The sequence below is a fragment of the Photobacterium salinisoli genome (assembly GCF_003614885.1).
Lineage (GTDB): Bacteria > Pseudomonadota > Gammaproteobacteria > Enterobacterales > Vibrionaceae > Photobacterium > Photobacterium salinisoli.
In genome coordinates this window covers 56,334-287,019 of record NZ_QZMS01000007.1, presented here as the reverse complement: position 1 = coordinate 287,019, position 230,686 = coordinate 56,334, and the positions used below count along the sequence as shown (strand labels likewise).

219 protein-coding genes, 3 tRNA genes, 1 other RNA gene and 2 pseudogenes (2 of these 225 only partly in view) are annotated in these 230,686 nt (G+C 50.2%); 70 read left to right on the top strand and 155 right to left on the bottom strand.

The genetic code is table 11. The features are described from left to right. The 11 genes from D6M16_RS02060 to kdpF all read right to left on the bottom strand — a co-directional run. Nucleotides 1-1,053, bottom strand: the 5' portion of a protein-coding gene (locus D6M16_RS02060; protein ID WP_120510347.1) for a TrkH family potassium uptake protein. The gene continues 312 nt to the left of window position 1, outside the view; 1,053 of the gene's 1,365 nt are visible here — the first part of the coding sequence; the start codon lies at nucleotides 1,051-1,053; its stop codon lies beyond the left edge, outside the window. Between the two features lies 1 nt (nucleotide 1,054). Further along, on the bottom strand, nucleotides 1,055-1,708 hold the full coding sequence (locus tag D6M16_RS02055; protein ID WP_120510346.1) for a potassium channel family protein: 654 nt from the start codon (nucleotides 1,706-1,708) through the stop codon (nucleotides 1,055-1,057). A 13-nt stretch (nucleotides 1,709-1,721) separates the two neighbouring features. Next, entirely contained in the window at nucleotides 1,722-3,182 is a 1,461-nt protein-coding gene (locus tag D6M16_RS02050; protein WP_205576817.1) for a TrkH family potassium uptake protein, read from the bottom strand. Continuing rightward, on the bottom strand, nucleotides 3,175-3,873 hold the full coding sequence (locus tag D6M16_RS02045; protein WP_120510345.1) for a response regulator transcription factor: 699 nt from the start codon (nucleotides 3,871-3,873) through the stop codon (nucleotides 3,175-3,177). The genes D6M16_RS02050 and D6M16_RS02045 overlap by 8 nt, the downstream gene beginning before the upstream one ends. Next, the gene (locus D6M16_RS02040) at nucleotides 3,870-4,919 is read right to left on the bottom strand and encodes a sensor histidine kinase (RefSeq protein WP_120510344.1); all 1,050 of its coding nucleotides are present in this window, start codon (nucleotides 4,917-4,919) and stop codon (nucleotides 3,870-3,872) included. Before D6M16_RS02040 ends, D6M16_RS02045 begins: the two co-directional genes overlap by 4 nt. 108 nt (nucleotides 4,920-5,027) lie before the next feature. Further along, nucleotides 5,028-5,711 (bottom strand): response regulator, encoded by a 684-nt coding sequence (locus D6M16_RS02035; RefSeq protein ID WP_120510343.1) that lies wholly within the window; start codon nucleotides 5,709-5,711, stop codon nucleotides 5,028-5,030. Nucleotides 5,712-5,720: 9 nt separating this feature from the next. Then, nucleotides 5,721-8,390 (bottom strand): sensor histidine kinase, encoded by a 2,670-nt coding sequence (locus tag D6M16_RS02030; RefSeq protein WP_120510342.1) that lies wholly within the window; start codon nucleotides 8,388-8,390, stop codon nucleotides 5,721-5,723. 138 nt (nucleotides 8,391-8,528) lie between these two features. Beyond that, nucleotides 8,529-9,167, bottom strand: a complete 639-nt coding sequence (gene kdpC, locus D6M16_RS02025) for a potassium-transporting ATPase subunit KdpC (RefSeq protein WP_120511834.1) — start codon at nucleotides 9,165-9,167, stop codon at nucleotides 8,529-8,531. 16 nt (nucleotides 9,168-9,183) lie between these two features. Further along, nucleotides 9,184-11,175, bottom strand: coding sequence for a potassium-transporting ATPase subunit KdpB (kdpB, locus tag D6M16_RS02020; protein WP_276131398.1), 1,992 nt, complete (start codon nucleotides 11,173-11,175; stop codon nucleotides 9,184-9,186). Between the two features lie 27 nt (nucleotides 11,176-11,202). Beyond that, nucleotides 11,203-12,927, bottom strand: coding sequence for a potassium-transporting ATPase subunit KdpA (gene kdpA / locus D6M16_RS02015; RefSeq protein ID WP_120510340.1), 1,725 nt, complete (start codon nucleotides 12,925-12,927; stop codon nucleotides 11,203-11,205). 8 nt (nucleotides 12,928-12,935) lie between these two features. Then, entirely contained in the window at nucleotides 12,936-13,016 is an 81-nt protein-coding gene (gene kdpF / locus D6M16_RS22665) for a K(+)-transporting ATPase subunit F (protein WP_420029064.1), read from the bottom strand. A gap of 239 nt (nucleotides 13,017-13,255) precedes the next feature. Between kdpF and trhA the strand changes: the two genes are divergently transcribed. The 3 genes from trhA (at nucleotide 13,256) to D6M16_RS01995 (ending at nucleotide 14,528) form a co-directional block, all read left to right on the top strand. After that, a complete protein-coding gene (gene trhA, locus D6M16_RS02005; protein ID WP_120510338.1) occupies nucleotides 13,256-13,687 on the top strand; it encodes a PAQR family membrane homeostasis protein TrhA in 432 nt (143 codons plus the stop codon). A gap of 405 nt (nucleotides 13,688-14,092) precedes the next feature. Further along, nucleotides 14,093-14,245, top strand: coding sequence for a DUF3309 family protein (locus D6M16_RS02000; protein ID WP_205576815.1), 153 nt, complete (start codon nucleotides 14,093-14,095; stop codon nucleotides 14,243-14,245). A 37-nt stretch (nucleotides 14,246-14,282) separates the two neighbouring features. Then, nucleotides 14,283-14,528: a Thivi_2564 family membrane protein gene (locus D6M16_RS01995; RefSeq protein ID WP_120510336.1), complete on the top strand. Its 246-nt coding sequence runs from the start codon at nucleotides 14,283-14,285 to the stop codon at nucleotides 14,526-14,528. Nucleotides 14,529-15,003: 475 nt separating this feature from the next. On the opposite strand, the gene D6M16_RS01990 is transcribed toward D6M16_RS01995, so the two are convergent. After that, nucleotides 15,004-15,960 carry a LysR family transcriptional regulator gene (locus D6M16_RS01990; protein ID WP_120510335.1) on the bottom strand — a complete coding sequence of 319 codons (957 nt, stop codon included), beginning with the start codon at nucleotides 15,958-15,960 and terminating at the stop codon, nucleotides 15,004-15,006. A 61-nt stretch (nucleotides 15,961-16,021) separates the two neighbouring features. Between D6M16_RS01990 and D6M16_RS01985 the strand changes: the two genes are divergently transcribed. Then, nucleotides 16,022-16,225 (top strand): hypothetical protein, encoded by a 204-nt coding sequence (locus D6M16_RS01985; RefSeq protein ID WP_120510334.1) that lies wholly within the window; start codon nucleotides 16,022-16,024, stop codon nucleotides 16,223-16,225. Next, entirely contained in the window at nucleotides 16,222-17,409 is a 1,188-nt protein-coding gene (locus tag D6M16_RS01980) for an MFS transporter (protein ID WP_120510333.1), read from the top strand. The genes D6M16_RS01985 and D6M16_RS01980 overlap by 4 nt, the downstream gene beginning before the upstream one ends. Nucleotides 17,410-17,631: 222 nt before the next feature. On the opposite strand, the gene D6M16_RS01975 is transcribed toward D6M16_RS01980, so the two are convergent. From D6M16_RS01975 to D6M16_RS01965, 3 genes are all read right to left on the bottom strand, one after another. Continuing rightward, nucleotides 17,632-23,601 carry a DUF4011 domain-containing protein gene (locus D6M16_RS01975; RefSeq protein ID WP_120510332.1) on the bottom strand — a complete coding sequence of 1,990 codons (5,970 nt, stop codon included), beginning with the start codon at nucleotides 23,599-23,601 and terminating at the stop codon, nucleotides 17,632-17,634. A gap of 549 nt (nucleotides 23,602-24,150) precedes the next feature. Next, nucleotides 24,151-24,247, bottom strand: an RNA gene (gene ffs, locus D6M16_RS01970) — signal recognition particle sRNA small type. Nucleotides 24,248-24,398: 151 nt separating this feature from the next. Then, nucleotides 24,399-25,130: a VP0952 family biofilm-associated protein gene (locus D6M16_RS01965; RefSeq protein WP_120510331.1), complete on the bottom strand. Its 732-nt coding sequence runs from the start codon at nucleotides 25,128-25,130 to the stop codon at nucleotides 24,399-24,401. 39 nt (nucleotides 25,131-25,169) lie between these two features. On the opposite strand from D6M16_RS01965, the gene D6M16_RS01960 reads away from it, so the two are divergent. Beyond that, a complete protein-coding gene (locus D6M16_RS01960) occupies nucleotides 25,170-25,484 on the top strand; it encodes an MGMT family protein (RefSeq protein WP_120510330.1) in 315 nt (104 codons plus the stop codon). A gap of 209 nt (nucleotides 25,485-25,693) precedes the next feature. On the opposite strand, the gene D6M16_RS01955 is transcribed toward D6M16_RS01960, so the two are convergent. Further along, the gene (locus D6M16_RS01955) at nucleotides 25,694-26,116 is read right to left on the bottom strand and encodes a YbaY family lipoprotein (RefSeq protein ID WP_120510329.1); all 423 of its coding nucleotides are present in this window, start codon (nucleotides 26,114-26,116) and stop codon (nucleotides 25,694-25,696) included. Nucleotides 26,117-26,245: 129 nt separating this feature from the next. Between D6M16_RS01955 and tesB the strand changes: the two genes are divergently transcribed. Next, nucleotides 26,246-27,112, top strand: coding sequence for an acyl-CoA thioesterase II (gene tesB / locus D6M16_RS01950; RefSeq protein WP_120510328.1), 867 nt, complete (start codon nucleotides 26,246-26,248; stop codon nucleotides 27,110-27,112). 132 nt (nucleotides 27,113-27,244) lie between these two features. On the opposite strand, the gene D6M16_RS01945 is transcribed toward tesB, so the two are convergent. From D6M16_RS01945 to D6M16_RS01935, 3 genes are all read right to left on the bottom strand, one after another. Next, on the bottom strand, nucleotides 27,245-29,029 hold the full coding sequence (locus D6M16_RS01945) for a SmdB family multidrug efflux ABC transporter permease/ATP-binding protein (RefSeq protein ID WP_120510327.1): 1,785 nt from the start codon (nucleotides 29,027-29,029) through the stop codon (nucleotides 27,245-27,247). Continuing rightward, nucleotides 29,026-30,771, bottom strand: a complete 1,746-nt coding sequence (locus tag D6M16_RS01940; protein WP_120510326.1) for an ABC transporter transmembrane domain-containing protein — start codon at nucleotides 30,769-30,771, stop codon at nucleotides 29,026-29,028. Before D6M16_RS01940 ends, D6M16_RS01945 begins: the two co-directional genes overlap by 4 nt. A gap of 259 nt (nucleotides 30,772-31,030) precedes the next feature. Beyond that, complete coding sequence (locus D6M16_RS01935) at nucleotides 31,031-31,492, bottom strand: Lrp/AsnC family transcriptional regulator (protein WP_027254008.1); 462 nt, start codon at nucleotides 31,490-31,492, stop codon at nucleotides 31,031-31,033. Between the two features lie 135 nt (nucleotides 31,493-31,627). Between D6M16_RS01935 and D6M16_RS01930 the strand changes: the two genes are divergently transcribed. Beyond that, on the top strand, nucleotides 31,628-32,695 hold the full coding sequence (locus D6M16_RS01930) for a PLP-dependent cysteine synthase family protein (RefSeq protein WP_120510325.1): 1,068 nt from the start codon (nucleotides 31,628-31,630) through the stop codon (nucleotides 32,693-32,695). 51 nt (nucleotides 32,696-32,746) lie between these two features. Next, nucleotides 32,747-33,499, top strand: coding sequence for a 7-cyano-7-deazaguanine synthase QueC (gene queC / locus D6M16_RS01925; RefSeq protein ID WP_276131397.1), 753 nt, complete (start codon nucleotides 32,747-32,749; stop codon nucleotides 33,497-33,499). An 88-nt stretch (nucleotides 33,500-33,587) separates the two neighbouring features. Here queC and D6M16_RS01920 read toward each other — a convergent pair whose 3' ends face one another. Together D6M16_RS01920 and D6M16_RS01915 are read right to left on the bottom strand one after the other, a co-directional pair. Further along, nucleotides 33,588-33,950: a GFA family protein gene (locus D6M16_RS01920; protein WP_120510323.1), complete on the bottom strand. Its 363-nt coding sequence runs from the start codon at nucleotides 33,948-33,950 to the stop codon at nucleotides 33,588-33,590. A 40-nt stretch (nucleotides 33,951-33,990) separates the two neighbouring features. Further along, on the bottom strand, nucleotides 33,991-34,884 hold the full coding sequence (locus D6M16_RS01915) for a LysR family transcriptional regulator (protein ID WP_120511833.1): 894 nt from the start codon (nucleotides 34,882-34,884) through the stop codon (nucleotides 33,991-33,993). Between the two features lie 128 nt (nucleotides 34,885-35,012). Here D6M16_RS01915 and D6M16_RS01910 point away from each other — a divergent pair, with 128 nt between their 5' ends. Together D6M16_RS01910 and D6M16_RS01905 are read left to right on the top strand one after the other, a co-directional pair. Next, entirely contained in the window at nucleotides 35,013-35,741 is a 729-nt protein-coding gene (locus D6M16_RS01910) for an SDR family NAD(P)-dependent oxidoreductase (RefSeq protein WP_120510322.1), read from the top strand. A 174-nt stretch (nucleotides 35,742-35,915) separates the two neighbouring features. Then, complete coding sequence (locus D6M16_RS01905) at nucleotides 35,916-36,248, top strand: PBPRA1643 family SWIM/SEC-C metal-binding motif protein (RefSeq protein ID WP_120510321.1); 333 nt, start codon at nucleotides 35,916-35,918, stop codon at nucleotides 36,246-36,248. 94 nt (nucleotides 36,249-36,342) lie between these two features. Here the strand turns inward: D6M16_RS01905 and D6M16_RS01900 are convergent, their stop codons facing one another. From D6M16_RS01900 to D6M16_RS01890, 3 genes are all read right to left on the bottom strand, one after another. Then, nucleotides 36,343-37,584: a winged helix-turn-helix domain-containing protein gene (locus D6M16_RS01900; protein ID WP_120511832.1), complete on the bottom strand. Its 1,242-nt coding sequence runs from the start codon at nucleotides 37,582-37,584 to the stop codon at nucleotides 36,343-36,345. A 70-nt stretch (nucleotides 37,585-37,654) separates the two neighbouring features. Next, a complete protein-coding gene (locus D6M16_RS01895; RefSeq protein ID WP_120510320.1) occupies nucleotides 37,655-38,071 on the bottom strand; it encodes an ester cyclase in 417 nt (138 codons plus the stop codon). Nucleotides 38,072-38,310: 239 nt separating this feature from the next. After that, entirely contained in the window at nucleotides 38,311-39,351 is a 1,041-nt protein-coding gene (locus D6M16_RS01890) for an alkene reductase (protein WP_120510319.1), read from the bottom strand. Between the two features lie 135 nt (nucleotides 39,352-39,486). On the opposite strand from D6M16_RS01890, the gene D6M16_RS01885 reads away from it, so the two are divergent. Then, the gene (locus D6M16_RS01885; RefSeq protein WP_120510318.1) at nucleotides 39,487-40,065 is read left to right on the top strand and encodes a TetR/AcrR family transcriptional regulator; all 579 of its coding nucleotides are present in this window, start codon (nucleotides 39,487-39,489) and stop codon (nucleotides 40,063-40,065) included. Between the two features lie 117 nt (nucleotides 40,066-40,182). On the opposite strand, the gene D6M16_RS01880 is transcribed toward D6M16_RS01885, so the two are convergent. The 13 genes from D6M16_RS01880 to prmB form a co-directional block, all read right to left on the bottom strand. Then, complete coding sequence (locus D6M16_RS01880) at nucleotides 40,183-43,794, bottom strand: hypothetical protein (RefSeq protein ID WP_120510317.1); 3,612 nt, start codon at nucleotides 43,792-43,794, stop codon at nucleotides 40,183-40,185. Nucleotides 43,795-44,226: 432 nt separating this feature from the next. Then, complete coding sequence (locus tag D6M16_RS01875; protein ID WP_120510316.1) at nucleotides 44,227-44,988, bottom strand: VIT1/CCC1 transporter family protein; 762 nt, start codon at nucleotides 44,986-44,988, stop codon at nucleotides 44,227-44,229. 206 nt (nucleotides 44,989-45,194) lie between these two features. After that, entirely contained in the window at nucleotides 45,195-45,545 is a 351-nt protein-coding gene (locus D6M16_RS01870) for a putative quinol monooxygenase (protein WP_120510315.1), read from the bottom strand. A gap of 201 nt (nucleotides 45,546-45,746) precedes the next feature. Then, nucleotides 45,747-46,232: a YehS family protein gene (locus D6M16_RS01865; RefSeq protein WP_120510314.1), complete on the bottom strand. Its 486-nt coding sequence runs from the start codon at nucleotides 46,230-46,232 to the stop codon at nucleotides 45,747-45,749. Nucleotides 46,233-46,673: 441 nt separating this feature from the next. Continuing rightward, the gene (locus D6M16_RS01855) at nucleotides 46,674-47,111 is read right to left on the bottom strand and encodes a hypothetical protein (RefSeq protein WP_120510313.1); all 438 of its coding nucleotides are present in this window, start codon (nucleotides 47,109-47,111) and stop codon (nucleotides 46,674-46,676) included. Between the two features lie 113 nt (nucleotides 47,112-47,224). Next, on the bottom strand, nucleotides 47,225-47,392 hold the full coding sequence (locus D6M16_RS22660) for a hypothetical protein (protein WP_240435508.1): 168 nt from the start codon (nucleotides 47,390-47,392) through the stop codon (nucleotides 47,225-47,227). 328 nt (nucleotides 47,393-47,720) lie between these two features. Then, nucleotides 47,721-48,107 carry an NUDIX hydrolase gene (locus D6M16_RS01845; protein ID WP_120510312.1) on the bottom strand — a complete coding sequence of 129 codons (387 nt, stop codon included), beginning with the start codon at nucleotides 48,105-48,107 and terminating at the stop codon, nucleotides 47,721-47,723. Nucleotides 48,108-48,207: 100 nt separating this feature from the next. Continuing rightward, nucleotides 48,208-48,675, bottom strand: a complete 468-nt coding sequence (locus D6M16_RS01840) for a hypothetical protein (protein ID WP_120510311.1) — start codon at nucleotides 48,673-48,675, stop codon at nucleotides 48,208-48,210. A 359-nt stretch (nucleotides 48,676-49,034) separates the two neighbouring features. Next, the gene (locus tag D6M16_RS01830) at nucleotides 49,035-50,477 is read right to left on the bottom strand and encodes a hypothetical protein (RefSeq protein WP_240435507.1); all 1,443 of its coding nucleotides are present in this window, start codon (nucleotides 50,475-50,477) and stop codon (nucleotides 49,035-49,037) included. Then, nucleotides 50,441-50,842: a hypothetical protein gene (locus D6M16_RS22440; protein ID WP_240435506.1), complete on the bottom strand. Its 402-nt coding sequence runs from the start codon at nucleotides 50,840-50,842 to the stop codon at nucleotides 50,441-50,443. Before D6M16_RS22440 ends, D6M16_RS01830 begins: the two co-directional genes overlap by 37 nt. Before the next feature lie 63 nt (nucleotides 50,843-50,905). Beyond that, nucleotides 50,906-51,274: a VOC family protein gene (locus D6M16_RS01825; RefSeq protein ID WP_120510310.1), complete on the bottom strand. Its 369-nt coding sequence runs from the start codon at nucleotides 51,272-51,274 to the stop codon at nucleotides 50,906-50,908. Between the two features lie 424 nt (nucleotides 51,275-51,698). After that, nucleotides 51,699-51,977: a hypothetical protein gene (locus D6M16_RS01820; RefSeq protein ID WP_120510309.1), complete on the bottom strand. Its 279-nt coding sequence runs from the start codon at nucleotides 51,975-51,977 to the stop codon at nucleotides 51,699-51,701. Nucleotides 51,978-52,185: 208 nt separating this feature from the next. Next, a complete protein-coding gene (gene prmB, locus D6M16_RS01815) occupies nucleotides 52,186-53,118 on the bottom strand; it encodes a 50S ribosomal protein L3 N(5)-glutamine methyltransferase (RefSeq protein ID WP_046219491.1) in 933 nt (310 codons plus the stop codon). A 53-nt stretch (nucleotides 53,119-53,171) separates the two neighbouring features. Between prmB and smrB the strand changes: the two genes are divergently transcribed. After that, complete coding sequence (gene smrB / locus D6M16_RS01810; RefSeq protein WP_120510308.1) at nucleotides 53,172-53,705, top strand: endonuclease SmrB; 534 nt, start codon at nucleotides 53,172-53,174, stop codon at nucleotides 53,703-53,705. 77 nt (nucleotides 53,706-53,782) lie between these two features. Here smrB and D6M16_RS01805 read toward each other — a convergent pair whose 3' ends face one another. After that, nucleotides 53,783-54,142: a hypothetical protein gene (locus tag D6M16_RS01805; protein ID WP_240435505.1), complete on the bottom strand. Its 360-nt coding sequence runs from the start codon at nucleotides 54,140-54,142 to the stop codon at nucleotides 53,783-53,785. Between the two features lie 97 nt (nucleotides 54,143-54,239). Continuing rightward, nucleotides 54,240-54,734, bottom strand: coding sequence for a phosphohistidine phosphatase SixA (gene sixA, locus D6M16_RS01800; RefSeq protein ID WP_120510307.1), 495 nt, complete (start codon nucleotides 54,732-54,734; stop codon nucleotides 54,240-54,242). 211 nt (nucleotides 54,735-54,945) lie between these two features. Between sixA and D6M16_RS01795 the strand changes: the two genes are divergently transcribed. Together D6M16_RS01795 and D6M16_RS01790 are read left to right on the top strand one after the other, a co-directional pair. Then, the gene (locus D6M16_RS01795; RefSeq protein ID WP_120510306.1) at nucleotides 54,946-57,711 is read left to right on the top strand and encodes an insulinase family protein; all 2,766 of its coding nucleotides are present in this window, start codon (nucleotides 54,946-54,948) and stop codon (nucleotides 57,709-57,711) included. A 237-nt stretch (nucleotides 57,712-57,948) separates the two neighbouring features. After that, nucleotides 57,949-58,254 carry a hypothetical protein gene (locus D6M16_RS01790; protein WP_120510305.1) on the top strand — a complete coding sequence of 102 codons (306 nt, stop codon included), beginning with the start codon at nucleotides 57,949-57,951 and terminating at the stop codon, nucleotides 58,252-58,254. An 88-nt stretch (nucleotides 58,255-58,342) separates the two neighbouring features. On the opposite strand, the gene fadJ is transcribed toward D6M16_RS01790, so the two are convergent. Further along, nucleotides 58,343-60,493, bottom strand: coding sequence for a fatty acid oxidation complex subunit alpha FadJ (gene fadJ / locus D6M16_RS01785; RefSeq protein ID WP_120511830.1), 2,151 nt, complete (start codon nucleotides 60,491-60,493; stop codon nucleotides 58,343-58,345). A gap of 14 nt (nucleotides 60,494-60,507) precedes the next feature. Beyond that, nucleotides 60,508-61,818: an acetyl-CoA C-acyltransferase FadI gene (gene fadI / locus D6M16_RS01780; RefSeq protein WP_120510304.1), complete on the bottom strand. Its 1,311-nt coding sequence runs from the start codon at nucleotides 61,816-61,818 to the stop codon at nucleotides 60,508-60,510. A gap of 468 nt (nucleotides 61,819-62,286) precedes the next feature. Between fadI and D6M16_RS01775 the strand changes: the two genes are divergently transcribed. The 3 genes from D6M16_RS01775 to D6M16_RS01765 all read left to right on the top strand — a co-directional run bounded on the left by D6M16_RS01775 (nucleotide 62,287) and on the right by D6M16_RS01765 (nucleotide 64,963). Further along, nucleotides 62,287-62,865, top strand: coding sequence for a sigma-70 family RNA polymerase sigma factor (locus tag D6M16_RS01775; protein WP_120510303.1), 579 nt, complete (start codon nucleotides 62,287-62,289; stop codon nucleotides 62,863-62,865). Next, entirely contained in the window at nucleotides 62,852-63,565 is a 714-nt protein-coding gene (locus tag D6M16_RS01770; RefSeq protein ID WP_120510302.1) for a DUF3379 domain-containing protein, read from the top strand. The genes D6M16_RS01775 and D6M16_RS01770 overlap by 14 nt, the downstream gene beginning before the upstream one ends. 192 nt (nucleotides 63,566-63,757) lie before the next feature. Next, nucleotides 63,758-64,963 (top strand): outer membrane protein transport protein, encoded by a 1,206-nt coding sequence (locus D6M16_RS01765; protein WP_120510301.1) that lies wholly within the window; start codon nucleotides 63,758-63,760, stop codon nucleotides 64,961-64,963. A gap of 82 nt (nucleotides 64,964-65,045) precedes the next feature. Here D6M16_RS01765 and D6M16_RS01760 read toward each other — a convergent pair whose 3' ends face one another. The 11 genes from D6M16_RS01760 to ccmA all read right to left on the bottom strand — a co-directional run bounded on the left by D6M16_RS01760 (nucleotide 65,046) and on the right by ccmA (nucleotide 75,969). Beyond that, nucleotides 65,046-67,553, bottom strand: a complete 2,508-nt coding sequence (locus D6M16_RS01760; protein WP_120510300.1) for a glycosyl hydrolase family 18 protein — start codon at nucleotides 67,551-67,553, stop codon at nucleotides 65,046-65,048. Nucleotides 67,554-67,966: 413 nt separating this feature from the next. After that, a complete protein-coding gene (locus tag D6M16_RS01755) occupies nucleotides 67,967-68,773 on the bottom strand; it encodes an MlaA family lipoprotein (RefSeq protein WP_120510299.1) in 807 nt (268 codons plus the stop codon). Between the two features lie 120 nt (nucleotides 68,774-68,893). Next, nucleotides 68,894-70,105, bottom strand: coding sequence for a c-type cytochrome biogenesis protein CcmI (gene ccmI / locus D6M16_RS01750; RefSeq protein WP_120510298.1), 1,212 nt, complete (start codon nucleotides 70,103-70,105; stop codon nucleotides 68,894-68,896). Beyond that, nucleotides 70,102-70,632 carry a cytochrome c-type biogenesis protein gene (locus D6M16_RS01745; protein WP_120510297.1) on the bottom strand — a complete coding sequence of 177 codons (531 nt, stop codon included), beginning with the start codon at nucleotides 70,630-70,632 and terminating at the stop codon, nucleotides 70,102-70,104. The genes ccmI and D6M16_RS01745 overlap by 4 nt, the downstream gene beginning before the upstream one ends. Continuing rightward, nucleotides 70,629-71,183, bottom strand: a complete 555-nt coding sequence (locus tag D6M16_RS01740; protein WP_120510296.1) for a DsbE family thiol:disulfide interchange protein — start codon at nucleotides 71,181-71,183, stop codon at nucleotides 70,629-70,631. Before D6M16_RS01740 ends, D6M16_RS01745 begins: the two co-directional genes overlap by 4 nt. After that, nucleotides 71,180-73,177 (bottom strand): heme lyase CcmF/NrfE family subunit, encoded by a 1,998-nt coding sequence (locus D6M16_RS01735; RefSeq protein ID WP_120510295.1) that lies wholly within the window; start codon nucleotides 73,175-73,177, stop codon nucleotides 71,180-71,182. The genes D6M16_RS01740 and D6M16_RS01735 overlap by 4 nt, the downstream gene beginning before the upstream one ends. Next, nucleotides 73,174-73,659 (bottom strand): cytochrome c maturation protein CcmE, encoded by a 486-nt coding sequence (ccmE, locus tag D6M16_RS01730; protein WP_120510294.1) that lies wholly within the window; start codon nucleotides 73,657-73,659, stop codon nucleotides 73,174-73,176. Before ccmE ends, D6M16_RS01735 begins: the two co-directional genes overlap by 4 nt. Then, on the bottom strand, nucleotides 73,656-73,862 hold the full coding sequence (ccmD, locus tag D6M16_RS01725; RefSeq protein WP_120510293.1) for a heme exporter protein CcmD: 207 nt from the start codon (nucleotides 73,860-73,862) through the stop codon (nucleotides 73,656-73,658). Before ccmD ends, ccmE begins: the two co-directional genes overlap by 4 nt. A 7-nt stretch (nucleotides 73,863-73,869) precedes the next feature. Beyond that, nucleotides 73,870-74,601 (bottom strand): heme ABC transporter permease, encoded by a 732-nt coding sequence (locus D6M16_RS01720; protein ID WP_120510292.1) that lies wholly within the window; start codon nucleotides 74,599-74,601, stop codon nucleotides 73,870-73,872. Nucleotides 74,602-74,644: 43 nt separating this feature from the next. Continuing rightward, entirely contained in the window at nucleotides 74,645-75,313 is a 669-nt protein-coding gene (ccmB, locus tag D6M16_RS01715) for a heme exporter protein CcmB (protein WP_120510291.1), read from the bottom strand. Further along, nucleotides 75,313-75,969, bottom strand: a complete 657-nt coding sequence (ccmA, locus tag D6M16_RS01710; protein ID WP_120510290.1) for a cytochrome c biogenesis heme-transporting ATPase CcmA — start codon at nucleotides 75,967-75,969, stop codon at nucleotides 75,313-75,315. The genes ccmB and ccmA overlap by 1 nt, the downstream gene beginning before the upstream one ends. A 108-nt stretch (nucleotides 75,970-76,077) precedes the next feature. On the opposite strand from ccmA, the gene D6M16_RS01705 reads away from it, so the two are divergent. After that, nucleotides 76,078-76,926, top strand: coding sequence for a hypothetical protein (locus D6M16_RS01705; RefSeq protein WP_120510289.1), 849 nt, complete (start codon nucleotides 76,078-76,080; stop codon nucleotides 76,924-76,926). Further along, nucleotides 76,923-77,222 (top strand): EscU/YscU/HrcU family type III secretion system export apparatus switch protein, encoded by a 300-nt coding sequence (locus D6M16_RS01700; protein ID WP_120510288.1) that lies wholly within the window; start codon nucleotides 76,923-76,925, stop codon nucleotides 77,220-77,222. The genes D6M16_RS01705 and D6M16_RS01700 overlap by 4 nt, the downstream gene beginning before the upstream one ends. Nucleotides 77,223-77,290: 68 nt before the next feature. Here D6M16_RS01700 and D6M16_RS01695 read toward each other — a convergent pair whose 3' ends face one another. From D6M16_RS01695 to flgK, 39 genes and pseudogenes are all read right to left on the bottom strand, one after another. Next, nucleotides 77,291-77,722 carry a DUF2802 domain-containing protein gene (locus D6M16_RS01695; RefSeq protein ID WP_120510287.1) on the bottom strand — a complete coding sequence of 144 codons (432 nt, stop codon included), beginning with the start codon at nucleotides 77,720-77,722 and terminating at the stop codon, nucleotides 77,291-77,293. Further along, entirely contained in the window at nucleotides 77,722-78,216 is a 495-nt protein-coding gene (locus D6M16_RS01690; protein ID WP_027253958.1) for a chemotaxis protein CheW, read from the bottom strand. The genes D6M16_RS01695 and D6M16_RS01690 overlap by 1 nt, the downstream gene beginning before the upstream one ends. A gap of 22 nt (nucleotides 78,217-78,238) precedes the next feature. Continuing rightward, on the bottom strand, nucleotides 78,239-79,132 hold the full coding sequence (locus D6M16_RS22760; RefSeq protein ID WP_240435563.1) for a chemotaxis protein CheW: 894 nt from the start codon (nucleotides 79,130-79,132) through the stop codon (nucleotides 78,239-78,241). Nucleotides 79,133-79,673: 541 nt separating this feature from the next. Beyond that, nucleotides 79,674-80,453, bottom strand: coding sequence for a ParA family protein (locus D6M16_RS01680; protein WP_120510286.1), 780 nt, complete (start codon nucleotides 80,451-80,453; stop codon nucleotides 79,674-79,676). A gap of 9 nt (nucleotides 80,454-80,462) precedes the next feature. Continuing rightward, on the bottom strand, nucleotides 80,463-81,599 hold the full coding sequence (locus D6M16_RS01675; RefSeq protein WP_120510285.1) for a protein-glutamate methylesterase/protein-glutamine glutaminase: 1,137 nt from the start codon (nucleotides 81,597-81,599) through the stop codon (nucleotides 80,463-80,465). A gap of 67 nt (nucleotides 81,600-81,666) precedes the next feature. Continuing rightward, on the bottom strand, nucleotides 81,667-83,844 hold the full coding sequence (locus tag D6M16_RS01670) for a chemotaxis protein CheA (protein WP_120510284.1): 2,178 nt from the start codon (nucleotides 83,842-83,844) through the stop codon (nucleotides 81,667-81,669). 9 nt (nucleotides 83,845-83,853) lie between these two features. Continuing rightward, the gene (locus D6M16_RS01665) at nucleotides 83,854-84,576 is read right to left on the bottom strand and encodes a protein phosphatase CheZ (RefSeq protein ID WP_120510283.1); all 723 of its coding nucleotides are present in this window, start codon (nucleotides 84,574-84,576) and stop codon (nucleotides 83,854-83,856) included. A 35-nt stretch (nucleotides 84,577-84,611) separates the two neighbouring features. Next, the gene (cheY, locus tag D6M16_RS01660) at nucleotides 84,612-84,983 is read right to left on the bottom strand and encodes a chemotaxis response regulator CheY (RefSeq protein WP_036748874.1); all 372 of its coding nucleotides are present in this window, start codon (nucleotides 84,981-84,983) and stop codon (nucleotides 84,612-84,614) included. Nucleotides 84,984-85,039: 56 nt separating this feature from the next. Continuing rightward, complete coding sequence (locus D6M16_RS01655; protein ID WP_120510282.1) at nucleotides 85,040-85,765, bottom strand: RNA polymerase sigma factor FliA; 726 nt, start codon at nucleotides 85,763-85,765, stop codon at nucleotides 85,040-85,042. Then, nucleotides 85,758-86,645: a MinD/ParA family protein gene (locus D6M16_RS01650; RefSeq protein ID WP_027253951.1), complete on the bottom strand. Its 888-nt coding sequence runs from the start codon at nucleotides 86,643-86,645 to the stop codon at nucleotides 85,758-85,760. The genes D6M16_RS01655 and D6M16_RS01650 overlap by 8 nt, the downstream gene beginning before the upstream one ends. After that, the gene (gene flhF / locus D6M16_RS01645; RefSeq protein ID WP_120511828.1) at nucleotides 86,638-88,215 is read right to left on the bottom strand and encodes a flagellar biosynthesis GTPase FlhF; all 1,578 of its coding nucleotides are present in this window, start codon (nucleotides 88,213-88,215) and stop codon (nucleotides 86,638-86,640) included. Before flhF ends, D6M16_RS01650 begins: the two co-directional genes overlap by 8 nt. 67 nt (nucleotides 88,216-88,282) lie before the next feature. Then, nucleotides 88,283-90,379 carry a flagellar biosynthesis protein FlhA gene (gene flhA, locus D6M16_RS01640; protein ID WP_120510281.1) on the bottom strand — a complete coding sequence of 699 codons (2,097 nt, stop codon included), beginning with the start codon at nucleotides 90,377-90,379 and terminating at the stop codon, nucleotides 88,283-88,285. 192 nt (nucleotides 90,380-90,571) lie between these two features. Continuing rightward, nucleotides 90,572-91,702 carry a flagellar biosynthesis protein FlhB gene (gene flhB, locus D6M16_RS01635; protein ID WP_120510280.1) on the bottom strand — a complete coding sequence of 377 codons (1,131 nt, stop codon included), beginning with the start codon at nucleotides 91,700-91,702 and terminating at the stop codon, nucleotides 90,572-90,574. A gap of 21 nt (nucleotides 91,703-91,723) precedes the next feature. Beyond that, the gene (fliR, locus tag D6M16_RS01630) at nucleotides 91,724-92,503 is read right to left on the bottom strand and encodes a flagellar biosynthetic protein FliR (RefSeq protein WP_120510279.1); all 780 of its coding nucleotides are present in this window, start codon (nucleotides 92,501-92,503) and stop codon (nucleotides 91,724-91,726) included. Nucleotides 92,504-92,514: 11 nt separating this feature from the next. Continuing rightward, nucleotides 92,515-92,784 (bottom strand): flagellar biosynthesis protein FliQ, encoded by a 270-nt coding sequence (fliQ, locus tag D6M16_RS01625; RefSeq protein WP_027253946.1) that lies wholly within the window; start codon nucleotides 92,782-92,784, stop codon nucleotides 92,515-92,517. A 19-nt stretch (nucleotides 92,785-92,803) separates the two neighbouring features. Further along, nucleotides 92,804-93,658 (bottom strand): flagellar type III secretion system pore protein FliP, encoded by an 855-nt coding sequence (gene fliP / locus D6M16_RS01620; RefSeq protein WP_420812191.1) that lies wholly within the window; start codon nucleotides 93,656-93,658, stop codon nucleotides 92,804-92,806. Continuing rightward, on the bottom strand, nucleotides 93,655-94,047 hold the full coding sequence (gene fliO / locus D6M16_RS01615) for a flagellar biosynthetic protein FliO (protein ID WP_120510278.1): 393 nt from the start codon (nucleotides 94,045-94,047) through the stop codon (nucleotides 93,655-93,657). Before fliO ends, fliP begins: the two co-directional genes overlap by 4 nt. A 5-nt stretch (nucleotides 94,048-94,052) precedes the next feature. After that, nucleotides 94,053-94,442 (bottom strand): flagellar motor switch protein FliN, encoded by a 390-nt coding sequence (gene fliN, locus D6M16_RS01610; RefSeq protein WP_120510277.1) that lies wholly within the window; start codon nucleotides 94,440-94,442, stop codon nucleotides 94,053-94,055. Between the two features lie 12 nt (nucleotides 94,443-94,454). After that, complete coding sequence (gene fliM, locus D6M16_RS01605) at nucleotides 94,455-95,501, bottom strand: flagellar motor switch protein FliM (protein ID WP_027253942.1); 1,047 nt, start codon at nucleotides 95,499-95,501, stop codon at nucleotides 94,455-94,457. A 7-nt stretch (nucleotides 95,502-95,508) separates the two neighbouring features. Beyond that, complete coding sequence (gene fliL / locus D6M16_RS01600; RefSeq protein WP_120510276.1) at nucleotides 95,509-95,997, bottom strand: flagellar basal body-associated protein FliL; 489 nt, start codon at nucleotides 95,995-95,997, stop codon at nucleotides 95,509-95,511. Between the two features lie 70 nt (nucleotides 95,998-96,067). Further along, nucleotides 96,068-97,528: a flagellar hook-length control protein FliK gene (locus tag D6M16_RS01595; RefSeq protein ID WP_120510275.1), complete on the bottom strand. Its 1,461-nt coding sequence runs from the start codon at nucleotides 97,526-97,528 to the stop codon at nucleotides 96,068-96,070. Between the two features lie 99 nt (nucleotides 97,529-97,627). After that, nucleotides 97,628-98,068 carry a flagellar export protein FliJ gene (fliJ, locus tag D6M16_RS01590; RefSeq protein ID WP_120510274.1) on the bottom strand — a complete coding sequence of 147 codons (441 nt, stop codon included), beginning with the start codon at nucleotides 98,066-98,068 and terminating at the stop codon, nucleotides 97,628-97,630. 36 nt (nucleotides 98,069-98,104) lie between these two features. Then, nucleotides 98,105-99,421 (bottom strand): flagellar protein export ATPase FliI, encoded by a 1,317-nt coding sequence (gene fliI, locus D6M16_RS01585; RefSeq protein ID WP_120510273.1) that lies wholly within the window; start codon nucleotides 99,419-99,421, stop codon nucleotides 98,105-98,107. Then, nucleotides 99,418-100,233, bottom strand: coding sequence for a flagellar assembly protein FliH (gene fliH, locus D6M16_RS01580; RefSeq protein WP_120510272.1), 816 nt, complete (start codon nucleotides 100,231-100,233; stop codon nucleotides 99,418-99,420). Before fliH ends, fliI begins: the two co-directional genes overlap by 4 nt. Before the next feature lie 18 nt (nucleotides 100,234-100,251). Then, nucleotides 100,252-101,295 (bottom strand): flagellar motor switch protein FliG, encoded by a 1,044-nt coding sequence (gene fliG / locus D6M16_RS01575; protein ID WP_120510271.1) that lies wholly within the window; start codon nucleotides 101,293-101,295, stop codon nucleotides 100,252-100,254. Next, a complete protein-coding gene (fliF, locus tag D6M16_RS01570) occupies nucleotides 101,285-103,027 on the bottom strand; it encodes a flagellar basal-body MS-ring/collar protein FliF (protein ID WP_120510270.1) in 1,743 nt (580 codons plus the stop codon). The genes fliG and fliF overlap by 11 nt, the downstream gene beginning before the upstream one ends. Before the next feature lie 16 nt (nucleotides 103,028-103,043). After that, complete coding sequence (fliE, locus tag D6M16_RS01565) at nucleotides 103,044-103,355, bottom strand: flagellar hook-basal body complex protein FliE (RefSeq protein WP_027253934.1); 312 nt, start codon at nucleotides 103,353-103,355, stop codon at nucleotides 103,044-103,046. 117 nt (nucleotides 103,356-103,472) lie between these two features. Next, nucleotides 103,473-103,643, bottom strand: a pseudogene (locus D6M16_RS22650) (helix-turn-helix domain-containing protein); the annotation flags it as partial. 80 nt (nucleotides 103,644-103,723) lie between these two features. Next, nucleotides 103,724-104,873: pseudogene (locus D6M16_RS01560) on the bottom strand (sigma-54-dependent transcriptional regulator); the annotation flags it as partial. Next, complete coding sequence (locus D6M16_RS01555; protein ID WP_276131383.1) at nucleotides 104,870-105,928, bottom strand: sensor histidine kinase; 1,059 nt, start codon at nucleotides 105,926-105,928, stop codon at nucleotides 104,870-104,872. The gene D6M16_RS01555 and the pseudogene D6M16_RS01560, both read right to left, overlap by 4 nt. A gap of 196 nt (nucleotides 105,929-106,124) precedes the next feature. After that, nucleotides 106,125-107,588 (bottom strand): sigma-54 dependent transcriptional regulator, encoded by a 1,464-nt coding sequence (locus D6M16_RS01550; RefSeq protein WP_120510268.1) that lies wholly within the window; start codon nucleotides 107,586-107,588, stop codon nucleotides 106,125-106,127. Between the two features lie 228 nt (nucleotides 107,589-107,816). Beyond that, nucleotides 107,817-108,221 (bottom strand): flagellar export chaperone FliS, encoded by a 405-nt coding sequence (gene fliS / locus D6M16_RS01545; protein WP_120511825.1) that lies wholly within the window; start codon nucleotides 108,219-108,221, stop codon nucleotides 107,817-107,819. Between the two features lie 15 nt (nucleotides 108,222-108,236). Next, nucleotides 108,237-108,536: a flagellar rod protein FlaI gene (locus D6M16_RS01540; protein WP_120510267.1), complete on the bottom strand. Its 300-nt coding sequence runs from the start codon at nucleotides 108,534-108,536 to the stop codon at nucleotides 108,237-108,239. 24 nt (nucleotides 108,537-108,560) lie between these two features. Continuing rightward, nucleotides 108,561-109,934, bottom strand: coding sequence for a flagellar filament capping protein FliD (fliD, locus tag D6M16_RS01535; RefSeq protein ID WP_120510266.1), 1,374 nt, complete (start codon nucleotides 109,932-109,934; stop codon nucleotides 108,561-108,563). Between the two features lie 22 nt (nucleotides 109,935-109,956). Then, complete coding sequence (locus D6M16_RS01530; RefSeq protein WP_120510265.1) at nucleotides 109,957-110,403, bottom strand: flagellar protein FlaG; 447 nt, start codon at nucleotides 110,401-110,403, stop codon at nucleotides 109,957-109,959. 63 nt (nucleotides 110,404-110,466) lie between these two features. Further along, nucleotides 110,467-111,618 carry a flagellin gene (locus D6M16_RS01525; RefSeq protein WP_120510264.1) on the bottom strand — a complete coding sequence of 384 codons (1,152 nt, stop codon included), beginning with the start codon at nucleotides 111,616-111,618 and terminating at the stop codon, nucleotides 110,467-110,469. Between the two features lie 356 nt (nucleotides 111,619-111,974). Next, complete coding sequence (locus D6M16_RS01520) at nucleotides 111,975-113,123, bottom strand: flagellin (RefSeq protein WP_120510263.1); 1,149 nt, start codon at nucleotides 113,121-113,123, stop codon at nucleotides 111,975-111,977. Nucleotides 113,124-113,460: 337 nt separating this feature from the next. Further along, complete coding sequence (gene flgL, locus D6M16_RS01515; RefSeq protein WP_120510262.1) at nucleotides 113,461-114,651, bottom strand: flagellar hook-associated protein FlgL; 1,191 nt, start codon at nucleotides 114,649-114,651, stop codon at nucleotides 113,461-113,463. A gap of 14 nt (nucleotides 114,652-114,665) precedes the next feature. Next, nucleotides 114,666-116,549: a flagellar hook-associated protein FlgK gene (gene flgK / locus D6M16_RS01510; protein ID WP_120510261.1), complete on the bottom strand. Its 1,884-nt coding sequence runs from the start codon at nucleotides 116,547-116,549 to the stop codon at nucleotides 114,666-114,668. Nucleotides 116,550-116,761: 212 nt separating this feature from the next. On the opposite strand from flgK, the gene D6M16_RS01505 reads away from it, so the two are divergent. After that, the gene (locus D6M16_RS01505) at nucleotides 116,762-117,487 is read left to right on the top strand and encodes a hypothetical protein (protein WP_120510260.1); all 726 of its coding nucleotides are present in this window, start codon (nucleotides 116,762-116,764) and stop codon (nucleotides 117,485-117,487) included. 37 nt (nucleotides 117,488-117,524) lie between these two features. Here D6M16_RS01505 and flgJ read toward each other — a convergent pair whose 3' ends face one another. The 11 genes from flgJ to D6M16_RS01450 all read right to left on the bottom strand — a co-directional run bounded on the left by flgJ (nucleotide 117,525) and on the right by D6M16_RS01450 (nucleotide 127,219). Next, nucleotides 117,525-118,526, bottom strand: coding sequence for a flagellar assembly peptidoglycan hydrolase FlgJ (gene flgJ / locus D6M16_RS01500; protein ID WP_120511824.1), 1,002 nt, complete (start codon nucleotides 118,524-118,526; stop codon nucleotides 117,525-117,527). Nucleotides 118,527-118,588: 62 nt separating this feature from the next. Continuing rightward, nucleotides 118,589-119,686: a flagellar basal body P-ring protein FlgI gene (locus tag D6M16_RS01495; RefSeq protein WP_276131382.1), complete on the bottom strand. Its 1,098-nt coding sequence runs from the start codon at nucleotides 119,684-119,686 to the stop codon at nucleotides 118,589-118,591. A gap of 42 nt (nucleotides 119,687-119,728) precedes the next feature. Continuing rightward, nucleotides 119,729-120,499, bottom strand: coding sequence for a flagellar basal body L-ring protein FlgH (gene flgH / locus D6M16_RS01490; protein ID WP_120510259.1), 771 nt, complete (start codon nucleotides 120,497-120,499; stop codon nucleotides 119,729-119,731). A gap of 18 nt (nucleotides 120,500-120,517) precedes the next feature. Continuing rightward, nucleotides 120,518-121,306 carry a flagellar basal-body rod protein FlgG gene (gene flgG / locus D6M16_RS01485; RefSeq protein WP_046219541.1) on the bottom strand — a complete coding sequence of 263 codons (789 nt, stop codon included), beginning with the start codon at nucleotides 121,304-121,306 and terminating at the stop codon, nucleotides 120,518-120,520. Nucleotides 121,307-121,324: 18 nt separating this feature from the next. Next, the gene (gene flgF / locus D6M16_RS01480; RefSeq protein WP_120510258.1) at nucleotides 121,325-122,074 is read right to left on the bottom strand and encodes a flagellar basal-body rod protein FlgF; all 750 of its coding nucleotides are present in this window, start codon (nucleotides 122,072-122,074) and stop codon (nucleotides 121,325-121,327) included. Between the two features lie 231 nt (nucleotides 122,075-122,305). Next, a complete protein-coding gene (gene flgE, locus D6M16_RS01475; protein ID WP_120510257.1) occupies nucleotides 122,306-123,607 on the bottom strand; it encodes a flagellar hook protein FlgE in 1,302 nt (433 codons plus the stop codon). A gap of 93 nt (nucleotides 123,608-123,700) precedes the next feature. Beyond that, nucleotides 123,701-124,414 carry a flagellar hook assembly protein FlgD gene (gene flgD, locus D6M16_RS01470; protein ID WP_120510256.1) on the bottom strand — a complete coding sequence of 238 codons (714 nt, stop codon included), beginning with the start codon at nucleotides 124,412-124,414 and terminating at the stop codon, nucleotides 123,701-123,703. Between the two features lie 18 nt (nucleotides 124,415-124,432). Then, nucleotides 124,433-124,849: a flagellar basal body rod protein FlgC gene (flgC, locus tag D6M16_RS01465; protein WP_120510255.1), complete on the bottom strand. Its 417-nt coding sequence runs from the start codon at nucleotides 124,847-124,849 to the stop codon at nucleotides 124,433-124,435. 3 nt (nucleotides 124,850-124,852) lie between these two features. After that, a complete protein-coding gene (gene flgB, locus D6M16_RS01460) occupies nucleotides 124,853-125,248 on the bottom strand; it encodes a flagellar basal body rod protein FlgB (RefSeq protein ID WP_027253914.1) in 396 nt (131 codons plus the stop codon). A gap of 203 nt (nucleotides 125,249-125,451) precedes the next feature. After that, nucleotides 125,452-126,282, bottom strand: a complete 831-nt coding sequence (locus tag D6M16_RS01455) for a CheR family methyltransferase (protein WP_120510254.1) — start codon at nucleotides 126,280-126,282, stop codon at nucleotides 125,452-125,454. 19 nt (nucleotides 126,283-126,301) lie between these two features. Then, nucleotides 126,302-127,219 carry a chemotaxis protein CheV gene (locus D6M16_RS01450; protein ID WP_120510253.1) on the bottom strand — a complete coding sequence of 306 codons (918 nt, stop codon included), beginning with the start codon at nucleotides 127,217-127,219 and terminating at the stop codon, nucleotides 126,302-126,304. A gap of 138 nt (nucleotides 127,220-127,357) precedes the next feature. Here D6M16_RS01450 and flgA point away from each other — a divergent pair, with 138 nt between their 5' ends. The 4 genes from flgA (at nucleotide 127,358) to D6M16_RS01430 (ending at nucleotide 129,847) form a co-directional block, all read left to right on the top strand. After that, complete coding sequence (gene flgA / locus D6M16_RS01445) at nucleotides 127,358-128,065, top strand: flagellar basal body P-ring formation chaperone FlgA (RefSeq protein WP_120510252.1); 708 nt, start codon at nucleotides 127,358-127,360, stop codon at nucleotides 128,063-128,065. An 81-nt stretch (nucleotides 128,066-128,146) separates the two neighbouring features. Next, the gene (flgM, locus tag D6M16_RS01440; protein WP_120510251.1) at nucleotides 128,147-128,458 is read left to right on the top strand and encodes a flagellar biosynthesis anti-sigma factor FlgM; all 312 of its coding nucleotides are present in this window, start codon (nucleotides 128,147-128,149) and stop codon (nucleotides 128,456-128,458) included. A 42-nt stretch (nucleotides 128,459-128,500) separates the two neighbouring features. After that, entirely contained in the window at nucleotides 128,501-128,926 is a 426-nt protein-coding gene (locus tag D6M16_RS01435) for a flagella synthesis protein FlgN (protein ID WP_120510250.1), read from the top strand. Nucleotides 128,927-129,205: 279 nt separating this feature from the next. After that, complete coding sequence (locus tag D6M16_RS01430; RefSeq protein WP_120510249.1) at nucleotides 129,206-129,847, top strand: trimeric intracellular cation channel family protein; 642 nt, start codon at nucleotides 129,206-129,208, stop codon at nucleotides 129,845-129,847. A gap of 64 nt (nucleotides 129,848-129,911) precedes the next feature. Here the strand turns inward: D6M16_RS01430 and D6M16_RS01425 are convergent, their stop codons facing one another. Both D6M16_RS01425 and D6M16_RS01420 read right to left on the bottom strand, forming a co-directional pair. Then, nucleotides 129,912-130,340: an LPP20 family lipoprotein gene (locus D6M16_RS01425; RefSeq protein WP_120510248.1), complete on the bottom strand. Its 429-nt coding sequence runs from the start codon at nucleotides 130,338-130,340 to the stop codon at nucleotides 129,912-129,914. 8 nt (nucleotides 130,341-130,348) lie between these two features. Continuing rightward, a complete protein-coding gene (locus tag D6M16_RS01420; RefSeq protein ID WP_046219554.1) occupies nucleotides 130,349-130,984 on the bottom strand; it encodes a FlgO family outer membrane protein in 636 nt (211 codons plus the stop codon). Between the two features lie 255 nt (nucleotides 130,985-131,239). Here D6M16_RS01420 and D6M16_RS01415 point away from each other — a divergent pair, with 255 nt between their 5' ends. From D6M16_RS01415 to D6M16_RS22125, 3 genes are all read left to right on the top strand, one after another. After that, nucleotides 131,240-132,382 (top strand): flagella assembly protein FlgT, encoded by a 1,143-nt coding sequence (locus D6M16_RS01415; protein WP_120510247.1) that lies wholly within the window; start codon nucleotides 131,240-131,242, stop codon nucleotides 132,380-132,382. 55 nt (nucleotides 132,383-132,437) lie between these two features. After that, nucleotides 132,438-132,514, top strand: a tRNA-Arg gene (locus tag D6M16_RS01410). Between the two features lie 280 nt (nucleotides 132,515-132,794). Next, complete coding sequence (locus D6M16_RS22125) at nucleotides 132,795-132,968, top strand: hypothetical protein (RefSeq protein ID WP_162940893.1); 174 nt, start codon at nucleotides 132,795-132,797, stop codon at nucleotides 132,966-132,968. An 89-nt stretch (nucleotides 132,969-133,057) separates the two neighbouring features. Here the strand turns inward: D6M16_RS22125 and gltX are convergent, their stop codons facing one another. Next, nucleotides 133,058-134,482 (bottom strand): glutamate--tRNA ligase, encoded by a 1,425-nt coding sequence (gene gltX, locus D6M16_RS01405; RefSeq protein WP_120510246.1) that lies wholly within the window; start codon nucleotides 134,480-134,482, stop codon nucleotides 133,058-133,060. Nucleotides 134,483-134,734: 252 nt separating this feature from the next. Here gltX and D6M16_RS01400 point away from each other — a divergent pair, with 252 nt between their 5' ends. Then, complete coding sequence (locus D6M16_RS01400; RefSeq protein ID WP_120510245.1) at nucleotides 134,735-135,373, top strand: YccT family protein; 639 nt, start codon at nucleotides 134,735-134,737, stop codon at nucleotides 135,371-135,373. Between the two features lie 225 nt (nucleotides 135,374-135,598). Here the strand turns inward: D6M16_RS01400 and D6M16_RS01395 are convergent, their stop codons facing one another. The 3 genes from D6M16_RS01395 to zipA form a co-directional block, all read right to left on the bottom strand. Next, complete coding sequence (locus D6M16_RS01395; protein WP_120510244.1) at nucleotides 135,599-136,729, bottom strand: porin; 1,131 nt, start codon at nucleotides 136,727-136,729, stop codon at nucleotides 135,599-135,601. Between the two features lie 567 nt (nucleotides 136,730-137,296). Beyond that, nucleotides 137,297-139,309: an NAD-dependent DNA ligase LigA gene (gene ligA / locus D6M16_RS01390; RefSeq protein WP_120510243.1), complete on the bottom strand. Its 2,013-nt coding sequence runs from the start codon at nucleotides 139,307-139,309 to the stop codon at nucleotides 137,297-137,299. 198 nt (nucleotides 139,310-139,507) lie between these two features. Continuing rightward, nucleotides 139,508-140,611, bottom strand: coding sequence for a cell division protein ZipA (gene zipA, locus D6M16_RS01385; protein ID WP_120510242.1), 1,104 nt, complete (start codon nucleotides 140,609-140,611; stop codon nucleotides 139,508-139,510). A 380-nt stretch (nucleotides 140,612-140,991) separates the two neighbouring features. On the opposite strand from zipA, the gene cysZ reads away from it, so the two are divergent. The 5 genes from cysZ (at nucleotide 140,992) to crr (ending at nucleotide 145,858) form a co-directional block, all read left to right on the top strand. After that, nucleotides 140,992-141,759 (top strand): sulfate transporter CysZ, encoded by a 768-nt coding sequence (gene cysZ / locus D6M16_RS01380; RefSeq protein ID WP_120510241.1) that lies wholly within the window; start codon nucleotides 140,992-140,994, stop codon nucleotides 141,757-141,759. Between the two features lie 223 nt (nucleotides 141,760-141,982). Further along, a complete protein-coding gene (gene cysK, locus D6M16_RS01375) occupies nucleotides 141,983-142,951 on the top strand; it encodes a cysteine synthase A (RefSeq protein WP_120510240.1) in 969 nt (322 codons plus the stop codon). 318 nt (nucleotides 142,952-143,269) lie between these two features. Further along, complete coding sequence (locus D6M16_RS01370; protein ID WP_027253897.1) at nucleotides 143,270-143,527, top strand: HPr family phosphocarrier protein; 258 nt, start codon at nucleotides 143,270-143,272, stop codon at nucleotides 143,525-143,527. 53 nt (nucleotides 143,528-143,580) lie between these two features. Then, nucleotides 143,581-145,308, top strand: coding sequence for a phosphoenolpyruvate-protein phosphotransferase PtsI (gene ptsI, locus D6M16_RS01365; protein ID WP_120510239.1), 1,728 nt, complete (start codon nucleotides 143,581-143,583; stop codon nucleotides 145,306-145,308). Between the two features lie 40 nt (nucleotides 145,309-145,348). Continuing rightward, complete coding sequence (gene crr, locus D6M16_RS01360; protein WP_120510238.1) at nucleotides 145,349-145,858, top strand: PTS glucose transporter subunit IIA; 510 nt, start codon at nucleotides 145,349-145,351, stop codon at nucleotides 145,856-145,858. 77 nt (nucleotides 145,859-145,935) lie between these two features. On the opposite strand, the gene D6M16_RS01355 is transcribed toward crr, so the two are convergent. The 3 genes from D6M16_RS01355 to D6M16_RS01345 form a co-directional block, all read right to left on the bottom strand. Beyond that, a complete protein-coding gene (locus tag D6M16_RS01355; RefSeq protein WP_120510237.1) occupies nucleotides 145,936-146,841 on the bottom strand; it encodes a Dyp-type peroxidase in 906 nt (301 codons plus the stop codon). 214 nt (nucleotides 146,842-147,055) lie between these two features. Then, nucleotides 147,056-147,451, bottom strand: a complete 396-nt coding sequence (locus D6M16_RS01350) for a hypothetical protein (RefSeq protein WP_120510236.1) — start codon at nucleotides 147,449-147,451, stop codon at nucleotides 147,056-147,058. A 19-nt stretch (nucleotides 147,452-147,470) separates the two neighbouring features. Next, nucleotides 147,471-147,914 carry a DUF2919 domain-containing protein gene (locus D6M16_RS01345; RefSeq protein WP_120510235.1) on the bottom strand — a complete coding sequence of 148 codons (444 nt, stop codon included), beginning with the start codon at nucleotides 147,912-147,914 and terminating at the stop codon, nucleotides 147,471-147,473. A gap of 389 nt (nucleotides 147,915-148,303) precedes the next feature. Here D6M16_RS01345 and D6M16_RS01340 point away from each other — a divergent pair, with 389 nt between their 5' ends. Further along, nucleotides 148,304-148,645, top strand: a complete 342-nt coding sequence (locus D6M16_RS01340; protein WP_120510234.1) for a DUF2956 domain-containing protein — start codon at nucleotides 148,304-148,306, stop codon at nucleotides 148,643-148,645. Between the two features lie 81 nt (nucleotides 148,646-148,726). Beyond that, nucleotides 148,727-148,924, top strand: a complete 198-nt coding sequence (locus tag D6M16_RS01335; RefSeq protein WP_120510233.1) for a hypothetical protein — start codon at nucleotides 148,727-148,729, stop codon at nucleotides 148,922-148,924. On the opposite strand, the gene D6M16_RS01330 is transcribed toward D6M16_RS01335, so the two are convergent. Genes D6M16_RS01330 through napF form a run of 6 tightly spaced genes read right to left on the bottom strand, consistent with a single transcriptional unit; the run spans nucleotide 148,921 to nucleotide 153,456 of the window. Beyond that, nucleotides 148,921-149,058: a TIGR02808 family protein gene (locus D6M16_RS01330; protein ID WP_120510232.1), complete on the bottom strand. Its 138-nt coding sequence runs from the start codon at nucleotides 149,056-149,058 to the stop codon at nucleotides 148,921-148,923. The two genes, D6M16_RS01335 and D6M16_RS01330, sit on opposite strands and share 4 nt — an antisense overlap. 10 nt (nucleotides 149,059-149,068) lie before the next feature. Further along, complete coding sequence (locus D6M16_RS01325; RefSeq protein ID WP_120510231.1) at nucleotides 149,069-149,644, bottom strand: NapC/NirT family cytochrome c; 576 nt, start codon at nucleotides 149,642-149,644, stop codon at nucleotides 149,069-149,071. A 14-nt stretch (nucleotides 149,645-149,658) separates the two neighbouring features. Continuing rightward, nucleotides 149,659-150,129, bottom strand: coding sequence for a nitrate reductase cytochrome c-type subunit (locus tag D6M16_RS01320; RefSeq protein WP_420812223.1), 471 nt, complete (start codon nucleotides 150,127-150,129; stop codon nucleotides 149,659-149,661). Nucleotides 150,130-150,147: 18 nt separating this feature from the next. Then, on the bottom strand, nucleotides 150,148-152,634 hold the full coding sequence (napA, locus tag D6M16_RS01315; RefSeq protein ID WP_120510229.1) for a periplasmic nitrate reductase subunit alpha: 2,487 nt from the start codon (nucleotides 152,632-152,634) through the stop codon (nucleotides 150,148-150,150). Further along, a complete protein-coding gene (locus tag D6M16_RS01310; RefSeq protein ID WP_120510228.1) occupies nucleotides 152,631-152,960 on the bottom strand; it encodes a chaperone NapD in 330 nt (109 codons plus the stop codon). The genes napA and D6M16_RS01310 overlap by 4 nt, the downstream gene beginning before the upstream one ends. A 7-nt stretch (nucleotides 152,961-152,967) precedes the next feature. Continuing rightward, on the bottom strand, nucleotides 152,968-153,456 hold the full coding sequence (gene napF, locus D6M16_RS01305) for a ferredoxin-type protein NapF (protein ID WP_120510227.1): 489 nt from the start codon (nucleotides 153,454-153,456) through the stop codon (nucleotides 152,968-152,970). A gap of 238 nt (nucleotides 153,457-153,694) precedes the next feature. Here napF and narQ point away from each other — a divergent pair, with 238 nt between their 5' ends. The 6 genes from narQ to D6M16_RS01275 all read left to right on the top strand — a co-directional run bounded on the left by narQ (nucleotide 153,695) and on the right by D6M16_RS01275 (nucleotide 158,612). Continuing rightward, nucleotides 153,695-155,446 (top strand): nitrate/nitrite two-component system sensor histidine kinase NarQ, encoded by a 1,752-nt coding sequence (gene narQ, locus D6M16_RS01300; RefSeq protein WP_162940892.1) that lies wholly within the window; start codon nucleotides 153,695-153,697, stop codon nucleotides 155,444-155,446. Beyond that, nucleotides 155,439-156,074 carry a response regulator gene (locus tag D6M16_RS01295; protein WP_120510225.1) on the top strand — a complete coding sequence of 212 codons (636 nt, stop codon included), beginning with the start codon at nucleotides 155,439-155,441 and terminating at the stop codon, nucleotides 156,072-156,074. Before narQ ends, D6M16_RS01295 begins: the two co-directional genes overlap by 8 nt. A gap of 108 nt (nucleotides 156,075-156,182) precedes the next feature. Further along, nucleotides 156,183-156,530: an ArsC family reductase gene (locus D6M16_RS01290; protein WP_120510224.1), complete on the top strand. Its 348-nt coding sequence runs from the start codon at nucleotides 156,183-156,185 to the stop codon at nucleotides 156,528-156,530. A 45-nt stretch (nucleotides 156,531-156,575) separates the two neighbouring features. Beyond that, a complete protein-coding gene (dapE, locus tag D6M16_RS01285) occupies nucleotides 156,576-157,709 on the top strand; it encodes a succinyl-diaminopimelate desuccinylase (protein ID WP_120510223.1) in 1,134 nt (377 codons plus the stop codon). Nucleotides 157,710-157,726: 17 nt separating this feature from the next. Next, on the top strand, nucleotides 157,727-158,395 hold the full coding sequence (locus tag D6M16_RS01280; RefSeq protein WP_205576851.1) for a M15 family metallopeptidase: 669 nt from the start codon (nucleotides 157,727-157,729) through the stop codon (nucleotides 158,393-158,395). Between the two features lies 1 nt (nucleotide 158,396). Beyond that, nucleotides 158,397-158,612: a DUF2897 family protein gene (locus D6M16_RS01275; protein WP_120510221.1), complete on the top strand. Its 216-nt coding sequence runs from the start codon at nucleotides 158,397-158,399 to the stop codon at nucleotides 158,610-158,612. A 48-nt stretch (nucleotides 158,613-158,660) separates the two neighbouring features. Here the strand turns inward: D6M16_RS01275 and D6M16_RS01270 are convergent, their stop codons facing one another. From D6M16_RS01270 to D6M16_RS01245, 6 genes are all read right to left on the bottom strand, one after another. Continuing rightward, nucleotides 158,661-159,917: a glutamate-5-semialdehyde dehydrogenase gene (locus D6M16_RS01270; protein ID WP_120510220.1), complete on the bottom strand. Its 1,257-nt coding sequence runs from the start codon at nucleotides 159,915-159,917 to the stop codon at nucleotides 158,661-158,663. 85 nt (nucleotides 159,918-160,002) lie between these two features. Continuing rightward, entirely contained in the window at nucleotides 160,003-161,163 is a 1,161-nt protein-coding gene (gene proB / locus D6M16_RS01265) for a glutamate 5-kinase (protein WP_120510219.1), read from the bottom strand. 118 nt (nucleotides 161,164-161,281) lie between these two features. Continuing rightward, on the bottom strand, nucleotides 161,282-161,686 hold the full coding sequence (crl, locus tag D6M16_RS01260) for a sigma factor-binding protein Crl (protein ID WP_120510218.1): 405 nt from the start codon (nucleotides 161,684-161,686) through the stop codon (nucleotides 161,282-161,284). A 136-nt stretch (nucleotides 161,687-161,822) separates the two neighbouring features. Then, nucleotides 161,823-163,079 (bottom strand): esterase FrsA, encoded by a 1,257-nt coding sequence (gene frsA, locus D6M16_RS01255; RefSeq protein ID WP_120511822.1) that lies wholly within the window; start codon nucleotides 163,077-163,079, stop codon nucleotides 161,823-161,825. 165 nt (nucleotides 163,080-163,244) lie between these two features. Next, nucleotides 163,245-163,703 (bottom strand): xanthine phosphoribosyltransferase, encoded by a 459-nt coding sequence (gene gpt / locus D6M16_RS01250; RefSeq protein WP_120510217.1) that lies wholly within the window; start codon nucleotides 163,701-163,703, stop codon nucleotides 163,245-163,247. Between the two features lie 51 nt (nucleotides 163,704-163,754). Continuing rightward, entirely contained in the window at nucleotides 163,755-165,044 is a 1,290-nt protein-coding gene (locus D6M16_RS01245) for an NCS2 family permease (RefSeq protein ID WP_120510216.1), read from the bottom strand. 1,037 nt (nucleotides 165,045-166,081) lie between these two features. Here D6M16_RS01245 and D6M16_RS01240 point away from each other — a divergent pair. Both D6M16_RS01240 and D6M16_RS01235 read left to right on the top strand, forming a co-directional pair. Beyond that, on the top strand, nucleotides 166,082-167,725 hold the full coding sequence (locus tag D6M16_RS01240) for a methyl-accepting chemotaxis protein (protein WP_120510215.1): 1,644 nt from the start codon (nucleotides 166,082-166,084) through the stop codon (nucleotides 167,723-167,725). Between the two features lie 129 nt (nucleotides 167,726-167,854). After that, nucleotides 167,855-169,315, top strand: a complete 1,461-nt coding sequence (locus D6M16_RS01235; RefSeq protein ID WP_120510214.1) for an aminoacyl-histidine dipeptidase — start codon at nucleotides 167,855-167,857, stop codon at nucleotides 169,313-169,315. A gap of 75 nt (nucleotides 169,316-169,390) precedes the next feature. Here the strand turns inward: D6M16_RS01235 and dinB are convergent, their stop codons facing one another. From dinB to bolA, 10 genes are all read right to left on the bottom strand, one after another. After that, nucleotides 169,391-170,473 carry a DNA polymerase IV gene (gene dinB, locus D6M16_RS01230; protein WP_120510213.1) on the bottom strand — a complete coding sequence of 361 codons (1,083 nt, stop codon included), beginning with the start codon at nucleotides 170,471-170,473 and terminating at the stop codon, nucleotides 169,391-169,393. A gap of 146 nt (nucleotides 170,474-170,619) precedes the next feature. Further along, nucleotides 170,620-170,841, bottom strand: coding sequence for a (Na+)-NQR maturation NqrM (nqrM, locus tag D6M16_RS01225; RefSeq protein WP_027253869.1), 222 nt, complete (start codon nucleotides 170,839-170,841; stop codon nucleotides 170,620-170,622). A 14-nt stretch (nucleotides 170,842-170,855) separates the two neighbouring features. Then, entirely contained in the window at nucleotides 170,856-171,851 is a 996-nt protein-coding gene (locus D6M16_RS01220) for an FAD:protein FMN transferase (RefSeq protein WP_420812222.1), read from the bottom strand. A gap of 170 nt (nucleotides 171,852-172,021) precedes the next feature. Beyond that, a complete protein-coding gene (gene nqrF / locus D6M16_RS01215; protein WP_027253867.1) occupies nucleotides 172,022-173,245 on the bottom strand; it encodes an NADH:ubiquinone reductase (Na(+)-transporting) subunit F in 1,224 nt (407 codons plus the stop codon). Nucleotides 173,246-173,267: 22 nt separating this feature from the next. Further along, nucleotides 173,268-173,864, bottom strand: a complete 597-nt coding sequence (gene nqrE / locus D6M16_RS01210; RefSeq protein ID WP_027253866.1) for an NADH:ubiquinone reductase (Na(+)-transporting) subunit E — start codon at nucleotides 173,862-173,864, stop codon at nucleotides 173,268-173,270. 7 nt (nucleotides 173,865-173,871) lie between these two features. Then, nucleotides 173,872-174,504 carry an NADH:ubiquinone reductase (Na(+)-transporting) subunit D gene (locus D6M16_RS01205; RefSeq protein ID WP_027253865.1) on the bottom strand — a complete coding sequence of 211 codons (633 nt, stop codon included), beginning with the start codon at nucleotides 174,502-174,504 and terminating at the stop codon, nucleotides 173,872-173,874. Continuing rightward, complete coding sequence (locus D6M16_RS01200) at nucleotides 174,497-175,288, bottom strand: Na(+)-translocating NADH-quinone reductase subunit C (protein WP_120510212.1); 792 nt, start codon at nucleotides 175,286-175,288, stop codon at nucleotides 174,497-174,499. The genes D6M16_RS01205 and D6M16_RS01200 overlap by 8 nt, the downstream gene beginning before the upstream one ends. Next, entirely contained in the window at nucleotides 175,278-176,522 is a 1,245-nt protein-coding gene (locus tag D6M16_RS01195; RefSeq protein ID WP_120510211.1) for an NADH:ubiquinone reductase (Na(+)-transporting) subunit B, read from the bottom strand. Before D6M16_RS01195 ends, D6M16_RS01200 begins: the two co-directional genes overlap by 11 nt. 3 nt (nucleotides 176,523-176,525) lie before the next feature. Continuing rightward, entirely contained in the window at nucleotides 176,526-177,866 is a 1,341-nt protein-coding gene (locus tag D6M16_RS01190; RefSeq protein ID WP_120510210.1) for a Na(+)-translocating NADH-quinone reductase subunit A, read from the bottom strand. A gap of 733 nt (nucleotides 177,867-178,599) precedes the next feature. After that, on the bottom strand, nucleotides 178,600-178,911 hold the full coding sequence (bolA, locus tag D6M16_RS01185) for a transcriptional regulator BolA (protein ID WP_120510209.1): 312 nt from the start codon (nucleotides 178,909-178,911) through the stop codon (nucleotides 178,600-178,602). A gap of 183 nt (nucleotides 178,912-179,094) precedes the next feature. On the opposite strand from bolA, the gene D6M16_RS01180 reads away from it, so the two are divergent. The 9 genes from D6M16_RS01180 (at nucleotide 179,095) to D6M16_RS01140 (ending at nucleotide 187,276) form a co-directional block, all read left to right on the top strand. Further along, on the top strand, nucleotides 179,095-180,237 hold the full coding sequence (locus D6M16_RS01180) for a methyltransferase (protein ID WP_120510208.1): 1,143 nt from the start codon (nucleotides 179,095-179,097) through the stop codon (nucleotides 180,235-180,237). 57 nt (nucleotides 180,238-180,294) lie between these two features. Further along, on the top strand, nucleotides 180,295-180,864 hold the full coding sequence (locus D6M16_RS01175; RefSeq protein ID WP_120510207.1) for a YajG family lipoprotein: 570 nt from the start codon (nucleotides 180,295-180,297) through the stop codon (nucleotides 180,862-180,864). After that, a complete protein-coding gene (locus D6M16_RS01170) occupies nucleotides 180,864-181,418 on the top strand; it encodes a peptidylprolyl isomerase (RefSeq protein ID WP_120510206.1) in 555 nt (184 codons plus the stop codon). Before D6M16_RS01175 ends, D6M16_RS01170 begins: the two co-directional genes overlap by 1 nt. 42 nt (nucleotides 181,419-181,460) lie before the next feature. After that, complete coding sequence (locus tag D6M16_RS01165) at nucleotides 181,461-181,823, top strand: hypothetical protein (RefSeq protein WP_120510205.1); 363 nt, start codon at nucleotides 181,461-181,463, stop codon at nucleotides 181,821-181,823. A 126-nt stretch (nucleotides 181,824-181,949) separates the two neighbouring features. After that, a complete protein-coding gene (locus tag D6M16_RS01160) occupies nucleotides 181,950-183,314 on the top strand; it encodes an AmpG family muropeptide MFS transporter (protein ID WP_120510204.1) in 1,365 nt (454 codons plus the stop codon). 397 nt (nucleotides 183,315-183,711) lie between these two features. Then, nucleotides 183,712-184,530: a nucleoside-specific channel-forming Tsx family protein gene (locus D6M16_RS01155; RefSeq protein ID WP_120510203.1), complete on the top strand. Its 819-nt coding sequence runs from the start codon at nucleotides 183,712-183,714 to the stop codon at nucleotides 184,528-184,530. A 308-nt stretch (nucleotides 184,531-184,838) separates the two neighbouring features. Continuing rightward, nucleotides 184,839-185,651 (top strand): nucleoside-specific channel-forming Tsx family protein, encoded by an 813-nt coding sequence (locus tag D6M16_RS01150; protein WP_120510202.1) that lies wholly within the window; start codon nucleotides 184,839-184,841, stop codon nucleotides 185,649-185,651. Nucleotides 185,652-185,754: 103 nt separating this feature from the next. Then, the gene (gene panE, locus D6M16_RS01145; protein WP_120510201.1) at nucleotides 185,755-186,654 is read left to right on the top strand and encodes a 2-dehydropantoate 2-reductase; all 900 of its coding nucleotides are present in this window, start codon (nucleotides 185,755-185,757) and stop codon (nucleotides 186,652-186,654) included. Beyond that, nucleotides 186,647-187,276: a DJ-1 family glyoxalase III gene (locus tag D6M16_RS01140; protein ID WP_120510200.1), complete on the top strand. Its 630-nt coding sequence runs from the start codon at nucleotides 186,647-186,649 to the stop codon at nucleotides 187,274-187,276. The genes panE and D6M16_RS01140 overlap by 8 nt, the downstream gene beginning before the upstream one ends. Nucleotides 187,277-187,589: 313 nt before the next feature. Here D6M16_RS01140 and thiI read toward each other — a convergent pair whose 3' ends face one another. The 3 genes from thiI to pomA all read right to left on the bottom strand — a co-directional run bounded on the left by thiI (nucleotide 187,590) and on the right by pomA (nucleotide 190,956). Beyond that, nucleotides 187,590-189,038, bottom strand: coding sequence for a tRNA uracil 4-sulfurtransferase ThiI (thiI, locus tag D6M16_RS01135; protein ID WP_120510199.1), 1,449 nt, complete (start codon nucleotides 189,036-189,038; stop codon nucleotides 187,590-187,592). A gap of 203 nt (nucleotides 189,039-189,241) precedes the next feature. Beyond that, nucleotides 189,242-190,183 (bottom strand): flagellar motor protein MotB, encoded by a 942-nt coding sequence (locus tag D6M16_RS01130; protein WP_162940891.1) that lies wholly within the window; start codon nucleotides 190,181-190,183, stop codon nucleotides 189,242-189,244. Between the two features lie 11 nt (nucleotides 190,184-190,194). Next, entirely contained in the window at nucleotides 190,195-190,956 is a 762-nt protein-coding gene (gene pomA / locus D6M16_RS01125) for a flagellar motor protein PomA (RefSeq protein WP_120510197.1), read from the bottom strand. A gap of 373 nt (nucleotides 190,957-191,329) precedes the next feature. Between pomA and xseB the strand changes: the two genes are divergently transcribed. Genes xseB through dxs form a run of 3 tightly spaced genes read left to right on the top strand, consistent with a single transcriptional unit; the run spans nucleotide 191,330 to nucleotide 194,350 of the window. Further along, nucleotides 191,330-191,572: an exodeoxyribonuclease VII small subunit gene (gene xseB / locus D6M16_RS01120; RefSeq protein ID WP_027253848.1), complete on the top strand. Its 243-nt coding sequence runs from the start codon at nucleotides 191,330-191,332 to the stop codon at nucleotides 191,570-191,572. After that, on the top strand, nucleotides 191,565-192,461 hold the full coding sequence (gene ispA / locus D6M16_RS01115) for a (2E,6E)-farnesyl diphosphate synthase (protein ID WP_120510196.1): 897 nt from the start codon (nucleotides 191,565-191,567) through the stop codon (nucleotides 192,459-192,461). The genes xseB and ispA overlap by 8 nt, the downstream gene beginning before the upstream one ends. A gap of 23 nt (nucleotides 192,462-192,484) precedes the next feature. Continuing rightward, nucleotides 192,485-194,350, top strand: coding sequence for a 1-deoxy-D-xylulose-5-phosphate synthase (gene dxs, locus D6M16_RS01110; protein WP_120510195.1), 1,866 nt, complete (start codon nucleotides 192,485-192,487; stop codon nucleotides 194,348-194,350). 141 nt (nucleotides 194,351-194,491) lie between these two features. Here the strand turns inward: dxs and yfbV are convergent, their stop codons facing one another. Next, the gene (gene yfbV, locus D6M16_RS01105) at nucleotides 194,492-194,941 is read right to left on the bottom strand and encodes a terminus macrodomain insulation protein YfbV (RefSeq protein ID WP_120510194.1); all 450 of its coding nucleotides are present in this window, start codon (nucleotides 194,939-194,941) and stop codon (nucleotides 194,492-194,494) included. Nucleotides 194,942-195,260: 319 nt separating this feature from the next. Between yfbV and D6M16_RS01100 the strand changes: the two genes are divergently transcribed. From D6M16_RS01100 to D6M16_RS01080, 5 genes are all read left to right on the top strand, one after another. Further along, nucleotides 195,261-196,460: an acetate kinase gene (locus tag D6M16_RS01100; protein ID WP_120510193.1), complete on the top strand. Its 1,200-nt coding sequence runs from the start codon at nucleotides 195,261-195,263 to the stop codon at nucleotides 196,458-196,460. A gap of 120 nt (nucleotides 196,461-196,580) precedes the next feature. Next, nucleotides 196,581-198,734, top strand: coding sequence for a phosphate acetyltransferase (gene pta, locus D6M16_RS01095; protein WP_120510192.1), 2,154 nt, complete (start codon nucleotides 196,581-196,583; stop codon nucleotides 198,732-198,734). 136 nt (nucleotides 198,735-198,870) lie between these two features. Continuing rightward, nucleotides 198,871-199,632, top strand: coding sequence for a sulfite exporter TauE/SafE family protein (locus tag D6M16_RS01090; protein ID WP_120510191.1), 762 nt, complete (start codon nucleotides 198,871-198,873; stop codon nucleotides 199,630-199,632). 8 nt (nucleotides 199,633-199,640) lie between these two features. Then, nucleotides 199,641-199,940: an Rdx family protein gene (locus D6M16_RS01085; protein WP_120510190.1), complete on the top strand. Its 300-nt coding sequence runs from the start codon at nucleotides 199,641-199,643 to the stop codon at nucleotides 199,938-199,940. 120 nt (nucleotides 199,941-200,060) lie between these two features. Beyond that, nucleotides 200,061-200,984: a TIGR01777 family oxidoreductase gene (locus D6M16_RS01080; RefSeq protein WP_120510189.1), complete on the top strand. Its 924-nt coding sequence runs from the start codon at nucleotides 200,061-200,063 to the stop codon at nucleotides 200,982-200,984. A gap of 15 nt (nucleotides 200,985-200,999) precedes the next feature. Here D6M16_RS01080 and D6M16_RS01075 read toward each other — a convergent pair whose 3' ends face one another. Next, nucleotides 201,000-203,477, bottom strand: coding sequence for an ABC transporter permease (locus D6M16_RS01075; RefSeq protein ID WP_120510188.1), 2,478 nt, complete (start codon nucleotides 203,475-203,477; stop codon nucleotides 201,000-201,002). Then, nucleotides 203,474-204,148, bottom strand: coding sequence for an ABC transporter ATP-binding protein (locus D6M16_RS01070; protein ID WP_120510187.1), 675 nt, complete (start codon nucleotides 204,146-204,148; stop codon nucleotides 203,474-203,476). The genes D6M16_RS01075 and D6M16_RS01070 overlap by 4 nt, the downstream gene beginning before the upstream one ends. Here D6M16_RS01070 and tesA point away from each other — a divergent pair. The 3 genes from tesA (at nucleotide 204,147) to D6M16_RS01055 (ending at nucleotide 206,878) form a co-directional block, all read left to right on the top strand. Next, the gene (gene tesA, locus D6M16_RS01065; protein WP_120510186.1) at nucleotides 204,147-204,746 is read left to right on the top strand and encodes a multifunctional acyl-CoA thioesterase I/protease I/lysophospholipase L1; all 600 of its coding nucleotides are present in this window, start codon (nucleotides 204,147-204,149) and stop codon (nucleotides 204,744-204,746) included. The genes D6M16_RS01070 and tesA overlap by 2 nt on opposite strands. A 45-nt stretch (nucleotides 204,747-204,791) precedes the next feature. Beyond that, nucleotides 204,792-205,619: an SDR family oxidoreductase gene (locus tag D6M16_RS01060; protein WP_120510185.1), complete on the top strand. Its 828-nt coding sequence runs from the start codon at nucleotides 204,792-204,794 to the stop codon at nucleotides 205,617-205,619. A gap of 404 nt (nucleotides 205,620-206,023) precedes the next feature. Continuing rightward, nucleotides 206,024-206,878 carry a co-chaperone YbbN gene (locus D6M16_RS01055; protein WP_120510184.1) on the top strand — a complete coding sequence of 285 codons (855 nt, stop codon included), beginning with the start codon at nucleotides 206,024-206,026 and terminating at the stop codon, nucleotides 206,876-206,878. 38 nt (nucleotides 206,879-206,916) lie between these two features. On the opposite strand, the gene cueR is transcribed toward D6M16_RS01055, so the two are convergent. Continuing rightward, on the bottom strand, nucleotides 206,917-207,321 hold the full coding sequence (gene cueR, locus D6M16_RS01050) for a Cu(I)-responsive transcriptional regulator (RefSeq protein ID WP_120511820.1): 405 nt from the start codon (nucleotides 207,319-207,321) through the stop codon (nucleotides 206,917-206,919). 171 nt (nucleotides 207,322-207,492) lie between these two features. Here cueR and D6M16_RS01045 point away from each other — a divergent pair, with 171 nt between their 5' ends. Continuing rightward, complete coding sequence (locus tag D6M16_RS01045) at nucleotides 207,493-210,210, top strand: copper-translocating P-type ATPase (protein ID WP_476704094.1); 2,718 nt, start codon at nucleotides 207,493-207,495, stop codon at nucleotides 210,208-210,210. Nucleotides 210,211-210,378: 168 nt separating this feature from the next. Further along, a complete protein-coding gene (locus D6M16_RS01040) occupies nucleotides 210,379-211,278 on the top strand; it encodes a TraB/GumN family protein (protein WP_162940890.1) in 900 nt (299 codons plus the stop codon). A gap of 167 nt (nucleotides 211,279-211,445) precedes the next feature. Here the strand turns inward: D6M16_RS01040 and D6M16_RS01035 are convergent. Together D6M16_RS01035 and D6M16_RS01030 are read right to left on the bottom strand one after the other, a co-directional pair. Beyond that, nucleotides 211,446-211,522, bottom strand: a tRNA-Pro gene (locus D6M16_RS01035). A gap of 590 nt (nucleotides 211,523-212,112) precedes the next feature. After that, nucleotides 212,113-212,189: transfer RNA gene (locus D6M16_RS01030), tRNA-Pro, on the bottom strand. Between the two features lie 353 nt (nucleotides 212,190-212,542). On the opposite strand from D6M16_RS01030, the gene D6M16_RS01025 reads away from it, so the two are divergent. Next, nucleotides 212,543-212,683, top strand: coding sequence for a DUF3149 domain-containing protein (locus D6M16_RS01025; protein ID WP_120510182.1), 141 nt, complete (start codon nucleotides 212,543-212,545; stop codon nucleotides 212,681-212,683). Nucleotides 212,684-212,801: 118 nt separating this feature from the next. Beyond that, nucleotides 212,802-213,383, top strand: a complete 582-nt coding sequence (smrA, locus tag D6M16_RS01020; RefSeq protein ID WP_120510181.1) for a DNA endonuclease SmrA — start codon at nucleotides 212,802-212,804, stop codon at nucleotides 213,381-213,383. A gap of 24 nt (nucleotides 213,384-213,407) precedes the next feature. Here the strand turns inward: smrA and D6M16_RS01015 are convergent, their stop codons facing one another. From D6M16_RS01015 to ushA, 3 genes are all read right to left on the bottom strand, one after another. Continuing rightward, nucleotides 213,408-214,022, bottom strand: coding sequence for a LysE family translocator (locus D6M16_RS01015; RefSeq protein ID WP_120510180.1), 615 nt, complete (start codon nucleotides 214,020-214,022; stop codon nucleotides 213,408-213,410). A gap of 58 nt (nucleotides 214,023-214,080) precedes the next feature. Continuing rightward, complete coding sequence (ybaK, locus tag D6M16_RS01010) at nucleotides 214,081-214,554, bottom strand: Cys-tRNA(Pro) deacylase (protein ID WP_046221529.1); 474 nt, start codon at nucleotides 214,552-214,554, stop codon at nucleotides 214,081-214,083. 143 nt (nucleotides 214,555-214,697) lie between these two features. Then, nucleotides 214,698-216,365, bottom strand: a complete 1,668-nt coding sequence (gene ushA, locus D6M16_RS01005) for a bifunctional UDP-sugar hydrolase/5'-nucleotidase UshA (RefSeq protein ID WP_120510179.1) — start codon at nucleotides 216,363-216,365, stop codon at nucleotides 214,698-214,700. Nucleotides 216,366-217,006: 641 nt separating this feature from the next. Here ushA and D6M16_RS01000 point away from each other — a divergent pair. Then, entirely contained in the window at nucleotides 217,007-218,890 is a 1,884-nt protein-coding gene (locus D6M16_RS01000; RefSeq protein WP_120510178.1) for a methyl-accepting chemotaxis protein, read from the top strand. Between the two features lie 63 nt (nucleotides 218,891-218,953). Here the strand turns inward: D6M16_RS01000 and D6M16_RS00995 are convergent, their stop codons facing one another. The 5 genes from D6M16_RS00995 to D6M16_RS00975 all read right to left on the bottom strand — a co-directional run bounded on the left by D6M16_RS00995 (nucleotide 218,954) and on the right by D6M16_RS00975 (nucleotide 224,280). After that, a complete protein-coding gene (locus D6M16_RS00995; RefSeq protein ID WP_120510177.1) occupies nucleotides 218,954-220,318 on the bottom strand; it encodes a Na+/H+ antiporter NhaC family protein in 1,365 nt (454 codons plus the stop codon). A gap of 142 nt (nucleotides 220,319-220,460) precedes the next feature. Further along, a complete protein-coding gene (locus D6M16_RS00990; protein WP_162940889.1) occupies nucleotides 220,461-221,324 on the bottom strand; it encodes a DMT family transporter in 864 nt (287 codons plus the stop codon). Next, nucleotides 221,314-222,270 (bottom strand): DUF6024 family protein, encoded by a 957-nt coding sequence (locus D6M16_RS00985; protein WP_205576814.1) that lies wholly within the window; start codon nucleotides 222,268-222,270, stop codon nucleotides 221,314-221,316. The genes D6M16_RS00990 and D6M16_RS00985 overlap by 11 nt, the downstream gene beginning before the upstream one ends. After that, on the bottom strand, nucleotides 222,263-223,462 hold the full coding sequence (locus tag D6M16_RS00980; RefSeq protein ID WP_120510174.1) for an HAD hydrolase family protein: 1,200 nt from the start codon (nucleotides 223,460-223,462) through the stop codon (nucleotides 222,263-222,265). Before D6M16_RS00980 ends, D6M16_RS00985 begins: the two co-directional genes overlap by 8 nt. Nucleotides 223,463-223,569: 107 nt before the next feature. Beyond that, the gene (locus D6M16_RS00975) at nucleotides 223,570-224,280 is read right to left on the bottom strand and encodes a hypothetical protein (protein WP_205576813.1); all 711 of its coding nucleotides are present in this window, start codon (nucleotides 224,278-224,280) and stop codon (nucleotides 223,570-223,572) included. 514 nt (nucleotides 224,281-224,794) lie between these two features. Between D6M16_RS00975 and D6M16_RS00970 the strand changes: the two genes are divergently transcribed. After that, entirely contained in the window at nucleotides 224,795-226,678 is a 1,884-nt protein-coding gene (locus D6M16_RS00970) for a methyl-accepting chemotaxis protein (protein ID WP_120510173.1), read from the top strand. Nucleotides 226,679-226,787: 109 nt separating this feature from the next. Here the strand turns inward: D6M16_RS00970 and kdsA are convergent, their stop codons facing one another. The 5 genes in view from kdsA to prfA are tightly spaced (at most 50 nt apart) and all read right to left on the bottom strand, a layout consistent with a single transcriptional unit that may run on beyond the window. Beyond that, nucleotides 226,788-227,639: a 3-deoxy-8-phosphooctulonate synthase gene (gene kdsA / locus D6M16_RS00965; RefSeq protein WP_120510172.1), complete on the bottom strand. Its 852-nt coding sequence runs from the start codon at nucleotides 227,637-227,639 to the stop codon at nucleotides 226,788-226,790. Nucleotides 227,640-227,683: 44 nt separating this feature from the next. Then, on the bottom strand, nucleotides 227,684-228,496 hold the full coding sequence (locus tag D6M16_RS00960) for a SirB1 family protein (RefSeq protein WP_120510171.1): 813 nt from the start codon (nucleotides 228,494-228,496) through the stop codon (nucleotides 227,684-227,686). Nucleotides 228,497-228,500: 4 nt separating this feature from the next. Then, nucleotides 228,501-228,881 carry a SirB2 family protein gene (locus tag D6M16_RS00955; RefSeq protein ID WP_046221537.1) on the bottom strand — a complete coding sequence of 127 codons (381 nt, stop codon included), beginning with the start codon at nucleotides 228,879-228,881 and terminating at the stop codon, nucleotides 228,501-228,503. Between the two features lie 50 nt (nucleotides 228,882-228,931). After that, on the bottom strand, nucleotides 228,932-229,777 hold the full coding sequence (gene prmC, locus D6M16_RS00950) for a peptide chain release factor N(5)-glutamine methyltransferase (RefSeq protein WP_120510170.1): 846 nt from the start codon (nucleotides 229,775-229,777) through the stop codon (nucleotides 228,932-228,934). Continuing rightward, nucleotides 229,777-230,686 carry the 3' portion of a peptide chain release factor 1 gene (gene prfA, locus D6M16_RS00945; RefSeq protein WP_120511817.1) on the bottom strand. The gene runs 179 nt beyond the window's last position, so only the last 910 of its 1,089 coding nucleotides appear in the window; the start codon falls outside the window, past its right edge — the gene reads right to left on this strand; it ends in the stop codon at nucleotides 229,777-229,779. Before prfA ends, prmC begins: the two co-directional genes overlap by 1 nt.

The window sequence follows — 230,686 nt, the reverse complement described above, 5'->3', positions numbered from 1 at the left end:
CTCGCGTTTAAAGACATCCACCGCTTCATCACGCCGTAAGTAGGCGTAGGTGGCTAAAATAAGCACGATAAAGGTCACCACTTTTATCCCGCTCGCGGTACTCAGAGAGCCGCCACCAATGAACATCAGTACTAACATGATTGCGGTAGTTGCATCCTCCAGCTGGTCAATCGCCAGTGTATTGAAACCCGCCGTGCGCGGCGTCACCGCCTGAAACCAGGATGCCAGCCACTTGCCGGATTCACTCAAAGGGGCCAGGGTATTCGGGTTGTCGTACTCAATCAGATAAATGGCGATTAATGCCACCAGGTTAATGATGACTGTACCTGATATCATCATCCGGCTGTACACCGTCAGGCGCGACCAGCAGCGATTGCGCCTGAGATCCATCCAGACCGAAAAACCCAGACCGCCAATAATGAACAGGCCGGTTATCGTGATATTCACAACAGGATCATCCACATAGGGCATTAAACTGTCTGCACTTAACGCAAATCCGGCATTATTGAAGGCGCTGATGGTATAGAAAAAACCGTGAAACAGGCTCGTTTGCCAGCCCAGCTCCTCCCGCCAGTACAGGGTGAGCACAGTGATACCTATCAGCTCGACGATCAGGGCAAACCCCAGTACCGATTTCGCCGTGGCAGCCAGTGTCGATGAATCGGTCTGATTAAAGGCTTCCCGGGCGACAGTACGCTCTAAAAAGCCGATTTTTCCCCCCAGTGCAATCAGGGTCACAACCGCAAAGGTCATTAAACCAAGCCCTCCGCACTGAATAAGCAGGGCAATCACAGTTTGGCCAAATGGCGTAAACACAGTGCCGGTATCAACCACTACCAGTCCGGTGACCGTTACCGCCGAGGTTGCCATAAACAGGCTTTGCACCCAGCTGATAGGCTCGTGAGTCGCAATCGGCAGCTTCAACAGCCCGGCACCAATAAGAATTAACAGCATAAAGCTGGCACTCAGGATGAAAGGCGGTGCGCCCAGCAGCTTTTTACCGGCCTTGGGGCGACGCTCGATGGGAGAGACGGAGGGATGCCACAACACCATGCTACACCAACCTTGGCGCGATATACTTCAGTTCTGCCCGAGTGCCGCAGAGTAAAAGTATGTCGTGTTCTTTGAGTGCAAAGTTCGTGTTAATGCTGGTGAACACCTCCTGCTCCCGCTTAATCAACACAGCCTGCACACTGCCTCGCGCATCCCCCAGCACCCGGGAAACCGGCACATCATGCAGCGCGGGTTTCACATGAATTTCCACCACGTATAACCCATGCCCGATCGCCAGATAGTTATTCACCATGGGATAATTGAGCGACTGTGCAACACGGATCCCCATTTCTTCTTCCGGATGAATAATGCGTTGCACGCCCAGTTTCGACACTATCGTGTGGTGCGCTTTGGTACTCGCTTTGACCCAGATTTCCTTTACCCCGAGATTTTTCAGCGCCAGCGTGCACAGCAGGCTCGATTGCATGTCCTGACCAATAGCCACCAGCACAGCTTCGCTGCTGGTCAGATCCAGCTCCCTTAACGCGCTTTCATCGGTAGAATCGCAAATCACAGCTTGCGTGAGCTCTTCGATATACTTCTCGACAATTTTCGGGTCTCTGTCTACCCCTGTTACTGTATGCCCGAGATGAATCAATTCCAGGCTGGCGGACACGCCAAAGCGTCCTAAGCCAATGACTGTAAAATGTGCCATTACAATACCTTAGTTATTTTTTCCAAAAATGAGGGAGCAACATCGCCAGTACGGTAAAGTACTCTAATCGACCTAAAATCATAGCGATATTCAAAAACCAGATCCCGGTATCACTGACAGGCTGAAAGTTACTTCCTACCTGACCAAAACCCGGCCCAAGTACATTAATACACGCCACCACGGCAGTAAAAGATGACCAGAAATCCAAACCTGTGGACATTAACAACAAGGTGAAAACCAAAGTGGTCAGTGCGGCTATGGACATAAAAGCCATTACCGCATTCGTGATATCTGAAGTGACTACCCGCCCTTGATAACGAATAGGCAAAATCGCCTTGGGATGAAGAAGCTGACGAATTTCGCGTCGGATGACCTTAAATGTCAGAATGTCTCTGACTATTTTATTACCGCCCGCGGTTGAGCCAGAGCAACCGCCCAAGTAAGCGCAAAAAACGAGAAACAGCGCTGTTGCAGCCGGCCAGGCACTCAGATCTGCCGCGCCAAACCCTGTACTGGTAATAAAAGAGATAACATGAAACATTGCAAAACTGAATGATATCAGTATGTGCTCATAAGCAGATTGCCGATACAAATACCAACCCAGGATAAAAGAGAGCGCCAGCACAATCAAAACAAAGACTCGCACTTCTTCATCTCTCAGGTAAAGCTTGATTCCTGCCAAACCAGCCCGAAATACGCGAAAATGCAGCCCGAAATTTATTGCTCCAAGCAACATGAAAACATTAGAGATCATAAGTATTAAGTGACTTTCAAAATGCCACATACTGGCGTCATGGGTTGAAAATCCCCCTGTCGAAACCGTGGTAAAACTATGCGCGACAGCATCGTAAGCGGACATTCCCGCCAAATAATATGCAAGGGCACAAGCAGCAGTAATCGCCAAATACACTCCCCACAAATAGTGAGCTGTTTTAGAAATTCTTGGCGAAAGTTTATCGTCTTTTATGGGTCCTGGCGTTTCGGCTTTGAGTAAACGCATTCCCCCAACGTTGAGCATCGGCAAGACGGCCACAACAAAAATGACAACACCTAATCCGCCCATCCATTGCAAAAACTGACGATACAGAAGAAATGATTTAGGCATATTATCCAGCCCGGATAATATTGTCGCGCCTGTGGTTGTTAACGCGCTAATCGATTCAAAGACAGCATCGCTGTAATTGACGCCAGTCACCAAGTGAATAGGAATTGCACCAAGTATTCCTGTCAGCACCCAGGTTAAACTGGCAAAAATCAGCGCATCGCGAAAGGTAACTTTATCCAGTTTGCTTTGACGAAGAATGACAGAAACGATGGCAGAACCTAGCACCATAAAGAGCCCTGGCGCTAGGAATAGCCTCGAAATATGATCATTAAAGATAAACAGCGAAAGCAAACCAAAACTCAGTTGCACAATACCCATCCAGAGCATAGGCATTGCCAATAAGCGAAAAGTATTTCTGGGGTTAACCACAATTCGATTCCTCTAGAACCAAACGATAACCCAGTCCGGATTCCGTTTTAATCAATTGTTGCTCGTCGGCACTGTCATTGAGTTTCTTGCGCAGCTGGCTGACCAAAATACGTAGATAATGTGTATCATCGCGATGGCTTTTACCCCAGATCACATCGAGCAGATACGATTGTTTAACCAGTTTTCCCGGGTGCAGAATAAGCTGTTCAACAAAAGCAAATTCCTTCTTTGTTAGCGGTATTTCATGACTGTCCAGCCAGAATTGATGGGTACTTTTTACTATTTTCAGCCTGCCGCAGAGAATTTCATCATTGGTCACCTGGTCATCGACCAAATCTCTGACCAGCACTTTGATACGCGCGATCAGCTCCTTGATACCAAAGGGTTTGCTCAGATAATCGTTCGCACCGGCTTCGAGTAAACGGATCTTTTCTTCTTCCTGATCGCGGGCGGTCAGAATCAGTACGGGGGTTTTATGTGTTTGACGAAGGCTGGCCAAAAAAGCCGCGCCATCGCCATCAGGCAGACCGAGATCCAGAACGACCACATGGGGAGTATGGGCCTGAAAATATGCTGTGGCCGTCTGAATACTGTCAGCCCCCAGATAGTCAAACCCCTCAGCGGCAAGTGAAATTCGAATAAAGGTGTGGATCTGAGGCTCGTCATCCACCACTAAAATTTTATAGCTCACGATTTTTCACCTTGAGGGCTGCTTGAGGGCTGATCGATCGGTAAGCGGATTCGGATCAGGCACCCTTCCGACACAGGCACAGACTCAATCTGCCCCTGGTGTGCGGTAATAATGCCTTTCGCGACAGCCAGACCTAAGCCAGATCCTGAATCTGCCGTTTTCTTGGTAGCGCTTGAATAAAAGAGATCGAAGATCCGCGCCGCTTCATCGCGCTTAATGCCGACGCCTTTATCCTGAATATCAATCACAATAAAAGCCGATTCCTGAAACAGCGTGACTACCACGGATTGATGTTTTGGTGAAAAACGTAATGCATTATCCAATACATTAAACAGGGCTTGTTCAATTAATATCGCGCTCACTGAAATACGGGATAGCTGGCCTTGTACCTGCACCCTTACCCTTTCCTGAGAATAAGGTAAACGCAAAACAGCATTGTTAATAATATGAATAATTGACTCATCATTTCTGGTGATTTTTAACGCGCCATGTTGCAACTTGGTCGCTTGCAAAAGGTTCTCAATATACTGATGTAAACGATGACTTTCTGCGGTGGCGCTGTTAAGTAATTCACTTTTCTCACCCTCACTGAGTTTTGGCATATATTCATTAAGCGTGGTGAGCGTACCGATAATCGTCGCTAAAGGCGTTCGAAGATCATGGGACACCGAGAGCAAAATACTGTTGCGAAGTTTGGCTTTTTTCAATTCATCCTGCTGGCGCCGATAATGTTCAGCAAGCTGGCTGGTTGTCAGTGCCACGAGAATAAAAACAACCAGATTAATAATATCTTCCGCATGGAACATCTGAAGTGAATAACGGGGTGTGGTAAACAAGAAATTGAAGCTCATCGCTTCAATCACCGCAAAACCATAGGCAAAATGCGACGTGCATTGCAATGCCACCACCACAACGGCCAGTTGTAAAACCAGCAGAACGGCTATCGTAGAGCCGAGTACCTGGTCAATCAGCCAAGAAACCGACAGCGCACTCGCCAACACAATAAAAGAAAACAGAAAATGGCTTTTTCGCCAGTAAGTAAGCATAAAGCGGAATCAGCTAACAATGAGTGCGGCACACTCTAGCAAATGGCCCCTGAGAGTTCGCGTAAAAAAAGCGTAAAATTGTCCGAATAAAGGCTTAATATAGCCGTACTAACATGCAACACTGAGTCGATAACCTACCCCAGATTCGGTACGCACATAGGTAGGCTCGGTTGGATCATCGCCCAGCTTTTGACGAAGATGGCTGATCACGATACGTAGATAGTGAGTATCCGTGGTATGACTCGGTCCCCAGATTTGGTTGAGAAGCTGCGTTTGCGTAATCACACAATTGGGTGATGCTGCCAGCATAGAGAGAACCGCATACTCCTTTGGCGTCAGCACTACTTCGCGTTGATTAACTGTGACTTGCCTTTTCATCAGATCGATGCACAGCTTGCCATCATCAATGACAGGTAGTTGTTCAGGTTTGATGTGATCACGCAAGCAGACACGCACACGCGCCAGAAGCTCAACAACACTAAACGGTTTAGTGACATAATCCTGCGCGCCAGCATCCAGGGCCCGCACTTTTTCTCTGTCCTGATTTCGAACAGAAAGCACAACGACAGGGACTGTGCTCCAGCTTCTTAATTCTTGCAAGACCTCATGGCCTTCCATATCGGGCAGTCCCAGATCCAGTACCACCAAATCAGGTTGTTGACGCACGATGGCAGCTAAGCCCTGGGTACCATTTTCTGCTTCTGTGACATCATACCCTTCACTGGCAAGGGCAATACGCAGCATACGACGAATCTGGTTTTCGTCATCGATCACAACAATTTTGATACTCACGAATAAGACTTACTCTTGTTTCATATTTGGATAGTCTAATGGCAGATCCACTTCAATTCTAGTGCCTCTGCCTCTGGCACCGTCAACAGCTCTCACTTTACCACCGTGCGCACTGATCATACCTTTGCATATCGCTAATCCCATTCCCGTATTTTGCTTTTTCTGATCGCCATCAGAGACAACGTAAAACATATTAAATATTTCTTTCTGATCTGCTTTCGGTATTCCTGGCCCTTGATCTTCAATGGAAACCCGACACTGATTCTGATTCGTATCCATCACTATCGTGATGGGTTCTTCATCCGGAGAGTACCGAACGGCATTTTCTAAAATATTAAACAAAGCCTGCTCTATCAGCGCGGCATGAACATACAACAATGGTGGTTCATTATGGCGAATGTAATCGACTTTTACCGATGGGAAATACCGCTTTAACCGACTTAATGCGCTTCCTATAATGTCATCAATTGATACCCAATCCCGTTCAATTTTTAAGGTGCCATGTCCAAGTTTTGTCATATCCAGTAAGTTTTGAATATAACTATCCAGCCGGCGACTTTCCTGCAAAATTGTATCAAGCAAATCAAACCGGTCTTGTTCGTTCAACTGCTTATCGAATACTCGCAGACTTTCCGCTGCTCCCATCATTGCTGAAAGGGGTGATTTCAGATCATGGGATACTGACGACAACAAAGCCGAGCGAATTTGCTCAACTTCCGTTTTCACCCTGGCACTCTCTAAGTCAGACACTAAATGAATTCGTTGCCAGGTACTGGACGCCTGCTGGAGCATTGCGTGAACCAGCTCTTGTTCAAAAGGATTAAACTGCGTCTGAGATTTATCCCAACAAAGCGCGACAACTGCGATCACTTTCTTTTCTTGCAAAACAGGAATGACGGTCAATTGCGACGCACTCAGCGTGTCGGTAAACCGCCCCGCGATACGACCGTGCAGAAAGACCCAATCAATCGCAGAATCGTCAATGTGTTTGAGAGGTGTCAGTAAGAGAGGAACGAACTGTTTATGGTCATCTTTTGCAGCGGTCACACTATAACATTTCACATGAACCGCTCGTTCGATATGGCGGTTAACCGATTTCCAAAGGGCATTTTCATCGTCTGCAACAGAAAGCTCCTGAGCCAATTCTCTCAAGGTTTCTGCATACTGGTTGGATTCTTTGAGCAAAATAAACTGATTCCGAATTCGCGACGCTGCTGGTCCGCTAATCAAGCCAATACAAACCAAAAATATCAAGGTTGCCACGTCATCCTGACTGTGAACCTGGAATGTAAAAGTCGGTGCCGTTAAAAAGAAATTGAAGCTCAGGAATGACCAGATTGCCGTGGCAAGCGCAGGACGTGCGCCAAACTTCAGACCAACCGCAAGAATTGCGATGACATAAAACAGCACTAGGTTTCCGCTACTCAATACTTGCTGCAATAATAAAGCAAATACCGTTGCCATGGCAGTAGAGACAATGCCGAACATATGCCCTTTCTTATCACCCAATGGAGATACCCGTAATTCTGGTTCCTTTGGCATCTTCAGTTGCTCTGGGGCGCGATAGACAGAGACTTCAACCGGCAGACCGGATTCTATCAACTGTTGATAAAGCCGTTTTCTATGCCATAAAAACTGGCGCCGAGTGCCGGCTCCGACAAGTACAGTATTAATTCTGTGCTCGTTCAAAAAAGGCAAAATACTTCTGTAGGTACTGGATCCCCGTAAAACTTCAGTACTGGCACCAAGTTCTTTTGCCATCACCATGGCATCATTCAGACGCTTACGCCTTGGCAGATCCTGAGTTTTACCCGTATCCACCCAAACCACTGTCCAGGGTATTTGGCGACGCTCGGCGATTTGCCGACCAATCCGTATCAAATAACTGTGGTCACTGTTTGTGCTGATCAATACCAGCAGCTTATCTTTAAGAATAAAATCTGCTTTTTCTGATTTCGCCTCCAGTTCACTGATAAGGTGTGCATCCACTTGTTCGATGACCCGTTTCATCGCCAGTTCACGCAATGCTGTCAGATTCGAAATGGAAAAAAATGTATCCATTGCCAGCCTGGCGTATTCAGGTAAATACACTTTTCCTTGTTGCAGACGCTCAACTAAATTTACCGGTGGTAAATCGATAAAACGAATATCATACGCATCATCGATGAAACTATCCGGGACAGTTTCTCTGACCCGAACCCCGGTAATTTGCATTACTAAGTCATTCAAGCTTACAAGATGCTGAATATTGACCGTCGTGTACACATCAATACCGGCAGACAGTAATTCATCAACATCCTGATATCTTCGCTTATGACGGCTACCGGGTACATTTGTATGTGCAAGTTCATCCACCAGAATCAGTTCAGGTCTTCTTTCAAGTGCACTATCAAGATCAAACTCTGTCAGATAAGTATTGTGATATCCGATTTCCTTGCGGGGTAGTATCTCTAGTTCCACCAGCATGGCTTCAGTTTCTTCCCGGCCATGCGTTTCAACCAACCCGACAACAACATCTGCCCCTTGTTGTAACCTTTCTTTGGCTGCACTGAGCATCGCATAGGTCTTGCCGACACCGGGAGCCGCACCAAGAAAAACGGTGAGCTTTCCTTTTTCTTCTTGTTTTAACTTACTGAGTAAGGCATCAGCCTGTTGAGAACGGGTAGTGTTATCCGTCATTCAACGCTCCTATCGAATTTCACCTGGCGGCCTAGGCAAATAATTTATAGTTGGAATATGATTTCAGATTATAAACAACGCATTAAATAAAGATATGAAACAAAGCAGACCAGCTATATTAGCCGGTCTGCTCTCAACCTACTCGGGCTGGACTGCATCCAAAGCCAGATTAAGCATCAGTACATTTACCCTTGGCTGTCCCAGTATTCCCCATTGCGGCATGTCGGTATACTCAGCGATTAATACGTTGACCTGAGCCTCGTCCAGATTACGAACTCGCGCAATACGCGGGGATTGCAGGTAAGCTGACGCGGGTGATATATGCGGGTCCAGGCCTGCACCAGACGCTGCCAGCATATCCACAGGAATTTGTTCAGCTTTGACACCTTCCAGAGTTTGAATCGCTGCGCTATCAGCCGCAACTCGAGCCCGTAATTCCGGGTTGGATGGTGCTAAGTTACTACCGCCGGTTGCAGTAGGATCATATCCGGCAGCACTAGGGCGACCATGAAAATATCGGTCGCTAACAAACTCCTGCCCAATATGTATCGATCCAATATTCTGACCATTCTGCTGGATCATACTGCCCGCAGCCTGGAAAGGAAAAAGTAACTGGCCTAAACCGGTCACGACTCCCGTATATAATACGCCGCAGAGAATAAGCATCATAATACTCACTCTGATTGCAATAAGTACCTGATGCAGAAATACACCACTCTCTAAGCTAGCATTTATATTATGAGCCTGTAGCCCACTCAATGAGGGGGAAGAATTCATGTTCATCGTCATACTCCTATACTAAAGACCCAATCATGACATCAAAGAATTTGATCACGACAAAGGGAAGTAACACCCCACCCAAGCCATAAACGAGCATATTGTTCCTTAATAGTTTTTCCGGACTGATTGATTTCACTTTGACACCTTTCAATGCCAATGGAATCAAGACAGGAATAATCACGGCGTTAAATATTAACGCAGAAATAACAGCAGTCGCGGGGCTGTTCAAATGCATGAAGTCAAGCGCGGCCATCGCGGGAATAGTACCAACAAAAACAGCCGGAAGAATCGCGAAATACTTGGCGACATCATTTGCCAATGAAAATGTCGTTAAAGCACCGCGTGTAATCAGTAACTGTTTGCCGACTTCAACAACGGCCAGTAATTTAGCAGGATCTGAGTCCAGATCTACCATATTGCCCGCTTCTTTCGCTGCCTGTGTGCCAGAGTTCATTGCCAGACCGATATCTGCCTGTGCCAATGCAGGTGCATCGTTTGTCCCGTCTCCAACCATTGCTACGAGTCGTCCTTTTGCCTGCTCAGCACGAATCAATTCCAGTTTGTCTTCCGGTTTGGCTTCTGCAATAAAATCATCAACACCCGCCTCAGCTGCAATCACGCCTGCCGTGATTGGATTATCCCCTGTCACCATCACGGTACGAACACCTAATGATCGTAAGCGTGCAAATCGTTCAGCTACCCCGGGTTTAATCACATCAGTTAATGCGATCACACCGAGTACCTGTTGTTCAGTCGCAACAACTAATGGCGTTCCGCCTTTCTGGGCCACGGACATGACTATATGATCAATATCATCAGGCCAGCGCACACCCTGTTCAATGGCCCACTTTTTCATTGCATCACTGGCACCTTTCATCCTTAAGCCACCATTTGCCAACTGCAAACCAGAAACGCGTGTCTTAGGTGAAAAAGGTAAGAACTCCGCATCTTTGATAGACTGAGCATCGGAAACATTCATTGATTCAGCTAACAGCAGAACCGATTTACCTTCCGGTGTTGGATCTTCAACAGAGGCATGAACTGCTGCAGCGACCAGCGCCGAGTATTCAACATCCTGAACGGGTAAAAATGCGGTCGCCTGACGATCACCGAAAGTAATTGTCCCGGTTTTATCAAGCAGCAATGTGTCAATATCACCTGCAACTTCTACCGCTTTACCTGATTTAGCCACCACATTTGCACTTAAAGCCCGATTCATACCCGCGATGCCGATAGCAGGCAGTAATCCGCCAATCGTCGTCGGAATTAAGCAAATCAGTAAGGCTATCAGCATAGTGTAATCAAGCTGACCGCCAACAAAATTCGCCATTGGAGGTAAGGTGACTACGATAAGGAGAAATACGGCTGTCAACGCAGACAATAACACAGTCAGCGCTAGCTCATTTGGTGTTTTTTGTCGTTTTGCCCCTTCGACCAGCCCAATCATCCGATCGAGAAAACTATTCCCGGGATCATTGGCAACTTTCAGTACGATATTGCCGGTTAATAATTTTGTTCCCCCGATCACACTGGAATGATCTGTTCCTGCCTCCCGTAAAACCGCTGCCGATTCGCCTGTCACAGCGGATTCATTTACGGTTGCCACACCCTGGATAATGTCACCATCGGCAGGGATGTATTCTCCCTCCCGGACACAAACGGTATCGCCTTTCCCCAGTGACGAGGCATCAACCCATTCTTCCTGGTTGTCTCGGATTCGGCACGCACGCAGCGATTTTTTCGCAGATCTAAGACTAGCTGCTTGCCCGCGGCTTTTCGCTTCAGCAACAGACTCTGCGAAATTCGCAAACCAAACAGTAAAAAACAGTATTAAGGTCACCGTTAGTTCAGTCCCGAAACTGTGACTCGTGATTATTCTCTGTACGGTTATCAAAGCACTCAATAACGTGCCAATCCATACCACGAACATCACCGGATTGGCAGCCATCGCACTCAATGACAATTTTCTCAGCGCGTTGAAGCTTGCCTGCTGTACATCAGCCATCGCCTGTGTATTTTTAGACTTCATGAATCAGTACCCCATACCCGTTTCTGCAAGTTGCAGTGCCTCTCCAATAGGCCCCATTACTGCTGCTGGTAGAAATGACAAGAAATTAATGATCAGAATGACCGCGATTAAAGTGACACAAAAGGTCGGACTGGCCAGTTTCAGGCTGCCGGCACTATCCGGGCTCACCCGCTTGCGGGCCATTGACCCTGCAACGGCTAAAGGTAAAACGAGTGGTAGATAACGACCAGCAATCAACGCCAGCACACAAGAAATGTTCCACCACGGGGTGTCGTCTCCTAATCCCTCAAAGCCTGAGCCATTGTTAGCAAATGCTGAAGTATATTCATAAAACACTTGGGATATGCCGTGGAAACCAGGATTGCTATTACCCGTTAAGGCAGGAAACGCGACAGTCACGGCTGTCAGTACAAGTATGCAAAACGTCGGTAAGACAATCAGGCTTGCCAGTAGCGTAATTTCCTTGGTTTCAATCTTGCGCCCAAAGATCTCCGGAGTCCGCCCAATCATCAGTCCGGAAAGGAAAACAGCCAGCCATACGTACACAATGAAATTAACAAAACCACACCCTATACCTCCCCAGATCGCACTGATCAGCATGCCTGATCGCGTCATCAGTCCGCCAATAGGATTAAAAGAGTCGTGCATGGCATTCACTGAGCCGTTGGAGGTTTGTGTGGTCAGAGTTCCCCACAAGGCAGAGAGTTCAGGACCAAACCGCACTTCTTTCCCCTCCATGTTTGGCCCAGCAGCACTCAAATGCGCGAAAGCAGCGTTTGGCTGAAGTTCACTGTAAACCGTTGCCGCGATGAAGCCGACGCTCATCACTCCCATAGCCACCAACGACATCGTTGAAAAACGTTTGTACCGTAATAATCCACCAGCCATGAAAACCACTGCCATCGGTATCAATACCAAAGCGATCGTTTCAATGGCGTTGCTCACCGGTGTCGGGTTCTCAAGTGGATTACTACTGTTGGGGCCATACCACCCACCCCCATTGGTTCCAAGCTGTTTAATCGCAACCATTGGAGCAACCGGCCCAATAGGCACCTCCTGGGTTGCAATCTGAGATGCGTTATCAACCGTATTGACATGCTGAGCACCACTGAAGCTGCTGGGAACACCCTGCCAGGTCAAAAGTAGTGCAACAACTGTTGCCACCGGTAACAAAACACGAACGACGCCTCGCACCAGATCAACGTAATAGTTGCCCAGATCTCGGGTTTCACCCTCTTTCGCTGACTCATGATTTCGACCACCGCGCATCCCACGTAAAATGGCAACACATACGGCCAGCGCCATTGCTGGGGTCACAAATTGCAAAGTCACAATCAAAAAACCTTGTGACAGATAAGAGAGCTGAGCTTGCCCTGAATAATGCTGCTGATTCGTATTTGTTAAGAACGACACTGCCGTGTGCAGAGCGAGATCCCATGACAAAGGACCAATCTGATCCGGATTGAACGGTAACAGATGCTGAAATTTTAAAATCAGAAAGGCCAAGATCCCCAGTATCAGATTACTCAGCAAAAAGGCTGACCCGTACACTTTCCAGCTCATACCTTGCTGTTGATTGACACCCATAAGGCGATAGAGGCCGTTTTCTATTGGCCCGAATATCTTATCGCTCAGATGTGGTTTTCCTGAGAAAACCCCTGTCATGTACATTCCGAGCGGCATGGCCAGTATCAATGCCAGTGAGAAAATAATGAAAATATCCAGCATAACCACCCCTAGAATTTCTCAGGCACAAAAACGGCCCACATTAAGTAAATGAAAAGCGCGGCAGATAGCGCTAACAATAACCAGTCCACTGTGACTCTCCTTGATTTATTGATCACCAGTGAAAGGTATGAAAAGCATGCGTAAAGTCTCTAGGTGCTCGAAGTAAAAAGGCGTAAAGATTTCGTAAAAAAGACGACATTAACTAAGCCACTTATCAGACCAAGGATGGTTGCCTATCACAATAGAACGCGGGTTTGTAAAAGCAGAAAATCCTCTTCGGCTGTCAGAGTAAAAGCGGGCCTGAGGATATTGAGACTGTCCTGATAGTATGTCGCGCTTGAATCCGGTGTTTATTTCAGCTTTGTCTTATACGCGCCAGATACTCTTTGCTGGCACATACACACCTTTTACACTTGGTGTTTTTAAAGGAACATTAGGCTGGACACTTTTAGGTCTGGTATGGTCTATTGCATGCTTTGGTGTGATACTGAAAACATTCCAAAGACTTAATCATCCCATTTTATCTACCGGGCTCTATATGTTAATGGGCTGGCTTATCGTGGTTGCGATAAATCCAATGCTTGCCAATATGCAATCACAAGGCATGTTGTGGCTACTTGCCGGTGGCCTGTTTTACACAGTAGGTGTTGTATTTTTTGCAGTTGATTTCCGCTTGAAATATGGGTACTTCCTGTGGCACTTATTCGTTATTGGCGGCACTACATGTCACTACTTTGCTATTTTCTGGCATGCTACTTGATGGACATAAAAGAAGCGTTCATTCAATTTAATTGAACACCAGAAATAAAGAATATTTCTAAAAAAAACCTCACCATTAACATGACTAAGTCTTTTAAACCTAAAATGAATCATTACCCAAAAAACAACAATAACACCAATTCTAATCATTTCTTACACTCGTTTTTTACTCTTATAGGATTCAACAGTCATGATACAGACACGGTATGTACGATGGCGTACAGACCCCCTCAGGATTGGATACTATATTAACGGTATGTAGATGGCGATACGGCCGCCTCACGCAGGTTGCACTACCATTACTGCCTGCTGTCGACTCAGTTGAATGCGGCTGAGCCGCCCTACGTATGGTGCCGGTGAGAGTACTCACCAGCAGATTGGTGAGTAACCACCGGGAGATATGACAATGGGAACTATTCTATTAATCCTGCTGATTTTGCTACTGATCGGCGCCTTTCCCAGCTGGCCATACAGCCGCAGCTGGGGTTATGCTCCTAGCGGTCTTATGGGGGCTGTGTTGTTAATTGTTGTGGTACTGCTGCTACTGGGCAGGATCTGAACTACCGGATGAAAATCCGGTGTATGGGAGAACTATCATGTCACTTATTAATCTGGTTATTATACTGATTGTGGTGGGCGTATTACTCTGGCTGGTAAATACCTACATTCCCATGGATAAAAAAATCAAAAGTATTCTCAATATTGTGGTGGTGATTGCCATCGTCATATGGTTACTACAGGCATTCGGTGTATTAGGTGCATTGGATGGCATCCGTGTGGGGTCGCTGATGATAGCTTCACCCTTACTTAATAATCAACAACCTAAAAATACATCCGTGTAGTTTTCCCTTGAGATCATGGATAATCAGAATTAAATCTAGGCGTCAGCAAAGCAACAAGAGCAAGAAATTTAGTGTACTAGCTATTTTTCTCGCTCGATCATAATCTCATATTCATTACTATGATGTATGAATATTTTTCTTCACCCATATTTGGAGTTGAAAACTCAATTTTTCCGCGTCCACACTGTTGCTCTATGTCACACTCGCCTTGCTGGGAAAACTCAAGACATGGAGTCCGAATTGAAACTCTCGCATCAACCCAAACTTTTGCTTAAAAAATAAGAAACCTCCCATATCATCCTCATTAAATTAAAAAATGGATTCGTTCAAATCTACAAACTTTTGCTCACAGTTTTCCATCCATTACATTCTGCAACGCCCGCCGAAATCATGCTTATAATCCTCCGAAGAACTAAAATTACAAATCCTTATAATTAAACCATGCACTTCTTTTTCATTATGACTCCTATAACTATCAGAACTCATCATGTATGCCACTCATCAACAACCCATTATTCTGAAAAACAAGATCACTCAGAAAATCTGCAACAAGCCGTACTCTTCTGGAGTGTGCCAGATCTGAATGAATCGCCAGCCAAATCGGTTGACTACACCCTATATCGCTCTGGACACAAGTCAGTCCCTGCTTTTGAGCAATAAAATGAGGGAGAACGGCTATTCCCGCCCCAGCTTGAGTCGCGGTTACCTGTGATGACATGCTGGTGGTGGTCAGACGACAAGGTTTTCCTCGAAGCCTTTTTTCTAACCACTGTGCCGCCGGAAGGTGCTGCTGACTCTCAGACCAGCCAATAAAGTCATCATCTTCGAACGACCCGCCATTTTCTGGTGTGGCTCTCTGCTGCAAATACTCTTGTGATGCATACAGCCCAAAACCGAGTTCACCTAACCGCCGGATATTCACATTGCCACGTTCCGGCCTGACCATACGTATTGCCATATCAGCATCATACCGATGCAAATTGACCGTAGAGACACCGGTCACAACCTCAATGGTCAGATTTGTATGTGATGACATTAATCGGGGAAGTGCGGGAATAATAAGATGGTCAGCCAGTCCTTGCGCTGTTGCCAGGCGAACATGCCCCGCCACTTCATCATGGCTACCCTGAGCCGCTGCACCGAACGCATGACCAGCTTGCTCGAGTGCTTCTGCCTGAGCAATCAGCATCATTCCTTCATCTGTCAGCCTGTAGCCAATTTGATCACGAGTAAACAGACTCAGTCCCAGCGCTTGCTCCAGCCGTTCTATACGACGGGATGTTGTTGCTAACCCAATTCCCAGCGCTTTTGAGGCGCCACTTAAGGTGCCTGACCGGGCAATAGCCAGAAATACCCTGGCATCATCCCAGTTCAGCGTGTTGTGCCTTCTTCCGTTTCCTATATCGGAAACCGAATTGCCATTTTTTGCCATACAAACCTCCAGTTTCGGAAAGTATATTGAGAATCATAAAACGAACCAAGGAGAAATAACGATGCAAAAGCGTTTTCTGAGCCAAGGGCTGGAAGTGTCTGCGATAGGACTGAGCTGTATAGGCATGAGCGAATTCCGTGGGCGCCTAAGAGCCAGTGTCACTCTGACCTCTGATGATCTGAACCAGCGACAGCAAGCCACAAGGGATGTTCAGCCGACAGGTGACCGTTATAGCTTCGAGGGAATGCAAGGAGTCAACTCATGAATGCATCCAACGATACGGGTTGGCACAACTGGGCAGCCGTTTCCATGCTCGGCGTCGCTGCATTTACTGTGGTCACCACTGAATTAGCCCCCATTGGTATGCTGTCAGCCATTGCTGCCGATCTGGATCAGAATACCAGTGTGACGGGATTAGTTGTCACCCTGTATGCGTGGCTGGGCGCAGCAGCCGCTTTATTGTCTGTGATGAGTATCAGCCATTTGCCCCGTCGCCCACTGTTAGTCGGACTGATGCTCTTACTGGGGCTCTCCAACGCTGTGTCGGCAGCAAGTCATAGCTTCGCTGTACTTCTTGTCGCCCGATTAGCGGGCGCGCTTGCGCATGGTGCATTCTGGGCGATGATTGGCACAATGGGAGCGCAACTGGTCGCTTCGAACCGCGCTGGCCGGGCAACCGCAATAATCTTTGCCGGCGTCTCAACCGCCAGTGTTCTCGGAGTTCCGCTCATAAATTGGATAAGTCATGACGCCGGCTGGCGGTTGGCCTTTGGCTTGCTGGGGGTACTCTCTGTCGCCACCGCACTTACTCTGGCATTCAGTCTTCCCCATGTAACCGGCACTGCCTCTCTGAGACGAAACCAGTTTGTTTCGGTGCTGCGCAATACAGATTTAAGACGGGTATATCTGATTGCAGCGTGCGGTATCGTTGCACACTTTGCTGCTTTTACCTTCATCGAAGTCCTGCTTTCCTCAGAACTGGCCATTCCTCAAAGCTGGGTCGTCATCTGCCTGTTTGCCTTCGGTATTGCGGGAATATTCGGTAATTTACTGTGTGGAGTTTTCATCGATAATCGCCTGAAAGCTGTACTTAGCACAGGACTACTACTGGTATCACTTTGCCTGCTGCTGATCAGTACAGTCACAGTGAAAAATGGGATTATCGCACTCTTGCTGCTCTCCGGCTGGGGCCTTGGCATCGCTATACTCTTTGTCGGAATTCAGGCCTGGATCATACGATTAGCAGGGCCTGATGCATTACCAGCTTCCGCTATTTATGCTGCTATCTTCAACGGAGCCATAGGAGCGGGCGCCATGGCAGGGGCTGCGCTATTAGATCATTGGGGAATCCGATCACTTTATTTGACCGCTGCCATTATCACGCTGCTCAGCTTCATTATGGTAATCATGATTCGAGCTAAACCTGTGAGGCATACAGTCACGGATTAAGCGGCTCACTTGTCAGAATTAATGGAGCAGAGGGTGTCTATAAATATATGGATGAGTGACCAGTTCGGCGAGGAGTGGTCGCTCATCCTGTGTAAATCTGAATGTAATGTATCTGGTGATTCAAACTGCCAACCAGAAATGAACCACATCCATTCGAAACTAGCGGACAGTCCTGAATCAGTTTATCTTCAAGTTTGAAGACATACTGATTTTTTGGGAAGTTTAGAGATCATTTCTATTATCATATTCATCCAACCAGTTCTGGAACTTCTTAATCGTACTTTCGCGGCGTTGTTTCACCCCAAGTTCCTCGCAGATAACATCGATAGGTGCTGCTGCATTTTTTTCTTTAGCGAACTTCACTAAACCTAAAACTTCTTCGTAAGCCAGCTCACTCCACTTTCTCTCATAACCAAAAACATCAACTCCACGCCATTCAATAAGATTGGAAATACTTTCTGGTGAGGACCAAAGCGTTGGAGAGTACCCTTCATTTTCATTAATACCTGCAAAAGGTGTGATGAGCTCTCTTAGATAAGAGATTTGCTTTTTACTCGTTCTCGTCAAGCCATGTAAGCTAGCAATTTCAAGAGCAAGTGAATGCAGCGTGATTCCAGATCTCTCCCTCAACGTTTCTTTTGCTAGCTTTGTAAGAATAGATACATAACCAGGCTTGAAGTAATCACTAGAGTTCAGAGTTTGTTCGGCTGACTGCTCTTCGGTAAAGGTTTCAATACAGTCTTTGATTCCCTCCCGTTGTTGTCGAAGGTTAGGGGTTGGAGCTTTAGCGAGTAATGTGTTTGAAGCTGCGGCTTCGGCTTCGGCTTCGGCTTCGGCTTCGGCTTCGGCTTCGGCTTCGGCTTCGGCTTCGGCTTCGGCTTCGGCTTCGGCTTCGGCTTCGGCTTCGGCTTCGGCTTCGGCTTCGGCTTCGGCTTCGGCTTCGGCTTCGGCTTCTAGCAGTGTGTCTTGCTCACGCTCACTTTCAAGGATTTTACGTAACTTTTCATCAATTTTATCAAGAGCTGTTTCTGGGTCGACAAAATAATCAGTTGACCAAAGTCTAACAATGTTCCAGCCTAAATTTTCGAGGATAATCTGCCGTACACGGTCTCTATCACGAGCGGCAGGTGAACCATGATATGTTGCGCCATCACATTCCACACCAGCAATGTATTTACCGGGCTTATCTGGATGAAGTACCCCAAGATCAACTCTGAACTTGCTTACCCCGACCTGAGTTTGAATCTTCCATCCTTTTTCTCTTAAGGCTTGAGCAACAGCTTTTTCAAAATCACTATCAAACTGATCAACACCGTGATCTGCCGTCGCTATTTCAGCCAAGGCAACAGGGCCTTTTTCTGCAAATTCAAGAAAGTGCTTAAGGTGTTCGACAGCCACTGAAGACGTACGACCTAAATCAATCATTGAAGAATCGAAGCTGCTGAATACAACCAATTCAGTTGTCGCTCGCGTTATCGCTACATTTAACCTACGCTCCCCACCGCTTTTATTCAGCGGGCCGAAATTCATGCTCATGGTTTTAGCTTCTGATTCTGTTGGACCATAAGCCAAACTCAGCATAATCACGTCACGCTCATCTCCTTGAACTGACTCAAGGTTCTTAACGAACACAGGTTCAACATTATTTCCATCCTGAAAATATTCTTCTATTGAGGGGTGCTCTCTTCTTGCATCATCTAGTAAGTCTTCAATTGTTCGTTGTTGATCAGTGTTAAGAGTAACAACACCAATAGACTTATCTTGTTCAAATTTACTCAATAAGCGCTTAACGATCTCATCTACAACTGCTTTTGCTTCAACCACATTATTACGCCCCTTTCCTTTGGCGTAAATTCCTTGAACTCGCTTCAGAGTAACTGCTGACTCTTTAGTTTCTGAAGAAGGATATGTGACAAGTGAGTTCTCGTAATACTTACTGTTTGAAAATGCAATTAATGTTTCGTGCTTACTTCTGTAATGCCCCATCAGACGCCTCAATGGAAGCCTTGCAGCTAACGCTTGGTCGAGAATCGATTCCAAGTCTTCTTCATCAGGTTCATCTGAAGAATTGCCTGCTGAGAAAAAACTAGTAGGAGGCATTTGCTTGGGATCTCCCACGATAATAACATTTTTGCCTCGAGCTATGGCTCCTACAGAGTCCCATGTTGTCATTTGAGAAGCTTCATCGAACACTACCAGATCGAACCCTCTGAAGTCTGAAGGTAAGAATCTTGCGACCGATAAAGGAGACATCATCAAACATGGGCATAAATCCAACAATGAATCTCCTAGCTGTTCTATCAGGGCTCGTATTGGAATATGCCTCGTTTTCTTTTGAAGTTCTTTAGAAAGAATCCCAAGTTGAAGTTGATTTGGATTATCATTTGAACCATGCACTGGCACAGTTTCAGAAGACAGGGCAACGATGTAACTACTGGTTATTTTAGCAACACGCTCATCTAGCCTCTTAAACTCTTCAATCGTTTGTTCATGTGTTGACGCTTTGAACAGACGAAGTTCGTTACTCTCATCAATAAGTAAAGGGGCTAGCCAGGAACAAAAAGCTATTCTAAATTGTTCACTCAATTCAGAAGGCTTTACAACTGCTGCCTCCAGTGCATTCGTCAAACTTCTTAGCCTCACTCTTTCAGCACTTTGCTTTTCAGATTGCCACTCACACCAGCTTTTTAATTTAGGACTATGAGTTTGTATGGCTCTCAAATCATCTACCATAGTAACAAAAACTTCATCCACACCAACTTCTATTCCAAATTTTCGAAGTTTGTCAATAAGTTGATTGAAGATAAATAGCTTCTCATCAAATAACGTTAATGAACGATAAACTTTAGATTCCTCAAGGAATTCACGTTCTTCAACAAAGCGTTTTTTGATTAATGTTAATATATCAGCCGGCTCATCCGCTAGTTTTAGCAAAATTCTTAAATTTTCTCTTGCGTCACTTCCAATTTGTGCAATTTCCTCCAGATAAGAAGGTGATGTATCCCAACCACTCCAAACTGAATATTGCTGAATTTCCTCTACAATTTTATCAATATTGACTTTCAATGACTGACATTCAGCTAACATTTGAATAACAGATAAGTCTGAAAATGGGTTTAAACCTAAATCTTTTGCTTCTTTATTAACTTTACGTTTCCTTAAATATGCTTTTAACCAGCCATCCTTAGCTTCTTCAGCCATTACAGACCAACGTTCGACGGGTAGCTGAGAGATCTTGTTCTCGTCTATACCACACCCGATTTCATTTATAAGAAAATCAAAATTTGACTTTTTATTTGCAAGTTCTCCTATCAGTTCAATTCGCTCTTTTGAACCTCTATCAATTGCGAATGCAAGATCATGATTGATAGATAAATTAGCAATCGCATAAACATTCGAAAATATATTTAAATCACCTACAGTGATTTTCTCTGATGAGATAGAGAAATTTGAAAAAGATTCAGTTATGACATCCTCTAATTCTAATGACACTCTCAAACACTCTTCAATGGTTGATGTTACATTTGTTTGCCAAACATTTGACCATTCTTTTGCAACCACTTTACTAAAAGTCCTGATGTTCATATCCTGAACATCATCAAACGCAATAGCAATTTTTTTGACTATATGTTTAGTCTCTTCGTAGCCTAATACATCTTCAAACGGTGCTGCTTCTAAATCAGCTTCCCAGTTTAGGTTTATTTTTAGTGCATCAGAGTTCATCACAACAGTAGAAATAGCATCTCTCGCGGACAAACCAAACTTTGATTTATTGTGAAGTGCCCGAACATAGCCATTGAGTTGTTCTTTTTTTTTCTTTAAGTCAACAATATTCATTTCCCAAGAGCGCGAATTCAACCCTTCACGCTTTTGCCAGGCTTGGTTTAATTGATCTAAAACAGCACGTTTATTCGCTTTATCACTGTGCAGCTCTAAGCAAAGATGATCTAAACCAACTTTTTGCAAACGACGAAAAACAACATTCAGTGCTGCCATTTTCTCAGCGACGAAAAGTACTTTGCGTCCTAAACCAATGTTGTGAGCAATAATGTTTGCTATCGTTTCAGATTTCCCAGTTCCAGGCGGACCCTCTAAAACAAAATCTTGCTCACGAGCTGAAGCATCCACGGCAACCAACTGCGAACTGTCACAATTTAATGGTGTATATATTAGCGCAGGATCAATTTTTTCATCAATTTCAGACCGTTCAACAAAATAACTGTCTTGGTAGTACGGTAATTTAGGGGTATCTACCAGATGCTTTACAAATTGATTTTCTTTTAAATCATCTAGCCTATCTCGCAAGTCTTTCCACATAAGATACTTTGCAAATGAGAAAGAACCCAATACAAGATCTTCTACAACTTCAAATCCCCGCTGCTCTTGAACTACTTCTCTTACAACCTGCCAAATTTGAGAAACATCAATACCACTTTCGTCTTCTGGCAGCTCACTTTTAAATTCAGAAAGGTTGATATCATAATCTGACTGCAAAAACTCAATGAGAGTTAGATTAAAAACCGGGTCTTCTTCTTGTAATCTTTCAACATAAACTGGAGCTTGTGCACTTCGCCTTGTTAACTTAACAGGTATCAATATTAGAGGTGCTTTGTAGCTTCTAGAATCTTCTGGATTCTCTTTCCACTTAAGAAAACCCAACGCAAGAAATAACGTATTTGAACCACCTTCTTCCAAATCATTTTTTGCTTTACGAAAAAGAGAAACAGCATTTTTTTCAAGATTTTTCTCTGTCTGATTAACAATCAAAATTTTATTATTAATTTGATTTAATGCATATTCACGATGTACATCTGAGCCAGACTGTAAGCGAAATAATTCACTATCACGACCCGGTGAATAAAATGGACTTTCTTGTGAAGATTGAAATTTAAACTTCGCTCCGTCGGCCAACATATCTTCCATTTCAGCGATATTTGGACAATAAATTTTAATTGCTATTGCCCTGTCACTAAAGTTAAGAAGACTATTCCTCTTAGTCAGATCAAGTAGTTTCCTCGACCATGTATCAATACGTGTTTCCGGTGTTTCTTCAACGACCTGTTCACTTTTACGCACAGGTGGTAACGGTGGAATAATAGGCAATGGTAATACCGATGTTGAACCACTAGAAGAGACTTCACCGCGCTTATCTTCGACCGTTGAAAGTGGTTTGATGGCTTGAGACCTCGCTTGCGCAATATCAATTACCATCACAAATTGTTCTTCTTTTTCTTCAGAGATCAGATCCCGAGCCAGCTCTCTTGCCTGATCAAATGTCACCGGGGAAACATTAGTGACTAATGTAGTTTCAAATAGAATCAGATCACGGTTATCAATACGCTTTCTAACATCTTGCGGATCATCATTAGTTAGTACTGGTAATTTTTCATCAATTAACCAAGCTCCAGCGAAAGCATGACCATCAGTCACCGCAACAACAGGATTTAACCCCATAGCTTCAATACAGCTTGCAAATAGTAATGATGAATCAAGGCAAGCAGCCATTCTCGAATTACTAATATCAGCTGCTAGCCTGATTCGTTGACCAACTTTAGCAAAGCCTTGCGGCGGACTTACATAAGCGAGCTTCTCCTGAAAAATCACATTCCAAAGTGCTGCGAGCATAAGATAAGGCTTATCTCTTGTGTTTGACTGATAACCGTCAACTGATCGTCCATAACCAGCATCCTCAAGCACAGAAGCCACTTTTCGTACTAGCGATTCAACATATATGCCGTTGGGCTTAACAAATGCAGCCAGCAAACCGGGCTGTCTTTGCTCACCTCCCCAATAGTTCACAGGAAGAAGGTTTAGTGGAGCAATAAATTCAGAAAGGACATTTTCAAAGCTATCGAGCAGAGAAAATGATAGTGATAATTTTAGTTCTTCAGTTAGAGCGAATAGTCTGTCAAATGGAAAATGTAATTCTTTTAACTGAAGAGATATAGACTGACCTGGTTCCAACCTATCAATGTGCCAAATTTCTTCCTTTAGCCAGTCTTGCACCGGGTTTAATCGTAATGTCAGATTCTGATATGGCATAGAATCTGAATCTTCGTACTCTGCTCTCGGATAAATGACCCGAAGTAACTTTAAGACTGGATAAGCATTTTGTTGTGCAGCCAGAGAAAATGTCGCTGTAACATCAATATTTAGTTCTATCTTCTTAAGTTCAACCTCTGTATCTTTCACTATCGGCTCCCTCCAACATGAAATAATTGTAATTTTAAGCTAACAAACTTGAACCTTCTTGTCTGTGACTATAGTGATGTAATGGGCGTCTATCCAACGACGTCGATGATACAAAATTGAGTTGTTAATACTTGGTTGAAAGTAAAGGAACATTTTTATGGGTATCAGAGTTTTTGGTATCGAGATACCCAAAAATATTTATTCAGATCTGTATATTTAAACTTGGTGGCTCGACTTCCTAAAGCCATGAAATTACTCTCAATAATTGGCTTTACTCACTCCGGAAGTTCTCTGAAAAAACGTTAATTGCTATGAATGAGTGTAGTATACCCTTCACTGAGCCATTACATGCTGTGTAGTACTTCAAGAACATTGGTTGAAAAACACTTTGGAAGAAAATCTGAGTTAAGAAAAACAACAGGCTGAAATACTTTCAGGAAAAAAATATCACAAATCGCGCCATGTCAGCTGATGCTGCAATTTATGTCGGGAACGAGAGAAGATATGTCGGCTTATGGTGAAAACCACAAACGCCAGATGGGTGGAGACCCCCACCAGCCACATCCCGGCACACACGTCGCTCGCTGCGGCTGCTCCCTTCCAGGCCTGACCGGGTTCACGAGTTAGTGTTGCGGGAGGACCAATGGGGGCCTCCATAGATTTGATGACTCACTGATAACCCTTTCAGGTCATTGCGAGAACGGGAGGGATTATCCACTAACCCCAAAGACAATGCAAGGCATTGCCAGAGCGCATGCTGCTGACTGCTGGAATATTGCCCATATGCCGGGTTTCCTTTAACTGCTTTCGAATTCGTTCAGTAAGTATTCGGCCAGTGAGGCACTGCCCAATACCAGCAGCCAGGAAACTAAAACAGGATTAGGCACACCAAATTCCGGGATCACCACCAGGGTGGCAAACGCGATCGCCGGCAAGACCCAATTGAGCCTGGATACCCAAACCAGCTGGCTCTGCTGGTACAGGGTCTGAAGTGCGACAATGACGCCTATGATGCACAACACGACCAAAGCGGCCGGTGTCAGCCCTCCTAGCCATAAAGGCACCGCCAGCAGTAACGGCCAGCCATAATTCGCCTTAACCGGACGCCAGTAACGGGCAGCAAGCCAGATGAAACACACCGCCAGAACCTGCAGCAAGGTGTAACCAGCCTGCCCCGTCAGCTTTTCTTCGCTTTGCAGTGCCAGTAAGCCTGCATCCATAGCGATGACCACAGCAAAAAGTAACGCCGCGACCTGCCAGTTTCCCCGGGGCGAGAAAGACACAGTCAGGACAGGAAGCATCATCAACAGGCTCACTGAAAGCGCGAGTGGCTGAAAAGGCAATACGGCACCAAACATACCGATGCCCATTAGCAGCAACACAGCAGGCAGACCGCCTTGCGGCAACAGCCACAGCGCCGGGATGGCCACCGCAAGCACAGTTAAATGATGCTGTGCCAGCCCGAGGGCGCTGACCCCGACAATGGTCAGTAACATGCTCATGACAGCCAGGATTGTGGTATATAACATTTGCACCTCCCTGCACAAATTGTTACCCAGGATCCCAATATGGACGACTTTAAGAATCAAATCTACAGCCAGATCGCGCAGATTCCTTACGGCAAAGTGTCGACTTACGGTGATATTGCCCGCTTTGCAGGCTTTCCCGGTTATGCCCGTCATGTGGGAAAGCTGTTAGGCCAGTTGCCGGAAGGATCTACGCTGCCCTGGTTCCGGGTGATCAACAGTCAGGGGAAAATCTCACAGCAGGGTGATGACTTCCTGCGCCAGCGACAATGTCTGATTGCTGATGGCATTGAGGTTTCTGCCACGGGCAGGATTTCTTTGAAGCGTTACCGCTGGGACGGGTTTCCGGAGGTATAGCGGGAAGAAAATCCTCCGAAACTTGGTGCCCTGAAGACCCCCTCCTAACCTCCCCCTCCACGAGGGGGAGGAACAAGAGCAAAGTACCCGACATTAAATACCGATCTCTTCCCTCTCCTTTTCAAGAGAAGGAACAAGAGCGACAGCCTTCAATGGCATCTAAATGCAAAAAGCCCGGCAATGGCCGGGCTTTAGGGATTTCTCAGACATTACTGGCTGACGCGTACCAGCATCAGATCCAGCTGAGTGGTTTGGGACGGATCGGTAATCACATGATTGGCAGTATCTGTGATGAACAGCAGTTTGCCGTTCACTTCAATTCGTGCGCTCACGGCATAGGTATGAGAAGGCTTAATCTCTTCTTCCATATACTGAAGGCTGAACGAAAAAGGCACCTGCTTGCCAGCTGCCAGATACGACTGGCGGCTGATCACTTTCGCTGGCACATCCATCAGAGAAACATCTGACAAGGTCACCGTAATCAGCGCATCATCAGGAAGCGCCATACGCTCACGATAAGTCAGATTACCTTCAACTTTTCCGACACCTGCATCTTTATTGATCATATTTGTACATGCTGAGATAACCATAGCCGTGACCAATAAGCTTAGTAACGCAAACATCTTTTTCATAGTTGTACCCTGCCCTTGATATTCCTCCCACAAACTGATGGTTCTAACACTTCGGAACCTTTCGCCTTGAGTTTATGGATAACTAACTGTAAAAATTTGGCTAATAATAGCATTATAACTGGAGCTCCGATGAGCAAAGAACTGAACGAACTTCTCAATCTGCTGCACTTGGAACAACTGGAACAAGGTTTGTTCCGCGGCCAGAGTGAACATCTTGGTTTACCTCAGGTCTATGGTGGTCAAGTCATCGGACAATCTCTGTCAGCAGCGAAAGAAACTGTGCCGGACAACAGGTTTGTCCATTCCTTCCATAGCTACTTTCTGCTGCCAGGCGATCCGCAAAAACCGATTATCTACGATGTCGAAAACCTGCGTGACGGCAAAAGCTTCAGCACCCGTCGGGTAAAAGCGATTCAGAACGGTCGCCCTATCTTTTACCTGACAGCGTCTTATCAGGCGCTGGAAGACGGCTTTAATCACCAGTTTCCCATGCCTGAAGATGTCCCACCACCCGAGTCTCTGAAGTCAGAACAGGACCATGTCAAAGCCATCGCAGACCAGTTGCCCCGCAAATTTGTCGAGACCTTTGGCTGCGAGCGACCGATTGAAGTGCGTCCGGTCACTGTGGTCAATCCGCTCCATCCTCAATCAGAGGCGGCCAAACAATACCTATGGATAAGAGCCAATGGTGAAATGTTGAACGATCCTCGCATTCACCAGTACCTCCTGGCCTATGCCTCAGACTGGGGTTTCCTGGTCACTGCCCTGCAGCCGCATGCTGTCACATTACTGACCCCGAAAATGCAGGTGGCCACCATAGATCACTCTATGTGGTTCCACCGCCCGTTCCGTATGGACGACTGGCTGCTTTACGTCATTGACAGTCCGTCAGCCAGCGGCTCACGCGGTCTGGTCCGGGGGGAGATTTATAACCGTGACGGCGAACTGGTTGCTTCCGCCGTACAGGAAGGTTTGATGCGCAAACGTGAAGACTGATTTATCTTAACGACATTCATCTCACAGCGCATAAGTACTCACTCACGGTAAAGCTCCCGGAATAGCAATATGCCACCATTATCCCGGGAGCCATTTATAGTGAATCACTTGTACATTTTTGTCAGGCAGGTGTCAATTTTCTGCTATCTCGGTAGATGCTTCTTCCAAATGGTGGAGATGATCACTCGCCTGCTGCAACTGGTACATTTGCCAGTACTGTTTCCGCTCAGAAAGCAAACTGAAATGCGTGCCTCTTTCAATCACTTCGCCGTGGTGCAATACCACAATTTCATCGGCATCGACGATAGTTGAAAGCCGGTGCGCAATCACCACAATACTCATGTTCTGACGCAGCACCGAGAGCGTATGCTGAATTTTTTGCTCTGTTCCTGAGTCTATATTGGCGGTTGCTTCGTCCAGTATCAGCACTTTTGGCTGTTCCACCAGAACACGGGCCAGCGCCAGTAACTGCTTCTGTCCGGCAGACAGGTTCACTTCCCCGCTGCCCAGCTCAGTGTCCAAACCAAACTCATACTGCCTGACCTGTCCGGCCAGGCCGACAGTTTCTAAGGCGTGCCAGATCTGATCATCGGTCATCTCCCGTCCCAGACTGACATTCTCCCTGACGGTGTCACTCAGTACGTGTGGATCCTGCTGGACCATGGCAATGCCCTGACGCAGCACAGATCGGCTCAGGCTTTCCAATGGGCGGCCGTCTAACTCGACGCCACCTTCTGAGCTGGGATAAAACCCCATCATGAGCGAGGCCAGGGTACTTTTGCCGCTGCCGGTATGCCCCACCAGCGCCAGAAACCCTTGATGCGGCAGTTCAATATCGATGTTGTTCAGCACCTTTTGCTTGCCGTCATAGCTAAAACTCAGACGTCGGCACGCCAGATGCCCGCTGGTCAGTGGTCTTTCATCTTCACCGTACGCTTGCTGGCGTGAATCGATAAGCGCAAAAATGCGCTCGCTGGCCACCAGTGCCTGCTGCAACAAAGATAACTGCTGTGTCATTTCGATCAGCGGCTCGGTGACCCGCCCCAGATAGCTCAGAAATGCATACAACACCCCGACCCCGATCAGCTCGGTGCCACCCACACCAAACAGCGCCACCAGCGTCAGTAAGGCTATCCCTGACAGCAAATCAATCAGGGGCCGCAGTAGTACGCTGTTCAGTTTGGTCACGCCGATTTGCGCCTTGAGGTGTTGATCGGTCAGCCCGGCAAAGTAGGCGCTGAACGCTTTTTCCTGTCGCATGAGCTGGATCAGACTCATCCCCTGAATGGACTCGCTCATCGAGGAGTTGATGTCCGCCAGCAAATCGCGCATGCGCCGGTAGGCACTGGCACTTTTGTGCTGATACACCACCATCACGCCCACCACAACCGGCAACAACGCCAGTACCACCAGCGTCAGACGCCAGCTCATGATAAACATCACTGTGAGCATCACCACAATCAGAGTGACGTTCTTTAAAAAGGTCGCAATGACGAAAACATAAAAGTCTTTAATGGATTCAGTGTCATTGGTCAGTCTGGAAATCAGCTTGCCACTGGGCATGTAATCAAACGCCGACAAAGGCTGATTCATCACCCGGGCAAACAATTGCTTACGGACTTTCTGCACCACGCCGATGGCAATCTGATTAAAACGCAGTGACTGGGCATACTTAAACACACCCGACAGAATCATCAGCGCGATATACGCCGCCACCAGTGTCGCCACATCAGCCACCGGAAACTGATCAACAGCAATGTAATGGTCGATGAAACGCTGCAGCAACCAGGGACCGGACACATCCGCCAGAGAGGCCACAAACAATAACGCGATAGCAATGAACAGGTTGCGCTTATCGTCCAGCGCGTATCTGAGCAGCCGTTGGAGCACCGCCCGGTTAACTGCCTGTCTTTTCATTGCCCCTCCTCAATGGCTTGTTCCAGTTTCTGGTAGCGGTACATCTCGGCGTACCAGTCATCGTTGCTCAGCAGAGCGGCGTGTTTTCCGCGCTCGCTCACCTGCCCTTGTTGCAGCACAACGATTTCATCAGCCTGCTCCAGCGCGGTCAGGCGATGGGCAATGACAATCACGGTCTGCCGCTGAGGCTGATTGCGCAGATTATGTAAGATCCTGTGTTCTGTTTTGCCGTCGACAGCCGACAGCGCATCATCCAGCACCAGAATTTCAGCCTTGAGCAGCAGCGCCCGGGCTATCGCGATACGCTGTTTCTGACCACCGGACAACGTGATGCCTTTCTCTCCAACCAGAGTGTTATACCCTTCGGGAAACAGCATGATGTCTTCATCAATACAGGCTAATCCGGCAGCGTGACGTATGGCATCCAGACTGGCATCCGGCTTGCCGAGCGCAATGTTTTCGGCGATTGAGCGGGAAAATAGAAACGGGCTCTGACTGACCACAGCAAAACGGCCGCGCCATTGCTCCAGTACCGCGTCGCGGATGCACACGCCGCCATAGGTAATTTTCCCTTGGCTCAGTTCCTGCTGGCGTAGCAACAGCGCCAGCAAGGTAGACTTGCCACAACCGACCGGTCCGGCCAGCCCCAGCATCTGACCCGCCGGTAGATGGATCGCCAGCGCCTGCAGCGCGGGCTGTCGTTGCTGCGGCCAGGAAAACGCCTCGATCCGAATATCCAGCGCCTGACGGGTGTCCGGCAGTGCCTGGGTGCCGCTGACGATAGTCGGGGCCTGCTCCAGGATCTCCTGCAGCCGTTTCCATGCCGCAGAGCCGCGCTCAAGAATATTGAACAGCCAGGCAATGGCCAGCATCGGCCAGATCATCAAGCCCTGATAGAGGGTAAACGCGGTCAGATCGCCCAGAGTCAGCTCGCCCTGGTGAATCAGATAAGCCCCGCCGCCGACACTGAGGAAAAAAGACATCCCGATAGTTAACTGGATCACAGGGTCAAACTTGGCATCCACTTTGACCACCCCGAAGTTCTTTTCACCAGCATGATCAACAACTTTCTCAAACGCTGCCTGCTGCCTTTGCTCCAGACCAAAGGCGCGGATCATCCTGACCCCGTTCAGCGATTCCTGGGTGGTGTCTGTCAGGGCAGAAAAGGCCGCCTGCGATTCGCTGAACCTGTCATGCAACTGGCTGCCAAAGCGCGAGACCAGCAAGGCCATAACGGGCATAGGCAGGAGCGCGAGAATGGTCAGTTGCCAGCTGAGCTGGGTGGACATGATCAGCAAAACCGCCAATCCGGTGATCAGTGAATCCGCCGCGGTCAGTACGCCTTCTCCGGCAGTCATCACCAGCGCATTGACATCATTGGTTGAGCGGGCCATCAGATCACCCGTTTTGTGACGCTCAAAAAAATTCGGCGCCTGCCGGGTAAAATGGCGATAAAGCTTGTCTCTGAGCACAGTGCCCAGTTTTGCAGCACTGCCAAATAACCACAGACGCCAGACTATCCGCAGCACATACACCAGCCCCCACATCAAGGCCAGTCCGCCCAGCCACATCAGCATGGTGTTGGTGGTCATTTTGCCTTCGACCACACCGTCGACTATCCAACCCACGGCCCGGGGCGGGATCAATTCAAAAAAGGCAATAATGACAAAGATGGCGATCGCGCCGCCATAGCGCCGCCACTCTTGCCGAAAGTACCACCTGAGTTGCCAAAAAACCTGCATGTTTCCTCCAGCAAAACACGGTCTGCTCACGAAAAGTAAGCCGAAGAACAGAAAAATATTATAAATTCGGGTGGATCGAGAGGATAAAATCGCTTGACACACTGAGGTGACAATTTAGCAACATATTGGCAAAAAGACAGGCTGATTATCAACCCAAATGTAAGCAATGGCAGCAAAACAGCAGGTGATGCTGCCCATTTTCACAGCGTTAACGGAATATTGGTTTTTATACAGTACTTTTTTAAAACAAATCAGAGATTTATAACGGCAGTGCTGTAGTGTATTTCAGTGGCTCCATGGCGAACGTCGAAGTCACGTTGGTTAATCCGCTGATACTGTTGACCAGTTTTTTATAAAAGCTGTCAAAAGCAGCCATATCTGCCATCTGCACTTTCATCATGTAGTCATATTCACCGGCCATACGATAAAACTCCATCACTTCCGGAAATTCACTCACGGTCGCGACAAAACGGTGATACCAGTCCTGCGAGTGATCGCTGGTTTTTATCTGTACAAAGGCAATGAATGACAGGCCTAATTTGACCGGATCCAGCAGGGCCACCCGTCGCTTCAGTATCCCCGCTTCTTCCAGCCGTTTTAACCGTTTCCAGCAAGGCGTGGTGGTCAGATTAACCGCTTCGGCTAAATCGTTGAGTGACAGACTGGCATCCATTTGCAGCAAATCCAGCAGTAATCGGTCTGTGGTATCTATCTCTGCCATATTTTTCCCTGAAAGATATGTTTGGAAGAAAAATTTTCTATAACTAATCAAATCAACAATAATAATAGCAAAGAAATTTCCCTCCATTTGCGTAAACTTTCACTGAGTTAATCAGTCAATTTTCAAGGATGTTTCATGCGTCATGATCCACTCTGGGTGAACCAGGCCATCAGAAAAATCGAAGCCGACTTTCAGCGTTCTGCCGATACCCATCTCATCAAGCTGGATATTCCGGCCATTGAAGGGATCGACCTGTATCTGAAAGATGAAAGCACTCACCCCACCGGCAGCCTGAAGCACCGTCTGGCGCGGTCTCTTTTCCTTTATAGCCTGTGCAATGGCTGGATTGGCGAGCACACCACTATCATTGAATCCTCATCAGGCAGCACTGCGGTTTCTGAAGCCTATTTTGCCCGTTTGCTGGGCCTGCCGTTTATTGCCGTGGTGCCCCGTCGTACCGCCCGTAAAAAAATTGAACAAATTGAATTCTATGGCGGCCAGGCACATTTTGTAGACGACCCCTGCCAGATTTATGACGAATCCCGTCGTTTGGCTGAAAACCTGAACGGTCATTACATGGATCAGTTCACCTACGCGGAACGAGCCACCGACTGGCGGGGCAACAATAATATTGCCAAGAGCATTTTCGAGCAGATGCAGTTAGAAGCACACCCTGTCCCGAAATGGATTGTCATGAGTGCCGGCACAGGCGGCACCTCTGCCACCATAGGCCGCTATATCCGTTATCAGATGCACGACACCCAATTATGTGTGGTGGATCCTGAGCATTCGGTCTTTCACGATTACTACCTCACCCGCGATCCCGCCCTGAAAGGGGAGCGTGGCAGCCGCATTGAAGGGATTGGCCGTCCGCGTGTCGAACCCAGCTTTATCCCGGACGTGGTCGATGACATGCGCACTATTCCGGATGCGGCCAGCATAGCAACCGTTCACTGGCTGGAAAAACTGCTGGGCCGAAAAGCGGGCGCCTCTACCGGTACCAACCTGTACGGCGTGCTGCAACTCGCCAGTGACATGAAAGCACGCGGTGAACAAGGCTCAATCGTGACCTTGCTGTGCGACAGTGGTGAACGCTATCTGGATACCTATTTCGACACCGACTGGGTCGCCAGTAACATAGGTGATATTCAGCCCTATCTAGAGCAACTGGCTGCCTTCGAACAGACAGGGCAACTCAGCTAATCCGTCACTCCCGGCCGGCATTGGCTGAAGTGACAGCTAACTTGGCATATCCTGACTCTCAGGGTAGGATGTGCCTTCTTTTTAAACCAGATTCGGAGCAACACAATGCGCAAAGCCGTTGTCGTTTTCAGTGGCGGACAGGACTCGACCACCTGTTTAATTCAGGCTATGGCCAATTATGATGAAGTCCATTGCCTCACGTTTGACTATGGTCAGCGCCATAAGCTGGAAATCGAAGTTGCTGAGGCCATTGCTAAAGACTTAGGCGTTGCCGCGCACAAGGTAATGGACGTCGGCCTGCTCAACGAACTGGCCATCAGTTCACTGACCCGCGACAACATTCCGGTGTCTCATGAACTGCAAGATAACGGCTTACCCAATTCGTTTGTGCCGGGTCGTAACATCCTGTTCCTGACGCTGGCAGGCATTTACGCTTACCAGATAGGCGCCGAAGCCGTCATTACTGGCGTGTGTGAAACCGACTTCTCCGGCTACCCGGATTGTCGCGATGCATTTGTGCAGTCACTGAATCAGTCGCTGGTGCTGGGTATGGATCGTCCGCTGCGCATTGAAACGCCGCTGATGTGGCTCAACAAAGCCGAAACCTGGGCGCTGGCCGATCAGCACGGGAAGCTGGAATATATCCGCCATCAGACCCTGACCTGTTACAACGGCATTATTGGCGATGGCTGCGGCAACTGCCCGTCGTGCGACCTGCGCCGTGAAGGTCTGGAGTCTTACCTGAACAATAAAGACGTGGTGATGAAAGCACTGACCGACAAGCAGGCTGCAAACCAGGCTTAAATTCCGGCCTGAATCCGCTCAGCAGTAACCAGCCGCCACAGCGGCTGGTTTGCCGTCTGCATCTTCATGACCCGCCTGAACACTGCACTCACTCGTCAATAAACTGCCAGGTATCCGCCCCATCAAACAACCGGATTCGGACCGGCACAATATCTTGTGCAGAAAACATACTGTAATTCACCGCGAGCCGATCACTACCGGAATCTGGCGCCGAGGAATAATGTGTCACGCAGCCACAGCGTTTGCAGCGATGAAAATGAATGCACTTATCACCGTGCTCATAATATTCAGTGCCGGATTCCCCCACCTGAATCTCCACCTCAGACTCAGTCAGATACCCCCACAGCGCCCCATAACGGTGACAGAGCGAACAATTACAGCGGGTGGCGGTTTGGGTGAGTCGCGTAATGGTTAACCGGACATTGCCGCAATGACACTGACCTTGATACATACCTGAATATCCTTTTCTTCATTGACTATCGATAATGGCTTTACCCCGGCCAGTGCGCCAGCAGATATTGCCAGACCGCCTGCGATGCTTTAGTCCGTTCGCCGATACAAACCAGCTGTATCGGACTGCGCTCTGGGTGGCGCCAGTCTGTCAGCACAGGCACTAACAGATTTTGCTGGCACTCCTGCCGCACGAAAGCAGGATCAACCATAATAATCCCCAGCCCTTCACACGCCATGTCCACCAAAGCCCGGCTGTTATCGGTTTTGATTGCCGCGGCCACTTCAACCGTTTCTGTGTCGCCGTTCGCGTCCTGAAAGGGCCAGAAATTGAAGCGACTGGACGTATTTTCAAACACCAGGCAGTCGTGCTGCGCCAGCTCATGCGGTGCTTGCGGGCGGCCCCACTCAGCAAGGTAACGCGGCGAGGCAAACCATCCCCAATGTTTATCCCCGATTTTCCGGGCAATCAAGGAAGAATCCGGTAGCTGACCGATACGAATGGCAATATCAATTTTCGCATCCAGCAAGTCGACTGTCTGATCATCCAGACTCAGATCAATCACAATATCCGGATACGTCTGGCGAAGCTGTTTCAGCACCGGCACCACAAAGCGCTGCCCCATCAGAATACTGGCACTGATTTTCACCCGCCCTTTTGGCGTCTGCTGTGTTTCGTCAATGATGCCATGCAGGTTAGATAACACCGCTCTGAGATCGCCGGTACCCAGCAAGAGGTTTCGACCCACGTCCGTCAGCTGCAGTTGCCTGGTGGAGCGGTGCAGCAAAGGCTGACCAATAAACTGCTCAAGCTGGCGAATTTTCTTGCTGACCGAGGATCGCGGTAAATGCAGTTCAGTTGCTGCGGCCTGAAAGCTGCCGCGCTCTGCCACCAGATGAAAGACGTGCAGCAGCGGCAAATTAAGGTATGACATATCCACCCTTGTGTCTTTGTTTCTACTTTGGAATCAGTCTGTAGCCATATTGGTGTCTTATTGACAACAAATCAAGCTGATACGCTGTCCACACAGCTAGAGACAAACTCACAGGCAGGAGCAATACCATGAAAGAAAAGACAATTTTAATCACTGGCGGTACAGCCGGCATCGGACGGGCACTGGCAGAGCATCTGGTTCAGTCCGGCCATCAGGTCATCATCACTGGCCGGGATCAGGGCAGAATTGATAAGGCTGCGCAGGCCATTGGCTGCGCCGGGTATGTGGCAGACAGCGCCAGTTCAGAACAGATTAAACAGCTTGCGGCCACACTCAAACGAGACAAGATTCAGCTTGATGGCCTGGTGCTGAACGCCGGTGTTTTTTATCCTGAATCCATGCTGACGACCACGGAAGAGGCATTTGATCTGACTATGGACATCAATACCAAAGGGCCATGGCTGACGCTGCAGCAGTTCCATCCGATCCTCAACAACCCTTCCAGTGTGGTGTTTGTGTCCAGCATTGCCGTCAACAAGGCGTTTGCCAACGGTGCTGTGTATTCGGCCAGTAAAGCTGCCTTTGAAGCGATTGCCCGTGTCGCCAATCTCGAATTCGCGCCACAGGGTATTCGGATCAATTCGGTTCGTCCTGGTGTCACCGCAACAGAGATTCAGTCTAAAGCCGGCATGACTGCTGAGCAGCAACACGCGTTGTTTGCTTCTTTAGACAGCACGCCATTAGGCCGGGTGTTATCGCCCGGCGATCAAATCGGCGCCATCGACTTCTTGCTGTCTGATCAATCGCTGGCTATGCGTAATGCCGTACTGGAAGTCAACGGCGGGTTCGGGCTGTAAATCAGCGCGGCCCGCTGGAAAACAGCACTCGATTTGAGCACGCTGCGTGCAGCCCTTCAGTACGGGTCTGAAGGGCGTTTCTTGGTGAGTTTGTTTCATCACTGCTTTATCAATGACCATTTATGCGTATAATCGCCGCTCTGTTACGTCATACCAGCGAGTGATGAATCTCCAATGTCAAAATTTTTTTTCAAAGGCCGCAGAGATGTGATGCAAAACCATGCTCAGTCGGGCTATAACGTCAATCGTGGCGTAAAGGCAGGCACTGAAGAAGCGCCCATTTCTGTCGTGGTGAACACGGAAGCACGCAAAGCGGACATTGAAGCGATCGTTGCTGAACACGCCATCGTGGCCAATATTGTTGTCGATGCCGCTCAGGAAGAAAACACGGTAGAACTTGATACATTGCTGAGCAAACCCGCCACCATCAGCTTTGAAAAGACACCAAACCGCAACGATCCCTGTTCTTGCGGCAGTGGCAAGAAATTCAAAAAGTGTTGTGGCTAAGCGACCTGAGTCGCTTTGCCTGAATCGCTATCACCGGCCTGCCTATGAACGACATAAAACCTGATGTTCATACGCAGGCGGCTCCCCTGCTTTTTCAGTTATCAGTGGCCGATTCCTGCTTGCCTTCCAGCCCCTTGAGTGCACTTTGTAACTGTGGCTCAAGCTGTTTGGGATAAGCCTGGGTCAGAGACACTGTACTGCATGCCTGAAAATCACAAAACTGCGCGACAGCCGCACCAAAAGCGGCAATCAACTGTTCTTCATCAAAGCGATAATTTTCGATATGCAGGGATTTGATTTCCAGGTGGCTGATCTTGCGGTGCGCTTTGCAATCCATCCGTCCAATGAATTCACCGCGATAGAGTAGCGGCAGGCAGAAATAGCCAAACTGACGCTTGGCTTCAGGCACATAGCATTCAATCTGATAGTCATAGTCAAACAGCGATTTGAGCCGATCCCGCTGAATCACGGCATTGTCGAACGGAGACAGGATCAGCATGCGCTGATTCAGCCGGGGAACCGGACGCTCCAGTGCGCCGGCTTCCATCACGAAGATTTCTCCGCTGCTGACTTTCACTTGTTCCAGCTCGCCCAGCGCCAGCTTTTCCTGCACTAAACCTTTCACCGCTTTGCGCAGATCGGTGCTTCGGCGCAGATAAGTCAGTCCTTTCATGGACATCAATCCATGGCTGCACAGCTGACGCTCCAGCAAATGCGCCGCGAAATCCGCCGTCTCTGGCATTTGGGTGTCCACGTGAGCGGGCAGCACCCGCTCGGTTAAATCGTAGGTTTTCTGAAAGCCTTCGCGACTGCTGACCATCAGGTCACCTTCCATATACAGCTGTTCGAGGGCTTTTTTGGCAGGTTTCCAGTCCCACCAGCCTGCTCGTTTCTTCGCTTTGGTCTCGACATCTCTGGAGCGAAGCGGGCCATCCGAACGGATTCGGGCCAGCAACTCCCTCATCAGTTTCTGATCCCGCTCCCGGTACCAGTGAGTCTGCCCGCTTTTGATGGCATGTTTATAAGGTAGGGAAAAGCGAAAATCAGCCATGGGAAGAAACGCTGCCGCATGCGACCAGTATTCAAAAATGTCGCCGTTCAGCAACATCTGGTTGGTCATCTCGGGTTTAAACTGAGGTACTCTGGAATGAATGACATGATGATGTGCGCGCTCCACCACAGAGATGGTGTCTATCTGCACATAGCCTAAGTGGTTAATCGCTTTGCGTGCTCCGGTCAGGCCGCGCCCATAAGGCTGAGCCTGAAGTAAACCCTGTGCAGCCAACGCCAGGCGCCGTAAACGCGCCAGATCCTGCGGCCGTTTTATTTCTATCACTGTCATCATTCCCTAATGAACCTCAATTTTGTTGCTTTTAACCGCCGGTGACTGCCTTACGTTACCAGCATTACATCCACCCCAGTTGCTGGAGACTGATGCCATCGTTCCATATTTTCGTCATATGCCGAATCAGATTTCCCTCAAATTGCATCACATAGACATAGTCTGCTTCAACCGTTTTTCCTGTCGGATCAACCGGTCCACCCGGACCACTGCTGGTGCCATGGAAAACGGCATAAGCGGCAACACATGACCGTTTCTCATCTTCCGCAAAAAATTTGAGATCGTAACGACCATCCGGTATCGGCATGAATAATTCTTTCATCCACTCGGTGTACGCCTGAAGCGTATTCACCTCGGCAAGCACTGCAGTTTGCGATGAGAAAGTCGCGTCAGGATGACAATAAGTTTGGCAGGCTTGCCAGCCTTTTCCTGTTTCACACGCTTCAAAAAACAGCGTTGCTTGATCCAGTAAATCACTCATCTTGGTATCCTTGTTATATCAATCACAGAACCCAATACAGAGTGTGGCTTACCGGGAAGCGCTGGCGTGACTCACTTTGTACACTATTGAGAAAATCGCACTATCCCTTCCATTGATCGGCTCAAAGAGCCATGCAAAAGAAGTGCTATGGTGCAAACCGTAAAGGCCGTTTTGCTCTCGTAACAAAAAACGGAAGGCTGCGCCTTCCGTTCGTCTCATGCAAAAAGTAAAAACCTTGCTTATACCAGCTCGGCCAGCATGGTATCTGAGTATTCGGTCAGTGGTTCACCGGCTCTGACTTTGGCGACATAATCCGGATTGGCAATCAAAGGACGGCCAATCGCCAGCAAGTCGAATTTGCCGTTTGCAATCGCCTGGCTACCGCTTTCCGGCGTAAAACCGCCCACGCCGACCAGCGTCTTGCTGTAATGTGAGCGCATATACTCAGAAGCTGTACCGCCCAGATAATCAAATTCCATGCTGTCGTCGAACACGCCCACATGCAAAAACGCCAGATTACGGCTTTCAAGCTCACCCAACAGATAATCAAACACCTCGCGATCGCGGGCATCAGCATCAATATTGAAGTAGGCCCCCGGTGACAGGCGCAGTGCTGTGCGATCTTCGCCAATGGCTTTCACTACGGCATCGACCACGGCCAGCGGGAAGCGCGCCATGTTTTCTGCGTTACCACCGAACTCATCGTCACGCACGTTGCTGCTGTAGTGCAGAAACTGATCAATCAGATAACCGTTCGCGCCATGGATCTCGACACCATCAAAACCTGCTTCCAGCGCATTAATCGCCGCCTGCGCATAATCGGCAATCAGCTCTTCAATCTCTTCCTTGCTGGCCGGTTTGGGCACGACATAGGTCAGCTCACGCATTCGCGGTATTGTACCTTCCACACCCAGCGCAGAAGGAGCCAGCACATAATCGCCGCCAAAGAAATGAGGGTGTGCAACACGCCCGGTATGCCATAACTGAGCAAAAATTTTGCCGCCATTGTCATGCACTTTATCGGTCACCTTTCGCCAGCCCGCAATTTGTGCCGGCGTGAACAACCCGGGGGTATTCGGGTAACCCTGCCCATCGGGACGGATGATGGTGGCTTCAGAAATGATCAAGCCAGTATCCGCCCTGCGAGCGTAATAATCGACCATCGCCTGAGTCGGCACCAGATCATCATCCGCCATACAGCGGGTTAACGGGGCCATTAGCAGTCGGTTTTTCAGGGTGATTGAAGCGTTAAGTGCTACAGCTTGAAACAAGTTATCCATTGTCACTACACCTAGTCAGTAATTCTTGAATGCCCGTTCAAATTAGTCGATCTTGAATGATCGTTCAAGTAATTTTTGAATGCGCATTCAAAATCGGATAAAATCCCTGCACGCCATATGGATAAGAGAAAATCAATGCGCAGTGCCGAATTTGACCGCGAAACGGTGTTACATTCCGCGATGGATGCCTTTATCGCCAAAGGTTACAGCAAAACCAGCATGCAGGATCTCAAGCAGGCCACCGGGCTGCATCCTGGGTCTATCTATTGTGCGTTTACCAATAAACGCGGCTTGCTTGTGGCGGCACTGGAGCAGTACCAAAAAGAACGCGATAAAGCGTTTCAGGCTTTGTTCGAGAACCAACCTTCCGCTCTGGCAGGCATTGCAGCCTATCTGGAGCAAATGGTGATCGAATGTGAGCAGGAAGAGATAAAAGATTGTTTGTTGCAAAAAGCCCTGAGTGAGCTGGCACAAGACGATAAAGAGATTGAGCGACTGATCAGTCACAAACTGAAAGATTGGGAGCAACGCTTCGCCTGCAAATTTGCACAGGCGATTCGCGATGGGGAAATAGTGGGTAATCGCAGCGCGGAAGAATTAGCCCGCTATCTGGTAATGGGCATTTATGGCATTCGCGCCTATTCTCACACTTGCCCCGCACCTGGTATCTTGCGCGAGCTGAGTGATGAACTATTCAGGAATATTCGGGGCTGATAATATCTGATTGCGGGCAGATCCTGTTTCTGTCTAACGCTGAGAACAAGAACTGCCCCAATCTGAATTAATACAGCTCAATTCGCCCGGAGAATTACCATCAACCGGATTGGCCGATTAACGCCAGGGTACTGTTGATATCATCCTGATCATACCCCTGCTGCACAGTTCATATTGAACCTGTTCGCGCAACTTTTCTGCAGCTTTCCGGTTGCTATCCAGCCATTCGGCTAACCCATAATCCTCACACCAGTCTCGGACACTCTCCGCCCAGCATTCGCCCCGCGCATGAGTCAGTCTGGCTTGTATCACCGGCAGGAAAACCTCAAAGCCGCCGTGAATCCCCTCTTTGTATCGGCAATAGTGATCAAACAGATCATCAATTTGCTCTCCGGTCCCTTTGTACTCAGTGATGACAGACAAGGCTTTCAGGTATTCGACATAGAGCGGAATGTAACGGCTGTGTGCTTCGGCCAGCATACCGGCGGCATAATGACCATAAGGCAGCTCTTCGATGTAAAACGCCGAACTGACCTGATTATCCTGATACCAGCGAATCTGATCTTTCAGATAGGTTTCCAGCGCCTCCCAGGCCCCCAGCGCTTTGGCTTTGTCGAACAGGCAGTGCGGTATTGCATCGCCATAAACACGCGGCTTTTTCAGGTTGAGCTGTTCGAGCAGGCTTTTATCCATGGATTGCTCCAACTGGCGGATCTCCTGTCCCATAAAACGCTGTTCAAAACGTTTTTCGTAGTCGTAACAGAGAGGATCCGGTGAGACACGCGCATCAGGATGACGAAGCTCTTCCTGCCAGCGGATCAGCGCTGCTGCCATCGCCTTTGGAGAGTCAATCGCGGCAATCCGGCTGAGTTCCTGCTGATAAAGTTCATCGCGCTGCAGATACAGTGATTGTAATAACTCAGCCTGGGAATGTTCTCTCAGGAGTGCCTGCTGAGCAGCATCTTCGAGTTGCAACATTTCCCGGATCTCATCCACACTTTCTTTCACATCATCGTCGTCAAGATGATGCTGCTCAGCATATGCCCGAACAGCGGCCATAAATAACTCAAGCTGATTGTGCTCATACAACCAGTCACGGATCGGCAGCGTCTCACACCAGTCGGAAAAATCTTCTCGGCCATGCTGGTCTGCTGCAAAGGTCAGGCGGGCAAGAATGATTGGATAAGTGTCTGTGCTGATCCCCAGCTCAGGGATGATCTCGCGCAGAAATTCGCCCACAGTTTCTTCTGGCACAGCCAGACGCAATGTGGTCAGGTATTGCGCATAAAGTGGACCATAACTTGCGTCATGGCGTAACAAGGCTTCTGCGGCGTAGTTACCGTAAGGGGTTTCATCAATATACCAGGCGTTCCCTTCGCTGTTTTCATCCAGCCACTGAATTTGGGCTTTCAGATAACGCTCCAGCGCGTCCCAGCATTGCAATGCCTCCGCTTTTTCAAACAAGGCATCCAGAAAGGTATCGATATCCAGATCATAATAATCGCCTTCCGAGACGGCGAAGCTGCCCATCGAGTCTGTAAAGTAGCTTTCGATCTCAGCTTCCAGAGCCAGATGCGCTTCGGTTTTGAACCATTCATGAAAGCGCGAGGTGTAATCAATACTGGCAATCTCCGGATCAATATAAGCCTTGTGGCTTTCGTTCAGCCACTCATCGAGCAGCACGCTAATCTGCGCCTGGGTCTCAGCTTCACTTACCCGATCAATCTGGTGCTGGTAAGCATCCCTGGCTTCTTGCTCTTTGACGGCGAGTTGCGCCAGCAGCTCAGCAGGTATGCTGGCACGTACTTCTTCATCCGAACGCAGGGGAGCATCATTGTCATTGTCCTCCTCGTCTTCGTCCTCATCATCAAAGTCTTCTTCGTGGTAGGCCATAGTGTCAGGCAAAGACTGATAGAAGCTGTCCCATTCAGGGCTATTGCCGTGACGTGATTCCAGCAGGCGGACTCCCTCCCCGGTAAAAAACGCTTCATGATCCGGGTCGATGGCATTCAGGTAACGGCTAATCAGCGGTAGCCAACGACTGTCAGATAGGCCAAGATGCAGTGCGCAATCTGCCAGTGCCGGTTTTTCATTTTCACTGAAACAATAATCAGCGCCTTCGTAAGCGATAAAACTGTTCAGAATATCTGCCATCAATTCTGCAGCTGATTCAAAAGGCAGCTGTATCACTGTGCTGAAAAACTGTTCTTCATTCCAGACTTCTTTGCCGTCTGTAAAAGCGAGGATCAGATGATTGCCGGTACAAAAGTTTGCCATATCACTGCATTTCAGCGACAGGTAATAAAGCGCAGCCCCCAGCGCCTGTTCAGACCCGAAATCGGCAACTCTGGTTTTCCGCTTTCCCAGCAGCGCCAGATGCAGTTTCTGCTCGTCACTTTGCTTGTGCGGCTGAGACCAGTCATCTCCCCAGTAACATACCTCTTCCTGCACCACAGACCAGCCCTCAAGCACTGCACTTGGACTTGTCATTGCCAGAGCGGCCAGCTGCTCCGTCGATAACCTCAGGGTATATAAATCATGCCAGCCACCCAGAAGCATCCTCGGCTTGGCCGGAGAAGGCATCGCCTGCAGCAGGCTTGCCTCGCTTCGAGACGTACAGATTCGCTCCGGATCCGCTTTATCGGCAACGGCCAGAACAGGAGAACGCCACTGGCCATCCAGGGCCGTTTTGCGTACGGCATGATCGTGCCAGCAAACCCAGAGGGCATCATCCTGCTCACTGAACTGCAAACTATTTATGCGTTGGATCAATGCGGCCTGATCTCTTTGATTTTCCAGATCAAAACGATTGCCCAGATCCTCTGCTGAATAAGAACGCACCGGGATACGCAACATCAGCTCTTGCACAGGTAACGGCGCCTCTCCTGCTGGCGGAATACGGTTCAAATCAATCAGGTTGACCTGCTGGAGATAGCCTGGCTGGCCCATGTCATGACCGGGTGTCGTTTCAATCGCCATACCGGGCATTGCCAGCAGACCACGTTTGATATCCACGGCAATACAGCACTTCTCCGGGTTCCACTTCTTCGGCGGCGTCTCCAGCCGTTGAACACGAATACTGGCTTTCCCCTGGGGCAGGTTCAAATCGATCCGCATCAGAAATTGCAGCGGACGATTTTTCAGGTCGGTAAAACTGCGCTCACCGCAGGCATAAAGAATCAGACTGTTATCCGGCCCCGCGAAGAGAAAGTCATCAAAGTGAATCTCGTACAGGGGCAACAGATTGCCTGATTGCTCGTCATTGTCCTCGTCTTCGTCAGCAGAACAATCCAGCTCTATCGGATAGGAACGGCTCAGTTTGGTGCCGGTAAACTGCCAGAATTCCACGCTATGATTGTCAGCCCACTCCGGTTCAAACAAAACAGCCAGTGTCCGGCCATCAGAGAGAATGACCGCCCGGATATCATCGATGCCGTAGTCATAAATAAAATCTGCCTTTTGATTCTTCTCATCCACCAGATATAAACAACCACTGCGGTCATAAGCGATACGGCATCGCTCATAACCAGGTTCGGCACTGAAAAAACCGGTCAGATTGATATTGCCTTTGGCTTTCAACAACGCAGTGGCCCAAACCAGAGTTAAATTCGCTTCGTCGTTATTCGGGCTGAGGTAATAAACCCGTGGCGCACCATGTTCAGGATCGATATAGATAAGTTCTTGCGTCCCGCTATCCGGATCAAGGCCTGCATTAATAAAGTTACTCATGATTTGTTCCTGCTTATTTTTGCACCCATTTTTATGCCAGATGCGAGATAACAACATTCTCTTTATCGATCAGCGAATTGACGAAAGCCTTCTACAAAAAGAATATCTTCGTTGTAACAAGTACACTGAAGGTGAGCATATCTGAATTTTTTTGGCTTCATCAGACGGGAAACCATCCAAGTTTCTTTTATTAGATCTCCATACCAATAGTGAATGATTAACCTTCCCTAATTAGCGGCACACATAATTAGGGTTCACGCTCGGTGAATCTAATACCAGATATTTCCATGATGTCAGATCATTCCGCGAACCATAATATATTGCGGTATTTTCGATTGCAGCATTGAGTCCACTTATCAAACTCAACTGAAATAACATCAGGAGCATTGTTGATACGAAGATTTTTAGGGGCTCTGTTCAGATGAGATGCCCCTACAGCGCCACTATCCCAAAAATTTCCCGAAGAACGTAACCGACCAGAAAGGCCAGCGAGGCGGCGACGCCACCGGTGAGAAGCGTGCTGATTCCGGCAAGAAAGACGGGCTTGGCGAAGAGTCGGCTTTTTAAAGCACCAATTGAAAAGAACATGAGTGCGGCAAGACAGGCACTGAACGTAAACTGCCCGGACTGTTCTAATCCGGAGATCATGAAGGGTATTAACGGCACAGATCCAACAAGAACAAATGATGTAAATGTGGCAATAGCGGCTTTAACCGGATTTCGGTGTGTTTTTTGCACCCCATGCTCCTCAATGAGCATGGTATCAATCCATAACTGCTGATCGGCGCTGATGGTGTCGACAATCTTTTCCAGCGTCTCCCCGGAGAAACCTTTATTTTTGAATATTTGCCGAATTTCTTCCCTTTCGCCTTCAGGTATCTTTTCAATGTGATCTTGTTCTTGATCGCGAAGGCTTTTAATAAATTCGCCCTGAGTCTTAATCGATTCATAGTTGCTGACAGCCATACTGAAACCATCGGCGATCAAATTTGCAAACCCCAGAACCAGAGCAACAACAGGCGAAAAGCCCGCGCCAACCACGCCAGATACAACAGCAAAGGTGGTTACGCAGCCATCAATACCACCGAGAACCACGTCTGAAGCAATATTTTCCTTCGCGGGTATTTTAAGCCTTTCTCTTATCTCTTCCGGTCGATGCTCTCTGGAGAGTTTTTCATTGCTTTCATCAGCCATGCACCTGCCACCCCATCCGATTCTGCAATGCCTCACGTATCGCAAGCGTTGCCCGTAAGACTTGCTCAGTAAGCATAGACCAGGCCATTGTTTCATGCTGTCGGGTCGGCCTGTTCGGAGGCAGTGGCAAAAACAAAACAAGCGGCACACATTCCGCTGAGCCGCTTGCCATTAACAGAAAGTAAGATGAACACTACACCCAGAGCTTAGTCATAAACAGGAGCGTCAAAGTTGTACCCTTCATCCGAATAAGCCGTCACTATGGCATCGTCAACCAGGCCTGATTCCGCTTTGACCTGGGTTTCGAAAAAATGTTGAATTTGTTGCCGGCGACCATGCGCAGACCAGTCTTCAGCACTTGCCCAGATTTCGTTAAATACGATGGGATAGTTGTTTCTTGTCGCACTCGGGTGGTCGATCTGGCGGGTCAGGATGTATTGCACGCAGCCTTCCTCACGAAGCGAATCCGGTTCCAGTGCTTTCAGCACTTCAAACAGTTCGGCTTCTTTGCCTGCTTTGGGTTTAAATTGTGCCAACACATAAACGCGACTTGTCATTCGATTTCCTTTCTATTTCTGAACGTTAAGAGAATGTCGTCAGCAAACGATAGCATAGAAGTGGGAAAGTAGAAGGCTGCCAGGAGCAATGTGGTGAAATGGCGTCAGATCGAGAATAAAGCTTAGCTATACTTCTGCTTGATTCTTTGACGCCATCATCAGTCTGTTCCGAACAGAACAGGGGAAGCTATGGATTTATCATTACGCGCCGGGTTCTGTACCGCTAGCGTTGGCACCTGACTGGCGCTGAACAGCGGATAAAAATTGACGCAGGACGTCGTCTTTACATTCCCGGTAATGCTTGTTTTCTGGTTTGCGGAAAAAGGCACTCAGTTCATGCTTGCTTAAGCTCACACCAACCGTCTGCAACATCTCAAGAATCTCTTCTGCTTTTAAATTCAGGGCAATGCGTAATTTTTGGAACACCATATTGTTGTTCAGGTGTGCTTCCGGTTTGGGTTGCTCACCGTCGCGCTTACCACGTTTGAAATTGATCAGCCCATTCAGAAACACGGCTAATTCTGTGTCTGTCAGCTTGATAAAGGTCTCGGCAGCGTCTTTTTCTAACCAACCCGCAACCTGTTCTTCGGTTGCACTGAAATCCGCCATCGCGAAGATTTCAATCATAGTATTGTTTTTAAAATCAAAGGTATCGCGTACACGACGCAAGATATCATTATTGGTCAAAATAGATCCTAGTCTTAGGTATGCCATGGCAATCAACACGATTGCTGGAGAACGGCGATGTTACCAGACTTACGAGCCAAGCCCTATCAATTGCTCATGTCGCCGCAGGAGAAAGATCCTAATGACACAGGCTCTCTTCGCAGGCTTAGTCACACTTGAGCAATCAGGCAAGGAAAGTTGGAATCGAGAGCAACGGTAACAGCCCGACTCGACTCATTTAACTTTGCGGCAGACTCAGTTCTCTTTAAATAAGGACGAGGCGACGCTTTTTCATAGAATTGGCGCCAAACCTCTGTATTGGCATCTATGCGTTAATCTTTCCTTGCGAGAAGAAAGCGAAAACCCAAAGACAGATACAAGAATTCGTTAGAATATCCAGAATTGCCTTTAGGTTATTTGATGTTATTCAAGGGTATTTGAATTCATTACCTGTAAAAAACTCTAGGCCGATTCCTCATTTATCATCTGATCTGTTTTATCTTTTTTACTTTCTTTATTAATCATATAAACCGAACGTACAGCAGCCATAAATAAGATTAATTTCAAAAAACCAAGTGCACCCGGAAACCGTTCTAACTCGATGAAGATTATAATCGAATTAACCAAGTGATATATTAAAAAGACAATTGCTGCCCATAGCTTCCGTTTGTAGAGAAAAAAGGTTAAAACACCCAGTAAGAAAACATCAATCAACATCCAGGGATCCAAAATGTATTGAACTCTGGCATCTGAACTTGTTTGAAAAAAACCGGCGATTGCTAGTGAAGCTGACATAACAATCATTAATATTGACACATAAACGGACACTTTTACAATCCGTTGTGCCATAACAACATCTTTTGGCCCCTGAAAAACGGCTAATATAAAACTTTGCGACATACTGCATCCTAGTTAAAATGTTTTAAAGATTGAAACCATCACATACCAAGCATCAACATCATAAATACGGAGATGTAGCCCTCACCAAAAAATTCTATTGACACCATAATAATTCATATTGACTCCCTGCTTTCAATTATGACTGATTTTTGGTTATTATTAATATTGTTCATCAAATAGAAACCAACAGCAGAAATAATTGAAATCACAATCACACTAGACCAAGTAAAACTATAGCCATAACGATCAATAAAATATCCGACAACGACAAAGCTTGGCATAACCAATAGACTCCTGAGCGTCACAAGTACTCCTTGGATTCTCCCTCTATGACTGGACGGAGAGTTATTAGCTAAATATATTCCCTCTTTTGTCAGTAACAATACTTCTCCGGAAGATAAAAAAACCAAGCCAGAAAATGTACAGGAATAGTTGGAAAAAACATCACTAGCATATATCCAAAAGCAAACATCAAGCCAGCATAGGCCAAACTGATAGTCTCCGTTTTACTCGACGTAATCTTCATTACGCTAGCAAAAAAGGGCTAATTTACTGTCCGTAATGAATTGGAAAAATATACTTAATGACTTGATTAACAATCATTTTATGTTATTTATATTTTATCAAATGGCTTTCGATAAACCCAATATCAGCCCTGTAAAAATATTGAAGAGGAACCTTTGAAGGTTCGAGCCAATAAAAAGTTTGTTGACGCTCAGGATCAATCATTTGAGGTTCAATGCCAGTACTTGCCGCCAAAACCACATAGTGAATTTCACCACCACAATCATTTTTCGCTTTGTGGCTGCCAAGGAGCTTTAAATTTTTCAGACCTGTCTCTTCCCACAACTCTCTTATTGCAGCCTGCTCACCTGATTCCCCTGCGTCTACTGAGCCACCTGGAAACTCAAAAACCATTCCTTTTCCTGGTCTAAAACGCTTTTGGATGAGAACTTTACCTTTTCTTACAACAACAGCCATAGCGAGATTTTTCATACTAACTATCCTTGTTGTTTGTAATACAAAGCGCCCGCTTAAGGGGTGAGTACATGTGTGACAAAACTAACTATTAACGCTATTGTTTCTTGTTAAGCATTTATTGACCATAATACTTTTTGCTGAATGACGCATTTATAGCCGCACCGTTATATAGGCAGGATACTCCTACCTTTAATCTGTTTTCATGATCATAATATGTATGGAAGTGCGCCTGCTTTCTTATTAACTCTAAACTATCAACATTTACACCGAGAGCAGCAAGCACACTCGCTGAGTCAAAGGATCGACTTTGAGCGCATGGAGATGTCTCCAAAAACTGTACATCGACATAACTTACAACTGAGCCATCACTAGATTCAAATAGAAAGTGATGTTGCTTTGAATCAATTATCACGTTGCCAATTGAATTTGGTTTTGCTGATAGTTTCTCAGCAACTTTTTGAACCGGTTGCCCAATATAAATATACGGTTTTAAAAAATTTTCATCGACTCTTGTTAATTTTTTATCGGTTCCACAGCCAACTAATAACAAGGGTAAAAACATCAAAAAAATATATTTTTTCATAACATCTCCTTTATGCATAACGAATGACTGGACTCCCCCTCATCAGGCTCTGCCACACAAAATTACCGGAAGCCACCATTCACAATCTGTCTATGGTATTGATTTAGCTAGACATAGCTTTAGTATCCACGGCGAGGATCACCAAGGCAAGGTGTTGATCCACAAAATAATAATGCACTCACAAGTCCTCGAAACGTTTGCTCATATCCCACCTGCGAGTATCGAGATGGAAGCTTGTGGTGCCTTTCGTTACTGGGCGTGAGGGCTGGCGAAACTCTCGGTTATACACAAAGACATGGCATCGTTGCTGACAAGGACGGGAAAAACCAGCTATTGCTCCCTAGACGTTTATTATTTTTTTAGTCAGATAAACCTATAATATGGAAATCAGCACCGGAAGAACGAATTGCATTATCAGCACTGACCAGAAGCACATCTAGCTGAGTTTTAATTTTGCTACCTGCACTTTTGTCATAAACACTTTTTTGTGTATGAGGCTGGACGACGACAACACGAGTTTTGACATGCTTGTTATCTTTCAAAGCCAATAACACGTTAAAGAAATCTTCAGGGTTAGCTGCTTTTCCATTACTCCAACATCCTTTATGGGTTGCACTATCATGTCTGACTTTAAGGTCTTCAACGAGAACCTTTCTTGCTGTATACCTAAGATTTTTGACCGCTTGATTCAGTACAACATCGTGTGCTCCTACGGATATCCTACGTGAAGGTTCGCTAGATTTAGATGCTTTAACATGTATTAATGATATTAAATGTAGCGTTCCGTGCTTAACATAATGAATAAAATCTGCTTTTTCACCTGCTCCATCATCACAATACAACCAACCTTTGGGCTTTTCAGTCGTGTTGAACTCGTTTGCAGTTAGCCAATTACCACTCCAACACTTTTGCACCCAACAGAACAGAGATTTTTCTTTACCAATGTCTTTCAAAGAAGGCTTCTGAGCATTGGTTCCCGGTTTTTCCTTAGTAATATCATACTGCTCAAAGTCAGCCCATAGGAACTTGTTATACTCGACGTCCTGATAACCCGTTCTGAAAACCATTCCATTCACAACGGCATGCCCTGATTCGAACCAGCACTTAACTAGCTCTGGGTAACTAAAAACACGTTTATATTGTTCGAAGTGTTTTTTTATTAAAGGGGTCTCATTTTTGACTTTAAAATTAACCTTATAATCATCTACTTCAACTTCGACACAAATATGCCCAACCTTTTTCCCTGAATAGAAGACATCAAGGGAAATATCACTCTCAATAAAACTCTGAGTTAGCTCAACATGAAAGTCATATTGCAGCTTATTTAGTAAGTCTTTACGATGCTGCCCATCCTCTTCAGGAAGAAAGTCATAATCCACAAGCGAGAAGTCATATGGGTGTTTTAAATCGTCAGGTTTAGATATCGGGTAAGACAGTATTCCAATAGGGCTATCTGATTCCACACTGTTAACGGACAAGATATCTAGGATCTCTAATACTCTATTTTCAAACGTTACCCAATCTTTACAAGGTCCTCGCCATATTGATGACTTAAATGGGTTAATACCCACCGAACTTTTCGACTTTGTACCCCAAACTTCAGTGCGCACGGCTGACATCATATATGATTGGTCGATTAACGGATCTAGTGTATCAGCTACACTTTTTCCACCTAGAACTTTCGAGTCTGCCTTAAAGTTGTCCCTACCATGTATGCCAGACAACCAAAGCATTTTAATTTCATCTTCATTTATGAAATTACCATTTAGCTTACTAATTGGAATTGGAAATAGATTTGACAATCTTTTTTCCCAAAGTACTCACGTATAGTGTCTTTTTTTCCTTTTTCAGAAAAATAGAAAGCGAGATGATCCCTAACATTAAAACTAATGAAAACGTGATGCTCTAAGTCTTTTAGATCTAAACCTTTAGCCCAACTAGGAGACTTCTTAATCGTGTATGATGTGATTTTTACAGTTCCAAGCTCTCCAACTTCATCAACAATTTTTGATCCAACCGTCATCATACCTGAGGACTCTTCAATAAGCAGTTGTGTAATAATCTCATGTACCGAGCATGACTTTTCTTTAGTCGATTTTACTCCCAATAAAACCGATAGATAAGGAGCTACATTGTGCTTTTCAACTTCTATAATATTATTTTCCACTTAGCTTCCCCCCAAAAATATAACATTTTGCTATCAAGCACCATGTTGTTTAATTCTGTCGTATCACTTAGTGCTAATGCCAAACCACCTCCCCCGCAACCCAATCAAATTCCCAAAAGGGTCCAGAAGCTGGCACATATTCAAGCCATTTTCGATATTGATTGGGCCACGATAAAGTTCAGCACCTAAACCGAGGAAATGATCAAGGGCGGTTTGCAGGCAAGGGACCGACCAATAAAGCACTGTGCCCTTTGTGCCTGCGCTGACTTTTGCATCGGCCTGTACGATTTCCAGTGAGAATCCGTTGATGTCGAGCACAGTGAAATCAAATGCTTCTATATAGACAGGTTTGGCTTGCGGGAAAGCTTTGCGGTACCAATCCAGCCCGGCTTGCACGTCTGGAACATGCACCAGGAGCGCTGAAGGTGTCATCCCGATCCCCCTCGGTTCAATACATGCTCACGGTGAAAGACGCTACCGCCCCTGACAGTGAAGTCACGTGAGCAGGGTATTTTCGTCTGATGAGTCAGACATATTATTGGCATATGGGACAGGTTTCACTAAAACATGACATTGCAGTGTCAACTCTGTGGTTTAGGACAAGTTTCGCAGGGATGTGATAAAAACAGTCAATGAAGAAATAGCCAGATTATCCGGCATTAGCCTGGTTGCACTTGTGCGCTTGCAACAAACAACCACACCAGTCTGTTCGTCAGAGATACGTCATAGCATTGTATTTCTTGAGGGGGGACTCGCACGGGAAATTGCGGTCTTTGCAACATTCAGAGGACGCTCAACTCGCCCCCTCTGAGATTACAGCGCGTTATGAATTCAATCAGAAATGTGTATTGCCGTATTATGAACGCCCCTTCTCGCTGTCCTGTTGATATTTCTCTTTATCCGCATCAGGATGCTTTAATTGCTCTTGTGACGCTTCTTTCGGAACAGCACTTTTTTCCAGTGAATCGGACGTTGCTTTCATATCCTCGGTCAGCTGATCCTGCTTGCCATCATTGATGATCAACTGTGTGGTTTCTGTTTCATCAGACGCTGATGCAAAACCGGACAGGGTCATCGATAACGCTGTCAGCACGACACCCAGAGCGAATACATGTTTCGATTGAATCTGACTCATCATTTGTTCCCTTTTTAATTGATTGTTGGTACGGAGATAAATAAGCGCCTGGCATACTTGCCTAATGTTTAGGCTAAGTCTGTCGGAATGAATACACTAAGTATCTGTTTTGGGACTTGGCGCGAGATCATGTGTGAAAACAGCAGATAAAAAACAGCCAGATCGCAATCTGGCTGTTTATTTGTTTAAGAACAGATTGAAGCAGGAATCAGTCTTTGTAGTCGGCGAAGTCGCCCGCACAATCGACCAGCTGTTCACGGGTCATCATGAAGACGCCGTGGCCGCCGTTTTCAAATTCCAGCCAGGTGAACGGGATGTGTGGATACTGCTCTTCCATATGGATCATGGAGTTACCGACTTCACAAATCAGAATACCGTCGTCTGCCAGATAATCCGGGGCATTGGCCAGAATGCGGCGCACCAGATCCAGGCCATCAAAACCGGCAGCCAGACCCAGTTCAGGCTCATGACGGAATTCTTCCGGCAGGCTGTCCATGTCTTCCTGATCCACATAAGGCGGGTTGGATACTATGATGTCGTACTTGTCTTTGGGTACGTCACGCAGCAGATCCGAATGCAGCGGAATCACCTGCTGTTCCAGACCGTGGTCGTGAATGTTCTGCTCGGCCACTGCCAGGGCATCGGTGGAAATATCCACCAGATCCACTTCGGCTTCCGGGAACGCATAGGCACAGGCGATGCCGATACAGCCACTGCCGGTACACAAGTCCATGATGCGGGTGGGTTCACGGGTCAGGAAAGGTTCGAACCCGTTATCAATCAGTTCGCCAATCGGTGAGCGTGGCACCAGCACGCGCTCGTCGACAAAAAATTCCAGGCCACAAAACCAGGCTTTATTGGTCAGGTAGGACACAGGAGTACGCTCGGTCACCCGGCGCACCACTCGTTCGACAATCGTTCGGCGCTCACTGCTGGTCAGGCGCGAGAAACGCGCGTCAGCCGGAATATCAATCGGCAGGTGCAGGGTTGGCAGTACCAGCTGTACCGCTTCATCCCAGGCATTGTCTGTGCCGTGGCCATAAAACAGGCCGGCATCGTTGAATCGACTGACGGTCCAACGTAGCATATCCTGCAGTGTGTGAAGTTCGTTGACGGCTTCGTCGACAAAAATCTTATCCAAAATAGCCTCCAAATGGCGCTACAATACCGCGATAAAGTAGTTGGAAATTCATTATGAGTAAAAAAGACCCAGCACTGGAAGATGACGATTTCTCGCTCTTTCAGGATGCAGTGAAGGGCGTTAAAAAGTTGTCGCATGATACCATAATCACTTCGCGCCGACAGAGCCCGAAGACCGATAAGCGCAATGTGAGTGCCAAAGAGAGCCATAATCACGAGTTTTATTTCTCAGACGAGTTCGAACCTCATCTGAGCGAACATGGCCCGATGCAATATGCCCGATCCGGCGTCTCCAAGTATGAAGTGAAAAAGTTACGCCGCGGTGTCTATGTGCCCGATATTTTTCTCGATATGCATGGCATGACACAAAAAGAAGCGAAACGTGAGCTGGCGGCGATGATTGCAGCCTGCATTAAGGACGGGGTGTCGTGCGCCTGTGTGATGCACGGGATAGGTAAGCATATTCTTAAGCAGAAAGCGCCGCTCTGGCTGGCACAGCACCCGGATGTAATGGCATTTCATCAGGCACCGCTGGAGTTTGGTGGCGCCGGTGCCCTCTTAGTGCTGATTGAAGTGCCCGAGCGGTAGAGGAATCACCCTCCGGAGCGGAAACGTGTCAGGCAACTTCGCCTGACGCCTCGCTCAGCAGTGCTGCTTTTATCTGATCAATACACAGCCTGAGACAATGAACCGACGTTCACCACCTGGCCGTCCTGGATCAGGGTCACTTCGCCGGTATCGCAGACCTGCATCCGTACTTTTACCGAGCCTTCGTTGTAATAGTGCTCACAGTTGCCGTTACGGGCACTGTCGATTCGGGAAAATATGGTGATACCGCCCGGATTCAGCATAGAAGGCGGAGTCAGAAACGTTAAGGTGCTGCCGGTTTGAGAAACGTTCATCTCTTCTCTCACACCATTGGCCCATTTGATCGCCCCGTTGGCCACAATATTGGGCTTAACCATGTTTGTCACGCAGGCCGTCAGTCCCAGACAGCCTAACAATACAAATGCAACTTTTCTCATAACCACTTAATTTATCAGTCTTTATTTTTGTTGTGCATTGTACCAGACCTGTCGGTTCAGGACAGGCCGGTAAGGTAAAACTGCGTACCGCAGCCCATCAATGGTGATTAGGCTGGACAGCTTCGACAGGATTCTCCTGCCATAATAAGGCGGACGGTTCCCCCTCAGCATGAAAATCCACCGCGGCAATGGAAGAAGTACGGAACATCAGTGGCTGCAATCCCGGCACCAGTTCGGCACTCAGATAGCCCACCAGCGGTAAATGCGACACCACCAGAACCGTTTGCGGCTTCTCCAGCGCAATCACGGCTTTGAGGTAGTCCGCCACCTGAATGGCATCACCGTAGGGCGTGATATCATCGACCGTCATCAGGGTCTTCGGCACAGGCAACTCATCTGACATCGCCTGCCAGGTTTGCTGAGCACGCAGATACGGGCTGACCCACACCAGATCAAGCTGCCCGTCCAGATGACTCGCTAGCTGCTTGGCCATCTGCCGGGAATACATCTTGCCCTGTGCTGTCAGGGGGCGCTCCGCGTCACTCGGGGCAAAATGCTGTGCTTCGCCATGACGCATGATAAAAATTCGCATAGTCTCCAGTCCGATTGCGCGTTTCTGTCGTTATGCTAGCAAAGGCTGGCACAGACAGGGTAGCCATTTCCTATTACGCGATGTGAAAGCGTGACGGCTGAATCGCTCTTTTTACTGGCGCGCAGTCACACATCCTTGCCAGACAGAATTTGCCAGTGCCATTAATGGGCGTCATAATTACCCTAATTCCCTGTAAATATAGGCGCTTCCTGTGTTCAAAAGTCCGAACGATCCCAAAGAGTACCGCTATCTGACACTGGACAATCAACTCAGGGTCTTACTGGTCCATGATCACACGGCACCCCGGGCTGCAGCGGCGCTGTCTGTCGGCATCGGCCACTTTGATGATCCCCTGGATCGTCAGGGAATGGCGCACTTCCTTGAACACATGCTATTTCTGGGGACGGAAAAATTTCCCAATCCGGGCGAATTCCAGTCCTTCGTTAACCAGTACGGCGGCAGTAACAATGCCTGGACCGGCACGGAAAACACCACCTATTTTTTTGACATCGCCCCGCCGGCCTTTGCTGCCGGTCTGGAGCGGTTCGGGCAATTTTTTATTGCCCCGCTGTTTAATGCCGATGCGGTCGACAAAGAACGCCAGGCTGTTGATTCTGAATACAAACTCAAGCTCAAAGACGATGTACGCCGTCTTTATCAGGTTCACAAAGAAACCATTAACCCTGAGCATCCCTTTGCTAAATTTTCAGTGGGCGATATCACCACGCTGGAAGACAGACCGGATAACCCGGTTCGCGATGAACTGATTGCTTTCTACCAGCAACATTATTCCGCCAATCAGATGGGGCTGGTACTGCTGGGGCCGCAATCTCTGGATGAACTGGCAACCTACGCCGAACAGTTCTTTGGTGCTATTCCCAACTCAGGCAAAGACAAACCCGCCATTGAGATTCCACTGATAACAGACAGGGAAAACGCCTGTTTTATTGCGATTGAGCCGATTAAGGAAGTGCGGAAACTCACGCTGTCTTTTACCCTGCCCCCTATGGATGCCCATTATCGCAGCAAGCCATTGTCTTATCTGGCGCATTTACTGGGCAATGAAGGTACAGGCAGCCTGATGTCAGTCCTCAAAAGCGAAGGTTTGATCAATACCCTGGCGGCGGGCGGCGGGATCAGTGGCAGTAATTTCCGGGAATTTACTATAGGTCTGAACCTGACACCGGATGGCCTGAACCGTGTCGATCATATCGTCACCACTATTTTCCAGTACATCAGACTCATCACGGAACAGGGGCTGGCAGAATGGCGCTATCTGGAAAAGCAAGCTGTGCTGGAGCAGGCGTTTCGCTATCAGGAGAAGAGCCGGCCGCTTGATACCGTCAGCTATCTGGTGATGAACCTGCTGCACTATGCCCCGGAAGATATCGTCTACGGCGATTATATGATGAGCCAGTACGATGAAGCGCTGCTAAAAGACGTGCTTGGCTATCTTCGCCCGGACAACCTTCGCCTGACCCTTGTGGCAAAAGGCCAGAAGCACGACAGAGTGGCCGACTGGTATCACACGCCTTATTCGGTCACGCCGTTTACCGAAGCACAATTAAGCGCCTGGGCTGAACCGGGCGACAACCCGGCACTCTTGCTGCCCGAGCAAAACCCCTACCTGTGCCAGCGTATGGATCCTCACCCGCTGACGGATGAACAGGAAGCGATTCCTCAGCTAATTCAGGACCTGCCGGGCTTCCGGCTGTGGTTTATGCAAGAACATGAGTTCAGAGTCCCCAAAGGCCTGGTCTATGTCGCCATCGACAGCCCCCACGCGGTGAGCTCTGTTCGCAATATCGTCAAGACACGACTGTGTGTCGAAATGCTGATGGAGTCCTGCAATGAAGTGGCCTACCCGGCAGAAGTGGCGGGGATGGCGTATAACCTGTATGCCCATCAGGGAGGCGTAACACTCCAGTTATCCGGTTTCAGCGAGAAACAGCCTTTGCTGCTCAAGCTGCTGCTGGAAAAATTCTCCGGCCGCACGTTCAATATCGACCGATTTAACAGCATCAAAGCACAGATGCTGCGTAACTGGCGCAATGCCGCGGAAGACAAACCCATCTCTCAGCTGTTTAACCAACTGACCGGCTTGCTGCAACCGAACAACCCGCCCTACCCGGCCATGATCAAAGAACTGGAAACCGTTGAAGTCACCGAATTACCCGGTTTTGTTGAAGCCATGTTTGCCGAACTGCACATTGATGCGTTCGTGTATGGTGACTGGCGCAAAGATGATGCCCTGGCATTGGCTGAAGTGCTGAAAGACGCGTTTCGGGTGACAGATCAATTATATGGTGAAGCACAGCGACCATTGGTCCATCTGGGAGAATGCAGCACGCTGCGCTATGAAGTGGACTGCGGCCATGCCGATTCCGCCATCCTGATTTACTACCAGTCACGGGAACAGTCGCCCAAAGCCATTGCTACCTACACCCTGGCCAATCATCTGATGTCGACCACCTTCTTCCACGAGCTGCGTACCGAACAGCAACTGGGTTACATGGTAGGCACAGCCAATCTGCCGCTGAACCGCTATCCGGGCCTGCTGCTGTATATACAATCGCCGGTAGCCGGTCCGTTGCAACTGCTCGAAGCCATTGATGAATTCACCAATGCCTTCGCGCTGGTCTTGCTGGAACTCAATGAGAGCCAGTGGCAAGCCAGTAAACAAGGGCTGATCGCTCAGTTATCCGAGCCGGATACCAATTTGCGCGCACGTGCCCAGCGCTATTGGGTCAGCATTGGCCACAAAGATGATCATTTTGACCAAAGACAGAAAATTGCCCAAGAAATGGCATCATTGTCCCGAGCTGAGCTGGTCCGTTTTCTGGTAGAAGACATTAAACCCAGAACCGCGGACCGGCTTGTGATGTATTATCAGGGCGGCGCGCACCGTAACCTTACCCCGCTGGAAGTGGGCGATCCTATTACCTCAGTGGTCGATTTTCAGCGTAACGCTCAGTAACCGCGTCCCCTGAGTCTTGATCTCAGGGGAGACTGCTTGCATATCCAAACCGATAAAAGTGGAATCACGATTCCACTTTTGGCATCACTCTTAATTTTCCTTTTCCTGTCAGTCGATTATCTACATTAACAAATCCAAAAATACAGCCTCAGGCTGGCCGTCTGTATCGGAAAGTGATGCAAGAAGCCGTGAGGTCGAATAAGCATAATTTCTCAGAACAATGTTCAGGAACCTGTTATGTCGCACGCCTGTTCGATCTGCCGTCAGTCTATTACGGCGAAAAACCACAGTTTACACAGCCGGCTATTCTGCCGTACCTGTATGAAGGCTATTCATCCGCGCCAGCTTGACAGCATGTTGTGTCTGCTCACAGCTATCGCCCTTTGCTCACTGACTTTCATGCTATGGATTGGCTTTAACCCGCTGATGGTAGCTGGCTCGGTTATCCTGCTGCTGCACTTAGTCCGCCCGAAAAGCCTGTACCGGCGCTTTCGTCTGGGCATCAATGTGCAGCAAGGGTTAAAGCATCACAAAATCACTTAACAGTTTCACATCGGTTCCATCTCCATCTCCCTCTAACGACAAAGGCCTGCTATGCAGGCCTTTGATTTATTGGATTCTTAGCAGTAAATCAGTCGTAGAAACGCTGCTCGTCCTGCGCCATCTGCAACAGACGCTCGCAGGGGCGGAAGCGATCACCGTATTTGTTAACATGCTCGTTGAGCAATTCAACAACACGCTTGGCACCGAGCTGATCCATATAACGGAACGGACCGCCCAGGAATGGCGGGAAGCCGATACCGAAGATCGCACCAATGTCGCCGTCACGGGCACTGTGAACCACCCCTTCATCCAGACAACGGGCCGCTTCGTTCAGCATCATCAATGCGCAGCGGATCGCGATGTCATGGCCGGATGCTTTTCGCGCAGGATTGAGCTTCAGCAGTTTATAAACGCTCTTATCGACCCCTTTTTTCTTACCGTTGTACAGATAAAAACCTTTACCTGTTTTACGGCCTTTGCGGCCATCTTTCAGCAAGATGTCAAAGACATCCGGGCTCTTGAAGCGATCGCCCAGCTCTTTTTCCAGAATCGGGCTGATTTTGGCCCCGACATCGACGCCGACTTCATCCAGCAGGGTGATAGGCCCAACCGGGAAGCCAAAGTCGAGCAGCGCGTTATCAATATGCTCTACCGGCTCTCCGCCCAGCAGAGCCAGCGCGGCTTCATTCATATACGGAGCAAGAATACGATTGACATAAAAGCCGGCTGTGTCGGCGACCACAATCGGCGTTTTCCCCTGCTTCTTCGCTAATTTCACCACGGTCGCAACAGTTTGCGGCGATGTACCGGCATGGGGGATCACCTCCACCAGCGGCATTTTTTCTACCGGGCTGAAGTAATGTAAACCAACCACCAGCTCAGGACGCTCTGCAACCGAAGCGATCTGGTTAATCGGCAGCGAGGACGTATTGGTGGCAAAAATGGTGTCAGGTCTGGCATGGGCTTCCACCTCTTGCACCATCTGGTGCTTCAGGCTGAGATCTTCAAAGACCGCCTCAATCACGACATCGGCTTTATCAAAGCCCTGATAATCCACACCGCCGCTGATCATCAGCATTTGTTTTTGTAACTCAGCCTTACTGATAATTTTGCGCTTACGCTTTTTATCGAGCAGCTTAAAGTTATACGCCATCGCGTTCAAAATGCCGTCGTTTGCGATATCTTTCACTTTGACCGGCAGGCCGGCTTTCGATGCCGTCACATGACTGATGCCGCCACCCATGAGCCCGCCACCCAGCACAGCAACACGCTTCACCTCGGCAGGTTTGACATCATCGCCGACACCGGTTTCTTTCTTCATGGCAGTCGTGGCAAAAAAGATACCGCGCAGCGAGGCTGACTCTGAAGTCATCACCAGCTCTCCGAACCGGCGAGCCTCTTCTTTCTGTCCTTTGACTATGCCGTGCTGTAAGCCATATTTGATGACATCCAAAATGGCTTCTGCCGCCGGATAATTGCCACGGGTTTTTTCTCGTGTCTTCTTACGGGCCTGATCAAACACCAGACCACGGCCCACAGGGTTGCCGCCCATCGCCCAGTCCTGGAAACTGTGCTTGCGTACAGGCTTGCCTTTCAGCGCCAGTGTTTCTGCCACTTTGAGCAAAATACTTTCCGGCACGCATTCATCGACCACGCCCAATTTCTTCGCTTTTTTGGCGCGTAGTTGTTTACCGGTCAAAATCATATCGAGCGAATTGGCCACGCCAATCAGACGAGGCAGACGCTGTGTACCGCCTGAACCCGGCAGCAAGCCAAGCTGCACTTCCGGCAGGCCCAGTTTGGTGGCATCGGAATCGGTACATACCCGGCTATGGCACGCCAGCGCCAGTTCAAGTCCGCCGCCCAGGCACGGGCCATGAATGGCAGCGACAACATGAAACGGCAGCGCTTCAAGACGCTGGAACATCTGCTGCCCCTGCGTCGCCAACTGCTCGGCTTCTTTGGCCGTAGTGCATGCCGCCAGCATGCGAATATCCGCCCCGGCGACAAAGTTATCCGGCTTGCCGGAATACACCACCAAGCCTTTGATGTCTGCTTTTTTCGCTTCCAGCTCGTCCAGCACGCTGCCAACCTGAGTGGCAAAGGCAGCCTGGAGGGTATTCATTTTTTCCCCGGGGACATCAATTTTCAGCCAGGCAAGGCCATTCTCGCCGTAGCTCAGGCTGAAGGCTGATTGCGCCGGCTCAACAGTATGTTCTGTATTCTTCTGTTCAGTCATGGTTACATCCGTCATTATTCAGTCTCCAGGATCATGGCAGCACCCAAACCACCAGCGGCACAGGCGGTATTCAGTGCCAGACCGCCACCGCGACGCTGCAGCTCGCGCAGCGTTTGTGTAATCATTCGCGCGCCGGTGGCGGCAAAGGGGTGACCATAAGCAAGCGAACCACCCAAGACATTGAATTTATCCATGTCGATCTCACCAATCGCGTTACTGCGACCGAGTTTTTCCTGCGCAAACTTCTTCGAAGCAAACATTTTCACATTCGCCAGGGTTTGAGCAGCGAATGCTTCGTGCATTTCAATCAGCGTCAGATCTGAGAGTGTCAGGCCGGCACGGTCCAACGCCAGCGGGGTCGCATAAGATGGCCCCATCAGCATATCCTGCTCGACGCCTATTGCGGAGAACGCATAAGAACGAATATAGCCCAGAGGTTTCAGACCCAGCTCTTTTGCCCGCCCTTCACGCATCAGCAGCACAGCCGCACCGCCGTCGGTCAGCGGCGTACTGTTGGCCGCCGTCACTGTGCCGAATTTACGGTCAAAAGCCGGACGCAGTTTAGCGTAGCCTTCTACCGAGGAATCTTCGCGAATATTGTTGTCTTTATCGATCCACTGACGATACGGTTCCGGGAAAGCGGTTATCACCTCCCCCTGAATCAACCCATCCCGCCACGCTTGGGCTGCCAGGCTGTGAGAACGGTGAGCCAGCGCATCCTGCTCTTCACGGCTTATTCCGTGCGTTTTTGCCATTTGCTCCGCCGTCTGGCCCATACTCAGGCCTGTCGAGTATTCGGCAACCGCAGGCGGAACCGGCATTAAATCTTTCAGGCTGAGTTTACTGAGCAGGCCCATTTTTTTGCTCATGGTTTTCGCTTTGCTGAGCGCCAGTAACGTGGCAGCCAGTTTTTTAGACACACCAATAGGTAATACCGATGAGGAATCCGCACCGCCGGCGATCCCGATATCAATGGTTCCCGAGATGATACTCTCAGCAACATTAGCCGCTGCCTGGAAACTCGTTGCACACGCCCGGGTCACACTGTAAGCATCAGTGTGAATATTCATTCCCGTCCCCAGCACAATTTCACGGGCGATATTCGGTGCTTCAGGCATCTGCACGACCTGACCGAACACGACCTGCTCAATCAAAGCGGGATCAAAATCAATCTTTTGCAGCATTTCATTGACCACCATCTTGCCTAGATCCAGTGCAGGGACACCGTTGAAGGCTGTAGCCTGGCGGGCAAAAGGGGTACGTAATCCTGTTACGACAGCGATGCGTTCACCCTGTTGGGTCGTGAGATTCTGGCGACGTGTCATCGCGGCTCCTTATCATTATGGTAGAGGTCAGACCACACCGATTGTAACGGCATTGTTATTTAATTCAAATTAATGTTTAAGAAGTTGGAGCAACCAAAAACAATGAAAAGTGTAAGGAGTTAAAACATAGCGCAAAAAAAAACCACACCGCTATGGTATGGTTAACAAACTCAACGTGTCAGTCGTTTGTGCAAGTATGATAAAAAGCGCGAACAATAACGTTCAGCATTCCGTCTTGAGTTACCAATAGAAATACTGACACTTTCTGCACGCAAGTCGTTGAAGGGTATACTCAGTCCGTAAAGGACGCTATCAAGGGGTCAACCCCGATAACACAGCTACTATAACGAAAGCGGGCTGACAGATATTGAGGGAAATCAATAACACAACAGTCTATTTTTATGAATCCAATTCCTGTTATCTCCCGTATTATTGACTACGGCTCAATGGATACGGACGGGCTACATCATGATTAAGCAATTTTTTCGCAAGAAAAACCCAGATACCTCGGTCTCTGTGGATATGAATAAACAGACACGCTATGAAGCCCTGGTCAGGGCCTGGCACAAAGACCTTTACAGGTACGCCTACTGGTTGTGCCATGACCAGCATATTGCCGAAGATTTGGTGCAGGAAACCTGCCTGCGCGCATGGCGATCGCTAGACAGCCTCAACGATGACAGTGCGGCCAAAGCCTGGCTGATCACTATACTGCGTCGCGAAAATGCAAGGCGTTTTGAACGTAAGCAACTCGATCTGGTCGACATCGACGATCACCCGATTGCGGATGATCATGACACCGACGCAGGGGGTTTAAATGAGTCTGAACTGAGCCAGTTGCAACATATGATTAAACAGCTGCCGTCCGAATATCGTGAGCCTTTGGTTTTACAGGTCATGGCTGGATTCAACGGTGATGAAATTGCTAATATCCTTGGACTGAACAGAAACACAGTGATGACCCGATTGTTCAGAGCGCGTAACCAGTTAAAAGATGCTTTAGAGAAGCAAACCGAGCGGAGGGGCCACCAGAATGGACGATCTTGAATTTCGTCGCCGAATTTTGGCAGATCCTAATGATCAGAGTCCAGAAATGGTCGCTACGAAAAATGCGTCAATTGCTAACCGTAAACTGCACGATGAGTTACAGCAATTGGACAGCAGACTGTCTGCAGCAATGAAAGTGGATGTCCCGGAAGATCTGGCCGATAAAATCTTGTTCCGTCAGTCCGGACAAGGCTATCAGGCCGAGAAAAAAGTACGCCGTCATTTAGCGATTGCGGCTTCCGTGGCTTTCCTGTGCGGGTTGTTAATCGGTCAACTTCAGCCAGGGTTTTCGCTGAGTCCCGCCAAAGACATGGGTCAGGTGGCTTTAACGCATATCTATAATGAAGCCCCATTTGTCGACCAGGTTGATGAAGGTGTGTCACTGACGCAGGTTAACGCCAAGCTCAAGCCTTTCGGTCCAGAATTGAGCAATTTGCCTGCACATGTTTACTATCTCAATCACTGTGGTTTTGATGGCGGTGAAGCCTTACATATGGTCATCGGCGGTAAGCACGGAAAAATTACTGTTTTTGTGGTGCCCCAATCCTCCAACGCCATGAAAAGCTTTGAAGACGGCAAAATGCGCGGCGTTGTCATGCCTTCTCAGAACGCCAGTCTGATCGTGGTGGGTAACAAAGGCGAAGATGTCATGCCGGTCGCCGAACAGCTGAAAGACGCCATGCGTTGGACCAGTATTTAACGTTGCGGTGGTATCACCAACAGTGACCACCGCAAAAAATGCCTACCATTTCACCAGTCAGTGCCTATCCACTCCAATAAAACAATAATTTAGATACTGGTCTGATTTGTTGTTTTTTTGCCTGCTCCTACAATCGCTGCCTCTCTGGCACAGTTAACGTGTCAGCAAAGAACGATCAGGATAAAAATAACTATGTACAAGAAGCGTCTGTTTACAAAAACCCTGATGGCAACCGCCGTCATGCTGGCCTCACAGCAATCACTGGCTGCCGGATTCCAGCTTAACTCACAATCTGCTACCGGCCTGGGCCGCGCTTTTGCCGGTGATGCCGTCATTGCTGACAATGCTTCAGTGATGGCGCGTAACGCCGCTGCCATGACCTTGTTCAATGCCCCTGCTATCTCACTGGGCCTGAATGTCATTGATACTGACATTGAAGTGAAAGATACGACTTATGCGGGTATCTTGCCGTTGGATGATGCACAAATCGGTGGCACGTCATACGTACCCAACCTGTATTATGTTCATCCTGTAAATGACAAACTGGCTCTGGGTGCCGGGATTTATTCAAACTTTGGTACTAAAACCGAATTCAGCAACAGCTACGCTGCGAACGAATTTGGCGGCCTGACAGATGTGAAAAGTCTGAACCTGGCGCTGAATGCGGCTTATCGTCTCAGCCCTCAATGGAGCATTGGTGGTGGTCTGGACATCGTCTATGGTCAGGGTGAATTAAAACGTTCTAACCCAAAGTTCGGCGGTACCGTTCTGGATGTAGATGTTGACGGCACTGCTGTTGGCTTCAACCTGGGTACAGTCTATGAGCATAATGATCTTAACCGCTTTGGTCTGGCTTATCATTACAGCCCTGAACTGAAAGCCGAAGGTGACATTTATTTTCTGCCAGCTGGCGGCAACCTGAATGGCCAGAGCTTATTGATGCCACTGCCGGATATGGTTGAGTTTTCCGGTTTCCATCAATTGAACAGCCAGTTCGCCGTTCACTATAGCGTTCAGTGGATCGAGTGGAGCAGCTTTGATTCGCTGAAAACCAACAAAGGCGTGACACTGAATGATTACCAGTGGCAGGACGGCTGGCACTATGCGATTGGTGGTACCTACACAGTGAATGCTGACTGGACACTGCGTGCCGGCTATATGTACGACACCAGTGCTCAGGACAAGAAAACCTCTATTTCTGTCCCGGATTCAGATCGCCAGTGGTTCTCTGGTGGCTTCAGCTACAACCTGGACAGCAAGTCGACGCTGGACTTCGGCCTGACCTACCTGATGGGTGAAGACGTAAACGCCTCTGAAAACAACGGTATCACATCAGTGACCGCAACTACGCGTGCAGATGCACTGCTGTACGGTGTTCAGTACAGTCATTCGTTCTGATTCGCGAAAATACGGTTCGCAGAAAAAAGCCGCTCAGTTGAGCGGCTTTCTCTTTCATACTTTCGATTTTATCGCGAGTGGTTTACTGGCAGTTGGCTGCGCCTAAATCTTCCCAAACGCCCCATTCGCCCGTTGTTCCTGGCTCTTCACCGGTCGTCCACCATTTCGCTTTCCAGGATTTGCCTGAATGCGTCACGATATCACCCGCGTTATACACACTGCCGCTTGCCCAGACATTGGTACAACCTGTTGAGCCACCCTCTTTCAATACCGTCACTGTGACTGACTCTGTCACTGAATCGGTACCATCGGATACTGCGACGGTAAAGTTCAGTGGCGTATCAACTGTGTAGCTGTCAGCAACAAAACTCACCGTTGCGCCATTCACTGTCGCGTTAACACCGGCTGGCACTGTCCAGGTAAAGGTCAGGGTGTCACCGTCAGCATCTGTGGATTGCGAGGCATCCAGTACCACAGTATCACCGGCACTGGCCGTCGCTGGGCCAGACACTGCCACCACAGGCGCGGTATTTGAACCCGGAGCTTTCGCTGTAACTGTCACACTGTCAGTAGCAGTATCACCGACATTGTCCGTGACTGTCAGCGTGAACACATACTGGGTATCTGCCGTTACTACAGGAACCGCCACGGTCGCTGTCGCAGTATCTGAGCCTGTCAGAGTCAGTGACGGACCACTGGTTTGTGTCCACTGATAGCTGACAATCTGACCATCACGATCGCTGGATGCAGAGCCGTCCAGCGTCACAGACGTCGCGCCATTGACTACTTGATCAGCACCCGCTTTCGCTACCGGGGCGTAGTTGCCACCACCACCCGCCAGTGAATCCTGCATCGCATTCAGAATATCGCCGTTATCTGCATCAATTTCCCATGCGAACAAACCGGCCAGACCCAGGTTACGGACATACTGACCTTTGGCCAGCACGGAGCGACGGTCGTCATAAGTGATCAGGTTACCGTTGCTTGGGTTGTACGCCCACGGCGCTTCTGCCTGTGCATCATAGCCCTTAGTTACCGCAGCATTGTTAATGTAATCGGTCACCACATCTTTGTAGTCAATGACCCCGGCTTCCCACGAACCAGGAACCGGACCTGCACCTGTTCCTGTCATTGGGTTTGTCGGATCTGTCATGCTCGCTTCGGTGACGCCCGTCCAGCCCCTGGCGTACATAGCTGTACCCAGTACCAGTTTGTTGGCGGGAACCCCTTGAGCCAACAGACGGTCAATACCGTTGGCGGCAGTGTAAGCCGGCCCCTGGCGTGGTTCGCCGTTTTCATCAACACCGGTACCGTTACAGACATCAGCAGACATGTGGCTGCCGCAGAACAGTGCTGTCTGGTGGCCTGGCTCGTTATTCCAGCCGCCGAAGAAGTCATACGTCATGGCGAAGATGTAGTCCATATACTGAACCGCATCGGCATAGTTCACGACATCAATCTTGTCATAACCCGCACCGATGGCTGAGGTCAGCTCGTACTGGCGGCCGGTTTCAGCTTCCAGCTCATCCAGCATGGCACGCAGTTCGCGCATCAGCGCCACATACGCCGGGCCATCATTAACAGGGTCACCCAGGTTCGCATTTGCACCTTTACCGCCCGGGAACTCCCAGTCGATATCAACACCGTCAAAGAATTTCCATGTTTTGAGGAATTTCTTCACACTGGCGATGAAAATGTCACGCTTGGCTTTGTCGGTGAAGGAGTAGAAAGGATCGGACAGGGTCCAGCCACCGATAGACGGCACAATTTTCAGATCCGGATAACGCTGCTTCAGCGCCATCATCTGACCATAAGTACCTTTATACGGTGTGCTGTGAGTATGACCTGATTGGGGTTGAGGCATCTGAACCGCCGCCCAAGGATCATGGATCACCACTTCATAGTCTGGCGTTCCCTGACAGGCACGATTAAGTGCTGCCAGGCTGTTACCATTTTCAATCTCACCCAGAGATTCATTCGGTCCACAGATAGGAATGAAGCCGTACAAAATGTGGGTCAGGTTTTGTGCCGGAATATTATCCACCGAGAATTTGCGGCCATACACGCCCCACTCAACAAAGTAAGCACCGACCACAGTGTTCGCAGGCGTGGTGTAATTGCCATTATTGCCATCCACGTTCATAGGCAAAGGATCTAAATGGCTGCCATCGGTATCGGCGACTACAATGTTGGTTGCCGCACTGCTGGTACAAGCTTGTGCCGCCCCCGTACCGCTACACAACTCGACTGTCATGGCATACTGACCACCCTGTGCCACAGACAATGTGGTTGAACCTGCTCCGCTGGATGCCGGCGCAATGCTCTGCTCAAACACCACATTCCCGTTCAGCTTCACTCTCCACAAATCAGCGGTTTCACCGGAATAACGCTGCCAGGCAACAGGGACTTCTGCTGCCGGCTTAACCGTAATCAAGCTTTTGTAGGCTGAGGCGGCCTGATCAACCTCTACGATAGCGTAATCCGTTTCCATCCAGGCAATTTGCGGAGTGCCTGGTGCTGCCATCGCTCCCCACGACATAGTCATCACGGCTATACCTGCCGCGACAGGATTCAACTTATTGAAAAACATTACTTCGTTCCTTGAGTTAAAAAGTAAGTAATAAAGCATGGATATGAAACCATGCCTGGTAATCAATAGTTCAGTTTCTTTTTGTCGCAAAGAAAGAAAGTGGAATTTTTATTTTTGGTATTACGCTTTGTGATCTTATGCCAACCCAAATGAAATCTATGGCAATGAAATGGGATGAAATGATAATTGATGCAAATATTACGCTAGCTTGAAATCCATTACTTCAATACTGCAAATAAGAAGCTCTTGGAAGCGGTATGAATGAGAATGTGGGAACACAAAACTACACAAAGTGTTAACTTTGTCAGAAATGTTTTTGTTTACAAAAAATTAACAGAAGGCACCCCCTGTCAGCGTCATAAAAAAACCAGAGCATTTGAGCTCTGGTTTATCTTTACGCACAGATTTGATAGTTACTCGCTGTCTATTTCATCAAGAAAATCATCAAGATATTCTTCGTTTTGTGGCTGTGCGGGTTCAGATTCCCTGCCTGCTGCCCTGAAGTTCTTATATTGAATATAAGCATCACGGGTGAAAGCATACGGATCCGGTGAATTGTTCAGCATAGGTTCCTGTGCTACCAGTTTGGCCCTGTCTTCCATGCCCTCCAGCGCCCACTTGCCAACGCTTTGCCAAAAGGTCAGCAGATTAAGCGGGAAATACAGCGCATCAACGCGATCCCCGATACCTTCACGCAAGGTCAATGGGCCATAAGCCGGTATCATAAAATAAGGACCGTTACCGACATCGTAATAACCCAGTGTATCAGGAAATGACTGCTCTCCCGGTGGCGGAATATCTGCAGCCGCCGCGATATCAATCAAGCCGCCCAGACCAAAAATACTGTTAATCCAGAAACGGGTAAAATGATCCACCGCCTTTTCCGGGTCCTGCATCAGGAAGCTGTTCAGCATGTTAGCCGGCTCTTCCAGGTTGGATAGGAAGTTTCTTAAGCCGGTACGTACCGGTGACGGCACATAATCGACATAAGCCAGCGACACAGGACGGACAAAATAGGGGTCGAGATAATCGTAGTTGACTGTCCACATGGCACGGTTAAACCCTTCAAAAGGGTCATAAACCGCGTTTTCCGGTTCACTCAGGGCTTCCAGCTCTTCGACATCCAGACCGGCAGCTTCAAGCTCCTCATCATCCAGACCGTATTCGTTCCCTGCCAGTTTTTCCGGTGACGGATCTGGCGGCGAGCTGGCACATCCCATAAGGATGAATGTAAAAAATAGGGATACGAACAGATTTGATTTCAATGTGTTAGCCACTTAATAAATACAAAACAGACTGAATAATAATATCCAGTCTGTTTCTTAACTGCCAGTATGATTTTAATACTGAGTATTAATGGTGATTGTCGTCTCTCCGCCTAAGGGCACAATACCGCTTTCACCAAACCAATCACCGTCTTTTGTCGCCACGTTGCCGTCACTGTCGATCCTTGCCCTGACTATCAGTTCAGACTGCTTTGACATCAGTCGATCAGGGATCATGTTGTCTTTGTCGGTTAAAGTGAGTGTCAGTGGGAAGCGTGACAAGGGCAAACGTCTGGCTGCCAACGGCATAGGCGCACCGTCTGCAGTATGGACAGACACCACAACCATGCCTTGTGCCGGCAACGTCACCGAGGCGCCGAGTTCAACCGTCACCCTGACACCCGGGCTGGGATTACCAGCCTGCGACATCTCTACCTTTGCCTGAGCAATACTGCGCTCAAGCATATTGATGCGGTTATCACCGGTGCTGAGTTGCGATTTCATCAGCTCCCAGTATTTAATGGCAGCCTGATAATCAGCCTGTTCAAACGCATCAAATGCCATCAAGGATAATGCCTGCAGATTGTCAGGATCGCGCTCCAGCAAGTGCGTCAGTATATTACGGGCAAGCTGAAGCTGGCCTGGCTGTCCGCCCATCATCAGGGTCTGTGCATAGCTCAGCTGCAGACTCGGATCATTCGGCGCCAGATCCAAGGCACGCTTCATTGCGCCCTGGGCTGTTTCAATATCACGGTTTGCCATGCCGATTCGGCCCAGCAACAGCCAGCCGGTGGCATCATCCGGCCGTTCATGCAGCCGCGTTCGAAGCCCTAAGGTCAGTTCTTCCATTTCCTGATCGGTTAGCGGGGATGCATTATCACCCATCAGACGCTGAGTCAGCTGAGGCAATTTGGACACTGTCTGCTGCCAGTCAGCCACTTTTTGCTGATTGCCAACAACGCTGTAAAGACCATACGCCACCCCAACTATCACCAGGATACCGGGAATTAATAACCAGGGTGTAAACTGACTGTTCTGCTGTGCCTTTGTATCCAGTACGTCATCCAGTAATGACTGCTGCAGTTCAACTTCCAGTTCATCCGGATTTGATACCAGTCCTTCACTGCTCTCTTCTTTCAGCTCACCCAGCCGGTCACGAAAAAAAGCTTTGTTCAGTTCGTCGCGGCTGGCAACCATATCCTGATTACTCCCCACAAAGGCAGGGACAATGAAAAAAGCCAGCGCAATCAACACCAGTATCAGGGTGGAAATCCAAAATAACGTCATTTTTTCACCTTGCTTTCACCTGCCGAACCACTGGCGGCGTGCGGGTTTTCTGCCTCTTGTTCAATATCATTTAGCAATGCATGAAGACGGGCGGATTCTTTTTCATCCATCTGCTGAGACGAAGCCACCACTCCCTTACGGGAACGATAGACCAGCACAGTGGCGCCAATAAGCAGGAAACACAAAGGACCCAGCCACAAAATCAGAGTAGATGGCATAAGCGGTGGATCATAAGTCACGAAGTTTCCGTAACGGGCAATCATATAATCAATGACTTCCTGCTTGGATTTTCCTTCACTCAGCATTTCATACGCCTTCTGGCGCATGTCTTTGGCCAGTTCCGCATTGGAGTCAGCAATATTGTTATTCTGACATTTCGGGCAACGCAGCGTGGCTGTCAGCTCCTGGAACGTGGCTTCCTGTTCAGGCGTCGCAAATTCGTAGACATCAATCGCCGCCTGAACCGGCACACTGGCGGCAAACCAGCTCCCGATGAGCAGCGTAAATACCGCTATCGCGTGTTTCATCCTTTCGCTTCCTCTTGCAGACGCTCATAAATCGGCTTGAGAGTGTCTTGCCAGTTTTGCGGATTCACATCGCCAACATGGCGATAACGGATCACGCCACTGGCATCGATCAGAAAGGTTTCCGGTGCGCCGTATACACCTAAATCCATACCCAGCATGCCATTACCATCAAACAGGCTGTGCATATAAGGATTTCCGAGATCTTTGAGCCAGCGGTTAGCTTTATCGCGCTCGTCTTTATAGTTCAGGCCAATAATTTTGACCCCCTGACTGGCCAGCTCATTAAGGTAACGGTGCTCGGCGTAGCAGGTCGGACACCAGGTCGCCCAGACATTCAGTAGCAAAGGCTCACCGAGGAAAATATCCTGCTGATACAACTTGTTCGCATCTTCCAAATCTTCGAGGCGAAAAGCCGGCACAGGCTTACCAATCAGGACGGACTCCAGTTTCGTCGGATCATCTCCGTCAGCATTACGGGTCAACTGCACCATAAAAACAGCCACCAGGCCCAGAAACAGGACTAAAGGAATAAAAAGCAGTTTCTTGTTCATCCATTCACCTCTGCGTGTGGGGTGCTGACAACCTCTTCATCTTTCACTTCTTTTTTAAAGCGACGACGAAAACGGTAACGCTTGTCACTGATAGCGATTGCGCCACCCAGTGCCATCAGAAACGCTCCCAGCCATAACCAGTTAACAAACGGCTTATAGTAAATCCGGACCGCCCAGGCGCTGTCATCCAGTTGTTCGCCAAGTGCCACGTAAAGATCACGGGTGACACCGCTGTCGATCGCCGCTTCAGTCATCATTGAACCGGATACCGTATAAAAGCGCTTCTCGGCATGCAGCTCAGCGATGTGCTTACCGTTACGAGACACCACAAAGTCACCAATAAAGCCGTCATAGTTCGGCCCTTCGACATTACGCAAGCCGGACAATTTGAAATCAAAGCCTTCGACTGTCACTGTCTGGCCGGGAGCCAGGCGAACGTCACGCTCCAGATCATAATTGGAAACCAGCGTAATACCGATCACGGTAACGGCCAGACCAATATGGCCCAGTACCATGGCCCAGTGACTGCGGCCAAGTTTACCAAGACCGACCATCAGGCTATGACGATGAGTGGCGCGCTCATAAACCTCATACCCCTGCAGGATAATGATCCAGAATGCCATCACCATCCCCAGCACAGCCAGTGGCTGGATTGGGTCGGGACGCAACCACAGCACAAACACGGCTAATGGCAACGTGATCAATGCGCTAATCAGTAGCGGCCGGCGGATCGTCGAGAAATTCTCACGCTTCCAGCGCACCAGAGGGCCGATACCCAGGAAGAAAACAAACGGGATCATCAGCCAGGTAAACAGGGTATTAAAGAAAGGCACACCAATGGATACCGAGCCCAGACCAAGCTGCTTATGTACCAGGGGTAACAAGGTACCAATCAACACCACCAGCAAAGCGGTGATCAGCAACAGGTTATTAGCCAGCAGGAAGTTCTCTCGTGAAAACAGGCTGAAACTACCATGGGAGCGGATCTGTGCCCCACGCAGGGCATACAGCAGGAGCGAACCGCCGATCACCACAACCAGGAAGCCCAGAATGAACATGCCCCGTGCCGGATCGGAGGCAAAGGCATGCACAGAAACCAGCACGCCGGAGCGCACCAGGAAAGTGCCGAGCAAGCTCAGAGAGAACGCCGATATGGCCAGTAACACAGTCCAGGCTTTAAAGGTGCCTCGCTTTTCCGTCACAGCCAGCGAATGCATTAACGCCGTACCGGCCAGCCAAGGCATGAAAGACGCATTTTCGACCGGATCCCAGAACCACCAGCCACCCCAGCCCAGCTCGTAATACGCCCACCAGGAGCCCAGTGCAATACCCACAGTCAGAAACGACCAGGCAGCAATTGTCCAGGGACGCGACCAGCGCGCCCAGGCCGTATCCAGCCGGCCAGTCATCAAGGAAGCAATAGCAAAGGCGAAGGCTACCGAGAAACCGACATAGCCCATGTACAGCATAGGAGGATGAATGATTAAGCCAGGATCTTGCAGCAAGGGGTTCAGATCGCGGCCATCAACCGGAAAATAAGGCAGCGTACGCTCAAACGGGTTGGAGGTGATGATGATAAATAGCAGGAAACCCACTGAGATCATCCCCATCACGGCCAGTACCCGTGCCACTGATTCCTGAGGCATGCCCCGGCTGAACATAGCCACTGCGGCAGCCCACGTGGCCTGAATTAACACCCAAAGCAGCAATGAGCCTTCATGCGCGCCCCAGACCGCCGTCAGGCGGTAATACCAGGGCAGATTACTGTTCGAATTACTGGCAACATAGGTCACAGTAAAATCATTGATGTAAAAGGCCCACGACAGCAATGCAAAAGACACTAACAGCATTGCAAAGACACCAAACGTCAACGGCCTGGCCAAACGCATCAGCACCGGGTTGCCTTTATAGGCGCCATACAGTGGATACACACTCACCAGAAGCGATAACCCCAGTGCCAGGATAAGGCTGAACTGGCCTAATTCTGCAATCATTGCACGCTACCTTGCATTTGTTGTTCAGTATATTTCAGAGGCTTATGATTTTTCTGCATCGCCTCAGCCACTTCTGGCGGCATGTATTCTTCGTCATGCTTTGCCAGCACCTCATGTGCTTCCACCGTTTGGGCATCAACCAGCACCCCCTGAGCGACTATACCCTGCCCTTCGCGGAACAGGTCAGGCAAAATACCGTCATAGGTCACAGTCACGGCAGGGCCGACATCAGCCACTTTGAAGCTGACCTGCAAAGAATGGGGATCTCGGCTGACAGAGCCTTTGACTACCATACCGCCAATGCGTAAACGCTGACCCACTTCGGGTTTGGTGCCATCAGGCTTGCCCTCTACCAGCTCGGTTGGGGTATAGAAGAGATCCATATTCTGGCTCATGGCATACAAAGTCAGGGCGACCGTCACGCCGAGACCGGCCAGCAAGGCAATGATCACGGTCAGGCGTTTTTTACGTCTTGGGTTCATAAGGTATTCTCCAAATTCTCGGCAGCTTTAATGCGTTGCTCGCGGGCAATTTTATTTTTAATGTCAGTTGCCAGGCGACGACTCTTACGGATACTGGACCATAAAAGAATCAGCAAAGATAAAGCCGATATCCCATAGGCCGCCCAGACATAACTGGCGTACCCGCCCATGGCAAGAAAATCACTGAACGAATCAAAATGCATACTCACCTCACTGCATCAACTGACGAACCCAGGGACGGTGGCTTTCCCTGGTCAGAATTTCATTGCGTAACCGAATCAGAGTCAGCGCACCAAAAAAGCAGGCAAAACCCAAAATATTCAGCAGTAATGGCCACAGCATACGGCTGTCGATCGACGGTTTGGCAAATTTGGTAATCGTGGCGCCCTGATGCAGGGTATTCCACCACTCGACGGAATAATGAATGATAGGAAGATTGATCACACCCACTATCGCCAGGATACCGGCCGCTTTGGCCGCCGTTTTCTGATCGTCAAAAGCGTTATACAGCGCAATCACACCCAGATAGAGGAAAAGCAGAATCAATTCAGATGTCAGGCGTGCATCCCACACCCACCAGGCACCCCACATTGGTTTGCCCCAGACAGCGCCGGTCAGCAATGCAATAAAGGTGAACACGGCGCCGATCGGTGCCATGGCCGCGGCCGCCATGTCAGACAATCGCACCTGCCAGACTAAGCCGATAAAGGCAGACACCGCCATCCAGAAATAAACCCCCATGGACCAGATAGCAGCCGGTACATGCAGATAAATAATGCGGAAACTGTCACCCTGCTGGTAATCGGTGGGCGCAAAAGCCAGCCCCCAGACAGTGCCTGTTATCAGGCTGATCACAGACAGTGCTGCAAACCAGGGCAGCAGGGTTCCGCACAGGCGGTAGCAGTTTTCTGCTTTAGCGTAGGGATGTAACCACTTCCACATAGTTTTTTACTCTATGACTAATAATAATCGTTATATTCACGCGTCAGTTAACACTGATGCGCAATGAAGCTGATATAGCAAAAGGAGCCAGTGTGGCTGATCCGGCTAACATTGCTCCCATCAAAGCTAATTGCCCCTGGTAACCCATTCCCAGCGACGCCGCCTCTATCGCTGACGTTGCAAAGATTAGCACGGGTATAAACAGCGGTAAGATGAGCAAGCTCAATAATACTCCACCTTTACGCAAACCCACCGTCAGTGCAACCCCAATCGCACCTAAAAAGCTTAGTGTTGGCGTGCCAAGGAGCAAGGTCAGTACCACTGCAGTCCAGGTTGACCAGTCGAGTGACAATAAAATTGCCAATAACGGGCTGATTATTATCAGAGGCAAGCCCGTCAGCAGCCAGTGCGCCAAGACTTTTGCCAGTGCCAATACCGATAAGGGAGTTGGCATCAGCATCATTTGTTCCAGCGAGCCGTCAACAAAATCATCCCGAAACAGACGCTCCAGCGACAGTAAAGCCGCAAGCAAGGCGGCCACCCAAATAATACCGGGCGCGATACGCGCCAGCAGATTCGGCTCTGGCCCTATCCCCAACGGAAACAGGGTGATGACAATAATAAAAAACCACAACGGGTTGAACACATCGGCCTGACGACGAAATGCAATCAGCAATTCCCGACGGATAACCTGATACATAGAATGCAACATCACAGCGCCTGCCCCAGTGTAACCTTGCGCAGCCTGTTCTGCGCAGAAAACATATCCTGGTGAGTCGTCAGCAGCACAATCCCGCCACGTTCGGCATGGGAAACAAAAAGCTGCTCTAGGACTTTTACTCCCAGTTTATCAATGGCTGTCAATGGCTCGTCCAAAATCCACAGCGGATGGTTACTCAACCATAAGCGGGCCAGAGCCACCCGACGTTGCTGGCCGGCTGACAATTGTCCGGCGGGCACATCTTCGCGTCCGGCCAAACCCACATGAGCCAGAGCCTGCCAGATGGCATCATCACCATACACTCTGGCCTGACCACTGAGTCTCTCGCTGCTATCCCCCGCATGCATGGCCTGGAAAAAAGCCAGGTTTTCCAAAGCGGTTAATTCGCGCTTGACCCCAGTTTGATGTCCCAAAAACAGCATCTGGCTATGATACTCTTCACGCACATGGCCTATCTTGTTATCGTGCCAATAGACATCGCCGGTATCAGGAGAGCCCAGCCCAGCGATGATACGCAACAAGGTTGTTTTACCGGCCCCGTTGCGGCCTTCAATCTGAACCAGCTCGCCAGAAGCGACATTAAATTGGAGGTCATCGAACAATACGCGCTCATCACGGGTACAGCTCAATCCTTTGACTGATAACATAGGGATGAGACATCCTGAATGACACAAATAATCCTCGGATAATATCACAGCGACTGAGATCTTTGTTAGTTTCAGGCTGTTATAGATCCGGCAGCAAGGTAAGTAAATGTGACCTCTATATCTCAATCCTCAGCTTATCCGCCTGCAACAGCCAGTGCGTCTAAGGCAACGGCGCCGCAGCAGAGCACTCCGGTTAACCATGCAAATCCTACTCAGGCAGGAGCGACTGTATTCCAATCCGGCCAGCAAATCAGCCAACTTTCACACTTGCTAACACAACTTCATGTGCTGCAACGATTATTTGCCAATTTACCTCCTGCAGTGAGCGGGCAGGGGTCACCGATTGCACCATGGTTGTCTCAGCTGGTGCTGCCGCGCACGCCGGCCGATATCGTCCCCTGGTTACAACAAGGCGCTGGTAAAGACAGCCTGAAAGCACTGGTGACCCAGCTCACGCAACCCGACAGTCCACTAGCCAAGTTACTCGCCAGCCTGCCGGCTGACTCGCAAGCCGAACTCAAAGCACTAATCCGCCTGGCCGCCGAGCAGCGTATTGCCGGTGCGCCAACCGGGCGCGACGAGAACACTCCTTTTATACTGCACTTACCGCAGAGTCATGGCCGTGAACTCCGTCTCAGTGTTCATTCAAAAGAGCCGCAGCAAACCTCAAAACGGCAGTCTTCCGGCCGCGCCTGGACAGTCAAACTGGGGCTGCCTGTCGGTGATCTGGACACCCTGGAAGCCACAGCCGTCTGGCAAGACAACCAGCTCAAGCTGGCATTCTGCTGCGAGCAGCCAGATATACTGGCATTAACTGAACAGTTAACACCTCAGCTGATGCGTCGCCTGGAACTGTTGGACATTAACTGTCAGTCAGTGAGTTTTCATCAGGTGCAGAGCAGTGATGATTCTGCACCTGAAATACACCCGCAATGCGGCATCAGGATCAGCGTATGAAAACAGAGCAAAACCGGGCTGTCGCTTTGAGCTACGATGGCTATAACACCCCGTATGTCTCGGCCAAAGGCTATGACGATTGGGCAAAAGAGATAATAGAGCAAGTCAAAGCCCAGGGAGGACTGATACACCAGGATCCGGCACTGGCTGACTACCTCAACAACCTGGAGGCCGGAGATAACATCCCGCCCGCCCTGTTCGTGATCATAGCCGAACTGATTGCTTTTTCCTGGGTCTTAAACGGAAAAACCCCTCCCGGATGGGAAGGGCCTGTGTCTGTCAACGAAACCGTCTGACGCTATTGCACAGTGAAGTGGCAGGACCTGGCGCTGAAGCTTTGAATAAAAGCAGCCAGGCAGCAGTGCTATCGTCGGCCTTTATTCATGCGCTGCTGTAACCGCAACAGCAGTTCAGCTTCCGCTTTTGGCAGATCACACTCTTCCATCAGTTCATTAACGTCGGCACCCAGCTCAACCATTTTACTGGCGCGGCTGTAAAGGCGGCCGTCAGGATCCTGCATGGCCATTTCACCCTGTCGCTCAGACAGCTCTTCCTGCTGGCGTGTTAATATGGCCATTTTATTACTCATTGCCATCGTACCCGCACGCAATTCATGAAACTGTTTGGTTAAGCTTTCCTGCTGCTGTCTGGCGGTTTTTAACAGCAGCTCTGCTGCTGCAAACTTGGTTTCCAGATCCAGACGCGCTTTTCGCTCGCGCCGAACCAGAACAACAGCTACCACCACCGCCAGCACAGCAACAGCCAGCGGCAGCCATTCAAGCAACATAGCAGGCATCAGAGGTACGCCATCTCTTCCCATTCTTCATCAGACAGGAGCTTGTTCAGATCAACCAGGATCAGCAGTTGATTATCACGGTTGCTGACGCCTTGAATAAACTTGGCGCTTTCATCAGTACCTACGCTTGGCGTACTGTCGATTTCAGAGCTACGCAGATAAACCACTTCTGCCACGCTGTCGACCATAATACCAATAACCTGCTTTTCAGCTTCAATGATTACGATACGGGTATTATCTGAAATCTCACCTGACATCAGGCCAAAACGTGCACGGGTATCAATCACAGTGACCACATTGCCACGCAGGTTGATAATTCCCAGTACGTAATCCGGCGCACCCGGAACCGGGGCGATTTCAGTATAACGCAGCACTTCACGAACCTGCATTACATTGATACCGTAGGTTTCCTCTTCCAGCTGGAAAGTAACCCACTGTAATACCTGATCGTTACTGTCTTCTTTTTGAATCTCGGCAACACTTACCTGCGACATGCTGTATCCTCTCCGGCCATCGTCACAAAACGCTCTTCACATCCAAACCCGCTTTCAGCATGGAAATGAGTTCATTGACATGAATTAAAGCACACATTTTCTCTTTAACCATACCCGCCAGCCAAGGCCGTTTACCTGCCTTTTCTCGCCAGCGAACACTATGTTTTGTCAGGGTTTCTGTTCCGTGAAGTTGATCACAAGCCAGTCCCCACTTACTTTCTCCCAACATGACCACATAGCGGTAATTTTCCTGATGGTCATCATTGCGAATAGATTCAGGCATCACCCATCTGGCGGTATCCACCACATCCAGTTTTCGGTTCTGTACCGGCTGCAAGCCAAGATACCAGTCCGGTCTGCCGATGAGATGGCTCATCTCCCCCAGTTGGTGTATCCCGCCCAGCTCTGTCAGCGGAACGGCAAAAGTCACCCCATTGACGGCAAAAAACAGCGCCTGAAATTCCGTCTGCTCACTGGCGTCAGGTAAGGTCCAGGATGGCGGCGGCGACTCAGCCGTCAGTCCTGGTTCCAGTTCAGGCTCAGGTGCTGCTTCGGCCACAGTGTCCTGCACATACGCTTCTTTACCAAGAATGTCTGTCGCAGGCTCGGTTGCAACTATTTCATCCTGAGGCTGAGAGCTTGTTTCCAATTCAGCCGCCAGTACCGCCTTTTCCGCTGCGGCCGGAGCCTCTGCAACCTTAGGCAGCATGTGCATCAGCTGGACACTGCTTTCCGGCTCAGCATAGGGAGCCGGCTCATCCGCTGACGACTGTGCAGTCACTGCCTGCGATTGTATAAGCGGTTCCGGCACAGCGTCCGGATCCTGAGTCTGTACACTGTCGTCCTCAAACCAGCCCGGGTCATCCAAAAGGGTTGACTTAACGTCTTCCGTTTGTTGTTTTTCCAGTTCAGCCAATTGCTGTTGCTCTGCAATCCAGGCTTCACTTTCAACAATGACTTCCTCTTGCATCTCTGACATTTGATCCAGAAGACGCTGCAACTGCTCAAGATCTGTTCTGGAACGCGGAGGCGAAAACCTGACTTCAGGCACACTCAGCTCTGGTTCTGCGGCAACCGAAACCGACGCAGCAGCATTCGGCAACTGGGTTGCCATTGCCCGCAGTGACGGCGGTTCGCCACCTTCAGCAAACGAGTTCACCGACGAGTTATCTCGCCCGGATTCATCCAGGCTATTAAAATCAAAGGGCTGATGAGTCTGGGTTTCTACCGTAACGCTTATCGCATCATCGGGTGACCCGCCGCTCAGTTGCTCATCTGCCGCATCAACAAGATCGCCAGTCTCTGACAACGGCTCCTGACCATCATCGCCTTCGTCTGACGCTGGCAAGTCATCCTGCAGTCCGACAGCGTCCGCGCTATCCTCTTCGGGCAACAAAGAATCATCCAGCAGCCCGAAAAAGTAATCATCTAATGCCTGTTCACTGGACAGCTTTGCGTTATCGCTCATCTTGACCAAGCCGCTCCAGATAATTCAATAAAGTTTTATATGCAAACACACCGCGTGAGCCACGGGCATACAAGGATGGCGGCATATGCTTGATACTGGCATCACGAAATTTGGTATCAATTGGTACAGCAGAAGCCCAGACCTGGTTGGCATAACGCAGCTTGAGTTCCTGTAATGTTTCCAGCGATGCCCGGGTCCGCTTGTCATACATAGTCGGCACAATAGTGACTTTGAATTCATCCGGCCTGGATTTTTGCATGATTTGCAACGTACGCATCATGCGCTCCAGACCTTTCATCGCCAGAAACTCCGTTTGTACCGGAATCAGAATGCGCTCGCTGGCAGCCAGTGCATTCACCATCATGACACCCAGGATCGGGGGACAGTCAATCAGCACATAATCATATTCTTCTTCCAGACATTTCAATGCCTTTTTCAGAATCAGCCCCATGCCACTGCGGGTTCCCATGACTCTGTCCAGGGTCGCCAGCGACATATGCGCGGGTATCAGATGGATATTGTTAAACCGTGTTTCCAGCACCAGAGGTTTGACAGTGTCGCGGTCAATCGTCGACAGCTGGAACAAATCAAACAGGCTGGATTCAAGGCGGTCAGAATCAAAGTTCAAATAGGTTGTCAGTGATGAATGTGGATCAGTATCCACCAACAAGACGCGCTTGTTTCGCTCACTCAACAGGCCCGCCAGACTGACAGTAGTCGTGGTTTTTCCCACGCCGCCTTTCTGGTTGGCAATGCTCCAGACTACCACGACATCTCCTTAAGCTAAGCCAACCTCAATCAGAATACGCTCAGCGATACGATCCAAAGGAAGATCTTCCGTCGATATCCCCGCCTTAGCAACCGCCTGCGGCATACCGTATACCACACAACTTTCTTCATCCTGTGCCCAGACAGTTGCGCCGGCAGACTTCAACATACGCGATCCGTCACGCCCGTCTGCGCCCATTCCGGTCAGGATCATAGACAACACCTTGTCATGATACACCTTGGCTGCAGAGCCAAAAGTGACATCGACACAAGGCTTGTAGTTCATGCGATCACCACCATCAATAATACGCAAACGCACATTGCCCGGGCGGCCTTCCAGCATCATTTGTTTACCGCCAGGTGCCAGATAAGCGGTACCGGCACGCAATACATCGCCATCTTCAGCCTCTTTCACACCAATTTTGCAAAGGTTATTCAAACGCGCCGCAAAGGCCGCGGTGAATGTAGCAGGCATATGCTGAACCAAAACAATGGGATAAGGGAATGAGCCTGGCAACTGAGTCAGAATTTTTTGTAACGCAACAGGACCGCCGGTCGATGTACCTATCGCCATAAGCTGATACTGTTTACCTGTTGCTTTGAACCGGGCGGCAGGCCGAACCGGTGCTGGTCGTGACGGCGGCGTCGCGGTCGCAGAACTGACAACTGTGCGGCCTGATGTCAGCGGACGAGCCGCTGGCGATGGCGTGACCGGACTGCTGGCACGCAAAGGCGTTCGCATAAAGACACGTTTACGGGCCAGTTCAGCGACACGCTTTTGCAGCAGAGAGATTGCCTCGTCTTTATTACGCGCAATATCTTCAAATTTTTTCGGCAGAAAGTCTAACGCACCCGCGTCCAGTGCATCTAATGTCGCCCGCGCGCCCTCATGGGTAAGCGAAGAAAACATCAGGATAGGTGTCGGGTTCGACTTCATGATTTCGCGCACAGCGGTGATACCATCCATCACCGGCATTTCGATATCCATAGTGATGACGTCAGGTTTCAGTGTCCGCGCTTTTTCAACGGCTTCTTTACCGTTTACAGCATCGCCAATCACTTCAAGGCGCGGATCCGCATTAATAATTTCACTCACCCGGCGGCGGAAAAAACTGGAGTCGTCCACCACCAACACTTTTACAGCCATGTCATATCTTTCCGTAAGCAATCAGGCCTGAATGAACAGGGGCCTTTTAAGCCCCTGTTAATTATTATTATCTGCGGCCTGCGTAATGTTTCAGAAGGTTGGGGACATCCAGAATCAGTGCAATGTGACCATCACTGGTGATGGTGGCACCCGCCATACCCGGTGTGCCCTGCAATAACTCATCCAGCGGCTTAATCACCACTTCTTCCTGACCGATAAGCGTATCCACGACAAAGCCCATTCTCTGATGGCCTATCTGAACAATCACCACATGCCCAAGCTGTTTTTCCCGCTTGGTAGCTGTGTGTCCTGCCAGCCAATCCTGGAGATAAAACAGCGGAATCGCTTTATCACGTACTATGATAGTCAGTTGCCCATCAACCACATTGGTCTTTCTGAGATCCAAATGGAAGATTTCATTCACACTGGCCAGAGGCAGTGCAAATGGCTGGTCAGCAACACCAACCATCAGTGTCGGCAAAATGGCCAGCGTCAACGGCACTTTAATATCAATGCGTGTGCCTTTGCCCAGATTGGAGTCAATGTAAATGGAACCGTTCAGCTGGCTGATAGCGGTTTTCACTACATCCATACCGACGCCACGACCGGAAATATCTGAGATTTCTTTTTTGGTCGAGAAACCGGGGGCGAAAATCAGGTTATAACATTCGCTGTCAGACAAACGCGCGGCGGCATCTGCATCCATAACACCGCGGTCAACGGCAATCTGTCGCAGCCGATCCGGATCCATACCGCCGCCGTCATCTTCGATGGTCAGCAAAATATGATCCCCTTCCTGCGCAGCAGACAAAAGCACAGTACCAATACGCGGCTTGCCGGCCTTCTCACGCACATCCGGCATTTCGATACCGTGATCGACTGAGTTACGTACCAGGTGAACCAAAGGATCGGCCAGCGCTTCCACCAGATTCTTATCGAGATCGGTTTCTTCACCGCGCATTTCCAGCACGATTTCTTTTTTCAGGCTACGGGCCAGGTCGCGTACAACACGCGGGAAGCGGCCAAAGACTTTCTTGATTGGCTGCATACGCGTTTTCATTACCGCCCCCTGAAGATCTGCGGTCACCACATCAAGGTTTGCAACAGCTTTTGACATTTCTTCGTCATTGCTGTTCTGGCCCAGGCTGATCAGGCGATTTCGCACCAATACCAGCTCACCAACCATGTTCATTATGGTGTCCAGGGTAGAGGTATCGACACGGACAGTGGCTTCAGCCTGCGTCTTTGATTTTTCTTTTAACCCGGTTGCTTTACGCTCAGCAACAGGCTGCGGCATCTCAGCAACGGGCTGAGCGCTGACAGGCGCGGGGTCGGCTTTCGCCTGTAACGCGTAAGCCGGTTTGGTTGCAATCGCCAGCTCTTCATCTGACGGTCCTTTACCGCTGCCGTGCAATTCATCTAGCAGACGTTCAAATTCGTCATCTGTCATTAAGTCGCCGTCACCTGTACCAGGTGCACTGGCAGCAGCAGGCGATTCGGACGTTTGCGCAGCAACTGGCGAGGCTGACTCATCAGCACCCGAAGTTTCATTGCCAGGCGCGTTACCTATACCGTGCAGCTCATCTAGCAGGCGTTCAAACTCATCGTCAGTGATATCGCCATTATCAAGGTCTGTCGAGACAGGTGCACTCTGAACAGCACTGGCTGAGGTGGCGCTTGGGCTGCCGCCCGCACCGTGCAACTCATCGAGCAGACGCTCAAACTCATCCTGAGTGATTTCATCCACCGAACCGCCAGCAATCGCGGGCTGTTCAGGTGAAGCCGGCTCGATTGCCGCTGCAGGAGCAGCAACCGGCGCTTGAGCTGAGACAGCCGCCGCCAGCTCTTCGGCACCCGGTGGCTGGCTGTAATAATGCAGCGCATCCAGCAAACTTTGTTCTGCTGGCTCAATCGGCTCACGGTCCTGCACCTGTGCGAACATCACATTGATGGTATCCAGTGCTTGAAGGATGACATCCATCAGCTCTGAAGTCACAGTGCGTTTACCGGTACGGAGTAAGTCAAAAATGTTCTCAGCACCGTGACAAGCGTCAACCAATGCCGTTAACGCCAAAAACCCGGCACCACCTTTGACAGTATGGAAGCCGCGGAAAATGGCATTCAGCAAATCTGTATCTTCTGGACGACGTTCCAAATCTACTAACTGCTCGGAAAGTAATTCCAGAATTTCCCCGGCTTCGATTAAAAAGTCCTGCAGGATATCTTCGTCTAAATCAAAGCTCATAAGCTTCCCCTAAAATCCAAGACTTGATAGCAAATCATCGACGTCATCCTGGGTAGACATAACGTCAGTGCGTTCAGCACTGTTGATAATTGGCCCTTCCGGGGAGAGTGTTTTGTCTTTCTGGCTCACGACTACTGAGCTTTCACTCTGTTCAATACCGGCAGCCTTCAGAATCTCAACCAGCTGATGCTCCACTTCATGAACAAGCTCGATCACTCTGCGAATAACCTGGCCCGTCAAATCCTGGAAGTCCTGTGCCATCAGAATCTCAGTCAGATGACGGTGAAGCTGTTCGCTGTCACCGTCGAGCTGAACTAATAATGCGTCAATATCGTGACAAAGCCGTTTAAATTCACCAAGGGTGATCTCCCCGTGCATTAAACGTTGCCACTGGGGTTTCACTTGCATCAGACGTTCACGCAATAAATCCGCAATAGGAAGCGTGCCTTCAACGGCATCCATTGTCCGGTTGGCGGCTTCCTCGGTTTTGTCTATCACATAATTCAGACGTCCACGTGCATCAGGAATGTCGGTCGTCGCTAAATCAGCAATACGGGGATCCAGACGAAAATTCTGCAATGAGTCATGTAATTGACGCGTCAATTTACCCACTTCGAGATACATCGGATCCCGACAATCCGACACCAGGCTTCGGAACAACTCGTCTGCGTCCGCTTGCCGGTCTTCTTCCAGCAGCGCGACGAGTTGTTTCGCCTGTTCAAGTGAAATCATATGTGTCTACCCTAGTTAGCGTCAGACTGACGGCATCACTGCATACGCTCGAAAATCTTGTCCAGTTTTTCTTTCAGCGTGGCAGCGGTGAATGGCTTAACAATGTAGCCATTGACACCGGCCTGAGCAGCTTCAATGATCTGCTCGCGCTTGGCTTCAGCAGTAATCATCAGTACTGGCAGGTGTTTCAGGCTTGCATCGGCCCGGATCTGCTTGAGCAAGTCAATGCCTTGCATGCCCGGCATATTCCAGTCGGTGACGACGAAATCGAAGTCGCCTTTCTTTAACATGGGTAACGCAGTCAATCCATCATCCGCCTCCTGGGTGTTATTAAAGCCCAGGTCACGTAGTAAGTTCTTGACGATACGGCGCATTGTTGAAAAGTCGTCAACAATGAGGATTTTCATATTTTTATTCAAAGTTGCCTCCACTGAGGTCACAGTGTTTCTTCTATATCGTGTGTTTATGAAGCAGTCCAAGCAGACAACTTGGCCCGCAGACGCTGCATTGCCTGACTATGAATCTGGCAAATACGGGATTCACTGACACCTAAAACGGCACCAATTTCTTTGAGGTTGAGTTCCTCGTCGTAATACAACGACAACACCAGTGCTTCCCTTTCCGGCAATGTGCGAATGGCACCAGCAAGAGCATGGCGAAAACTGCCGTCCGCAACATCCTGAAAAGGGAGGTTTTCTGCCACTGAATCTTCGGTTGCTACCGTATCTTCTGAGACACCCAGGTCGTCCATACCCACTAGGCGACCACAATTAACATCATTTAATGCCTGATGGTACTGTTCGAGTGTCATTTCGAGATATTCAGCAATTTCCTGGTCATTTGGATCGCGGCCGAGGCGGCTTTCCAACTGCGCAATGGCTTCAGATATCCGACGGTTGTTTTTGTACACGGAGCGAGGAACCCAGTCGCCACGACGGATATCATCCAGCATGGCGCCCCGAATTCGAATTCCGGCAAAAGTTTCAAAACTGGCACCTTTGCCCGGATCATAGTTCTGTTGTGCTTCCAGCAAACCAATCATGCCAGCCTGGATCAGGTCTTCCAGCTGTACATTGGGAGGCAATCGCGCCATCAGGTGATGCGCAATCCGCTTCACCAGTGACGAATACCGCTCAACAAACGCATGGGGGGATTCCTGATATCGGCCGTATGTTTGTGCTTTATTCACCCAGAGGTACCTCTTCAGGTGTTGGTTTAACTAATAACTTTTCAACAAAAAATTCCAGATGTCCGGCCGGATTGTTCGGTACCGGCCAGGTCAACGCTTTGTTGGCGAGCGTTGTCAGGGCCAATGCCGCTGGGCTGCGAGGGAAAGCTTCCACGACCACTTTTTGTCGCTTGATAGACTGACGTACCCTGTCATCTAATGGGATACAGGCAACCAACTCCATGTTGGCCTGCAAAAACCGCTCAGTCACCCGGGTCAGCTTGGCAAACAGCTCTCGCCCTTCGCGATAACTGCGGACCATATTGGCCACAATTTTAAACCTTTGTACCTGGTATTCCCGGTTCAGGATTTTAATCAGCGCATACGCATCGGTAATGGAGGTCGGCTCATCACATACGACAATTAGTACATCCTGGGCCGCGCCGGCAAAACTCAATACCATATCTGAGATCCCTGCTGCAGTATCCACCAGCAGGACATCCACTTCATCTTCAAGGGTGGCAAACGCGCGGATCAGGCCAACGTGCTGAGCACTGGACAGTTCCGCCATATTTTGCGTGCCCGAAGAGGCCGGTATGATTTTTACGCCGTAAGGACCTTCGATAATGATGTCCCGCAGATCGCACACACCTGAGAGGACATGAGACAGGTTACGACCCGCTCGCAGCCCCAGCATCACATCAACATTGGCCAGGCCAAGATCGGCATCCAGCACCATTACTCTCTTGCCCTGACGGGCCATGGCAATCGCCATATTGAGTGTGATGTTGGTTTTACCCACACCGCCTTTACCACCACTGACGGTGATCACTTTGGTCGAGGCCAGTTTTGTCATACGGCGCAAGCCGCTTGCTTGATCGTGCATCATGTTCTCAATCATAAAAATCCGCCCCCTGGTTATCTGCGCTGTCGCTGCTCCAGAAGTGGGTTTGCTGGCCCATGTCGTTTTCCAACAACTCGTTTGCACGATTAACCATGAAGTGTCCCGTGGCGACTTTAATGTCTTCAGGGACACGTTGACCATCCGCCAGATATGCGATCGGCAGAGCACTTTCCAGTGTGACACTGATAACTTCCCCCAGACTGAGGGTTTCATCCAGCTTTGTCAGCACGCAGCCCGACAACGGGATACGACGGAAATGCTCAATGGTTTCGTGCAGAACGCGGCGCTGGGAGGTCGCCGGTAATACCAGAAAGCTACGAATTTGTGAGCCACTATTATGCATCAGGGTATCCAGCTGTTCCTGCAGGCGAAGATCCCTTTGCCCCATGCCTGCTGTATCGAGCAGTACAAGGCGGCGATGCCGTAACTGATGAAGTATATCGGCAAGCTCTTCGGCATCTTTAGCAACTCTTACCGGACAGCCCAGAATTCGACCATAAGTCGCCAGCTGTTCATGTGCACCGATACGATAGGTATCTGTGGTGACCAATGCGATTTCATTCGGACCAAAGTCCATCGCCGCTCTGGCGGCCAGTTTGGCGATTGTTGTTGTTTTTCCTACACCGGTCGGCCCAAGCAGTGCGACCACGCCCCCGGTTTCGAGAATACAGTCATCAGTGGTAATGATCTGGTCGGCCAGCAGCTGAAGTAAGGATGACCAGGCCTTGTGCGGCTGGACATCTTCAGGAATATAACAAGCCAGCTGATCGGCCAGCTCTGAAGATAAGCCCATTTTTTCCAGGCGCTTAATCATCATGGCCCGCATCGGCTCACGACGCTCAACCTCCTGCCACATCAAACCAGACAACTGGTGTTCGAGCAGACGACGGATCGAGGCCATCTCACTGCGCATGGCATCCAGGTCATCGTCACGACCGGGCGAGCGCGCTTCATAGCGGCTGGGATCAAGACGATTCTGAAAAGCACTGTTTTTCTGATTTGCAGACGCTGGACTCACCCGGCCGGTGCGCCCTGCCGGTGCGTCTGCGTCATGATTTTGGCGATAGTCACCGTAAACACTCTGCTGTGACTGACGTCCAGCTGCTGCATAAGGATGTGAAGCCTGACGCCTATCGCTGCCGTAAGGGCTTTTCTCCGACTGAGGACGGGAAGAATAGTCATATCCTTGACGTTCAGCAGGGTGTCCGCCGATGTGCTTCGACTGGCGCTGTAATAAGGCTGACAGGGAGTCCACTTCCGTTTCAGGATCCTGAGCATAGTTTTGCAGCACCTTGGCAAAATGGCCGCTGGCAGGCTGCTGCAACTGCACCTTGTCGTCAGCCAATTTGCGCCTGGCCTCGCCAAAACGTTCCGCCAGGGCATCACGGGCAGGTTGTGACGGTGACGGCACCTTGGCTTCGCTGGCGTCATTATCCACCGCCGCCACGATCTCAACACCGCCGGTCACTTTCTTATTGGACATAATCACCGCATTCGCACCGAGTTGTTCTTTAACTTCACTCAGCGCGGTTCGCATGTCCTTGGCAAAAAATCGTTTAATTTTCAATTCAGTCTTCCCATCCGGTGACGGATTACCCTGCACGTTTTGGCTGACTCAGTCAGCCTGGGGACACCTAGTTACCCACAGCATTCACAATACGGATTTGCTTTTCATCAGGGATTTCCTGATAAGAAAGCACCCGCAGTGTCGGGATGGTGTTTTTCACAAATTTGGCTAACGTGCCGCGCAGTACGCCAGACGTTAACAGTACCGCCGGTTCGCCTTTCAGCTCTTGCTGATGGGTGGCTTCTGTCAGAGAGCGCTGCAAACGTTCTGCCAGACCCGGCTCTATACCGGAGGACTCGCCCCCGCTAGACTGCATTGTTTTATGCAATATTTGTTCCAACTCAGGAACAAGAGTGATAACAGGTAATTCAGGCTCTATTCCATTGATTTCCTGAACAATTAGACGTTTTAGGCCAATACGAGCGGCAGCGGTGAGGATGTCGGGATCTTGACTCTTACCGGAATACTCGGACAAAGTCTGGACTATGGTGCGGATATCCCGGATAGGCACACCTTCATGCAACAGGTTCTGCAGCACTTTCACCACAGCGCCTAACGGCAGCTGATCAGGGACAAAATTGTCCACCAGTTTCGGTGTGGACTGCCCCAGAACTTCCAGCAGGTTCTGTACTTCTTCATGCCCGAGCAACTGAGAAGCATTGTTCACCAGAATCTGACTCAGGTGGGTAGCCAGTACAGTGGCGGCATCAACAACGGTATAGCCCAATGCCTGAGCATGCTCCCGCTGTGATTCTAAAATCCAGATGGCTTCCAGTCCGAAGGCGGGATCGGTCGTCCGCTCCCCTTCCAGGCTGCCAAATACCTGACCCGGATTGATCGCCAGTTCCATATCAGGGTGAATATTTGATTCGCCGTTATTCACCCCCATCAGGCTGATTCGATAGGTATTGGGCGGCAATTCAAGGTTATCCCGGATATGGACCGGCGGAACCAGGAAGCCAAAATCCTGTGACAGTTTTTTCCGAACGCCTTTTACCCGCTCCAGCAGCTCGCCGCCCTGCTCTTTATCTACCATAGGGATCAGGCGGTAGCCGACTTCCAGACTGATGGTATCCATGGGCTGAACATCATCCCACGACAGCTCTTTGGTCACTGGCTTGCTGTCCAGTGTCTCAGGCGGAGCGGATTCTGCCAGCACTTTCGCGTGTTGCTCTTTCTTCACCCGCCAGTAGGCAATCAGGCCGATGATCAGCGCCAGCAGCAGAAACGGAATATGAGGCATACCGGGAACGATACCCATCACAAATAGTATCCCGCCTGTGATGATCAGCGCCTGAGGGTTATTGAACATCTGGAACAACATCTGCTGCCCCATGTCTTCGTCAGTATTTTGACGAGTCACCATCATGGCAGCGCCGATGGACAGCAACAGAGACGGGATTTGCGCCACCAGACCATCACCTATGGTCAGCAGGCTGTAGATATGAATTGCCTCATTGAAGCTGAGATCATGCTGGCCCATACCAATGATCAGGCCACCAATAATATTAATGAAGAGGATCAGGATACCGGCAATGGCATCCCCTTTCACAAATTTAGAGGCACCGTCCATTGAACCGTAAAAGTCGGCTTCTTTGGTGACTTCGCTGCGGCGCGTTCGTGCCTGCTCCTGATCGATTAACCCGGCGTTAAGATCGGCATCAATCGCCATTTGCTTACCCGGCAAGGCATCAAGAGTAAAGCGGGCACTAACTTCAGAAATACGGCCAGCACCTTTGGTAACCACCATGAAGTTGATGATCATCAGAATCAGGAATACGACCAAACCAACCGCGTAATTCCCCCCGATCACCACTGAGCCAAAGGCGTCGATCACCTGGCCTGCCGCCTCCGGGCCTTCATGACCATTCAGCAGTACAACCCGGGTTGATGCCACGTTCAGTGCCAGCCTGAGCAGGGTGGCAATCAGCAGTACGGTCGGGAAAGCCGCAAAGTCCAGCGGGCGGCGGGTATAGACAGTGACCAGCAGCACCACAAGGGCCAGCGCAATATTAAAAGAAAAGGCCATATCCAGCAGCATTGCTGGCATTGGCAACACAACCATCGCCAATGTTGCCAGTACCATGACAGGCGCGCCGATTGCAGGTAGAGACTGTAATCGGTGTAAAGGCAATTTATCTGAAAAAGGTATCGGCAGCTTCATGCATTCTTATCAGGTTGGAATCGGTTAATCGTCAGTGCTCACTAAGTGTTCACCGCGTATTCACTGCCTTACACTTGGTGTGCCGGTGAATCGCAGACAACTGAACGGGCTAAGCTTCGCATAAAGCAAAATTTATACCGCCTTGATAAGTCAATATTTTGACCTGCAGCCAAAACATTTTATATCAAGCAATTAGCGCCGTAATTCGGGAGGAATATCAACAGCCCCTGCCGATAACTTGGGTCGCTTACCATTACCGCGCCGGTATTGTTTGAGCTGGAACACGTACGCCAGCACCTGTGCCACAGCGGCAAACAGACCATCCGGTATTTGCTGTTCCAGCTCGGTACTGTGATAGAGAGAGCGAGCCAGCGGAGGTGCGGGCACAATATCAATCTTATATTGGTTGGCCACTTCCCGGATTTTCATCGCCATATGATCAGTACCTTTGGCAATGACCACCGGCGCCTTGTCCAGTGTGGGATCATAACGTAAGGCAACAGAGAAGTGCTCCGGGTTGGTAATCACTACATCGGCCTTTGGCACTTCCGCCATCATGCGCCGCTGCGCCATTTCACGCTGCAGCATACGGATACGGCCTTTGACCTCAGGTTTACCTTCGACATCTTTATATTCGTCTTTGACTTCCTGTTTGGTCATCTTCAACTGCTCGTTATGCTGCCAGATCTGGTAAGGCACATCAATTGCGACCACCACCAGCAGCGAGCAACAGATCAGCAAGACAAAGCGCAGTAAAATCTCCAGTGCATGAAAGATATTGCTCGGATAAGTCTCTATGCTGAGCTGAAAGAAACCTTCCAGGCTGCTGTACATCAGGTAGTAAGCAACACCGGCCACCAAAGTGACTTTCAGAATGGATTTCACCAGTTCAACGGCACTTTGCTTACCTATCATACGTTTAAGGCCGCTGCCCGGGTTCATTCTTGAGAGCTTGGGTCTTGCCGCCTCAGCGGAAAAACTGATTCCGCCCAGAGCGGAAGCGCCAATCAGTGCTGCCACAAACAAGAATAACAACACCAGAAGCAAAGGCCACAGCATATGCGCTATGGCATCACCGGTCACAGAAAGCAGCTTGGTAAAATCAAACACTTCTTCACGGCTGAGCGTAAAAAATTTGCGCATGACTTCACTCAAAGCAACGGCCAGCATTTCGCCAAACCACATCAGGCCAACCGCACCCGATACCAGTACCGCAACCGACGCCAGTTCTTTTGATCGCGCGACCTGACCTTTTTCACGCGCTTGCTGCAACCGTCGGGGGGTTGCGTCTTCAGTACGTTCTTGTCCGTCTGACTCAGCCATCAGACTCCCTCCTGTCTGCCATCAGCAATCGAGCCTGATCAGGCTGCAGATTTGCTCTGTACCCAGTTGCCAGTGTTCTTCATACTGCGCCTGGATGCCAATTAACAGATACCAGCTGACAAACAGCCCCAGCAAGAGCGCAAACGAGAAGCCCAGGGAGAAAATATTCAGCTGAGGTGCCGCACGTGTCATGACGCCGAACGAGAGGTTCACCGTCAGCAGCGCAATAATCCCTGCCAGCGACATGTTTAAACCGGCTTTGAACATCCAGCCGAACCAGCCCGCCAGCTGCTGATAATCCACCGCCTGCAACATCGACTGGCCGACCGGCAAAGTGGTAAAGCTCAGCACCACCAGCCTGAGCATCGCCAGATGACCGTCAGTGGCGAGAAATAACATGATGGCCAGCATCATATACAGCTGACCCAGCACTGGGGTGTTTTGCCCGTTGGCCGGGTCGACCATAGAGGCAAATCCGAGGCTGGACTGCATACCCAGGATCTGCCCTAACAATACAAATGTCTGGGTGACAAACTGCGTCACCAGCCCCATAGCGACACCTATGATCACCTGCTGGCCGGTGGTGAGAAAGCCCTCAAAAGATAACAGAGGAATATCAGGGACCTGAGGCAGCATAGGCATCACAGCAAAAGTCACTGTCAGCGACAGATAAAGCCGGATACGCATCGACACGAAACGGGCGCCGAAGAAAGTCATGCTCATCATCATGGCGCCGATGCGGGTCAACGGCCAAAAATAATTGGCCAGCCAATCTAAAATGACCTCCGCCGGATACGTCATGACCTGTCTGCTCAGTAAAGAATTTGAGGAATGTGCTCAATGATGCGATGAAAATAATCCATCAGCATTCTGGTCATCATATGACCAAACACCATCAGCGCAACCAGGGTAATCACCAGACGAGGCAGGAAACTTAACGTCTGCTCATTGATGGATGTGGCGGCCTGAAAAACCGCAACCACCAAACCGATCAGCAAGCCAGGTATGACGATCACGCAGACCATCACCAGGACCATGTAGAGGGCTTCCTGAAAAATTTCGACGAAGGCTTCTGGCGTCATTGTCTGTCACTCCCTGTCATCAGGTGCCGAAGCTGCCGGCCAGTGTCGACAGGATCAGGTTCCAGCCATCCACCAGTACGAACAACATTAATTTAAACGGCAGTGAGACTATCATCGGCGACAGCATCATCATACCCATGGCCATCAGTATGGAGGCCACGACCAGATCGATGACCAGAAAAGGCAGAAACAGCATAAAGCCAATCTGAAATGCCGTTTTGAGCTCCGAGGTAATAAAAGCAGGGATCAGTACTGTCATAGGTACCTGCTGGGGGTCTGTTGCCTGCGATCCCGACATATCCACGAAGGTTTCCAGATCTTTCACCCGCGTTTGTTTGAGCATGAACTGGCGCAGCGGATCCTGGGCAACCGTCAGGGCTTCACGGGCAGAGAGCTCTTCATTGATATAAGGCTGAACGGCTTTGGTATTGATCTCATCCAATACCGGGGACATGACAAAGAAAGTCATGAACAAGGCTATCCCGATAATTACCTGGTTTGACGGGGTCTGCTGCAAACCGAGCGCCTGACGCAAAATCGACATCACCACCACGATGCGGGTAAATGAGGTCATCAGGATCACAATGGCAGGCAAAAAGCCCAGCGCCGTCATCAACGCCAGAATTTGCAGTGTGACGGAGTAATCTTCGGTGCCATCCGGGTTCACTGATACCGAAAACGCCGGAATACCGCCACCACCTTTGGTGGTCAGCAGGGTTGCAGCCCCTTTATCGCTCTGCATTTCGCTGACGGTGACATTGTTACCCGCCACATTCCCCAGTCCGCCACCTTCGCTCTGCGCACTCGCCATACCGGAAAGCAGCAGGCAAAGTGCACCGACAACCCAGATAAAGAAGTTAGATCTATACATCATTGTCTTTTCAACAACTTACCGAGTTGCTGAGCAAACTCACCGTTGCCTGCACCGGCACTGACCGGCAAGGGGGTTTCCAGCTTGGTCAGCATTGAAATATTTTGCGGCGTTACACCAATGAGCAACTGCTCGTCACCTACCTGCACCAGCACGATTCGCTCACGCTGGCCTACCACCACCTGGCGGACAATCTGCAGCCCGTTATCTCCGCCACTGACACCCGGCAGCTTCATGCGACGCAGCAGCCAGGCAAGAAACACGATAAGAACCAATACCAGCAGCAGCGAACCAATCGTTGCGCCCATATCCAGCTCCGGCGCCCCGGCCGCCCATACCGGCTGGCTGAGTAATGCCAGACCGGCCAGCAATGTGCTTTTCAATGCTTTCATCCCTGTTACCGCAGCTTCTTAATACGTTCAGTCTGACTGATCACATCGGTCAGACGAATACCGAATTTATCGTTGACCACCACCACTTCACCGTGGGCAATCAAAGTACCATTGACCAGTACATCCAGCGATTCGCCGGCAACACGGTCCAGTTCAACGACCGAGCCCTGGTTTAATTGCAGTAAGTTACGGATACTGATTTTGGTGCGTCCGACTTCCATTGAAATCGTGACCGGAATATCCATGATGGAATCCAGACGACGTCGTTCTTCATCCGTAATAGGGGTACTTTCGTCTGTGAGTTCTTCCAGCGGTGCCGCTTCAATATTGTCGTCGGCCTGTTCAGCCAGGGCTGCTGCCCAGTCGTCAGCAACTTGTTGATCTTTATCTGACATAAATCACCTGTATTAATCGTCAATCGGGTCAGTAGCGGAGAAAGTCGGACTCAGCTCATCGCCATCTAAGAAGGCAAGGTCCGTTTTCACCGTATCTGGCCGCTTAAGTTTCTTGGAAATCTTTATCGCCACATGATCACCGGATTTACCCATTTTTCCGCGGTATGTCGGCAGATCCTCGACGTAGAGAGTGGCCGTTTCCGGCAATTCAATCGGTATCACATCGCCGGAATGCAACTCCATCAGATCCCGCAGCGTCAGGTCAATATCGAGCAATTTGGCACGCAGATTCACTTCGACATCCATCACCTCATCCCGCAGTGCCTTGCTCCAGCGGACATCGGTGTCCATTTTGTCACTCTGGACGCCGGCATCAAGCAATTCGCGTATCGGCTCGACCATGGAGTACGGCATCACAACATGGAAATCGCCGCCGCCGCCATCCACTTCAATGTGGAAAGAGCTCACCACTATCACTTCTGTCGGGCTGACGATATTGGCCATGGTCGGGTTCACTTCGGAATCCAGGTATTCGAATTCCACGCCCATCACAGGTGACCAGGCTTCACGATAGTCTTCAAAAACCAGTTTCAGCAGCATCTGGACGATACGCCGCTCAGTCGGCGTGAATTCACGCCCCTCGATCTTGGCGTGGAAACGGCCATCTCCACCAAAGAAGTTCTCAACCAGAATAAAGACCAACCGGGCTTCCATGGTAATTAAGGCCGTGCCTTTCAGGGGACGAAAACGCACCATGTTTAAACTGGTCGGGACATAAAGGGTGTTCTGGTACTCGCCGAATTTGAGCATCTGTACGCCATTGATCGACACTTCTGCCGTCTTGCGTAACATGTTAAACAAACTGATCCGCATATGGCGGGCAAAACGCTCATTGATAAGCTCAAGCGTCGGCATCCGGCCACGGACAATGCGGTCTTGCGATGAGAAGTCAAACGAGATAACCCCAGTGCCTTCCTCTTGCCGGGGGTGATCATCCTCTACATCATCGACGCCATGCAGCAGCGCATCAATTTCGTCTTGGGTTAATAAATCAGTCACTGGGAACCTATTGCATTACAAAGCCAGTAAACAGAACCTGTTCGACCACAGGGCTGCCAGATACTTTCACCAGCGCAGACTGCACGGATTGCAGCGACTGTTGACGTAGTTCAAGCCGTCCGCTGGGTGAACGAAGCTGCTCCACACTGGCGGCACCGAAAGATTGAAGCAGGGTGCTTTCTACCAAAGGAATGTGTTGACGGGCCAGAGTATCATTCTCATCGCCGCGTACCATGAGTTGTACTTTCACCTGTACCAGCCGCTGCTGGGTATCCCCCGTCACATTGAAAATAAAGGGGTGCGGCAAAATCACGTAATAAGCCGGTTCCGGCTTACCTGAAGACTGGGATGCCGACATGCCATCGCTACCCGCAGCAGACTGATCGTCAGACAGGAAAAACCAGGCTGCTACGCCCCCCAATAGCACGGGGACTAATGCAATTAAAATCAATATAATGCGTTTTTTGCTATTTGTTGTTGCCGCTGATTCAGCCATATTTCCAATTCCGTTCGCGGATCAATAATAGTCACTTGGGTGTCGCAAAATACCAGCTATGGCGCTGGGATCATGCGTAATAATCAATACCGTCGCTTTGCTCGCTGACAGTCACGGCAATCGCATTGCCATCGTCATCATCCCGCTGCGACTGGCCACTCTGACCGCCTCTGGCCATGCCTTCTTCACCCTGTTGCGTGCCGGTATGCTGGCCGGCAAATTGCTGATTACCGTCCTGCTGCACGCTTCCCTGGGTCAACTGGATACCTTGCTGCTGTAACAGCTCTCTCAATCGCGGCATAGCCTGTTCAACCAGATCCCGGGTCTGTGCATTACCAACATGGAACTGCACCGATGCCTGATCATTATTAATGGCCAGTTTTATCTGCATCCGGCCCAGTTCTGGGGGATCCAGGCGAATATCAACATGCTTGAGATTTTTACTCATCAGCATCTGCACCCGCTCCGCCAGTTGCTCACCAGCCATCTCTTTTTGCAGAGGAAGTGCGGTTGGCTGTGCCTGCGCTTCAGCTCGCTGCATCGCTGTCAGTGAAGAGGGTTGCCCGGTGATCGCATTGGTGCCAGATGCAGGTCCGGTCGCCATGGCGTCTTTTTGTACCGTCTCCATCTGCAGCCCGGCATCAGACAAAGCCGCCTGAAGCGATGCCGATACGCCCGTTTGACCGGCTCCCGCCTGATTAGCATTTACACCGTCAGCCGCTCCGGCTTCCCCGCCTTTGGCAGAAGCAGAAAGCCGGGCAATGGCGTCACTGAGCCAATCTGGCTGAGCATCTCCTTCGCTGCCCGCCTTCGCATCACCCTGAATGGCCGACTGAACCGAGCCGGCTACCAGCGTCAGGTCAGGTTTGTCACCCTTACCTTTAGCATCAGAAGCGGTACCTTTGGTGACCGCTGCCAGCATCTCAGCAAGTTTACCCGATCGTCCTGCAACCACACCGTCATCAACAACTCCAGCTTCAGCTTCAGACAGCTCACTGTTGAGCGCCTGAGTGCCTGCTTGCATTGTCATTCCAGGCGGTAAGAAGGCGCCTCCTGCTCCTTGTACTTCACTGCTTTCAGATTCAGGTGGCAATTCTTTGCCATCTTTTGCCATCTGCAGTTGCTGGCTGGAGGCATTCAGCCTGTCTAACAGTGCTTCTGCCTCGGCGCGAATACTCTCTTCCGTGCTCTCAGACTCAGGGCTTTCGCCTGCCGCTGTCTGCGAGGCATCCGACGCTTTTTCCGATGATTTACCGGCTGCAACTGCGTCTGCACTTTCTTGCCGCTGGCTGTCTTTCGCCTTGTGTGTTTGCGCGGCGTTATCGCTGGTCTTTGTCGACTGCGCGGCAGTCGATTCAATTTTTTGACGCTTAGTCGCCGTTTTACTTTCACTGTGAACGGCAGACTCAAGTCGTGATGAAAACCCCGACAGTCCCGTTTCCTCGCGGCTGTCAGAACGAGCAGGCTTACCCGGCCGGACAGAGGATCCGGACGTGCTAAAATCGACAGAAATGCTGCTGGACGGTTTCATAACTACCTTACACTGACAATTATTTGACGACCAAAGTCGTGGTTATACTCAAAACCATGCAAGAAGTGAACCAGCTCTTGAGTTGACTGCGATAAGCGATTAACACCGGCGGCGGGCAGATTGCAGCGAGGCAAACTCATCCATTAACTTTTGCTCCTGACGCGCCAGACGCTGTTCCCGCTCTGTGTGTTTTTTTTCCAGCAGCCATTCAACTGACTTACGCTCAGTACGAGCCTGTTGCCAGAACTCAGCACATTTCTCTACCTGACGTTCAAATTCACGGCCGGCCGCCCCCTGCTGAACCAGAGTTTCGTCTAACTGCCCCAGGAATTTATGCAGGTGGCTGAACTGACTGGCCGTCAGTCCATTCTGGCCCCGCTCGGTCAATTGCAGGCAGTAATCGTAGCGGTACTTTTCAATTTGTTCGCGCTGCTGGTAAAAGCTGTCCAGATCCCGCTTGGCCTGCTGAAGTGCCAGAAAAGCGTTATGTTCTTTGTCTTTGACCTGTTCAAGTATCAGGGTCAGTGCCTGATCAGACATCCGCGCCTCCGGCCATGCCGTTTAGGTGTTTCATACTCAGGCTCCCAGCGTAGAGCGGAGCATATTGACGCACATGTCATAGGGAACCGACTCTTTCATGCTTTGCTGTAAGTACTGATCCAATCTGGGTTTTAAGGTAAATGCCTGGTCGATTGCCGGATCCGACCCCGGCTTGTACGCACCGATAGACACAAGATCCTGGTTTTTACGGCAAACAGACAATATCTGCCGCACGGCTTTCGACATCAGCATCTGCTCTTCATCCACGATGGCTGGCATAACACGGCTGACAGAACGTTCAACATCGATCGCCGGATAATGACCGGCATCGGCCATCTCACGTGACAACACGATATGACCGTCAAGAATCGCTCGTGATGCATCAGCGATAGGATCCTGCAGGTCATCACCTTCAGTCAGAACCGTAAAAAAGGCCGTGATCGACCCCTGTTGATCGCCGCCATTGCCGGCTCGCTCAACCAGAGCCGGAAGCTTGGCAAACACAGACGGCGGGTATCCTTTGGTCGCCGGCGGTTCGCCAATCGACAGGGCAATTTCACGCTGCGCCTGAGCAAAGCGAGTGAGCGAGTCCATCAGCAATAGCACATCCAAGCCCTGATCCCGGAAATATTCCGCCACGGTCAGGGCAGTCTGGCACCCTTTCAGGCGCATCAGAGGTGAAGCATCAGCAGGGGCTGCCACCACAACCGCGCGCTGGCGACCTTCTTCACCTAAGATCTCATCAATAAATTCTCTGACTTCACGGCCACGCTCACCAATCAGTCCAACCACCACCACTTGCGCCGTGGTGCCCCGGGTCATCATGCCCAGAGTGACAGATTTACCCACCCCGGAACCGGCAAACAGGCCAATCCGCTGGCCTTTACCTACGGTCAGCAGCCCATTAATGGCTTTCAGTCCGACATCCAGAGGTTCGCTGATGGGTTTTCTTGCAAGAGGGTTGATCGGTTCCGCATTCAGTGCGGCCCGCGCCGAGGTGTAAATCTGCCCTTTGCCGTCCAGGGGGTTACCCATGCCGTCAATAACCCGGCCAAGCAGCTCAGGCCCCACCGGCAGGCCGCCATCGCCCATCACAGGCGTGACTTTAGCGCCGGGCATCACCCCGGTCAGCTGTTCACTGGGCATCAAGTACAGGGTATCGCCACTGAATCCGACGACTTCCGCTTCAATACTGCCCTGTACCGCTTCGACAGAGCACACACTGCCAACAGGTGCCCGGCAGCCAATGGCTTCCAGTGTTAAACCGACCACACGCACCAGTCGTCCGGAGGCGACGGGACGGCAGGCCAGCCCCTGTAAGCGGTAGCTACCCAGCCGTTGCGACAGGGTCATTGCGCAGCATCCTGTGATGCATTGTCAGCCGGACGCTGATTCATGCCCAGAAACTGGGTCAGCAGATAACGAACACGATCTTCCATCCGATAATCCACCGCAGAGTCACCGGCGCTGATCTGGACATCACCGCGTTCAAGCCCCGGTTCTGCCAGCAATTGCCAGCGACGGTTATCGAGTTCCTGCTGGCTGTACGCGGCGGTTACCAGCACAAGATCGTCCGGATGCAACTGCACAGTGATCGACTGGGAGGCCAACGGCAAGGTGGCAATAGCTTCTCGTAAGGTGGACAGAATAACCTGAGGATTCGTCTGCACTTCGACCCGGATGAGTTCGCGGGTCAACACGCTGACCATTTCCACCAGCTGGTTTTCTACCTGCTTGTCAACCTGCTGTAACGGCAGTGCGAGTTTGTCAAACACCTGCGTTAAGTGCGCGACGTGCTGCTCAACAATTTCCTGACCGGCAGCCAGCCCTTCTTCCCGGCCCACTTCCAGTCCTTCCTGATGGCCGGCCGCGACACCTTCCTGCCTTCCGGTTTCAAAACCTTCAGCATGACCGGCGGCCCGGCCTTCGGCCAGTCCTTCTTCATAGGCAGACTGGCGGATATCGTCCAGATCCGCCGCCGTCAGTGGCAGAGGCGCTTGCTCCTCTTCCTGTACCTCTCTGGGGCGCCAGCCCGGATCATAATTTAAAGCGTTCTCAACCGGACCGCGATCTTCATCGGTGTAATCGGGATAAGCCCAGCGTTCCAGTTCTTCCGCCTGATGACCACTCAGGCGTACAAAGCCCCGACGGCGTTCAATCGTCATTGTGCTTCCCCGGCTGAATTAGAGGTATTCATCCTGCCCACCGCCGCCATTCAGCATCAGCTCACCGGCTTCAGACAGACGACGGGCAATAGACAGAATTTCTTTCTGTGCCGCTTCCACATCGGAGACACGTATCGGCCCCATCGCTTCAAGATCATCCATCAGCAATTCAGAAGCACGCTTGGACATATTGCGCATAATTTTCTCGCGCAGCATATCGTCGGCCCCTTTGAGCGCTTTTTGCAGCAGTTCCTGAGGCACTTCCCGCAACAGGCTCTGGATACCGCGGTCGTCCACTTCGGCCAGGTTCTCGAACACGAACATCAGGTCTTCGATCTGAACAGCCATCTCCTCGTCGTTCTCGCGGATCTGATCCATCAGCAGACCTTCAATATTGTTGTCGAGGTAGTTCATGATATCGGCCGCCGCCTTCATGCCGCCAATTTTCGCGGCCTGAGCACCAGCCTGACCGGCGAACTGTTTCTCCATGATGTCGTTCAGCTCATGCAGGGCTGCCGGCTGAACTTCTTCCAGATTGGCAATTCGCATCATCAGATCCAGGCGCACGCGCTCAGGAAACTGGGATAAAATCTCTGCCGACTGTTCAGGTTCCAGATAAGACAACACGATTGTCTGAATCTGCGGGTGCTCATTGAGAATGATGCTGGCCACCTGACGTGGATCCATCCATTTGAGAGAATCCAGGCCACGGGAGCCGCTGCCCATCAGGATCTGATCAACCAGATTATTGGCTTTATCTTCACCCAGCGCTGCGATTAAGGTATTGCGGACAAAGTCGGCGCTGCCCATCCCAATGCTGGTGTATTTCTGGATATCGGTCAGGAACTGACGGTGCACAGCCGTCACCTTGTCATTACTCAGTTCCTTCATGCTGGCCATCGCCCCACCCACGCGCTGGACCTGCTTGGGTTCCAGGTGGCGTATGATGGAAGCCGCATCCTGTTCATTCAGGCTGAGTAACAGGATGGCTGCTTTATCCGTTCCACTTAAGCTGTTAATGTCGAACGGTTTTTCATCTGTAGTCGCGACTTCATTTGCCATCTTCGTATACCCAGTTCTTCACAACCTGAGCCGCCAGATCCGGTTCGTTGGCAACCAGTGCACGCACGGCTTTCAGTAAGTCGTCATCTTTGTGCAGATTTGGCAGATCCAGGTTGTTATTGGTTAAATCGATACCATCAACACCGTCCAGATCGGCTCCTATCAGTTCTGAGCCATCACCTGCCAGGATTGGCAGACCATTTTCATCCAGAGGTGTGCCATCGGCAGCCTGGTTCGGATAGAGCAGTTTGCGCATGGCAGGACGTACCAATACCACCAGCACAACGATGATCACCAGCGCCGCAGCCAGCCAACGTACCCAGGTATTGAAATTCGGGTGCTCCCAGATAGGCAACTCAACAATGCGTTCCTGCTCCTGGGTGGCGAAGGGGACGGAAATCACTTCCAGCATATCGCCGCGATCTTGCAGGAAGCCGACCCCACCCATCAGCAGGCGTCGGATTTTGACCAGTTCTTCTTCAGTCACGGGAACACGGGTCATTTCGCCGGTTTCCGGATTAAGCTGCGACTTATAATTGACCGCCACCGAGACCGTCTGGCGGCTGATTGTGCCGGTTTGCGAACGCTTATGACGGATAGTGGTATCCAGTTCAAAATTTCGCGTTGCTTCACGGTGCACAGAGCCGTTGCCGCCTTTACCGGTTTGCAAATCGATCACATCCTGCGGTATCGCTGAATCCTGCGGCGGCTGATTACTCAGGGCGCCCGGAATACCCGCCACAGACTGGCCGTTGTTGTAATCTTCCAGCGTATACTCACTGCGGGTTGACGGCGTGTTGGGATCAAAACGTTTTTGCGTTTCTTCCTGGGCACTGAAGTCCATCGAGACATCGACCTGAGAGGTGTAATTCCCCAGCCCCAGGACAGGAATTAATATCGCATCAATCTTTTCGCGCAAGGCTTGCTCTTGTTTGCGCTCCAGCTCGTATTCTTTCCGGCGTGCCGTGGCTGCCGGATCTTCGGTACCGGAACTGAGCAAACGACCGTGCTGATCAGTGACTGTAACTCGGCTGGGTTTCAAGCCCGGCACGGCGGTAGAGACCATATCCACAATGGAATCCACTTCCTGCTGACCCAGCGTGCCCCCTGTACCCAGAGTCAGAAATACACTGGCCGTGGCTTCCTGATTATGGCGGACAAAGACGCTTTGCTTTGGCATCGCCAGCAGTACCTGCGCTTTGCGCACTTGTCTGATCTGCTCTATGGCTCTTGCCAACTGACGCTCGCGACTCAGTTTCAGCCGCTCTTGTTCAAGACGTTGCGAAACACCAAATCCCATATCCTGCAGTAGAATATCATCACCTTCCGCTGTCGGGTTATTCAGTCCGGCACGGGTCAGTTCGAGCTTCAGTGCGCCGTATTGATCGGCTGGCACCCGGATAGTGTTTCCTTCCAGTTGATACTCAATTTGCTTCTGGTCAAAATGATCCAGAATCGGAATCAGCTCTTCAGTGGAAAAATTACCCAGCGGTCGCATTTCCGGTTCTTTCAGCCAGGCGACAACCAGCACTATCAAAGCGACACAAATCGCCACTGACAGCACCAGAATGATCTGACGCAGCAAATCAAGGTTGCCCAGCATACTGTCAACACGTGTGCTGGCACTCTTCTCTTCAAGATCCGGATTTTGCAGATCCAGGTCGCTGTTGGCAACGACAGGAGCTGCAGCGCTACCCGCTATGGCGAGTTCGTTGGATGTTTGTTCCGACACTCACTTAATTCCTGAATTAAACCGGCATATTCATCAGTTCTTTATAAGCTTCAACCAGCTTATTTCTAACCTGGACGGTTGCTTCAAAAGCCACGCTGGATTTATTTCGCGCGATCATGACATCTGACAGCGAAATACTGCGATCGCCCTGATCAAAACGACTGGTCATCTCACTGGATGTATTCTGTAATCCGTTAACCGTCTGTATCGCATCTTGCAGGGCTGCGCCAAAATCAGCACTGACCTTAGCGCCAGTCGCCGGACGTGACGCATTGCTGGCTTCCATTTGCATTGCCTGCATTTCTGACATAAATCCGTTGACTTTCATAGGTTATCTCCGTGGTACTTTTTTGACACAATCTATATTGATCGCATCTTAAAAGATAAAGTTGTGCAAGCTTAACGCCAAAAATATGAAATTAATCTGTTAATTCCGCTTTTATGGTCAAACTGGGATCTCGATTCCGGCGTCCCGCATCTTGGCTAATTTATACCTGAGCGTGCGCGGGCTGATGCCTAACCGCTCAGCCACTTCTTTTCGTTTGCCTTCGCAGGCCTGTATGGCTTCCAGAATAATGGCAAACTCCTGTTCACGAAGCTCGCTGCCCAGGCTGTCAGCCCCTGACATACCCGGCGGTATCACATGTACCGCAGTGTCATTCACTTGCTGCGATGTCACCGGCGTCAGGCTGATAGCATGTTGAAGGCTGTGTGAATCCATCCAGTCCATGCCTTCCAGCAGAATATGCTCGCCACCTATGTCAGCATCACCGGCCAGTATCAGTGCCCGCTGAACCACATTATCCAGCTCCCTGACATTACCGGGCCAGTTATACTGAAGCAGTTTGGCTTGCGCGGCGGCAGAGAATACCGGTGATGGCATTCCCTGTTTCTTGCAATGCCGATCAGCCAGGTGACTGGCCAGTGGCATAATATCGCCCGGACGTTCAGCCAGCGACGGCCAGACAAGCGGAAAGACATTGAGGCGGTAGTACAAATCCTCCCGGAAATTTCCTTCCGCCACGTATTGTTTCAGGTCCCGGTTACTGGTGGCCAGCACCCGCACATCCAGTTTGATACTTTTCCTGCTGCCCAAACGCTCGACTTCACGCTCTTGGAGAACGCGCAGCAGTTTCGCCTGCAAGTTCAGATCCATCTCACTGATCTCATCCAGCAAAATGGTACCGCCTTGTGCCTGTTCAAATTTTCCCGGGCAGGCCTGAACCGCGCCGGTGAAGGCACCTTTTTCATAACCGAATAAGGTCGCTTCCAGCATGTTGTCGGGAATTGCGGCACAATTGATCGCGATAAAAGGCCCTTCACGACGCAGTGAATGCTCATGAATGTATCGCGACATCACTTCTTTGCCTGAGCCACTCGGCCCGAGTACCATCACGCTGGCGTCAGTCTGTGCAACTCTTTCGGCCAGCGCCAGTAATTTCAGGCTTTTCTCATCGGCGGCTATCGCCTGACTGCTGACCGCTTGCACAGGCGCATAGCGGCTGACCATGTTCAATAACACTTCCGGCGCAAAAGGCTTTGCCATGTAATCAATGGCACCGTCTTTCATTGCCAGTACAGCGTCTTCAATATTGGCATAGGCTGTCATCAAGAGTACCGGCAGTTTAGGCCAGTGTTGCTTGATATTCCGCAGCAGGCCCAGCCCGTCCATTCCGGCCATTTGAACATCGGATACCACAATATCCACCTGCTCAGATTTCAACAGCAACAGGGCTTGTTCGGCACTGTCTGCTTCCAGCCACTGATAACCTGCCAGCGCCAGTGTATCCACTAAGGCTTCTCGCAGACCTTCGTCGTCCTCAACGATCAGTACTCGGCTCGTCATTGCCTGTCTCCTGTTGCAGTTAATTCATATTCTTGCTCATGGCTTTCTGCTCTTGGCAGACTGAGCGTAAATGAGGCGCCTTCTCCCGGGGTCGAAAATAGCGAAAGGCTTCCATTGTGAGCTTTTGCCACCATCTGGACCACGGCCAGTCCTAAGCCTGTGCCTTGCTGACGAGTAGTGAAAAACGGTTCCAGCACCTTGTTCTGCATCTCAGGGGCAATGCCGGGACCGTTATCAGTAATGCTGAGGTGAATCATGTCGGCGCCGCAACGTACCGATAAACTGACTTTGCAGGCTTTGCCTGACATCTGAATGGCATTGGTGATCAAATTGCTGATCGCACTGGCCAGAGCATTTACATTACCCAGAATACTGGGGCTCTCATCATCACACTCGATCGAAAAATCCACCTGATTGGACACCACCTGGGCCTCTATCATGGCGTCCAGTTCATTGAACAAGGCTTCAAGCGTAAAAGGTGCCACCACTTTGTTATCACCGCCTTTGGCAAACAGCAGCATGTCATTGACCTGCTTTTCCAGATCCCGCAACCTGTCCATCAGTTTGGTCTGAAACCTGTCGCGGGTTTGCACTGTCAACTGCGGCGATGACAGATTTGCTGCGTATAACATGGCACTGGAAAGCGGTGTTCTGACCTGATGCGCCAGCGAAGCCACCATACGCCCCAGTGAGGATAAGCGTTGCATCTCACTGAAACGGGACTGCAGCAGTCGGGTTTCTGTCATGTCGGTGATCACAATAAGCTGCCCACTGGCTGATGCGGAGATCGCCAGTTTGACTTTACGGCCACTGTGCAAAGAAATTTCATGGCCGTCATCTTCCTGAGGTGCAAAGGCACGCTGGATAACATCCAGCCAGCGCTCCCCCGCCAATGGCTCTCCTAACAGGCGGACAGCTTCAGGGTTGGCTTCACATACCATTCCCATTCCATCGAGCAAGATCACACCAGTCGGCATGACTTCAATCACTTGCTTATACCTGCTGACCTGTTGACTCAGGTTTCCCAGCGGGGAGACAGACTGCCCTTCTTCCACCTTGCACCTACTTTCGCATTGTACTTTGTTACACTAAATAAGCACTTTCTATGCCAAAAATATTCAACGAAAAACAACAAGTTATGATAAGGCCATAAAAAAAGAGTGATGTCAGAATATTGACATCACTCCTTTCAGAGTCTGGCGTACTGCATAAAAACCACAATACGACAGGTTAAATTTTTACGGGCTGATGCTATCCGCGCACAGGCTCTTTGGTCGAGATATTGTACTTACGCATTTTTTCGACCAGGGTTGTACGTCGCATACCCAGCATGTCGGCCGCCCGGGCGACCACCCCACCCTGTGCGTCAAGTGCCTGACGAATCATGTCAATTTCAAGATCCGCCAGCATTTCTTTCAGGTTAAGGCCTTCAGGCGGTAAATCGCTGAAGCCGAAACTGTCTTCCTGTTCATCGTAACCGTCGGAGAAGACATCGGCTAACATCGCGCGTTCCTGTTCCTCAACAGACATCACGCGCTCTTCAGGACAGAAATCCGGCAGATCACAGTACCTGTACTTCACCGGTAAATGATTCACATCCACCATTTCACCCGGATAGAGAATCATCAAGCGCTCAACCAGATTGGCAAGCTCACGCACGTTGCCTGGCCAGTCATGCTCCATCAGAGAAGTGATCGCTCTCGGGGTAAAATGCACGGACCTCGCGCCTTCAGCTTCCATCCGGGACAGCAATTCCTGCAGCAGCAGGGGAATATCTTCCAGCCGTTCACGCAATGGCGGCGTTTCAATCGGGAATACGTTCAAACGATAAAACAGATCTTCCCGGAACAGGTTTTCTGCAATCATGGTATCCAGGTTGCGGTGGGTCGCGGCAATAATGCGGACATTTGCTTTAATGCTCTGATTTCCCCCCACACGCTCAAAGCAACGCTCCTGAATCACACGCAGCAATTTCACCTGCATCGGCATCGGCATGTCACCGATTTCATCCAGGAAAAGCGTGCCGCCTTCCGCCAGTTCAAACCGCCCTTTTCGTGAGGAGATAGCGCCGGTAAATGCGCCTTTCTCATGGCCAAACAGCTCACTTTCCAGCAATTCAGCAGGGATTGCACCACAATTGACTGGCACAAACGGGCCTTTACCACGAGATGAATGGTAGTGGATATTACGGGCAACAACTTCTTTACCTGTACCGGATTCACCAAGAATCAACACACTGGCGTCCGTCCCTGCGACCTGTTCAATCAGATAGCGAACCTGACTGATACTGTCACTGCGCCCGACCATACTGCGAAACAACGTATTTTTCCGGGAAAGTTGCGGCACCTGAAAATGATTTTTGCCCTGGAATTCCTGACAATGACGCAGCGCATCCATCAACTGGCTGTAATGCAGCGGATAGGCCAGAGTACCGACAAAATTCGGCATACCTGAGACCGCTTTTTCATGCTGAGGCATGGATAGCACAGGAATATGATATCGCTGACGCAGTTGTTCCAGCACCTGATTCTGTTTTTTCACAGAATGGATATTGCCAATCAAACAGGCGCCCCAGGGTTGTTCCCACAGCGCGCCTTCTGCCTCATCGGTGGATATCGCTTCATGCTGCTCACCGACAAAATTAAGGATCACGCTGAGATCGTGACGGTGCTGCGGGTCGTCATCAATGACGAGGGTCTTAGCTAAACCTTGCATAGAAGTGATATTTGCCTGTCTTTATGTATTCTTATGGCGTATTCAAACGGAACAGCAACCAAAACTGATGCTGCCCATTGTAATAAAAGAACAGGACTTGGCAACCGGGCACAGTGAAAAGCTGTGAGCCCAGTGCCACGGAATTACGTTGGATACACAATCAGTTGACTATTGGCAGCCCAAATTGTGCGGGAGAACTGGGAAGCAGAATGCTGACTCGTTGACGGATTAATACTCCATCTGAGTAATATTATGATGCTCAGGAGGAATCTGATCCCATGCAGATTTCAGCTCCCTTAACATGTCGATCACTTCATCAACATGTTCTACCTCGTTTTTCTGGTTGGCTGTCGTGATTTTTTCAATCATGTACAGATACAGCGAATCCAGATTGCTGGCGATCTCGCCACCATCATCAAATGACAGACAGCCACGCAAGCTGATGATGATATCCAGAGCCTTACCCAGGCGCTCACCTTTGGTGGCAATTGATCCTTGCTCCATGGCCGCTTTACCCTGAATCAAACGCTCTATGGCACCCGCCATCAGCATTTGAATCACACGGTGAGGTGATGCGGATGTTAACTGACTGTCTACTGAGACTCGCTTATAAGCCTGTAGATTTCCTCTCATGACCATGATGTTACCTTAACGAAATTGATTATATGCCTGCAGCGAACGTTGTCCGTGCTGTAATCGTTTCAGTTGACTTGCTGACTTTTCGCGCTTTTCGCGCAATCTTGTCAGCAAATCCGATGTTCGGTTTATTGCTTCCTGCCAGCTGACTTGATCCAGCATTTCTGGCACAGCTTTGAGATCATTGAGTACCGTCTGGCGATCGGCCAGCAAACGGTACAGTGTGTCCACGTCAATGTCCGTACCGTCATTGATAAGCTGGTTCAGTTGCTGATCAATGTCGGCCAGGGTTTGCATCATCTTGTTTGACATTGCCTTCCCTCTTGTTATCCGCGATTACATTTGCGGCATCATACTCATCATTGAACCCAGTTGGCTCTGCATCTGCCCCATGGCATGATCCATCGCAGAAAACTGGTCGTGGGTACGCTGATAGACGCCTTCCATCCGGCGGTCCAGCTCGCGCTGATCATCATTGAGCGATAACACTTGCTCGTTAATACTTTTTTCCCGGTTCGAGATACTGCCGGTCACACCAGTATAGGCATGTAACATATCTTCGATCCGGCGGGCAAAACCTTTTCGGCTGCCAAAAAATTCACCGACCGCGGCAAAATTCTGGTTCAGTTGCCTGTCGAGTTTATCGTAATCAATTTCCAGATGCCCGCTCAGTGTGGTTGTCACACCCAGTTCACTCAGGGTCTGCAAACTTGATGGCCCCTCTTCCAGCGGCATACTAAATGCGTTTCGCAACTGCTGAACCGATGAGCGCAGCATACTGTCACCGACCAGCGGCCCTTTGCTTTGGGTGTTCGGGTCAAATTTACCCAGCTCTAAGGCGGTGTCGTAAAACTGATTGTAAGCATTCACAAACCGCTCGATCTGCGCCCCGGCCTTGTCTTTGTCGTAGCCGATTTCAATCACGGCTTGCGGCTTTTCGGCATTGACTGACAGTTGCTTTAAATCAATATCCAAACCGGGAATCGCATCTGTCAGGGTATTGGTGTCGCTCGTCACTTCTGCCAGGCCGTCAATAAGCACTTTGGCATCAGTGGCAGCCTGCATTTCCTGCATAGGACTACCGGGATTTCCGGCGTCAAAGGCAAAAGACTGCAACGGGCTGCCGGCTTGCGCCTCGACAACCACTTTCAGCGGATTGCCAGCCCCGGTTTTATCGGAGTTCAGCACCAATCGGGCACCGCTGGCGTCCTTAATGACAGTGGCGAGCACACCTTTGTTGTCCGGGTGACGGTTTATCTCACGAACCACATCCAGCAGTTTGGTTTGATCCTGGTCGAATGAAACGTCAAAAGACTGACCACCCACAGAGAGTGTCAATTTTCCGGCACCTATCGCCGTTTTATCATCAACCGGCAGAGACGCAATTTTATGCGATGTCGCCAGTTGCTTGACTTCAACGGAATATCGCCCGGGCAGCGCTTCATGGCTGGCACGGACAGACACCAAATCCTGATTGTCTGAAGAAGCGGTACGCTCAGCCAGGGTATGGTTCTGCCTGATGTCTGCCATCAGGGTTTTCATACCATCGAGTGCGCCTTTCAGGCGCCCGTAAGCACTCAGCTCGACATTGGCCTGCTCTTTTCGCTGATTGATGCGCTCTTCTTTTGGCGCCCGCTCTGCGGCGACAATTTTGTCGACCATGGCATTGATATCCAGGCCGGATGCCGTACCCATTGCGCCAATATTCATCTACAACCTCAATCAGTTACGATTATACTTTGGTGGTCAAAAGCCCGGTGGTATAGGTCGCTATCTGACGTGACAGCGCCAACATATCTTCATCGGGGATCTGCCGGACCACTTCACCGCTTGCTTTTTCATAAACGGTAACAACCTGACGGCCAGACTCTTCATCAATTCTGAATGCCAGCCCTTTATTCATTGAGCCGACAAAATCTTCAATACTTTCCACCAGTTTCTCTAATTGCTGGCGATGTAACTGCTGCTGTTCTTCCAGCCTGGCCGACTGCTCTACGCGCCTGACGTCCGTGTTCGCTGACACACCTGAGGCATTGTGCCCTGGGGCTGCGACCGCCAAAGAATCTTCACGTGGATGACCAACAGAAGGGTTTGCAACATCTGTGCCAACAGGTGATTTCGCACCGGTTGAAGAAAAGCGGGATAGAAATGAAGGGTTTAATACAGATTTTACGTCCATTTTCTGACACCTTCTGATCGAAAAAAGCGGCAAGGGCTTGCCCCTGCCGCTTCATTGAGCGGATTAGCCCAGCAGGCTCAGTGCCGCCTGAGGCGCCTGCTTCGCTTGCGCCAGGATAGAGGTCGACGCTTGCTGCAGGATTTGGTTCTTAGTCAGGTTAGTGGTTTCTTTCGCAAAGTCAGTATCACGGATACGACTGTTAGAAGAAGTCACGTTTTCGTTGATGCTGTTCAGGTTGCTGATGGTGTGATCCATACGGTTTTGTTTCGCACCCAGCTCTGCACGGTGTGAGTCAACAAACTGCATAGCACCATCCAGAATTGCCGCTGCTTGCTGTGCGCCACCGACTGTGCTGACATCCAGCTCAGACACAGTGATATTAGCCGCTGTACCTGCAATCGAGGCATCCACTGCATTGCCCGCAGTATCAGTCATTGCGATAGTACCGGTAGTCACACCGACAGTACCGTTAGATGAGAAAATTTGCAGCTCACCTTTTTCAGTAACTGAAGCGTTAATCTGGTCATTCTGACCGTTGATACGGGTCGCGATTTCTTCGATATCGTCACCGCCAACCAGGTCGATGCTTACTGCTGTCGCATTACCGTCTGCATCAGTTACGCTCAGCTCGATAGTGGTATCAGCATCCAGGGTAGAGTTTTTATCAGCTACCTGGTTAGTCGACACCAGCAGGCTACCGCCCATATCGGCGCTGTCAGAACGCATATTTTTCAGCGTCAGCTGTACCGCTTCACCGGAATCTGCACCCACCTGGAAGGCACGGGTACCGAATGTACCATTCAGTAGCTTCTGACCACCGAAAGACGTGGTTTCTGCGATACGGTTCAGTTCGTCGTTCAGTGCCGTTACTTCTTCCTGAATCGCTTTACGGTCATCATCAGAGTTAGAGCCGTTCGCCGATTGCAGAGACAGGTCACGCATACGCTGCAGGATGCTGGTGGTTTCTTGCATTGCACCTTCAGCAGTCTGAGACATTGAGATACCGTCGTTGGCATTACGTACTGCTACGTCCAGGCCACGGCTCTGAGTCATCAGACGGTTAGAAATTTGCAGACCGGCTGCGTCATCTTTTGCACTGTTGATGCGTGAACCGGTAGACAGGCGCTCCATAGAAGCTGCTGTATTATCGCTAGCTTTGTTCAGGTAACGCTGAGCGGTCATTGCAGAAACGTTAGTGTTTACTGTAACTGCCATAGTAATTCTCCTTACTTATGCTTCTTTGTGGCTTGACCAGCTCAGCCGGCAAGTCCGAGTTATTCTTCGTACATCACCTTTAACGGCACTGGTGAAGAAAGCTTTAAGATTTTTTTTGAAATTTTTTTACTGGGCAAAAAAGTGTGAAACCGAACACAATCAACAACGAATCAGAATTCATTACCTTGATTCAACAGTGGCGCACTTTCTTGTTCTATAAGGGTTATCGGCGGTGAGAAGGAAAACTTTACAGAATTTTTTTGCTATTTATTTGCTATTTTTTTATTGGCTGGCACCAATAAAAAACGGCAAGGTATTGCCACCTTGCCGTTGAATAATAATACCGCTTATCGCGATTATTGCAGTAGGTTCAATGCAGACTGCGGAATCTGTTTGGCTTGCGCCAGAATCGAGGTACTCGCTTGCTGCAGAATCTGATTCTTGGTCATGTCTGTTGTCTCTTTCGCGAAGTCGGTATCACGGATACGACTGTTCGAGGCAGACACATTCTCAGACGTATTGGCCAGGTTGTTAATGGTGTGCGTCAGTCGATTTTGCTTCGCACCCAGATCGGCTCGCATGCTGTCGATGTATTTCAGCGCTGAGTCAATCAGAGGTACTGCACGCTGCGCGCCACCCGCGGTTGAGACATCGATCTGCGAGACAGTAATGTCTGTTGCCGTACCGGCAATATCACCTGCAACAGTGGTGCCGTCGCTGTTGATCATGCTGATCGCGCCGTTGGTAACACCCACTGTACCGTCACTCGACACCAGCTGAAGTTCACCTTTCTCTGTGACAGAGGCATTGATCAGGCCATTCTGACCGTTAATACGGGTGGCAATTTCTTCCACATCATCACCGCCGATCAGGCCGATTGTCACAGGGGTTACCGTGCCGTCTGCGGCCGTAACACTCAATTCAATGCTGGTATCAGCGGCAAGGGTTGCATCCGGCTGAATAGTCGTGGTTGACACCAGCAAACTGCCGCCCATTTGCGGTTCGTCCGCACGAACACTGTCCAGGCCGACAACAATCGCTTCACCGGCATCGGCACCGACCTGGAAGGCCGCTTCACCAAAAGTACCATTGAGCAATTTACGACCACCGAAAGAGGTGGTTTCTGCGATACGGTTCAGCTCGTCCTGCAGTGCAGTAATTTCTTCCTGAATGGCGACACGATCGTCATCCGAGTTGGCACCGTTTGCTGATTGCAGCGACAGATCACGCATACGCTGCAAAATGCTGGTAGATTCCTGCATCGCCCCTTCTGCAGTCTGCGCTATCGAAATACCGTCATTGGCATTTCGCATCGCCACGTTCAGACCACGCGTCTGCGCAATCAGACGGTTGGAAATCTGCAAACCGGCCGCATCGTCTTTGGCGCTGTTAATACGACTACCCGTAGACAGACGCTCCATGGATTGGCTCAGGCCCTCAGATGCTTTGTTGAGGTAGCGCTGCGCAGTCATGGCAGACACGTTGGTGTTCACTGTTACACCCATTTTGCTCTCCTTTGACTTTTCGCTGTTAGCGAAACAGCTACCCGCAACGTCAACCCATCAGAGAGTGAAGCGGGACCAGCGTTAGTAAAAATGTCGTTAATGAAAATCACAATAATACTTTAGCAATTAGTGTGCCAGAAATAATAAGTCATTATTTTCATAGCTTTACACTATTTTTCATTGCCAATTGAAGCAAAGCGGCAAAGCCATGCCAGCCCGTTGAACCGCTCTGCCGCCAAGCCTTGCCGCCCGGCAAGATGAGCGGCAAAGACAAAATAAAGCCCCTTACCTGTAATACCGGTAAAGGGCTCATCACATGGCCTGCCAGGACCAGCACTTAGATATAGTTAAACAGGCTCAGGTTTTTGGTTTTCGCAAACGCCTGCTGGGAAGCCTGCAGCGCCAGCATATTTTCATTGAGCTCCACCACGGCTTTGCCGTAGTCCAGATCTTCGAGCGTCCCGCGCGCTTTATTAATCACCAGCTTAAAATCTTCATGCATGTCAGCCTGACGATCCAGTGTCTGCAGCCGGGTACCGACTTCTGATCGCGCCCGGTTGATATGCTTGAAGGCCTGTGACAACTCTTCCGCCACCTGGTGCAGTTCAGCGGTTGCCGATGCATCAGAAGGGGCACGGGCAGAGACTTCGATCCCGCGTTTGAAGGAGTCAAACACACTGAAAGTATCCTGACGGTTCAGTATAATCTGATCACCGTCTGTGACTTCGCCTTCCAGCTGTACCGACAAGGTTCCCCACTCTATGCCGCGTTTCGGATCAAAGGGTTGGCTGTCAACCAGGAGGCCATCCTGATAAAGATCATAAACCGCCCCCGATCCCGTCTGTGTGAAATCAATGGTGTAACTGGCATTGTCCGAATGGTTGTTATTACGGGCATGCGACAGCAGCAGCAGCGAACCAGACTGCAGATCGTAATCCGGCTGGTAATCACCGTACGGGTTTTCGATGTTCATAAACAGCTTGTCGCCCGGATCATTCACCGGCACTTCGACGTTTGGTGACACCTTAGACATCCGCTGATAGCTGTCACCGACATAACTGACGTTGCCGTTACCGTCACGGAAAAACGGCTGCTTATCGTACTGATTGCCCGCAAAAACGAAGTTACCGGATTCATCCTGGGTATTCACCAGATGGATGACGGAATCGAACAGCCCTCGCAAATCCTGCATGTGCGCGATTCTGTCATCATCTGACAACGAACCGTTCACCATAGACATGGTTTTACGCTTGGCGTCATCGAGCAGGGTTTCAGCATCGGAAATCGCGGTTTCTTCACTGCTCAGGCGGTTACGTGCCAATGTAATAGAGCGCAGCGACTGATCAATTTCGGTATTTTGCTGCGAAAAATTCTGCACATAAATCGAGGCAACCGGATCGTCCCCGGCGGTCAGCAACTGCTTACCGGACGCCAGTTGCTCCTGGTTCTCCGCCACTTTCACCTGTTGGCGGTTCATATCATTCGCCACGGACTGATAATTATGAAAGCTGGCAATTCGGCTAATCATACGGCGTTAACTCCTTATCGCGCGGCATTAAGCAAAGTATTAAAGGTTTCATTCGCCACGGTCATAATCCGGGACGATGCCATGTAGGCCTGCTGGAACTTCATCATGTTGGCGGCTTCTTCGTCCATATTGACGCCGGCAATCTCAGCTACACGGCTCTCAGCGGCTTCTTTTTCCTGGCGACCCACTTCTTTCAAACGTGCGGCCGATGCGCGCTGAACACCCATTTCGGTATTCAACCCTTCATAGACATCGATCACGCTGGAGCGGCCTTTATTCATGATCTTCGTATCCTGAAGATCCTGCATTTTGATCAGGTTGCCGTTATCGCCGCTGGCTGCATTCAGATTGACGGCAAAAACGTCGCCGCCCGCCGCACCATTACTCAGGGTGAACCCGGTGCCGCCCACCACTACCTGACCACTTGGCGGATAAGGCTGCGGCGCCTGCAAAACATTGCCCTGCATATCCAGCACCGCAAACTGCGACGAATCGGGCGATACCGCCACCTGGAATTCACGCAGCGGGCCCGGTGAAGTAATGGCAAATTCGGCTTTTCCCTGCGCCTGCGTTGCCGAGCTGAGATAACTCTGCGCCGCAATTTTTGCCGGGTCTGTCATTTCAGCCTGCACGTCTCTGGCCGCATTGCGGGTAGGACGCAGCAGGATTTTTTCGCCGCTGGTAATCGGGGCGGCAATTTCTATCCGCACACCATCGACCTCAAAACTCGGCGGCAGACCGCTCGGAATGACAGATTGTGACGAGCCATCCGGCATCTTCAGCGTATGCTGACTGCCGTTGAACCCCAGCTCGTACTCACCGGCCTGCAACTTACTGAGATCCTGTATGTATACCTTCACCTGTGCGCTGGATCCCTGAGGGATCAGCGCGCGGGAGGCGGCAACCTCGGGGGCATTGACATCGGTAAACATGGCCTCACCGACCTGACCGTTGAGATCCAGTCCCTGTGCCTGCAGCTGATTTACCGACTCGGTGAAACCTATGGTCATTTTGCCCAGCTCATCCATCACCTGCGGCAAGGTTTTGTCACGGTATTCAAACAGTGACGCCAGTTTACCGCCGACATCGTCAGAGCTGATGGCTTTCAGGGATTTACCTGCCACCACTGCCAGCCGGGTCTGCTGCGGATCGGGATCACCATTGATCATTTGCAGTTCGCTGGAATGGGTACCGGACACCAGGGTATGACCACTGCCGATCAGGACGTTGAAGGTTTCCGCGTTCTTACGCGTGACCGTGACTTTGGTGTAGGTCGACAGCTCATTGATTAACTGCTGATGTCTGTCCATCAGGTCGTTATCCGCGCCGCCGGCCGGGGTTTTCAGCAAGGCTTCATGAATTTCCACCAGCTCGCGGCCAATGTCATTCACCCTGTGCAGGGTTTTTGCCAGTACATCGTTGGTGACATCTTTTTGTTCGGCCAGAACCCGGTGCGTGTCATTCAACCCGGCCGCAACCATTTTGGCTTTTTCCAGTACGACTTTACGGGTGCCCAGATCATTGGGGCTGTCAGCCATGGCTTTGACGGCGTCGTACCACTGGTTCATATCCTGCGGCACCTGGCTGCCGCTGTTAGCCAGCAGCTTATCCAGCCGCTCAAGCTGTCCGTCGCGCTCTGTCGCGTAGCTGTGATTGGTCGTGGTGAGGTTCAGCTCGTTGGTGGCAAACTGATCATAACCGCGGCGAACTTCTGCCGCATGTACGCCTGTGCCGTAGTTATTGCCGCCCCACCACAGAGGATCGTTGGTCTGCTGCACCACAGACTGGCGGCTGTAACCATCCGTATTGACGTTGTTGATGTTATGGCTGGTGGTATTGAGCTGCCTTTGCGCTGTTAACACACCTTGAGAGCCCAAACTGAGCAAATCGAACGCCATTGCGCCTCCAGAAAACCTCGGGGGAGTTACTTTACTGGAGATTAATAAGCAAAAATCATTCCAACATATAAGTGTTTGTTTTTAATTGACTAAATTGAATTTAAGCAGACGCAAGGAAAAAGGTTGCCGCATATCTCAAAATGGGAAAGAGAATTACTTACAAACAAGAACCCTGAACTAATATGCAATTGAACTCACAAAGAGGTGTAACAATGTTCAATTATAAAAAACTGATTTTATTGTCGGCTTCACTCACAACCAGTCTGGCCTATGCCGGTACCGAGACAAATGCGTTTGATACGGAAGGGAACCCCATATTTATTGATACCTCCCAACTCTACCAAGATCCAGAAACAAAAATCATGCAGGGGCCTGGTGGACATAAATATATCCACACAGGTACTTACAATTCATTCGATGAGTATGGGAACCAGGCTGAAAAAGATTGTTCTCAAACACTTCTTTTTACTGATCCAAATAACCCACCCGATTTTAGTATTACAAACCTGCCCGGCCCAAGCTGCGCATTACAAAGGCTTACAACCGATAACTTTGAAGAAATATCAGTTGAAAACCTTAAAGCGCCTAAAATTCAAAATAACGACCAAGTAAAAAAACAAGAAAACGATAATATTGCAGCTCTGCTAGACAAAGACTGCAAAAGATTTGGCGCTTATGCCCCACCGAATGTCTGGAGCTATCCTGTCCCCGTCGCAAGTCATATCGGGGTCACAACCTACAAAGTCAGCTCAAAAATCTTAGGGGATACACTTGTATTAAGCTGGGTCCGATACTGGTCTCAAGAAGACAAATGGGCAGACAGAAAGTTTAGTGGGAATGGCTGGATCAAAGTGACAACAGGCAATGCAGCCTCAAGTGTTTACACCACGTATAAAGGGGTTCCTTTCGGCTCTTCCGTTGAAGGAGAAATTTGCTGAATCATGAATACGGCAAGTTGAGAACTTGCCGTACATTTTACTTCATCAGTTTCCGAACCGTGTCCATCACATTGATGATTTTATCGGCGTATTTCGGATCGGTCGCGTAACCGGCCTGATGCAGGTTACGGATAAAACGGCGCGGATCCTGCGGCGAGGCCAGTGCCTCTGAATAACGCGGGTTGTCATTCAAAAAACGGACATAGTCATTAAAGCTGTCTTCATAAGTATTGTAAGAGCGGAATGCCGCACGCTCCTGCACCGGAATACCGTCATGGTATTCCAGTGTCTGAGTCGCCACTTTATTGCCGGCCCAGCGTGAGTCCGCTTTGATGTTGAACAGGTTATTACTGTCACCGGCGGCATTTTTAACCACTTTCTTGCCCCAGCCGGTTTCCAGCGCCGCCTGCGCAATCAGCACTGCCGGATCGGTCCCCAGCATACCTGCTGCTTTTTCAGCGAACGGTCGCATACGGGTCACGAAATCTTCTGGCGAAGAAAACGGCTTTTGCTGCAACTGACGCAATGGCGGGCGGACAAACTCTGTGGCAGCCGTTTCGGCAGCAGCTGGCTTAACCGGTTGTTCTATAGCAGGATTGGTCTTGTCTTTCGCCGCGAAGACTTGAGCAAGCACATCATCGGCAGAGACCTGACGCGACTGCTGGATAGCCTCGAAACCCGCGGCTTTTTCCTGTTCCGATGTTGCCTGCTCTTCCGGTGTTGCCGGTGGCTTATCTAAGGCGCTTAGCTGTTCAACTATCAGATCAGCAAGACCGAGTGAACCGCGGGCGCTGAGTTCACTGGACATTTGTTCATCGCGCATTTCTTCAAAAAATTTGGTGTTTGAGCTGCTCATCAGATCAGACTCAAAGGCTTCATTGGCCTGACGCATCGATTTAAACAGCATTTGGGTAAACAGGGCTTCAAACTGCTCTGCTGCTGCTCGCAAAGATTCCTTATCGCCCTTCCCTTTGATACCAGCACGAAGGCGGTCAAGGTTAGCAAGGTCGTTGACAAAGCCTGGGTCCGTCGGTTTCATCGTCAGTGTTCTGCCTGTAATGCGCTTTTCATCGGCACCCGTAAACAAGGTGCCAGCCATAATTAAATAATGATCAACTGGCCTTCAATGGCTCCAGCCTGTTTCAGTGCCTGAAGAATCGCCATCAGATCGGAAGGTGCTGCCCCCACCTGATTGACCGCGCGTACCAGCTCATCCAGGGTAATGCCCGGGTTGAACTTAAACATGCGAGAGTCTTCTTCCGTCACTTCAATCTGAGAATCAGGTACCACCACAGTTTCACCGCCGGAGAATGGATTGGGCTGGCTGACCGTTGGATTTTCCCGTATAGACACTGTCATACCGCCGTGGGTAATTGCCGCAGGTTTAAGCTTCACATGCTGACCAACGACTATGGTTCCGGTACGGGAATTAACTATGATTTTAGCTGCGCCTTCGGCCGGGTCGAACTCAAGGTTCTCGATAGTAGACAGAAATGCCACGCGCTGGCTGACATCACGCGGCGCACGCACACGTACCGAGGTGGCATCAATGGGTGCAGCCATATCAGGGCCCAGAAACTCATTGATAGCATCGGACATACGTTGCGCCGTGGTGAAGTCAGATTCAAACAGGTTAAACGTCAGATGATCGCCTCGGCTGAACGGGTTAGGGACTTCCTGTTCAACAATCGCACCGTTTGCAATGCGTCCGACTGTCGGATTATTACCCACCAGCTTAGAGCCGTCCAAACCTTCAGCACTGAAGCCGCCAACCACCAGACTGCCTTGCGCCACCGCATAGACTTTACCGTCCAGACCACGCAGGAAGGTTTGGATTAGCGTGCCGCCGCGCAGGCTTTTCGCCGAACCGATGGAAGAGACCGTAATATCAATATGCTGGCCTTGCTTGGTAAACGGCGGCAAAGTCGCGCTGACAGCGACAGCGGCCACATTCTTGGTTTTGGGTTTAGTGCCTGCCGGCAATTGAATGCCGAAGTTTTGCAGCATGGCATTGAAGCTTTGGTCGGTAAATGGCGTAGTTTCACCGGTTCCCGGCAGGCCGACAACCAGACCGTAACCCGATAACTGGTTACTCCGCACCCCGGCGACTTCAGAGACATCCTTAATTCGGGCCGCCTGCAAAGGGAAAGCCATCAACAAGGCGAGTCCTGCCCATAGCATTTGTCTGGTCACTGTCATACTCTCATCGTCGTCGGGTAGCGGTTAGAAAAAATCAATCGGTTACAAGCTTACGTTAAAGAACCGGGCCAACCAGCCCTGCTCCTGAACATCCTGCCTGTCGCCGGTACCGGAATACTGAATACGGGCATTGGCAATCCGGGTCGACTCTATGGTGTTTTCCTGTGTGATGTCATCAGGACGAATCGTGCCGCTCAGCCGGATATACTCATCACCGCTGTTGAGCGTCAGCCACTTCTCGCCGCGAACCAGCAGATTACCGTTCGCCAATACGTCAACCACTTCGACGGAAATCGAGCCCTGAATACTGTTACTTTGATCGGCCGAGGTACTGCCTGAAAAGGTATTGGAGTTATTCACATCGTAAGAGATGTCACGGTCGCCAATCGTCAGTGGTTTACCGCCAAGCGTAAGGGGATCCATGGTTAAATCTGTCGACTTGTCGAGATCGGTACTGGCGCTTTTATTGGCTTTGTTTTTCTCAGCCAGCATCACAGTCACGATATCACCGATACCTCTTGGGCGGGTATCGTCATACATATCCTGCGCCAGCGCCTGACTGAACAAAGAGCCGGTCGCCGTGGCGTAATGGGCCGGTTTATCCTGAGGGCGGATGCTGCTCCAGGCCGGATCGCCGGCCTGCGGGTCTTCACGACGGCGTACAAGGTCAATCAAATCACCGCCCGATGAATCCTGATTTCCTTCTACGGCATCGACATTGGTCGTCGCCTGTGTCAGCTCATCCTGTTGTTCCGGCATTTGGACACAGCCGGTCAGCGTCAGTATTAAAGCCGTCAGCAACCAATTTCTCATCTTAGACCCCACTCTTTATTAAAGTTGCTGGTTCACATAACTCAGCATCTGGTCAACGGTTGAAATCACTTTGGAGTTCATTTCATATACACGCTGGGCTTCAATCATATTGACCAGCTCTTCCGTCACGTTGACATTGGATGTTTCCAGCATGGACTGACGGATCTGGCCAAAACCTTCCAGACCTGGCACGCCTTCCTGCGGATCACCACTGGCACCGGTTGGCAGGAACAGGTTCTGACCGATAGGCTCCATACCGCCCGGGTTGATAAAATCGACCGTGGTCAGCTGACCCAGTACCAGGCTTTCCTGCTGATTACGGATACGGGCAGACACTTCACCGTCTGTGCCGACAGTAATGCTGACCGCATCTTCCGGCACAACAATTTCAGGCTGCAGCAAGTAACCACCACCTGAGGTCACCATCTGGCCTTCTTCATTGATAGTGAACTGGCCATTTCGGGTGTAGCCTATGTTGCCGTCCGGCAACAGGATCTGAAAGAAGCCATCGCCTTCTATCATCAAGTCCATGGCGTTGTTGGTGGTCTGAGTATTACCCTGGGTAAACACTTTTTGTGTTGCCACCACCTTTGAACCCGCCCCCAGCATCAGACCGGATGGCAAAGTGGTATCCTGAGTGGACTGGCCGCCTGGCTGGTTAATGTTCTGATAAAACAGATCCTCAAACACCGCTCGGCTCTTTTTAAAGCCTATGGTCGAGGCGTTAGCCAGGTTATTCGAAATGGTCGAGATGTTTGTTTGCTGAGCGTCAAGACCGGTTTTACTGACCCATAATGCTGGATGCATGTGTTATTCCTTTCCTAATTAGCCCAAACGCAACAGAGACGAGGACGCCTGGTCCATTTCCTCTGCGGTTTTCATTAACTTAACTTGCATTTCAAAATGACGCTGAAGATCTATCATGCTGGTCATTTCTCCTACGGCATTTACGTTACTGCCTTCCAGCGCACCACTCAGCAGAGTAACCTCTGCATCGGCATCAAATATCTGCGCCGGCACTTTGGATTTGAACAGACCATCAACGTCTTTAAAGAGCTCACTATTGTCCGGCTTGACCATTTTGATACGATCAACCACTTCCATCGCATCGGCTGGTGCACCCTGCGGGCGAACCGACACAGTGCCGTCTTTACCGATTTCAATTTTGCTGATTGGCAGAGGAATAAAAATCGGACCGCCATTTTCACCGACCATCAGGCTGCCGTTGCTGTTTTGCAGCAATCCTGTCTGATCGATTTTCAGATGACCGGCACGGGTATAAGCTTCCTGGCCGCTGGCATCCAATACCGCCAGCCAACCGTTGCCTTCTACCGCAACATCCAGATCACGGCCGGTTGTCATCACGGCTCCCTGGGCAAAGTCCTGCCCCGGTCTTTCTGTCATGGAGAACACGCGGGACGGCATGCCTTCGCCAAACGCCTGCATACTCCGCGCCTGTTCTAAATCAGCGCGAAAGCCAGTCGTACGAACGTTAGCCAGGTTATTGGCATGAAGCTGCAAGCCATACATATCTTGTTTAGCGCCGCTCATTGCCAGGTACAGTGCACGATCCATTTCGAGTCTCCCAATCAGTACTGCTGCAATAGAAGCAATATACGTACCAATTTGGTAAATAACTGAAAAACAGTATTGAGGTCACGAAAGATCAGGTAATTAGTGAGAGATGCTTTCCATAACAACGACAGGAATTCAGTGGAGTGCCAAAGAAATGGCGTACAAGCAATGTGCTCAGGACAAATATTGCCGCCTGCGAAGGCACAGGCGGCAATATCAGACGAAGTAGGTTTAGCGAATCTGCAGTATGGTTTGCTGAAGACTGTTGTCGACTTCCAGGGCGCGGGAGTTGGCCTGGAAATTACGCTGAGCGGTGATCAAATCCACCAGCTCCTGAGTCATGTCAATGTTTGACTGCTCCAGCGTACCGCTTTTGACTGAACCAAAGGCACCGAAGGTCGCCTCGCCCCAAACAGCCGCGCCAGATTCCTGGCTTACCGCCCACTGTGTCCCACCTTTGGAAAGCAAGCCCTGTTCATTCGGTACTCGTACCATGCCCACACGACCCAGGGTAATGTTTTCCCCGTTACTGTAAGTGGCCACAATAGAGCCTTTGGCATCAACGTCCACTTTGGCCAGATAGCCTGTGGTAGCGCCATTTTCACTGAATTTACGCACTTCAAACGGCGCCGCAAACTGAGTAGGGGCATCGAAGTTAAAATTCAGTGTCTGTGAGCCGTCCGCACCGTTCATGCTCAGACCCGCCGCACTGAAGGCCTCAGAAATCATCGGATTACCGCCATTCACCTGGGCCACGGTTCCGTCGAAGTTAAAATCCACCAGGGCACCGGTATGACCCGCGATATTGGTTGCCTCACCGTCGGCAATATCCAGTGGCTTCTCACCGTCGGCATCCGTGACGGTATAGAAGGTCGCCCAGCGATTTGGCTGCGTATTGTCCTTCACATAATAACTGGTCATTTTGTATGGCTGACCTAAGGAGTCATACATGGTGACAGATGTGGATTTGTTATAGGTATCCGGGTCTTCAAAGTTAAACTGGTTGATATCTTTCGGATCGCCGTTGGCAGGCAGGTTAACACCAATCTCGACCTGACTGGTGGCTTTCGGCTGACCAAACTGATCCGGCACTTTCAGTGCCTGTGGTTCATAAGAGATCACCTGATCCGTTTCCTGATCCACACCGTAACCCAGTAAGAACTGATCTTCTGAGTTGACGATATAGTTATCTTTGTCCAGATGAAAAGCCCCGTTACGGGTCAGGCTGTTATTATTCGGTTCCAGACGCTGGTCTGAGACGGCAAAAAAGCCGGTACCGGATATACGCAAATCCATCGGGTTGTTGGTATAAATACTGGAACCTTCATGGAATTGCTGAGCCACCACAGAATTCTGGACACCGCCACCTGTGGTGGTTTTGGTGTTGGAAAAAATGGAGCTTGAATACACATCACCAAATTCGGCCCGCGACTCTTTAAAGCCGTAGGTATTGGCGTTGGCAATGTTGTTACTTGTGGTGTTCAGATCTTTCTGGGCGGCGCCCAGTCCACTCAGTGCGACATTAAAGCCCATAGGTGACTCTCCTGAATTCTGTGTACAGCGTACTTATTGTTCACCAGCCGCAGCGTATCAACTGCCGCTGGTGATTTGTTAATGCGTCTGGCGTTATGCTTTGCCGACTTCCAGCACTTCAGCCAGCTTGATCGGGGATTCAAATCCAGCCAGATTCAGCATGACGTTGCCGTCACCATTGCCCAGCAGCACGCTGTTCACATTGGCGTAAGTCGATACGTCAAACTCTGAGTTCTTGCCGTCAGCCAGTCCGCTGACTTTCAGCTGATATTTGCCGGCTGGCAACATATTGCCGCGGTCATCTTTGCCGTCCCATGCCACGCGATGGTCGCCGGCAGGCTTGGAGCCTAAATCGAAACTGCGGACCAACTCGCCAGCGGCATTCTCAACCCGGACGATCAGGTTATTGAGCGATTGCGGCAGCTTAACCATTCCCGCAACGCCACCTTCTGCTGTTTTCGAGCCGGTTGAGTTCGGCACCAGCACATCACGGCCAACCAGCGAAGAGGCCTGCAGCGCCTGATTGGATGTCATGGCCGCGTTCAGACCGCCAAACTGTTCGTTCATCTTGCTGATGCCGTCTACTGTGGCAAACGACGCCATCTGTGCAATCATCTGGTCATTACCCACAGGCTTGAACGGATCCTGCTGTGACATCTGCTTGGTCAGTAATGACAGAAAATCTTCCTGCTTAAGCTCTTGTTGTCCAGTTACTTTCTGCTCAGACTGCAGTTTTTTCTCCTGCATACTCTTAAGCTGGTCAATATAGGACAAAGGGCTTTGACCTGTGCCTTTAATACCGGTCATGTCAGTTACTCCCTACCCTTATTTGCCCATCTGCAGTGTTCGCATCAGCATCTGCTTACTGGCATCTGCGACCTGAACATTGCTTTGATAGGAACGTGAAGCCGAGATCATGTTTGCCATCTCTTCCATCACGTTAACGTTCGGTTTATAGATATAGCCTTCGGCATTGGCCAAAGGGTGTGCCGGGTTATATTCCGCCGTCAAAGGCTTCTGGCTTTCGACAATGGCTTTCACCCGTACAGGAACGCTTTCTTCACGCTGGTAGCTGGCACTTTGCAACGCCGCTTCAAACACAGGATGACGTGCTTTGTAGGTTTGCGCTGCAGAGCTGCTGACGGTGTTGGCATTCGCCATGTTACTGGCCGTTGTGTTCAGCCGTATGGATTCCGCACTCATTGCCGATCCGGTGACATTAAAAACGTTAAACAAACTCATTGATTATTCCCCTTTTAATGCCTTGCTCAGATTACTGAATTTTGAGCCCAGAAAATCCAGCGATGCCTGATACTCCAGCGCGTTTTGCATAAACAGATTCTGCTCCAGCTGAGCATCAACTGTGTTGCCATCACCGGTATCCGGCTGATCGGGCACACGGTATTTCTGTTCACCCATGACTTTGGTGGAGGCAGCAATATGCCGCTCATTGGTACGGCTGAGGCCAACTTTTGCCTCTGAGGTTGCCGCATTCAACGCACGCTGAAAGTCCATGTCTTTTGCTTTATAACCGGGTGTATTGGCGTTAGCGATGTTACTGGCAAGGGTTTCCGCCCTTTTGCCCCTCACACCAACTGTGTACTGATGCACACCTAATGCTTTATCAAAAGAAATGGCCATCGTCTGCCTCCTGAATCACTTACTGATTTATTTGCAAAGGGCGTGCCAATATTGAAAAGAGCGTGATAGCACAATGAAGTGGAGGCGATGTCGCCAGTGTTGCGGGGCAAAGCACCACGACACGGATGCAAAAAACACAGATGCAAAAAAGGGTCCACTACGGACCCCTTCGGTTCTACTGCATCAGTTCTGATACGATTGAATCATTTCAGCTTGTAGATAATACCCGGGTTGCAGCGGATCATCTCAAACCTGTCAGTCAGTCCGGTCAGAGACTCAGATGCCCCCAGCAGCAGATAGCCGCCCGGGTTCAGACTGGCCGCCATTTGATTGAGCACTTTCGCTTTCATCTCTGGCGCAAAATAAATCAGGACATTACGACAGAAAATAACATCAAACTTACCGAGCAACGCATAGCTGTCTTTCAGGTTCTGCGGGCGAAAATTCACCATCTGCTTGACCTTGCTGCCAATACGCATCCGCCCGTCACCTATAGGTTCAAAAAACGCTTGCCGACGCTCAGGCGACAGGCCACGGCCTAATGCCAGACTGTCATATACCCCAGTTCGGCACATATCCAGCATGGTCTGGGAAATGTCTGTGGCGGTCACCTGAATACCCAGTGGCAACATACCAGGACGACGCTGCTGCGTTTCCAGCACTGTCATGGCGATAGAATAAGGTTCCTGACCCGAAGAGCTTGCTGAAGACCAGATGCGTATCGGCCGCTTATTTGCAGCCAGTTCCGGCAGGATCTTGTCTGCCAGAACGGTAAACGGATAAGTATCCCTGAACCACAGTGTCTCATTGGTTGTCATGGCATCAACAGCCGCGACCCGTAATTCTCGGTTACGGCCACTGATCACTATCTGCAATAATTCAGAGAGTGATGCCAGACCAAAGCGGTTGACCAAAGGACTCAGGCGACTCCGAACCAGATACTGCTTGCTGTCGCCAAGAATGATACCGCACTGGGCTTCCAAGAAACGGCAAAAATCTCGATATTCCTGGTCTTTAATTGTTATGGCTGTCATCTACTACTCTAACGTTAGTTTATTCAGGCATGGCCGCTTTAACTGCTGCGCCAAGTTCATCAGGGTTAAACTTGGGAATAAACGCATTAGCACCGACTCTGTCGACCATGGCCTGATTAAATACCCCACTCAACGAGGTGTGCAGGATAACATGTAAATCTTTTAGTTTGGCATCATTTCTGATGGCCGCCGTCAGGGTATAACCGTCCATTTCAGGCATTTCGATATCAGATATCACCAAATCAAGCTGATTATAGATACTATCTTCTGTTGCCATTTCACGGAGCTTATTCAGGGCTTCTTTGCCATCCTTTACCAGAATGCACTCGCAACCGATTGATTCAATGGCTCGTTGCACCTGTTTACGTGCCACACTGGAGTCATCAGCCACCAGTACGCGGCGAGTGACCGGATTGTCACGAATCATCTCATCCCGCAACGTCTGTGACACTTCAGTGTGCCTTGGCGAAATTTCATCCAGGATTTTTTCCACATCCAGAATCTCAACCAATTCACCATCAATTTCAGTCACTGCGGTCAGGTAATTACCACTGCCTGCACCTTTTGGTGGCGGAAGGATGTCCTCCCAGTTCATATTAATGATTCGCTCAACAGCAGACACCAAAAAACCCTGCACAGAGCGATTAAACTCGGAGATGATCACAAAACAATTTTCTGTGTTCTCAATCGGACGTCCGCCGGTTGCCAGACTCATATCAATCACTGAAATGGTCTGACCACGTATGTGGGCTATCCCTTTTACCAGCGGATGAAGATTCGGCATGGCTGTGAGCTTAGGGCACTGCAGTACCTCTTTGACCTTGAAGACATTAATGCCGTAGCGCTGGCGGCGGTTCAGCTTGAAGGTCAGCAACTCGAGACGGTTTTGTCCCACAAGCTGAGTGCGCTGGTTCACAGAATCCAATATCCCCGACATATAACGTGACTCCAAAGTTGTCGAAATGAATTGTTGTAAAAATAGACAATTTTGAAGGATCAACGGGTAATCCGAGTCAAAATCCCCTATCATGGGGCAATTGTAGCCCCAGAAAGCGACATAAAAAGAGCGAAAAGCGTGACAGGAAGAACACAATTTACACTCTGTTTAATCTTTATCGGCATACTGTGCGGTTTCTTAAGCATGAATGCAATTGCTGCTAGCGATAATATGCTCAGTAATGTGCGTGAGGCAGCAGCGGATCACATCAGAAGTCTGGTGGCCAAACCAGAGCACGGAGAATTGAACATCACAGCCGCCGAGCTGGATAACCGGTTGCGTATTGGTGATTGTCTGGATGCGCTTGATACTTCTGTGCCGGGTAAGCAGTCTCTGACCGGCAATGTCACCGTTCTGGTCAGCTGCCCTTCAACAAATTGGCAGGTTTACGTGCCGGTGCAGGTATCCCTCTTGCTGCCCAGAGTCGTTGCCGCCAGGCCTCTGGCCCGCGGCGCCGTGATTGCAGAGTCAGACCTGCAGGTACGCCAGGTGGAAAGCCGTTACCAGAGAGGCATAGTGTTCGAATACCCTGAGCAAATTATTGGCTCGACGGTAAAGCGTAATATCAACATGGGTGAAGCTGTGCTGGGCAATGACATCTGTCTGGTTTGCCGTAACGATTCCGTGCTGATCAGAGCAGGCCAGAGTGGTCTGAACATAGTGACTAAGGGAACCGCGCTGTCCGACGGCTCCCTGGGTGAAGACATACGGGTACAGAACAACAAATCACGCCGGATTATCAATGCGACAATTACCGCTGTCGGCGAAGTCACAGTGAAGTACTGAGCGAAAAAAATGCTAAAGTTAGTCAGAGCCTTGCCGATAGCAGGGCATCAACGATGAATATCTGTTAAAGGCAACACGATTATGGCAAGTATTGATTCCCTGCGCAGTGGCCAGCTGTTAAGCAACCTGCGCAACAGTAGCAGTACGAACAACACACAGGGCAGGACCGAGGCCAGAGAAGAGTCTGGTCATACGCCACGGGATGCAGTCTCGCTCAGCTCGCAGGCACGTGCGGTCGGACAAATCCATCAGCAACTGGCTGCAGAACCGAGCTTTGATCGTAACAAGGTCGAGTCGATTAAAAATGCCATCAGCAATGGTTCCTATCAGGTTGATGCGGATCGGCTGGCCAGTAATATGCTGCGATTTGAGGACGAATTACGCGGGCTCTGATATTATTCATAGCTCGCAGATTCAGCGCCGGAGTGCAGAAACATGTCGCCAACCATAGAACAATTACTTGCCCAGCAACATGCCACGCTTGAGGCTCTGTTACGCCTGCTAGAGCAGGAAAGGGCCTCAATTGTGAACCGTGAGGCTGGCGACATCACCCGGCACGCCAATGACAAAAAATCACTGGTCGATAAAATTCAGCTTCAGGATCAGCAAATAGCCCGACATACGCAAAGCAGTCAATTGAAAGAAAATCCTGAGCTTACCCGACAGGTAGAGACCATACAGGCGCTGCTTGACGAATGCCGGAGCCAGAACGAGATTAACGGTGCCGCTTTGCAGCGGGCACAGCTCAGTTTCCACAAACTCAACAATCTGTTCCAGCAGAGCCTGGGCCATCACCAGACATACAACAAAGAAGGTGTGGCACAAAATCTGCGGTCCTTAGGTACGAACCTGAAAGCCTGAACAACCACCCTTGCCCGCCATCCGTCATTTATTTGACAATGATGTACTCAACATCACATCACTGCATATGCCTTTATAAATCAAAGTTTCACAAATCGCATTTCTCTTCCCCGTACACATTCGCCGCCTGAATGACCGGCGAGGCTATCTGTTTGGTAACCGGGCGTCAGAATTACGTCAGCTAATGAAACCACTCAAAAATTTCATTGGATATTGACTTGAATCACATTTACCATTGCGACCAATATCTTATCCCTATTCATTAAGAGTCTGATTTTCATGCTATTAACCATTTTATACATTGTCGGGATCACCGCAGAGGCGATGACAGGCGCTCTGGCTGCCGGCAAGCGCCACATGGACTGGTTTGGTGTGATGCTGGTTGCCAGTGCAACGGCCATAGGCGGCGGGACGGTTCGGGATATACTGCTTGGCCATTATCCCCTGAACTGGATTGCCAACCCACAGTATCTGCTTATCACGTGTCTGGCGGGTTTAGCTACCACTTGGATTGCCCCGCTGGTAGTACGCTTTCACAAAATCTTCGTGATTTTAGATGCCCTGGGTCTGATCGTATTCAGCATTTTAGGCTGTCGGGTTGCCATGAATATGGGGCAACCTGTGATCATCTGTCTGGTGGCTGCCGTAGTAACGGGGGTATTTGGTGGCTTGCTTCGGGATCTGATTTGCCGCCGCACGCCATTAGTGCTTCACAAAGAGCTGTACGCGTCGGTCGCATTTATTGCTGCCGGACTCTACATGGCTCAGCTTCACTTTGGCATTTCGGAGAACATCGCAATCGGAGTAACGCTGGTAACAGGTTTTTTGCTGCGCCTTGCCGCAATTCGTTTCAGCTGGCAACTCCCTGTTTTTCGGATAGATGAATCAGCAGACAAGCCGAAAGAAGAAGCAAAGAGTTAGCAGGCAAAGACAAGGCGGCAACCTTACTGGCATAAGGTTGCCGCCTTGTCTGTCGAGATCCCGGTTAGAACATCACTTCCTGATTCGCAGGCACATGATAGACTTCGCCCTGCTGCTTCATGCGCTCCATCTTATTTAAATCGAGCTGCATTTCAGTCACATAGCTATCGCCTACCGGATAGCTGCGGATCACTTCTGCCCCACGAATCACACCGTCCACTGCACCATCGGTTTCTTCAGAATCAAGTTGCTGATCTGTCAGTCCCGTTCTGGCGCTGATTCGCATACCATAGACTTGTTCAGTCAACTCACGGTAAGCATCCACTTTCGAAGCCCGCATCGCACGAATGCGCTTCTCTTCAAGAGTTTGTCCGCGTTGCTCGCTGATTGAGGCGTAGCCAACTGCAGTGAGCAAGTTGATATCGCGAAATTCTGTTAACGGCTGGCAACCAGACAGGGTAATCAGCAAAACAGCCATCCACCAAAACCGCATAGTGACTCCTAAGGTTTTAAAATAATTGAATTATTCTCAAATTTCGTTGCTTCTGAGCGAATCAGGACACCGTTTTCCAAACGCATTTTATTGAGGGTATCCAGGTCGCGTCCGATCCTGTCTTCCGGCAGGAACCCCTGAGCGCTGGCGATAACAACGCGGGAACGCATACCAATCACACGCGCATTGATCAACACCCCGCCCCCCTGACGCAGCATAGTCCCGGTCAGTACATAATCCACAGGTTGCTCAGCAGCCAGTTCCTTCCAGTTACGGCTCAGGGAAAAATCCCCTTCCGCTGTCACGCGAATGGCACCGGTGGCCTTATAATCCACCACAGTGTATCCCAATTGCTGCATGTGATACATAAAGCCTTCGGACACGGCATTCCCCAGCCAGTTTGTTTCATTCATCTGCTGCATATCAACAAATGAGGTCACGGCCAGCGGTGTTTTCGCTGTCAAGTACTGATTCGAGTCGACCAATTGCTTGGTCAGACCTTCAATAAAAAAGTCCATGGTATGGCGAGGCGTTTCTGCCAGCAGAAAATTACTGCCCGTATAGCTCTCTTTACCATTATAAATTGGTGAGTATGCACATGATGCTGTCAGCAGCGACAACAGCAAGATGGTCCATTTTTTCATTCAACCCTGCTCCGGAAGAAACGAGACAATGGCTTTTTATCGTCCGTTATCTCGAAAACTTTACAACTTTTCATTGCCTCGCTCCCAATTTGAAATTTTGGGAACACTCTTTGCATACATCCGCTAGCGACTCAGGATGTTGACACCGCAAAAAGCTGATAGGCTAATCAGCATGAATCCATGGTGATTCAACCTGAACGACACACAAAACTTAGCAATTATCGTACCGAAATCGCTCCCGAGATTGGAATACCTATGAAAAAGACGCTCAGGAAAGCCCTTCTGGGTCTGGGAATGCTCACCGCTTTACCACTCCAGGCCGCCTGGTTTGAGGTGACGGGCCAGGCTATCTTGCTGGAAAGTAAAACATCGGCCCGAACCAATGCGATTGAAGACGCTGTCTACCGCGCTATGTACTATTCAGGGGCTGATTTTTCCAGCTTTGCGCAAATGAAGCCTTACTTTCAGGAAGACAGGCAGGATTATCAGTTCAATGGCACCGAAGTTCGCCACGTGCAAATCAGCAAGGCGTTTATCAAAGACGGCAACTATTATGTCACTGCCAGGGTCGATATTTACCCGTCGGCAAAAAGTTGCCACAACATCCAGTACAAGAAAGGCCTGCTGATCAGTGATTTCTCACTCAGTGTCCCTCAACAGGCGGCGCTGGGGGGCATTTACCAGATCGGCAAAGATTTCACTCAGTTACTCAAGCGACAGATTGGCAAGCAATCGCAGAGCTTTGTCGTGACAGGCACCAGTGAGATCCCTCTTCAGCCTGGCAATCCCGACGCTATGATGATGCTGGCGGAAGATTATGATGCACAATATATCATTAGCGGGCAGGTGACCGATCTGACCTCCACCCTTGATCAAAGCCTGTTATCTGATGACAAAATTAACCGGCAGTTTTCCGTCGAAACCATGGTGATAAACGGCAAAACGGGGGAAATTCTGTCGCAACGGAAATACCGTGAAGTGGCCGAATGGCCGTTTTCCCGAATCAGCCAGGTTGATACCCAAAGCGCCCGCTTCTGGGTCTCACCTTACGGTGCCGCACTGCAACGTCTGAGCCGGAATATCATGCTGGACATGGAATCGTCTCTGGCCTGCCGGGCAAGTCTGCCTGAGGTCATTAATGCACATGGCAATCAGGTACAGATCAATGTCGGCAGAGTACATGGCGTAAAACAGGGTGATGAATTAAAGCTTTGGCATACCGCCGGGTTCATCGACCAGTATGGTATTTCCCGTAATCGGATGGTTGAAACCAACATGACGCTGGTTGTTGACCGTGTCTATGAAACCTCCGCGGAGGGCAGTGTGCAGCAAAGCGATTTGGCGGCCAGCATCCAACCTGGCGATTTACTGACCAAGCAGCCGGCACGCAGATACTAATTACTTAATAATCCATCACTTTTGGGTATAATGGCCTTTCTGCATGTTCAGAAAGGCTCCCTTAGCTCAGCAGGATAGAGCGTCCCCCTCCTAAGGGGAAGGCCGCAGGTTCGACTCCTGCAGGGAGCGCCATTTCCCTTACTCTCTGCATCTCTGCATCTCTGCATCTCTGCATCAGTATTGCCTCACTGGTGAGATAAAGCACACCTTTACCCTGTTCAGGGTGAAATTATTTACCGCTCAGCCAGTCTATTTACATGACACGATTCTGTGTCTTATTAATAATTGAAAAATATGATCTTGTTCTAGTCTAATAGTGATAAAGGCCAAGCAATGGTAGAAAACCAGAGAATCTAACCATAACATTCTCTTTTCACCTGTCACTTTGTGCCGTCACAAAAAGGAGAGAGCTATGAAAAAGTTCGCAATGTTCGTAACAGCAGCACTGATGGCGTTAAGCTTTAATGCGCTGGCTTATACATTGTCCGGAACACCAACACAAATCCCACAAGATGCCATGCAATATTGTGCTGGCGCACAAAACTTCTGGGTTTGCGTGGATACATTTGAAAGACAAAACAAATAGCACTCCACCCAAGAAAAAGCGGAGGCACAGGCCTCCGCTTTTCATCTGAAGATCGTTATCAGCACTCAGCCACTCAATGACAGTACCGGTTACGCATTCGCTTCGCGCTGAGCGATGAAGTCCAGAGCCATTTGAATACGTGAAACTACGCGCTCTTTACCGATCAGATTCATTACAGCATCCACTGATGGTGATTGCCCCTGTCCCGTTACGGCGACACGCAGTGGCATGCCGACCTTGCCCATACCCAGATCCAGCTCCTCACAGGTTTGCTGAATCAGCTGGTGCAATGCTTCAGTATTCCAGCTGTCCAGCGCCCCTGCTTTGGCTTTTGCCAGCTCCAGGGCTTCTTTCGCCACAGGGCGCAAGTGCTTTTTCGCTGCTGCTTCATCAAATGCGGAAAAGTCCTGATAGAAATAACGAGACTGGTCTGCAAGCTCCACCAAAGTATCACAGCGCTCTGCCAGCAGTTTAATCACCTCAGTAACAGCAGGACCGTTGCTGGTATCAATGCCCTGGTGGTCCAGGTGCCATTGCAGATGTTTCGCCACATACTCAGGCTCGCAGGTTTTGATGTAATGATTGTTCAGCCAGCGAAGTTTGTCTGTGTTAAATGCAGATGCAGATTTGCTGATGTCATCCAGGCTGAAGAATTCAATCATTTCTTCTTGCGAGAAAATTTCCTGATCGCCGTGCGACCATCCCAGTCGAACCAGATAATTCAGTAGCGCTTCCGGCAGGTAACCGTCATCACGGTATTGCATCACGCTTACCGCCCCATGACGTTTAGACAGTTTGGCACCATCATCACCCAGGATCATTGCGCAATGGGCAAACTCAGGGACAGGTGCACCTAAGGCTTTGTAGATGTTGATCTGACGAGGCGTATTGTTGATATGGTCTTCGCCACGCACCACGTGCGTAATTTCCATATCCCAGTCATCAACCACAACGCAGAAATTATAGGTCGGGCTGCCGTCAGTACGACGGATGATCAGGTCATCTAATTCACTGTTACTGATTTCAATACGACCACGGATATGATCATCAAAAGCAACACTGCCTTCTTTCGGATTACGAAAACGGATCACAAACGGGGAATCTTCAGTTGCTGCCGCATTGGCAGCAATAATGCGAGGATGATTGGCATCGTAACGGGGCTTCAGGCCAGCAGCCATTTGCTCTTCACGAATTTCATCCAGCAGTTCTTTTGAGCAATAGCACTTATACGCTTTATCTTCAGCCAGCAGTTGATCAACCAGCTGGTTATAACGGTCAAAACGCTTGGTTTGATAATAGGGACCTTCATCCCAGTTCAGGCCCAGCCACTCCATACCTTCCATGATCGCATCAATCGCTTCCTGGGTGGAACGTTCAATATCGGTATCTTCAATACGAAGTACAAATTCGCCACCGGTGTGTTTAGCGTATAACCAGGAATACAGTGCCGTACGGGCACCACCGACATGGAGGAAGCCTGTTGGACTTGGAGCAAAACGAGTTTTAACCGTCATGAAAAGACCTTCAATCAAAAATGATTCAAACGATAAGTGAGCAATAGCGGCATTCTACCACTGACACGCCAATCCTCAACCTGCTATTCAGGCAAGAGATGAAAACCCGCTGCAATTGAGCGCGGCGAGAGTGACCAGCATCAGATTATACAAGTTTGCCGGTTTTACTGCTTTACCCCTGTGACAGCCTCAGTAAACTGTATTTTGATAAACCTTATTCAGAATACCCTTAGCGCTAGAGGAATATCCCTAATGAAACTGAAAAAGTTACTCCTGTCGTCTGCGCTGTTGGCTTTAGCTTCCCCGTCAATGGCGCAGGTAAATGTAGAACTGCCGAAAGGTGTCCATCTTCTGGTAGTCAATGGCCAGGATGCCGGTTATTCCTCACTTGGCTTTAATCATCAACCGGTTCTTGAGCTACCTGACGGACAAAATCAGGTCGTTTTCCGCATTGGGAAAATTGTCATGGAATCAGGCAGTCTGAAGACAAAATACGACTCAGTCCCTATTGTTGCACTTTTTGAAGCCAGCGATACAACATTGAAGCTGGATGTGCCCCGCATTGATACCCTGGCACAAGGCCAGCAATATGATAAATCACCAAGCTTCGACTTGCTCGACAATGGCAAGCCTATTGATGTTAAGTCGGATACGCTGTCTGTTGGTTTTGATATTTCACCGAATTACGTCACATTGACCAAAGAGTACAACCAAACCCAGAGTGTCGCTTCGTTACGCAATGTGCCACAGTCACAAGCAGTAACAACCAAGACTGCACAAGCACCAAGCCACCCCGATGCCGATAACATGCTCAAATACTGGTTCGAGCAAGCCAGCCCGGAGAGCAGAAAAGCCTTCCTGAGCTGGGCAATCAGCAACATGGATAAATAAGCCTGATTAGCTGAAACTGAGAGAACAATCACCACCGCCATTGGCGGTGGTTTTGTATCAGCCATAAAAAAAGCACCTTTAAAGGTGCTTTTGAAATCCCAGTCCAACGCTGACATTGCTTGCCTTAACACGGCTTAGCTTCATCATGATTGCTCAATCAGGCTAAGTAAAAGGACCGGCCATCAAGGCCGGCCAAAATGAAATAAGGCAGTAGCAGTTGAGCAATTAGAAGTAGTATTCTACTCCCCATCCCCAACCGAACTCAGCGTCTGAGTCGTTTTTCGAGATCATGTATGGACGAACATACGTCAGGGCAGAATCATCCAGGAAGTACAGTGCCTGAGCAGATACGATGTAGTCTTCACTACCGGTAACTTCATTTCCGTTCACGTCTGCAGCCAGGTTAGCGGCATAGTTCGCCTTAAATTGCCAGTTTGCTACACCACTGTAAACCGCGCCAATCGAATAGCTGTCCTGATCCATATCGTTACCAGCTACATTGACAGAAGTACCGTCAACAGAGATTGTACCGTCGGTGTAATCGGCTGCTTCAGATTTGAATGCACCATACAGACCAAAGTCACCCAGGTTCAATTCGAAACCAACAAGATATGCATCTGTGTCAGATTTCAGCGATCCTTCAATATCTGTAAAGGTAGCTGGGTTACCAGGTTGCTGTGCAAGGAAAGTATTGTAGAAATCGCTCAGAGCACTGACGTTACGATCTTGACCCAGCTCATAACCTGCGTGCAGTGTGATCATACCCGTTGAGTAATGTGCACCGATACCGTAGAAATTAGAGTCTTTATCAGACTCGGTACCACGACCAGCAGCCAGGTTGAAAGTGAAGCCGCTGTAGTTACCCGAGTCATAACGCACCATGTTTGATTGACGATCGTATCGAGCACCACCTAGTACATCACCGCCCCAGTCAAAGATAGCGCCGGCACGCTGGCCAGAGTAAGGCCAGTCAATCATTTCATACAGAGGCGTCAGCATACGACCCAGACGCACTTTGCCGCCGTCATCAAAGCTCACACCCACGAAAGTATCACGCACACCCAGACCGGAATTGCCGCCGGCATCGCCAACGTTACCGCCTTCCAGCTGCCAGATCAGGTTTGGACCGCGAGCCAGATCTTTAGAGCCGCGCAGACCGAAACGGGATTCATTTTCTACATTCAGTGGTGCGTCGCCACCACCGATTTTATCTTCGCCGAATTGCCAGACAGAGACAGCAACCTGACCGTAAAGATCAACAGAATCTGTTGCTGGTGCTGCTTGTGCTGATGCAGCCATAGTTGCAGCGGCTGCAACCGCAATTCCTAATACCGAACGCTTGAACACATTTTCCATGGAAAAACTCCTAAAAAACTAGCTGTATACCTGCGTCAAAATGGTTGGCCGCCGTTGACGTCAGGTGATTCTCCCCAATATGTCAGTCAAACTTGTAGTGAGTTTGCATTTCCATATTTTTGTTTGGTTGAGAACTTTATAAGTTCACAGCTAAGACTACTTTCGCAGCGCAAAACATCAATCAGAAGTTAATTTGTCGTTAAAAAAATATGATTCAGCGCAAATTTATCCGGTAACAGTGATCCTAGTCATGAAACTGTAATAACAGTAATAAAATCAAAAATAAACACTTGTAAAACAAAAAGTTATAAAAACAACCATCTCATTAATGAGAGCTTGGTAGTAGTTTTTTGCATGTTTCAACAAGTGTTTCATATAAATGTAAGATCTTACTTCTTATGCCATTTTTATTTCATTTCCATTATTTCATCTTGAAATGGCTATTAAAACGCCTTTCAACCGATCATAAAAAACATGATTCGAAAAAAGTCATTCACCCGATCAATAAATAAAAAGCCTGTCTTTGTCAGACAGGCTTTCATCTATTTTCACAACTTAAATAAACAATCAGGATTCGAGTCTGGCAAGCAGTTCCGCTTCATCCCAGATTTCAATGCCCAACTCTTGTGCCTTGGTCAGCTTGGAGCCAGCCGCTTCCCCCGCCACCAGCAAATCCGTTTTCTTGGAAACACTGCCTGTAACTTTGGCACCCAGTGCTTCTAATGCCTCTTTGGCACCGGTACGGCTCAGCTGAGAAAGCGTGCCTGTCAGTACGACCACCTTACCGGCAAGAGGCAATTGCGAGTCATCCACCGGCTTTTCAATATCTGGCCAGTTAACACCTTGATTTAACAAGTCAAAGATAACTGCCCGATTATGTTCTTCCTGGAAAAAATTATGTGTGTGGGCGGCAACGACTGTCCCGACATCAGGTACTTCAACAAGCTGCTCCTGCGAGGCAGCCATAACGGCTTCCAGCGTTAAGAAATGTCTGGCCAGATTGGCAGCAGTTGCTTCACCAACTTCCCGAATCCCCAAGGAGTACAGAAAACGAGGCAAGGTCGTCTGCTTTGCCTTCTGGAATGCATCAACCAGCTTCTGGGCCGACTTCGGCCCCATACGCTCAAGGCCTGTCAGTATCCCGGCAGACAGCTTAAATAAATCGGCAGGTGTCTCGACCATCTCCTTGTCGACCAGTTGCTCAATGACCTTAGTCCCACAACCATCCACATCCAGTGCCTTGCGCGATACAAAGTGTTTTAAGGCTTCTTTACGCTGAGCCTGGCAAATCAGGCCGCCAGAGCATCGTGTCACCGCCTCACCTTCCACACGCTCAAGTGCAGACTGGCACACAGGACACGCTTGCGGGAACACAATGGCCTGTGCATCATCAGGACGACGGGAAAGAACCACAGAGACAACTTGCGGAATCACATCGCCAGCGCGGCGAATTACCACAGTATCGCCAATCATGACACCCAGGCGGGCAATTTCATCTGCATTGTGCAGTGTGGCGTTACTTACTGTGACTCCGCCCACCATCACTGGCTGCAGCTTGGCAACAGGCGTAATCGCTCCGGTCCGGCCAACCTGGAATTCCACATTATTCAGCAGGGTCAATTCTTCCTGTGCCGGAAATTTATACGCTATGGCCCATCTTGGCGCTCTGGCAACAAACCCGAGTTGCTGCTGATGGCCGATACCATCCACCTTAATGACAACCCCGTCTATCTCGTAACTCAGCGCCTGACGCTTTTCTCCGATCCCCTGATAAAAAGCGATCACTTCACCCAGGCTATGCAGCAAGCGCGTTTCCGGGCACATTGGCAGCCCCCAGTCTTTCAGCTGGCATAAGCGCTCATACTGACTGTCAGCCAGCTCCGCGCCTTCGACAACACCGACTGAATAGGCATAAAAGCTCAAAGGCCGGGTAGCTGTGATACGGGGGTCCAGCTGACGCAGGCTGCCAGCTGCTGCGTTACGCGGATTGGCGAAGACTTTCTCACCTTTTTTGGCTGCCCGGGCGTTGAGTTCTTCAAAGCCTTGTTTGGGCATGAAGACTTCACCACGCACCTCAAGGCGTGCAGGCCAGTCGCTTCCGCGTAATTTCAAAGGAATGGCGCGAATGGTTTTCACATTGGCAGTAATATTCTCGCCCGTGGTGCCATCGCCACGCGTGGCAGCCTGAACCAGTACGCCGTTTTCATACATCAGGCTGACGGCCAGGCCATCCAGCTTAGGTTCACAACAGTAAGACACTGTCGCCGTTGCTGCCAGACGCTCTCGGATTCGGCGGTCGAAGCTGTGCAGTTCCTGGTCGGAAAACGCATTATCCAGCGACAGCATTGGCAATTCATGATTGATCTGAGTAAAAGCCGCCAAAGGCTCACCGCCAACACGCTGGCTGGGTGAGTCAGCCGTAATCAGTTCAGGATGCGCAGCTTCCAACGCCAGCAATTCTTGCATTAAACGATCATACTCAGCGTCCGGGACCTCAGGATTGTCCAGCACGTAATACCGGTAGCCATGATAAGCAAGCTGCTCGCGCAGGGCAGTCAGCCTGGCTTGGATGTCTGTCATTTTTCTTTTCCTACATCAATTCTTATCGCTATCACTAGCGGGTATCAGGACGGCATTGTCAGTGACGTTAGCACCCGGGGACAATGGGCCATCACTCAGCCTTCTTAGTCATATTGCCGTTTCCTGAGCACTAAAACACAGGGCCCCTAACCGGGGCCCTGTTATTCATAAAATCTGGGCAATATTCACGCCAATCGGTTACAGGTATTTTTTCGCTTTTTCCCGGTAACCTTTCAAGCGCTGCGGCGTAATCAAGTTACGCTCGTGATCCAAAATATCAGCGCCCATCTCATCGGCAATGCGCTGTACGGTTTGCAGCATCAGATTGAAATTGTCATCTGCACGGCCGTGGCACGGAAGCATCAGATAAAAAGCGATGCCAGGAGTTGCAAATTCTTCCAGGTGATCTTGAGGGAAGTAACCTGGGCTGACCATGTTAGCAACAGTAAAGAGCACAGGCTCAGTGCCTGCCAGATCAGCATGACGATGATAGACAGAATTTTCGCCATAAATCAGATGATGCCGTTCCAGACACTGGAACAACTTCACACCCATCAGCATTTCACCACCACGGGCATGCACATTGAGAACCAGAAAATCAGGTTCAGGTGGCTGCTCTTCAACCTGCACCTTTTGCGCTACGGCTATATCAGCTTCTGCGACTGACTGCTGTGAAAGCACTTCTTCTTGCTCGGCAGCAAATGACGCCTGTTCCGGTGCAGAATCTGAGCCTGAGTCTGAAGCCTCACCCGACACAGTTAATGACGGCTCCGAAGCCTGAACTGGCGCATGTTCTTCAATGGTTTCCGGTATTGACTGCCAGACGGATTCCGGTTCTGGCTCTCTCGTCGGTACCGATGCCTGTACCAAGGCTTGGGTCGACTCTTGAGCTGATTCCTGAACCGTTTCCCTTGGCTGTTCGGTTGGCGTTGCCGGATGAGCTTCCATCTCAACCGCCAAATTGGACGTGGCAGGCTTGCGTTCTTGATCATCAGGCTCGGCGGCAGCACTGAACAGGGGATCAATCGCCAGTTCGTCACCGAAATGCAGCTCTGGCTCTTTTCGCTCTGTGCGCTTTACCGCCCCTTCAGGAACCGGGCTCCCGGCAACAACTCTGACCGAGCCTATGCCATCCTGATCAAAGCCTTCATTATCTTTTTCCTTTCCCTCAGCCAATCGGCCAATGGGCTTCTCGCCGAACTTGGCGGGTTTGTCCTTCCGGCTTGACCACAATCCGTGCAACAGAAGCGCTGAAATAGCCAGCACTCCCACAATAATTAGAACCAGACGCAATTCCTGCATTATGAATACTCTGAATAACTTGTTTACCTGACAAAGACGGCCTGAAGCAGTGAATCCATTCAGTCTGAATATGATTGCTGTTCAGACGCAGACCAACTTAGCGAGTCACACCTGAGATTTTTTGTTGAACTAAACAGCCTATCTCATGAAGGTATTATCCTTAATGTATCAAAACTCAAATCCGAAAGAGAAGTTCAATGTTGTGATTGATGTCATATAGTGCATTTGAGCACAATTTTCCGCCAAACTGCTGGCAAAATTGACTTAAGAGACTATGCACCCCAATTGATTAGTAGTTATAGATGCCGTTACTATGCCTGCATCCATATCCTGACGCCTTAGATTGGCATTGCAACAGGAAATCCAGTAGGAGACCAACGATGTCTAAAGCGACATATAACACCACCCCGATTGGCGGGGCTGGTTATTTTTTTCGCGGCGTTTCTCTGGCGATGCAGCCAGGCACACGTCGTTTTGTGATCATCCCTTTATTAATCAATATCCTGCTTTTTGGTGCTGCATTCGGATACACACTGACTCAATTGGATGACTGGATTAACGGCTGGCTATCCAGCCTGCCCGGTTGGCTGGATTGGCTGTCTTATCTGTTGTGGCCTTTATTAGCCATCGCATTGCTTGTCATACTGTCCTATTTTTTCAGTACGATAGCCAATTGGGTAGCCGCGCCGTTTAACGGACTGTTAGCTGAACACCTGGAAGCCAAGCTGACTGGGGAAGCGCCGCCTGATGCCGGCATAACCGCTATCATCAAAGATCTCCCCCGTATCCTGCACCGTGAGTGGGTCAAACTGAAATATTACCTGCCCAAAGCCCTGGGCTTACTGATACTGCTATGGATTCCTGCAGTGGGACAAACACTAGGCCCGGTACTGTGGTTTCTGTTCAGTGCCTGGATGATGACAATTCAGTATGTCGATTACCCTTTCGACAATCACAAGATCCCCTTCAATACCATGCGTGATGCGCTTAAAGAACGTCGCGGTAAATCACTCAGCTTCGGCAGCCTCGTTATGCTGTGTACCATGACACCGATTCTGAACCTGTTTGTCATGCCTGTCGCCGTTTGCGGCGCAACAGCAATGTGGGTTGATCATTACCGGCACCCCATGCTTACTCGTCGCCAGTAAGCCACGCCAGAGAGGAGCTTTGCTCCTCTCTTCTCTCGACTTTTTCTCGGTTCAATATGCTCTCAGTATCACTTCATGTTACTCATAAGGAATAATAAAGCGGCACAGTTCACACCTTTTCTTATAACTCTAAGATATAACAATAAATTCCTTTCCAATGCGTGGTCAGCGATTATGCTTTGACTATCATTTGTTGATAACGTGTCACCAAGGAACGACAAGCATGAGTAAGATTTACGAAGATAATTCTCTGACAATTGGTAATACCCCACTGGTACGCCTGAACCGTGTCAGCAAAGGCAATGTTCTGGCAAAAATTGAATCACGCAACCCAAGTTTCAGCGTTAAATGCCGCATCGGTGCCAACATGATTTGGGATGCGGAGAAACGTGGCGTGCTGAAACAGGGTATAGAGCTGGTTGAGCCTACCAGTGGAAACACAGGTATTGCCCTTGCCTTTGTTGCTGCTGCCCGCGGTTACAAACTGACTCTGACCATGCCAGAGAGTATGAGCCTGGAGCGTCGTAAACTGCTCAAAGCACTCGGCGCCAATCTGGTTCTGACTGAAGCACCAAAAGGCATGAAAGGTGCCATTGAAAAAGCAGAAGAAATTGTCGCTTCTGACCCGGAAAAATACCTGCTGCTTCAGCAGTTTGATAACCCTGCTAACCCGCAAATCCACGAAAAGACCACAGGCCCGGAAATTTGGGATGCAACCGAAGGCGAGATTGATGTGTTCGTTTCTGGCGTAGGTACCGGTGGTACTCTGACAGGCGTCAGCCGCTTTATCAAACAGCAGAAAGGCAAAGCCATTACCACTGTTGCCGTTGAGCCAAGCGAGTCTCCTGTTATTACTCAGGCATTGAACGGTGAAGAGATCAAACCGGCTCCGCACAAAATTCAGGGTATCGGTGCAGGCTTCATTCCTGGCAACCTGGATTTGTCTCTGATTGATGAAGTAGAGCGTGTCAGCTCGGAAGATGCGATAGCTATGGCCCAGCGTCTGATGGAAGAAGAAGGCATTCTGGCTGGTATCTCTTCCGGTGCCGCAGTGGTTGCAGCAAACCGCCTTGCTGATCGCCCGGAATTCGCCGGCAAAAACATTGTTGTAGTGCTACCAAGTTCAGGTGAGCGCTATCTCTCATCGGCATTGTTCGCTGGTATCTTTACTGAAAAAGAAACCCAACAGTGATCACAAAATTGCCATTTTTGATAAGCATTTGTTAAAGTCAAGCCCCTCAATAGGGGCTTTTTTATTGCTTTTTGACCTTAGCTTTAATATAAATCCGACCACGCTTTTATTTTCAGCATCGAAATAAAAGAGTGAAAATTGACCTGGTCGATGTTTGCCGGGTCACAAACCTCTTAGAATGGGTTCCAGAGATAAACTAAATCAATGTAAGTGAATGTGGAATTAGAACCTAAATTAGCAAGCTTTCGCTATAGGGATTAAGCTTACTTTCAGTTACGTGATTATTACATAATACGATATTAAGAATCGGGGTGAAAAATGTATCAGAAGCAAGTTGAGATCACTGCAGAAAACGGCCTACACACTCGTCCTGCTGCGCAATTCGTTAAAGAAGCCAAAGGTTTTGACGCTGACATCACTGTGACTTCTAATGGTAAAAGCGCAAGCGCTAAAAGCCTGTTCAAACTGCAAACACTGGGCCTGGTTAAAGGCACTGTGGTCACCATTTCTGCTGAAGGTTCACAAGCTCAGGAAGCTGTTGATCACCTGGTTGCCCTGATGGACCAGCTGCACTAATCGGCCGCAGTACATTAATTTCCCTAGTTGTTTGTTAAATTTAAGGTAAGGCTATGATTTCAGGTATCCTGGCATCTCCTGGCATCGCTTTCGGTAAAGCGCTGCTACTGCAGGAAGAAGAGATTACTCTCGACAAGTCACCCATTTCTGCCGATCAAATCGAGAAAGAAATTGAGTGCTTCTTCAATGCGCGTCAGAAATCTTCTGAGCAACTCGACGTTATCAAAGAGAAAGCACGTATTACCTTCGGCGAAGAGAAGGAAGCCATCTTTGAAGGCCACATCATGTTGCTTGAAGATGAAGAGCTTGAAGAGGAAATCATAGCCTTCATTAAAGAGAACAAGGCACGTGCTGCCTATGCAATTCACGCGATCATTGAAGAGCAGGCAACCACGCTGGAATCTCTGGATGATGAGTACCTGAAAGAGCGTGCCACCGACATCCGTGATATCGGTAACCGTGTGGTGAAAAATGCATTGGGTATCAACATTGTCAATCTGAGCGCCATCAATGAAGAAGTGATTCTGGTGGCCAACGATCTGACGCCTTCTGAAACGGCGCAAATCAATCTGAAATACGTGCTGGGTTTTGCTACCGACATTGGTGGTCGTACGTCTCACACCTCAATCATGGCTCGTTCACTCGAGTTACCTGCCATTGTGGGTACTAACGACATCACCAAACAAGTGAAAAACGGTGACATGTTAGTGTTGGACGCTATTAATAACCAAATTGTTATTAATCCAACAGCAGACGAAATGTCAAAGTTCAAAGCTATTCGCGATGAGTATCAGGCAGAAAAAGATGAGCTCGCGAAGCTGAAGGATTTGCCGGCAATTACGCTGGATGGCCAGCAGGTCGAAGTGTGCGGCAACATAGGTACAGTGAAAGACTGTGAAGGCGTCAACCGTAACGGCGGTGAAGGTGTTGGTCTGTACCGTACTGAATTCCTGTTCATGGACCGCGATTCACTGCCGACTGAAGACGAACAGTACCAGGCCTATAAAGATGTGGCAGAAGCCATGCATGGACAGTCAGTGATCATCCGCACCATGGATATCGGCGGTGATAAAGATCTGCCGTACATGGATCTGCCAAAAGAAATGAATCCATTCCTGGGTTGGCGCGCAGTGCGTATCAGCCTGGATCGTCGTGAAATCCTGCGTGCTCAGCTGCGTGCTATTCTGCGTGCCTCTGCACATGGCAAGCTGCGTGTCATGTTCCCGATGATTATCTCTGTCGAAGAGATTCGTGAACTGAAAAACGAAATGGAAACCTACAAAGCAGAACTCCGTGAAGAAGGTATTGCTTTCGACGACAAGATTGAAGTTGGCGTCATGGTTGAAACGCCGGCTGCAGCGGCAATAGCTCACCATTTGGCCAAAGAAGTCGACTTCTTTAGCATTGGTACAAACGACTTAACCCAGTATACTCTGGCTGTTGACCGTGGTAACGAGCTGATTTCTCATCTATATAATCCAATGTCACCCGCAGTGTTAACCGTCATCAAGCAAGTCATCGATGCTTCCCACAAGGAAGGTAAATGGACTGGCATGTGTGGTGAGTTAGCTGGTGATGATCGTGCAACCCTGCTATTGCTTGGTATGGGCCTTGATGAGTTCAGCATGAGTGCGATTTCAATCCCACGCATCAAAAAAGTGATTCGTAACAGTAACTTTGCTGATGTGAAGCTGATGGCCGAGCAAGCACTTGCTCTTCCAACTGCCGCTGAAATCGAAGCACACGTAGAGACATTTATCGCAGAAAAAACCATCTGCTAAGATAGCTGCAGATAGAATAACAACGCTTAGGAGCAACACTATGGGTCTGTTTGACAAATTGAAGAAGCTGGTTTCTGACGACACCAATGAAACTGGTGCTATTGAGATCATCGCCCCGCTTTCAGGTGAAATCGTAAATATCGAAGATGTGCCTGATGTTGTTTTTGCTGAAAAAATTGTTGGTGACGGTATCGCCATCAAACCAGCAGGTAACAAGATGGTTGCCCCGGTAAACGGTACTATCGGTAAAATTTTTGAAACCAACCACGCATTCTCTATTGAATCTGATGATGGTGTAGAGCTGTTCGTTCACTTTGGTATCGATACTGTTGAACTGAAAGGCGAAGGCTTCACGCGTATTGCAGAAGAAGGTCAAACTGTGAAAGTGGGTGACACTATCATTGAGTTCGATCTGGCTGTACTGGAAGAGAAAGCGAAGTCAACGCTGACGCCAGTTGTGATTTCTAACATGGATGAAATCAAAGAGCTGAGCAAACTGTCCGGCACCGTCACCGTGGGTGAAACACCTGTACTGCGCATTAAGAAGTAAAGCTTCTTGATAGACGGTATGCGTTAATAAAACGCCGCCTGAAAAGGCGGCGTTTTTACATCAGTGAATCATGACGATTATCCCTGTAACTGCATCAGCATTTCTGTCGAGGGCACAAAGAAGTAAGCACCTGTGACCGCTTTGGTAAAGTCCAGCAACCTATCAGTCTGCCCGTCTTTTTCACCGTACATACTGCCGAGCATTTCACGGAAGTTCCGTTGCTGGGCGCAATAGGCAATAAACAATAAGCCGTGCTCACCGCTCACTGTGCCATAGGGCAAACTATGACGCACAATTTTTAGCCCTTTACCCGCTTCTTTCAGATCCACCCTACCCACGTGTGAATCAGCCGGAACATCATCCAATTCAACCGAATCTGGTTTCGTACGACCGATAATTTTCTCCTGCTGGGCAACATTCACAGCATGCCAGGCAGGTAAATGATGGACAAAGCGCTGGACCATCACAAAGCTCCCTCCTACGAAGGGCCCTTCAGGAATAATAGCCACCTCTTGTCTGGCGGCCTGTTTCTTAGGGTTCTCGGTGCCGTCGATAAAGCCGGTCAGATCACGGGCATCCAGGTAGCGAAAACAATTCGTTTCATCAATAATTTCCACTTCTGTCGTAATCGGCTGCAGGAAGCTGCTCAGCAGATGAAAATTCAGATCATGGCGGCTAGAGTGAATATGAAGCAGCAGATCACCGCCGGTGGAGGGTGCGGTAACATCACCACTTCCCAGCGGAGCAAACTCTTCAAAATCGTTGGGACACCCTTTTTCAAATTGCTGCCAGAATGCTTTGCCGAAACCAAAGCTCAGGCGAATACCAGCACTGACGTGCTGATGATTTAGCTTTTCCGCGACTTCAAAGATCCCCTGGCACTGACGTATAACCTTGTCTTTATTTCCTACCAGGTTAAACACACAGACCAAAGAATACGGACCCGCTTCAGGTAAAATGGCACTTTGTGGTGTCACATTCATTCTCCCAATGTTGCGTTTTTCTATACTTAGCGCTTCATGCTGCTAACTGTCTGATAGCAGCATCAAAAATGAAAAGTATATTGTAAGTTGTCCTGAGTTAATCATATTGATCAATGACAGCCAAGTCAGAAAAGTGCTCATCGTCGACAAAATATGGCAGAGAAAAAGCAAAAAGCGCCGAAAAGGCGCTTTTATCGCAGAACACTAGAGCACTTTACGCAGACATCACTGCGACCTGAAGTTTAACCGACTGCTCATCTTCCTGGGATGACTCAAACGACGCTGGCGTATCCAGTCCAGTCGAAATGACCGGTGCCGCCAACACACGCCATGCGCCATCATCCAGTTGCTCCTGAATTTTAAAGGCGATTTTAACTTCTTCCGCAGACACTTCGAGTAGCTCAGCGCTGCCCAGAAACTTACGACGCTGGTCATCATCAGCGGTGCCGAAAATCACCGTTTCTTCACCCGGCAGCAATTGCAATGAGGTAGCTACCGACTGGTGATACCCTGCACTTGACAGCTCCAGGTTCACATTCAGTAACCAGTCTGCCATTGCCAGCGGGCTTAACAAGGCGCTGAACAGCACCCCTCTTCCCAAATCATTCATCTGACACTTTCTCCATGGGCTAATTGGCAAATGTATGTCTGACTCGGGAACTTCGTACCAGATAAGCCATTAGCCAAATGGTTGCCAGCAAAGTAACCGCTACTGGCCAGCTAAAGGCGCCTCTTAACAATGTCAGTTGGTACACTTGCAATACTAAATCAAGCACATATACGGACAACAAAATGTATCTGCCATACCGCCATGCTACGTTTATCATTTTGTTATTCTTATGACGCAGTCCGCTCAGCCACATCAAGCACAAGGCAGGCAGACCGATCCCCATCAGGAAGTACAAATTCTCTGTATGAGGATAAAACAGCTGGAGCAGCTCAGCACCTTGCGCTCTACTGACACCAGCCATGACAAACACTCCCCATCCCCTGGCACTAAACAGCATACACAACCATAACAGGCCGGAAGGTTTTAGCAGACCATTGCTGTCGTAAGCATCTATTGAATACATGCGTCTGGTGCTCAGAAACAGGGAAATCGTATTTATCGTTACTGACAATAAATGATATGGATCAATTGGCAAAGGTACAGACATTCGTTCTGCGTTATAACGCACGGATTAATTACTTAACCTGCAATCTTGATCACGCTTTTACGTATATTTAACAAACAAAGAAAAGTACTATGATTCCAGCAGAAGTAACACTTTTAATGCCATGACGATAACTGATGATATTTCATTTACTTACTAACGATATCGCCCCTCAAACATCACTCGTCAGGTGATGTGGAATACCTTTAATTGTAGGAATATTCCTACAAAACTCAGTCTTTATGCACAACGACAACAATGGCATAAAATGCTATTAAATCGATAAAATTACCATTAACGAGTATGCAATGAACAAAACATCCCACTCCCCCTCACCAGAAACGCAAGCGGAAGCGATGCAAATTGCCAGAGCCACGCAAAAACCGGGACAGACAAAAGAACAGACCAAGCTGATCGCGCAGGGGATTCAAAAGGGCATCGAACTCTACAAGAAACAGCAAAAGGCCAAAGCGCGCGAAAGGGATAAGCTGCGTAAGAAGCAGTTAAAAGAAAAAACGGCCCCCAATCCCACTGAGCCAACTCAGTCAGCGCATACTGAAGTGCAAAAAGTCGTCATACAAAGCCCGGTGCCCTGGATTCTACTGTTGTTATCATGGGCAGGATTCATTGGTTGGTATTTTATTAATTGATGTGTAAATAGCAGAAAACGCGCTTGATAATTATTAGCATTTGCATCTATACTTATCCGTAGCTTTTAAAAGGATATAGATATGGAGCGGAATGTGTTTCGTATTATCTGTTTGCTTGGGTTGGCCTGCGTAGCTGTACTTCACCTGGGTGAAATTTGGCTTACAGGCCGCTCACCATTTTCTGCATTTCTGACTGACTGGTTACCGCTTTATGCTGCCTGGCTGGCGGCTTTGATCATCAGCAGGAAGCCGCCTGGCCAGGATAACGGCTGCCGCTAACGGCCAGGTTTGTCTTTTCCGAATGAAAGTATCCATAAAGACACTACAGCAACCATCAGAAACCCCGTTAAGATAATGACGGGCATGGCGGCATAACCAAGCACATGCCAGATAACCGATTCCAGCGTACTCATCGCTCTCTCCTTATTGCCAGCCTTCAACATCTTTCATATCAGGCAGTCTGTGAGCTATCCCTTTATGGCAGTCCACACAGGTTTTATCTCCCGAGGCGAGTGCCTCTGAATGCTGCTTCACTGCGCGTAACCCTTGTTCAGAATAATCCATGTACTCAAACTGATGACAGTTTCGGCACTCCTTGGAGTCGTTGTTTTTCATCCGGCTCCATTCGCGGTGAGCCAGATGCCCCCGCCTTTCCTGAAATTTTTCTTCGGTGTTTATCGTCCCCATCGCAAACGCAAACAGCTCTTTCGATGCCTGCACTTTGCGGACAATCTTATCTGTCCATTCATGAGGCACATGACAATCAGAACAAATCGCCCGCACACCCGAGCGGTTTGAGTAATGGATGGTTTCACGTATCTCCTTCACTATCGGTGCATGGCAACCTGAGCAGAACACTTCGGTGTTCGTGGCCTCCATCCCGGTGTTAAATGCCCCCCAAAACAGCAAGCCACCCATGAAGCCCAGAAACAGCACCACACCAGCTGCCGCTTTACTCGGTGAACTAAGACGGCGCCAGAAGCGTTTAATGATATTCATAACAGGCTCCGTCGTTATTTTTGGTCCAGGGCGTCAACCCGCTTGAACGTGTTATCCACCAAGGGAGTCGCGTCAGCCTGAGGGACATGACACTGCAGACAGAAATAGCGGCTGGGCGACACATCTGACAGCACCTGACCCTGACGGGGGGAACGGTAATGCGTTACGCTGATTTTTGTCGCTCCCATCTCGTTGGCGTATTTCCAACTGTGGCACGACAAGCATTTATTGGCATTGAGCGAGACCTCGTAGTTGCGAATCGTATGCGGGATCAACGGCGGCTGGTACACATAATCGCTGTCAATCGGCTGGCCGTCTTTCGGATACTTTTTCCAGCTTTCACCGGGAAACGTATCTTTGATTTCCGTCTGGCCACGTAACGAATGCAGACCACCATTACCACCCACCAGCTCTTCGTTCGCGGCATGAGCCGCGCCAAATGCGAGCAACAAAACCATCAAGCCACTGGCAAATTTAGATGTCATTTTCATGGTCGGATCCCTTTACGCCTTTCTGATCTTGATTGGACATTTTTTATAGTCTGTCTGTTTGGACAGGGGATCAGTGGCATCCAGTACCAGTTTGTTGATCAACACCCGGGCATCAAAGAAAGGAACAAAAACCAGTCCGACCGGCGGTCTGTTACGCCCCCGGGTATCCACCCGGCAACGCACCTCACCGCGGCGGGAAGTCAGAATAACCTCATCGCCCCGGCGCAAATTACGTTTTTCCGCCTCGTCAGGGTGTATGTAACACACCGCATCCGGCACCGCTTTGTACAATTCAGGCACCCGACGGGTCATAGTACCTGTGTGCCAGTGCTCCAATACCCGGCCGGTACACAGCCACAAATCGTACTCTTCATCCGGCACTTCCGGCGGCTGTTCATAAGGCGCAAAGATAATGTTGGCTTTACCATCTGGCTGGCCGTAAAAGTAAAACCCTTTGCCTTCAGGCACGTAAGGATCAGAACCTTCGGCATAGCGCCAGCGTGTTTCCTGACCATCAACCACAGGCCAGCGCAGCCCCCGGACCTCGTGATAGTCATCGTAAGGCGCTAAATCATGGCCATGGCCGCGACCAAAACTGGCGTACTCCTCAAACAGCCCTTTCTGCACGTAATACCCCTGGGCTTTGGCATCATCATTGAGCTCCTGCGCTTGCTCCAGCGGGAACTGATCCACCTGGCCATTACGGAACAGTACGTCGTACATCGTCTTGCCTTTGTACTCCGGCATACTATTGAGCAAAGCTTCATCCCACACTTCTTCCATTTTGAAGCGTTTGCTGAATTCCATAATCTGCCATAGATCCGATTTGGCCTCCCCCGGTGCGGATACCTGCTGATACCATGCCTGTGTACGGCGTTCCGCGTTGCCATAAGCGCCCTCTTTTTCAACCCACATGGCGGTTGGCAGTACCAGATCAGCAGACTGGGCTGTGGCTGTCGGATAAGGGTCGGAGCACACAATAAAGTTCTCCGGATTGCGGTATCCCGGTAAGCGTTCTTTATTAATATTCGGCCCGGCCTGCATATTGTTGTTACACATCACCCAGTAGGCATTCAGCACGCCATCATGCAACATACGATCCTGCTGTACTGCATGGAAACCCGGTTTTGCTGGAATCGTGCCTTCCGGCAGCTTCCATATTTTTTCTGCAGTCGCCCGGTGCTTAGGATTAGTTACCACCAAATCTGCGGGCAGACGGTGAGCAAACGTACCGACTTCACGCGCCGTACCGCAGGCCGATGGCTGTCCGGTCAGGGAAAACGGACTGTTGCCGGGCTGAGAAATTTTGCCTGTCAGCAAGTGGATGTTGTACACCAGATTATTCATCCAGACTCCACGGGTGTGCTGGTTCATCCCCATGGTCCAGAGCGACATCACTTTGGTGTTTGGATCTGCATAATACTTGGCCAGTTCGACCAGCTTCTCCTTCTCCACACCAGACAGTTCAACGGTTTTTTCCAGCGTGTATTCAGAGACGGATTTTTTGTATTCCTCAAACGTCATCTCATGCATGACGCCAGAGTTAGGATGCGCCGCCGCTTTCTGCAATGGGTCATCATCGCGCAGGCCGTAGCCGATATCGGTGTCTGCGCGTTTGAAATGGGTGTGTTTGTCAACAAAGTCCCAGTTCACTGCGTCATTTTCAATGATGTAATTGGCAATAAAGTTGGCGATAGCCAGGTCGGTCTGCGGATGGAAAATCATCCCGTTATCCGCCAGCTCAAATGAGCGATGGTAATAGGTCGATAACACGTTGACCTTGACATGTGGGTGGCTAAGCCGCCGGTCGGTAATGCGTGTCCACAATATAGGGTGCATCTCAGCCATATTCGAGCCCCAGAGCACAAACGCATCAGCATGTTCAAAATCGTCGTAACAGCCCATGGGTTCATCCATATTGAACGCCCGCATAAAACCCACCACGGCTGAGGCCATACAATGGCGGGCATTGGGGTCAATATTGTTGGAACGGAACCCGGCTTTCATCATCTTGGAGGCCGCATAGCCTTCCATCACTGTCCATTGGCCGGAACCGAACATTCCCACACTGGTTGGCCCTTTGGCTTTCAGCGCCGCTTTCCATTTTTCGGCCATGATGTCGAAGGCCTGCTCCCAGCTGACGGGCTGGAAATCACCGTCTTTATGGTACTGGCCGTCCTTCATGCGCAATAATGGCGTGGTCAGGCGATCAGAGCCATACATAATCTTGGACAGGAAATAGCCCTTAATACAATTGAGGCCACGATTCACTTCGGCTTCAGGATCGGCCTGAGTCGCTATCACCCGGCCTTCTTGCGTACCCACCAAAACTGAACAGCCGGTACCACAAAAGCGGCAGGGGGCTTTATCCCAGTGAATTTTGGTTTCATCTGAGCTTACAATCAGGTTTGTCGCCGAAGCGGGCAAAGTAATGCCGGCCACAGCTGCAGCCGATGCTGCCGCGTTCGCTTTCACAAACGCCCGTCTGGTCATTTTCATGGTGTGTCCTCAAAGTCAGGTCCCTGCTGCTCAACCTGGTGAAACACCAGAAAAGTCGTCAGCACATATTCAAATGCATTAATCGTGTCAATAATGCCTGTCACCTCTCTGTGGCTCGGGGTTTCCAGCACCACAACCAGCTTGCCGACGTGGCTCTCTCCGTACACTTCAGCCTGTGGCAGCGCATTAATCTGAGCTTTTACCTGCATAAGTCCTTCTGGTTTGACATGCACAACCAGACTGGAAATATGGACTTCCTCCGACAAACAGTCAGATGCGACAGATTGGGTTGAACTGGATTGATCAGGTGCACCTCGTTGCTTCATAAGTGTGTTATTCCACTTTAGTGACAGACTGAATCTGAATAGCCTGAGTTGGGCAGACGGACACACAGGCACCGCAGCCGGTGCAATCTGCGTCACTGATTACCGGTTGAGCAACCTTTCCCGGCTGCAAGACAAAGCGTATCGCCGACGGTGCACATTCGTCTCCGCATGTCCGGCAATCCACCCCTTGTTTGGCCAGACAGGCTGATGAAATGGTGGCACTGACCTGCCAGGGCTGTTCTTGCCGGGGACGAAATAACGGCTCCGGACACACCTGCGCACACTGATAACAGAAAGTGCATTCACCACGCTGAAAATCAACCTGAGGAAAACCGCCATCACCCTGCACTATGATCTTGGTCTCACAGGCACTCAGACAGGCCTGACAGCGCGTACACTGATCCGTAAACGCGTGATCGTCGATCATCCAGGGTAATCGTGGCGCCTGTGGCGCACTGTCTCGCCGCAGCCAGAATCGTCGTGCTAAATCAGCCATAGGTATTACACATGGGTTCCACTGCCTGCAAAAGGCAACATATTCAGAGATAAACAGTCAAAGTATAGACATAGTTTAGGTGTGGGTATTCAGGGCTTAACATACCCCTAAGGAGGTAATTCGGGCCTAACCTTGTTTGAGATCAAGAAAGTACAACGCTTAACTTCACAAAATGCACAGCATCAGCGAAAACAGTCTTATTGAAATGGAAAGCCTCCCACGCTTAGCAGGAGAACGTGTGCCCAAACGTCCGAATTTATCCCCCTCAAACACCCTGCCAAAGTCTGGCCTGCTGGCTGGCAGTGTCACGGGAACGGTGGCCAGCGTCATGCTGGCCATTGTCTTGCTTTCACTGCTGACCACAGGCGCCACTATGTTTGCCGTCAGTGCCAGCCGTTATGATGCTGAAGTGGTCAATCTGGCCGGTTCGCTCCGCATGCAGAGCTACCGGCTGGCATTTCAGCTGGCCGGGAAGGGAGCGGCGAGCACACAGGATATCGACCAGTTCAGCCAGACGCTGGCGACCCCAGCAATGACTTCCCTGCTCGGGCTGACCACCCCAGACGATCTGACCCAAAGCTATCAGGCAATACTGGACGACTGGCACCGCATCAGCCCGGAGCTGACCGGCCAGCACCCTGACTTTTTCATCCATCAGGTGCCCGAATTTGTCGACCGAATCGATCACTTCGTCTATGAATTACAAGACTTTTCAAAGCGAAAACTGCAATTGATGGCCATCATTGCCGGGCTGGGGCTGGGGCTGATTCTGCTGCTGGCGCTGTTTGCGATTCAGTACAGCCGACGGTTTATTGTGCCCCCGCTGCATAACCTGCTCATCGCCAGTCAGCAGGTACAGTCTCGCAATTTTGCCGTCCGGGTACAGGAAGACAGCCAGAATGAACTGGGCACTCTGGCTAAAGCGTTCAATCAGATGGCTGAAGAACTGGGACAAAGTTACCAGGCGCTGGAGCACACGGTCGAAGAGAAAACGCGCCGGCTGCAGGAAGCCAACAATGCATTGAAAACTCTGTATGACTGCGCACAGTTATTATCCCTGAACCGCATTCAGGCCAAGCACTTCAGTCAGGTACTAGACCGGCTGATTCAGCTGGAGGGCTTCGCGGCTATCAGGCTGGTCGTCGAAGAGGGCCAAGGCATACGGACGGAGTTTCAGGCCGGCGAACCTGCCGAGAATCAGTCCTGGCATCATCATGCGCTTAAGCAGGAGAACCAGCACCAGGGCACGCTTTGGTGGCAACATACCTTGCCCTGTCCCGACCCGGCACTGATCATCAGTGTCGGTCACCTGCTGAGCCGTGCACTCTATGCTCAGCAGAATCAGGTCCAGAACGAGCAGTTGCTGCTAATGGAAGAAAGGGCCACCATAGCCAGGGAATTGCATGACTCACTGGCTCAGGCGCTGTCTTATCTGAAAATTCAGCTCACCCTGCTCAAGCGTCAGCTAGCCACATCACCGGCATCCGCCAACGGTGTGATTGATGATATTGATAATGGCCTGTCGCAGGCCTATCGCCAGCTTCGCGAATTACTCAATACCTTTCGTCTGTCGGTCAAACCCGGCAAGCTGGGTGATGCCCTGAACGACATGCTGAGTGTGCTGCGTAATCAAACCAATGCCACTATCTTGCTTCATAATCAGTTGCCGTCAATTCAATTGACCGCACCACAGCATATTCACCTGCTCCACCTGACCAGAGAAGCCGTCATCAATGCCATTAAACATGCCAGAGCCAAGACGATAACCGTTGACTGTATTCAGCAGGGAAACCATGTACTGGTTGAAATTACCGACGATGGTCAGGGGTTTAATCCGGAACACAGCAAGGCTTCACACTATGGCCTGTCTATCATGAATGAACGCGCCGAGAGCCTCGGCGGCCAATTGACTATTACCAGCGCACCGGGTAAAGGCTGCCTTGTTCAACTGAAATTTGCGCTACAGAACACAGGAAATAACCATGAGTAACACGCCGGTATACCGGGTTTTAATTGTTGATGACCACCCATTGATGCGCCGCGGGCTTGGCCAGTTACTGGAACTGGAAGCCGGTTTTGAGCTGGCCGGTGAAGCCAGTAACGGTTATCAGGCACTGGATTTAGCCAGCGAGCACGAACCCGATCTGATTTTACTGGATCTGAATATGAAAGGCTTATCCGGGTTAGATACCCTGCGTGCTCTGCGTGAACAGGACAGCCAGGCGATAGTCGTCATCCTGACCGTGTCCGATAACCCCAGTGACATTCGCGCTCTGATCAAAGCCGGTGCGGACGGCTACCTGCTGAAAGATACCGAACCCGAGCAATTGCTGGTATTACTGCATCAGGCCGTTGCCGGCCAGCAGGTGTTCAGTCATCAAATCAGTCAGTATCTGGCAGACAGCGCCAACACCGGCGATCCGCTCAATACATTGACCGGCAGAGAGAAAGAAATCCTCCATCTGGTCGCCCAGGGTAAACGCAACAAAGATATCGCTGTCCAGCTCTTCATTTCAGAAGCGACAGTGAAAGTGCATATCAAAAGCCTGCTGAAAAAGCTGGACGTCGGCTCCCGCACCGCAGCCACCGTCATCTACCTGCAAACGCAGGACAGATAACCCTCATCCCGGACTTCAATTAGGGTTTGCCATTGCGAACCCTGCGCATTCCCGTTATAAAAGGGGCTTGTTTTATTATTCCTGCCAGACAGAAAAACAGGTTAGATTATGAGCACCATCGCCTACGGGATCAAAAACTGCGATACCATCAAAAAAATGAAAAAGTGGCTCGATGAGCAAGGCATCGAGTACCGTTTTCATGATTACCGTGTTGACGGTCTGGATCGCGGCCTCCTTGAATCATTTGAAGCCGAACTGGGCTGGGAAGCCTTGCTGAACAAACGCGGTACCACTTTCCGCCAGCTAAGTGATGAGCAGAAAAATACCCTCAACCGCGACAGCGCACTCACATTAATGCTGGAACAACCGGCCATGATCAAACGTCCGTTACTGGTTCACAACCAAAGTTACCATCTGGGTTTCAAACCGGATCAGTATCAGGCTATTTTCGCTTAACGTTCAAAATCACTTTCACTACGTCATATTAAGAAGGAAACACGGATGTCAGACAGCCCAGTCATCGCCCTGGCCAAAGACCTTATCAGCCGACAATCAGTCACCCCAGCAGATGCCGGGTGTCAGGATGTCATGATTGCCCGACTGGAAAAACTGGGCTTCAAGATTGAGACCATGGTATTTGAAGATACCACCAATTTTTGGGCTCGCCGTGGCACAGAAGCACCTTTATTTGTGTTCGCCGGTCACACTGATGTCGTGCCCGCAGGACCAGAAGCGCAATGGCACACGCCGCCGTTTGAACCCACTGTTATTGACGGTTATCTGCACGGCCGTGGCGCCGCCGATATGAAAGGTTCACTGGCCTGCATGATAGTTGCCATTGAACGTTTTGTGGCTGAGAATCCGGACCACAAAGGCTCTATCGCCCTGCTGATCACTTCAGATGAAGAAGGCCCTTTCATTAATGGTACGACGCGGGTTGTGGATACGCTTGAAGCGCGACAGGAAAAAATCGACATGTGTATTGTCGGCGAACCGTCCAGCACTCATGAAGTCGGCGATGTAGTGAAAAACGGTCGCCGTGGCTCTATCACCGGCGATCTGATCGTTAAAGGCGTCCAGGGCCACGTGGCCTACCCTCACCTGGCCGATAATCCGGTTCACAAAGCCATGCCGGCCTTGGCCGAACTCTCTGCCACTGTCTGGGATAACGGCAACGACTACTTCCCGCCGACCAGTTTTCAGATTGCCAATGTCGCAGCTGGCACAGGGGCATCCAATGTGATCCCAGGCGAATTTCATGTCCAGTTCAATTTCCGTTTCAGCACTGAGCTGACGGTTGAAGACATCAAGCGCAAAGTCCATTCGGTACTGGATGCCCACGGACTTGACTATGATCTTATCTGGACGTTCAGCGGCCACCCATTCCTGACCGACGAAGGTACCTTACTGGAAGCTGTGGTCAGCGCCATTGAGGAAGTTAACCATAAGCGTCCTGAACTGCTGACGACAGGCGGAACCTCTGATGGCCGTTTCATTGCCCGCACCGGGGCACAAGTCGTCGAACTGGGACCGGTTAATGCCACCATTCACAAAGTCAACGAATGTGTAAAAATGGCCGATCTGGAAAAGCTCACCGATATGTACCAGAAAGTGATGGAAAAAGCCCTGGCATGACACTCAGTCAAAGCACATTGACGCTGGAGCAACTCACAGGGCTGGACGAAAGCCATCTCTGTGAGTATCAGCAGCGCCTGATCCATCAGGGCGTTCACGATGCGCTGGCCGCCTTACAACAGGCGGCCGCTGACGCAGGGTTCGAGCTGACAATCGCCAGCGCCTTCCGCTCCTTTGAGCGCCAGATGCTGATCTGGAATAACAAGTTCAATGGCGTACGTCCGATACTGGACAGCTGCAGCCAGCCGCTGGATACAAGCTGTCTGAATGAACTGGATAAGATCCGGGCGATTTTACGCTGGTCAGCCCTGCCCGGTGCCAGCCGCCATCATTGGGGGACGGATCTGGATGTCTATGCCCGTAACTGCCTGCCGGAAGGCTCACAGTTACAGTTAGAACCCTGGGAGTATGAAGAAGGCGGCCACCAGGCCGCATTCAACACCTGGCTGACGGACAATATGGGCCGTTTTGGTTTCTACCGGCCTTATGCCGTTGATTTAGGTGGGGTCGCTGTCGAGCCCTGGCATATCAGCTATTTTCCGCTCAGTCAGTCGCTTCGGGAGCAGCTAACGCCAAGCCAGCTTGCCACTGTGATAGGCAGTCAACCTGTTGCAGGAAAATCGCATATTCTGGCAAACCTTGATACGCTTTACAGTAAGTACATCAACAACATCTGCGAGGTCTGAGATGGAATGGCTGCTCAATCCCTGGGTTATCTCTATCATCATTGTGAGCGTGGTGGTCAGCAATATTGCCGCTATTAAATACACAGCCAATATGAAATTTGGCCGTCACGACAAAACTCAGGAACTATTACGAAAACAACAGGAAGTCGAGAACCTGAAGCATAAACACCCCCAGGACGATGCAGCAGATCAGGACGATGCGGCAGATAAAAAATAACCGGTTGCTCTGAACCGGTTATGTTGCGCATTCAGTACTGTTTTTGCGTCAGCTGCGGCACAGGTAATCCGCTTGTCCGACCCACTTATAGCTAGTCAGTTCTTCCAACCCCATCGGGCCGCGGGCATGCAGTTTCTGGGTCGAAACCGCGACTTCAGCGCCCAGTCCGAACTGTGCACCATCGGTAAACCGGGTTGAAGCGTTGACATACACAGCGGCAGAACCTGCTGCATTGATGAAACGCTCGGCCGACATCAAATCATTGGTCAGAATCGCATCGGAATGGCTGGCATTGTGATCCTGCATATGGCGGATAGCCGCTTCTACATCAGGTACCAGTTTCACTCCCAGGGTATAACTCAGCCACTCGGTATCAAAATCTCCCTCTTGCGCTTCGCGCAATTGATCGGCCTGACCTTGCAGTATACTCAGCGCCTGCCCCTCAGCAACCAGCAGCACTTTGTTCTGATTCATGCGTTCTGCGAATGCAGGCAGAAAATCGGCTGCCACCGCCTCATGGACCAGCAGGGTATCCAGCGCATTACAGGCGGACGGACGCTGCACTTTGGCGTTTTCCACCACATCCAGCGCGCGCGCCAAATCGGCAGACTGATCGACAAAGGCATGACTGATGCCAAAGCCACCGATAATCACAGGAATGGTGCTTTTTTCTTTACACATTTTGTGCAGGCCGGCACCACCACGGGGAATGATCATATCAACATACTGATCCATGGTCAGCAGCTCAGAGACCAGCTCTCTGTCCGGTTTGGCAATATACTGCACCGATGCACCGGGCAAGCCGGCTTTTTCCAAGGCCTGCTGAATGACACTGACCAGCGCCATATTGGAGTGGAAGGTTTCCCGTCCGCCGCGCAAAATGCTGGCATTACCGGTTTTCAGACACAGAGCGGCGATATCAATGGTCACGTTCGGGCGGGCTTCATAAATCACCCCTACCACACCTAACGGAACACGACGACGGCTCAGACGCATGCCATTTTCCAGCACGCGCGAGTCCAGCTCAGCACCAACAGGATCCGGCAAACCAATCACATTGCGCACATCGCCGGCGATAGCCGCGAGACGCGATGCATTCAGCATTAGCCGATCCAGCAATGCCTCAGACATGCCGCTTTCACGCGCCGCAGCCAGATCTTTTTCATTGGCTGCCAGAATTTCTGCCTGACGGGCTTCCAGTTCATCGGCGATAAACGCCAACGCCTGATTTTTCTGCGCTGTCGCTGTCGTTGCCAGTGTAAAAGCAGCCTGCCTGGCTGCCTGTCCCATTGCTTGCAATTCCACCCTGTTCCCCTTTATCGGTCTGTCTCTAGCAAATCACTTCATCCCCAATGACCTCAAAGGCTCGGGGATGATTATCTGTTTCTGGTTATATCAGTACCAGATCATCCCTGTGCACAGCAACCGGCCCGTATTCATAACCCAGTACCTTGTGGATATCCTGGCTGTGTTTACCAGCGATTTTAGCAATATCCAGGCTGGAATAACGGCTGATGCCCCGGGCCAGCAAAATGCCATCGGTGCTGTAAATGCGGGCGACTTCGCCCCGCTCAAACTCACCTTTCACCGCAGTAATACCTTTCGCCAGCAAGCTGCTGCCGCGCTGTGTCACGGCCATGGCGGCCCCGGCGTCGACAATAATATCCCCGGCAGGAGGAGGACCGGCCAGAATCCAGCGCTTACGGCTTTCCAGTGGCGATTCCAGTGGCAGGAAATGCGTGCCCAATTGCTCGCCCTTCACTATGCCGGCAATCACTTCCGGTCTGCTGCCAGCGGCAATAATCACTTCAATCCCTGCCCGGCGAGCCACATCTGCCGCCTGCAGTTTTGTCGCCATACCGCCTGTGCCTAAACCACCGACACTGCCACCGGCCAGCTTACGCAGAGTTTCATCTATGGTATGTACTTCACGTATCAATTCCGCATCCGGATTGCTGCGCGGATCGGCAGTAAACAGCCCGGGCTGATCGGTCAGCAGCAACAGCTTGTCCGCACCGGCCAGAATGCCAACCAGCGCGGAGAGGTTGTCGTTATCACCGACTTTAATTTCAGTGGTTGCCACGGCATCATTCTCATTCACGACAGGAATAATCCCGTGCTCCAGTAAGGCCAGCAGCATATCCCGGGCATTCAGATAACGCTCCCTGTCATTCAGATCTGCGCGGGTTAACAGCATCTGGCCCACATGCAGGCCATAAATACTAAAGAGCTGCTCCCATTCCTGAATCAGGCGGCTCTGGCCCACGGCAGCCAGCAGCTGCTTACTGGCCATGGTTTTCGGCAGTTCAGGGTAACCCAGATGCTCGCGACCTGCGGCAATCGCACCGGAAGTCACAATAATCACCTGGTGACCCTGCTGGCGCAAATGTGCACATTGACGAACCAGTTCAACCATATGGGCCCGGTCCAGCTTGAGTGTGCCGCCAGTCAGCACACTGGTACCCAGTTTCACTACTATGGTCTGTATTGCAGTTTGCTCTGTATGGTGAGCACTTTGCTCACTGAGATGTTTTTCGTGATTATCTGCCATGAGGATTCAAAAAGGATGCGGATGAATGGCATTTGTTTTATCAACCCCGACCGTAAAGCACAAGAAAAATGCGCCGGTAACGGCGCATTTTCTGCTTTTTCAGGGTTTAGTACTGAAATCAGGCCGAAACGGATAAAGTCGGTGACGACAGATCCGATGCCGGGCTCAGCGAGAGCGAGTATTCCTGTTCAAGCAGGGTAATCAGTTTCTGGTAAAAATCATCCAGAGTCTGCTGGACCGGCTCCAGGTGCTTGGCCGGCACTTTGTCTTCCAGCCAGTCGCCATTGATGTCATAGCGCCCGAAATAATAACGGTACTGATAGCCGGCCTCTGTTTCAACCATTTCCAGCCACCAGCCCCAGAACTCACGCTCTTCCGGTGCTTTTTTGGCATTAATGCAACTGGCAAGACAATCGAAGAAAAAGTGCCCTTCGGATGAGTGCTGCTGGCGGAGATACGGACCAAGCGCGGTCAGCTTGGTCATCAGGCGGCCATGAGGAGGAAAAATGACTTGTGTTGGCATAGCATGTCCATCCTTAGTCGGAGTTCAAAAAAAGCGCAACTTTCTGAAAATATCCCTTGTTGGAATGACTATTTAACGCACAAGGCCAATGAAATGGCAACATATTATTTACATCCTCGGACCAGAACAAGCCGCTTTACAGCGTGTCCTTCAACCAGTCGACTACCGTGCTCATCACTCTGTGATAACCATCATGCAAAGGCGCGGCAGGCACAGTCACCGCTTTCCCGCCCCGGCTTGATAAAGCAATCAGCTGGTTATCCGTCTCAGGGCACACAGGATCGTCTTTTAAACTGACCCCAAGCATAGGGATATCGACTTTACGACGGGCGAGCAACCCCTGCTGCTTGAGCGACCAGGCACTCATATGAGACACCAGGCTTGCTTTAGAAACCCAATTTTTTCCCATCCGGGAAGCAAACATGTCCAGATACATTCTGGGCATACTGTTCAACAATTTAGGCTGGCTCAGTAGTCCATGAATAATGCCACCAATGCTGATACTGGTTTTCAGTCGTGTAGGTTCCAGGAAACCCAGCCGGATAGCAGCATTGCCGCCAAAGCGTATCCCCAGCATAGCGACCCTGTTATGGTCCACCCAGGGCACATCACGCACCTGTTGCAGCAATGCCTGGTGAAGGCGGCTGGTGTCTTCGGTCAATGGCCAGGCCGCACTGTGGCCAACTGATGGCATGTCCAGTGTGATCATCGCAAAACCGGCAGGGCCGAGGTAATCCTGATACAAGGGCCACAGCTCAGTTTGCAATGTATCCAGACCACCACTGACAATCACTGTCGGTAACAACTTATCGGTACAAGGCAAGTGAATAAAAGCCTGAAACTTTTTGCCCTGGTAGGCGACATCAATGGTTTTTACCTGATGCGGCATCAGTTCGGTGGCATCTTTATAGGTCAGGCTCGCCTGAAGCTCTGCCTGGGCGGCCAGTTCATCTCCCTTCAGGTGGGGATAGGCAGCAATCCCATAATGGGTGCTGGCTTTGAGCAACAGTTTAGCTGCCTGTTCGCTGTCGCCCTTATCCAGGCACTCACGGCTTAATCGCTGGTATTTACTGCCCAGCTGTGACCATTCGTAAACCCAGTTGCCAGGCTTGTAACCGATCACTGTATCCAGCAGATCATCATTGGTACGTTGTGCATCGGCACTGGCAATCTTGGCAAAAACACTCTCCATTTCAATAGGATCAACGCCTTGCCAAATCCATAGCGGGCGTCGCAGAACACGGTACCAGCCGCTTTCACTGTCCCCATCGAGTGCATTATGAACTTCTTGGGATGAAGTATGGGCCAGCTTAACCAGACTTGAGGTTTCTTTGGTCGTTTGACGAGGAGCAAACAATTTTTCAGACAAGTTTACCTTGGAAGGCTCAGACACAATTGACTCCTGCATTTGTCGGTTCATAACCTGCTACCGCCACCCAGCGATAACATTGAATCTGGCTATATTGTATATGTTTTCTCTGCCATTACCCCAAGCAACAGGCACAAAAAAAGGAGCCTGTTCGCTCCTTTTTGAAAAAATGCAGGGTGGCTGTCTTACTCAGCGCTTGGCAATAGGATCCACAAAGGTCACTGCCATATCCCAGGGTTGCTCAATCCAGGTATCCTGCGCAATATCGACAACATAATCATCAACCAGATGTTTTCCGGCAGGTTTGGCGCATACTGTCACGAATTTTGCTTTAGGGTACATAGAGCGGATCATTTCCGCCGTACCGCCGGTATCCACCAAATCGTCCACTACGATAAAGCCGTCACCATCACCCTCTGCTTTTTTCAGTACTTTCATATCACGCTGATGATCATGGTCATAGCTTGAAATACATACTGTATCAACATGGCGAATACCCAGTTCACGCGCAAGAATAGCAGCCGGTACCAAACCGCCACGGCTCACAGCGATAATACCTTTCCACTGCTCGGCAGGCAGCAGCTTCTCAGCCAGCTGACGCGTGTAACTCTGCATGTTGTCCCAGGTGATGACGAACTTATTACTCATATCCGATGAACCTCTAAATCAGCGAATAAAAACCGCTGGTCGATAAACAAATTATAAAAAGATGATTTTAGCTGCAAACAGTGCGGCAATAACCCAAACGCTGATGTTCACCTCGCGTCCTTTTCCACTGAGCAATTTCACTGCAGCATAGGTGATAAAGCCCAGAGCTATACCTTCAGCGATAGAATATGTTAGCGGCATTAGCAGGCAAACCACAACTACAGGTGCTGCTTCTGTTAAGTCACGCCAGTCAATACCCACCAGACCTGACATCATCAGAATGGCCACATAAAACAGTGCCCCTGCGGTTGCGTACGCTGGCACCATGCCAGCCAGTGGCGAGAAGAACAGCGCCAGCAGGAAAAGAACACCAACAGTGACAGCCGTCAGGCCGGTTCGGCCTCCCGCAGCTACCCCCGCGACACTTTCAACGTATGAGGTAGTGTTGGATGTCCCCAGTAAAGCCCCCACAGAGGTTGCGGTACTGTCTGCCAGCAGCGCACGGCTCAGTCGCGGTAACTTGCCGTCTTTATCCACCATATCGGCTTTGGTTGCCACACCAACCAGAGTACCGGCAGTGTCGAACAGATCCACGAACAGGAAGGCAAAAACAATCGATACCAGACCCACATCCAGGGCACCACTAAAGTCCAGTTGCATGAAAGTCGGTGCTATGCTTGGCGGCGCAGACACAATCCCGTTGTATTGGATGTCACCAAACAGGATGCCCAGGCCCGTTACGATCAAAATCGCCAGCAATACGGCAGCTTTCAATCCACGGTGTACCAGAGCAATTGTCAGCACGAAGCCAAGTGATGCCATAACGGCAGGAAAGCTTGTCAGATCACCGACATGTACCAGAGTCGCTGGATTATCAACGACGATCCCGGCACTTTGCAGCGCGATAAAGGCCAGAAATAATCCGATTCCCGCCGTGATACCAATCCGGAGAGACATAGGTATGGCATTGATAAGCCATTCCCGTACTTTGAGCAGGCTCAAGGCAATGAAACACAGGCCAGAGAAGAAAACCGCCGCCAGCGCAACCTGCCAGGTATGCCCCATTCCCAGTACAACGGAATAAGTAAAGAAAGCATTCAAGCCCATACCAGGCGCCTGAGCAACCGGGTAATTAGCCACCAGGCCCATCACAAAACAACCTATCGTGGCTGCCAGACAGGTCGCCACAAAGACCGCACCTTTATCCATTCCTGTTGCCGACAACATGGACGGATTCACAAAGATAATATAGGCCATCGTCAGGAAGGTCGTTGCACCTGCCAGAACTTCAGTACGAACGTCCGTACCGTTTTCACTCAACTTAAACAGTTTCTCAAGCATTGCTCTCTGGTCCTTGGAGAAAAGTGTTTGCTACCTCTGAAACGCAAAAAAGTATCACAGCAAATAGTAAACGATTGCGTCGCAGTAATTTTGGGGGGCGATTATAGGCTTATCAGTAGTAAATTACCAGACTGGTCAGAATTATCCGTCAGTGTCAGATATATGGCTGATTTTAGTCCAAACCACAGCCAATACCTGAATAAAAATAATTCAAAATCAAAAACATAACAACAAAACCATCCTGGTTGATTTTTTAATCACTTATATTTTTCACAGCAAAAGCAAACGCTTAATCATGTATAAAGAGTGAAATCTTTACTCTGTTTGGCGGGGTGTAATCGAATACATTCATTTTCGCAACATTATCGTCAAAAATGCCGGATGAAAACTAATTAAGTTAAGCGGAAGATAAAAAAACGCCACCCTTTCCCGGGTGGCGGCAAAACTAAGTTTTCGGGTCTCTGTTAACAGCAATCACTGCAGCAGAGCAACCATCTGATTAGTCTTGAAAGTTAGGGGGTGAACATCTGTTTGCAACGCTAAGGCTGCAGGCACATCAGGGGGATGTGTGCCGTGAGCAATTCAACTATCAGTAACCAAAGGATCGCGGGTAGCTAAACGCACCACTGAAAACGCCTTTATTGTTCCAAAATTTTGCTGTGGATTCATATACATTCATGACAACGACTTCCTAATATATTTCTATTGCCTGGAGGCTGCCTGAGAGCAACCTGGCCACCAATCTCGGTTCCCTGGAGTTAATGCACTGACCTTTCCTTGTGCTAACTATCGTTTTTCAACTTGGGATAACAATAACCAATTGGTAATTTAATTACAACTTTAATTTTAACCTCGTCACACTTTTATGGGTAAATATCTCAAAAACCCCCATTAACGATAATTTATTACACCACTAATTATGTTAGCCAGACCGTAAATCCACACAAATGAGACTAAAGTGGCATACCTTATTCCCGAATAAGCAGACAACATCAGTGCAGGTCATTTGCCTGAGTGCAAGCAAGGAAGAAAGCGCTATGACAAAACTCCCTCACTTACGTTCACTATCTATCAGCAGCCGTCTGTATCTGCTGGGCTTGATCATTACCATTCTGACCCTGCTACCTCTGATTACCTTTATATCTGGCTATCAGGATACCCTTCTGGACCAAAAACGGGATAAAACCAGAAACCTGGTCGAAAGTGCACACAGTTTGCTGACTTACTACCACCAACTGGAAACTCAGGGCCAGCTGACACGCAGTGAAGCACAGCAACAGGCAAAACAGGCTATCGCCAGCCTGCGCTACGAGAATAACGATTACTTCTGGATTAACGATAACCATCCCAAAATGGTGATGCATCCGTTCAAACCCGAACTGGACGGTAAAGATCTGTCCCGGTTTGAAGATCCGCTCGGCCACACACTGTTTGTCAGCATGGCAGATATTGTCAGGCAGCAAAGCCAGGGCTTTGTGGATTATCAGTGGGAAAAACCAGGCCATTCAGAGCCTGTTGATAAAATTTCCTATGTGAAAGGATTTGCACCCTGGGGATGGATTTTAGGGTCAGGCATTTATGTAGATGATGTTAAAGCGCTGTTTTACTCTGAGTTACAGCGTCTTGGGCTCATTCTGGCCGCTTCATTGATCCTGATGCTGGTTCTGGCCAAGGTGATTGGCCGCAGTATCACCGCCCCGTGTGAATCCACTTTACAGGCGATGCAGGACATATCGCGTGGTGAAGGTGATTTAACCCGGCGCCTGCCGGTTCAGGGCAATGATGAAATGAGCCGCATTGCTGAAGCCTATAATCAGTTCGCGGATCGGATAAGTGACATGCTGCGTGCTCTTGCCCCCGTCAGCGAACATATCAGTTCAGCCGCCAGCCAGCTCAATGCCGTCGCCAACACCACGGCCGACAGTGCAAGTCAGGCGCATCAGGGAGTAGATTCAGTCGCCTCGGCCATGACAGAGCTGCATTCCAGTAATCAGGAAGTCGCACGATCGGCCGCGACGGCTGCCGATGCCGCAACCGCTGCACAATCTCACAGTGAATTAGGATTGAGTGTCGTATCCCGCTCCGGAGAGGAGATGCGTGCCCTGCTAGCCTTGCTGGATGAAACCAATAAAAGTGCGCAGGCATTGGCTGAAGACTCTGAAACCATAGGCGCTGTGCTGGATGTGATCCGCAACATTGCAGAGCAAACCAACCTGCTGGCGCTCAATGCAGCCATCGAAGCTGCACGTGCCGGCGAGCAGGGTCGCGGTTTTGCCGTGGTTGCCGATGAGGTGCGCACTCTGGCTACCCGCACTCAGTCCAGCACCAATGAGATAGAAGCCATTATCACCCGCCTGCAAAATCGCTCCACCAATGTCAGCACCGCCCTGCTTCAAACCAGTGAGCAGTCAGCCAGTACGGTAAAACATGCGCAAGATGTCGCCAGTGCACTGGAAGCTATCAGCCAGCAAATTCATACTATTCGAGAACTCAATCAACACATTGCCGATGCCAGCCAGCAGCAGTCCGATGCGACAGAAGCCATTAACATCAGCCTGTCGCAACTGAGCGAGCACAGCCACAGCCATGTTGCACAAGGGCAGCAGATTGCGGCAGCCAGTGAGCAGCTTCTCACCAGTGGTCGTCACCTTAATGTACAGATCTCTCAATTTAAGATTTAACGAATAGAAAATGGATTATTAGCAAGCCCTCCATCGCTGAGGTAAGATATTCATCTGCCATTTCCGGATAATCGCCCTATGATAGTCCGGCTCTGGCAGCATGAATGACAGTTTATTAGGGAGAGTTCTGTGTCTGAAATCAGCCATCTTTCGCCACAAATCGTGTGGCAGTTCTTTGATCAAATTTGCGCCATACCACACCCATCCAAACATGAAGAGGCATTGGCTCAGCACATCATTCGTTTTGCTGAAAGCCAAGGCCTGACCGTACGCCGCGATAGCACTGGCAACGTATTTATTAAAAAGCCTGCCACTGCCGGGATGGAAGACCGCAAAGGCGTGGTGCTTCAGGCGCACATTGATATGGTTCCGCAAAAGAATGAAGACACAGACCACGACTTTACGGTTGACCCTATTCAGCCTTATATCGACGGTGAGTGGGTAACCGCCAGAGGCACGACTTTAGGTGCTGATAATGGCATTGGTATGGCAACCTGTCTGGCTGTACTGGCCTCAAAAGACATAGAGCATGGTCCTCTGGAAGTACTGCTGACCATTGATGAAGAGGCCGGTATGACGGGCGCCTTTGGTCTGCAGGAAGGCTGGCTGGAAGGCGATATTCTTCTCAATACCGATTCTGAACAGGAAGGTGAAATCTACATGGGTTGCGCCGGTGGCGTGGATGCCGAGCTATCTCTTGCTATTGAGCGTGAGCCGGTTCCGGCAGATCATACTGCTGTCAAACTGATGATTAAAGGCCTGAAAGGCGGACACTCAGGCTGCGACATTCACACCGGTCGGGCCAACGCCAATAAACTGCTGGGACGTTTCCTGTTTGCCCACGCTGCAGAGCTGGGGCTGCGTGTCAACAGCCTCAAAGGCGGCACACTGCGCAACGCGATTCCCCGCGAAGCCTTTGCCATAGTGACGCTGCCAACCCAAAAAGCTGATGCGTTGCAAGCGTGTTTCGGACAATTCCAAAGCACACTGAATGCTGAGTTGGGTAATACAGAAACCGGTATCAAACTGTCGGTTGAAAACCACGAATTGCATGCTAATAGCTTATCTGCTGACAGCCAGCAACGTCTGCTGGCGCTGATCAATGCCTGCCCGAACGGAGTGGTACGCATGAGTGACGACATTTCAGGTGTTGTTGAAACCTCACTCAACCTTGGCGTGATCACCACAGAGGCTGACCGCGTGACTCTGCTGTGCCTGATCCGCTCTCTGATCGACTCCGGCCGCAGCAGTGTTGAACACTCGCTGAGCGCCCTGGCCCAGCTGGCCGGTGCGCAGTGTGAATTTTCCGGCGCCTATCCGGGCTGGAAACCTGATCCGGATTCGGAAGTGATGCATCTGTTCCGCGAAACCTACCAGGATATTTACGGAAAGATCCCGGATATTATGGTGATCCATGCAGGCCTGGAGTGTGGCTTGTTTAAAGAGCCATACCCCAATATGGATATGATTTCTTTCGGCCCGACCATTAAATACCCGCATTCACCCGACGAGAAAGTGAACATTAAAACCGTTGGCCTGTTCTGGGAACAAATGGTTGCCATTCTGAAACAGATCCCGGTGAAAGCCTGATTTAGACACTTGATCTACACCAGGGGGAGCACATCCGCTCCCCCATTGTCCTTTCCTGCGAAGCTGACTCCCTGACTACCAGTCAAACGACAATTGCTGGGCTTTAACACCCGATTCCAGCCCGACACTGATACCGACCAAGCGAATCTCCCGCCCTTTCTGTCTTGTCAAAGCTTCGGCCAGTAAAGCGGTAAACTGTTGTTTGTGCAGCACCGGCTGAATATGTTCGACCGTGGTTTGCTGAAAATCGGCAAATTTTATTTTCACTCCCTGACGGGCAATGCGCAGATCCGGACGCACTTTGCGAAGCCGTGCTTCTAATTCAGGATACAGCTGCTCTATGACTTGCCAGCATTGCGCATAGTCAACTATGTTGCGGGCAAAAGTTCTCTCGACACCAACTGATTTTCGTTCACGCGAGACCACCACTTCACGCTCATCAATGCCGTGTGCCCGCGCCCACAGCGACTGACCAAACTTGCCGAACTGTTTTAACAACTCCCGCCTGTCATAGGCTTGCACATCTTTTCCGAGGTACAGACCGATGTCATGCAGTTTTTGGATAGTGACTTTACCTACACCCGGTATTTTCTCCAGCGGCAAGTCAGCCACAAAGTCAGGCACGTCGGCTGGCGTCACCACATACTGGCCATCCGGTTTATTCATATCAGAGGCGATTTTGGCAATGAATTTTACCGGTGCCACGCCTGCAGATGCCGTGAGATGCAACTCTTCACGAATAGCCTGACGAATATCCTGGGCAATCAAAGTCGCAGAACCGCGGTGCAGATCACACTCGGTGACATCCAGGTAGGCTTCATCCAGTGAAAGAGGTTCAATCAACGAGGTATAGCGTTGGAAAATCGCCCTGATCTGATGGGAGACCTCTTTATACACAGCCATCCTGCCGGGTACCAGTATCAGGCCGGGACAGAGCTTCATCGCCTGGGCCGTCGGCATAGCGGAACGCACGCCGAATTGCCGGGCCAGATAATTGCAGGTACTGAGCACTCCCCGCTGTTCAGATCGGCCACCGATAGCAATCGGCACATGTTGCAGCTCAGGATTATCACGCATCTCAACCGCCGCAAAAAAGCAGTCCATATCAATATGGATAATTTTCCGTTGATGGCTGTCGGTCACGGTTTTATCTGACATAACATCGGGCTTTCAGCATGTGACTGGAGAATAGGTTACTGTTTTTATATACAGCATTATAAGTGCTTACCAAGCAGATAGCGAGCAACAAAAAGCCCGCGGTATTCTCCACGGGCTTTTTACTCAGCGTGAACGTCAGTCTTCAATCAGATGATCTGATTTTTCTTCCATTCTTCCTGTTTGGCGGCGCGAGCTTCACGCTTCAAACGCTTGTCACAGGGCTCAGGGCAGTCACATTCTTTTTCAATGCCAACCGCGCCAAGGCCACCGCAGCTACCAGCCACCGTTTTACGCTGGAAAATGTAGCCGACAGCCATTGCGACTATGACTAACAGAAAAACGCCAAAGGTTGTTACATATACCAACATACTATGCTCTCAACTTATTTCTTCTGCATGTAAGTCTTGAAGGCATCAGAGGCATATTCCTTAAAACCTTCATCAGTACTTACTATCAACAGAACTGGCCAATTTTCTTGGTTTGCCAGTGCGATTGCTTTCTCTTCTCCCATGACAGAAAATGCCGTTGCCAGAGCATCTGCTGTCATGCATTTCGGATGCATCACAGTGACTGAAACCACATGGTTAGTAATCGGCTTGCCTGTTATGGGATTTATCAGATGTGAGTAGCGTACACCATTTTCTTCAAAATAGTTACGATAATCACCCGAAGTGGCAACGGCCATTTCACCCGGCTCAACCACTTCCTGTATGGAACGGCTGCCATCTTGTGTAGGCTTTTCAATTGCTATCCGCCATGGCACGCCTTCCAGATTTTTGCCTTTCAGGCGGATTTCTCCACCGATTTCAACCAGATAGTCATTCACACCCAATGAAGCAATATAGTCAGCCACAACATCGACACCGTACCCTTTAGCAATGGATGACAGATCAACATACAGCCCAGGCATATCTTTAATCAAAGTGTTACCTTGAACCTTCAGATGCTCTATACCGACTTCCTGACGACGAGCATCCAGTTCTTCATCCGTCGGTACCACATCCGGACGGGCTTCCGGGCCGAAACTCCACAAGTTGACCAGAGGGCCAACCGTCACATCCAATGCCCCATCAGTCAGTTTAGACAAGCGAATCGCTTCCCGTACCACCGTCGCCGTATCTGCCGACACCTCAAACGGTTCGCTGCTTCGATGCTGATTAAATTGGCTGAGCTCGGAGTCCTCACGATAAGTCGACATCTGATCGTTAACCAATTCAAGGCGGCGATCAATTTCTTTCTGAAGTGCCACTTCGCTCGGTAAGCCTTCCTGCTCAATCAACTTGATCGAATAATAGGTCCCCATTGTTGAGCCGGTCAGGTGAATTAACTGACGTTGCTCGCTACAGCCACTGACAACCAGTGCCATCACCAGCAGCATAACTGCCCGGGTGAATAGTTTCATCATGCAAGGGATCTCCCAAATACTGAAAATGTCCGCTCAGTTGCCGTGCACACGGCATTGATAGGCGCTAAGGAATTGATGCAGGGCTTGACGAAAAATGGCTGACCCAAGGGATCAGCCATTTTAGAGGAAGACCTCAGGCAGCGTTAGCCACCAAAGTCATCCAGCAGGATGTTTTCGTCTTCAACACCCAGATCTTTAAGCATACTGATAACAGCTGCGTTCATCATTGGTGGACCGCACATGTAGTATTCGCAGTCTTCCGGCGCTTCATGATCTTTCAGGTAGTTTTCATAAAGCACGTTATGGATGAAGCCGGTGTAACCGTCCCAGTTGTCCTCTGGCAGAGGATCCGACAGGGCGCAGTACCACTTAAAGTTATCATTCTCGTTCTGCAGCATATCGAAATCTTCTACATAGAACATTTCACGCTTAGAACGCGCACCGTACCAGAAGGTCATCTTGCGCTTAGACTGCAAACGCTTCAGCTGGTCAAAGATGTGTGAACGCATAGGTGCCATACCGGCACCACCGCCGATAAACACCATCTCTGCATCGGTATCTTTCGCGAAGAATTCACCAAACGGACCAGAGATAGTCACCTTATCACCCGGTTTCAGCGACCAGATATATGAAGACATGATACCTGGTGGCACATCCGGATTACGAGGTGGCGGCGTAGCGATACGCACGTTCAGCATGATAATGCCTTCCTCTTCCGGATAGTTCGCCATTGAGTAAGCACGAATTGTCTCTTCGTTTACTTTCGACTCGTAACGGAACAGGTTGAACTTATCCCAGTCTTCACGGAATTTCTCAGGTACGTCGTAATCAGCATACTTAACATGGTGCGGTGGCGCTTCAATCTGAATATAACCACCAGCACGGAATGGTACTGATTCGCCGTCCGGGATGCCCAGTTTCAGCTCTTTGATGAAGGTCGCTTTGTTATCGTTAGAGATAACAGAACACTCCCACTTCTTCACACCAAAGATTTCTTCTGGCAGCTCGATGTCCATGTCGGCTTTCACGTTCACCTGGCAAGACAGACGCTCACCTTCACGTGCTTCACCTTTAGTGATGTGATCAAGCTCGGTTGGCAGGATATCGCCGCCACCAGATTTGATTTTCACACGGCACTGACCGCATGAACCACCACCACCACAAGCAGAAGAGACAAAGATGCCGCTGCCTGCCAGTGCGCCCAGAAGTTTACCACCCGCAGGGGTCGTGATTGCTTTTTCCGGGTCGTTATTGATTGAGATAGTAATGTCACCTGATGGTACCAGCTTGGATTTAGCGAACAGAATCACTAATACCAGAGCCAGGATAATCAAGGTGAACATAACTACGCCAAGAATAATATCCATGAATTATTCCTTATTATCCTGATTACAGCTGTACACCGGAGAAGGACATGAAGCCCAACGCCATGAGACCTACAGAGATGAAGGTAATACCCAGGCCACGCAGACCGGCAGGTACGTCTGAATACTTCATCTTCTCGCGAATACCCGCCAGGGCAACGATAGCCAGCATCCAGCCCACACCTGAGCCAAAGCCGTATACCACAGACTCCGCGAAGTTGTAGTCACGCTGTACCATGAAAGATACGCCACCGAAGATTGCACAGTTAACAGTGATCAGCGGCAGGAAAATACCCAGCGCGTTGTACAGCGGCGGGAAGAAACGGTCCAGAATCATTTCCAGAATCTGTACCAGTGCCGCGATAACACCGATAAAAGTAATAAAGTTCAGAAACGTCAGATCAACGCCTTCAACAATGGCGCCGTCTTTCAGCAACAGGTTATAAACCAGGTTGTTTACCGGTACTGAGATAGTCAGTACGACTGTTACTGCGACACCCAGACCGAAAGAGGTTTTGACTTTCTTGGAAACCGCCAGGAATGTACACATACCCAGGAAGAAAGACAGTGCCATGTTCTCGATGAAGATCGAACGAACCAGTAAGCTAATATAATGTTCCATGTTTCCCTTACTCCTTCGCTTCTACTTGATCCGGGCGTAACGTACGGATAGTCCAGATCATGAAGCCAATCAGGAAGAAGGCAGACGGTGCCAACAACATGATACCGTTTGGCTGATACCAGCCACCTTCAGAGACCAGCGGCAGCACTTGCATACCAAAGAGTTTGCCTGAACCCAGCAGCTCACGGAAGAAACCGACTGTCAGCAATACGAAACCGTAACCCAGACCGTTACCGATACCATCCAGCAAAGATGGCAGGGGCGCAGATTTCATTGCATAAGCTTCTGCACGGCCCATTACGATACAGTTAGTGATGATCAGACCTACGAATACTGACAACTGCTTAGAGATGTCGTAAACGAAGGCTTTCAGCACCTGGTCAACCACGATAACCAGCGAGGCAATAATTGCCATCTGAGCGATAATACGCACGCTGTTGGGGATTTGGTTACGCACCAGAGAAACAAAGAAGTTGGAGAACGCAGTAACGAAAGTTACCGCCAGCGCCATGACGAACGCGGTTTCCAGCTTAGTGGTTACAGCCAGCGCTGAACACACACCCAGTACCTGCAGAGCGATCGGGTTATTACTGACGATCGGCCCCAGCAGGACTTTTTTCATTTCTTTAGTATCAGCCATTGTTCAGGCCTCCATTGCGCACTTTAGTCAGGAACGGACCGTAGCCGTTATCACCTAACCAGAACTGGAAGGTGTTCTGAACGCCGTCACTTGTCAGCGTTGCACCAGACAGACCGTCGATACCGTGAACATCACCTTCCGGTGCGCCACCTTTCACGACACGGATAGCAGGGGCGAAACTATCGTCAAACAGTTTCTTGCCTTCCCACTGTGCACGCCATTTCGGGTTCTCAACTTCACCGCCCAGTCCAGGAGTTTCACCCTGTTCATAGTAAGTGATGCCTGACACAGTGTTGCCGTCGGTTTCAACCGCAACGAAAGCGTACATCATGGACCACAGACCTTTGCCGTTAACAGGCAGAATCAGCTTCTGTACCTGATTGCTGGCATCTTTTACCAGATACACTTTGGCAACATCCGCACGACGAATCAGCTTCGCCGGATCGGTTGCAGGATCCAGTTTCACAGACAGATCCGGATTTTTCGAAGCGTCACGCTGGTCGTACTCTGCGGGTGACATACCATCAACAGAGTCAACAAAGTTACCGGTAGCCAGATCAACCAATTTAGGTTCAATAAACTGGTTGTACGTTTCCGTAACTTTGACGCCGTCTTGCAGCAGGCCGGCAACAGACAGGATGTTACGCTGAACATCCAGCTTAGCGTTCGCTTGCTGCATAGGACGCAGCATAACTGCTGCTGTTGATACCACGATAGAGCACACCAGGCTCAGGACAACAACAACAATCAGCGTTTTCTTGATGCTATCATTCTTATTTGACATGACGAGCCAGTCTCCGTTTGATGTTGCCTTGAATTACTGCATGGTCAAACAGCGGTGCAAACAGGTTGGCGAACAGAATCGCCAGCATCATGCCTTCAGGGAACGCAGGGTTAACCACACGTACCATAACAGCCATCACGCCAATTAGTGCACCGTACCACCACTTACCTTTATTGGTGAAAGCAGCAGAAACCGGATCGGTTGCCATGAACATCATACCGAAAGCAAAACCACCCAGAACCAGGTGCCAGTGCCATGGCATAGCGAACATTGCGTTGGTATCAGAACCAATAATGTTGAACAGTGTTGCGGCAGCAACCATACCAATCAGGGTACCGGCAATAATGCGCCAGGACGCAATGCCCAGATACACGATGAACGCACCGCCGATCAGAATGAACAGAGTCGAGACTTCACCGATAGAACCAGGAATACGACCAATGAAAGCATCCATCCAGGTTACCGCTTCGCCAGTAACAGTATTGACTACTGCTGCCTGACCACCGGCTGCCCACTGACTCAGTGCTGTTGCACCAGAGAAACCATCCGCGGCAGTCCATACCAGATCGCCTGAGATCTGCGCCGGGTAAGCGAAGAACAGGAAAGCACGACCGGCCAGAGCTGGGTTCAGGAAGTTACGACCTGTACCGCCAAAGATCTCTTTCGCCACAACCACACCAAAGGTAATACCCAGTGCAGCCTGCCACAGAGGCAGTGTTGGCGGAACGATCAGCGCAAACAGGATCGAAGTCACGAAGAAACCTTCATTCACTTCGTGTTTACGGACCATACAGAACAGAACTTCCCAGAAACCACCCACGATAAATACCGTGGCATAGATAGGCAGGAAGTAGGTCGCACCCAGCAGCATTTTACTGCCCCAGCCTGCGTCAGCACCTAAGGTGCCACCCAGAGACTCGGTCAGCCAGTAATGCCAGTCGCCACTGATAATGGCAGCCAGTTGATCACCCGCATACAGGTGGTTCAGGGCAACAACCGCCTGATGGCCGACGTTGTACATCCCCCAGAACATGGCAGGAAATACAGCAAGCCACACCATGATCATGATGCGTTTCAGGTCGATACTGTCACGCACGTGAGAACCGGTACGGGTAACCATACCTGGGGTGTAAAGCACGGTTGCAACTGCTTCATACAGTGCAAACCATTTCTCATGCTTACCACCTGGTTCAAAGTGGTGTTCGATCTGCTCGAGGTAATTCTTGAGGCTCATGAATTATCCTTCCTTCTCAATCTTGTCCAGGCATGCACGCAGCATTGGACCGTACTCATACTTACCTGGGCACACGAAGGTACACAGTGCCAGATCTTCTTCATCCAGCTCCAACGCACCCAACTGCTGGGCACTGTCAGTATCGCCGGCGCACAGATCACGCAATAGCAGTGTAGGTTCGATGTCCAGAGGCATGACACGCTCATAGTTACCGATTGGCACCATGGAACGCTCACTACCATTGGTAGTGGTTGTCATGTTGTAGAGCTGGCCTGGGAAAAATTGGCTAAAGAAAGCACGTGTAACAGAAAATTTATTCTTTCCAGGAACGATCCAGCCCATGAATTCTTTCTCACGACCTTCACGCAGTGCAGAAATCTGCAGGTGATAACGGCCGAGATAAGCATGAGGGCCAGTCGCCGGAATGCCGTTCAGGACTGAACCTGACAGCACACGCAGTTCACCGGTTAACAGCTCAGACTCAGTCAGCTGCTCGACAGACGCACCAATAACAGTACGGACCAGACGAGGGTTGTTGACGGCAGGACCTGCCAGAGAAACAACACGCTGAGTGTACAGCTCACCGGTCAGGAATAACTGACCGAAAGCAATCACATCCTGATAGTTCAGGTGCCATGCAACATTATGCGCGTCAGCACCGAACAGAGTATGGATGTGCGTACCTACCAGACCGGCAGGGTGCGGTCCGTTAAATACGTGTTCTTCCACATTGGTTTCGCTGCAGCGCGGCAGGCTTGCACCTGACTTACACACATACACCTTGCCACCGGTCAGACGAGACAGAAGCGTCAGACCAGCAACAAAGGCTTCGCCTTGCTCGTTGATGATCACTTCTGGGTTAGCTGCCAATGGGTTGGTATCCATCGCATTGACAAAAATCGCCTGTGTTTCAGACTCGATCGCTGGGACCTTGCTGAATGGACGGGTACGTAACGCTGTCCACATACCGGACTCAACCAGCTGCTCTACAATCACAGCACGATCCAGTTGAGCCAGCTCAGCTTTGTCATAGCGGTTAAAGGTGATTTGATCATCGCCCTCAACATCAATGACAACAGACTGAAGCACACGTTTAGCTCCACGGTTGACTTCCAAAACCTTGCCGCTGGCCGGAGCAGTAAATTTCACGCCTGGGTTCTTCTTATCTTCGAAGAGCACCTGACCTTTTTTTACTACATCCCCTACGCGGACATGCATGGTTGGACGCATACCCACGTATTCTTCGCCAAGCAAGGCGACTCGAGAGATGGATTTACCATCATTTATCGCCTGGGTAGGAGTCCCTGAAATTGGGATATCCAGCCCCTTCTTTATTGTAATCATACGCACTTGCACTACATTAACGGGAAAAAGAACTTGTTATTGCGCAACTTAGACACGACTTTCCTTGGTCCGAAGCCGGTTTTCCAGCAACCAGCACCGCAACATCCTATTAACTCTTTCATCACACATTAAGATGACGAGTTTTTTCGAGGGCCAGATTTTAGCATTAATCAACAGGTTTTTACTATGGCAAACCTCGCTATTCGAGCTGAAATTCAGCGATAGCTGATGTGCTAATAATCACGAGAACAGATAAATTTGACCCAACGCACACTTGCGCTGAATCTTCTGCTTGTCGCCTCAAATAATGTATTTTTCTGCTATTTACAAATTGGTATCAAAACGTCAACACCAAAGGACAGTCGGTAAAACTAACGCATTCGATGGTCATAAAACAGCAAAATTCGACGCAAAACTGCATCGAATTTGCAACATATGTTTTCATCCGGTGGCTAAGTCATCACCGAACATTTCACCACATTCGGGACTCATTATAGTCGCCAGGGATGAGAGAAGACTTGCTAACTAAGCAGCCCTGCGCCGCAAGGCCAGCATCATTCGGGCTATCACAGAGCACTCTGTCTGTCGCTGAACGGTGCGTATACTACGCCATGACTCAATTATTGATGACTATCAACTTCAAACTTCGGACTGTAAAAAACCGCAACAAGATGCGGTTTTTGATCAAGGTGTGATTCGCCACGGTTCAGCCACTTGATGGATTCATCATAGCTTAACCAAACTTACTGCCACCCAAACAAGCGGGGGAAGCCGGTGCAGACTGCTGCGCCTGCCATTCATCCGGTGTGTAAGTGTGAATCGCCAGCGCATGAATGTGATTAGCGAGCTCATCTGCCAGTACTGTATTAATGGCTCTATGGCGACCAATCAGGCGCTGACCTTCAAATTCATTACTGACCACTACCACTTTAAAATGACTTTCTGCGCCTTCTGGCACATTGTGCATATAACTTTCATTGCGCACTTCAAGATGGGTCGGTGACAATGCGGCTTGCAATTTCTGTTCAATACGTTCCTGGATCATATGGCCTCCTGACGCCGGCATGCTAGGTGTCTGAGCATAAGTAGCGAATGAAAATGCGGCGATATCCTGGAAATCACTGTGTTATGCTCACCATAACAACACACTTCTCACTGTTAGTCTTTGCAGCTACGTCAGCATCTGCGAAAATATTCAACTCGACAACATACCCTAAAGATAGCCTGAATGAAACCTGAGCTCACCCTGCATGGCCAGACCCTGCAACTGAACCGATACCCGATTCGTCAAAATGAAACCTTGCAAGCCTGGGATGCGGCGGATGAATACCTGATCAATCAGGTTGAAGAGATGAAACAGAAGCAGGTACTCAATCTGGATGCCGAGCGCCCCGTTCTGATCATGAATGACAGCTTTGGTGCCCTGGCATGCTGGTTCGCCCGTCAGGGACAGACGGTATCTGTTGGTGATTCATACATTGCAAGAACAGCCAGCCAGCACAACCTGGCCGCAAACGCGCTGCCGGGCATCAGATTCACTGACTGTCTGGCCCCTGTGCCACCCCAGACCCAGCTGGTGCTGCTGAAGCTGCCCAAAAATAACCGACTGCTCATCTGGCAGCTCACCCAGCTCTGTGCAGCCTTGCCCGACGACTGTGTGGTGATTGCTGCCGCCAAAGCCAGAGACATACATACCTCGACCCTCAAACTGTTCGAGAAACATCTGGGCCCGACCAGTACGTCACTGGCGGTGAAAAAAGCACGCCTGATTTTCTGTCAGCCGGATAAAAATCTGGCGGCGCCGCTGCCGGAAGCCCAGCGCTGGGCGGTGCCCGAGTACAAGCTCACCTTAACCAACCATGCCAATGTGTTTTCCGGTGAAAGTCTCGACATCGGGGCCAGGTTATTGCTGGAGCACATTCCTCAGGAGCCGGCACTGAAGCACATCATCGACTTAGGGTGCGGAAACGGGGTCATTGGCCTGCAGGCCGCCAGGCTCAACCCACAGGCGAAAGTCACCTGTGTTGATGAAAGTTACATGGCCGTAGCGTCTTGCCGGGAAAATGCTGACCTGAATCTGACCAACCCGGACCAACTCGAGGCTAAAGTAGATAACTGTCTGGAAAGTATGGTAAATAGCGACGCAGACCTGGTGCTGTGTAACCCACCTTTCCACCAGCAAAATACCATTACCGATCATATTGCCTGGCAAATGTTCTGTGATGCAAAACAAAGCCTGAACAAACACGGGCGCTTAATTGTGATCGGTAACCGCCATCTTGGCTATGATGGAAAGCTTAAGCGCCTGTTTAATAAAGTACATAAAATTGCTCAGAACGCTAAATTTGTAGTTTATCAAGCTGAAAAATAAGCCCATAATTTTGCACATTGCGGCTGGCAACAGCCTGTTTAATAAGGAACAAACCGGATGAAACCATTCATATTCGCCGTATCACTGCTGGCGCTGACCGCCTGCACGGCACCAACTGACTCCCAGCTTTCTATCCAGCCCTCCCCTTCTCTGGCCGGAGAGCCAAACCTGAAGGGACAGAATCTGACCCTTGAAAGCCGCGACCTGCGTACAGCTCAGTTCGTTGCTGTGATTGATAACGGGGATCAGAACGTTCACCCATTACACGCGAAAGAAAATCTGCGCCTGACATTACAAGACGCACTTTCCCGACAGCTGACATCTCAGGGCGTTCAGATTGGCCACGAAAGCCAGAGCACAATGCGGCTGGATATTCTTGAAGCCATAGTGAATGTCAAACAGAGTGCCTTCAGCCACACCCTGAACAGCAAATTGCAACTGCAACTGGTCCTGACAACTCCTAACGGAAAATTCATCAAACGTTATGCGGGCAAATCATCCCGTGAAGGCGCGATGACAGCGTCAACAGAGTCAATGGAAGTAGCAATGACCGGCCTGATGGATGCCGTGCTTCGTGACATCCAGTCTGATACAGAACTGAACAGCTACATGGAGGAAAACCTGTAATGCGACATTTTATCACCGCCACCCTGCTGGCACTTTCGTTTTCAGCCTCTGCCGCCACTCAGGTTGCCATTGAAACCAGTCTGGGCGAATTTGTGGTTGAGCTGAATGAAGAGCAAGCGCCAGTTACCACCAAAAACTTCCTGCGCTATGTCGAAGACGGCAGCTATGCGGGCACCATTTTCCACCGGGTGATTCCGGGATTCATGGCGCAAGGCGGTGGATTTGATGCCGATTTACAGCAGCGCCCGAGTTACGAGCCAATCAAAAATGAATCCGATAACGGCCTGAGCAACCAAAGAGCCACCATAGCAATGGCGCGGACACAAGTGGCCGACTCAGCCACACGTCAGTTCTACATCAATTATCAGAACAATACCTTTCTTGACGGCCGCCCGGGCAAGCCGGGATATGCGGTGTTCGGAAAAGTTGTGAAAGGGTTCTCAGTTATTGAAAAAATGGCCGCTATTCCTACAACAACAGTCCGCTCAATAGGTATGAAAGATGTGCCTCAGCAGCCTATAGTTATTAAAGCTATTAACCTAATCAACAAGTAGATTGACGCCCCTGGCCGTTAATCTTCGGCCAGGGTGGTGCCTATGCTCAAACTTGTTTCTTCAATACCGGATGTGCCGACAGAGCAAATTGCCAATCACATTACTGATTACGCACCGGCTCTGGCGATAGCTATGCTGGGCACCATTAATGGTGATACCAGCTACGACTCCTTAAAAAAGACCTGTACCGAGCATCTGCATGACTGGTGGATGCTGTCGATCCCCAGCGGTACACCTGACAATACCTATGAGTCCGTGTACTGGTATCTGCTGCATTTAATGGAATCACTCGAGGAACACCAGTTGCTGGGCAACTGCTTTATCCAGTTTCGTGTCACTGCCGGTGCTAAATTCCTGCTGGGCATCGGTGAGGCCCCAGAGAAAATGCAGGGCATTCGCCCTTAAAGCAGTACTTTGCCCCCAAACTCACCACACTTTGACTTTCCGATGGTTTTTCTCACCCGCGCTTACTGTTACCTTATAGAGCTAAATCTGGAACCAGATAGTAATAAGTAGCAGAGGCCACTCCACATGGAGCACACCGTCGAAGAACGCCCGAACACCGGGTGGCGCGTATATCTCGAAAAAAAAGTTCTCATCATGCTGGCACTCGGATTTTCGTCCGGTCTGCCTATCTTGCTGGTCTTTGGTACCCTGTCATTCTGGCTGCGCGAAGCAGAAGTCAGCCGCACTGACATCGGCTATTTCAGCTGGGTCGCGCTGGCGTATGGCTTTAAATGGATATGGTCACCACTGATTGACCGCTTCCCCGTTCCTTTACTGTCAAGCCTGTTGGGTCGTCGCCGTGGTTGGATGGTGTTCTCGCAACTGCTGATCATTGCTTCACTGTGCGGCATGGCTTTAAGTAATCCGCAGATTGATTTATACCAGTTAGCCGTATTTGCCGTGATAGTGGCGTTCTCTTCTGCATCGCAGGACATCGTCATTGATGCCTACCGGATAGAACTGGCAACGGAACGCTTGCAGGCCGCGCTGGCGGCGGCTTATATGACAGGCTACCGGCTGGCCATGATCATGGCGGGCGCCGGCGCGCTGGGCTTCGCGGCTTTATTTGGTTCAGACACCGGCTATGATCCTATCGGCTGGAAGACCGCCTATTTCATCATGGCGGGCTTTATGTCCGTCGGTCTGATCACGGCGCTTTGCATTCATGAACCCGCACGTAACGGCAAAGAAATGGATGCGCTGGAAACAGATATCCGCGAAAGGCTGGCTGCCGGGAAGATGCCGCACTGGCTGGCCCGGATGTGTGCCTGGTTCTATACCTCTGCGATCATGCCTTTTATCGACTTCTTCTCGCGTTATGGTAAAGCCGGCCTGCTGTTACTGGCACTGATCGGCTGTTACCGTATCTCAGACGTTGTCATGGGCGTGATGGCTAATGCTTTCTATGTCGATATGGGATTCAGCAAAACCGAAGTGGCTTCTGTCTCGAAAATATACGGCGTGATCATGACTCTGGCTGGCGCGGGCCTCGGCGGCATACTGATTTACCGCTATAGCACGCTACGGATTCTGGCTCTGGGTGCCGTGCTGGCCGCTTTCACTAACCTGCTGTTTATGGCTTTCACCTACATTGGCAACAGCCTGCCTATGCTGACTGTGGTGATCTCGATTGATAACCTGAGTGCGGGTATTGCCACCGCCGCCTTTATTGCCTTCATGTCCGGCCTGACCAACGTCGCTTTCTCTGCTACCCAATATGCCCTTTTCAGCTCCATCATGTTGCTGTTCCCGAAATTTCTCGCCGGGTTTTCAGGCCTGTTTGTTGATCACTGGGGCTATAACATCTTCTTTCTGAGTACCGCATTGATCGGCTTGCCCGTGCTGCTCCTTATCAAAGCGGTGGCGAAATACGCCCCTCATCAGAACTAAAATTCCGTTAAGCGGGAACTTTATCTGGCCTGAGTGTTCCAACATTTCAGGTCAGAAATCTCACCTTCCCTCCCTTCTGTTTCTATATCTGTTGATAATTTTGACTCTCAAGTTGACTTTATTTGATCTCAGTTAACTTTCCCGCATATCAGGCACGAGCAATAATTGACCTATTACTCACTTAGATCAGAAAAATTACATCCAATAGCGTACAAAAAGAGATCAGAATCACTTTTGATTTTTTTTGCAATCCATTACACAAGATCAAAATCACAATCAAAAAACAACTGCCAGTTTGTTACATTCACATTAGTGACATCAAACAATACACTTCCCGCCATTGATACGGACTGGTCAAAAAAGTCCGGTGTTTTAATTCAATTAGCGAGAGTTGACGATGCGTAAATCCCTTGTTGCACTGAGTGTACTGGCAGCTTCCCTGTCTGCTGCTACGAATGCTGCTGATTACACCGACGGTAATATCCACAAGAACGACTACAAATGGTCTCAGTTCAACCTGATGTACGCATTTGACGAACTGCCAGGCGAATCAAGCCACGATTACCTGGAAATGGAATTCGGCGGTCGTTCCGGTATCTTTGACCTGTACGGTTATGTGGATGTTTTTGACCTGACCACAGATTCAGACAGCGATAAAGCAGGTGCAGATAAAATCTTCATGAAGTTTGCGCCACGCGTTTCTCTGGATGCACTGACCCACTCAGATCTGTCTTTTGGCCCGGTACAAGAACTGTACGTTGCAACTGTTATGGAATGGGGCGGCGGTAAAACTGGCCCAGGTGGATTTGCTGCCGGAGTCAGAGGCCCGAATACACAAAAAATTGGTCTGGGTTCTGACGTGAACGTGCCTTGGCTGGGCAAAATCGGCCTGAACCTGTACGGTACTTACGACTCAAACCAAAAAGACTGGAACGGTTACCAGATTTCGACCAACTGGTTCAAACCTTTCTACACGCTGGACAACGGCAGCTTCGTGTCTTACCAGGGTTACATCGATTACCAGTTTGGCATGAAAGAAGAGTACTCTTCTGCGAGCAATGGCGGCGCCATGTTCAACGGTATCTACTGGCATTCTGAGCGTTATGCGGTGGGTTACGGCCTGAAAGCCTACAAAGATGTGTACGGTATCAAAGACTCAGATGGCTTCAAATCGACCGGTATCAGCCACTATGTCAGCCTGACTTACAAGTTCTAAGTTTGCCCTGAGCAACACCCTGAATCCTGCAAAGGCGCCTTCCCGGCGCCTTTGTTTTTCGTTCTAACTCCTGAGACAATTATATTCCCCTGCCACCCCGTTTCATCTGCCTGATTTTCAGACTGATTTCTAAAGTTATGATCTGTATCACCCTCCAGAGCATGGATTATTTTCTTGCTCCTAAGGCAGCCCGGCCGCTATCCACTAATCTTTTAAGTTAGACACTGTCTTTCTGTTAAGAAACAAGCCTCTTGGCAGACGTGTTCCCTAAGCAATGGCAACGATAAACGATAAGTGAGAACGCCAACATGAAACAGACTTGTTTAGCTTTGGCTCTTGGAGCTGCACTGGTATGTCCCGGAACCGCTTTTGCCGCTGATTATACTGACGGCGATATCCATAAAAATGACTATAAATGGTTTCAGTTCAACCTGATGTACGCACTGGAAGAATATCCCCGTGCGCCCAGTGACCCATCAGGTCATGACTATCTGGAAATGGAATTTGGTGGCCGATCCGGTATTTTCGATCTTTACGGCTATGTGGATTTCTTCGATCTGACGGAAAGCGATGCCAGTGACAAGAAAGACAGACCCAAAATGTTCATGAAATTTGCGCCACGGGTTTCGCTCGATGCGTTAACCAAAACCGATCTCTCATTCGGTCCGGTGCAGGAGCTCTATTTTGCCACCCTGTTCAACTGGGGAGGCGGTGCGCAGGACGTCAATAACTCCTTCTGGGGGATAGGCTCCGATATCATGGTGCCATGGTTTGGTAAAGTTGGCCTGAATCTGTATGGATTGTACGATGTCAACGCGAAAGACTGGAACGGCTACCAGATATCTACCAACTGGTTTAAACCCTTCTATACCTTTGCCAATGGCTCATACATTTCCTATCAGGGCTATATTGATTACCAGTTCGGCGCCGATGATGAGTTTAACGGCAATTCCCAGGCCACTCATGGCGGGAACTGGTTCAACGGACTTTACTGGCACTCTGACCGCTTCTCGGTCGGCTACGGTCTGAAACTCTTTTATGATGTCTACCTGATTGAAGATTCTGACAGCTTTGAGTCAACCGGCCCATCCCATTATTTCTCTGTCACCTATAAGTTCTGACAACCACGGTCCGGGTACCCAGGTATCCGGACTTTTACTTTACCCCTTGATTTCCCAGCCGCTACAATAGGCTTCAGTCATTCCTTTCCGAACAGGCAATACCGTGAACATTACCGTAGTCGGCGCTGGCGCAATTGGCAGCCTCTGGGCAGGTGCTCTGGCCAGACAAGGCCACACCATTCACCTCTGGCGCCGTCAGACAGCCAGTGTCTCTACGCTACACTGGCAAGGCCTGGATGCGCCGGATACAGACACTTTCACTTTCCACTGTAATCAGGTTGATCTGCTCAGCCGCAGCGATATTGTTCTGATCACAGTAAAAGCCTTTCAGGTCTCTGAGGCGGTAAGGAGCATAACCCCTTGGCTGTGCACTTCAACTCCCGTGATTGTGATGCACAATGGTATGGGCACAGAAAACGAGGTGCTGCAGCTGCTGCCGGATAATCCGGTACTCTATGCAACCACCTCTCAGGCGGCTTTACGGGCAGACAACCACAGTGTGCGCCACACCGGATCTGGCCCGACATATCTGGGTGCAGTCAATACTGCCGGCGAGCTATGGCACGCACTGGCCGGGGTGCTGAACACGGCGCTGGCTCCCTGCCAATGGCATGAGGATATTCACTATCCGCAATGGCAGAAACTGGCCGTCAATTGCGCCATCAATCCACTGACGGCTATCCACCAATGCCGCAATGGCTATCTGGCTGAACCGGATTTTACCGCCGAACTGACGGCTGTCTGCCGCGAAGTCGCGGCTGTCATGGCAGCCGCTGGCTACCCCACCCGCAGCGAAGAGCTAGTGCAACGCACTATGACGGTGATCAGGGCCACGGCGGCCAATTATTCATCCATGCAGCAGGATGTTGCCAACCAGCGGCCGACGGAGATTGACGCCATAACCGGCTTTCTGATTGAGCAGGCACACCATTTTCAGCTTGCCACACCGGCGAACTTCGCCCTGTGGCAACAGATAAAACACTTGGAGCAAAATTATGGCTAACCCAACGACATCCTCTGTACACCCCCCTAAAGTGGCGGTCTGTATTGCCCCCGGCAGCGAAGAAATGGAGGTCATCAATACGGTTGATATTCTGATCAGGGCCGGTATGCAAGTGACCATTGCCAGCGTGGCAGAAGACGGGGCACTGGCGATGAAAGGCTCGCGGGGCATTACACTGACCGCTGACCGCCCGCTGGTCGAAATTGCCGATGACCCCTTCGACTGTGTGGTTCTGCCCGGCGGCCTGGCGGGCGCAGAATACCTCAGAGACAGCACGCTGACGGTTGAATTTATTAAGCAGCATAAATACGACGGTAAACTGGTGGCCGCTATTTGTGCCGCGCCTGCTGTGGTGCTGGAACATCACCAGCTCTATCCGGATGCGCTGATGACGGCTCACCCGGCCTTTGTTGATCGTATTCCTGAGCACCGCCGTCGTGAAGGTCGCCGCGTGATGTTTGATGTGAATAATAATCTGCTGACCAGCCAGGCACCGGGCACCTCGCAAGAGTTTGCACTGGAAATCATCACCCTGCTGCTGGGGAAAGCAACAACCGCCAAAGTGGCAGAACCTATGGTGATGTGGCCGAGTATGAGCTTTGATGTGGTGGGGAAAAGATGATATTCCCTCCCTTTGTAGAGGGAGAGAATCAAAATGGCTTTAGGTTCCTCCCCCCTTTTCAAGTGGGAGGTCAGGAGGGGGTTATCAGGCACAGAAGTAAAGTCGAGCTCGCCTCACGAACCCCACCCTAGCCCTCCCCTTGCCAAGGGGAGGGAATCATCGTGCTTTCAGTCATCGCTGTACGATCCCTCCCCCTTTTTAAGGGGAGGTCAGGAGGGGGTTATCAGGCACAGAAGTAAAGTCCGAGCGCGCCTCACGACCCCCACCCTAGCCCTCCCCTTGCCAAGGGGAGGGAAAGAAAAGCAATAGAAGATTACGGGCGATAAACTTTCACGTTATCGAAACCATTTTCTTTCAGGTACAGAGCCTGTAAGCGACTCATCACACCGCGAGCACAATACAGCAGGTAGGTTTTATCCTGAGGTAAATCGCCAAACTGGGTCGCCAGTTTGTAGAACGGAAGATGCTTGATTTCAACCCCTTCAATGTGCAGCGGGCTTTCATCTTCTTCGTCCGGACTGCGGATATCCAGCACTGTGCTGTTGCCGTCAATCTGATCCACCAGCTCAATCTCTGGTGCCTGCTCCTGGCTTTCTTTTTCGATGTCACGGATATCGAGGATACGAGCTTCACTCACCACACGATCCAGCACAGCAAAATCAAACTTGGCTTCTTCGGCTTCCAGTTTTTCTTTCACCGCTTTTACGGTCGGACTCTTGGAGATCACGCCGCAGAATTCAGGCATGGTTTTGGCAAAATCTTCCGTACCTATGTCACGGGCAAGATTGATAATATCTTCTTTGTCCCAGTTAATCAGAGGACGAAGAATCAGCGTATCGGTTACATTGTCGATATGACGCAGATTGGTCAGCGTCTGGCTTGATACCTGGCCCAGCGCTTCGCCGGTCACCAGCGCCTGAATACCAAAACGCTCAGCAACCTGACCTGCCGCGCGCATGAACATACGCTTGAGCACCACGCCCATCTGGCCGTCATCCACATTTTCCAGAATTTCGGCCACAACAGGTTCGAAATCAATGGCAATGAACTTCACTTTGGCCGAAGAGCCGAATTTCTTCCACAAATAGTGAGAAACCTGCTTCACACCAATTTCATGTGCCGGCCCGCCAAGGTTAAAGAAACAGTAGTGCACTTTACTGCCGCGCTTGATGTGCAGATAGCTGGACACACCGGAATCAAAGCCGCCTGAGATCAGGCTCAGTACGTCTTCCTGAGTACCCAGCGGGAAACCACCCAGACCTTTATGACGGGCAAGCACCTGATTGAGTTTCTCGCCGTCCACTTCAAGGTTGACCGTCACCTGGGGTTTTTTCAGCTGCACTTTCGCACTTTCAACGGCCTGATTCAGACCGCCGCCCACGTAACGTTCCAGCTCGATTGAGGTAAAGTCGTGTTTACCCACCCGCTTAGCGCGCACGCAGAAGGTTTTGCCTTCAAGTTCGTTGCCCACATGGGCCAGAGTCTGCTCGAAGATATCGTGCATGTCGGTAAAATCGGTTTGTTTGACTTCCAGCACATGGTGAATGCCAGGCGTCTGGGTCAATACGGTCAGAACCTGATCACGGAGGCTGTCGTCCTTCACTGTGACATCAATGTAGCTGCGTCGGTTGTACACAGCCACTTGATCAGACAGGCGCTGAAGGATAATGCGGATATTGCACTCCAGGATTTTGGTAAAGCGCTTCCGCACTGATTCACTCTTTACAAAAATCTCTGGATGGGGCTTTACAATAAATTTCATAACATGCTTCGCTTCACAGGGCCTAACTAAAGGCGCGGATTATACAGCAAGCAAGCGGTCGCTGAAATACAAAGGATTATCAGAAAAACGGTGAGCGCAGAGTTTCACAGACCCGCGGTCCATTATGGCTCTTGCCCTCGCCGCCTGATGTCTGTTCACCCTCTCAGGCGAACAGACATCAGGTCCTTATTCAGATTGTAGGCTTAATTTGACGGGACGGCAGATTCCCCTGCCGGGTCACTGGTCAGTTCATTGGTAAAATGCGGTTTACCCTGCATGATGGCAATTTCTACCCGGCGGTTACGCTTACGCCCGTCCAGGGTGTCATTACTGTCCAGCGGTGAGGTGTCAGCCAATCCCAGCACGCGCATCCGGTTATGATCAAAACCCTGCACTTTTTCCATTTCCTGAGCGACGGACACGGCACGCTGCGCCGACAAATCCCAGTTGGAACGGTATAACTCAGAATCCAGTCGCTGATTATCCGTATGACCAGAAACGGTGATCACCCCAGGCACATCTTTGACCAGATCAGCCACCTGCCGAACCAGCGGGCGAAATTTGGGTTGCAGAAAGGCCGACCCTTCCGGAAATGCCCCTTTCTCACGAATACGGATCACCACCTGCTGACCCAGGTTTTCGACCTCGATCAGATTTTCCTGTATTTCTCGCTCAAGGGCAGTTTGTAAAACATCGGCCAACTGTTGCTGGGCCTGGGTCATCTCCGACTGCGTATTCTGGTTCATCTGGGTAGCCGTATGTTCAGAACGCCCGCCGGTCAGTTTGCCTGCTTCACGTTTGGTACCGCCGGCCTTATCCGATTCACCTTCATGGAAGTCCAGCGTTCGCTGTGTCATGTCGATGGTTTGCTGCATGATGACTTCTATCGGAGTCGGTTCAGGCCGCCCCGGACGAAATTCCTGAGCAATAACACTGGTGCCTTTAGGAATGTCTTTCACTTCCACCATGTTCTGCACACCAAAGGCAAATTTCAGAGAGCCAGCAATTTGCTTGAACTTCAAGACGTCCATCTCAGAAAATGACAACAGCAGCACGAAGAAACACATCAGCAGGGTCGCCAGATCGGCGAACGTTGCCATCCAGGCCGGAGCCCCTTTCTTACAATTGCATTCGGTCTCATCCATCACCCGCCTCCTTATTCATCAACGTCAGCACGGCGTTGTTTTTCATGGAGGTAATTTTTCAGAAAACCGTCGATGACACGCGGGTTCTGACCATCCTGAATGGCCAGTACCCCATCAAGAATCAAGCGGCGGTTAAGGCGCTCTTCGTTTTTACGCAATGACAGTTTATCGGCAATCGGAATAGCCACCATGTTAGCCAGGATCGAACCGTATAACGTGGTTAACAGCGCGACGGCCATGGCCGGGCCGATAGACTTGGGATCGTCCATGTTGGTCAGCATGGCGACCAGACCCACCAGGGTACCTATCATTCCCATCGCCGGTGAAACCTCACCCAATGAGCTGAAAATACTGATACCCCTTTCATGGCGCTCATTGGTCAGCCCGATATCTTTTTGCAGTGTCGAACGCACTACGTCGGCATCATGACCGTCGACGAGTAAATCAATCCCTTTTCGCAGGAAGCTGTTATTGACTTCCATTTCTTCCAGCGCCAGAAAGCCGCCTTTGCGTGCCGCATCCGCCATTTCAACAATCTTGGCGATCAAATCTTCCGGGTCATCCGTTTTAAACATGAAGGCTTTCGCTGCAATTTTGGCGGCGCCAAAAAACTGCGACAGGCTGAACTTCATTAATACAACAAATAATGTCCCGCCCAATACAATCAAAATAGAGGGCACATTAAAAAATATATCAAGGCTGCCACCCAGCAGCATCGCCATAATGACAAAAGCAAAGGCACCAACTAAGCCTATGAGGGTTGCCAAATCCACGGATCACTCCTCTGTAATTTTTTCTTATCAACCCAGGCGACATCAGGATGTCCGGGTTACTATGGCCAGCTTAAACTGGCGTTATTCTAACTTACTCACCCTGTATCGGCACCTTTGGATTTTGGTTTAGCACTGATTAACCCTCGGTTTTGTGCTCTGCTGGGAAAAACCGAACTTCCGCCTCTTCTCTGTGATTACTTTCCTCTTGCAATGGGCGATACAAAGCACCACTGGGTATAAAAACCATAAAAATAACACTGTAATGCGCACACTTCCCTGTGCCATAATTTGACCCGGCATAGCCTGTGCGCTATTTTCCCCTCATTTTCGGGCGCACCTCCAAACGCGCTCACAACCCATCAATGGACCGGATATGGCGACTAAAAAACCAGAAAAGATGGCCTTCGAAGAGGCCATGAATGAACTCGATGTGATAGTCAACGAGCTGGAATCCGGTGATATCCCTTTAGAAGACGCGCTGAAAAAATTTGAGCGTGGCATTGCCCTGGCCCGCAACAGCCAGCAAAAACTGACTCAGGCCGAGCAACGGGTTGAGATTTTGCTGCAAGCTGATGACAATGCGCCACTAACGGACTTTGAACCGAGCGATGACTAACAGCCTTTCTCAACAACTGGCCGAGTACGCGGCCCGTAATAATGCTCAGCTGGAACAATGGCTGACTCAGTTGCCCTTTACCGATCAGCCTCTGGTTCAGGCGATGAGACACGGCACCCTGCTGGGCGGAAAGCGTGCCCGTCCTTTCCTGACTTATGTCACAGGAAGCATGCTGGGCGCGGATATGGATGATCTGGATGCCCCGGCGGCGGCCGTTGAATGTATTCATGCCTATTCGCTGATCCATGACGATCTTCCTGCCATGGATGACGACGAACTGCGGCGCGGTAAACCGACCTGTCACATTGCCTTTGATGAAGCCACCGCCCTTCTGGCCGGTGATGCTCTGCAGACACTCGCTTTTGAAATACTGGCGTCTGGCCGCCTGAGTGCCGAGGGCAACAGCCAGCGTATCGCCATGGTTCGCGAATTGGCTCAGGCTGCCGGTGCGTCCGGTATGTGTGCCGGACAGGCGCTGGATTTAGCCGCAGAGCACAAACGCGTCGGTCTGGCGCAGCTGGAAACCATCCACAGACACAAAACCGGGGCACTGATCCGTTGTGCGGTGCGTCTTGGTGCTCTGGCGGCCGGTGAAAAAGGAGTCGCCATCCTGCCCCAGCTGGATAGGTTCGCAGAAGCGATTGGCCTGGCCTTTCAGGTTCAGGACGACATTCTGGATGTGATCAGCGATACTCAGACACTGGGCAAACCCCAGGGTTCGGATGTCGCTCTGGAAAAAAGCACCTACCCAGCCCTGCTAGGATTAGCAGGCGCCCAGGATAAAGCTCGCCAGCTATACCAGGAAGCCCTACACGCCCTGGAAGCTATACCCTACAATACAGATTCATTAGAAGTTTTCGCCCGATACGTTATCGAGCGCAACAACTAAAACAGTATAAGCGCCGACTTGTTATGACATTGGATATTTCTAAATACCCACATCTGGCCTTAGCCAATACACCGGACGAACTTCGTTTACTGCCGGTGGACAGTTTACCTGCGCTCTGCGATGAGCTGCGGACGTATCTGCTCAACTCTGTGAGTCAGTCCAGCGGGCATTTTGCCTCTGGTCTCGGTGCCGTAGAACTGACGGTTGCCCTGCATTATGTGTACAACACACCTTTCGATCATTTGATCTGGGATGTCGGCCATCAGGCCTATCCGCATAAAATCCTGACCGGACGTCGCGACCGGTTAAATACCATTCGCCAGAAAGACGGCTTACACCCTTTCCCCTGGCGGGAAGAAAGTGAATACGACGTGCTGTCTGTCGGTCACTCCTCCACCTCGATCAGTGCCGGCCTGGGCATGGCGATTGCCGCCGAGCGTGAAGGCGCGGGCCGCAAGGTCGTCAGCGTGATCGGTGACGGCGCCATTACGGCGGGCATGGCTTTCGAAGCCATGAACCATGCCGGCGATGTGCACAGCGACATGCTGGTGATCCTCAATGACAATGAAATGTCGATCTCCGAGAACGTGGGCGCGCTGAATAATCATCTGGCGCGACTGTTGTCCGGTAATTTCTATGCCAGCATTCGCGAAGGCGGCAAGAAGGTGCTCTCAGGCGCGCCACCGATTAAAGAGCTGGTCCGCCGGGCCGAAGAGCACCTCAAAGGTATGGTCGTGCCAGGCACTATGTTTGAGGAACTGGGCTTCAATTACATAGGCCCTATCGACGGTCATGATGTACAGGAGCTGGTGCGTACCATTAAAAATATGCGCAACCTGAAAGGTCCGCAATTTCTTCATATCATGACGAAAAAGGGCAAAGGTTATGCGCCGGCAGAAGCCGACCCGATCAATTATCACGCCGTACCAAAATTTGATCTGAGCCAGAACCCGCTGCCGAAAGCCAAAGACAGCAAACCGACTTTCTCGAAAATCTTCGGTGACTGGCTGTGTGATATGGCCGAAAAAGACCGCAAACTGATGGCCATCACACCGGCAATGCGTGAAGGCTCGGGGCTGGTGCGGTTCTCCAAAGAATACCCGGAGCAGTATTTTGATGTCGCCATTGCTGAGCAGCATGCGGTGACACTGGCGACCGGCATGGCTATTGGCGGTTATCATCCGGTTGTCGCGATCTACTCAACTTTCCTGCAGCGCGGCTATGATCAACTGATCCACGATGTCGCCATCATGGATTTACCAGTAATGTTCGCCATCGATCGTGGCGGGCTGGTCGGGGCTGACGGCCAGACCCACCAGGGTGCTTTCGATCTGAGTTTCCTGCGCTGTATTCCTAACATGGTGATCATGACACCGAGTGATGAAAACGAGTGCCGCCAGATGCTCTATACCGGTCATCAGCATCAGGGACCCAGCGCGGTGCGCTACCCGCGTGGCAGCGGAACCGGCGTGACACCAGAAGCCACCATGACAGCACTGGAGCTGGGTAAAGGCATACTGCGCCGTCAGGGATCCAGCGTTGCCATTCTGAACTTCGGCACCACTTTGAGCTACGCGCTGGAAGCCGCGGAGTCTCTCGATGCCACGGTAGCCGACATGCGTTTCGTCAAGCCACTGGATGAGAGCTTAATTCGCCAGCTGGCCGATAACCATGATCTGCTAGTCACAGTGGAAGAGAACGCCATCGCCGGCGGTGCCGGTTCCGGGGTGATCGAATTTTTGATGAGAGACAAACGTATCAAGCCTGTGCTGCAAATCGGCCTGCCGGACAAATTCATCCATCAGGGCACCCAGGCCGAACTGCATGCTGAACTGGAAATCGATGGCCCGGGCATAGAGGCACAAATCCGCCGCTATCTGGCCAGCTGAATCACCGGCTGAAGCAAATAAAAAAACGGACAAGGTCATTTCCCTGTCCGTTTTTTTGTTTTTGTTGCTTTATCTCGACCGGCTGTTGCCTGCCAGTGTTCAGAAGATGTTTCACAGACCACTGACCTGCATTGACTGCAATCAGAACCAGCGTTCCAGCGAAGCCTTATCCAATTGCTTGAAGGCTCTGTCCAGTACCTGTGCCAGCTCAAGATAGCGAGGCCGCGCTTTCAGCGGCTGCATGGAATAGCCTTCGCTTAAAATTTTGCCGTGTATTTCACGGCACCAGCTCGCCAGTGAGGGCGGCAAGACTGTCCGGCTGCGTTTCCCCAGCCATAACAAGCCCTGCAAGGGCATACTGAGCGCAAATAAGGCCACGGCCATTGCCAGTGGCAAACCAGAGGAATTATGAAAAGCCATCTGGCTCAGCACACTCATCACGGCCACAGCAGGCATCACCCGCACCGCAAAACGAGTGGCCTTGATATAGCGTTGTTCAGGAAATAATACAGCCAGCTCTTTGCGCATTGGCCATACCGACATGTAATGCTGGCCGTGTTGGACCTGCTTCCAGATTTTTGTCTGATTCATATCGCACCAGCCTCAACAAATATTGTAAGTTTTCAAAACAAGAGACAATCGATCTACCGTGAATTAATTTTTAAAAATTTTTTTGTTATATCGACCAACAAGGGCTATCCTATGCACGCCTTAGGTAATTGTTGGCCGATAACCCTGTTATCGCAATAAATTAAGGATAAGTTAACTCCTCAGGTTTGCATTTCACTTCTACGGACAGAAGCAAAAATACCTGGTTTAGTCTCGCCATACAGTGGGTCGACTATTCTATGGTTAACGCTTATTCAATTGAATATCAACTTTCAGACAGATTATATAGGTAGTCACTCACATGTCTAAGCTGGTTCTAGTACTTAACTGCGGTAGTTCTTCTCTGAAGTTTGCTGTCGTCGACGCAGTATCAGGTGATGAGCACCTGACAGGTCTTGCAGAATGTCTGCACCTTCCGGAAGCCCGTATCAAGTGGAAACTTGATGGTGCCAAACACGAAGCTCAACTGGGTAATGGTGCAGCACACGAAGAAGCACTGGCTTTCATGGTAGAGACTATCCTGGCCTCTAAACCTGAATTGGCTGACAATCTGAAAGCTATCGGTCACCGTGTCGTTCACGGTGGCGAGAAATTCACTCAGTCTGCCCTGATTGATGAAGCCGTGCTGCAAGGCATTGAAGAGTGCGCGGCACTGGCACCACTGCATAACCCGGCACATATCATTGGCATCAAGGCCGCTCAGAAAGCCTTCCCGGCTCTGAAGAATGTGGCCGTATTTGATACAGCCTTCCATCAGACCATGCCTGAAGAAGCGTATCTGTACGCACTGCCATACAAGCTGTACAAAGAGCACGGTATCCGTCGCTACGGCATGCACGGCACTTCGCACCTGTTCATCACCCGCGAAACCGCGCAGCGCATGGGTAAAGCAGAAAGCGAACTGAACATCATTAACTGCCACCTGGGTAACGGCGCGTCTGTGTGCGCGATCAAGAACGGCCAGTCTGTTGATACGTCTATGGGCCTGACACCACTGGAAGGCCTGGTGATGGGCACACGTTGTGGTGACATCGACCCAGCTATCATTTTCCATCTGCACGACTCTCTGGGTTACTCTATTGACCAAATCAACACCATGCTGACCAAAGAATCCGGTCTTGCTGGTCTGACAGAAGTCACTTCTGACTGCCGTTTCGTTGAAGACAACTACGGTCAGAAAGAAGAAGCAACCCGTGCAATGGACGTATTCTGCCACCGTCTGGCGAAATACGTGGCCAGCTACACAGCAACACTGGATGGCCAGCTGGATGCGATCACTTTCACCGGCGGCATTGGCGAGAACTCTGCCCCAATCCGTGAAATGGTGCTGAACCGCCTGAAGTTCTTCGGCATCGAAGTCGACAGCGAGAAAAACCTGAAGGCCCGTTTCGGTGGCGAAGGTGTGATCACCACAGAAAACAGCCGCGTTCCGGCTATGGTTATCTCGACCAATGAAGAGCTGGTGATTGCTGAAGATACAGCACGCCTGACGAACATCTAAGCAACAACCACTGGCCGACATTGTCGGCCTTTTTCTATCAAGAATGATAATTATCGGGAGTCACTGTCCGACAGTCTGATCTCCCTTTCTACCGTTTGCTAACAGCTTGAGGAATTGACTGTGTCACGTACCATTATGCTCATTCCGGTCGGTGCCGGAGTCGGCCTGACCAGCGTCAGCCTGGGTGTGCTTCGCGCCATGGAGCGCAAAGGCGTCCGTGTTTCCTTTTTCAAACCTATCGCTCAGCCTCGTCACGGCGGCGATCAGCCGGATCTGACAACGTCGATTATCCGTGCCAACAGCGACATGCAAATTGCCCAGCCGGTGTCCATGGCTGAAGCCGATGAGCTGATCCGCAGCGACCAGAGCGACGTGCTGCTGGAAGATATCGTTGCACGCTTTAAAGAAGCGACTGAAGGTGCTGAAGTGGCCCTGATTGAAGGTCTGGTACCCACCCGCAAGCACCCGTTTGCGAACCAGATCAACTACGAAATTGCCAAGACACTGGATGCGGAAATCGTGTTCGTGGTGGCGCCGGGTACAGATAACCCAGCCCAGCTGAAAGAGCGCATTGAAATTGCCTGCTCTAACTTTGGCGGCATCAAGAACAAGCACATCGCAGGTGTGATTGTAAACAAACTGAATGCCCCAGTGGATGCCGAAGGCCGTACCCGTCCGGATCTGTCAGAGATTTTCGACGGTTCTGACTCAGTGATGCCAACTCACGTTGAAGTGATGCAAGTGTTCAACTCCAGCCCGATCCGTGTGCTGGGCTGTGCGCCGTTCAATGCTGAGCTGATCGCGACCCGTGCGACAGACATCGCCAAGCACCTCAATGCTGACATTATCAACCCGGGTGAAATCGACAGCCGTCGCATTAAGAGCATCACTTTCTGTGCCCGCTCTATCCCTAACATGGTTGAGCACTTCCGTCCGGGTTCACTGCTGGTCACCTCTGCCGACCGCCCTGACGTGGTGGTTGCGGCCTGTCTGGCGGCAATGAACGGTGTGGAAATCGGTGCGCTGCTGCTGACCGGTGGTTATGAACTGCCAACTACCGTTGAAAAACTGTGCAAGCGCGCGTTCGAAACCGGCCTGCCCGTCATGATTGCCAAAGGTAACACCTGGCAGACCTCTCTGAACCTGCAGAGCTTCAGCCTGGAAGTGCCGGCTGACGATAAAGAGCGGGTCGAGATGGTCAACGAATACATGGCCAGTCACATTGATGGTCAGTGGATTGAATCGCTGAGCGAAGGTTCTGCCCGTGAACGCCGCCTGAGCCCGCCGGCTTTCCGTTACCAGCTGACAGAATATGCCCGCCGCGCGGCGAAGCGTATCGTGCTGCCTGAAGGTGACGAGCCACGTACAGTAAAAGCGGCTGCTATCTGTGCCGAGCGCGGTATTGCGGAATGTGTGCTGCTGGGTAATCCGGCGGAAATCAAACGCGTTGCCGAACAGCAAGGTGTGGTACTGGGCGCTGGCGTTGACATTATTGATCCGGCCTCTGTGCGCGAGCAGTATGTGGCCCGTCTGGTTGAGCTGCGTAAAAACAAAGGCATGACCGAAGTGGTTGCCCGTGAACAACTGGAAGATACCGTTGTACTGGGTACCATGATGCTGGAACAAGACGAAGTGGACGGTCTGGTCTCGGGTGCGGTACATACCACAGCCAACACTATTCGCCCGCCGCTGCAGCTGATCAAAACCGCGCCAAGTGCGTCACTGGTATCTTCTGTCTTCTTCATGCTGCTGCCTGATCAGGTACTGGTATATGGTGACTGTGCCATCAACCCGGATCCGAACGCTGAGCAACTGGCTGAAATCGCCATTCAGTCGGCGGACTCTGCCAAAGCCTTCGGCATTGAACCGCGCGTGGCGATGATCTCTTACTCTACCGGTAATTCCGGTCAGGGTGCCGACGTGGATAAAGTCCGTGAAGCGACCCGTATCGCGCAGGAAAAACGTCCTGATCTGATCATCGACGGCCCGCTGCAGTATGACGCCGCTATCATGGAAAACGTGGCGAAGTCGAAAGCGCCGGATTCACCGGTCGCCGGTAAAGCGACCGTGTTCGTGTTCCCGGATCTGAACACAGGTAACACCACCTACAAAGCGGTACAGCGTTCTGCCGAGCTGGTGTCTATCGGTCCAATGCTTCAGGGCATGCGCAAGCCGGTCAACGACCTGTCTCGTGGCGCGCTGGTAGACGACATCGTCTACACCATCGCACTGACTGCGATTCAGGCCAAACAGGCGGAAGAGCAAAACGCTTAACTCTGCACTGAATCGAACAAAAAAATACCTCGGCATTGCCGGGGTATTTTTGTATTGGCTCCCCTATTCTCATTGCCAGACTATTCATAATCCGTATGCTGCTAAGTCTGAATCATCAAGGATTGCAGCAAGATACATGGATTGGTTAAATTCTCTCGGACTTTTCATTGGCTCCCTGTTTGCCAACACTTTGGCCTCATTGTCCGGCGGCGGTGCCGGGCTTATCCAGTTTCCCCTGCTGATTTTTCTGGGCCTGCCTTTTTCCGTGGCGCTGGCTACTCATAAAATCGCCAGCGTCGCACTCGGGCTGGGCGCGGCGGTCAAACATATCCGTTCCGGTAAGCTGAACTGGTCAATGACGGGCTATGTCATTGCATCCGGGACCTTAGGCGTCATTCTGGGCGCCAATGCCATCCTCTTTGTCCCGGGCCGACTGGCTGAGGCCGCCCTTGGCCTGCTAATTATCGGCCTTGGCGTATACTCCCTGTATCAACCCAGCCTGGGCCAGAATGAAAGTGTCCGCCGACGGGATACTAAAGGACTGATTGCCGGTAGTCTCGGCCTGGCCGGGATCGGAGTGATAAATGGTTCGCTGACCGCAGGCAGCGGCCTGTTTGTGACCTTATTTCTGATCCGCTGGTTTGGTTATGACTATAAACAGGCCGTCGCATTAACCATGATCAGTGTTGGTCTGTTCTGGAACGGCACAGGTGCGCTCGCCATGTACGCGGCAGGCGCGGAAATATTCTGGCCCTGGCTGCCGATTCTGATTGCCGGATCATTGCTGGGGGGCTACCTCGGGGCACACCTGGCTATCAGGCAAAGCAACAAGCTGATCAAACGCTGTTTCGAAGCCCTGACGTTTCTGATCGGGGTCAAACTGTTATTCGGAATGTGAGGATTCTTATGTCTGACAATGCACCGCAAACGGCCAGCAAAGCCGTGATTGATATTTACTACTGCCGCCAGTGTAACTGGATGCTCCGCGCCAGCTGGATGTGCCAGGAGCTGTTACATACCTTCAGCGAAGATCTGGACGCCGTTAGCCTGCATCCGGACACAGGCGGCCGCTTTGAAGTCTTCTGCAACAATGTCCGCATCTGGGAACGCAAAACCGATGGTGGTTTTCCTGATGCCAAACAACTCAAACAAAGAGTCAGGGATATACTGGATCCCGCTCGCGATCTCGGTCATGTCGATCGCTGATCGTCAATTTTTCGACTGAGGTCAAAACCGAAATCGCTGGAAAAACAGTGAACAGCTCATCGATTGGTTATAATTTAGACAAAACAAGGATAACTTATCAGTCAGACAGGCGGACGACACATGCATATTCTGATCACCGGAGGAACCGGGTTTATTGGCAAAGCGCTGCTTCCACATCTGAATCATGATCAGGTGACTGTTCTCAGCCGTAATCCCAACCGGGCCTATCAGCGTCTGGGCCACCATATTAAAGTCATCACCAGCCTGGATTCGCTGGAAAATCTGGATGAATTTGATGTCGTGATCAACCTGGCCGGTGAGCCGATTGCTGATAAGCGCTGGACGGATAAACAGAAAGAAGAGATCTGCCGCAGCCGCTGGCAACTCACCCGGGATCTGGTAGTCAAAATACAGGCAGGCAATAATCCGCCGCATACCTTCATTAGCGGGTCTGCTGTGGGCTACTATGGCGATCAGCAACACCACGATTTTGACGAGTCGCTCGACGTTGAGCGCGACGATTTCGCCCACAAGGTTTGTCGCACCTGGGAAGAGCGGGCACTGGCGGCGCAGTCAGACAAAACCCGGGTATGCGTGCTTCGTACTGGTATTGTACTGGGCAAAGGCGGCGGAGCACTGGCCAAACTGGTCCCGTTGTACAAACTGGGCCTGGGTGGCCCGATTGGCAATGGAGAGCAGTATTTCCCGTGGATACACCTGCAGGATATGGTGAAAGGGATACTGTTTCTGATTAAGCAGACGGACGCTCAGGGCCCCTATAACCTCACGGCCCCCAAGCCAGTTACCAATAAAGAATTCAGCCAGACACTGGCCAGAGTACTGCATCGCCCGCATGTGATGAGCACACCTGAGTGGCTGTTACGCCTTGGTATGGGGGAATCGGCACAGATGCTGCTCGACAGCCAGCGAGCCCTGCCAGCGAAGCTGGAAGCCCATGGTTTTCATTTCTGCTATCCGGAACTGGAAGGTGCGCTGAAAAGTGCCCTGAGCGATCAGGAAAGCCGGGTTACCCGTGTAGAGTAACCCGGTACAAAAGCACTAACGGCCCAAAGGACGCAGCAGCTGTTTCATCATGGTACTGATGATCAGCAGGATCAGCACTATCGACAATAGCGGCAGTACCAGCCACAGCCCGGGGTGCCAGCTGACCGGCAGCTCGAAGCCCCATTTGATCAAAGCAGCCACCAGCGCTTCAGCCCCCAGAACCGCGATGATACCCGCCAGTACCGCCATCAGGCCATATTCACTCCAGATGGTGGCACGGATCCGGCTTCGGCTGGCGCCTAAGGTCCGGTAGAGCTTAATTTCCTGCTGACGTTGTGACAGGCTCAGGCGTAACAAGGTCAGCACCAGTAACAAGCCACTGCACACCCCCAGAAAAGCCAGCACAGACAATGACAATGACACCTGCTGTAAGATGGCCTGGATACGGGTGGCCATGGTTCTCAGATCCAGCAAGGTGACAGTCGGATACTCTCTGCCGAGCTGGTTCACAAGTTCACTCTGCTCTGCGGCTACCCTGAAACTGACCAGCCAGGTGGCAGGCAAGTCAGCCATGACATCCGGTGTGAAGATGAAGTAAAAATTGGGCCGCATATTGCGCCATTCCACTTCTCGCAAGCTGGTCACTGTTGCGCTGAACACCTGGCTGTTCACGTTAAAGCCCAGCGTATCGCCCAATGTGATCCCCAGCCTTTCTGCCACGCCGGTTTCCACAGATACGCCGCCGGGGGCATTGCTCCATTCGCCAGCGACTAAGGTATTGTGCACTGGCATCGAATCTCGCCAGGTAAAATTCAGTTCGCGGCGCAGAGATTCATCCCCTTCCTGACGATCATCGCTCTCACTGCCGTTGCCAGTGTCTTCTGCCCTTGGATCCTGCCCGTTGATGGTTACCAACCGGCCGCGCACTATGGGATAACTGTCGGAACGCATTAAGCCGCTCTCATCCAGCACATTCAGATAGGCCTGATGCTGTACCGGGCTGATATTGAGCGCAAACACATTGGGAGCATCCGGCGGCAATGTCTGCTGCCAGTCTGCCAGCAAATCCGTACGCAGCAGCCAGATCACGGCCAGCAGCATCAGCGAGCTGGTCAGGGCAGCCAACTGGGCACCGCTTGCCAGCGGGCTGCGGCCAATACGGCTCAGTGCCAGTGTCATCGCCGGTCCCCACTGACGGCGACGCAACCCCGCCACCAGCAATAAACCCAGTCCCGCCAGCAGCACCAGCAGCACAAATAAGCCAGCCAGAGTCAGCCACATCATGGGATTATCACCCACCCAGAGTAACAGCGCTACGACAGGCAGCAGAATCAGCAGGTAGCGTTTCTTAGAACTGGTGTCCGCCGTCTGGCGCTGCATCACTGCCAGAGCCGGTGCATCCAGCAAACGCCACAAAGCGATCCCTATGCCCGGTACCGACACCAGTATCGCTACCAACAGACTGACCAGCCAGGGCATGACCCCCATGTCAGGCAGCGGCTGAGGCAGTACGTCGGTGAGTGGCAGGCGCAGTAACCACTCCAGAAGCAGCCCCAGTGCCAGACCTGCGGTAGCGGCAATGGCAAACAAAAGTCCCAGCTGTCTTGCCAGCCATCGCCACAGGAAAGTTTTACCGGCACCGAGACTTTTCATCATGGCCACGGTTTCCGTCCGGCTGGCGGTGTAGTGCATACAAGTCAGCACCAGGGTGGCCGTGGCCATCATGATCACCAGGATCAGGGTCAGCGACAGGTACTGCTGCACCCGCTCGATCATCTCACCGGTCCGGCCCTGGGTGGTTTCACTGATCCAACGCTGGTCCGGTGCCAGTTGCATGTTGTCCTGAAGCTGCTTTAACTGGGCCTCAGTACCATTAAAATAGGCCCGGTAGCGCACCCGGCTGCCGGGCTGGATAGCCTCCGTGGCTGCCAGATCGGCTTCATGCATCAGAACGGCCGGCATCTGACTGAAAGGGTTAAACGACAGTTCCGGCTCTTGCACTATGGTGCCGGCGACTGTCAGCTCGGCATTACCAATAGCCACCTGATCGCCATTTTTCACATTCAGCAAAGAGAATAACCGCTCAGACAGCCATAACTCACCCGGATTGACCTGCTGCTGGGTCCGGCCCGTGCCCTGCAATAGCAGCTCACCCCTCAATGGAAAATCGCTCGAGACAGATTTCACGCTGACCAGCTGCATGGCATTGTCACTGAATGCCATAGTGCCGAATCGTGTTTGCTCTGTGACTGTCAGTCCCAGACGCTTCGCTTCCCGGACAAGGTTATCTGACACGGGATTGGCTGATCTCAATACCAGATCAGCCGCTATCATGCTGCGCCCCTGGTTAATCATTATCTTCTCAACCCGCACCACCAGCGAGGCCAGCGCAAACACACAGGCAATGATCAGTGTCAGTGCCACCGCAACGGGCCACAGCTGCCCTTGCCAGAGCTCACGCCAGCTCCATTTGAGCAGCAGGGAATGGCCTTTTGGCCTGACCGGACTTTGGCTTTCACTCATCTCAGTCATGCCGCCTCCACCCGTCCGCCATGAATACGCACTACACGATCACAACGTTCAGCCAATTGCGGATCGTGCGTCACCAGCACCAGAGTCGTACCGTGATCCCGATTGAGCGCAAACAGCAGATCTATAATGGTGGCCGCGGTTTGCTGATCCAGATTGCCGGTCGGTTCATCGGCAAACAAAACCTGCGGGGCCGTCATGAATGCCCTGGCCAGTGCCACACGCTGCTGCTCACCGCCCGATAACTGGGAGGGAAGATGCTCTTCACGTCCCTGCAGTCCGACCTGACGTAACAATTCTGCTGCCCGCTCGCTATCACCGGCTTCCCCTTTGATAATGGCCGGCAATGTTACGTTTTCCAGCGCCGTCAGCGACGGGATCAGCAAAAAACTCTGGAACACGAATCCGACGGCCTGGCTGCGCAGCGCGGCACGGGACTCATCGTCCATATGAGACAACACTTGCCCCAGTAACTCAATTTCGCCGCTGCTGGGTACGTCCAGTCCGGCCAGCAAGGTCATCAGTGTCGATTTACCCGCTCCGGAAACCCCAACCAAAGCTATGCTTTCACCCTGCTCGACCTCAAGCGAAACATCCTGCAGAATGGTGAGAGTCGTGGTGGCCGTTGTCACCTGTTTAGTTACTGATTGCGCTTTTATCACGGATATAGACATGATGCGGATCCTTGCACTGTTATTACTTGTTATGACTCCACTCAGTAGTGTTGCCGCCACCCTGATGGTGCTTGGCGACAGCCTGAGTGCAGGCTATCAGATGCGTGCCGAACAAAGCTGGCCCCGTCTGATGGAGCCCATGCTGAATGGCAACGGGCTGAAAATTGATGTCATTAATGCCAGTATCTCTGGCGACACGACAGGAAATGGCCTTGCCCGTTTGCCTAAGCTATTGAAACAGCATGATCCAGATTACGTCATAATTGAGCTGGGTGCGAATGATGGTCTGCGTGGATTCCCACCAGCGACCATAGAAAATAACCTCAAAGCCATTATTGACCTTATTAAGGATAGCGGCGGTGAGCCAATGTTGATGCAAATCCGTATTCCGCCCAACTACGGCAAACGCTACACCAGCCAGTTTGAAGCTATTTATCCCAGACTCAGTAAAGACTACGCTTTGCCTCTGCTTCCCTTCTTTTTAGAGCAGGTCATACTGCGTGACGGCTGGATGATGGATGATGGGCTGCACCCCAAGGCAGACGCCCAGCCCTGGATTGCTGAATTCATGACGGACACGATCATACCTTTTTTGTAACCATATTTTACAGGGCGTGATAATGCCCGGATTTAAGGACTGTAAATGAGCATTGCCATTCTTATTACCGGCTGCAGCAGCGGTATCGGTTACCACTGCGCCAGATCCCTTCATCAGGCAGGCTATCTGGTGGTAGCCAGCTGCCGGCAGGATGACGATGTCGCGCGTCTGCAGGACGAAGGCCTTCACTGTGTAAAGCTTGATCTTGCTGACCAGCAATCCATCGAACAAGGGCTGGCAGAAGCGCTGCGTATCACTAAAGGTAAACTCGATGTGCTGTTTAACAACGGTGCCTACGGCCAGCCAGGCGCGCTTGAAGATCTCCCCACCGATGCCCTTCGCGAGCAATTTGAAACCAACCTCTTTGGCTGGCACTCGCTCACGAAAGCCGTAATTCCTGTCATGCTGGCCCAGGGAGGCGGCAAAATCGTGCAAAACAGCTCTGTACTCGGTCTTGTGGCGATGAAGTACCGCGGTGCCTATAACGCCAGTAAATTTGCACTGGAAGGCTATACCGATACGCTGAGGCTGGAGCTGGCAAACACCCCGATTAACGTCAGCCTGATAGAGCCGGGGCCGATTGAAAGTCAGTTCAGGGCCAACGCCAAGCGTCAGTTTGAAGCCCATATTGATATGACGGCATCGCGCCACAAAGACAGTTATCAGAACACACTGAACAGGTTGGGCAAGCCCTCCCCGTCCAATAAATTCACACTGACACCGGAAGCCGTGCTCAAGCCACTGCTGCACATCATCCGCAGTGAGCGGCCATCAGCCCGGTACTATGTCACCCAGCCGACCTATATCTTTGGCTTCCTGCGCAGAGTCCTTCCCGTTCGCTGGCTTGATCATCTGCTGGGAAAAAGCGACTGATCGACACTCACAATGAGTAAACTTTGAACTTGATCCGAAAGTCAAAAACCAAGCAAAAAAATGCGCTTTTTTTAACCAGCTGTCATGATTATGTCATCTGAGCACTCTAGGCTTCAGGGTAAGCTGGTCCTTACCCAGTAAAGGGGTAAACCAGCGATCCCCCTAAACAAACGTGCTACATTTTTCGGAGAGATCGGCATGACATTACGCCAGATAAATGCGCTCTGTCTTTGTGTCGCTATTGCTCTGCTTCTGACCTTCCATCTGTAACGGAGAGCCCAGCTCTCCGTTTTTTTCTCTGAGACCCGTTACCAGCCGCGTTTTTCTGTCTTTTCCCTTGATTTTCCAGCCAATCAGCCCAACATCTTGAACATCACTCTTAAACGATCACGGAAACGCCCGGTATGAATGACAAATTAGCAATTGAACTGAATGAAACCAATCTGCATCAGGTGATAGAGCAGTCAATGCAACAGCTGGTCGTGATCAGCTTCTGGGCACCCTCCATGCCAGAAACAGCAGAAGTCAACACCCTGCTTGAGCGTCTGGCGGCCCAGTACGCTGGCCAGTTTGTAGTAGCAACCCTCAACTGTGAAGCACAGCAAATGGTGGCAGCCCAGTTTGGTGTGCGCAGTCTTCCGACCGTCGCCATTTTCAGCAATGGTCAGCCGATTGACGGCGCTGCAGGTCCGCAAACCGAAGACAGCCTGCGTGAGATGCTGAGTAAGCATTTACCCAGTCAGGAAGAAATGCAGCTGGAACAGGCCATTCAATTAGTCAGTCAGCAAGCCTTCAACGAAGCACTGCCCATTCTGCGTGAACTGGCAGGCAGCCTGCCGGGAAACAGCCAGGTCTTACTCGCCACTGCCGAATGCCTGCTGGAAACCGCACAGTTTGACGAGGCGGAAACCCTGCTTGGACAGATTCCGATGCAGGATCAGGACGGTTATTACAAAGGTCTGGTTGCCAAACTGGAGCTTCACCGCCAGGCCAGCGATTCTCCGGAGATCCGCCAGCTAGAAGAAAAGCTGGCTACCGACCCGGACAACGGGCAACTCGCTTATGATCTTGCGGTGCAGTACAGTCAGGTCAATCGTCACCAGGAATCTTTGGAGATCCTGCTGAACCTGCTGCGTAAAGATCTCAACTTTGCCGACGGTAACGCCAAGAAAACCATGATGGATATTCTGGCCTCGCTCGGTCAGGGAAATGCCCTTGCCAGCCAGTACCGTCGTCAGCTTTATTCTCTGCTGTACTGATCTCACCAACGCCGCAGGCAATCACATTATGCCTGCGGTTATGTTTCCACAGTTTCCCCTTTCGTCAGGGCATCAATAATCGGGCAACCCGGCTGATTGTTACCCGGACACTGGCTGATCAGGCTCTGAAGGCTTTGTTTCATTGCCAGTAATTCCTCGATCTGATGGTCAATCTCAGCCAGTTTTTGCTCGGCTTTTTCTTTTACATCAGCACTTTTTCTGTCCGGATCCCGTGACAAGGCCAGCAACTCCCGACTTTCATCCAGGCTGAATCCGACCAGACGCGATCGTTTAATCATCAACAGCTCGTTCACTTGTTTCTGGCTGTAACGGCGATAGCCATTCTCGCCCCGTTGCGGCTCGCTGATCATGCCCTTACTTTCATAAAAGCGTATGGTTTTGTTGGTCAGTCCCGTCTGTTTTGCCACTTCACTGATATTCATCACTGCCTCACTTGAAAATACCGCTTGACCTTCCATTAACTAGAAGCTTTAAAGTTAGCATATCTCTTAACTGTGGTGTAGAGGAAGCCCATGGATAATTCAAATCACGCCCCAGCCAGCCATTCCGCTGCAAACATGGATATCAGGCTGCCACTTAGCAAGGTTCGCTGCATGAAGTGCGTCGAAAAAATTAAACAGGCGCTGAGCAAGCTTGATGGCATCGACTCTCTGGATATTACAACCGAGCAAGCCCACATCACAGGGCATGTCGATCTGAATGAAGTGATCACGACCATCGAAAGCCTTGGTTACCAAGGGGGTTACTATCATGATTTGCCTCTGTCGGGTCTGTCATGTGGCAAGTGCGTCAGCAAACTGGAGGCCGCATTCGCAAACGAGCCGGAAATCACGCAGTTTGAAGTCAGCAAAACCCGGGCCAAGGTGCAGGGCTCACTGACCGAATCCGCGCTGATAACCCTGATTGAATCTGCAGGCTATCAGGTACCGGCTGAAGCTGGTGCGGTTGAAACGAATGCGCCAGAAGCTGTCTTGCACGACGCAACTGCACCTGAACAAGCGAAAACGGAGCAACCCGAGCCGTCACCATCAGCCGCTGCTGAAGCCGCGCCATCTTCCGATAACAGCCACTACTTTTTGCTTTCCGGCATGACCTGCGCAAGTTGTGTGTCCTCGGTTGAAAAAGCCATTCAGGGTGTGGATGCGGTTACGGCTGTCAGTGTCAATCTGGCCGAGCGGACAGCACTGGTTCAAGGCAATATCGATCCAGAGTCGGTGATCCAAGCTGTGTCTGATGCCGGTTATGGCGCTGAGCTCAGTGAAGACGAAGCGACAAGACGCGAACGCCAGCAAGCCCAGAACACAGCAACCTACAGACAACACCTGATCAATGCCGGACTGGCATTAGCCCTGGGTGTTCCCCTCATGGCCTGGGGAGTCTTCGGTGGCAGCATGATGATAGATTCGGCCACCAGCCAATGGGCCTGGGGCACCATAGGTATGCTGACGCTGGCGTTGCTCATATACTGTGGCGGCCACTTTTTCCGTGATGCCTGGAAAGCTTTCCTTCATCACAGAGCCAGTATGGATACTCTGGTTGCGCTGGGTACGGGTGCAGCCTGGTTTTACTCCATGTTTGTGGTGCTCAAACCCGACTGGTTTCCAGCGCAGGCCAGGCATGTCTATTTTGAGGCGTCAGCCATGATTCTGGGTTTGATCACCCTGGGCCATGCACTTGAGGCCAAAGCCCGCGGACGCACTTCACGGGCGCTGGAAAAACTGATCGACCTGCAGCCGCAGACCGCCATTCTGGTGGATAAGCAAGGCGAGCGTGAAGTCCCTCTGGCGGACATTCAACCTGGTATGGTGCTGCGTTTGCGTCCAGGGGCCAAAGTGCCTGTTGATGGACTGATTGAGCAAGGTGAGAGCTATCTTGACGAATCCATGCTGACCGGAGAACCCGTCCCTGCCCATAAGCAACCGGGAGATAAACTCCATGCCGGCACCATCAACCAGAGCGGCAGCCTGCTCTTTAAGGCTGAGCAGGTAGGCAATCAAACCCTGCTGGCCCGGATCATAGGCCTGGTTCGCCAGGCACAGAGCAGCAAGCCGGAGCTGGCGAAAATGGCAGACACCATTTCAGCCATATTCGTTCCTGCCGTGATGATCATCGCCATTGTTACCGCCACCCTCTGGTATTACTTCGGCCCGGATCCCGTCTCGATTTACATGCTGATCACAGCGACAACGGTACTTATCATTGCCTGCCCCTGTGCATTAGGACTGGCGACCCCGATGTCAGTTACTGTCGGTCTTGGCCGCGCCGCGGAATATGGCATTCTTATCCGTCATGCCGATGCAATGCAACTGGCCGCCAACATAGATACAGTGGTGCTGGACAAAACCGGTACGTTGACCGAAGGCAAGCCTGTGCTCACACACAGCCATTATTATGGTGATCACACTGAACATGCTGTGCTGGCCCTGGCAGCCAGCCTCGAACAGGGGGCTGAGCACCCGCTTGCAAAAGCTATCGTCTTGGCAGCTGAGAAGAAAGGATTGTCTTTACAATCAGCCCGAGACTTTAACGCTCAGACTGGCTATGGCGTCAGCGGGGAGGTCAACGGACAGCGTATACTGCTGGGCAACCGTGCGCTGATGGAAAAAGAAAATATCGCCATTTCTGCCCATCAGGACGATGCTCACTCGCTGGCCGATGCCGGGGCAACGGCTATTTTCATTGCCGTAGACGGTGAACTGGCCGCACTGCTGGGCATCAGTGATCCGCTGCGATCAGATTCCAAAGCGGCAGTCGAGAGACTTCAGGCGAAAAGGATCGAGGTGATCATGCTGACCGGTGACACCGAACGGACAGCCAAAGCGATCGCCCGCCAGGCGGGTATTGACCGTGTTATTGCCGGTGTACTGCCCGACGGAAAATCCGAACAGGTGGCAAAACTGCAACAATCCGGAAAACACGTTGCCATGGTCGGGGACGGCATTAATGATGCCCCTGCACTGGCTAAAGCTGAAATTGGTATTGCCATGGGCAGCGGCAGCGATGTCGCCATTGAAAGTGCGCAACTCACTCTGGTGCGCCATTCTCTGCACGGCGTCGCCGATGCACTGGAGCTGTCATCGGCAACTTTACGAAATATGAAGCAAAACCTGTTTGGCGCCTTTATCTATAACACATTGGGGATTCCGCTGGCCGCCGGTATCCTGTTCCCCTTCACAGGCAGTCTGCTCAGCCCTGTAATTGCCGGAGCAGCGATGGCGCTCTCGTCCATCACTGTGGTCAGTAATGCCAACAGACTGAGACTTTTCCGCCCTGGCAGTCAGGGCAACACACCATTGAAAAAGGAGGCCTGAGATGATGGCTTTACTTGCTGCGCTGGCCATTGGCTTTATTGTCTGGTGGTTCTGGCTGCATCCCAACAAGTAATCACTTCTGAGCGGCTGCCTGTGTCAGCCGCTTTTTCTTGCCAGTCCGCACCAGATTCCATAGGCTGTATGCATCCTAGCGCCAATGGAAACAGCATGTTTAAATCTCTGCTCACCAAAGCCGGTATCCTGCTGACAATCTTCAGTTCAGGTGCCTCTGCAGAACCTCAGGTCTGGCTGGCCAAAGATAACCAGCGACAGTTTGTGCTGATGGGGTCGATCCATGTCGGCAGCGATGCACTCTACCCCCTGCCTGATGCCTTTAACCGTTACTGGCCTCAAGCAAATGGCCTGATTTTAGAAGCCAATATCCAGAAGCAATTCAGTATGCCACCAATCGACGAGGCGCACGTTAGCCGTAAACTGCTACCGCCTTCCGATATCCGAACCCTCAGAGATCTTGCCGCTCAACTCAAACTTTCTCCTTTCAGCCTGCTCGAAAGCCCGCCCTGGCTCACTGCCATGCATCTGCAAATGGCGCAATCGCTAAAGTTTGGCCTCACCCCGGACAAAGGCATTGATCAGGTGGTGTTTAACCGGGCACAAAAAGAAACTGTCCCCATTTTCGAACTGGAGGGAATCGAAGCCCAGTTTCGTTTGCTGTCTTCACTGCCTGATCACGGATTAAACCTGCTGCAAACCACGCTCAACGAATGGCCACTGCTGGAACAAGAAATGGCCTGCCTGCTCAGCGCCTGGCAACAAGGTAATAATGCCGTACTGACAGAACTCAGCCAGCAAGTCGCCCTTTCAGAAGAGACTGAACAGCACTTGCTGATTCAGCGCAATTACAACTGGGTTAACCAACTCACCACCTCCCCTCAGTACCAACAAGGGACTTTCCTGGTGGTAGTCGGTGCTTACCACATGATGGGCGAGGAAGGGCTACCGGCATTGCTGAAAAAACAGGGATTCACCGTTCAGCAAATCAACAGCGCACAACCTGCTACCTGCCAATCCGGTATAGCCAAAACCCCCTCTGACAACCTGCCCTGAATCGCCTGGTCTAACTCCCCTTGCCAAGGGGGGAATATTCTTGGTTTCAGCAAGAGCTGTACGATCCCTCCCCCCTTTTCAAGGGGGAGGCTAGGTGGGGGTTACTGGGCACAAAAGCCAAATTCTGCACATAAAAAAGCCCGCTCGATGAGCGGGCTTCTATAATGTGGTCGGTGAAGAGGGATTCGAACCCCCGACCCTCTGGTCCCAAACCAGATGCGCTACCAAACTGCGCTATTCACCGATAATTCTGTTTTTGCTTTGAGGCTTGCTCCAGAGGGTCCCTCTGGTCCGCTGTTCTCAAAAGCCGGAGATGCGCTACCAAACTGCGCTATTCACCGATAATTCTGTTTTTGCTTTGAGGCTTGCTCCAGAGGGTCCCTCTGGTCCGCTGTTCTCAAAAGCCGGAGATGCACTACCAAACTGCGCTATTCACCGAATTTTGTTCAGACTGAGGACAGTCTTAAAAACGAGATTTGCTTCTTTTGAAAGTATAACTCTAGTTACCTGAGTTACTCAAACCGCGTTTTGAAATAGTGGTCGGTGAAGAGGGATTCAACGCGGCGGGCTTCCGCACCCGACCCGTGTCGCCGTCTTACCAGCCACAAAGCCCGACGTATCAGACTTTAGAAATAGTGGTCGGTGAAGAGGGATTCAACGCGGCGGGCTTCCGCACCCGACCCGTGTCGCCATCTTACCAGCCACAAAGCCCGACGTATCAGACTTTAGAAATAGTGGTCGGTGAAGAGGGATTCAACGCGGCGGGCTTCCGCACCCGACCCGTGTCGCCGTCTTACCAGCTACAAAGCCCGACGTATCAGACTTTAGAAATAGTGGTCGGTGAAGAGGGATTCGAACCCCCGACCCTCTGGTCCCAAACCAGATGCGCTACCAAACTGCGCTATTCACCGACAAGTTTTGTTACTGCTTTGAGTTTCGCTCCAGAGGGTCTCTCTGGTCCGCTATTCTCAAAAGCCGGAGATGCGCTACCAAACTGCGCTATTCACCGACAAAAACGAAACGCTGATGCGATTCAAGGTGGCCTATAATACTGGCTAATTTACCGAACGCAAGAGGAGGAGCAGAAATTTTCCTTTCCTCGCTGCTACTTGCTTAGGAATGCACCAGTTAAAACAGAATATTGCTGAGAGCCACAAAAAAACACACCAATAGCGATGATTCGATGATGGATTGATCCAGATCATCAGCCCATTCGCCAAGGCCCATTAAGCTTGAATTCAGTTTCCCAGGCAGAGGACATCACATGGAATTTTGGCTAGATTTACTCTTTGGTAATCCGGTTGGCCTATCATCAATGATAGTGATTTTCGGTGCATTGGGGCTAATGCTCTTCTATGGTGGTTATTTTGTCTATAAAGCTATGAATGCAAAGCCACAAGATTAACCGTTCCGTTATCTCCAATCTTCTTTGAATCCTGAGGACTCTGACAGGCCCGGGATTCTTTTTTTTCTTGCCAAGCCACGTATAATCTTTCCTACCGTCCGCAGTAGAAAAACACACCATGTCCGATAAAGATGAACTGGACCTGTTCCGGGAAATGATGGCCGATGTGGCCCCGCTGGAGCAGGATAAAGTGGCCCCAGAAAAGAAACATCAGATCACTGACGCCCAGCTCGCCCGGCAAGCCGCAGCGCAGAGCCTGGCTGACAGCGATCCGGAATATTTATCGCTGGATTATGCCGCTATGGTCAAGCCGGATGACATGCTGGATTACAAACGTGACGGGGTTCAGGACGGTGTAATCCGCAAGTTAAGGCTGGGCAAGTACGATATTCAGGCCCGGCTCGATTTGCACCGCAAGACGCTGAAAGAAGCCAGAGACGAGGTGCTCGGATTCCTTAAGCAGTGTCAGCGAATGGACATACGTACCGTGCTTATTGTGCACGGCAAAGGTGAACGTTCAACGCCTCCGGCTTTAATGAAAAGCTATGTCGCGACCTGGCTGACCCAAATCAGTGATGTGATGGGCTATCATTCTGCGTTACGACAGCATGGCGGAAATGGTGCCCTTTACGTCATGCTGAAGAAAAGCCCTGAACGTAAGCTGGAAAACCGAGAACGGCATCAGAAACGTCAGAGCTGAAGCTATCAACTGGTGGCAGTGTGCTTATCCCTGCCACACCACCCTGAGTGCCAGCATAATCAGCACCACGCCGGACAAACGATCGATCAGCTGGGCGCGCGTTTTCAGTGTTTCTAACACCGCTGGCCGGGACAAAACCAACGCTATCAGCGTGTACCAGAGGCCATCTACCAATAAGGGGGTGGCAACAATAATCGCTCTCTCACTGATACCGCTCCCGACAGCCACAAACTGACTGAACAGTGCAAGAAAAAACAGCGCCAATTTAGGGTTCAGCATAGAGATCATCAGTCCATCCCTGGCTGCACTTCCCATACTTGCGGGTTCGCCCGCCGCCAGTTTTGCCGCAACTCCCCCTTTCGAGCGCAGGGCATTGATCCCCAGATACGCCAGATAAGCGGCGCCAGAATAGGTAATGACCTGAAAGAGTGTTGGCGACTGTTTGAGGACAACCGCCAGCCCGAGCAGAGTCAGTAAAGCATAAACACCAACGCCAAACGCATGGGCCCAGGAAGTCACAATGCCATGCAAGCGCCCGCCAGCCAGACTGTGTTTAGCCACCACCGCTAAACTTGGCCCGGGCGACATTGCCCCTAACATACAAATCATCAGTAATGAAAGCCAGATACTGAAGGTCATCCTTGTCTCCTGCGGCCGATACTCAGCCTGTCGTAAATGGAATAAATTGTTAGAATAATTAACGGGCTAACGCCGCCAATTGACCACAGGTCAGTTGCAACAGATCCTTGGGAGCCAATTCTATTTCCAGTCCCCGGCGACCCGCACTGACACAGATAGTGTCATAGTCCCTAGCTGAATCATCAAGAAAAGTGGGCAAGCGCTTTTTCTGGCCTAAAGGACTGATCCCCCCCACTATATACCCAGTTGTTTTTTCAGCTATGGCGGGATCGGCCATTTCCGCTTTTTTGGCCCCTGCGGCTTTTGCCGCCGATTTCAGATCCAGCATGCCAGCCACAGGTACTATGGCCACCGCCAACTGCCTGGGATCGCCATTACAGGAAAACAGCAGAGTTTTGAATACCCGGGCCGGATCCTGCCCCAACACCTCCGCCGCTTCCATGCCAAAATTGGTATTGTTCGGATCATGCAGATACTGATGGACTTTGTGAGCAATTTTGTGCTTTTTTGCGAGATTTATAGCGGGTGTCATCCTGTCCTCCGGCATAATTATCGTTACCCACTATAGCTAACAGGTATCTTCCCGCCAAGCCAGTATCTGCCCTGAGAGCAATAAAAAAGCTCACCTGCCTGAACAAGTGAGCTTGAATCTGCATTACAGAGCCTCAGTAGCAATTAACGGTACATAATCTCGCCGTTAGGCTCGAACGCATGAACATTAATCGGGCTGTTGGCTTCCAGGTAATCTTTCAATACTTCCGCATCAACAAATCCGGTATTCACGTAGCCGGAATGATCAACCAGCTTAGGGTAACCGTCGCCACCGGCTGCATTAAAACTGGGCACTGTAAAGCGATAAGTTTTGCTTGGCACCAGCGCTTTGCCGCCTATTTTCACGTTGCTGATTTTGCCGTCCAGGATATCCATGGTAACACCATAGAACTGCGCATATGCCCCTGAATCGACAGGCTTGGTCGCCACAGAGCCCAGATAGTCCAGCACTTCGGCCCCGGTCATATCGGTATAGGTCACCATGTTGCCAAATGGCTGTACTTTCAGCACATCTTTATAAGTAATGTCACCGGCAGGAATCGAGTCCCGGACACCACCTGAGTTCATCACCGCAAAATCAGCTTTGGCGCGCTGCATGTGAGAGGCGGCAATCAAACGTCCCAGATTGGTTTGCTGGAAACGCACAACATTACGGTCGCCTTCCAGTTTGCCATTCGACTGGGCAATCTTAATATTCAGCTTCGCCTGACCGCGCTCCTGATAGGGTGTCAGGAAGGCTTTCACCGTGGGATCCTGAGGGATCTCCTGCTCAATAAAGACTTTCTCTGACTGGCCGTCAGCCAGCTTAATTTTTTTCTTCAGATTAACCGGGATCAGATCGTAGCTGACCATATTCAGCTCACCGTTTCTGAACTCGAAATCAGCGCGGCCCACATACTTGCCCCACTCGTGCGCCTGTACAATCCAGGTACCGTTTTGCTGATCTGGTTTGCAATCCTCGCCGGGGTTAAATGACGGATTGGCCATATTCGGCCCTTCCATACAAACAGGTTCCTGAGAATGGCCACCGACAATCATATCCAGATCGCCCGGTTCAAGATATCGCGCCAGCGCAACGTCTCCCGGCGCATTCACACCATGCTTACCGTTGGCATAATGACCCATGTGGGTAGCGGCAATAATCAGATCCGGTTTTTCCGTCTCTTTCAGCTCAGCGATGATTGCTTTGGCTTCCGCTTTCGGATCACGAAATTCAATACCACCTATGTACTCTGGGTTACCGATTTTGGCGGTATCTTCAGTGGTCAGGCCGATAACGGCAATTTTGATCCCCTGTCGCTCGAAAATCTGGTATGGCTGGAACAAGCGCTTACCTGTTGCCTTGTCATAAATATTGGCTGACAGCATAGGGAAGTTAGCCCATCCTTCCTGCTTGCGCAGCACATCGAGCGGATTATCAAATTCATGGTTACCCAGTGCCATGGCGTCGTAGCCAAGCATGTTCATGCCTTTGAAATCGGGCTCCGCATCCTGCAGATCCGATTCAGGCACACCTGTGTTGATATCGCCGCCAGACAACAGCAGGCTGGTACCGCCTTCTTCTGCCACTTCTCTTCTCAGGTCATCCAGCAAGCTCTTGCGGGCCGCCATACCGTACTCACCGTCGCGGTTATGCCAGAAACGTCCATGATGGTCATTGGTATGAAGAATTGTCAGCTTATAGGTTTGGTCTGGTTGCCAGGTGTCGGCTTGTTCCTGGCTAGCACAGCCAGCCAATACCATCAGCAATCCCGCAGACAAGGCAGTGCGGGTAAACATTTTATTTTTCATTTCATCACCTTACACAGTCAACTCTCATGGCTCACCTCCTTTCCTTGGCGGTGGCTGTGGCCAAAAACAGCGCTCAGTGTAAAGTAATCAAATGCGAGGTGGCAGGCGATTTCACCATAGTGTTAATTGGATCACTATGCAATCGATATCATTTTTATTTTTGAATGACATACACCAAGTTCATATCAGAAAACGCGACTTTCAGTATCTGATTCAAACACTGATATCCGAGATAGCATGCGCATCCCGGCATCATGACATTACGAAATAGTTGATAAAATACCTTCTATCTAAGGAAACACGGTCAACACTCCAAAAACATAAGTTTCCAGACATCGCGCCCCCTTTTCCGTACACCACATCTTTAAATAACACGACAATGTTTAAACCGTTTTTTATTCACAAAAAAGACCACCAACCAAGATATTGAATTAAATATTTAGAATTTAAACTTACTAGGCAAACTTTTAATCCAAAAAACGATAACATTAGTCACACCTAATGTTTAAGTTTATGGATCTAGCCGTCGTTTAAAGATATTGAGTTCTAATGTTGTTTTCCCTGCCTCATCTTTCACATTTTCATGCAACATGATGAGAGAACATGGTAATCAGATTCCGTTCCATCCATTGAGACCACTCATGAAACTAACCCTAAAACAAAAACTCATAGCCGCCAGCTTATCTGCCGTTGTAGTTATGGCTACCGCTCTGACCTGGCTGGCTGCAAGCCAACTTCATGAACAAACCCAAAACAGTATTTTTGACCGGGCTGACAGCCTGAGCAAAACAGCAACCAAAGGGATCAGTGACTGGATTAATATCCGACGTGATATTACCAGTGCCGTCAAACCTTATGTAACCGCTGCAGAACCTGTTCCTTACCTGCAACAGGCACGGGATGCCGGCAACTTTGATTTAACCTACTTCGGTACGCCCGCCGGAGACATGGTTCGTTCTAATCCGGAGCGCAACCGCGCTGGCTATGATCCCCGCGTCCGCCCTTGGTACATTGATGCTCAAAAAGCAGATCAACCAATCATTACCACTGCCTATCTGGATGCGATTACCAATGCACCTATGGTGACACTAGCTCAACCTGTGAAGCAAAATGGGCAGTTGGTTGCTGTCATCGGCTCTGATGTTCTGATTGATCAGATGATTTCGGATGTGATCAGCCTGGATGCCGGTGATAATGCTTATGCGATGCTGCTCAATACTCAGGACAACACATTTTTAGCGCATCCAAACAAAGCGTTACTGCTTAAATCCATCAGCCAATACGATTCAGCATTAAGCATGAGCATCATTCATCAAGCGGTCAGCACCCGGACCCTTGTCAATGAAACCATCAAAGGTAAAGAGAAGCTGCTCTACTTTACCGATGTCCCTGGTACTCCGTGGATTTTAGGTCTGGAACTGGACAAAGCGACAGAAGAAGCCAGCCAGAGCGAGCTGCTGACCCGGCTGATCTTTGCGTCAATCGTGATTACGCTGGCTGTGCTGGCAGCTGTGGCCTGGCTGGTCGGTTACCTGTTTCGTGATCTGGGCCGGGTGTCTGAAGCACTGGCTGAAATTGCGACGGGTGAAGGCGATCTGACCCAGCGTCTGGAGCCGCGCAGCGATGATGAAGTCGGCCAGCTGGCCCATAATTTCAACCGCTTTGTCGGCAACATGCACGGCATGGTAATGCGCCTGCGGGATGTGTCTCAGTCACTGAACTCTCAGGCACATCAGACAGCTTCTCAGGCGGAAGAGCGCAGCACCCGCATTCGCCACCAGCAGGATGAAATCAACATGGTTGCGACCGCCATAAACGAAATGGCTGCAGCCACACAGGAAATCGCCGGCAATGCTGATAATACGGCCAAAACATCGGCAGAGACCGTTGAGGCTGCACAGCATGGTGCCGAGCAAGTCGATCAGAGTCAGAGTTCAACCACCAGTCTGGCCCGCGAAGTTGAAACGGCAACAGACGTCATTAGTGAACTGAATCATCACTCACAGAGCATCACCACGATTCTGTCAACCATTCAAAACATCGCTGAGCAGACCAACCTGCTGGCATTGAATGCTGCGATTGAAGCGGCCCGTGCCGGAGAACAGGGCCGTGGTTTTGCCGTGGTTGCCGATGAAGTGCGCGTTCTGAGCCAACGCACACATGCGTCGACACAGGAAATTCAGCAAATGATTGAAACCCTGCAAAAAACAACTGGCAGTGCCGTCGGTATAATGAGTGACAGTCGTCGTCTGGCGGAAACCAGTGTGGATGATGCTAATTCTGCCTCGGCCAGCCTGGCACAGATAATTTCTGCGGTTACCAATATCAGTGATATGGCCACGCAGATTGCATCGGCTGCGGAAGAGCAATCCTCTGTGACCTCAGAAATCACCCGGAATACTGAGAGTATCCGCGACGTTTCTAACGATCTGGCTCAGGAAGCGGGTGTAGCGGCACAACAGGCAGCGCAGTTGTCTGAACTGTCGCACGAGTTACAACAGGAAATCAGCCGCTTTAAACTGTAGTCATTGACTCTGTTGCTTTGAAAAACACCCCGAACTGGGGTGTTTTTCAGCCTGGAGTGCCGGTTAAGCTACCGCTGTTCTCGTTTGCTGGTGCTTTATAAATATCGCTATCAGTGCACTGGCCGCCAGAAAGAAACAGTAATAGGAATGGCTGACAACCGCGAGTGGCGACAGCCCGAATACCGAACCCAGCAAAAGCGCCTGCGCACCATAAGGAAGCACGCCCTGGATAACACATGAAAATATGTCCAGTAAGCTGGCAGAACGGCGTGGCGTAACGGCATTTTGTTCTGCCAGTTCACGGGCAACGCCGCCTGCGACGATAATGGCTACTGTGTTATTGGCGGTGCAAACATTGGTCAGGCTGACCAGTCCTGCAATACCCATTTCGCTCGCTTTTTGCGATTGCTCACCGTCCGTTTTTTTACCGAAACCGCTGATCAGTTTACTGACTAACAGCGTCAGAAATGCCAGGCCTCCCTGACGGCGCATCAGCTCACTCATACCGCCTATCAGCAGGGATAGCAGGAAGATTTCCTGCATGTTACCAAACCCGGCATAGATATCTTTGCTCCAGCTGGCCAGACTGTAATCAGACACCGAGCTCAAACCCACACCGCCAGCCAGAATAATACCCAGGCTCAGTACGACAAAGACATTCACGCCAGATACAGCAAGTACCAGGATGGTGACATAAGGCAAAACCTTCAGCCATTCGATGCTGGTGACAGTCGGTGCATCAGAGGGTGTGGAGTGGAAAAGAAACAGCAAGATGGCCGCCAGTGCAGCTGGCAACGCAATGGCGATGTTCTCGCGGAACTTATCGCGCATTGCACAGCCCTGAGAGCGAGTCGCGGCGATAGTGGTATCAGAGATAATCGACAAATTATCGCCAAACATGGCACCACTCAACACGACACCGGCAGTCAAAGCAATATCCAGATCGGCTGTATCAGCAATGCCCAATGCCACCGGCGCTACCGCAGCAATTGTGCCCATTGAAGTTCCCATTGCCGTAGCAATAAAGGCAGCGATGACAAAAATACCCGGCAAGATCAGGCTGGGGGGTAATAAAGACAGACCGAGATTGACGGTTGCATCCACTCCTCCCGTGGCTTTCGCGACGGCTGCAAACGCACCAGCCAGCAGATAAATCATGCACATAGCTATGATGTCACTGTGACCCACACCACGCATGAAATCTTCGATAGTTTTGTTGAGCGCATCTTTGCTCAGCACAATAGCCACCAGGATGGCAGGCAGAGCCGCAACCGGTGCCGGTAACTGGTAGAAGGCAAAATCGACCCCCTGCCAGGTCAGATAGCTGCCCACACCGATAAAGAGAGACAGGAAAACCGCCAAAGGCAACAGTGCCAGCGCGGAAGGAGACGGCGAATCTGAAAGTGTGTGTGGATTGGCGTGCAACATTATCTCTACAGGGCATTGTTTCGAATTGGTCGCATAGCCTAAAACTTACATCCAAACGTGTCAACATCCAGACGTCTAAACATCCATATGCAATTAATACTCCAGAGACTTATCCTGATACCACCTACTGGTGCTTCGCCAGTTAAGCCACCTGTCTCGTCGCATGCCGAATATTCATTAAGCCACTGATAACAATCAGTAATGACCCCAAAATAACAAAATTATCAGGGATATCATCCCATACGATATAACCAATCACGCCAGCCCATACGATACAGGTATACTGCATCATACCTGTGACTGAAGCCGATACCCTTTTCAATGCAAGGAAAATGCACAACTGCGCAAGCCCGGCACTGAGGCCACAAAGAATGAACAATCCCAGATCGCTCCACGTAGGTACAGTAAAACTGTTGGTCAGCAGCAACCCGGAGGCCAGAATATTAAACAACATGCCATAAAACAGGACAGCAGCCGGGCTTTCTTTTGGCCCCATCTTTCTCATCACGATAGTATTCAGAGCAAAGCAAAGGGCAGCCGCTAAGGCACCAAGTACACCAAGATTAAACGTCACCATTCCCGGGCGGAGCACGACTATCGTTCCTGCAAACCCGAGGCACACGCACAGCAGCTGATAGACAGAAATGCGTTCAGCAAGAAAAACCGGTGATAGCAGGCAAAGCAGTAACGGACCGGTTAAAATGATTGAAAAAGTGTCAGCAAAATCCATTTGGCTAAAGGCAAATAACGCTGAAAACCGCATGGCGAGAATAATGATCCCACGAGCGAGATGGTATCTGTACTGCGTGGTTACCAGTACTGATGAAAGACTGTTGCCATTTAACATGAATATAATGGGGATCAGACTGAATACAGAGCTGAAAAAGGTAATTTGGGCAAAACTGTAGTCTGAAGAGAGCTGTTTACCCAATGCATCCATAACACTGAACATCAGAAAGCTGAAAGCGGCAAGCAGAACCCCTAAATGGCGCCCTTTATTTAGCATGGTTATCCTCATCAAATATTAACCGGAGCGACTGATAAAACGCCTCAGAAAAATCGACATTGCCGCGCATGTTATCCGTCATATGACAGACTGAAATACGCAGCCTATGTGTATTTTTAATTGGCTTACATGAAAACAATGCCGCCAGCTTTTGTCTTAACACCGGCGACTGACACTCAAGTACCACCATGTGGCTTTTCCCGGCAGAAATCACTGTTACACCATTACGATTTAGCAGCGCCTCAATGGCGGGTGAGATGTGGATAAAAGCATTATTGAAACATTGCGGATGAGCGGAGGACAGCCGTTTGTCCAGCGCCATCAAGTCCCGTAATGAACGGGCACCGTTACTGGCTGTGTCTAAGGTCTTACTGAGCAGTTGATTTAGCGGATGTGATTTCTTGACAGCCAGCAAAGCAATACCGATATGCAGCCCGGCATGCTTATGAAGAGGCGCAAAGAAAACATCCGAGTGTTTGATCAGATCGCTATGGTGCACGGTCGCAAATGACTGCGCACCGTCCACAGCCAGTATTGAATGGCCATGCAACTGACCTAAATCAATAAGATTACCTGTAACCGGAGACAGGTGTGTCACCAGTTGTATCTCAGGTTGCCTACCGCTTATATTCCCTTCAGAGAATAATTGAAATAAAGACTGGTATTGCGGGTAATGCTGTTCATCAGCAAAATCAATATTGACGCTAACCTTATTTAACTGGCAGGCAAATAAAAAGTTGACCAGACTATTCGTGGTATTAGTGAACATAAATAAATCATGTTCAGGGCAGTACATGTTTCTCAGTTTTTCCTGAACATCCAATTTCAGTCGGTAATAGGACTTATAGTATGCTTTCCCTTCCATTCCCGGGCCAAGAGCCTTGACGAGATCAGGGTGTATCGATGAAGAATCAACTAACATTCTTGGCTTGGTCACTTTATTCATTGCCCGCTAAATACAGTCGTATTTTATCAATGATATCATCATCATTTCGGACCAAGCGTGATACATTCATGCTACTTTCTAATCCGAGCAACTCATTACCGATGACATAACCTTCAGAAGCATTCGATAACAACGTAAAATCATTGTCATCATTGCCAAAGCAGATAAGGTTATAATGGCTAATTCCGCTGATGAGATTCAGCGCTTTATATTTGTCTGTGAAATCGCAATTCAACTCAGCTGTATCATCACCATGAAAGTTAAATGCGATACCATCACTGATACTTTTATACAAGGGCATGAGTTTCTTCTGAATATTCTCTGATCGGCAAGATATTTTTATCACACCCAGATCCCAGCTCGAACTCGCTTTATCCAATGTCAGTTTATCCTCGTAGGCAAGCATTTCCGGGAACAAGGACTCATCACCCTGCATTGCAAACTTATCCCCGTACTCGAGAAAATAGCTTACCTTCATTTCATCGAGAAACTGAACTATGGTATTCACGTCTTTTTGCGACAAACCGGACACAAGCGTCTGCTGATGCATTTCATCTAGAATGACTGAACCATTGCAGCAGATGACAGGGACTTCACGGCTCAGATTGCCTAATGCTTTTCTCGCCCCCCTGGGAGCTCGGGATGTCGCAAATGCCAGACGGGATGATGACCCATCTTTGATTGTCTGGAGGGCAGCTTTCATTTTGTCACTGACAATTCCGCCGTCAGCAATAGTGCCATCAATATCAAACACCAGCATATTAGGAAGATCGTTATTGATTTTCTTCCCAGACTTCCTGACTAACCCATTTCTGATCAGAGAAGGAATAACATCAATAGCAAAAACACTGCCTATCGCGACGCCATTTTCCAGGTGTTCTCCATCCATCCAGGCTATTTCTTCAATTTCAGAACATGGTTTCGGCTGACCGAATATCTTTACAATATCTACTTCAATCTCTACCAAAGTGTCTTCAAAAGCACTTTTTCGAGTAAATGTGCCAAAATATTCAGCGCTCACCAGCTCTACGCCGAGCTCTTCGTTTAACTCCCGTTCAAGGCACGCTTTTTTCGTTTCACCGTCTTCGGGTTTACCGCCCGGAGAGATAAACATATCTGTCCCTTTTTTCCTGACCAGCAAAATTTGCCCGGCTCGGCATATAACAGCAGCATATTTTTTTATCGTTTTCATTTCCAGAGTCACTTTTCTCTCGAAAGTCAATAAGAGTGCCGTATCAACAGCACTCTTACATCATTAATGCATCGTCAAACATATCAGATACAAACGTATCAATGCGTTCAGGATGCTTTTCTCAATGCTTGATAATTTTTCAGTTTACCTGACAGAAAATGAATAATGTCATCGCAAAGACTTTCCTTGTCCGCCAGATATTCCAAAATGGTTTCATCAGAAGCGATGGTGGCTGAATCGCCAAAAATCGACACACCTTCCAGTGATTTTGTCGATAGTCCTAATTGCAGCAGGCGATACTTTACTTCATCTTGTGACTGGGCCATGTGATAAACAGGACTGTTATAGGTAATACCGAACCGTTTCATATAATCGACGAAATATTCTTTTGCGACCAAACGCTGCTCTGGAAATTCTTTCTGGTATTCAACGATACCGTCATTAATAATATCGATACCATTTCGAGTGCAATAATCGATCACGTGGGCATGAATCGCCATTTTTTCACCCAGCAATATCAGGTTCTTTTTATACTTGGCAAAATCGCTTTCAATATTCTCTATTGCAATACTTCTGAAACTACCACTGATATCTACCACTTCATGCGTTAGCACTAAATCGCCAAATCTGTATTTCAACTCCTCTACACGTAAAGGCAATAGCTTTCTGTGTAACCCGCAACCACTATTAGCGGTAAACAAATGAACCGGAATACCATTTAGCATTAAATAGCTGGCGGCAAGGGTACTGTCTCTGCCCCCGGTAAACATAACCAGTTGCGGTTTTTTATCACATCCATGATTTGTCTTTATACTCATTGTTACATCCTTGATTATGACCAAACAGGCGGATGCTATATTCAACTATAACAATAGTCAACAAGGTGCATTACTGATAATTATGAAGTTAATGCCTGAATTAAAAACACTTTAAACATTAACAATAGGTATGAGTATAGAAATCAATCATTTAAAGACTGATGAAATTAATATTATTTCTATCACTATAAAACAGATAATAATATATTGTTTTATTTTTACGTTTTCTCTCTGGCACATTGGCTGTTACTACTGTGAGACCCAACCGAACAAGATATTGTCCTTTTTCTTGCTTTTTATGTCCAGGTACTCACTACAGGTGATCTTAAGTGACAAATTTTTAACCAAAAAACCGTCAATAATCAGTCACCTTAAAAAGTTAAATTTCCATATACAACCGTCGTATAGCTATATAGAATTCTCCGTATTGTTTTTCTTCATTTGTCACAATTTTTGTGCAATGAAAAGTAAATAATATTGATATCAGCTTCTGTTCCATCCATTGAGACTCATCATGAAACTGACCCTAAAGCAAAAACTCATAGGAGCCAGCTTATCTGCCGTCGTGGTTATGGCAACCGCGCTGACATGGCTGGCCGCAAACCAACTTTATCAACAAACGCAAAACAGCATTTTTAGCCGTGCCGACAGCTTAAGCAAAACCGCGACCAAAGGGATCAGTGACTGGATTGAGATCCGCCGCAGTATCACCAGTGCTATCAAACCTTACCTGGAAACCTCAGACCCTGTGCCATACCTGCAGCAGGCGCGCATCGCCGGTGGTTTTGATGAAATGTATTTTGGCACTGCTGCCGGTGAAATGTTCCGCTCCTACCCTGAGCGAAACCGTGCAGGTTACGATCCCCGTCAACGCCCCTGGTATATTGATGCCAAATCGGCGAACAAGCCTATCATTACCACCGCCTATCAGGACGCCATTACCAACGCGCTGCTGGTCACTCTGGCTGAACCGGTCAAAAAGAATGGCCAGCTTGAGGCCGTTATTGGTTCTGATGTACTGATTGATCAGCTGATTTCCGATGTGATCAGCCTGGATGCCGGTAAGAATGCTTACGCCATGCTCATCAACTCGCAGGATAATACTTTCCTGGCGCACCCTAATCAGTCTTTGCTGCTTAAACCCATTAATGGTTACAGTGAAAATCTGAGCATCAGCCAAATTCAGCGTTCAGTGAGTAACAGAGCGGTATTGAACCAGACGATTCAGGGTGTGGATAAGCTACTTTACTTTGCACAAGTTCCTGGTACGCCGTGGATCCTTGGGCTGGAAATGGACAAGGCCACCGAAGAAGCCAGCCAGAGCCAACTGCTGAGCCGCCTAATTATCACCTCCATCATTATTACTCTGATTGTGCTGGCAGCGGTCGCCTGGCTGGTCGGATTCCTGTTCCGTGACCTCAGCCGTGTCTCTGACGCTCTGGCTGAGATTGCCACGGGTGAAGGCGATCTGACCCAGCGCCTTGAACCACGCAGCGACGACGAAGTCGGCCAACTGGCACATAACTTCAACCGCTTTGTCGGTAACATGCATGGCATGGTAACGCGTCTGCGTGATGTCTCTCACTCTCTGACGTTGCAGGCGCATCAGACAGCCTCCCAAGCAGAAGAGCGCAGCACACGCATCCGCCACCAGCAGGATGAAATTAACATGGTGGCAACCGCCATCAATGAAATGGCGGCCGCCACGCAGGAAATTGCCGGTAATGCTGATAACACGGCACGCACCTCAACCGAAACGGTTCAGGCGGCAGAACACGGTGCCGAGCAGGTTGACCAGAGCCAGAACTCAATTACCAATCTGGCCGGTGAAGTGGAGACAGCCACAGACGTCATTGGTGAGCTCAATACCCATGCGCAGAGCATTACAACCATTCTGTCGACCATTCAGAATATTGCTGAACAAACCAACCTGCTCGCGCTCAACGCTGCCATTGAAGCTGCCCGTGCGGGTGAGCAAGGCCGTGGCTTTGCCGTTGTGGCTGATGAAGTCAGGGTCTTGAGCCAACGCACCCATGCTTCTACGCAGGAAATTCAGCAAATGATTGAAACCCTGCAACAAACGACAGGCCGCGCTGTCGGCATTATGGGCGACAGTCGTCGTCTGGCTGAAACCAGTGTGGATGATGCCAATGCCGCTTCTGCCAGTCTGGCGCAAATCATCTCGGCCATTACCAATATCAGCGACATGGCGACTCAGATTGCGTCCGCCGCTGAAGAGCAGTCATCTGTAACTTCTGAGATCACGCGTAACACCGAAGGGATCAGAGACGTTTCTAACGAGCTGGCTCAGGAAGCGAGCGAAGCGGCGCAGCAGGCATCTCAGCTGTCAGAGCTGTCTCACGAGCTGCAACAGGAAATCAGTCGCTTTAAGCTATAAACAGCATCAAGCGGATATAACAAAGGGGGTGTCAGTCATGACACCCCCTTTTAGTTTGCTTCAGCTCCTCTCAGACAGTCAGCCTGATCAGGTTCTGCCAATAACAGCCTTATGCGATATCAATGGCTTCGAAGCTTTTTACCAGGTCATCAAGCTGTTTGATCTGGTTCAGGAAGGGTTCCAGTTTATCCAATGGGAATGCGGAAGGGCCATCACAACGAGCGGCATCCGGGTTAGGATGCGCTTCCATGAACAGACCGGCGATTCCTGCAGCCATACCTGCGCGCGCCAGCGTCACCGTTTGCTCACGACGGCCACCGGAGGCAGCGCCCAGCGGATCACGGCACTGCAAGGCATGGGTAACGTCAAAAATGATCGGACTGCCTTTGGAGGCTTTCTTCATGACATCAAAGCCCAGCATGTCCACGACCAGGTTATCGTAGCCGTGCAGCGCACCACGCTCGCAGAGAATAATCTGCTCGTTGTGACATTCAGCAAATTTCTCAACGATATTGCCCACCTGACCCGGGCTCATGAACTGCGGTTTCTTCACGTTGATGACGGCACCGGTTTTGGCCATCGCTTCAACCAGGTCGGTCTGGCGTGCGAGGAAAGCCGGCAGCTGAATCACATCCACCACGTCGGCAACAGGCTGGCACTGATATTGTTCATGAATATCAGTAATAATTTTCACGCCGAAGGTATCTTTCAATTCCTGAAAGATTTTCAGGCCTTCTTCCATGCCGGGACCACGATAAGAATGGACCGAAGAACGGTTCGCCTTATCAAAGGAAGCCTTAAACACATAAGGAATTCCCAGCTTTTCAGTCACTTTGACATAGTGCTCACAGATCTGCATCGCAAGATCACGCGACTCCAGCACGTTCATGCCACCAAACAGCACAAAGGCTTTGTCGTTAGCGACATCGATGTCGCCAATACGAACCACTTTCTGTTCCATGATGCTACTCTTCTTCTCTGTCATTTGGTCTGTTCCGCAGGCTATCAGTGAAGCACCTGCGGGTTTGCATTCAAGACTTTCACTTGCAGTTTCAGCAATTCTGCAGCCGGATCTTCCGGACACTGCTCAATAAAATAGGCATAGTCCATCGCGGCGGCATGGCTGCACTCTAATTGCTGGTAAATATAGCCGCGATCGCGAATTTCATGGGGATCGCCCGGACGCAGCGACAAGGCCAGATCGCTGCAGCGTAATGCATCGGCATACTGCTCTTCCCGCAGCAAAGCACTTTTTAATACCGTCAGCCATCGTGCCAGTACATCGGTATGGCTGGTGGTGGTGAGATAACTTTCGCGCCAGGGTGCCAGCGGACCTTTGTGTCCTCGCAGCCAGGCACTGAGTGTCTGACGGCTGACAAATTCACCGTCAAACGGATTAATAAACTGAGGCTCACTGTTGGGCCAGTCGACACGCAAAATATACTGGGTGGGGAAAGCCACACCGGTGACAGGTAATTCCAGATGCTGAGCCAGATAAATCATAATGGCGCCCAGACTGACAGGAATGCCCTTACGACGTTCAATCACCTTGTCCAGATAGGCATTTTCAGCCGCATAGTACTGATGGCGATCACCACAGAAACCCCACTCACGATAAAACAGGCGCAGCAGCCCCTCTAGTCTCAGCTGTGGATTGGTTTCTGACATCAATGCCGCTTCGACATCTTTGGCCATTTTTTGTAATTGATGGCGTACCCAGGCCACCGGAAAATCCGGCTCCAGATCCACCATGATCTCAATGGCACCCTCTACCAGCGCAGACGCCTCGAAATCTCTGTCTTCATCTGAGAAATACATGTCTTTACCCCAGCAACGGCATTTTAGTGACCGCCAGTTTGCCGGCCATAGCCAGCCAGCCTAAAGCACCGAGAAAAGCAAAGGTTTTAAAGACTTTGTTCTTGCCGTATTTCAGCGCGAAAAAGCCAAGCGCGATGTAAGCCAGCACACAGGTCAGCTTTTCATTCAGCCAGCCAGCGCCTGCTGTGAAGGGGGTAAAGCCAGTGTACACCACCAGGGCGACGCCGCTCAGCAACAAGAAGGTATCGACAACATGTGGCGTTATTTTCAGGGCTTTTTTCTGCATCAGCGCTGAATCGGCCATCATCAGGCCAAATCGCACCACAAATAACAGCACGCTCATGGCGATAATGGTCAGGTGAAAATGTTTTAATGCTATGTACATCTGGTTTTTCTCTTTATCGTTTCCTTCGAATCATGACTGGCCAGACGGCCTCAGACAGACCAGCAGCCTAAGCTTACCCTGTCTTGTCCGGCATAATCCTGAACGGTTATCACTTGTTGATAACCTAAATTGAAAAAAATGCCCCGTACGGCCTCGCCCTGCTGATAGCCATGCTCCAGCAGTAGCCAGCCACCTGGCGATAAAAATGTTCGGCTTTGTGCACAAATATGGCGAATGTCCGCCAGACCAGCGTCCTCTGCGACCAATGCCGTTCGGGGTTCAAATCGCACATCGCCTCTGACGAGGTGCGGGTCATTGGCATCTATGTAGGGCGGATTACTGACAATCACATCAAAGCGTTCAGTTTCGGACAGTGGCGAGAACCAGCTACCGCATAAGATACGCACATTCTGTAATTGCAGAGCGCGCCGATTTTCTTCAGCCAGTGCCGCCGCTTCCGGGCGCAAGTCGATACCAGTGAATTGACAATCCGGACGCTCAGAAGCCAGAGAAAGCGCAATCGCCCCGGTTCCGGTACCTAAATCGAGTACCGACGCTGCTGCAGGAATTTTCTCCAGCGCCGCTTCCACCAGCCGTTCCGTGTCCGGACGCGGGATCAAGGTATGAGGTGCTACTTTCAGCGGCAGTGACCAGAACTCACGCTCACCTGTGATATAGGCGACCGGTTCACCCGATTCACGACGCGCCAGCAGCGCTGAAAACGCGGCAGACTGCTCGTCGGTCAGCACTTTTTCAGGCCAGGTCAGCAGGTAACTGCGGGGCTTATTCAGCACATGACACAACAAGACCGCAGCATCAAGCTGCGGACTGTCAGAACCGGCATTAATCAGTTGCGTGACCGCTTGCTTAAGCGCAACTTCGATGGCGGGATTCATCAGTGCTGATCAGCCATGGCTGCAAGCAAATCCGCCTGGTGTTCCTGCACCACAGGATCAATCAGACTTTCCAGCTCACCTTCCATCACTTCATTTAAGCGATAGAGGGTCAGGTTGATCCTGTGATCAGAGACCCGGCCTTGCGGGTAGTTATAGGTTCGAATGCGATCCGAGCGATCACCAGAGCCCAGCAGGTTACGCCTTGTGCTGGCTTCTTCAGCATGGCGCTTCTCTTCTTCGGCCTTGATAATACGGGCTGCCAGCACAGACATGGCTTTCGCTTTGTTCTTGTGCTGCGAGCGCTCATCCTGACACTCGACCACAATGCCGGTTGGCAGGTGGGTAATACGAATAGCAGAATCCGTGGTGTTAACGTGCTGACCACCGGCACCGGATGCACGGAAGGTATCAATTTTCAAATCACCGGCATTAATTTCAGGGATTTCCGCCTCCGGGATTTCCGGCAAAATTGCCACAGTACAGGCAGATGTATGAACACGGCCCTGCGATTCGGTCGCCGGGACACGTTGCACCCGGTGTCCTCCTGATTCAAACTTCAGGGTACCGTAAGCCCCTTCCCCGCTGATCTTGGCGATCATTTCTTTATAGCCACCGTGTTCCGCCTGATTCGAGCTCATGACTTCCACTCGCCAGCGGCGACTTTCAGCAAATTTGCTGTACATGCGGAACAAGTCGCCGGCGAAAATACCGGCCTCATCACCACCGGCACCGGCGCGGATTTCGATGAAACAGTTGCGTTCATCATTGGGATCTTTGGGCAGCAGCAATACCTGTAATTCGTCTTCCAGGCGTTCAATATCTTCTTTCGCCTGCTTGATTTCTTCCTGCGCCATTTCGCGCAATTCCGGATCCTCTTCCCCGGCCATTTCTTCCGCGGTTTCCAGATCA

Bases quoted from the DNA above. Each gene is read 5' to 3' on its own strand.
- D6M16_RS02055 (WP_120510346.1), bottom strand. From the start codon at position 1,708: ATGGCACATTTTACAGTCATTGGCTTAGGACGCTTTGGCGTGTCCGCC.
- D6M16_RS02040 (WP_120510344.1), bottom strand. From the start codon at position 4,919: ATGCTTACTTACTGGCGAAAAAGCCATTTTCTGTTTTCTTTTATTGTG.
- D6M16_RS02030 (WP_120510342.1), bottom strand. From the start codon at position 8,390: ATGACGGATAACACTACCCGTTCTCAACAGGCTGATGCCTTACTCAGT.
- kdpC (WP_120511834.1), bottom strand. From the start codon at position 9,167: ATGAATTCTTCCCCCTCATTGAGTGGGCTACAGGCTCATAATATAAAT.
- kdpB (WP_276131398.1), bottom strand. From the start codon at position 11,175: ATGGCTGATGTACAGCAGGCAAGCTTCAACGCGCTGAGAAAATTGTCA.
- kdpA (WP_120510340.1), bottom strand. From the start codon at position 12,927: ATGCTGGATATTTTCATTATTTTCTCACTGGCATTGATACTGGCCATG.
- trhA (WP_120510338.1), top strand. From the start codon at position 13,256: ATGTCGCGCTTGAATCCGGTGTTTATTTCAGCTTTGTCTTATACGCGC.
- D6M16_RS02000 (WP_205576815.1), top strand. From the start codon at position 14,093: ATGGGAACTATTCTATTAATCCTGCTGATTTTGCTACTGATCGGCGCC.
- D6M16_RS01995 (WP_120510336.1), top strand. From the start codon at position 14,283: ATGTCACTTATTAATCTGGTTATTATACTGATTGTGGTGGGCGTATTA.
- D6M16_RS01990 (WP_120510335.1), bottom strand. From the start codon at position 15,960: ATGGCAAAAAATGGCAATTCGGTTTCCGATATAGGAAACGGAAGAAGG.
- D6M16_RS01985 (WP_120510334.1), top strand. From the start codon at position 16,022: ATGCAAAAGCGTTTTCTGAGCCAAGGGCTGGAAGTGTCTGCGATAGGA.
- D6M16_RS01980 (WP_120510333.1), top strand. From the start codon at position 16,222: ATGAATGCATCCAACGATACGGGTTGGCACAACTGGGCAGCCGTTTCC.
- D6M16_RS01965 (WP_120510331.1), bottom strand. From the start codon at position 25,130: ATGTTATATACCACAATCCTGGCTGTCATGAGCATGTTACTGACCATT.
- D6M16_RS01960 (WP_120510330.1), top strand. From the start codon at position 25,170: ATGGACGACTTTAAGAATCAAATCTACAGCCAGATCGCGCAGATTCCT.
- D6M16_RS01955 (WP_120510329.1), bottom strand. From the start codon at position 26,116: ATGAAAAAGATGTTTGCGTTACTAAGCTTATTGGTCACGGCTATGGTT.
- tesB (WP_120510328.1), top strand. From the start codon at position 26,246: ATGAGCAAAGAACTGAACGAACTTCTCAATCTGCTGCACTTGGAACAA.
- D6M16_RS01945 (WP_120510327.1), bottom strand. From the start codon at position 29,029: ATGAAAAGACAGGCAGTTAACCGGGCGGTGCTCCAACGGCTGCTCAGA.
- D6M16_RS01940 (WP_120510326.1), bottom strand. From the start codon at position 30,771: ATGCAGGTTTTTTGGCAACTCAGGTGGTACTTTCGGCAAGAGTGGCGG.
- D6M16_RS01935 (WP_027254008.1), bottom strand. From the start codon at position 31,492: ATGGCAGAGATAGATACCACAGACCGATTACTGCTGGATTTGCTGCAA.
- D6M16_RS01930 (WP_120510325.1), top strand. From the start codon at position 31,628: ATGCGTCATGATCCACTCTGGGTGAACCAGGCCATCAGAAAAATCGAA.
- D6M16_RS01920 (WP_120510323.1), bottom strand. From the start codon at position 33,950: ATGTATCAAGGTCAGTGTCATTGCGGCAATGTCCGGTTAACCATTACG.
- D6M16_RS01915 (WP_120511833.1), bottom strand. From the start codon at position 34,884: ATGTCATACCTTAATTTGCCGCTGCTGCACGTCTTTCATCTGGTGGCA.
- D6M16_RS01910 (WP_120510322.1), top strand. From the start codon at position 35,013: ATGAAAGAAAAGACAATTTTAATCACTGGCGGTACAGCCGGCATCGGA.
- D6M16_RS01905 (WP_120510321.1), top strand. From the start codon at position 35,916: ATGTCAAAATTTTTTTTCAAAGGCCGCAGAGATGTGATGCAAAACCAT.
- D6M16_RS01895 (WP_120510320.1), bottom strand. From the start codon at position 38,071: ATGAGTGATTTACTGGATCAAGCAACGCTGTTTTTTGAAGCGTGTGAA.
- D6M16_RS01890 (WP_120510319.1), bottom strand. From the start codon at position 39,351: ATGGATAACTTGTTTCAAGCTGTAGCACTTAACGCTTCAATCACCCTG.
- D6M16_RS01885 (WP_120510318.1), top strand. From the start codon at position 39,487: ATGCGCAGTGCCGAATTTGACCGCGAAACGGTGTTACATTCCGCGATG.
- D6M16_RS01880 (WP_120510317.1), bottom strand. From the start codon at position 43,794: ATGAGTAACTTTATTAATGCAGGCCTTGATCCGGATAGCGGGACGCAA.
- D6M16_RS01875 (WP_120510316.1), bottom strand. From the start codon at position 44,988: ATGGCTGATGAAAGCAATGAAAAACTCTCCAGAGAGCATCGACCGGAA.
- D6M16_RS01870 (WP_120510315.1), bottom strand. From the start codon at position 45,545: ATGACAAGTCGCGTTTATGTGTTGGCACAATTTAAACCCAAAGCAGGC.
- D6M16_RS01855 (WP_120510313.1), bottom strand. From the start codon at position 47,111: ATGTCGCAAAGTTTTATATTAGCCGTTTTTCAGGGGCCAAAAGATGTT.
- D6M16_RS22660 (WP_240435508.1), bottom strand. From the start codon at position 47,392: ATGCCAAGCTTTGTCGTTGTCGGATATTTTATTGATCGTTATGGCTAT.
- D6M16_RS01845 (WP_120510312.1), bottom strand. From the start codon at position 48,107: ATGAAAAATCTCGCTATGGCTGTTGTTGTAAGAAAAGGTAAAGTTCTC.
- D6M16_RS01840 (WP_120510311.1), bottom strand. From the start codon at position 48,675: ATGAAAAAATATATTTTTTTGATGTTTTTACCCTTGTTATTAGTTGGC.
- D6M16_RS01825 (WP_120510310.1), bottom strand. From the start codon at position 51,274: ATGACACCTTCAGCGCTCCTGGTGCATGTTCCAGACGTGCAAGCCGGG.
- D6M16_RS01820 (WP_120510309.1), bottom strand. From the start codon at position 51,977: ATGAGTCAGATTCAATCGAAACATGTATTCGCTCTGGGTGTCGTGCTG.
- smrB (WP_120510308.1), top strand. From the start codon at position 53,172: ATGAGTAAAAAAGACCCAGCACTGGAAGATGACGATTTCTCGCTCTTT.
- D6M16_RS01805 (WP_240435505.1), bottom strand. From the start codon at position 54,142: ATGAGAAAAGTTGCATTTGTATTGTTAGGCTGTCTGGGACTGACGGCC.
- sixA (WP_120510307.1), bottom strand. From the start codon at position 54,734: ATGCGAATTTTTATCATGCGTCATGGCGAAGCACAGCATTTTGCCCCG.
- D6M16_RS01790 (WP_120510305.1), top strand. From the start codon at position 57,949: ATGTCGCACGCCTGTTCGATCTGCCGTCAGTCTATTACGGCGAAAAAC.
- fadJ (WP_120511830.1), bottom strand. From the start codon at position 60,493: ATGACTGAACAGAAGAATACAGAACATACTGTTGAGCCGGCGCAATCA.
- fadI (WP_120510304.1), bottom strand. From the start codon at position 61,818: ATGACACGTCGCCAGAATCTCACGACCCAACAGGGTGAACGCATCGCT.
- D6M16_RS01775 (WP_120510303.1), top strand. From the start codon at position 62,287: ATGATTAAGCAATTTTTTCGCAAGAAAAACCCAGATACCTCGGTCTCT.
- D6M16_RS01770 (WP_120510302.1), top strand. From the start codon at position 62,852: ATGGACGATCTTGAATTTCGTCGCCGAATTTTGGCAGATCCTAATGAT.
- D6M16_RS01765 (WP_120510301.1), top strand. From the start codon at position 63,758: ATGTACAAGAAGCGTCTGTTTACAAAAACCCTGATGGCAACCGCCGTC.
- D6M16_RS01760 (WP_120510300.1), bottom strand. From the start codon at position 67,553: ATGTTTTTCAATAAGTTGAATCCTGTCGCGGCAGGTATAGCCGTGATG.
- D6M16_RS01755 (WP_120510299.1), bottom strand. From the start codon at position 68,773: ATGGGATGTGCCAGCTCGCCGCCAGATCCGTCACCGGAAAAACTGGCA.
- ccmI (WP_120510298.1), bottom strand. From the start codon at position 70,105: ATGACGTTATTTTGGATTTCCACCCTGATACTGGTGTTGATTGCGCTG.
- D6M16_RS01745 (WP_120510297.1), bottom strand. From the start codon at position 70,632: ATGAAACACGCGATAGCGGTATTTACGCTGCTCATCGGGAGCTGGTTT.
- D6M16_RS01740 (WP_120510296.1), bottom strand. From the start codon at position 71,183: ATGAACAAGAAACTGCTTTTTATTCCTTTAGTCCTGTTTCTGGGCCTG.
- D6M16_RS01735 (WP_120510295.1), bottom strand. From the start codon at position 73,177: ATGATTGCAGAATTAGGCCAGTTCAGCCTTATCCTGGCACTGGGGTTA.
- ccmE (WP_120510294.1), bottom strand. From the start codon at position 73,659: ATGAACCCAAGACGTAAAAAACGCCTGACCGTGATCATTGCCTTGCTG.
- ccmD (WP_120510293.1), bottom strand. From the start codon at position 73,862: ATGCATTTTGATTCGTTCAGTGATTTTCTTGCCATGGGCGGGTACGCC.
- D6M16_RS01720 (WP_120510292.1), bottom strand. From the start codon at position 74,601: ATGTGGAAGTGGTTACATCCCTACGCTAAAGCAGAAAACTGCTACCGC.
- ccmB (WP_120510291.1), bottom strand. From the start codon at position 75,313: ATGTTGCATTCTATGTATCAGGTTATCCGTCGGGAATTGCTGATTGCA.
- ccmA (WP_120510290.1), bottom strand. From the start codon at position 75,969: ATGTTATCAGTCAAAGGATTGAGCTGTACCCGTGATGAGCGCGTATTG.
- D6M16_RS01700 (WP_120510288.1), top strand. From the start codon at position 76,923: ATGAAAACAGAGCAAAACCGGGCTGTCGCTTTGAGCTACGATGGCTAT.
- D6M16_RS01695 (WP_120510287.1), bottom strand. From the start codon at position 77,722: ATGCCTGCTATGTTGCTTGAATGGCTGCCGCTGGCTGTTGCTGTGCTG.
- D6M16_RS01690 (WP_027253958.1), bottom strand. From the start codon at position 78,216: ATGTCGCAGGTAAGTGTTGCCGAGATTCAAAAAGAAGACAGTAACGAT.
- D6M16_RS01675 (WP_120510285.1), bottom strand. From the start codon at position 81,599: ATGGCTGTAAAAGTGTTGGTGGTGGACGACTCCAGTTTTTTCCGCCGC.
- D6M16_RS01670 (WP_120510284.1), bottom strand. From the start codon at position 83,844: ATGAGCTTTGATTTAGACGAAGATATCCTGCAGGACTTTTTAATCGAA.
- D6M16_RS01665 (WP_120510283.1), bottom strand. From the start codon at position 84,576: ATGATTTCACTTGAACAGGCGAAACAACTCGTCGCGCTGCTGGAAGAA.
- cheY (WP_036748874.1), bottom strand. From the start codon at position 84,983: ATGAAAATCCTCATTGTTGACGACTTTTCAACAATGCGCCGTATCGTC.
- D6M16_RS01650 (WP_027253951.1), bottom strand. From the start codon at position 86,645: ATGATTGAGAACATGATGCACGATCAAGCAAGCGGCTTGCGCCGTATG.
- flhA (WP_120510281.1), bottom strand. From the start codon at position 90,379: ATGAAGCTGCCGATACCTTTTTCAGATAAATTGCCTTTACACCGATTA.
- flhB (WP_120510280.1), bottom strand. From the start codon at position 91,702: ATGGCTGAGTCAGACGGACAAGAACGTACTGAAGACGCAACCCCCCGA.
- fliR (WP_120510279.1), bottom strand. From the start codon at position 92,503: ATGACGTATCCGGCGGAGGTCATTTTAGATTGGCTGGCCAATTATTTT.
- fliQ (WP_027253946.1), bottom strand. From the start codon at position 92,784: ATGACGCCAGAAGCCTTCGTCGAAATTTTTCAGGAAGCCCTCTACATG.
- fliP (WP_420812191.1), bottom strand. From the start codon at position 93,658: ATGATGTATAGATCTAACTTCTTTATCTGGGTTGTCGGTGCACTTTGC.
- fliO (WP_120510278.1), bottom strand. From the start codon at position 94,047: ATGAAAGCATTGAAAAGCACATTGCTGGCCGGTCTGGCATTACTCAGC.
- fliN (WP_120510277.1), bottom strand. From the start codon at position 94,442: ATGTCAGATAAAGATCAACAAGTTGCTGACGACTGGGCAGCAGCCCTG.
- fliL (WP_120510276.1), bottom strand. From the start codon at position 95,997: ATGGCTGAATCAGCGGCAACAACAAATAGCAAAAAACGCATTATATTG.
- D6M16_RS01595 (WP_120510275.1), bottom strand. From the start codon at position 97,528: ATGAAACCGTCCAGCAGCATTTCTGTCGATTTTAGCACGTCCGGATCC.
- fliJ (WP_120510274.1), bottom strand. From the start codon at position 98,068: ATGTCTGATCAGGCACTGACCCTGATACTTGAACAGGTCAAAGACAAA.
- fliI (WP_120510273.1), bottom strand. From the start codon at position 99,421: ATGACCCTGTCGCAACGGCTGGGTAGCTACCGCTTACAGGGGCTGGCC.
- fliH (WP_120510272.1), bottom strand. From the start codon at position 100,233: ATGACGATTGAACGCCGTCGGGGCTTTGTACGCCTGAGTGGTCATCAG.
- fliG (WP_120510271.1), bottom strand. From the start codon at position 101,295: ATGGCAAATGAAGTCGCGACTACAGATGAAAAACCGTTCGACATTAAC.
- fliE (WP_027253934.1), bottom strand. From the start codon at position 103,355: ATGAAAGTCAACGGATTTATGTCAGAAATGCAGGCAATGCAAATGGAA.
- D6M16_RS01550 (WP_120510268.1), bottom strand. From the start codon at position 107,588: ATGCAAGGTTTAGCTAAGACCCTCGTCATTGATGACGACCCGCAGCAC.
- fliS (WP_120511825.1), bottom strand. From the start codon at position 108,221: ATGAGAGGAAATCTACAGGCTTATAAGCGAGTCTCAGTAGACAGTCAG.
- D6M16_RS01540 (WP_120510267.1), bottom strand. From the start codon at position 108,536: ATGTCAAACAAGATGATGCAAACCCTGGCCGACATTGATCAGCAACTG.
- fliD (WP_120510266.1), bottom strand. From the start codon at position 109,934: ATGAATATTGGCGCAATGGGTACGGCATCCGGCCTGGATATCAATGCC.
- D6M16_RS01530 (WP_120510265.1), bottom strand. From the start codon at position 110,403: ATGGACGTAAAATCTGTATTAAACCCTTCATTTCTATCCCGCTTTTCT.
- D6M16_RS01525 (WP_120510264.1), bottom strand. From the start codon at position 111,618: ATGGCAGTTACAGTAAACACTAACGTTTCTGCAATGACCGCTCAGCGT.
- D6M16_RS01520 (WP_120510263.1), bottom strand. From the start codon at position 113,123: ATGGGTGTAACAGTGAACACCAACGTGTCTGCCATGACTGCGCAGCGC.
- flgL (WP_120510262.1), bottom strand. From the start codon at position 114,651: ATGATTAGCCGAATTGCCAGCTTTCATAATTATCAGTCCGTGGCGAAT.
- flgK (WP_120510261.1), bottom strand. From the start codon at position 116,549: ATGGCGTTCGATTTGCTCAGTTTGGGCTCTCAAGGTGTGTTAACAGCG.
- D6M16_RS01505 (WP_120510260.1), top strand. From the start codon at position 116,762: ATGTTCAATTATAAAAAACTGATTTTATTGTCGGCTTCACTCACAACC.
- flgJ (WP_120511824.1), bottom strand. From the start codon at position 118,526: ATGAAACCGACGGACCCAGGCTTTGTCAACGACCTTGCTAACCTTGAC.
- D6M16_RS01495 (WP_276131382.1), bottom strand. From the start codon at position 119,686: ATGACAGTGACCAGACAAATGCTATGGGCAGGACTCGCCTTGTTGATG.
- flgH (WP_120510259.1), bottom strand. From the start codon at position 120,499: ATGAGAAATTGGTTGCTGACGGCTTTAATACTGACGCTGACCGGCTGT.
- flgG (WP_046219541.1), bottom strand. From the start codon at position 121,306: ATGCATCCAGCATTATGGGTCAGTAAAACCGGTCTTGACGCTCAGCAA.
- flgF (WP_120510258.1), bottom strand. From the start codon at position 122,074: ATGGATCGTGCACTGTACCTGGCAATGAGCGGCGCTAAACAAGATATG.
- flgE (WP_120510257.1), bottom strand. From the start codon at position 123,607: ATGGGCTTTAATGTCGCACTGAGTGGACTGGGCGCCGCCCAGAAAGAT.
- flgD (WP_120510256.1), bottom strand. From the start codon at position 124,414: ATGACCGGTATTAAAGGCACAGGTCAAAGCCCTTTGTCCTATATTGAC.
- flgC (WP_120510255.1), bottom strand. From the start codon at position 124,849: ATGAGTTTGTTTAACGTTTTTAATGTCACCGGATCGGCAATGAGTGCG.
- flgB (WP_027253914.1), bottom strand. From the start codon at position 125,248: ATGGCCATTTCTTTTGATAAAGCATTAGGTGTGCATCAGTACACAGTT.
- D6M16_RS01455 (WP_120510254.1), bottom strand. From the start codon at position 126,282: ATGACAGCCATAACAATTAAAGACCAGGAATATCGAGATTTTTGCCGT.
- D6M16_RS01450 (WP_120510253.1), bottom strand. From the start codon at position 127,219: ATGTCGGGGATATTGGATTCTGTGAACCAGCGCACTCAGCTTGTGGGA.
- flgM (WP_120510251.1), top strand. From the start codon at position 128,147: ATGGCAAGTATTGATTCCCTGCGCAGTGGCCAGCTGTTAAGCAACCTG.
- D6M16_RS01435 (WP_120510250.1), top strand. From the start codon at position 128,501: ATGTCGCCAACCATAGAACAATTACTTGCCCAGCAACATGCCACGCTT.
- D6M16_RS01430 (WP_120510249.1), top strand. From the start codon at position 129,206: ATGCTATTAACCATTTTATACATTGTCGGGATCACCGCAGAGGCGATG.
- D6M16_RS01425 (WP_120510248.1), bottom strand. From the start codon at position 130,340: ATGCGGTTTTGGTGGATGGCTGTTTTGCTGATTACCCTGTCTGGTTGC.
- D6M16_RS01420 (WP_046219554.1), bottom strand. From the start codon at position 130,984: ATGAAAAAATGGACCATCTTGCTGTTGTCGCTGCTGACAGCATCATGT.
- D6M16_RS01415 (WP_120510247.1), top strand. From the start codon at position 131,240: ATGAAAAAGACGCTCAGGAAAGCCCTTCTGGGTCTGGGAATGCTCACC.
- D6M16_RS22125 (WP_162940893.1), top strand. From the start codon at position 132,795: ATGAAAAAGTTCGCAATGTTCGTAACAGCAGCACTGATGGCGTTAAGC.
- gltX (WP_120510246.1), bottom strand. From the start codon at position 134,482: ATGACGGTTAAAACTCGTTTTGCTCCAAGTCCAACAGGCTTCCTCCAT.
- D6M16_RS01400 (WP_120510245.1), top strand. From the start codon at position 134,735: ATGAAACTGAAAAAGTTACTCCTGTCGTCTGCGCTGTTGGCTTTAGCT.
- D6M16_RS01395 (WP_120510244.1), bottom strand. From the start codon at position 136,729: ATGGAAAATGTGTTCAAGCGTTCGGTATTAGGAATTGCGGTTGCAGCC.
- ligA (WP_120510243.1), bottom strand. From the start codon at position 139,309: ATGACAGACATCCAAGCCAGGCTGACTGCCCTGCGCGAGCAGCTTGCT.
- zipA (WP_120510242.1), bottom strand. From the start codon at position 140,611: ATGCAGGAATTGCGTCTGGTTCTAATTATTGTGGGAGTGCTGGCTATT.
- cysZ (WP_120510241.1), top strand. From the start codon at position 140,992: ATGTCTAAAGCGACATATAACACCACCCCGATTGGCGGGGCTGGTTAT.
- cysK (WP_120510240.1), top strand. From the start codon at position 141,983: ATGAGTAAGATTTACGAAGATAATTCTCTGACAATTGGTAATACCCCA.
- D6M16_RS01370 (WP_027253897.1), top strand. From the start codon at position 143,270: ATGTATCAGAAGCAAGTTGAGATCACTGCAGAAAACGGCCTACACACT.
- ptsI (WP_120510239.1), top strand. From the start codon at position 143,581: ATGATTTCAGGTATCCTGGCATCTCCTGGCATCGCTTTCGGTAAAGCG.
- crr (WP_120510238.1), top strand. From the start codon at position 145,349: ATGGGTCTGTTTGACAAATTGAAGAAGCTGGTTTCTGACGACACCAAT.
- D6M16_RS01355 (WP_120510237.1), bottom strand. From the start codon at position 146,841: ATGAATGTGACACCACAAAGTGCCATTTTACCTGAAGCGGGTCCGTAT.
- D6M16_RS01350 (WP_120510236.1), bottom strand. From the start codon at position 147,451: ATGAATGATTTGGGAAGAGGGGTGCTGTTCAGCGCCTTGTTAAGCCCG.
- D6M16_RS01345 (WP_120510235.1), bottom strand. From the start codon at position 147,914: ATGTATTCAATAGATGCTTACGACAGCAATGGTCTGCTAAAACCTTCC.
- D6M16_RS01340 (WP_120510234.1), top strand. From the start codon at position 148,304: ATGAACAAAACATCCCACTCCCCCTCACCAGAAACGCAAGCGGAAGCG.
- D6M16_RS01335 (WP_120510233.1), top strand. From the start codon at position 148,727: ATGGAGCGGAATGTGTTTCGTATTATCTGTTTGCTTGGGTTGGCCTGC.
- D6M16_RS01330 (WP_120510232.1), bottom strand. From the start codon at position 149,058: ATGAGTACGCTGGAATCGGTTATCTGGCATGTGCTTGGTTATGCCGCC.
- D6M16_RS01325 (WP_120510231.1), bottom strand. From the start codon at position 149,644: ATGAATATCATTAAACGCTTCTGGCGCCGTCTTAGTTCACCGAGTAAA.
- D6M16_RS01320 (WP_420812223.1), bottom strand. From the start codon at position 150,129: ATGACATCTAAATTTGCCAGTGGCTTGATGGTTTTGTTGCTCGCATTT.
- napA (WP_120510229.1), bottom strand. From the start codon at position 152,634: ATGAAAATGACCAGACGGGCGTTTGTGAAAGCGAACGCGGCAGCATCG.
- D6M16_RS01310 (WP_120510228.1), bottom strand. From the start codon at position 152,960: ATGAAGCAACGAGGTGCACCTGATCAATCCAGTTCAACCCAATCTGTC.
- napF (WP_120510227.1), bottom strand. From the start codon at position 153,456: ATGGCTGATTTAGCACGACGATTCTGGCTGCGGCGAGACAGTGCGCCA.
- D6M16_RS01295 (WP_120510225.1), top strand. From the start codon at position 155,439: ATGAGTAACACGCCGGTATACCGGGTTTTAATTGTTGATGACCACCCA.
- D6M16_RS01290 (WP_120510224.1), top strand. From the start codon at position 156,183: ATGAGCACCATCGCCTACGGGATCAAAAACTGCGATACCATCAAAAAA.
- dapE (WP_120510223.1), top strand. From the start codon at position 156,576: ATGTCAGACAGCCCAGTCATCGCCCTGGCCAAAGACCTTATCAGCCGA.
- D6M16_RS01275 (WP_120510221.1), top strand. From the start codon at position 158,397: ATGGAATGGCTGCTCAATCCCTGGGTTATCTCTATCATCATTGTGAGC.
- proB (WP_120510219.1), bottom strand. From the start codon at position 161,163: ATGGCAGATAATCACGAAAAACATCTCAGTGAGCAAAGTGCTCACCAT.
- crl (WP_120510218.1), bottom strand. From the start codon at position 161,686: ATGCCAACACAAGTCATTTTTCCTCCTCATGGCCGCCTGATGACCAAG.
- gpt (WP_120510217.1), bottom strand. From the start codon at position 163,703: ATGAGTAATAAGTTCGTCATCACCTGGGACAACATGCAGAGTTACACG.
- D6M16_RS01245 (WP_120510216.1), bottom strand. From the start codon at position 165,044: ATGCTTGAGAAACTGTTTAAGTTGAGTGAAAACGGTACGGACGTTCGT.
- D6M16_RS01240 (WP_120510215.1), top strand. From the start codon at position 166,082: ATGACAAAACTCCCTCACTTACGTTCACTATCTATCAGCAGCCGTCTG.
- dinB (WP_120510213.1), bottom strand. From the start codon at position 170,473: ATGTCAGATAAAACCGTGACCGACAGCCATCAACGGAAAATTATCCAT.
- nqrM (WP_027253869.1), bottom strand. From the start codon at position 170,841: ATGTTGGTATATGTAACAACCTTTGGCGTTTTTCTGTTAGTCATAGTC.
- D6M16_RS01220 (WP_420812222.1), bottom strand. From the start codon at position 171,851: ATGCTGCTGGTGATGGCACTGGTTGTCAGTGGCTGTAGCGAGCAACGT.
- nqrF (WP_027253867.1), bottom strand. From the start codon at position 173,245: ATGGATATTATTCTTGGCGTAGTTATGTTCACCTTGATTATCCTGGCT.
- nqrE (WP_027253866.1), bottom strand. From the start codon at position 173,864: ATGGAACATTATATTAGCTTACTGGTTCGTTCGATCTTCATCGAGAAC.
- D6M16_RS01205 (WP_027253865.1), bottom strand. From the start codon at position 174,504: ATGGCTGATACTAAAGAAATGAAAAAAGTCCTGCTGGGGCCGATCGTC.
- D6M16_RS01200 (WP_120510212.1), bottom strand. From the start codon at position 175,288: ATGTCAAATAAGAATGATAGCATCAAGAAAACGCTGATTGTTGTTGTT.
- D6M16_RS01195 (WP_120510211.1), bottom strand. From the start codon at position 176,522: ATGAGCCTCAAGAATTACCTCGAGCAGATCGAACACCACTTTGAACCA.
- D6M16_RS01190 (WP_120510210.1), bottom strand. From the start codon at position 177,866: ATGATTACAATAAAGAAGGGGCTGGATATCCCAATTTCAGGGACTCCT.
- bolA (WP_120510209.1), bottom strand. From the start codon at position 178,911: ATGATCCAGGAACGTATTGAACAGAAATTGCAAGCCGCATTGTCACCG.
- D6M16_RS01180 (WP_120510208.1), top strand. From the start codon at position 179,095: ATGAAACCTGAGCTCACCCTGCATGGCCAGACCCTGCAACTGAACCGA.
- D6M16_RS01175 (WP_120510207.1), top strand. From the start codon at position 180,295: ATGAAACCATTCATATTCGCCGTATCACTGCTGGCGCTGACCGCCTGC.
- D6M16_RS01170 (WP_120510206.1), top strand. From the start codon at position 180,864: ATGCGACATTTTATCACCGCCACCCTGCTGGCACTTTCGTTTTCAGCC.
- D6M16_RS01165 (WP_120510205.1), top strand. From the start codon at position 181,461: ATGCTCAAACTTGTTTCTTCAATACCGGATGTGCCGACAGAGCAAATT.
- D6M16_RS01160 (WP_120510204.1), top strand. From the start codon at position 181,950: ATGGAGCACACCGTCGAAGAACGCCCGAACACCGGGTGGCGCGTATAT.
- D6M16_RS01155 (WP_120510203.1), top strand. From the start codon at position 183,712: ATGCGTAAATCCCTTGTTGCACTGAGTGTACTGGCAGCTTCCCTGTCT.
- D6M16_RS01150 (WP_120510202.1), top strand. From the start codon at position 184,839: ATGAAACAGACTTGTTTAGCTTTGGCTCTTGGAGCTGCACTGGTATGT.
- D6M16_RS01140 (WP_120510200.1), top strand. From the start codon at position 186,647: ATGGCTAACCCAACGACATCCTCTGTACACCCCCCTAAAGTGGCGGTC.
- thiI (WP_120510199.1), bottom strand. From the start codon at position 189,038: ATGAAATTTATTGTAAAGCCCCATCCAGAGATTTTTGTAAAGAGTGAA.
- D6M16_RS01130 (WP_162940891.1), bottom strand. From the start codon at position 190,183: ATGGATGAGACCGAATGCAATTGTAAGAAAGGGGCTCCGGCCTGGATG.
- xseB (WP_027253848.1), top strand. From the start codon at position 191,330: ATGGCGACTAAAAAACCAGAAAAGATGGCCTTCGAAGAGGCCATGAAT.
- ispA (WP_120510196.1), top strand. From the start codon at position 191,565: ATGACTAACAGCCTTTCTCAACAACTGGCCGAGTACGCGGCCCGTAAT.
- dxs (WP_120510195.1), top strand. From the start codon at position 192,485: ATGACATTGGATATTTCTAAATACCCACATCTGGCCTTAGCCAATACA.
- yfbV (WP_120510194.1), bottom strand. From the start codon at position 194,941: ATGAATCAGACAAAAATCTGGAAGCAGGTCCAACACGGCCAGCATTAC.
- D6M16_RS01100 (WP_120510193.1), top strand. From the start codon at position 195,261: ATGTCTAAGCTGGTTCTAGTACTTAACTGCGGTAGTTCTTCTCTGAAG.
- D6M16_RS01090 (WP_120510191.1), top strand. From the start codon at position 198,871: ATGGATTGGTTAAATTCTCTCGGACTTTTCATTGGCTCCCTGTTTGCC.
- D6M16_RS01085 (WP_120510190.1), top strand. From the start codon at position 199,641: ATGTCTGACAATGCACCGCAAACGGCCAGCAAAGCCGTGATTGATATT.
- D6M16_RS01080 (WP_120510189.1), top strand. From the start codon at position 200,061: ATGCATATTCTGATCACCGGAGGAACCGGGTTTATTGGCAAAGCGCTG.
- D6M16_RS01075 (WP_120510188.1), bottom strand. From the start codon at position 203,477: ATGACTGAGATGAGTGAAAGCCAAAGTCCGGTCAGGCCAAAAGGCCAT.
- tesA (WP_120510186.1), top strand. From the start codon at position 204,147: ATGATGCGGATCCTTGCACTGTTATTACTTGTTATGACTCCACTCAGT.
- D6M16_RS01070 (WP_120510187.1), bottom strand. From the start codon at position 204,148: ATGTCTATATCCGTGATAAAAGCGCAATCAGTAACTAAACAGGTGACA.
- D6M16_RS01060 (WP_120510185.1), top strand. From the start codon at position 204,792: ATGAGCATTGCCATTCTTATTACCGGCTGCAGCAGCGGTATCGGTTAC.
- D6M16_RS01055 (WP_120510184.1), top strand. From the start codon at position 206,024: ATGAATGACAAATTAGCAATTGAACTGAATGAAACCAATCTGCATCAG.
- cueR (WP_120511820.1), bottom strand. From the start codon at position 207,321: ATGAATATCAGTGAAGTGGCAAAACAGACGGGACTGACCAACAAAACC.
- D6M16_RS01045 (WP_476704094.1), top strand. From the start codon at position 207,493: ATGAAGTGCGTCGAAAAAATTAAACAGGCGCTGAGCAAGCTTGATGGC.
- D6M16_RS01040 (WP_162940890.1), top strand. From the start codon at position 210,379: ATGTTTAAATCTCTGCTCACCAAAGCCGGTATCCTGCTGACAATCTTC.
- D6M16_RS01025 (WP_120510182.1), top strand. From the start codon at position 212,543: ATGGAATTTTGGCTAGATTTACTCTTTGGTAATCCGGTTGGCCTATCA.
- smrA (WP_120510181.1), top strand. From the start codon at position 212,802: ATGTCCGATAAAGATGAACTGGACCTGTTCCGGGAAATGATGGCCGAT.
- D6M16_RS01015 (WP_120510180.1), bottom strand. From the start codon at position 214,022: ATGACCTTCAGTATCTGGCTTTCATTACTGATGATTTGTATGTTAGGG.
- ybaK (WP_046221529.1), bottom strand. From the start codon at position 214,554: ATGACACCCGCTATAAATCTCGCAAAAAAGCACAAAATTGCTCACAAA.
- ushA (WP_120510179.1), bottom strand. From the start codon at position 216,365: ATGAAAAATAAAATGTTTACCCGCACTGCCTTGTCTGCGGGATTGCTG.
- D6M16_RS01000 (WP_120510178.1), top strand. From the start codon at position 217,007: ATGAAACTAACCCTAAAACAAAAACTCATAGCCGCCAGCTTATCTGCC.
- D6M16_RS00995 (WP_120510177.1), bottom strand. From the start codon at position 220,318: ATGTTGCACGCCAATCCACACACACTTTCAGATTCGCCGTCTCCTTCC.
- D6M16_RS00990 (WP_162940889.1), bottom strand. From the start codon at position 221,324: ATGCTAAATAAAGGGCGCCATTTAGGGGTTCTGCTTGCCGCTTTCAGC.
- D6M16_RS00985 (WP_205576814.1), bottom strand. From the start codon at position 222,270: ATGAATAAAGTGACCAAGCCAAGAATGTTAGTTGATTCTTCATCGATA.
- D6M16_RS00980 (WP_120510174.1), bottom strand. From the start codon at position 223,462: ATGAAAACGATAAAAAAATATGCTGCTGTTATATGCCGAGCCGGGCAA.
- D6M16_RS00975 (WP_205576813.1), bottom strand. From the start codon at position 224,280: ATGAGTATAAAGACAAATCATGGATGTGATAAAAAACCGCAACTGGTT.
- D6M16_RS00970 (WP_120510173.1), top strand. From the start codon at position 224,795: ATGAAACTGACCCTAAAGCAAAAACTCATAGGAGCCAGCTTATCTGCC.
- kdsA (WP_120510172.1), bottom strand. From the start codon at position 227,639: ATGGAACAGAAAGTGGTTCGTATTGGCGACATCGATGTCGCTAACGAC.
- D6M16_RS00960 (WP_120510171.1), bottom strand. From the start codon at position 228,496: ATGTATTTCTCAGATGAAGACAGAGATTTCGAGGCGTCTGCGCTGGTA.
- D6M16_RS00955 (WP_046221537.1), bottom strand. From the start codon at position 228,881: ATGTACATAGCATTAAAACATTTTCACCTGACCATTATCGCCATGAGC.
- prmC (WP_120510170.1), bottom strand. From the start codon at position 229,777: ATGAATCCCGCCATCGAAGTTGCGCTTAAGCAAGCGGTCACGCAACTG.